This window comes from Nonomuraea ferruginea, assembly GCF_039540635.1.
Taxonomy (GTDB): Bacteria; Actinomycetota; Actinomycetes; order Streptosporangiales; family Streptosporangiaceae; genus Nonomuraea; species Nonomuraea ferruginea.
Genome location: NZ_BAABFD010000006.1, coordinates 222,268 through 391,837, shown reverse-complemented (window position 1 = coordinate 391,837; position 169,570 = coordinate 222,268). Strand labels below are relative to the sequence as shown.

Sequence of the window (169,570 nt, the reverse complement as noted above, 5' to 3'; positions counted from 1 at the left end):
ACTCATCTACCGGAGGCTCCACGCTCATCTCCGGCCTTCGACGACTCCTCCCGAAAGGCCCGATACGTCACCGCCTGCGTCCCAGAAATCCCCAATCGCCCTGAATTATTTCTCTGAGATCACCTCACTGGAAGCTCCATTCTTTTGAACCACAAGCAGCGAGAAGCGATATGACCACCGTGGCCAGTCCGGCATATCCCTTCGGTAATGACGAGATCCTGTGCACACACATAGGTTTTCTGGGATACCCGCAGAGGACCTATGTGTGGTACCGAGAGATCAGTAATTTCTCACTTGGGCGAGCGAGGCTCTGATTGAGCCGGTGAAGCGCTTACGGGTTTCGGGGCTGGGGATCTGGATGTAGACGTTCATGGCCATCGAGTGGACCCGGATGCGCGGGACGATCGCCGCCAATGCCCTCCTACGTCGGACTCGGCACTGGGCATGACGGTATTTCTGACGGCAACGTCGGCCATCAGGCTCGCACGAAGAGCACCCCGACGACTGACCAGCTTCTGGTAGAGGGCTGGAGAGCACGGTGATTGCTACACCTGAAAAGCGGACGGTCATGCTGACCGCCCAGAAAGCTATCTCCGCCTGAAGGGACGTCGTAGGCGGTCGGCCGTTCATCAGCTCGCTCAGGTTCTCCTCAGTGAGTGGCAAGCTCGAAGGCGTTACCTGCTTGCCGCGGATCCCAGCCGTGACGGAGCTGTGGTTACTGCGAGTTGGGCGCGACTCCACACTGGTAGACCGACTGTTCCAGCAGTTCCGGCGTCACCTTGACCCCAGTCAGGCGCTCGGCCATCGCGAGGAACGACTCACTGCTGTGTGCGGCGTCGAATTCGACCTGCCGCGCGATCTCGGTGAATTCCTCATCCCATTTGGTGAAGGAGTCGATGTCGGAAAAGCTTGGCTCCAAGGCCAGACGCTCTTGGCCGTCTTCCATCCAGAGGAAGTCTTCCTGCCCGTTGACATTGCGGAAATGCGAGACCAGCCGGGTGCCCGCCGACAACCGTCCAGCGATGCCAGGGAGACTGCCCATGAAGCCGTTGGGTTCGACGATGAACGCCCAGTCACCGATGGGTGCGACCCCGAAGAAGTGGCCATACCCGGAGCGGGACCTACCGAGGTCGGAAACCCCGGCTTTGATCAGCTCCTTGAGTCCCATGGGCGGAAAGCCTTCGGCCCCGGTCCGGGCCAGCACCTGCTCAGGTGTCAGCCCGCGAACGAGGGTGAAACAGTATGCCTCCCGAAGATCGGTGTACTCGTCGTAGATGAACCGGCCAAAGGTGAACCAGGCGTAGTCAGCGGCAGTCGCAATCATGCCGACATGCTGCCAGCCGGGAATGACAAAAGGGGTCACACATGGGCGCGTCCTCGCGCGAGCGTGCACACTGGAGGACCCGGCGGTTCCAGCGGCATCCGCGCACCAGCGCTACGCGGATGTCTGAACCCACTTGATGCGCTTCCCCGGATCTTGATCTCTCGGAATAGTACGGCGTAGATGACTATCCGCCGCGCGATGAAGGAGCTAGGCGAGCGCGGCCTGATCTGTAGCGTCCATGGCCAGGGCACCTTTGTACAGCAACTCATATAGCAACCCCATCTCACGCCATCACCCACCACCGGACCGTATCTGCCACCTGAGCAGGGCCAGACGCGGTCGCCGAGGGCATCTGCCCTTCCCTGCGGATCAGAAGGCTAGGGGTTCGAGTCCTCTCGGCCGCGCATATGCGAAAGGCCCGCTACCAGGGAGATCCTGGCGCGGGCCTTAGTGTTTGTCAGACCAACTTTGGCTAACCGTGCTGCTAACACCGGGCTCCTGCTCGCCCCACTCTGAACACGTAGTCGTCGTCGCCCCCGCCATTCGGGGCCGACCTCGAGTTCGTCGGACGCCTGTACCGGTCTTCGTGAGCCAGGCCGGTACGTCCCCGTACGATGCTTCGGTGGTCGACGGTGATGACTTCACCTACGAGATGGCCTTCTCTCGCGTGGACGGCGCGATCGACGAGTTCTGCACCAAGCTCGGCGGTCGGCCGGTCTGGCTGGAGGAGCCGCAATGGCCGCTGTGTGTACGGCACGAACGCCCGATGGGGTTCATCGGACAGTTCAGGCTCCCCGGCAGGTCGACCCGGATGGCCTATCTCTTCATGGACGACGAAGCTGAGGAGTCCTGGCAGCCAGAGGGCGGCGAGAACGCGCTCATCGTGCAGCCGGGCCGGGTCCCGCCGTTCATCGAGACGGCCGGTGTCGTCGACGGCGAAGGCCTCCTTGAAGAGTTGTTCGTCGACCTGGAAGAGGTCGAGCAGTCGGAGCCGCCCTGCTGGGGGTCCCGTCTGCTGGGCGCTCCCGGTTGGCTGCAGGGCGAGGAGTTTCCGCCCGGCGGGCCGTGGAGCTTCTTCTTCCAGCTCCGGGACACGTACCAGGCGATATTCGGCGACGGTGGGATGGGTTACGGCTTTCTCAGTGCCGACGAGCAGGAGGGCCGCTTCTTGTGGCAGTGCTAGCCGGTGTCCGTATCGCTGGAGGAGGCCGGGTGGTGCGCAGCCGTGATCCTGCTGTGAACACCCCGTTCACAGCCATGTCGTCGCCAGCCAGGCAGTGAGGGCCGCAGCGAGGAGGAGGGTGATGTTGAGGGCGATCTGGCGGTCGCCGCGGCTTAGGTGCAGGGTGGTCGCGCCGATCTGGAGGACCACGAAGCCGATGGCCGCGGCCAGGGCCGGCCAGGAGGCGATGCGAGTCAGCGGCGGGAGGAGCAGCCCGATCGCGCCGAGTACCTCGATCACGCCGATGGCTCTGACGGCCGGCATCGGCATGTCGTCCACCCAGGCCATCATCGGCCGGAGCCGTTCGCGGCTCCGGACCATCTTCACCCCGCCCGCGTAGAGGTAGAAGAGAGCGAGCAGGCCGGCGACGATCCAGTACGCGACGTTCACGGGGTGGCCGGCTCGGTGGCGTAGCGGCGCATCACCTGGATGTTGGCCTGCGGGGTCATCGCTCGGCCACCGGCGATCATGTCCTTCAGGTCGCGGAAATACTGCACATAGAGATCGGGCGTGAATGTGCTGAGCATGACGGCCGGTTCGTCGGTCATGTTGGCGAAAGTGTGCGGGGCGCCGGGTGGGACCATCACGAGCGTGCCCGCCGTCGCGTCGTAGTCCTGGTCGCCGACCGTGAACCGTACCGCGCCGGAGATGATGTAAAAGCCCTCGTCATGCTGGGCGTGACGGTGCTGCGGCGGTCCGGGCGTGTGCGGTGCGAGGACGGATTCGGCGATTCCGAGGCGGTGCCCGGTGTTGCTGCCGTCTTCGAGGACGCGCAGTCGCGTGGTGCCCAGCACGATCGTCTCGCCGTCGCCCGGGCCGACCACCGATGCGGTCGTTGATTGATCAGTCATGTCTCGATCTCACCGTCAGCGCACCGCGCCGGTCCAAGATCTGTTCTGTGCCGCCGATACCGTACGGGTATCGTCGCACCATGGAGCTACGCACGCTGCGCTATTTCGTGGCGGTCGCCGACGAACTCCACTTCGGCCGGGCCGCCGCCAGGCTGCACATGAGTCAACCGCCGCTGAGCCGGGCGATCAAGCAGTTGGAGAACGAGGTCGGTGCCGCGCTGTTCGACCGCTCGCCCTCCGGTGTCTCGCTCACTCCGGTGGGGGCCGTGCTGCTGGACGAGGCGCGGACCCTGCTCGACCAGGCCGACCGGTTGCGCGTACGCGTGGCCGCGGCGGCCGGCACCGCGGCTATCACGGTGGGTTTCCTGGGCGACAGCGCCGACCCGGGTGCGGCCCGGCTGGCCGACGCCTACCGCCGTCGGCACCCGCGGGTCGAGGTCCGCATTCGCGAGACCGACCTGACCGATCCCACCTGCGGCCTGCATGCTGGACTGGTCGACGTGGCCCTGACTCGCGGGCCGTTCGACGAGACCGGTCTGACCGTACGAGAGTTGCGCGCCGACCCGGTGGGCGCGCTGGTGCGCGCGGACGATCCACTGGCCGGGCGGGGCAGCGTGAAGCTGGCCGATCTGGCCGACCGCCGCTGGTTCCTGTTCCCGGAGGGCACCGACCCCGTCTGGCAGTCGTACTGGAACGGCGGGGCACCTCGGGAGGGCCCAGTGGTGCGTGCCGTCCAGGAGTGCAGGCAAGCCGTTCTCTGGAACGGTACGGTCGGCATGACTCTCCTGAACCACCAGCAAGCGAACGGGCTCGCCGTGGTGCCGCTGGTCGACATGCCCCCGAGCCGTGTGGTGGTGGCATGGCACGAGGGCGACACGAATCCGCTGGTTCGCTCGTTCGTCCGGATCGCGATCGCCGCCTATCGCGACGGAGCACCCACCGACCCGTCCTGACCGTTCCCCGGTGAGACCCAGGACCTCTTCCCTGCGGAGGCCCGGACGAGGATGAGCACGTACGCCGCGTAGAGAGGGTCCTCGATCTCCCGTAGCCGGGCGGAGAGGGCCGGTCCTACAGCATGTTCCTGATCGGCCGCGGCATGTCCGGAACAGGCTGATCGAGCAGCTCGTCCACCTCCGAGCGGGTCAGCAGGCGTGACTCCAGCAGCGCGGTGAAGCAGCCGTGCCAGTCCCTCCGCGCCATGGCGGCCCGGCCCAGGGTGTGCAGGGTCTGGCCGGACCACCAGGAGGCCACGGCGTAGCCGATGCGGTATCCGCCTTCGCGCAGGAGCGTCAGCGCCACCCGGTAGGTGTCGGCAGCCTCCTCCAGGCGCCCGGCATGCATGTAGGCGCGGGCCAGGGTCGCGCGGGACAGGCCTTCCCCGTACAGGGTGCCGGTCCACACCGCGGTCGCCTCCTTCGCCTGGGCTATGGCGTCATCGAACCGGCCCTGCCGGTAGAACACGTGCGCGCGGTTGTTGAGGATGGCCCCGCGCGCGTAGCCGTCGCCGATCTCCTCGGCGATGGCCAGGGCCCGTGACAGGTGGGTGTGGGCGAGGTCGAGCCGTCCCAGCATGGTGTTGATGATGCCCAGGTTGTTGAAGGATCCGGCTCTCCGGTGCGGCAGGGCGGCCTTTTCCCAGCACACCGCGGCCCGTTCCAGCTGCTCGATCGCCTGCTCGTGGCGTCCCTGGTCGCGGTAGACCCAGCCCAGGTAGTTGCCCGCCTGCCCCTGACCGGCCCAGTCGCCGCACCGGGCGGCCACCTCGATCGCGTGCAGGTGGACGTCGGCCAGGTGCGTGACCCAGCCGCGGTAGTTGAACGGCATGTGCAGTCCCAGGGCCAGTCCGAGGGCGACGGGCGGGTCGGCGGACTCGATCGCCTGATGGGTCACGGCGAGGAGGTTGTCCCGCTCCGCCTCGGTCCATTCGCCGGCCTCCCGCGCGTCGGCGAGCGCGACGCCGGGCTGCTCCGCCCCGTAATAAGGATTCTGCACCTGGGGGTGCACGAGCTGTGTGGCGGTGTTGACCGTGGCCAGGTAGTGGTGGAACCCGCGGTGGAGCGCGACCGCGCGGTCCGTCTCGGACAGCTCGCCGGCGGCCTGTTCTCGGGCGTACAGGCGGATGAGGTCGTGGAAACGGTACCGGTCGCGGCTCACGGCTTCCAGGAGACGGGTGCCGTGGAGTTGTCGGAGTGCCGCCTCCGCCCGTGGCTCGGGCCAGCCGGCCAGGGCGGCGGTGGCGGCCGGGGTGTGGGTCGGCGTGTCGAGCAGGCCCAGGAGCGGGAGAACGTACGCGGCGTCGTGGCCGCTGGGCTCCTCGCGCAGGTGCCGGTGGCTGACCGCGATGCTGGCGCGTACGGCCAGGTCGTCGTACTGCAGGGTGTCCAGGCGCCGGGTGGCGTCGGCCAGGCGGTCGGCGAGGTCGGCCAGCCGCCAGTCGGGCCGTGCCGCCAAGCGGGCGGCGGCGACCTGGACGGCCAGGGGGAAGCCGCCGCACAGCCCGGCGATCTCCGCGGCGGCCTCCGGCTCGCGCTGGACGCGGTCGGGACCGGCGATCCGGGAGAGCAGCGTGACGGCATCCCGGTCGGCGAGCCCGGCCAGGTGCAGATGACGCACGTCGCCGAGCCCGGTCGGGTGCGGGTGATGGACGTCGTCGAGCGTGGTCAGGGCGGCGCGGCTGGTGATGACGGTCCGGCAGCGCGCGCCCGCCGGGACGAGCGGCCGTACCTGGTGGGCGTCGAGCGCGTTGTCGAGGATGACGAGCAGCTCGCCCGCCGCCGTGAGCGACCGGTAGCGGGCGACCGCGCCCTCCACGTCGGCCGGTACGGCGGAGCCGTCCAGCCCCAGCGACCGCAACAGGTGGCCCAGGCCGTCGAGCACGGGCAGGGGGTGCAGTCCGGGGGTGGCGCCGTTCAGGTCGACGTAGATGACGCCGTCGCGGAACCGTCCGGACATCGTGTGCGCGACGTGAACGGCGAGGGCCGACTTGCCCACGCCGCCGGGCCCGTCGATGACGGCCACGTCCGCGTGCAGCAGCGCCTCACGCAGCCACTTCACCTCCTCCTGCCTGGCGGTGAACGACCGGGTGTCGGCGGGCAGCTCGGCGGGGATGATCGTGCCGGACCGCGCCGGTGCGGCGAGGTCGAGTGCGGGGTCCCTGGTGAGGATGGCGCCCTGCAGCCGGCGCAGCCGCGCGCCCGGTTCGAGGCCGAGCTCCTCGACCAGGGCGGTGTGCCCCTCCTGGTAGACCGCGAGCGCTTCGGCCGGCCGGGCCGCCCGGTAGAGCGCCAGCATGAGCTGGGCGCGCGGTCCCTCCCGCAGCGGGTGGGCCCGCACGTGCGGAGCGAGGTCGGCCACCACCGCGTGATGGTCGCCCGCGGCCAGCCGCAGATCGATGTGGTCCTCGAAGACGGCCAGGCGTTCCTCCTCCAGCCGCCTCGACTCGGCCCGCGCCCACGGGTCGTCCAGCTCGGCCAGGGCGCGCCCCCGCCACAGGGCCAGCGCCTGCCGGAACCGCCCGTCGGCTGTGCCCGTCTCGCCCCGATCGCGGGCCGTCCGTGCCTGGCCGGCCAGCAGCGTGAAGTGGTGTGCGTCGATCCGCGCGCGGGGCAGGTCCAGCAGGTAGCCGCCGGGCACGGTCACGATGGCGCCGGGGGTGAGCACGTCACGCAGCTTCGACACCACGATGTGGAGCTGCTTGCCGGCCGTGGTGGGCGGGGTCTGCCCCCAGACGTCGGCGACGAGCTGACGCGTGGTGACGGGCCTGCCGGCGTCGAGCGCCAGGCGCGTCAGCACGGCGACGCGGCGGCGGCCCGCCAGCCGTACGGGCTGCCCGTCCACCTTGATCTGCCAGGGCCCGAGGAACCCGATCTCCAGTGTCATCAGGGAAGGAGCGTACGAGAGCGCGGTATATCGCCGGTATGTCTCGCGACGGTCCGGCGGCTTTCCTCAGAGATAGGGTGCCCGGCCGGCGCCGACCCTGTTGCCGCCCCTGCCGGTCCAGACGGTCGGCGTCCGGGTGGCGGCGGAGAAGACGTCGCCCACGCCGTCAGAGTCGAGGTCCGGCGTGGCCGGTCCGGTCATCGCGGCGTAGTGCGAGCGCAGTTCCGCTGCCGAGAGTTCGCGGTCGTAGAGCGCGACCTTTCCGATCGCCCCCTTGAAGGAGGACCCTCCGTCGCGGGTGCCGACCCGGACGGGCGCCGGACCGGGTTTGGGCCTGATGACGACCTCGTCGTCCGTGCCGGGGCGGTAGACCAGGTTGTCCGTGCCCGCCGGCACGCCGTCGCGGTAGATCCGGACCTTGCCGTACGCGCCCTCCGAGGTGTCGAACGTGACGGCGTAGTGGATCCACTCGTTGACCTTGACCGGCTGCTGGACGAACGCCCCGGCGCCGAAGCCGCCGTCGAGGTTCCACGCGTAGCCGGAGATGCGGTTGGGCCGGTTCTCCTTGTTCACCTTCGAGTACATGCGACCCGCCCACTCGCGATTGCCGCCGCTGCCCGACTTCGTGCCCTTGCCCATGAAGTGGACGTAGCCGGTGTGGTTTTCGTCGGCGAACTGGAGAGTGTGCGGCCTGATCCACGCCTCCATGGTGAACGCGCCCGTGGTGGAGATGTGGAACGGCTTGGCGGTGGGAACCTCGAAATATCCTGACGAGCCGTCGAAGACGGCGGCGCCGTCCTGGTTGGGCAGGCGGACCGTGCTGGTGACGCCGTGGAAGGTCCCCTTGTGGCCGTTGCCGGTGCGGTCGCTCTCCGTACCGTCTGAGGGGTGCGACAGTCGCCAGTAGGCGACCGGGCGGTGCGAGAGCACCAGCGCGTCGTAGGCGCTCAGGCCGGGGGAGCCCGCCGTGGCCGGATGCGGAAGGCACACCGTCGAGACGCCCAGGGCCGCCGCGGCGAGAATGGTCCGGGTCGTAGGTCTTTGCGCGGCGGCGGAGTAGGAAACGGCGGCATGGCCTCTATCAGGCCTGGCAGGTGGTGAAAAACGATCACGGCGGTACATACTCCCGGCATACCCGTCCCTCGTGCCGTTACGAATCACCCCACGTGAGTGGGCATCATGCGACGGGCAGACATCCTGCGGAAGGCGGGTATGAGCTCCGGTTCACGGTCGCCGTGAAGGCGAGTTCCCGCCGGACCCTTGGCACAGCGACCTCCTACGCTCGTCGAGTCTGCCGAGGTGCAGGTGCCGGGCGTTGTTCAGGGTGGCCAGCGGATCCCGGCTGGTGATCAGGACGCGACAGCCCCGCCCGGCCGGGATGAGCGGGCGGACCTGGCGTACGTCGTGCGCGTTGTCGAGGATCACCAGCAGGTCGCCCGTGGCGGTGAGCGAGCGGTAGCGGGCGGCGGCCTCCTCGGTGCCGGCGGGTACGGCGGCGCCGTCCAGCCCCAGGGAACGCAGCAGGTGGCGGAGCGCTTCGATCGGGGCCAGGGGGGCGAGCCCGGCGGTGGAACCACGCAGGTCGACGTAGATGACGCCATCGGTGAAGCGCTCGGCGACGATATGAGCGACATGTACGGCGAGCGCCGACTTGCCGATGCCGCCGGGCCCGTCGATCACGATGACCGCGGCGTCGCTCGCCAGGTCGGCGCGCAGTCGCTCCACTTCGGCCGTCCGCGCCGTGAACTCCTGGATGTCGGCAGGGAGCCCCGCCGGAGCGGTCGGCATGATCTGCCGCACCTCAGGCAGGTCAAGCACGGGATCCTTGACGAGGATGGCCTGGTGCAGCCGGCGTGCTTCGGCGCCGGGCTCGACGCCCAGCTCACCGACCATGACACGACGCAGGCGCTGGTAGACGTCGAGCGCCTCGGGTGCCCGCCCGTCGCGGTACAAAGCGAGCATGAGCTGGGCGGCGGGACGCTCCCGAAGTGGGTGCGCCCGGACGTGCCCGGCGAGGTCGCCGGCCAGGGCTCGGTGGTCACCCGCGGCCAGGCGCAGCTCGGCATGGTCCTCCAGCACGGTCAGCCGCTCCGCCTCCAGCCGCTCCGCCTCGATCCCCGCCCAGGGAGCGTCCACCTCGGCCAGCGCCGGCCCTCGCCACAGTTCCAACGCGCCGCGGAACAACGCGTCCGCGGTCTCCGCACGGGCGGCGCGGGCCTGCCTGGACAGGCGGGCGAAGACGTGGACGTCCACCTGATCCCGCTCGACCGCGAGCCGGTAGCCACCGGGAACGGTCTCGATGGCCTCCGCGCCGCCGTGGGCGGCGAACGCCTCGCGCAGCTTCGAGACCACGATGTGCAACTGCTTGGCGGCGGTGGCGGCGGAGCTGCTCGCCCACACGTCGGAGAGAAGCGACTCGGCGGGTACGGCCTGTCCCGCGTTCAGGGCGAGCCGGACCAGCACGCCGATCCGTCGCTCTCCGACGATCTTGACCGTGTCGCCGTCGGCCTCGACCTCCAGCGGGCCGAGCAACCTGATCTCCAGCCTCAAGCGAAGCTCCCGTCGTCAGCGGAGATCCGGAATTCTAACGATCCGGCGGATTTTCTCGCTGGCGGGTTTCGGCAATCAGCGGGGCGATCTTCCGTACCTCGCACGCGGTATGCAGCGGGTATGCCCCGGCTGTCACGAGCGGCAGCCGGGGCTGGATGGTCACCGGGAAGTCAGCCGCTCACCCCACGTACGGCGGGGTGCGCTTGAGCTCCATGCGGGCGATGGTGCGGCGGTGGACGGCGTCGGGGCCGTCGACGATGCGCAGAGCCCTGGCCCAGGCGTAGAAGTACGCCAGTGGGGTGTCGTCGGAGATGCCCGCGCCGCCGAACAGCTCGATGGCGCGGTCGATGACGGCGCAGGCCATGGCGGGGGCGGCGACCTTGATGGCGGCGATCTCCGTGCGGGCGCCCTTGGCGCCGTGCTGGTCGATCTTCCAGGCGGCGTCGTAGACGAGCAGCCGGGCCTGGTCGATGTCGATGCGGGACTGGGCGATGGCGTCCTGCACGTTGGCGTGGTCGGCGAGGTGCTTGCCGAACGCGACCCGGCTCTTGGCCCGGTCGGCCATGAGGGCGAGAGCCCGCTCGGCCATGCCGATGGCGCGCATGGCGTGGTGGATGCGGCCCGGCCCCAGACGGGCCTGGGAGATCATGAAGCCGTCGCCCTCGCCCGAGAGCAGGTTGGCCGCCGGGACGCGGACGTCGCGGAAGACGATCTCGGAGTGGCCGTGCTGGTCCTGGTAGCCGAAGAGCGGCAGGTGCCGTTCGATGGTGAGGCCCGGGGTGTCGCGGGGGACCAGCACCATCGACTGCTGGCGGTACGTCTCCGCGTCGGGGTCGGTCTTGCCCATCACGATGAAGATCTCGCAGCGGGCGTCGGCCACGCCGGTGATGAACCACTTGCGGCCGTTGATGACGTATTCGTCGCCGTCGCGGACGATCCGGGTCTGGATGTTGGTGGCGTCGGAGCTGGCGACGTCGGGCTCGGTCATCGCGAACGCCGAGCGGATCCGCCCTTCCAGGAGTGGTTCGAGCCACCGCTCACGCTGTTCGGGGGTGGCGAACAGTTCGAGGGTCTCCATGTTGCCGGTGTCGGGCGCCTGGCAGTTGATCGCCTCGGGGGCGAGCACCGGAGACCAGCCGGAGATCTCGGCGACGGTGGCGTACTCCACGTTGGAGAGCCCCGAGAGCTTGGGCAGGAAGAGGTTCCACAGGCCGCGGCGCCGCGCCTCCGCCTTGAGGTCCTCCATCACCGGCGGGTGCTCGTGCGGCCCGTGCTCGGCGAGGTACGCCGCCCACACGGGCTCGGCCGGGAACACGTGAGACCGCATGAAGTCCCACATCTCGTCGCAGGTCCGCTGAGCCTTGGAAGAGAGAGCGAAGTCCATGTCAGTGCTCCTTCAGGTGGTCGAGCCCTTCGGCGCCCAGCCGGAGGACGAGGTCGTCGAGGTCGCCGAAGTCCTGGCCGCCCATCGCGCCGGCCTTGGAGCGCGCGGCGACGCCCTGGACGATGACGGCGAACTTGAAGTGGGCGAACGCCTGGTACCACGTCAGGTCGGCGAGGTCGACGCCCGCCGCGGTGGCGTAGCGGTCGAGCATCTCGGCGCGGGTGGGGAAGCCCGGCAGGTGCGAGACGCCGGGGACCAGGCTGAGGCCGTCGTCGCCGGCTTCACGCCAGTAGAGCATCAGCAGGGCGACGTCGCTCATGGGGTCGCCGAGCGTCGAGAGCTCCCAGTCGAGGACGGCGTTGATCCGTGCCGGGTCGCCGGCGTCGTACACGACGTTGTCGGTGCGGAAGTCGCCGTGGACGATCGTGGCGCGCTGCTGCTGCGGCACGTCGGCGGCCAGGCGCCGGGCCAGCTCTTCCATCTCGGGGACCTCGTGGGTGTGGCTCTTGTCCCACTGGCCGGACCAGCGGCGGACCTGACGCGCCATGAAACCCTCGGGGCGGCCGTAGTCGCCGAGGCCGACCGCGTCGTAGTCGACGGCGTGCAGGGCGGCCAGCGTGTCGGCGAGCGCGAACGACATCGCCCGCCGCTCCTCGGGCGTCTCCGCCCAGCCGTCGGGCGTCCGGTCGCGGACGACGTGTCCGGGGACCTTCTCCATCACGTAGAACTGGACGCCGATCAGGTCGCCCTCGTCGACCAGCACGATGCGGGGCACCGGCACGTCCGTCTCGGCGAGCCCGCGCTGGACCCTGGCCTCCCGGGCCATGTCGTGGGCGCTCGGCAGCAGGTGTCCTGTCGGCGGCCGGCGCAGCACGAGCTCGCCGGCGTCGCTGCGCAGGGTGAAGGTCAGATTGCTCTTCCCGCCGATGATCAGCTCTGCGGTGCAGGAGCGCCAGCGGTCGTCCTCGGTGGCCTCGGCCAGGGCCGGCGCGAGCCGGTCGAGACCGGTCAGGGCGGCGGGGTCGATGCTGCTCATGAGCGCATGGTACCGAACGTGCGTTCAGTCGCCAAAGGCGGGGTCCCTCAGTGAGCGAACACCCTTAACCAGCGCAATCGGCGGGCGTGGTGGAGTAGTGTGTTCGGTATGGCTGAACACACACCAGGCGCCGCCATCCGGGCCGCGCGCCTCGCGCGTGGGCTGAGCCTGCGTGCGCTGGCGGCGCGCGTCGGCGTCAGCCCGGCGACGATGAGCGCTCTAGAGACCGGGCGCACCCCGCTGACGGTCGACCGGCTGGGCGAGGTGGCCCAGGTCCTGGACGTTCCGGCGGCGCGGCTGCTGGGCGGTGACCCGGTGCGGGTGCCGGAGCCCGCCGCGGCCGACCCCGGGGGAGACGACTGGCGGGCCTTCGGGGCGTTGGGGCTCGACCCGGCGCTGGCCGCGGCGCTGCGGGTCTTCGTCGCCCGTGGATACCACGCGGCCACGATGCGCGAGGTGGCCGCCGAGGCCGGGCTGAGCGTGGCCGGCGTCTACCACCACTACACGAGCAAGCAGGACATGCTGGTGCGGCTGCTCGACCTGACCATGGCCGACATCCGGTGGCGGCTGATCGCCGCGCGCGACGAGACGGCCGACGGGGAAGGGGGCGAGCTCGGACGGTTCGCGCGGATGGTCGAGGCGCTGGCGCTGTTCCACGCGCTCCGCGCCGACCTGGCCTTTCTCGGCGCGAGCGAGATGCGCAGCCTCGCCCCGGCGGAGCGCGCCCGGATCACCGCGCTCCGCGACGAGGTGCAGCACCTCCTCGACGAGCAGGCGCGGAGGGCGGTGGCCGTGGACGGCGGGGCACCGGCGGACGTGCGGACCGCGACCCGCGCCGTCGCGACCATGTGCACCTCGCTGCCGTCGTGGTTCCGCCCCGACGGCCCGCTGTCGGCGGAGCAGGTGGCCCGGCGGTACGCCGACTACGCGGTCGCGCTGCTGCGGGCCGGCTGACCCCGCCGCGCCGCTCAGGCGGTCCCTCCGGCGACCAGCAGACCGCCGTCGAGGGTGAGGATCTGGCCGGTCACCCAAGCGGCGTCGTCCGACACCAGGTACGCGACGGCGCCGGCGACGTCCTCGGGGGCGCCGAGCCGCTTCATCGGGTACCGCGCGACGGTCTCCGCCTCCTTGCCCTCGTACAGAGCCCGGGAGAACCGTGTCTTGATCACCGCCGGCGAGACGGCGTTGACGCGTACGTCGGGCCCGAGCTCGGCGGCGAGGGTCCGGGTGAGGTGGGAGACGGCGGCCTTGGAGATGCCGTACATCCCGATCCCCTCCGACGGCACGTCCCCGGTCACCGAGGTCACGTTGACCACACAGCCCACGCCGTGGGGGACGGCCTCCTGGGTCCAGGCGAGGGTGCCCAGGACGTTGACCTCCATGATCTTGCGGGCGACGTCCAGGTCGAGGTCCGTGAGCGGACCGTACGCCGGGTTGATGCCCGCGTTGTTGACCAGGACGTCGAGCCGGCCCCACTCGGCCAGCACGCGCGAGAACACCTCGGACCGGTGCTCCGGGTCGTCGGCCCGGCCGGCCACGGTCAGCACCGAGCCTTCCGGGAAGGACGCCGCCGCCTCCTCCAGCGGCTCCGGCTTCCGGGCCGTGACGCACACCCGGGCGCCCTCGGCGACGAGCCGTTCGGCGATGGCCAGGCCGATCCCCCGGCTGGCCCCGGTCACGATCGCGACGCGCCCCGCCAGGCGCGGCGACCCGGTCACTGGCCGGCCCCCGGCCCGTCGCCGTCCCGCAGGACGTTGCGCCGGATCTTCCCCGTCTGCGTCTTGGGCAGGTCGGGTACGAGGTGGATCTCGCGCGGGCACTTGTAGGCCGCCAGCCGCCCCCGGGTGAAAGCGATCAGTTCCTTCTCCTCGGCCGACTCGCCGGCCTTGAGTGACACGTATGCCACGACGGTCTCCCCTCGATAGTCATCCGGCCGTCCGACGACCGCCACCTCGTGCACCGCCGGGTGGGCGTAGAGCGCGTCCTCGACCTCGCGCGGCCAGACCTTGTAGCCGGAGGTGTTGATCTGGTCCTTGAGCCGGTCGACCAGGTAGACCCAGCCCGCCGCGTCCATGATCGCCCCGTCGCCGGTGTGCAGCCATCCGCCGGGCATCGTCGAGGCGGTCGCCTCGGGCTTGCGCCAGTAGCCGGGCACCACCTGCGGCCCGCGCAGCGCCAGCTCGCCCTGCTCGCCCGGTCCGACCGGCTCGTCGGCGGCGTTCACGACCCGCGCGTCCAGGCCGGGCAGCGGCACGCCGATGGAGAGCGTCCCGCTCGCCTCGTCGACCGGCGCCTCCGCGCCCAGCGGCACGGCGATCACCCCCGAGGACGTCTCGGTCATCCCGTAGACGTTGTGGATGTAGACGCCGAACCGCTCCCGGAACCGCTCGATGGTCGACGGCGGGATCGGGGCGCCGCCGCTGTAGACCGACTTCATCGACGCGAAATGCTCCCGCGAGGCGTGCGGCAGTTGGTAGATCGCGTTGAACGCGGTGATCGACCCGATGGTGAAGGTCACCTGGTGCTCGACGAAGGCGTCGATCGCCACCTCGGGACGGAACCGGCCGGTCAGGACGAGTACGGCGTCGTGCATCATCGCGATGACCGCGTTGATGACCGAGCCGGTGATGTGGAACAGCGGCGCCATCGCGTACACCGCGTCGCCGGGCCGGAGGCCGACCCACGTGGCGAAGCCGGCGGCGACGGAGAGCACGTTGCCGTGCGTGTTCATCGCGCCCTTGGGCGGCCCGGTCGTGCCGGAGGTGTACGTCAGAAGCGCGACGTCGTCCGGTGTCAGCTCCGGCGACTCCACGACGTCGCCCCGGAACCGCTCGATCAGCTCCTCCAGGTCACCGTGCGAGGCGGGCGCCTTCCGTTCGGTTTCACCGAACACCCGGGGGTCGTCGCGGGTCTGGAAGGCGAGCGGAGAGGTGCTCACCGTCCAGCGCACCGAGCTGCCGGACAGGGTCTCGGAGACCTGCGGCACGTCGGCGTCGGCGCAGACGATCCCGACCGCGCCGGAGTCGTCGATCAGGCGCCGCAGCTCCTGGCCGCGGTACATCGGGTTGAGCACCAGCGCCGTCGCCCCGAGCTTCCACAGGGCGAGGAACGAGAGGGCGAACTGCGGGATGTTCTGCAAGTAGATCCCCACCCGGTCGCCGTGCCGGGTGCCGAGGGAGCGGTACGCGGCCGCGAGGGCGTCACTGGCCTCGTCGGCCTCCCGGACGGTCATGGCGCCGTCGAAGTACGCGAGCGCGCGGGCGTCCGGCTCCCGTCGCACCCGCTCGCGCCACGCCTCGGCGAGCGAGGTGTGGCTGACGGGCCGGGCGTCCGTCACCGCCTGTGGGTAGAGCGCCGTCCAGCGTCTCTCGTTCATCCCGCTACCTCCCCGGTCTGCGATGGAGACTGAGTGATCGTTCGGTCGGTGTTAGGTATACAGGGCGGCCCGGTGCGTACCGGGACCGGCCCCCCGGAGAGAGCTAGGCGGACGGGCGGAGCAGCCGCACGATGTGGGCCACCCGCTTCTCCTGGAACGCCTGCGCCCAGGCCCGCTGTCCCATGCCGGCCACGATGGTCGCGTCGTGCTCAAGAGGGAAGTAGCACATCCCGATCAGGCTCAGGAAGAGCTGCTCGGGGGCTTCGTCCGCCTCCACCACGCCGGCCTGTGCCATGATCCTGATCATCCGGTCGGCGAATCGCTGGGAGTGCCGCGGCTGCCCCTCGCGCCGGCCGACGCGTTCGAGCGCGTCGCGCGTGAGCAGAGAGACGAAGGTCGGGTTGTCGAGCAGGAAGTCGACATAGCCGCCGATCAGCCGGCGCAGCGCCGCCTCCCCGTCGCCGGGCGACGCCTCCAGGAGCTGCTCGGCTTCGGTCGCCACCAACTCGAGCGCCGCGTCGCGCCGTTCGAAGACCCGTTGCAGCACCTCGTGGTAGAGGTCCTCCTTGGAGCCGAAGAAGTAGCCCGGCAGCCCGACCGAGACATAGGCCCGTTCGGCGATCGCCGCCAGCGAGGCGCCCTGGAAGCCTAAGTCGGCGAAGAGTTGCTCCGCGGCGTCGAGGATCGCGATCCGTGACCGCTCGGCGTCGCGGACCTTCCGGGCACGCTTCGCAGGTGGCCCTGCCACCGGCGTCTGCCGTGTCGTCTTCATCCCTGTCCTCGTGGTCGTGTGCTTCCCCGTGAGGTGCCCGTCGCGCCCTCGGCGGTTACGGGGGACCTTGTGCCGCCCAGCCTAAGGCTCACGAGTGTCGCCGGGCTTGTTTCGGGCGAAAACTATTTGCACATACAGTTAGTACTACCGCAATCGGAATTTCTCGGCTAGTGTCCAGCGCACAGACGCGGAGGCGAGCCCCCCAAACGTTTTTCGCTGCTATTTGATCGTTCAGTTCCACTACGGGCTGGTTGAGTGTTCAGTTCCAGGACGACGGTCGTCTCACCCGAGCAGATGCCTGCACGGCCCCCTGAGGAGGATCGAGTTGTTCACCATTGAGCCGCTGGTCGTGGCTTACGGTCCGCACCGAGAGAAGAGTCGCTTCACCTACATGCACAACGCGGGTGTCGCGATCGACGTCCCCTACGTCGCCTGGCTGATCCGCAAGCCCGGTTTCGCCGCCCTCATCGACGTCGGCTGCAGCGCGGACGACTACAACCATCACATCCGCCCGGTCGACAGGGAACTCGTGCACGTCGGCCAGGTCTTCGCCGACGTCGTCGACGTCAAGCCGATCGAGTCCCACCTGCGCGAGCGCGGGATGAAGGCCTCCGACATCGACGTCACGGTCCTGACGCACCTGGACTGGGACCACTGCATGACCATGGAGCCGTTCGGCGACAGCGAGATCTTCGTCCAGCGCGCCGAGTGGGACAACACCCCTTCTCACGAGATGTTCGCGACGTCGTTCGCCCCGGCCGAGCACTACCAGCGCATCGAGGACATGGGCCTGACCAAGCTCGACGGCGACCACCAGATCGCCGAGGGCTTCGACCTCATTCTCACCCCTGGCCACACCCAAGGCGGCCAGTCGGCGATCGTCAAGACCTCCGAAGGCACCTACGTCATCGCCGGGATGTGCGTGCTCAAGGAGAACTTCTACCCCTCGGAAGAGGAGTCGGAGCACTTCAAGGTGATCCCCCCCGGCGGACACACCGACCTGTTCGAGGCCTACGACCAGATGGTCCGCATCAAGGAGATCGGCGGCGACAACGTGCTGCCGCTCCACATGAGCGAGGCGTTCGACATGGGTCGCATCGGGACCCTCCCCGAGTGATCCGCCTTTAGCCACCCATCGGGAGCCGTGGAGCGGCTCCCGGATCAAGGAGATCCGATGAGGAAGAAGATCCTCGCGTTGCTGGCCGGTTCGGCCCTCCTCGCCTCGTCTGCCTGCGGTCTGGGCAGCTCCGGGGCCGGCGGCGGTGACGACACTATCACGATCGGGACCCTGTTCTCCGTCTCGGGGGCTGGCGCGAAGCTGGGCGACAAGATGCGCAAGGGTGCCGAGCTGGCCGTGGAGCAGGTCAACAGCCAGGGCGGCATCGACGGCAAGAAGATCAAGTGGGTCTTCTACGACCCCGCCGGCGACACCTCCACCGCCGTGCAGCAGACCAACCGCATGCTCGACAGCGACGGCGTGGAACTCGTCGTCGGCGGCGGCGGCTCGTCGGGCATCGCGCTGGCGATGGACCCCATCACCAGCGGCAAGGGCATCACCTTCATCGCCACCGAGGGAGCCCGTCAGATCGTGGAGCCGGCGGCGGAGCACCGGCTGACCTTCAAGACCACGTTCAACGACACGGTGATGATCGAGAAGCTGATCGAGTACTGGAAGGCGAAGGACGTGACCAGGGTCGCGTTCATGCCGGACACCTCCAGCTTCGGGCAGTCGGCCCAGGAGGAGCTCGAGCGGCTCGCCCCCGAGGCCGGCATCAAGGTGTTCACCGCGGCCTTCGACCCGGCCGCCAACGACCTCACCCCCCAGGTCAAGCGGCTCGCCGGGAACGACCCGCAGGCCTACCTGGCCTGGACCATCCAGCCCTCCGGCGTGACGTTCCTCAAGAACGTGCGCAGCGTGCTCGCCGACCGTGACGTCATGGTGATGCACGGCTTCGGCTTCGTCGACGACCGCTACATGCAGCAGGCCGGCGCGGCGGCCGAGGGCACGATCCTGGTCTCGCCGAAGCTGCCGATCTGGGACAAGACCGACGACAGCGACCAGCAGAAGGCGGCGATGGAGGACTTCGCCACCAGCTACGCCGAGAAGTACGCCGGGGAGCAGCCGAACGTCTACGCGGGCCAGGCCTACGACGCGATGATGGTGGCGGTCGAGGCGCTGCGCGCGACCGGCGGCGACCCCGACGGCGAGAAGGTCGCCAAGGCGATCGAGGGCCTCGGCTCCCACGTGGGCGTGACCGGCGTCTTCAAGTTCACCCCGGACGACCACAGCGGGCTGACCGCCGACGACGTCGCCGTCGTCCAGTGGGACGGTTCGCGATTCGTCCCGGCGGAGTGAGCCATGGATCTTTTCATCCAGGTCCTGCTCTCGGGGCTCAGCGTGGGCGCGATCTACGCGATCGTCGCCCTGGGCTTCGGCGTCATCTTCAACGCCACCGGAGCCATCAACTTCGTCCAGGGTGAGTACGTCATGGTCGGCGGACTCAGCGCCGCCATGCTCTACGAGGCGTGGGACGTCCCGATCTTCGTCGCGATCCTGGTCGCGATCGCGGTGACCACCGTGCTCGGGCTGCTGACGGAGATGGGGCTGCTCGGCTTCGGCCGCCTCCGGACGCCGGCCGCCATCACGATCGCCACGATCGCCATCGCGGTGATCGTCAAGGGCGCCGCGATGCTGATCTCGGTCCGCGACACCTATGCGCTGCCCTCGGTGCTCGGCTCGGAGTCGCTGCGGATCCTGGGCGCCTCGACCAGCCGGCAGACGATTCTCAACCTCGTCCTCGCCGTGCTGGTCGTGGTCGCGCTGACGCTGTTCTTCCGGCGGACCAAGCTCGGCACCACCCTGCGCGCCGCCGCGGGAGACTCCGAGACGCTGCAGACGTTCGGCGTCTCCTACCGCACCACCGCCCGCTGGGCGTTCGTCATCGCGGCGGCCCTCGGCGCCGTGGCCGGCGCGGGCCTGGCCCCGCTGACCGTGATGTCGTTCGACTCCGGCACCCTGCTGGGTCTCAAGGGCTTCGCCGCGGCGATGCTCGGCGGCCTCGGCAACCCGCAGGGCGCGCTGGCGGGCGGCCTGCTGCTCGGCGTCGCCGAGGCGGTCGTGGCGGGGTACGGAACGTCGGCGTACGCGGACGTGGTCGCCTTCGTAGTGCTGCTCGCGATCCTGACCTTCAAGCCGACCGGCATGTTCGGCACGGCCCGGGCGGTGCGCACATGAGCAGTCGTCTCAGAGCCTTGCCACGCTCCCTGGGCAGGACAAACTCCTGGGAGCTGTGGATCACGATCGGCCTCCTGCTCCTGCTCCCGATGCTGATGGCGACCGACTACGCGCTGCACATCTGGACCCGGATGGCGATCTACGTGATCCTGCTGACCGGCCTGAACTTCATCAACGGCATGGCCGGGATGATCTCCCTGGCCCAGGCCGGATTCTTCGGCCTCGGCGCCTACGCCGCCGGCATCGCGGCGGTGCGCTTCGACGTGCCGCCCGTCCTCGCGCTGGTCATCGCGCCGGTGGTGGTGACCCTGGCGGCGCTGCTGGTGGGCATGATGTCGATGCGCCTGAAGGAGATCTACTTCAAGATGGCGACCCTGGGCGCCGGGTTCGTGCTCTTCCTCCTCTTCGGGCGGATGGTCGAGCTCACCGGCGGGCCCAACGGCCTGGTCGGCATCCCGCCGTTCTCGCTGTTCGGCTTCGAGTTCACCGAGCCGATCGTGAAGTACGGCTTCGTCGCGCTGCTCGCCATCATCGGCGCGATCGTGGCCCACAACCTGCTGGTGTCGCGTACCGGCCGGGCGTTGCGGGCCTACGGCGCCTCGGAGCCCGCGGCCCTGGCCGCCGGCGCCAGCCCGTTCAAGCTGCGCCTGCTCGCGTTCGGCATGAGCGGCTTCTACGCCGGCGTCGCGGGGGCGCTGGAGGCCTTCGACTCCCGCTTCATCAGCCCCTCCACGTTCGACTTCATGATGGCCGTCCTCCTGGTCGTCGCCCTCGTGCTCTCGGGGGCGGGACGGATGATCGGCCCGATCCTCGGAGCGCTGCTGCTCACGGGCATCGAGGTGTTCGCCGCCGACTACGCCGACTACGAGCCGCTGATCATGGGCGTGATCTTCCTGATCGCCATCCAGCTCTTCCCGCGCGGCCTCGCGGGCGAGCTGGCCGCGCGCCGCGAGGACCGCCGCGAGCGGGCCAAGCGCGAGGCGGCCGAACAGGCCAAGCCGGACCAGGAGGTGGTGCGGGCATGAGTACGAGCGAGCGCCAGGGCCTGCGGGTCACCGGCGTGTCCAAGGCATACGGCGGCCTGCAGGTGCTGAAGGACGTGACGCTGCGGGCCCCGGCGGGATCGATCACCGCGGTGATCGGGCCGAACGGCGCCGGCAAGAGCACGCTGGCCAACGTCATCTCCGGCTTCGTCACGCAGGACGCCGGCCAGGTCTTCGTCAACGGCGCCGAACTGCCGGCCGGCAAGGCGGTCGCCCGCGCGGGCCACCGCCTGGGGCGGACCTTCCAGAACCTGGAGGTCTTCACCGGCATGACGGTGCTGCACAACGTCGCGATGGGAGCGTACTCCCGGCAGAAGGGCAGCCACCTGGGCGACCTGATCCGGGGACCCCGGACCCGGCGCAACGAGCGTGAGGCCGAGGAGTCGGCACGGGCTCTGCTGCGCAAGTTCGGGCTGGAGCACCGGGCCGACTCCCTGGTGGAGTCCCTGCCCTTCGGCGAGGCGAAGCTCGTCGAGATGGTCCGCGTGCTGGCGATGGAGCCGGAGGTGGTCGTCCTCGACGAGCCCGCCGCCGGGCTGCCCCCGGCCAGCGCCATGCCGCTGGCCGAGACCATCGCCGGGATGGCCCAGGAGGGCATCGGGGTGCTGCTCATCGAGCACAACATGAAGCTGGTGATGAGCATCTCCGAGCACGTCGTCGTCCTCGACCAGGGACGGGTGCTGACCGAGGGGTCGCCGGCCGAGGTCCAGAAGGACCCGAGGGTGATCGAGGCATACCTGGGCCCCGGCCACGCGAAGAGCGAGGAACTCACGCTATGAGCAGCATGGACACCAACACCCGGGCGGGCGTCCACGAGCGGGCCGGGGAGCACGACCAGACCCAGGGCCTCGTCGTGGAGGGCCTCACGGTCCGCTACGGCCGCGTCGAGGTCGTCCACGGCGTCAGCTTCCGTGCGCTGCCGGGCCAGGTCACCTGCCTGGTCGGGAACAACGGCGCCGGCAAGACGACCACCATCCGCGGCATCCTCGGGCTCCAGCCCAGCGGGTCGAGGAAGGTCACCTTCCGGGGCGAGTCCCTGGCCGGGCTGCCCACCCACGCCATCGCACGGCACGGCATCGCGCTCGTGCCGGAGGGCCGCCGGGTCTTCGCCGACCTGACGGTGCTCGAGAACCTCCGGATGGGCGCGGTGCGGCGTCCCGGCGGCTGGCGGGACGCCGAGAAGCTCGGCGAGGTCTTCGACCTCTTCCCCGAGCTGAGGGAGCGCACTGACAGCAAGGCCGGTCTGCTCTCCGGCGGCCAGCAGCAGATGCTCGCGATGGGGCGGGCGATGATGGCCAGGCCCGAGATGCTCGTCCTCGACGAGCCGTCGATGGGGCTCAGCCCGGTGCTGGTCAACCGCATCTACGAGGCGCTGGTCGCGCTGCGCGCGCAGGGCTACACGATCCTGCTCTCCGAGCAGAACGCCAACCTGGCGCTCGAACTGGCAGACCACGCCTACGTCCTCGAAACCGGGCGGATCGTCGAGGAAGGCGCCGCCGCCGACCTCGCCCGCTCGTCGAGGGTGCAAGCGATCTACCTAGGAGCATGAGGATGAACCAGATCTACCTTGAGCCCGCGGCCCTGGCCGAGATGCTCGGCCGGCCGGACGTCCGGGTCGTCGACACCCGCGCCTCGCTCGCGGACGGACCCGGCGGCCGGGACATGTGGGCCGCCGGCCACGTCCCCGGCGCGGTGCACGCCGACTGGATCGAGGACTGGGGCACCACCGTCGACGGCGTCGAGGGGATGCTTCCTGAGCCCGAGGAGTTCGCCAAGGCCATGTCACGCCTGGGCGTCGGCAACGACACCCTCGTGGTCGCCTACGACGACAACTCCCTGTTCACCGCCTCCCGGCTGGCCTGGGCGCTGCTGCACCACGGCCACCAGCGGGTCGCGATCCTCGACGGCGGCTTCCCCGCCTGGCGGGCGGCCGGCCTCGAGGTCTCCACGGACCAGGCCGACGGCCGCCCGGAGCCGCGCGACTACCGCCCCGGCGCCCCGCAGGGGATGCGCCGGGAGATGGACGAGGTCCGCGCGCTGGTCGGCCGCGACGACGTGACGCTGGTCGACTGCCGGATGGAGGAGACCTTCGCGGCCTCCGAGGGGCGGATCCCCGGCGCCAACCGGCTCCCCTCCCCGAGCCTGATCGGGGAGGACGGCCGCTTCAGGCGCGGCGAGGACGTCGCCCGGCTGGCCGCCGACGCCGGCGTGGACAAGGACCGCCCCGCGGTCCTCTACTGCGGCGGCGGCGTCTCCGCGGCCGCCGTGCTCATCGCCCTGCGCGACGCCGGCTTCAGCGACCTCGCCCTCTATGACGGCTCGTGGTCCGAATGGTCCCAGCACGCCGACAACCCGATCCAGAGGCACGGATGAACCAGCGAAAGGGCCCGGCGCCGCTCGGCGCCTACGTCCAGACCATGACAGCGGCCGGCCTGTGCTTCGTCTCCGGGCAGGTGCCGGTCGACCGCAACGGCGACACCCTGCCCGCCGACGACCTGGTCGCCCAGGCCGAGCAGGTCTTCGCCAACCTGGAGGGCTGCCTGGCCGACGAGGGCCTGGCGATGTCCGACGTGGTGTCGATCACGACCTACCTGCGCGACGTCGCCGACGGCCCCGAGGTCTCGGCGGTCCGCGCCCGGTTCTTCGGCGACCACCGGCCCACCAGCACCGTCGTGGAGGTCTCCGGGTTCCTCAACCCCGCGTGGCGCCTGGAGGTTCAGGCGATCGCCGTGGCCCGCGAACCCGGCAGTAAGTAAGGGAGGAGTCACCGTGCGCATCGACAACCAGTTCGTCGTGCCCGCGACCCCGGAGCGGGCGTGGGAGTTCCTCACCGACCTGGGCCGGGTCGCCCCCTGCGTGCCCGGCGCCACCGTGGAGTCCGTCGAGGGCGAGGCGCTCACCGGCCGGGTGGCGCTGCGTATCGGCCCGATGAACATGACCTACACGGGTGAGGCCAGGTTCCTCGTCAAGGACGAGGTGAACAAGGTGGCCACCATCGAGGTCGGCGGCCGCGACGGCCGCGGCGGCGGCACGGTGAAGGCCAAGATCAAGGCCGGCCTGACCGAGGTCCCCGGCGGTACGCAGGTGACCCTGGCGACCGACCTGGGCCTCACCGGCCGGGTCGCCCAACTCGGGCAGGGGCCGATCAAGGACGTGAGCTCGAAGCTGATGCGCCAGTTCGCCGACAGCCTCGCCACCAGGATCGACGAGCCCGCCCCGGCCGCCGGCAGCCCGGTCGCCCCGGCTGTGGAGGCCGAGCCGATCAACCTGCTCGACGGCTCGCTGGTGCCCAAGAAGCAGCTCGCCGGCGCGGCCGCGGGCCTGGTGGCGCTGGTCCTCGCCTTCCTCCTCGGCCGGAGCGTCGGGAGGAGGGAGACCCGCTGATGTCGGACGTACTCACCACGATGGCCTACGAGCGGGCCCGCAGCGTCCCCGAGGCGCTCACCCTGCTCGCCGAGGGCGGCGAGGACACCCGCCCGATCTCGGGAGGCCAGAGCCTGGTGCCGATGATGAACCTCGGCCTGGCCGCGCCCGCGTTCCTGGTCGACGTGTCGGGCATCCCCGCGCTGCGCACGATCGGCGTCGACGGCGGCCACCTCGTCGTCGGCGCGGCGGTCACCCACGCCGAACTGACCACCGACCCGCTGATCGCCGAGCACGCGCCGCTGCTCGCGATGGCCGCCGCCCACATCGGCAGCCAGCGGATCCGCAACCGCGGCACCATCGGCGGCTCGGTCTCCCACGGGGACGCGGCGGCCGAGCTGCCGGTGAGCTGCCACGTACTGGAGGCCGACTACCGGGTCGAGAGCCTGGGCCGCCAGGAGTGGCGCCCGGCGCGGGAGTTCTCGCTGGGCTACTACCAGACCGACCTCCGCTCGGGGGAGCTGGTGACGGCGGTCCGGATACCGCTGCGCCCGCGCCACGGGTGGGGCTTCCACGAGTACTCACGCCGCGCCGGCGACTTCGCCCTGGCCTCCGCCGCCGCGGGCGTCGCGCTGGACGGCGACCGGATCAGGAGCGCGGCCGTCGCCGTGACCGGCGCCGCCGACCGGCCGCTCCGGCTGGAAGCGGTCGAGCGACGGCTCACCGGTGTCACCGTCGCGGAGGCGGAGCGGGTGATGTCGGGCCTGGCCGCGGCTCTCGACGTCGCCGACGACCCGTACACCAAGGGTGCGGACCGGGCCCGGCTGATCGAGGCGATGGCGGTGCGGGCGGTCAGGGACGCCTGCGCCGACGCGAGGAGGGAACAGGCATGAGCCACGTCGAGACCCGGATGACGCTCAACGGCAAGGAGGTCACCGGTCACGCGCCCGCCGACACCACGCTGGTGCGCTGGCTGCGCGAGCAGGCCCACGCCTACGAGGTCAAGGAGGGCTGCAACGAGGGCACCTGCGGGACCTGTACGGTGCTCGTCGACGGCCGGTCGGCGACCGGCTGCACCACTCTGGCGGTCCAGGTCGACGGCGCGCGGGTGGAGACCAGCGCGTCCCTGGCCGAAGGCGAGGAGCTGAGCCCGCTGCAGGCGAAGTTCTGGGAGACCGGCGCTTCCCAGTGCGGCTTCTGCACGCAGGGGATGCTGATGTCGGCCGTCGAGCTGCTCAGCTCCGGCGACGAGGTCACGCCCGCCAAGGTGCGCGAGCACCTGCACGGCAACCTCTGCCGGTGCACCGGCTACCAGGCGATCGTGGACGCCGTGGTCAAGGCGGCGGAGGAGGGGGCGACCCGATGACGGAGACCGTCCCGAGCCGCGCCCGGGAGACGACCCGCGTGGTCAACACCGAAGTGAAGCGGCAGGACTCGCGCGAGAAGCTGCTCGGCAAGACCCGCTACGCCGGTGACTTCGACGTCGCCGGGCAGCTCTACGCCCGCCTGGTCCGTTCGCCGCTGCCCTCGGCGCGGATCGTGGCCAAGGACGCGACCGCCGCGCTGGCGGTGCCCGGGGTCGTCGCCGTGCTCTTCGGCGAGGACGTGCCCAACAACGAGATCCCGACCAACACCGCCGGGATCAAGGGGCGGCCGCTGCCGCCGTCCTGGGTGCTGGCCACCGAGCGGGTGCGCTACCACGGCGAACCGGTCGCGCTGGTGGTGGCCGAGAACACGCGGGCGCTGGCCGCCGCCGAGGCGCTGGTGGAGATCGAGTACGACGCGCTCCCCGTGGTCTCGGACCCGGAGTCCGCCCTGGAGTCCGGCTCGGCGCGGGTGCACGAGGGCGGCAACCTGCTCAGCGAGTGGAACATCGACCGCGGCGACGTCGACAAGGTGTTCGCCGAGGCGCCGATCGTGGTGGAGGGCCGCTACGAGGCGCAGGTCGTCGACCATGCCTACCTGGAGCCGGAGACCGGCATCGGGTGGCTGGACGACGAAGGCGTCATCAACATCAAGGTCTCCACGCAGGAGATCGAGCACTACCGGCGCATCGCGCACGTCGTGGGGCTGCCGGACTCCAAGGTGCGCGTCCAGGCGCCGTACCTCGGCGGCGGCTTCGGCGGCAAGGAGGACATGACCGTCGAGCCGTACATCGCGCTGGCGGTGCAGCGGACCGGCCGGCCGGTGAAGATGACCTGGAGCCGGCAGGAGTCGCTGACCGCGCGGGCCAAGCGGCACCCGGTGCGGATGAGCTACCGGACCGCGGCGACCGAGGACGGGCAGCTGCTGGCCCACGACATCGACATCGTCTCGGACGCGGGCGCCTACCCGCTGCTGAGCGGTTTCGTCCTGCTGTACATCACCCTGAACGCGGCCGGGCCGTACCGCTGCGACAACGTACGGGTGCGCGCGCGTGCGGCCTACACGAACAACACGCCGGGTTCGGCGTTCCGCGGGTTCGGCGGGATGCAGCCGGTGCTGGGCTACGAGGCGCAGATCGACAAGGTCGCCGACGCGGCCGGCCGGGACCGCGTGGAGGTCCGCAAGCGCAACGCCTTCAAGACGGGCGACCGGATCCCCGCCGGACAGCCCATCGAGACCGCCGTGTGGCTGCCGCAGTGCATCGACGCGGTGATGGAGGCGATCGGCCCCCGGCCCGAGCCGTCCTCACCCGAGCACCGGGTGGGTCTGGGACTGGCGTGCAACGTGCAGCCGTACGGGCGGGTGGCGTGGATGAACGACTCCGCGTCCGCATGGGTGGGCTGCGAGCGCGACGGCGGTGTCGTGGTGCGCTGCGGCGTGCCCGACGTGGGCGGCGGCCAGGTGTCGTCGCTGGCGCAGATCGCCGCCGAGGTGCTGGGCGTGCCGATCGAGAACGTCACGGTCCACTTCGGCGACAGCGCGCGCACTCCGCTGGCGGGACGGACCACGGCGACCCGGCAGCTCTACATGTCCGGCAACGCCGTGCTGTCGGCGGCCCGCGAGCTCCGCGCCCAGCTGGTGGCGGGCGTGGCGAAGGCGACCGGCTGTGCCGAGCACGACCTGACGCTCGCCGAGGGCGGCGTGCTCACGCCTGAAGGGGTGGTGCCGCTGGCCGAGGTCGTGGCGATGTGCCTGGCGAACGGCGTGGCGATCAACGCGATGAAGACGTACTTCGCGCCCACCGCGAAGCCGGTTACCCAGCTGATCGACTCCGAGCGGATCGTCCCGGACTTCACCTTCGGGGCCCACGCGGCGTACATCGAGGTCGACACCCGGACCGGTGAGGTGCGGCCACTGCGCTACGTCGCCGCCCACGACGTGGGCCGGGCGATCAACCCGCTCAGCGTGCGCGGCCAGATCGAGGGCGCGGTCGTGCAGGGCCTGGGATACGCCCTGTCCGAGCGGATCGTGTACGACGAGGCGGTCAACCTCACCGGCGCCTTCTACCAGTACGCCATCCCGACGGCCGCCGACTGCCCGGAGATCGAGGTGAAGGTCCTGGAGTCCGGTGAGGGCGTGGGGCCGTTCAACGCGCGGGGCATCGGGGAGCCGCCGATCGGGCCGTGCGCGGCCACGATCGCCAGCGCGGTCGAGGACGCCGTGGGCGCCAGGCCCACCACCCTGCCGATGCTCGCCGAACGCGTGCTTAAGTGCGTCGACGAAGGGGGCCGGGCATGACCCCCACCGGCGTCACCCCGCAACGGACGCTGTCGATCGTGCCGATCGACACCCCGAGCCTGGGTGACCGCAGCTACCTGGTGCACGACGGATCGGTGGCGTTCGTGGTGGACCCGCAGCGCGACATCGACCGGGTGCTGGAGGTGCTGGACCGCGAGGGCCTGTCACTGACGCACGTGTTCGAGACCCACGTCCACAACGACTACGTCACCGGCGGGCTCGCGCTGGCCAGGGAGACCGGCGCGGCGTACCTGCTCAACGGCAGGGACGAGGTCGCCTTCGACCGGGAGCCGCTCCACGACGGGCAGTCGCTCGGGATCGGGGACCGGATCCGGGTGGAGGTCGTGGCCACGCCGGGGCACACCTTCAACCACCTCTCCTACGTGCTGCACGACCGGCACTCGGGGCAGGGGCTGGCGGTCTTCTCCGGAGGGTCGCTGCTCTACGGCTCGACCGGCCGGCCGGACCTGCTGGGCGAGGAGCACACCGACCGGCTGGCCCGGTTGCAGCACGGCTCGGCGCGGCGGCTGCGCGAGCTGCTGCCGGACGACGCGCTGCTCTACCCGACCCACGGGTTCGGCTCGTTCTGCTCGGCCACGCAGTCCGACGCCGCGGAGTCCACCATCGGCATGGAGCGTTCCAGCAACCCCGTGCTGCTGCACGACGAGGACACCTACGTCCGGCAGCTGCTGGAAGGGCTGGGCGACTGGCCGGCGTACTACGTCCACATGGCGTCGCTGAACAGCGCCGGCCCTGAACGGCCCGATCTGACGTTCCCGCGCGAGGCGACGCCGGAGGAGATCCGGCGCCGCGTCGACGCCGGCGAGTGGGTGGTCGACCTGCGGAACAGGACGGCCTTCGCGGCCGGCCACGTGCCGGGCAGCTTCAACTTCGGGCTGGACGGCTCGTTCGCGACCAACCTGGGCTGGTTGTTCGACTGGGGAACCCCGATCACCCTGCTGGGCGAGCTGCCCGAACACGTCTCACAGGCGCAGCGCGAGCTGGTACGGATCGGCATCGACCGTCCGGTGGCCGCGGCCACCGGAGGCCCCGGGCAGTGGAGCGACCGGGAGCCGGCCGCCTTCGGCCAGGCCGACTTCCGCCGCCTCGCCGAGGTGCTGCGGGAGCGGCCGGTCGTGGTCCTGGACGTACGGCGGACCGACGAGTTCGAGGCCGGGCACATCGAGGGCGCGGTGAACGCGCCGCTGCACGAGCTGCGGTCATCGGAGCTGCCCGGCGGTGAGCTGTGGATCCACTGCCAGAGCGGCTACCGCGCCTCGGTGGCGGCGTCGCTGCTCGCCGCGGCGGGCCGGGACGTGGTGGCGGTCGACGACCACTTCGGCGAGGCGGCGGGCGCCGGCCTCACGGTGACGAGCGGAGGGGCATGACCCTCGCCGTCGTGCTGGCGCTCTCGTTACTGGTCGGCGTCGCGCTCGGTGCTCTGGGGGGTGGTGGCTCGATCCTGACGGTGCCGATCCTGGTCTACGTCGCGGGGCTGGAGCCGAAGCAGGCGATCGCCACCTCCCTGCTGGTCGTGGCCGCCACCTCGGTCGCCGGGGCGGTCACCCACGCCCGCGCGGGCCGGATCCGGTGGCGGACGGGCGTGCTCTTCGGCGCCGGGGGGATGGTCGGTGCCTTCGGCGGAGGCATACTCGGCGGCTACGTACCCGGGCGGCTCCTGCTGATCGGCTTCGCCCTGATGATGGTCGCCACCTCCATCGCGATGCTCCGCGCCCGGCGTACCGAACCGGCGCACGCCCGCGGCGACGTGGCCGTGGTCCGCGCCCTGATCGACGGCGTGGTGGTCGGCCTGGTGACCGGGCTGGTCGGCGCCGGGGGAGGGTTCCTCGTCGTCCCCGCCCTCGCGCTGCTCGGCGGGCTGCCGATGGCCGCCGCGGTCGGCACCTCGCTGATCGTGATCGCGATGAAGTCCTTCGCCGGCCTCGCCGGCTACCTGACCAGCGTCTCCATCGCCTGGGACCTCGCCATCGGCGTCACCGCGGCCGCCATCCTCGGCAGCGTGCTCGGCGGCTGGCTCGCCGGACGGATCCCCGAAGCCCGGCTGCGGAGCGTCTTCGGCTGGTTCGTGCTGGTGATGGGGGCGTTCGTGCTGCTGGAGCAGGCGGCGCCGCCCGGAGGGCTGCTCCCTGGCATGGTGATACTGGCCGCGGTCGGACTCGTGGCCGGTGCGTGGCGCGTGTGGACGGTGCGTGCCCGCAGCACGTCGGTGTCATAGGTGGAGTTGCGATGGCTGTGATCTATCTCGTCAGGCACGGGCAGGCGTCGTTCGGCGCGGCGGACTACGACGCCCTGAGCGAGCTCGGCCGTCACCAGGCCCGGCTCGTCGGGCAGGAGCTCTTGGGCCGGGCGCGCGAGCCGCTGCTCGTTTCCGGGTCGCTGCGGCGGCAGAAGGACACCGCCGCGCTGCTCGGCCTGCCGGTCGCCGTCCCCGTCGAGGATCCGCGCTGGAACGAGTACGACCACCTCGGGCTCGTCCGCCGGTACCTGGACGATGGCACTTCGCAGACCACCGGCGACAGCCGCCAGTTCCAGACCCACCTCGACCAGGCACTCAAGCAGTGGATCGAGCAAGGCCACCCGGGAGGATGGGACACCTTCGCCGGCTCCGCGGTCGAGGCGCTGCACGCCATCCCCGGCCGTCTCGCGCCTGGTCAGGACGCTGTCGTGGTGACCTCCGCCGGCGTCATCGCCGCCACGGCAGGCTCGCTCCTGGGGGTCCCGGCCACCGGCGTCGTCGCACTCAATCGCGTCATGGTGAACGCGTCCATCACCGCCGTGCTGGCGGGCTCCTCAGGGCTGAGCCTGCTGTCGTACAACGAGCACGCGCACCTGGGGGCGTCCCGGACCTACCGCTGAGCCGGCCTGCGTCGAGTCAGTCCGCAGGGGCCGGCTCGACATGATGGTCGTTGTAGGGGAAGAGTTCGCCACCGTGATCGACGACGGTGCTGCACCGGTAGCGGACGATCTCGATCGTCGAGGCCGGGTCGAGGTCACCCTCGTCGCCTCCCCGAGAGTCAGCCGGATCCAGGAACTCGTCCACGTTGTAGTGCAATCGGCCGTCGACCAGGTAGTCGCGGCGGAAACTGGTTCCCCACTGCGAGTTGCTCCCCCAACCGTGCGAGAGGTCCTGGTAGGGCCGTGACCGGCGCCAGAAGGTCCAGTACAAGGTTGACCGATCGGCGACCCCCGCGACCAGATGCCGTGCCCCGGCGGTGACGATCACCCCGGCTCGCGTCAGCAGCATCGACCCCATCATGTAGCCGGGCCAGCGCTCCTCGACGATCGAGGGCGGCTCGTCAGGATCGTCGGCCTGCCGCACCTCGACGACCTCGTGGAAGAACGGGTGAAACCCCCGCCTGCCGATCCGGTCCGCGCCCAGCGCCTCACAGAAGGCGGGATAGACGCCGACCGGCGGATAGGCATCGTTCGCGATGTCCTGGTAGTTCAGGATGAGCAGGTCAAGGATGCGGTTCACGGCATACAACCGCTCCAGCGGGCTGTAGCCCCTCCCGGTGGACTTCCCCAGGGGGACCAGGTGGCTTCCGGGCCGTCCCGCCTCCCGCACCTCCGCCACGTGCGCCGGATGCTCATCCAGCCACCGCAGCAGCATGTCACCCGACCCGTCGCCCTCGTGGCCAAGGACGCTCTCGTACAGGGAACGCCAGTGATGACCCGAGTGGACATCGTCGTTCATGTCCACAGATTCGCGTACAGCGGCCTTTCCGGCATCGGATTTTTGACCTTGAGCTGAGCTGCTGTACAGCACGGTCGGTGGACCTTCAGCGCCTGTTCAGTCCGGGCAGCACCGGTACCCCCGTGCCGGTGCTCGACCCCCTTCGACGGTTAACATCCAGGCGGGCATCCGGATCGTCCCGCGGCTGGTCTCCAGCGGGACCCTGCCCAGCTTCGCGCCTGATCCGTAGCAAGATCGGTGTAGGAGACGACCTGCGGCGGCGAGTTGCGCGATCTGCTTGCGGCCGGCCTCAAGCAGATCGATCTTCTCGCGCAGGTGGCTGTCGATCCGCCTTTCGTGATTTTCGGGCGAGATAGGCGCAGTGGCCGAGCCCGGCGAGTCCGGCGAGCGTCCCATGCACCGTCACGCCGAGCAGGAGCCAGTGTGGCCAGGTCGTGACCGGGGCGTCGCCACGCGACCATAACGTCAGGGCGTAGGTGGTGAGGCCGGCGCCCAGCAGGACGCCGCTCATGACCGTGTACCGATGCCGGGACAGCGTCCGCCCCGTCCGGGCGAGCAGCACGGGCCAGGAGAAGATCGCCAAGTATTGCAGCGCACCGCCGATGAAGTAGCCCGCGAGCTGGAGGAGAGACGCCGACGCGAAGCCCTGGTGCGTCCAGTCGAACATCTTGCCGAGCCATGAACCCGTCGCCCAGACGATCGTCAACGCGGCGGCGAGGACGAGGAACACGCCGACCGTCCCGCGGCCGTCGGTGGCAGGCGTGTCGCTCATGTCCGGTGCCGCTCCTCGCCGGCGGTCTCCACGCTGACCGTCGCTCGCCTGCAAGGAATGCAGGTCGGGGTGGCCGCCGTTCGATCACTGTACGGGCAGGAAAAGGCCATCCAGCCGGTCAGTGGTCGCCTTGGCGGCCGAGGGTGTCCACGGGGGTGGCGCCGGGGCGGGTCCACTGCGGTGCGGGGCGGCTGGTGGGGCCCCAGGTGGCGTTGCCGTCCGCGTCCGAGCGCCAGTACCAGCAGGCGTGGCGCCCCTCGGGCCAGCCCTCCGGCTTGTCCTCCCATGCCTCGCCGCGGCCGTAAGGCGTCATGTCGAGCAGGCCGAAGGACCCGTCGGCGGACTCGATGCCACGACCCGTCGTGGTGTAGGTGAGGAACACGCGGTCGCCGTCGCGCAGGTAGCAGGTGATGTGCCCCATTTCTCCACCCACCGGCTCGTCCACGTCGCGCACCGAGTACCAGGGCTGGGTGTAGCCCATGAAGTCGACGAAGGGGGCCACCTCGTCCCAGACGCCCGTGGTCAGGATGGCGAACGAAACACCACGGGAGTTGAGGTAGACGGCGTCCTTCAGGTGCCAGGCCGTGACGGTGCAGCCTTCGCACTGCCCCTGGTGCGGCGCGCCGTCGTGCCACATGTGCTTGTAGACCACGAGCTCGTCGCGGCCCTGGAACAGGTCCAGGAACGGGACGGGGCCGTCGGCTCCGACGACCTCGACCGTACCGTCGAACTCCACCATCGGCAGCCGGCGGCGGGCGGCGGCGATGGCGTCGCCCTCGTGGGTGTGGGCCTTCTCGCGGACCAGGAGCTTGTCACGGGCGGCCTGCCAGGTGGCGAGGTCGACGACGGGCGGGCGGCCGGGCAGTGTCATGGTGTCCTCCGTGGTCCTGGTGACGGGCGGCGTCGTACGACGCCATGGCGGTCATGAGAACAGACCCGCGACCCGGCCGGAACTCGTCGCGGCCGGGGCTTGGAAAGGTTTTAGGAGTGGGTGGCGCGGATCTCCGTCACCGTGAACGCGTCGACGATGTGCCGGTTCTGCACCAGGAAGCCCACGACGCCCGCCACCGCCTCCGCGGCCAAGGTGGCTCTCACCTGCGCGGTCAGGAGGTAGACGAGGGGGGTCGACGGCTGGGTGAGGGCGAGGGCGCGGTCGTGGCGGTGCACGTCCTGCAGCGCCCTGATCGGGATCGGCCGCTCGGTGGTGAACCAGGCGGCGACCTCCCACAGCGGCAGGGCCGGGTCGGCGTCGGCCGAGGCGTGGTAGCAGGTGACGCAGCCGTGCCCGGCGTGCCGGTCGTGCGGGCAGGTCCACTGGGCGACGTCGGCCCGGGTGTGGTCACGAGTGCTCAGGATCGCCGCTTCTGTGACGCGGCGGCGCGCCGGCCTCGGCCGGTCCTCCCACGGAGAGAAAGCGTCGCTGCCGATGATGGCATCCCTTCGGTCAGATGCGTCGAAACCTGGTCAAACTACCCGGTCGGCACCCGCCCAAGCAGCGGGACACGATCTCGGACTGGGGAAGATACGTTCTGACCTATGGAACCACCCTCTGCCGGGGATGTTCGAGACCTGTTACGGCGCGCGCGGCGACTGCTGGGCGACGCGCGAGACCTGGTGGTCGAGCACGAACGAGCGGTCGCCGAGGTCCGCGATGCTCTCGGACCGCTCCGCGACCGGCAGGCCGAGGCGGAGCTCGACGCCATGCCGGTGTCCCGGCTGAAGGACGTCACCAGCGGCCGGCTGCGGATCGGGGCGCTGGAGGAAGCCGGCTACACCACCGTACGGAGCGTTCTACGAGCGATGCCGTACGAGCTGCAGAAGCTGCCGGGAGTCGGGCCGCAGACCCGCAAGCAGGCGCAGAAGGCGGCCGAGGGCATCGCGCTCGCCACGAGGCGGTCCCGCACCGTCCACATCGACGTCGACGACCGGGACGCCGAGACCACCCGGCTGCTCCTGGCGCTGCACCGGCTGGTCGCCGTCGGTCCCGAGCTGCCCCGCGCCCGTCGTACGGCCGAGGCGGTCGGGGGAAGGCTGAGAGAGCTGATTCCCCAGGCTCGCCCCATCGGCAGCTGGCTGCGCAGGCTGCTGTCGGGAAGCCGTCGCCGCGCCCGCGCCGAGCGGGCCGTGGAGCGGATCGCCGCCCTGCTGGCCGGCGAGACCGAGACCAGGCTGCTCATCGCCCAGGCGACCACGGACCTGCTGCGCCCGCCGCCGGACGGGGCCCTGGCGTGGATCGACTTCGAGATCCACGCGGCCGACTACTACAACCTGCTGGCGGAGCTCTCCGCCCTGGCGCCGTCGGACCGGACCGCCGCCGAGGGCTTCCTGCCCGGCGATCTGGCCGAGCGGGTCAGGGAGCAGGAGCTCGACGACACCCTGCGGCGGGTCTCGCTCCGCGGCTATCAGGCGTTCGGCGCCCGGTTCGCGCTCGCCCAGCGCCGGGTGATCCTCGGTGACGACATGGGGCTGGGCAAGACGATCCAGGCGATCGCCGTCATGGCGCACCTGCACGCGCGGGGCACGACGCATTCCCTGGTGGTCTGCCCGGCGAGCGTGCTGGTCAACTGGCTGCGCGAGATCGAGACCCGCAGTTCGCTCAAGACCTATCGGCTCCATGGCGACGATCGCCGCCTGGCTCACGCCGCGTGGCTCGAACGCGGCGGGGTCGCGGTCACGACGTACGCCGGGCTGCACACGCTGGAGATCGAGCCGCGGGTGGGGGTGCTCGTCGTCGACGAGGCGCACTACGTGAAGAATCGGCAGGCCCGCCGCTCCAAGGCCGTGGCCGGGTGGTGCGACCGGGTCGGCAGGGTCCTGTTCATGACCGGCACGCCGATGGAGAACCGGATCGAGGAGTTCCGCTCGCTCGTGGACTACCTCCAGCCGGGGTTGTCCGGCACGGTCGGGGTGAATGACAGCGCGCAGGCGTTCCGCCGCGCCGTCGCGCCCGTCTATCTGCGCCGCAACCAGCAGGACGTGGTCACGGAGCTGCCCGATCTGGTGCACATGGACGAGTGGGAGGAGTTCAGTACGGCCGACGCCGAGGCCTACCGGGACGCGGTGGCGTCGGGCAGGTTCATGACGATGCGCCGCGCGGCCTACGCGGTGCCGGAGAAGTCCGCCAAGCTGGAACGGCTGCGCGAACTGGTCGACGAGGCGGCCGAGGCGGAGCTCAAGGTCGTGGTGTTCTCCTACTTCCGCGACGTGCTCGCCGCCGTCGGCCAGGCCCTCGGCTCTCCGGTCCACGGGCCGCTCAGCGGCGAGCTGGCGCCGGAACGCCGTCAGGGGGTGATCGACGCCTTCACCGCGGCCCGGGGTCACGCGGTGCTGCTCGCGCAGATCCAGACGGGCGGGGTGGGACTCAACCTCCAGGCGGCATCCGTCGTGATCATTTGCGAGCCCCAGGTCAAACCGACCATGGAGAGCCAGGCCGTGGCCCGCGCGTACCGCATGGGCCAGGTGCGGCGCGTGCAGGTGCACCGCCTTCTCACGCCCGACAGCATGGACGAGCGGCTGCTGGAGATCATGAACGCCAAGGCCACGCTGTTCGACGCCTACGCCAGGCGCAGCCATCTCGCCGAGTCGACGCCGGACGCCATCGACATCTCGGAGGAGACCCTGGCCGAGCAGATCGTCAGGGAGGAACGGCAACGCCTGGCCGCAGGGTGACACGGGTCCTATTCGGCGGTCTTCTTCTTGGCGTAGTGGCGCGCGGCTCGGGCCCGGTTGCCGCAGCCGGCTGAGCACCATTCGCGCCGGGGGGTGTCGCGGAGGAAGTAGAGCACGCAGCCGGGGCCGTGGCAGGCGTGCACCTCGTGGCGGGCCGGCCCGGCGAAGAGGACGACGGCCTCCTCGGCCAGGGCGGCGAGGGCCGCCGTGACCGGGCGGCCGGTGCTGCGGACCGTCGTGTGCGGCTCGGGGGCGGTGCGCAGCTCCCGCCATCGCGGGGCCAGGCCGGCATGACGGTTGAGGGTCGTGACGGTGTCCGGATCGGGGTCGTGGTCCGCCACGGCGGCAGCCGCCAGGGCCCGGATGACGTCCCGGAGTTCCCTGGCGAGGTGGAGGTCGCCTTCGCCCACGTCCTGGAGGTCGGCGTCCGTGACGGGGACGGCGAGGCGCGGGCGCAGGTCGCGCAGCCACGCGGTCAGGTGCTCGACGGTCAGCAGGCCGTCCTGGAGGCGGCCGCGGACCGCGTAGGCGGTGTTGGCGAGTTCGAGCGGAGGTGGCTCGCCGAGTAGGGGAGCACCGCCGCCGGGGAGCTGTGCCACGTCCACTTTCTAATGCTCTCTTCCGCTTGACATCGTAAGAAACCTCCGCAACTATTCTAATGGATGATGACTGATGCGGCCGTTAGATCGGTCGCCTGCATGGGAGGTCCAGCATGAACGCTCCGGTCCTGAAGACCGGGCACGTCGGCCTGAACGTGACTGATCTAACCCGTTCCATCGCCTTCTACCGCCAGGTCTTCGGCTTCGACGTCCTCGGCGAGCAGGCCGAGGGGGATCGCAGGTTCGCGTTCCTCGGCCGGGACGGCGGCCTGATGGTGACGCTGTGGCAGCAGAGCGACGGCGGCTTCGCCGCCGACCGGCCCGGACTGCACCATCTGGCGTTCCAGGTGCCCGACATCGAGGCGGTGCGCCTTGCCGAGGCCACTTTGCGCGACCTCGGCGTGCCGCTCGTCTACGACGGCGTGGTGCCGCACGGGGAGGGCGCCTCCTCCGGCGGCGTGTTCTTCACCGACCCGGACGGCATCCGCCTGGAGATCTACGCGCCGACCGGCGCCGACACCGCGCCCGCGCCGACGCAGGGCGCGCCGACCTGCGGTTTCTTCTGATACCGCGCGGAAGGAACTGACCATGCTCCACCAAGGCGAACACACGGTGCAGCGCCGCGCCGGTCTGACCCGCGACAGATGGGGGTCGGCCCGCGTCGGCGCGACCGTCCCGCCGGTGGCCGCGGACTTCGCCGGCCGGCAGCGGCTGGTGGTGATCGCGGCCGCCGACGACGCCGGCGCGGCCTGGACCGGCGTGATCACCGGTCCGCCCGGGTTCGTCGCCGCGCCCGACGACCGCACGCTCGTCGTCGGGCGGCTCCCCGCTGCGGGGGATCCGCTCGCGGGCCTGTTCGACGCCGAGCGGGACATCGGCATACTCATGATCGAGCCCGGCAGCCGCAAACGGATGCGCGTCAACGGGCGAGCCGGCAGAGATGGTGACCGGCTGCTGGTGCGTACAGCACAGGTGTATTCCAACTGCCCCAAATACATCCAGACTCGTACGTACGCCAACGAGACGGTGCGAGGGGACGCGGTCGCCGGCGGTGAGCTGACCGCCGGGCAGCAGCGGTGGATCGCCGGCGCCGACACGTTCTTCATCGGCACCTACGCGCCCGGCCAGGGCGCGGACGCGTCGCATCGGGGCGGCAACCCCGGCTTCGTCACCGTGACCGGAGACCGGCGGCTGACCTGGCCCGACTACACGGGCAACGCCATGTACATGACGTTGGGCAACCTCGAACTCGAACCCCGCTGCGGGCTGCTGTTCCTCGACTGGGAGAACGGGGACACGCTGCACCTGACCGGCCGCGCCCGCGTCGACTGGGACCCTGACAGGGCCGCGACGGTCCCCGGCGCCAAGCGGCTCGTCGACTTCTCCGTCGAGCGGGTGGTCCAGATTTCCGGCGGTATGGGGCAGCGCTGGGCTTTCGGCGAATACTCCCGCTTCAACCCGGAAGGAAGCAAAGAGGCTTCTTCCGCCACCGCACATTGATCACCAAGGAGTACGCATGACCCCGCCACCCGTCCCGCCTTTCACGGCCGAGACCGCCCGGGCCAAGGTCCAGGCGGCCGAGAACGCCTGGAACACCCGCGACCCGCGCCGCGTGGCCCTCGCCTACACTCCCGACTCGGTCTGGCGCAACCGCGACGAGTTCATCACCGGCCGGGACGAGATCATCGCCTTCCTGACCCGTAAGTGGGAGAAGGAGCTCGACTACGTGCTCCGCAAGGAGCTCTGGGCCTTCACCGACGATCGGATCGCGGTCCGGTTCCAGTACGAATGGCACGACGCCGACGGACAGTGGTGGCGCAGCTACGGTAACGAACTCTGGGAGTTCGACGCGGAAGGGCTGATGCGGCGGCGGGAGGCCAGCATCAACGACGTGGCCATCACCGAGGAGCAACGGCGCATCTCCGGCTCGCGCCCGGCCGACGAGCTGGGCCGGTCCATCCCGCTCAGGTGACACGCCCGCTTCAGGAGTTCTTTTCGTCCTCCGGGATGTGCGCGTTCTGCTCGCGGACGTACTCCAGCAGGTCACGCTCGTCGATGACCTCATCGGCGGGCGGGGCGGTGACGACGACGCGGGACCCCCAGCCGGTGTAACGCGTGTCGGTCCGCTTGACCGGCGGCTTCTTCCCCGACCCTGCGGTGTCGGTGGTGGTCAGGCGCTTGAGGAGGCCGTCACGGCCGGTCCAGAGGCGCCAGGCGATCTTTCCCTTGTTCTTCCCGCTGATCGGCCGCCCGGAGGTCCAGCTGATGGCGGCGCCCTTGGAGATCGTGCGCAGGTCCTTGTAGCTCATGGCGCCCCAGTAGAGGAGTCCGCCGGAGACGGGCTTGCGCGCCGAGCGCTTCAGCACGGCCTTCAGCGTGGACGGGTCGTACACGCTGATCGGCTGCAGGCTCACGTCCCGATCCATGTCCCGGCCCATGCTCCCCCTGTGCTTCGAGGGGTATCGGATCCACTCCTTGCCCTCCGGGGTCGGCCCGGGATACTGGCCGGCGTCCACGTACACGTCCGCACCGACGCGGATCACGCGGTGGAGCTCCGGCTTCTTCTTCGTCTTCGCCGAGGGCAGGTCCCACCAGGTGTAGTCCGCGGCCGCCGGGCCCGAGGGGGCGAGCCGGAGGCGGCCCTTGATCCGGGTCCCGTTCCCGGAGACCGTCGACTTCCCGCCGAAGAAGTAGCGGCTGGTCTCGGAGATCCGGACGCCCTGCTTGTTCACGAGCTGCCGCTTGAGAGCGCGCGCCGGATCCGGCGCGCCCGCCTGGGCGGCGGCGGGACTTGTGGCGAACGGTAGGGACGCGATCAGTACGGCGGTCGCCAGGGCGGTCCATCGTCTCACCGGCATATGTCCTCGCTACGGCAATGCTTCCAAGGCGATCGTAACGTGGCCGTCATCGTCACGGCAGTGCCTGCTACTCAGGGCGGATTGGGTACGCGTACTCAGGCGGGCGCCCGGTCCGTGCCGGACGCTGGGTGGCATGACCAAACCAGTCCAGCCCACCATGACCGCCGCTTACTACGCGCAATGCGTCATCTCCTTCGCGGTCGCACTCGGCAGCGTGGGGATCGGCATCGTCTTCCTGCCGGTCAACCCCTGGGTCCGCGCGTTCCTCGCGGTCGCCGTGCTCTACACGGTGACGTCGGCGTTCGGCCTGGCCAAGTGCGTGCGCGATCGGCAGGAGGCGGCGAACACGGCCAGCCGCGTCGACCAGGCGCGCCTGGACAAGCTGCTCTCCGAGCACGACCCGTTCAAGGTCGACAATCTCTGAGCCGGTCTACGCCCCGTCGAGTCCGCGTTCGATCGCGTATCGGACGAGTTCGACGCGGTTGTGGAGCTGGAGCTTGTTCAAGGTGTTCTGTACGTGGTTCTGCACGGTCCGGTGGCTGAGGACGAGCCGTTCGGCTATCTGCCTGTACGACAGGCCCTTGGCGACCAGGCGGAGCACCTCCGTCTCGCGGTCGGTGAGGCGGGGGCCGTCGTCGGAAGGTCGCTGGGTGGCGAGGCGGCGATACTCGCCGAGCACCAGGCCGGCCAGGCCGGGGGTGAAGACCGGCTCCCCTTCGGCGGTGCGCTTGACGGCGTCGAGGAACTCCTCCCGGCTCGCCGACTTGACCAGGTAGCCGGAGGCGCCGGCCTTGACGGCTTCGAGCACGTCCTCGTGCTCGCCGCTCGCCGACAGCATCAGGACGCGGGGCGGATGCTCGGACGCGGCCAGCCCTCTGGCCACTTCCGCGCCGGGCAGGTCGGGCAGCCTCAGGTCGAGGACGACCACCTCGGGGCGTACGGCGCCGGCGACGCGGAGCGCCTGGCGGCCCTCGCCGGTGGTCGCCACCACCTGGTATCCGGCGTGCTCAAGGTCGCGGGCGACCGCGTCCCGCCACATCGGATGGTCGTCCACCACCATCACCCGCAGTGCGCTGGTCATGCCGTAACTGTAGACCCGGGTTCACGTGTGGACGGGGATGACGAATTCGACCTCGGTCCCCTGGCCGGGCACGGACGTGAAGCCGACGGTGCCGCCGACGCCGGCGATCCGGCCCTTGATGGACTGCGCGATGCCGAGCCTGCCCTCCGTCTCGGCCTCCTCCAGTCGTCCGGCGGGGATGCCGGGGCCCTCGTCGCGCACGGTGATGGTCACCGTGTCGCCGTCGTGCTCGGCGAAGACCCAGGCCCTGGCGTCCTCGCCGCAGTGCCGCCTGACGTTGTCGAGCGCCGCGCCGACGGCGGCGACCACCTCGTCGGCCTGACGGGCGGGGAGCGGCACAGGGGTGGCCGGCGCCGAGACGGTGACCGCCGGTGTGGTGAACCGGCGTAAGCGGGCGCCCACGTCGACCAGGCCCGCGCTGTCCTGTGCCGCCGGGGCCGGGCCGCTGCGGATCAGCTCCCGTACCGCCGCTTCCTGCTCTCCGGCGAGCCGTCCCAGCTCGGCGGCCTCCCCGCCGATCTCCTGCCCGCGGCGCTGCATCAGCGCCAGGACCTGGAGGACCGAGTCGTGGATCCCGCGGGCCAGCCGCTCGCGTTCCCGGTTGGCCGCCTCCAGCTCGGCGGCCTGCTGAAGACGCTCTTCCGCCTGCTTGGTCAGCCGCGCCACGTGCCCGACGACGGCCCCGGCGAGGATGAGCAGGACGGCTCCGTTGACCGGGACGGAGAGGTTGAACTCGTGCAGCCCGCGCAGCCACAGGTCGGCGAGCGACAGGACGACGGCCGCGACCGCGCCCGCCCGCCGCCCGCCGTAGACGGCCCAGGCGAGCACGGGCGCGCCGACCCAGGTCGCCGTGACCGGCATCAGACCCGCCTGCCCGGCCTGGGATCCCTGGACGTAGGGCGAGGCCAGCAGGCAGCCGAGGGTGACGAGGACGTCCACCGTGAGGAGCCTGCGGCTTCTCACGGTCGAGTACGCGACGGTGGTGACCACCGTCCAGACCGCCATCACACCGAGGACGAGCCAGCCCGCGAGCGGACGCTGGTAGCCGCCGGCGGTCGCCAGCAGCAGCGCGGCGTAGACCAGGGAGGCGACGCGGTAGACCGCGATCGCCCGCCAGAACGACCCCTCGATCTCCATCCGGCCCCATCACGCTCGATCGGCGTCCGACTATATGGTGACTCACCCCGGGCGCCGCCTAACGAGCCGCACCCGTGTTCGGCAGTCATCAGTGAGCCGCGACGGTTTCGTCCGGGGCTTCGACGGCCGCCGACAGGTCGGTGCGGAGTGCGTAGCGGATGAAGGCCGCCATCACCACCAGCGCGAGCACCGTGGCGAGGACGAACGCCGCGCGCACCCCCCACAGCTCCGCTATCACTCCGGCCAGGGCCGCGCCCGGGGGAAGGACGCCCCAGCTGAGGACGCGTGAGGCCGCGTACACCCGGCCCAGCAGCTCGGGCGGGGAGAGGTTCTGGCGGATGGTGGCCACGAGGATGCGCCAGATGCTCGACCCGGCGCCCGCCACCACCGCGCCGGCGGCGACCGCCCAGGCGGGGGCGTCCACGGCGACGGGCAGGACCAGGAGCACGGTGCCGGCGGCGTCGGCGATGAGCAGGGTGGTCACGCCGAAGCGGCGGCGCAGTGGCTCCACCACGGCCGACGCGACCAGGCCGCCGACCGCCATGGCGGTGAGCAGGAGCCCGTACTGGGTGGTGGTGAGCCCGAGCGGGCCGGGTGCGACCGCGTACACGACGAGCAGGGCGGTGGCGGCGGCCCACACGACGTTCATCACGGCGGTGTAGAGGGTGAGGGTGCGCACCACGGGCTGGCGCCAGAGGTAGCGCAGGCCCGCGACCAGGCCGTCACGGGGCCGGTCGGGGTGGGGCGTGCCGGCGCCGGCCGGTACGGGGGAGAGCGTCATGACGAGGATGCCCGCGACCGCCAGGACGTAGAGGACGGCGCTGGCGCCGGTGGCCAGGGCGAGGGTGGTCGCGGCCAGGAGGCCGGCGAGGGGCGGGCCGGCGAGCTGGTTCGTGACGTTGATGGTGGCTTCGACGCGGGCGTTGGCACGACCGCGCGCGGTGGGGGGCACGACTCGCGGGATGGTCGAGGTCAGCGCCGTGTCGACGAGGGTTTCCGCGACGCCGAGCAGGACGGCCGCGGCGATGATCAGCGGGAGTGAGAGGACTCCCGCGAGGTGGGCGGCGGTCAGGCCGGCCAGGAGGGCGGCGCGGGCCAGGTTGACCCCGGTGAGGAGGGCGCGCCGGTCGACGCGGTCGACGATCCAGCCCGCGTGCAGCCCGAACAGCGGCCAGGCCAGGGTGAGCGCGGTCGTCACGGCCGCCACCCCGCCGGGCGAGGCGCCGACGGCGAGGGCCAGCAGGGGCAGCGCGAACAGGGCCATGCCGTCACCGAGGTTCGCGGCGCCGGTGCCGAACCACAGGCCGTTGAACGACCGGCCGAGTGACGCGGGAAGGATGCGCATAGGTCTCACCTTTCAAAGTAGGTTGAACGGTAAGACTGCGCGGTCTCACCTGTCAATCGGGATTGATTGGTGAGATACTGGAGGCATGACCGCAGTGGAACTGGTCGGGAACGCGCTCTGTCTGGACTTCGCCAACACCGTCAACGCCCGCCCCGTCGCCGAGCGGGACTGGCTGGCGACGCCCGAGGAGGCCCTGACCTGGGCAGGCGCCGTCGGCCTGGCCGTCGAGGACCCGGCCGGGCTGGCGGACGCTCTGCCCGAGGCGCGGGAGCTGCGGGAGGCCGTCTTCCGGGTGTTCTGGGCGCTCGCCCACGGCGGGCAGCCGCCCCGGGAGGACCTCGCCGCGCTGATGGCCGCCTACGCCGAGGGATCCGGCCACGCCCGGCTCGACGAGGACGGCGACACCTACCGGCTGCGGTGGGAGGCTCCCCGTACGGTGCGCGTGCTGCTGTGGGAGGTCGCCGAATCGGCGGTCGAGCTGCTCACCCACGGGCCGTTGGACCGGCTCGGCGCCTGCCCGTCATGCGTGTGGCTGTTCCTGGACACGAGCAGGAACCGGCGGCGCCGCTGGTGCAGCATGACGACGTGCGGCAGCCGCGACAAGTCCCGCCGCTACTACGCCACCCACTCGACGTAGCGGCCCGCGGCGTGGGAGCGGATTCTCGTGGCGGCGGTGACGAGCAGGGCGACCGCCGCGACCGCGAAGACCAGGTTCCCGATGAGGTCGGCCATCGGATCGGTGGGGACGGCCGGAGGCTGCGGGAAGCCGTGCCAGGCGTAGGTGAGCACACCGCCCGCCGCCAGCCCGAACCGCTGCCACATCCCCCATCCCGGCTGCCCGGACCAGCGCACGACCAGCACGCAGACGGTGGCGTACAGAGCGAGGTGGATGGCCGTGACCAGCCAGGCGCCGAGCGCGTCCACGTTCATCACGGGCAGCCAGAACGCGGCCCCGGCCGCCAGCGAGAACGCGAGCACCGCCCAGCCCCCGGGCCCCCGTCCGGACCGGATGGTGCCCGGCGCGGCGGGGGTGCGGCGGCGCAGGGCGAGGAACACCAGCAGGCCCGCCAGCAGGGCCACGCCCGCGAGCCGCCCGAACCCGGGATCGTACGGATCCGTCGCGAACACCGCCGAGGCCGCCGCCCCCAGGACGAGCAGCACCCCCGCCACCACCAGGCCCGGCCTGCGCAGCCACGGCTCCGAGGCCCGGGCGGGCACCAGCGACTCCATGACGGCGATCGGCACGCAGATGCTGCCCACCACGTGAACGCCCAGCACGAACACCGTCCACCAGGCGCTCACCTCCACGCCGGGGATCCAGGCGTACGACCGCAGGTCCATCCCCGCGAAGCCGGGGTTGAACAGGGATCGGGTGACCAGCCCTTCCTCGATCAGGCCGTACGCGACGGCGAGCAGCACGATGCCCGGCCAGCCCACGCCCCGGCGCCTGGCCAGCTCGCGGACGAGCAGCGCGCCGCCCCCGTACAGCGGGGCCAGGGTGATCAGCGCGACCAGCATGGTGACGGGCAGATTGCCCAGCAGGAACTCGCCGATGAGCGGCGACAGGAAGAAGAGCCCGAGCGCGGGCGCGATGCGTTTCCCCATGTCACCAGCGTCGCGAGAGCGGCGGGCGGCCGGTAGTGACGTTCGTCAGAGCCAGCCCTTGGCCTCCGCGGCGCGTGCCGCCTCGGCCCGGTTGCGGGCGCCGAGCTTGCCGATGGCCGACGACAGGTAGTTGCGTACGGTGCCGTCCGACAGGTACAGACGGCGGGCGATGTCGGCGATCGTCCCGCCCTCGGTGGCGGCGCGCAGCACGTCGCGTTCGCGGCCGGTGAGGGGGTTGGCGCCTTCGGAGAGGCTGGCGGCGGCCAGCTTCCTGTCGAACACCCGCTCACCGGCGTGCACCCGGCGGATCGCGTCGGCCAGCTCCCCGGCCCTGGCGTCCTTGACCACATAACCGGCGACGCCGGCGTCCATGGCGCGCCGCAGGTAACCGGGCCGCCCGAACGTCGTCAGGATGATCACCCGTACGCCGGTGAGCCCGGCCGCGACGGTGAGGCCGTCGCCGCCGGGCATCTCGATGTCGAGCAGGACGACGTCGGGCCGCGTCGCGGCGACCGCGGCACCCACCTCGTCCCCGCGGCCCACCTGGCCGGCGACCTCGATGCCGGGCTCCAGGCCGAGCAAGGCCGCCAGCGCCTCCCGTACGAGATGCTGGTCGTCGGCGAGCAGGACGCGGATCATGAGCTTCCTTTCGCAGGCGGCCGGGCCCGGGGAACGGCGTCTTCCCGGGGCGGGCGGGCCGGCAGAGGGACACGGGCGTGCAGGCGGAAGCCGCCGTGCTCGGCCGGTCCGCCGTGCAGGGTGCCGCCCGCGAGCTCGACCCGTTCGGCGAGCCCGCGCAGCCCGGTGCCGCCGTCGCCAGGGGCGGAGCCGCGGCCGTCGTCGGTGACCTCGACGTACGCCTCGCCGCCGGCGGTCCCCAGCCCGATGCGGCACCGGCGGGCGCGGCTGTGCCGGACCACGTTCGTCGCGCCCTCCCGCACCACCCAGGCCAGCACCGGCTCCACCTCGGCGGGGACCGGCACGGCCGACACCTCGGCGCGCACGCCGGCGGCGGCGAGCGCCCGCCGGGCCCCGTCCAGCTCCTCCGGCAGCGACAGCTCGCGGTAGCCGGCGATCGCGTCGCGCACGTCAGAAAGCGCCTGCCGGGACAGCTCCTCCACGTCGCCGATCTCCGCCGCCGCCCGTGCGGGGTCGGCCGTCAGCAGTCTGCCCGCGAGCTGGCTCTTCAACGTCATCACCGCCAGGCTGTGGCCGAGGATGTCGTGCATGTCGCGGGCGAAGCGCAGCCGCTCGTTGTCCACGGCCAGCCGCTCCACCTCGGCGTTCGCCCGGGACAGGGCACGGTTCGCGGCGGTCAGCGCGAGGAAGGCGCGCATCGCCCCGGCGAACACCGCCGCCTGCAGCGGGATCCACCAGCTGTCCGCGAGCGGCGCGCCCAGCAGCGGCAGCGCCAGCGCGACGCCTCCGACGGTCAGCGCGGCCCCGGCCGGCATGGCCCGCTCGGGCAGGGCTGCGGCCAGCGCCGTGATCAGGAAGAAGGAGGCGGCGAACACCCACAGCTCGCCCAGCGCCGGCGCCAGTCCGGCCGCGGCCGCGTACAGGAGGACGAGCGTGTACGGGGTCGCGTTCCCGTGCGGGCGGTCCAGGGCCGTCCACACGACCCGGAGGTAGAGCGCGGCGAAGCAGACCAGCCCCGCTGCCACGAGCGCCACCTCGGCGGCGGACGGCGAGCGGGACAGGAAGCCGGGGAGCGGCCATACCAGGACGGCGAGGTAGACGGAGGTCCAGAGCCGGCCCTTCATGCCGATCACCCTAACCGGGGGACTCCGGGCGCAGACCTGACGAATGTCATGGGCTGGGCGACTTGACCTCAACCCCGGTCGAAGTTCCACACTTGATCGCATGGACGAGGTAATCGACAGCCCGACGGGCTGGGTGGCCGAGCACATCCGCCGCTACGTGGAGACGGACGGAGAGAGCGGGCACCTGTTCCAGGGGCTGCCCACGCTGCTGCTCACGACCCGGGGCAGGAAGTCGGGGCAACTGCGCCGCACGGCGCTGATCTACGGGCAGGACGGCGACCGCTACCTGCTCGTCGCCTCCAACGGCGGCTCCGCGCAGCACCCCGCCTGGTATCTCAACCTGATCGCTGATCCGGACGTCACCGTGCAGGTGCGGGCCGACAGGTTCGCCGCCCGCGCCCGCACCGCCACCGAGCAGGAGAAGAAGGAGCTGTGGCCGGGCATGGCCACCGTGTTCCCGACGTACGACACGTACCAGTCCAGAACGGACCGGGACATCCCGCTGGTGATCCTGGAGCGGTCAGGCGGGGACGAGGCCCTGGACCTCGGCGAGAAGCTCGAAGGAGCGTAGCCAGGCCTCCCGGTCGGGGGCCGCCGACACCGTGATGAGCTCGTCGGCCCCGACATGCTCGGCGAACCGGCCCAGATACTCCTTGACCTCGCCGGGCGTGCCGACGGCCGAGTACTTGGTCATCTGGAGGATCTGCTGCCCGGCGGGCGACTCCAGGATCATGTCCGCCTCTTCGGCGGTGAACTCGCGCTCGCGGCCCAGCAGGAGGCTCACCCGGTTGCGCTTGGCGGCCAGGAACTGCTCCTCCGCCTTCTCCCTGGTGTCGGCGGTGATCACGTTCACGCCGGCGATCACGTACGGCTCGGCGAGCTGCGCGGACGGCTTGAACTCGCGCCGGTAGAGCGCGACCGCCTCCTCCAGTGCGGCGGGCGCGAAGTGCGAGGCGAACGCGTACGGCAGCCCGAGCATGGCCGCGAGCTGCGCGCCGAACAGCGAGGACCCGAGGATGTACAGCGGCACATCGGTGCCCTTGCCCGGTGTCGCGTCCACGCCCGGGATGCGGGAGTCGCCGGTCAGGTAGCCCTGCAGCTCCAGCACGTCCTGCGGGAAGCTGTCCGCCGAGGAGGGCGTGCGGCGCAGCGCCCGCATGGTCTTCTGGTCGCTGCCGGGCGCCCGCCCGAGGCCCAGGTCGATCCGGCCGGGGTGCAGCGTGGCGAGCGTGCCGTACTGCTCGGCGATGGTCAGCGGGGAGTGGTTGGGCAGCATGACGCCGCCGGCGCCGAGACGGATGGTGCTCGTCCGCGCGGCCACGTGCGCGATCAGCACGCTGGTGGCCGAGGACGCGATCGAGGGCATGTTGTGGTGCTCGGCATACCAGATGCGCCGGTATCCCCACTGCTCGGCACGCCGCGCCAGCTCCACGCTGGCAGCGAAACTGTCGGCGGCGGTCTCTCCCTTGCCGATGTACGCGAGATCGAGAATGGAGAGAGGCAGGGGCATGGGACGTACCTTTCCTTGAGCGGGTACCAAAAGGTAACCGGTGCCCGGGTCCCATTATTTCCGGCACACCACCTCCTGGCCTGGCCGTCTTCTCCCTGGACGCCGGGTAGCATCCGCCATGTGAACCGTCGCATCGTCGCCCTTATGGTCATCATCGGGATGGTCGGGATGAGTGGGCTCGCCGTGGTCGTCTCGGCCGTGCAGTCGGGCGGTGGGTGGTAAGTACCTGACGGGTCCAGCGTTTCGTGACACGATGTCGGTGACTTCGAGGAGTGTCCGATGTGTGACGATCCGCTGCTTCCCGAGACTGTCGCCCGCGCGCTGACCGATTACCGGGACCTCCGCGATCAGCACGGCGTGTGCTGGGGCGAGGAGCCGCTGTCGTACGTGGTCCAGGCGTGGGCCACCGTCTTCCTCGACCGGAGCCACGACTACTGGGCCACCGGGATGCGGCAGCTCGCCGAGCGCCTGCCCGGGGCGTCCGAGGACGAGATCGACGACCGGATGGGCGAGGTGGACGTCGACCGGGTGGTCCGCGACGCGCTCGGCGGCGGAGTGCTCACCTCACTGCCCGCGCTGCGGCTGCGGCCCGGCGCGGTCACGCTGGAGGCCCGCGCGCGGGTGGTGCTCGGCGACGAGCCAGGCCGTACGTGGTTGCTGCTGGACTCGAGCCGGGACGAGCCGGTCACGGTGATCGTGGACGGCGACGCGTACGAGATCCCGCCACGCGGAGCGAAGATCGTCGGCGTGCGGCGGGAGGTCGTCGCCGACGGGGCGCCGGTCGATCTGGCGCCGCTGACCAGGCGGGCGGAGGCGGCGGCGGTGCGGCTGCGCGCCGGGTTCCCGTGCCGGTGGAGCGTGACGTCGGCCGGCGGGCAGGGCTGGTATCCCGAAGGCGCCCCGCCCAAGGTCGACGGGCACGGCAGAGCGTACTTCCATGGCGACGACCTGGTGGTGGCGGTGCCCGCCGAGCCGATCACGGTGACGGTCACCAGGGGCATGGAGTACGCCGAGTCCGAGGTCGCGCTGACCCCGGCCGCGGGCGGGGAGACGCTGGTCGAGCTGACCCCCGAGCGGCTGTACGACGCGGCGGCGCACGGCTGGTACGGCGGCGACATGCACGTCCACCTCAACTGGATGGGCGAGGAACCGGCCGCACCCGAGCTGGCCGCGGCCGCCCAGCACGGCGAGGACCTGCACGTGCTCAACCTGGTGGCCGGGAACGTGGCGAGCGCGCGGGTCTACGACCGGGAGGCGCTCGAACATTGGCTGGGCCGCGACCTGCCGTGGTCCGACGGGCGCCACCTGGCCAGGATCGGCGTGGAGTACCGCAACGACCTGGTCGGCCACGTCGGCGCCTTCGGGCTGCGCGGGCTGCCCGAACGCTTCCACACGGGCTTCTCCGGCGACGCCGACTGGCCCCCGAACGCGGTCGCCTGCGAGGAACTGCACGAGATGGGCGCGGTGCTCGGCTACGGGCACCCGTTCCACTTGCCGGTCTCCGACACCGACCCGCCGGAGGCAGCGGTGCGGCGCGGGCGCAACTGCTCGGCCAGGGAGATCGTCGCCGACGCGGCGCTCGGCCTGATCGACACGCTGGACGTGCTCAACCACTCGTCGATCAGCGCCACGGCCGCCGTCTACCGGCGCCTGATCGGGGCCGGCAACCGGCTGACGGTGACCGCCGGCACCGACGCGGTGCTGTCGTTCTGCCACCGCGGCACCTCGTCGGGCCCGCCCGGGTGGGAGCGGGTGTACGCGCGGGTGGACGGCCCGCTCACCGCCGAGTCGTTCGCCGAGGCGATCCTCATGGGCCGCACGTTCGCCACCACCGGCCCGTGGCTCGACCTCACCGTGAACGGCCACGGCCCCGGCGACACGCTGGACCTGGCGCCAGGGGAGCACGTCGAGATCACCGTCACCTCGGTCGGGCCCGAGGTCGAGACCCTGGAGATCCGCACCGCCGACGGGGTGGTGGCCCAGGGGCCGCCCGGCCGCCTCACGGCCACGCTGACCGCGGGCGAGCCCACGTACGTGGTCGCGGTCGCCACCGGAGGGCCGCACCCGCGGGCCTTCCACGGAAGCGGCGCGTACGCGCACACGAGCCCGGTCTACCTGAACGTGGCGGGCACGCGTGTGGCGCGGCCCGAGGACGTGCGGTGGTGCCTGGACTGGCTGGACCGGCTGGAGGAGGTGCTGCGGGAGTCGGGGGTCTTCGCGACCAAGGACCAGTACGACGACCACGTGGCGCTCTACGACCGCGCGCGGCAGGTCTACCGGGCCAGGCTGGGCTAGGCCAGGCAGAGGTCCGCGCCGGCGGGGGCGGTGTCGTCGTTGAGACCCTCCAGGAGGACGGCGGCCAGGCTGCGGCGCTGGGCGGCCGTGAGGGTCATCGGCAGCACGATCGGCATCAGCTCGATGGCGCCGCCGGGCAGGTGACGGACATGGCAGGGGACGAGGGAGGAGGTGTGGAACACTCCCTCACTATGGCAGCCGCCACCGACAAGATCAGGCGGTTTTCCATGCCCACGCCGACAGCAAGGTCCTCGCAAGGCAGCGCGCTGCGCGCGAACCCGACTCGGGCCGCGCTCTGTGGGGGAGCCAAGCTCCCCCACACCCCCTTGCCAGGGGCTCCCGCCCCCGGACCCCGTGTGTGAGGCGGTTTCCGTCGAACAGGAAGGGGACGGCGCGATGGGGCTCCCGCCCCCGGACCCCGTGTGTGAGGCGGTTTCCGTTCAGAAGGGGGCGGACGGTTCGCCTCCGGACCTGGTGTGAGGCGGTTTCCGTCAAACAGGAAAGGGGACGGCGCGATCGGGCTCCCGCCCCTGGACCCCGCGTGTGAGGCGGTTTCCGTTCAGAAGGGGTGAGGATGGGGTCATGATCAATGAGAGCGGCATGCTTGACGTAGGCGACGGCAACCACGTGCATTGGGAGGTCCACGGCGCGCCCGGTGGGAAACCCGCCGTGGTGGTCCATGGCGGTCCGGGGTCGGGGGCGAGTCCCGGGTGGCTGCGGTTCTTCGACCTGGAGAAGTACCGGGTCGTGCTGTTCGACCAGCGCGGCTGTGGAAGGAGCACGCCTGACGCGGCCGACCACGACACGGACCTGTCCGTGAACACCACCCTCCACCTGATCGCCGACATGGAGCTGCTCCGCGAGCACCTGGGCATCGACCGGTGGATGCTGTTCGGCGGCTCGTGGGGGACGACGCTCGGCCTGGCCTACGCGATCCGCCACCCCGACAGGGTCACCGAGATCGTCATGTCCGGCGTCGCCACCACCACCCGGTGGGAGGTGGAGTGGATCACCGAGGGCGTCGGCCACTACTTCCCCCGCGAGTGGGAGCGGTTCCGCGACGGCGCCCCGGGTGGCGGGCGGCTCGTCGACGCCTACGCCCGGCTGCTCGCCGACCCCGACCCGGCCGTCCGGGAGAAGGCGGCCCGCGACTGGTGCGACTGGGAGGACTCCCACGTACGGGTGCGCGCCGACCAGGAGCCCGACCCGCGCTACACCGACCCCCGGTTCAGGATGCGGTTCGCGCGGCTGGTCACCCACTACTGGAGCAACCACGCCTGGCTGGAGGACGGCGAGATCCTGGCCGGGGTGGAGAAGCTGGGCGACGTGCCCGGCGTCCTGGTACACGGCCGGATCGACCTGAGCAGCCCGCTGCGGACGGCGTGGGAGCTGTCGAGAGCGTGGCCGGGCTGCGAGCTGGTGATCGTCGAGGAGGCGGGCCACAGCGGCGGTCAGCCGGGCATGCGCGACGCCCTGAAGGCGGCGGTCGAGCGGTTCGCCCGATAAGGGCCGGTGAACGGCGCGCCGCACACCGGGTGGCCGTCGGCAAGGACCCCGCGATGATCCCGGGTGAACGGGCGCGCCGCACACCTGGGTGGCTGTCGGCAAGGACCCCGCGATGATCCCGGGTGAACGGGCGCGCCGCACACCTGGGTGGCTGTCGGCAAGGACCCCATGACGATCCCGGGTGAACGGCGCGCGCCGCACATCCGGGTGGTCGTCGGCTACGCTGCACGGCGTGGCGCTCGCTGTTGACGTGGTGGTCCGATATCGCAAGGCCGTGACCTACGGCGTGCACGCCCTGCTCGCCGCGCTGGAGACCGCGGGGGTCGAGCACGGGCTGCGCCTCGGCACCACCGTCGAGGAGACGGCGGCGCAGATCGCCGCCAGCCGGGCCGACCGGGTGCTGGTCCTGTGGTCGTTCTACTCGCCCGACGCCGACGCGATGGCCGCCGAGTTGGCGGCGGTGCGGGCGCTGGCAGATCGGGACGGCGTCCTGCACATCGCGGGCGGCGTGCACGCCACCGCCGAGCCGCAGCAGGTCATCGACGCCGGATGGGACCTGGCCGGCGTCGGCGAGGGCGAGTCGACGATCGTCGCGCTCGTCGAGGCGTTGCGCGGCGGCGACCCGCTCACGGGCGTCCCCGGGCTCGCGCTCAGGGACGCCGACGGGGTCGCGCTGCGCACCCGCCCGGCGCCGCAGCTCCCGCTGGACGCGTTCCCGTCCTTCCCGGCCCGGCGCGGGCGGTTCGGGCCGATCGAGATCACCAGAGGGTGCCGTTACACCTGTCGCTTCTGCCAGACGCCCTTCATGTTCGGCGGCCAGTTCCGCCACCGATCGGTGGCGAGCGTGCGCGAACACGTGCGGGAGATGGCCGGGCACGGGCTGCGCGACGTCCGGTTCATCACGCCGACCTCGCTCTCGTACGGGTCGCCGGGGCCGGGCCCCGACCTGGACGCCGTGGAGGAGCTGCTGGCCGGGGTCAAGGAGGAGCTGCCGCCGCACGGCCGGGTGTTCTTCGGCAGCTTCCCCTCCGAGGTGCGGCCCGAGCACGTGACGCCCGAGGCCATGCGGCTGCTCAAGCGCTACGTCGCCAACGACAACCTGATCATCGGCGCTCAGTCGGGCTCCGACCGCGTGCTCGCGGCCTCGGGGCGCGGCCACGACACCTCACCCGTACGCGACGCGGTGCGGATCGCGGTGGAGCACGGCTTCCGGCCGAACGTCGACTTCATCTTCGGCATGCCGGGCGAGCAGGAGGACGACCAGGAGGCCTCGCTCAGGCTTGCCGCCGATCTGGCCGACCTGGGGGCGCGCATCCACACCCACACCTTCATGCCGCTGCCGGGCACTCCGTGGCGCGACGCCGAGCCCGCGTTCATCCCCCTGGCCACGGTGCGTGAGCTCGACCGGCTGGCTCAGCGCGGCGACGCCTACGGCCACTGGCGCAAGCAGGCCGAGCACGCCGCGAGACTGGCCGAGACCGCCAAGGCCTACCCGCGCCGGACCCGCCGGCGCCGGACGGGCTAGCGTTCGTCGTCGTCCTGGTCGTAGGCGGGCCCCTCGTCGTCGGGGAGCAGGTCGTCCAGGACGCGGTTCACCGCGTCGCCCAGCGGGCGGAACGCCTGGGTGAGCGCGTTGGCCAGCGGCCCGAAGATCTCGCTCACCTCGCGCAGCAGGTCGTCGCTCTTGTCCTCGGGCGGCGCCCAGCGCATGGCGTCGGCGCTCAGCGTCTCCCACTCGTCGACGACGCCGTCGATGGCGTCGAGCACGTGGTCTGGATCCCTCGGCATGACGTTCTCCAGGAGGGGAATCGGATTAACACCACGGTAACCCGTACCCGCCCGATCACGTCAGACCGGGATCGACACTCCGACGCCGCCGCGCGTGTGTGCGCCGAACCGTTCCTTGGCGGCGGCCAGGTCGAGCGGCAGGACGCGGGTCCTGGCGGAGAGCAGCTCGTCGTCGATCATGTCGGCCGGCACCAGCCAGGACACCTCGAACTCCAGCCCGTCAGGGTCGTGCGCGTAGAGCGCCTTGGTGGTGGCGTGGTCGGAGGCGCCCACCAGCGCGCCGAGCTCGCTCAGCTTGGCGGCGACGCGCTCCAGCTCGTCGAGCGTGTCGACCTCCCACGCCAGGTGGTAGAGCCCGACGGCGGTGCGCCCGGCGGGCGACGGCCCGGCCTGCGCGCCGATCTGGAACAGCCCCAGGTCGTGGTCGTTGGACGAGCCGGCCGCCTGGAGGAACGCGGCGCCGGGCATCTCCATGACCGGCTCGAAGCCGAGGGCCTCGCGGTAGAAGGCGACGCTGCGCTCGACGTCCCGAACGTAGAGGACCGCATGATTGAGCCGCTGGACGGGCATGATGATCTCCTTTGGCCGGATTCGTTCCCAAGTATATGAGAGTTCAAGTAAATTGTCAGATGTGACCCGATGGCTGGACGACGAAGAGCAGCGCACCTGGCGGAGCTTCATGGCGGCGACCCAGCTCGTGCATGAGGCGCTCGACCGGCAGTTGCAGCGCGACGCCGGGATGCCGCACGCGTACTACATGATCCTGGTGGCGCTGTCGGAGGCGCCGGGGCGCGCGCTGCGGATGAGCGAGCTGGCCGCGAAGGCGCAGAGCTCGCAGAGCCGGCTCTCGCACGCGGTGGCCCGGCTGGAGGAGCGCGGCTGGGTCCGCCGCGACCGCTGCCCCGAGGACCGGCGCGGCAACGTCGCCGTGCTCACCGACGCGGGCTTCGCGGCGCTGGAGTCCGCCGCGCCCGGTCACGTCGAGGAGGTGCGCCGCGTCCTGTTCGACGTGCTCACGCCCGAGCAGGCCGGCAGCCTGCATGAGATCTGCGCCACGGTACGGGACACGCTGAAGCGATAGCCGGAAACTGTCGGCGCCCCGTCGTACCGTGTCCCGGGTAGTCGTATGAGGAGACGGGGATGCACGACGAAGAGGCGCTGTTCCGCACGGTTCACGGCATCGCGGGCCGGTTCGCCGGCCAGCCGGTGCCCGTGGTGATCGACGCGCTGTTGCGGCAGTTGCCCCAGGCCCCCGGCTTCACCGGCGCCGACATCCGGCGCATCGCCGAGGAGATCAGCGTGGGCCGCGACCCGTCAGGCCTCTGACCCCACTCCGGCGGGCTCCTGCTCGCGCAGGCCCCACGGCGACCCGTACTCCTCCAGCAGGTCCAGGAACGGGCGCGGCGGGAACGCCTCGGGGCCGAGCACGCCCTCGCCCCGCCACGTGCCGCCGGCGACCAGTTCCAGCGCGGCGACCGGGTTGACGGCGGTCTGCCAGACCACGGCCTGCGAGCCGTACTCGCGCATCGACCACTGATTGTCGACCACGTGGTAGAGGTACACCTCGCGCGGCCGGCCGTCCTTGACGCCCTTCACCCAGGTGCCGGCGCAGGTCTTGCCGTGCATGCGGTCGCCCAGCTCGGCCGGGTCGGGCAGCACGGCGGCCACCACGTCGCGCGGCGAGACCCGGGCGGGGCCGCGGTCGGTCCGCACGGTGACCGGCCGGGTGCCGTCCAGGCCCAGCTCGTGCAGGGTCTTGAGCCTGGAGATGAAGTCCTCGCCGAGCCCGTACTTGAAGGTGACCCGCCCGGCGTCCACCCAGCGGGGGACCAGCAGCACCTCCTCGTGCTCGACGTTCACGCACTCGATCGGGCCGATGCCCTCGGGGAAGTCGAACACCTCCGGCTCGCTGAACGGCTCGGTGGTGAACCACCCCCGGTCGCGCTCGTAGACGAGCGGCGGGTTGAGGCACTCCTCGATCGTGGTCCAGATGGAGAACGACGGGGCGAACTCGTAGCCGTCGACGGTGAGGTTGCCGCCGTCGCGTACGCCGATCTCCTCGATCTCGTCGAACAGCTCGTCGGCGGCGTAGCGGGCGAACACGTCGGACAGCCCCGGCTCGACGCCCATGCCGACCAGCGCCAGCCGGCCGGCCCGCCGCCAGTCGCCGTCGCGGGCGAACTGCTCGTCGCCGAGCTTCACCCCGACCTGCTCGTACGGGTGCTCGGGGTGCGGCCTGGACATGGACATCGCCATGTCGAGATAGTGCGCCCCGCCCGCGAGCGCCGCCTCGAACAGCGGCATCACGAAGCGGGGGTCGGTGGCGTTGAGCAGGACGTCGCACCGGTGGCCGAGAAGCAGGCCGGCGACCGCCGAGGTGTCGGAGGCGTCGACCGAGGCCGCGGTGAAGCGGGTCTCGCCGGGACCGAGCGCGGCGACGGCCGCCTGAGCCCGGGAAATGTCGTAGTCGGCGACCACCATATGGTCGAAGAACTCGCGGCGGGTGGCGATGCGGGTGATGGCGGTGCCCACACCGCCGGCGCCCACAAGAAGAATACGCATGATCTCTCCTGGTTGCGGGGGGTGCCCTTCAAGCAAAGACGAGTACGCTCATCAACGTCAATGGTGTTGGCATAAGGAGAGGTATGCCGAAGCGCGTAGTGCCCGAGGCGGCACGACGGCGGCGCCGGCCCACCCGGCAGGGCCGGGTGCTCAGCCACGAGCTGATCATCGCCACCGCCCTGCGCATGCTCAGGGAGCACGGCGCGGCGGGCCTGACGGCCAGGCGGCTGGGGCTGGCGCTGGGCGCCGACGCCAGCACGATCTACCGCTACTTCCGCGGCATGGACGACCTGACCCTGGCCATCGCCGACGCGCTGTTCGCCGCGGCGCTGGAGAGCTGGCGCGCGACCGGCGACTGGCGGGCCGACCTGCGGGCGCTGGGGCTGAGCATCTACCGGGCCTACCTGTCGCACCCGCAGGCGGCCGTGCTCACCGCGAGCCGGGTGGCGGGCCGCCCGCACGAGGTGGCGGTGGACGAGACGATCCTCGGCATCCTGCGCACCGAGGGCTTCCCCGACCCCGACGCCGTGCGGGTCTATCACGCCTTCATCGACCAGAGCCTGGCCTTCGCCGTGCTCGACGCCGCCTCGCTGGCGCTGCCCGAGGCGGCACGGCAGGCCGACCAGGAGGTCTGGCGCGAGACCTACGCCCGCCTCCCGGCCGAGACCCACCCCCACATCGCCGCCACGGCGCCCCTCCTGGTGGCCAGGATGAACGACAGCGGCTACCCGGCGGCCCTGGACATGCTCCTCGACAGCGCGGCCCGGCAACTCAGGGATCGGTCAGGGTGAGGTAAGGGACGACGCCGGATGTCGCGGCGCCGTCCTCCCGGAAGACTCTCTGCCATGACCGGAGTCACCGAGGAACTGCCCGCCACCGAGGCCGATGCCGACGTGGAGGGGCCCCGGCCGCGCGGGGGCGTGGCTGGGCGGCCGGCGGGCGGACTCCCCGCCGGTTCCCGGGCCTACCCGCTCGTCGCGCTCGCCGCGATCGTGTCCGGCGTGGCCGGGATCGGGTTCGCGCAACTCGACTCCGATCTGAACCCGCTGCACGTGACCGTGAGCGAGTACGCCGTGGCCGACCGCGGGGGCGTCACGGAGGTCGCGATGGCGGTGGTGGCCCTGGGCTCGCTGGCGCTGCTGGCGGGGTTGCGGTCTGTGGGGGCTCCGGTGAGGGGGATGCCGGAGAGGCTGCTCCTGGTGTGGTCGGGCGCGCTGCTGGTGGCGGCGGCCGTCCCGACCACACCGTTCGGCGCCGACCCGACGTTCGCCGCGCAGGTTCACCGGTACGTGTCGATCGCGGCGTTCGTCAGCCTGCCGGCGGCGGGGGCGCTCCTGGTGCCCAGGCTGGCCCGCGACCCCGTGTGGCGGCCGGTGGCCAGGGTCGTCGAGTGGCTGGCCCTGGCGGGCGGGCTCGGGGTGCTGGCGATCACGTACGTGGCGCTGCCCGGGGAGCGGGTCATGATCGGATTGGTGGAACGAGCGCTGCTGGGCGCGGAAGTGGCGTTGCTGGCCGTGCTGGCAGCATGGTTGGTGCGCGTGGTCTGGGTCAGTACCACAGTCAAAATCACGACATATCACAGATTTATCGCTAGTTGATCTTATCTCGGCCTCGATGAGTGCTATTCTCTCCCGCGATCTTCTAACCGGGAGCAGGTGTCATGGCATCGGGCAGATCCATCCGATTCAAGATCTCGACGCTGCTCGTCATCCCGCTGGTCTCCCTGGTCGCGCTCTGGGGATTCGCCGCGAGCACGACGTCGAGGGAGGCGCTGAACCTCCTCAAGGTCGAGACCTTCTGGACCGGGATCATCGATCACGCCGACTTCCTCGTGGTCAACCTCCAGGCCGAGCGCCTGGCCTCCGCCGAGCTGCTGTCCGGCGCTCCCGTCAACGCCAAGAAGCTGGCCGACGCCCGTGCCACGGTGGACCGGGTCAGGAAGAACCTGACCGACGGCGCGCTGTCCGAGAACACCCAGGCGGCGCTCGACGACGACATGAAGACGCAGCTCGCCGACGTCTTCAAGGCCGTCGACCGGCTGACGGAGATCAGGAGCAAGGTCGACAGCCGGACGCTGACCCCGCACGCCCTGATCACCGAGTACGCCACCATCCCGGACGCCATCGACCGCCTGTACGCGGCCTTCACCGTCAGCACCGACGTCGAGCTGTCCCGGCAGTCGCAGGCCCTGATCATGGCCGCGCAGGTGCGCGAGCTCCTCAGCCGCGAGCACGCCCTGATCGTCGCCGGCAACGCCGTCCCCGGCGGCGACGGGTGGACGATGGCCGAGATCCACCTGCTGGCCGGCATCGACGGCGCGCGCACGTACCTCTTCCCCAAGGTCATGGCCAACCTGGACCCCGAGATGCGGGCCCCGCTGGAGAGGATGGCCGCCACCGGGAACTACGGCTCCATGGAGCGGCTGCTGCACTCGTACGTCTCCGGCCAGCCGGTGGACCTGCAGGTGTGGCGGGGCCAGGTCGAGCCGGTGCTGGAGGAGTACACCCAGGGCCTCTACACGGCCGGTGACATCCTGCTGGCCCGGATGGAGCCCGCCGGCATGGTCATCATCGTGCGCGCCGCCGTCGCGGGCGCGCTCGGGCTCATCGCGGTCGTCTTCTCCGTCGTCGTCTCCGTACGGGTCGGCCGGCGGCTCTCGCGCGAGCTGGCGGCGCTGCGCGGCTCCGCGCAGGAGCTGGCCGAGGTGCGCCTGCCCGGAGTGGTCGCCAAGCTGCGCCGCGGCGAGCCGGTGGACCAGGCCGCCGAGGTTCCGCCGATCGAGGTGGAGGCGGGCGCCACCAGCGAGGTGACCGACCTGGCGGCCTCGTTCGACAGCGTCCGGCACACCGCGGTCGACGCCGCGCTGGAGCAGGCCCGGCTGCGCGAGGGCGTGGCCGAGGCGCTGCGCAACCTGGCCAGGCGCAGCCAGTCGCTGGTCCAGCGCCAGCTCAAGCTGCTGGACGAGATGCAGCGGCAGACCGAGGAGCCGGAGGCGCTGGAGAGCCTGTTCAAGCTCGACCACCTGACGACCCGCATGCGCCGGCACGCCGAGGGCCTGGTGCTGCTGTCCGGCGGCGCGGCCGGCCGGCGCTGGCGCGGCGTCATCGGCGTCGAGGACATGCTGAACGGGGCCGCGGGCCAGGTCGAGGAGTACACCCGGGTGCGCGTCTACCCGATGCCGGAGTGCGGCATCCCGGGTGAGGCGGTGGCCGACCTCATGCACCTGTTCGCCGAGCTGATCGAGAACGCGGCCACCTTCTCCGCGCCAGGCAGCGAGGTGTCGGTCCGCGGCGAGCTGGTCGGCAAGGGCTTCGCGGTCGAGGTCGAGGACCGAGGGCTGGGCATGACGGACGAGGCGAGGGAGGCCGTCAACCGGCGGCTGGCCAGCCCGCCCGAGTTCGACCCTGCGCGGACCGAGCAGCTCGGCTTCGCGGTGGTCGGCATGCTGGCGGCCCGGCACGGGGTGAGCGTCACGCTCAAGCCCTCGCCGTACGGGGGGACCACGGCGATCGTGCTGGTGCCCGTGCAACTGGTCCAGCAGATGCCGTCGATCCGGACGCCGGAGCCGCCCGAGCTGGAGTCCGTCACGGTGTCGGTGGTAGGCAGGGAGAGCAGAGAGAGCAGGGAGGGCACGGAGACGCAGAGCGCTCCGCAGGACAACCGGCCTCCCGCGGGCCCGGGGCCGAGCGAGCTGCCGCGCCGGGTCCGTACCGCCAAGCGCAACGCCGAGTCGTCGGGGGGATCAGGGCTGCCCCGCCGGGTCCGCCAGGCCAACCTGCCGGAGCGGCTCAAGCAGCAGAGCGCGCCGGTCGCGGAGGAGCCGCGGGAGCCGGCGCAGGAGCGCTCGCCCGAGGAGACCAGGGCCCTGCTCTCGTCTCTCCAGTCGGGCTGGCAGCGCGGACGTCAGGACAGTGACCAGGACGGGGGGACGCCATCGTGAGTCGCGAGCGTGAGTGGGTCGACGAGGAGGCCGGGCCGGTCGTGCGCCCGTACGCGGTGACCCGCGGACGCACCAGGCCCGCGGCCAAGGCGCTGTCCACCGTGCTCGACATGCTGGCCACCGTGTCGCTCACCGGGCAGCCGGCTCCGGCGAACGCGGAGCTGGGCGCCCAGCACCGGCGGCTGCTGAACTGCGTGGTCCAGCACGCCAGGCCGGTCGCCGAGATCGCGGGGGAGCTCGACCTGCCGGTGGCGGTGGTCAGGGTGCTGATCGGCGACCTGATCGACTACGGCCTGGTCGTGGTGAAGGCGCCGCGGTCGAAGGCCGCGACGCCTACGGAGAGCCTCCTGCGTGAAGTGATCAACGGGCTGCGCGCGCTCTAACCTGTCGTGGTCAGCGTACGCAGCGAGTGCTCGACAAGGGTGATCATGACTTCCTTGGCCGAGTTGCGCCGCCGCACGTCGCACAGCATCACGGGCACGTCCGGGTCCAGGTCGAGCGCGATGCGCACGTCCTCCACGCTGTGCTGCTCGGCGTCGTCGAAGCAGTTGACGGCCACCACGAACGGCGTGCCGCGCTGCTCGAAGTAGTCGACGGAGGGGAAGCAGTCGGTCAGCCGCCGGGTGTCGGCGATCACGACCGCGCCCAGCGCGCCGTAGGACAGCTCGTCCCACATGAACCAGAACCGCTCCTGGCCGGGGGTGCCGAACAGGTAGACGACCAGACCCTCGCGGATCGTGATGCGGCCGAAGTCCATCGCCACGGTCGTGGTGGTCTTGGCCTCGACGCCGTCGAGGTCGTCGACGCCGACCCCGCGGTCGGACAGCACCTCTTCCGTGCGCAGCGGCCTGATCTCACTGATCGACCCCACCAGGGTGGTCTTGCCCACGCCGAAGCCCCCGGCAATGAGGATCTTGAGCGCGACGGGGTCCTCAGAGAGCACGGAGTCCATTGATCACTTCCTTGAGAATGCCCTCACTCGGGCGCGATCCCGCCGCTGAGGGGGCCGACACCGAGATGAGGCCTTGGTCACGCAGGTCGCCCAGCAGCACCCGGACGACGCCGACAGGCAGATCGAGCTCGACGGCCACGTCGGCCACCGAGATCGGGTTGCGAGCCGCCCGGAGAATGAGCGACTGCTCGGGGGAGAGGCTGCCCGGAGCTTCCCCCACGGCGCGGACGGTCGCGACGAGGTCGAGATTGTCCCCCGACGACCTCGTACGACCTCGGATGAGGGCGTAGGGCCGCACGATCGGCCCCGCGTCCTCGTCCAACCACTGCGGGGTATCGCTCATGGCATGGCTCGCGGGTTGGTCGTGATGTGCTGGCCCACCCGCTTGACCAGCATCGCCATCTCGTAGGCGATGTGGCCCACGTCGACGTTGGCGTCGGCGAGCACCGCGAGGCACGTGCCCTGGCCCGCCGCCGTCACGAACAGGAACGCGGACTCCATCTCCACGATGGTCTGGCGTACGTCACCGCCGCCGAAATGGCGGCCGGTGCCCCGGGCCAGGCTCTGGAAACCGGCGGCCACGGCGGACAGATGCTCGGCGTCCTCGCGGGTCAGACCCTTGGAGTAACCGACGGCGAGGCCGTCGGTCGACAGGATGACCGCTTGCCTGACCGCGCCCACCCTGGTCGTCAGGTCGTCAAGGAGCCAGTTCAGCTCACCGGTGTTGGTCGTCGGCACACTCATGCCTCCCCCTCCTCATCAGCTTCTTCTCGGGCGCGCTGGGTTCCCCGCTGGAACGCGGAGAACAGGTCGCGTACCTCGTCGGGAGAGCGTTCGTTCTTCCGCTCGGGCTCCGGCTCGGGCGGCTGGCCGTCCTTGAGCCGGGATGACAATGTGGCCTGCCGGACCCGCCTTGGCAAGCCCGCGTGCGTGCCGCTGACCACCGCCAGGGCCTTCTTCCTGGTCCGGCCCGGCAGCGAGGGCAGCCCGTCGTTCTTGGCGGGGGGCAGTTCCTGCTGGTCGGTGACGAGCCTGTCCGGCACGAACACGATGGCGGTGGTGCCGCCGAACGGTGATCGCCTCAGCAGCACCTTGATGGCGTGCCGCTGGGCCAGCTTGGCGACCACGAACAGGCCGAGCCTGTCGCTGTCGGCCAGGTCGAACTCCGGAGGTTCCGTCAGGACGCGGTTGTAGGCGTCGTACTCCTCCGGCTGCAGCCCGAGCCCGCGGTCCTCCACCTCGACCGAGTAGCCGTTGCTGACCCGGTCGCCGCGGACGTGGACCGTGGTGTCGGGCGGTGAGTAGATCGTGGCGTTCTCCACCAGCTCGGCGATCAGGTGGGTGAGGTCGGCCGCGGCCGAGCCGTCCACCGCGCTGCCGTGCATGCCGGCCACGTCGACCCGGGTGTAGTCCTCCACCTCGGCGATGGCCGCCCGGACGACGTCGATCACCGGCACCGGCTTGCGCCAGGCCCGTCCGGGGGCGGAGCCCGAGAGGATGATCAGGCTCTCCGCGTGCCGCCGCATGCGGGTGGTCAGGTGGTCCAGCCGGAAGAGCTCTTCCAGCTGGTCCGGGTCGTGGGTGCGCCGCTGCATGCCGTCGAGCACCGAAAGCTGGCGGTGCAGCAGGCCCTGCTTACGCCGGGCCAGGTTGAGGAAGACCTGGCCGAGCCCGCGGCGCAGCGCGGCCTGGCCGACGGCGGCGCGCACCGCGGTGGCCTGCACCGCGCCGAACGCGCCGGCCACGTCGCTGATCTCGGCCGAGCCGCTGACCTGGATCGGTCTGGCCGCCTGGGCGACGTCGACCTCCTCGCCCCTGCTGAGCCGCCTGACCAGGTCGGGCAGGCGCTGCTCGGACAGCTCGACGGCGGCCGAGCGCAGCCCGGCCAGCTCGGCGCCGAGCCGGCGGCCGAAACGCACCGAGATGATGATCGAGGCCAGCACGGCGACCAGGCCGACGCCGCCGGCGACGCCGATCTGGACCCTGGTGGCGGTGACCGCGCCGGCGGCCCTGCCGCCCAGCTCCTCGGCCGCCAGGCCGTTGATCCTCTCCAGCTCGGTGATCACCTTGCCGGTGTTGTCGTTCCAGCTCCCGCCGTCGGGCGGCGGCGCGCCGGACCTGATGACCCGGGCCTCCATGGTGGCGAAGGTCAGGAACGTCTGGCTCTTGAAGAGCTCCTCGTACGGCTGGCGCAGCTCGACGTCGAGACCCGCGAGGCCGCGCGCGTGCAGGAACTTCCTGGAGGAGGCGTACTCGGTGAAGGCGGCCGCCTCGGGCTCGATCAGCCGGCCGTCGAGCTGGGCGGCCCGGACGAGGGCGTGCTCCCTGAGCAGGAACTCGTGCGCGTTGCTCATCGTCTGCAGCGCGGTGACCTGCTGGTAGATGGTCAGCTCGGGGGCGGGGGCGAGGTGGTCGTAGAACCGGAACATGGCGTCGAGCAGCCGGTTGTACTCGTTGAGTCCGAGCATCCTGGTGCTGAAGCCGCCGTCGATGCCCGAGCGGATGGCGTGCAGCCGCGACAGCTCGGCCTGCACGGTGTTGAGCGGCGCGCGCATGTCGTCGGCGAGGTCGTCCTCGGCCCGTATGACGGCTTCGCGGAAGGCGTCGACCGCGGTGTCGGTGCGGGCGCGCTGCTCGCCGAGCTCGGCGCTGGGCTCACCGTCCGTGAGCTTGAGAAGTGAGCGCTCCCGCTCGGCCTGGAGCTCGACGCCCAGCTCAGTGGAGGTGACGCCGACCGTCTGGTGAAGGGAGTCGCCGCGCAGCAACGACCATCCGTCGCTCACAGTGAGGTTGAGCACGAAGCCCCAGAGCGCGCTCAAGGACAGGAGGGGTAACAGCAGCAATATAAAGATCTTGAACCGAATTGACCGGTTTTGCGAGCCCATGTCCCAACCTCGGAGTCGAGGGCATTTCCACAACTTCTGTGTAAATACACCTCCGGAAGATCGCACAGGAGACTAGCACCGATTAAGCACCCGCCGCAGTGGGAGGAACAGGGATGTTTTCTGCGATTACCGAAGCGGACCCCAGGAAGGTACCGAGTAGGACACGAGGGTATTACCGCTCCGTCTCACCCTGAGAGCTCCCCGACGGCCCGATGAGCGGCGGTGACGGCGGCGTCCGCCCTGGCAGAGGGAGCCGCGTCCGATCCGGCCAGCCCGATCCGGCCGAACCGCCTGCGCGCCGCCTCGGCCGGCGACGGCCCGTCGGGATGGAACCCGTGCCACGGACGGCAGTATTCGGGCGAGTACCCATGACCCCACCGGTAGACCGCCACCGCCTCGACGTCCCTGCCCGGATCGAACCCGCCGGCGCCGAGCAGCCGCGCGAGCTGGTCGCGCGCCCCGAACTCCAGCATCGCGTACGGGGTGCGCAGCAGCGCCTGCCGCCCGGCGGCCGCCCCCTCGGCGGGACCCAGCTCCGAACGGGAGGGCGCGGCCACCAGCCGCGCCGTGACGCCGTCGCCGGAGTGGTGGGTCAGCTCGCTCATGCACCAGTACGCGCCGGTCCAGCGGGTGCGTGAGACGCCGAGCCGCCGCCAGGCGTCCGCGCTGCGCAGCCGCACCACGGCCTCCACCAGCGGCGTCTTCACCGCCGCGCGCAGCGCCGTGCGCTGCGCGCCCGGCAGGTCGGGGACGAGGTACGGGACGACGGAGTGCCAGCAGGCGAGGATCACCGCCCCGGCGCCGACGGACCTGACCTCGTGACCGTCGAAGTAGCCGACGGTGGCGGTGGTCGCGGTCTCGGGCGGCCCGTCGTTGCGCACGGACACGACGGGGCTCGACAGCCGGAACCTGGCCCTGCCGCCCATCGCGTCCAGCATCGCCCGGACGAGCCCGTGCACCCCGCCGGGCAGGTGCGCCACCCGGCCGGTCACGCCCCACTCCTTGGCGATCGTGGGCGCGCTGAACCGCGACGGCTTGCCCTCGTCCAGCCCGAGCCCGCCGAACCCCGGGTAGCCGAGCCCCCAGGCGTCCACCGCGCCCAGGACACGCGTGTCGTACCCCCAGGAGGCGCTGGGCAGGGTCCGGTGGAACCGCTCGGCGTCCGGGTGCACCCGCAGCGAGTCCAGCAGGTAGCGGGAGTAGGTGAGGTCGGCCAGGCGCTCCTGCTTGGCCTCCGGCCCGAGCCCGGGGAACGGGTCGGGCGGGTCGGTGTGCAGGCGGATCAGGTCCTGCCTGGCGGCGTCGGCGACGGGCAGGCGGCCGATCCACCCGGCGGCGCTCGCGCCGGTGGACACCAGCGTCTCGACGGGGAACGTCTCGCGGTCGCACATCACGCTGTCGTCGGCGCCGCACTCCTGGCACGGGGCGGCCACGACGCCGAGCCGATCGAGCAGCTCGCGGAACTCCGGCGTCCAGGTCACGGGCGCCGCCACCGAACCCGAGCCGGGACGCTGGGCGTGGCCGCCGATCGTGTCGTGGTTGTCCAGGATCAGCACGCGCGCCCCGGGATGGCGGCGCAGCCACTCGTGGGCGGCGCTCACCCCGCTCAGCCCGGCCCCCACCACCACCAGGTCGTAGGCCTCCCCCGTCGGCACGGGCGGGTCCGCCTGCTGCCAGAACCGGCCGTCGCGCAGCGCGTGGAGCACGCCGAGCGCCTGGGAGGTGTTGCCGCGGAACGCCGGCGCCGCCGGGGCCGACGAGGCGGCATAGGCCGTTCCGGCTCCTCCCGAGGCGCCCAGGGCCGCGGCGCCCGCCGTCACGGCCACCCCGTCGAAGAAGTCGCGGCGCGAGATGGCGCGCCCCATGCCCAGTTCGCGTCCCGCCGCCGAACGGCCGATGTCCCCCATGGGGCCGATCATCGGGACTCGTCGGAAAAGGCCAATGGCGCCGCGCTGCGGGTGGCTGAGTCTTTGCGCTACTTGTGACGGTGAATGCCGTTGGGTAAATGCCGTCCGATTCGCCGATCGCGGGCCGTAGTCGCTGCTAGAAGGTGGGTTGGGCGGTCTTGTCGAATGCGTTGAATCCGGTGGATAGCGCCGTTGCCGGTTCGCGCGGCGCGCGTTTCCTTTAGCGTCTACCCGATGCCGTTGAAGTGAAATGGAGAACTCATGCTTAAGGCATTTTCCGCCGCATTTCTAAGCATGACGGTCATAGCGGGCTGCTCTTCGGAGAAGGCCGCGGCGCCCGCCGCGTCCACCCCGCCGCCCGCGTCCGCCCCGAAGCCCGCCGAGGCGGCCAAGCTCCGCGCCGCGCTGCTGCCGGCGCCCAAGGGCATGCAGGTCGCGTACGGCCCGGAGGTCGGCACCTACAGCACGCTCCGGTCCACCAGACAGGGCCTGGAGTCGGTCCGCCAGGCCAAGCTGGACCACCCCGAGTGCGCGGGCGCGGCCCTGCTCGACGTGGCCCAGCCGGAGGTCGCCAAGGCCCCGGCCGCCGTCGTCGGGTTCGCCTCGCCGAAGGGGTCGATCACCCAGGCCGTGGTCTCGCTGCCCGCCGGGGTGTTCCCCGGCCCGCTGCCCAGCGAGTGCGACGCGTACCACGCCCACGTGCGCGGCATCGACGTGGTCTACCGCACCCGCGACCTGAAGATGCCGAAGCAGGGCGACGAGTCGCGCGCCTACCTCACCACCGCGTCGGGCGGCGACCGGCAGGCCCAGATCGGCACGGTCACGATCAGGCGCGGCACCCTCGTCATGAGCCTCATGGTCGTCGGCCGCGAGGTGAAACGAGCCGGCCTGATGGAGCTCGGCAAGCTCGCCGACCAGAACCTCTCGCGGGCCGCCGTCTGAGCCGCGGAGACCCAGCCGCCGCCTACGCGCGCGCGGAGGCCGCCGTCCGCCGGCAGATCTGCTCGGTCGCCTCCTCCAGGGTCCGCGCGGCGGCGGCGCCCTCCCGCTCAACGCCGTGGCGGCGCACCAGCCAGTCGGCGGTGTTGTACGTCAGCCGCACGGCGTCCCCGTCCTGCCACACGAGGATCTTGGACGGCAGGTCGATGGCCGCGGTGCGGCGTTCCGCGATCAGATCGGTGCCGACGGTGGGCTCGCCGAAGAGCACCAGCGTGGTCGGAGGCAGCTCCCTGCCGGCCCGCACCGCGTTCTCCGTGTGGTCCACCCGCGCGAACACGTGGTAGCCGGCCGCGGTCACCGCCGCGCACACGTCGTCGACCGTCTTGTCGAACGCCTCGTGACCGCTGATCGTCACCAGGCCGCAATCGTCCCTCATCGCGCCACCATAGGCACGGCTCCCCGCCGGGTGCACGGCACGGCGCCCGCAACACGCCGTCAGATCAGCACGTGGTCGTCGGGACGGCCGACGAAGGAGAACTGGGCGTTCCTGGTCAGCTTGATGTGGTCGGCCTGCCAGGTGTGCATCGCCGAGTCGGCGCTGCGCCAGTAGACGAAGTTGAACCGGTCCGCCGAGTAGATCTTGACCCCGTCCTCCTTGAGGCGGCGGACCAGGTGGGTGTCCTCGCCCCGGGTCAGGTCGGGGAAGCGGTAGGTGCGGAACATGTCCGCCTTGCCGAGGAACGTCCCGCCTTGCACCAGGAACGAGTAGCGGTGCTCCAGGCCCGGCAGGCGCAGCATGGTGGTGTTGGAGCCCTCGAAGAACGAGTAGTGGGCGCCCTTGCCGACCAGCTCCGCCTCGGTGTAGTCGAAGGCGCGCTGCAGGTCCGACAGGTAGTGCTCGCCGTAGAGGTTGTCGTCGTCCATCTTGGCGATCAGCTCGCCCTCGGCGGCGTCGATGCCCAGGTTCATGCAGGCGCCCAGCGACAGCCCAGGGTCGGCCGGGAGCACGGTCACGTCCGTGATGCCCGCCATGCGAGCCTTGTCGGCCACCACGACCGGGTCGATGTCCAGGCCGTGCAGCACCATGACCAGCTGCACCGGCCGGTGGATCTGCTTGGCCACCGACGAGATCGCGTGCTCGATCTGGGCGGCGCGGTTGGTCGGCAGCACCACCGAGATCGACCGTGACCGCGGCGTCGCCGGGCGGCCGAGCAGCTGGAGTATCTGGTCCACGCGATGGGTGAACAGGTGCTTGTCGAACACCTCGCGCATCGCCAGATGCCCCTGCCGGGCGCGCAGCTCAGGGCTGTTGATCAGGTGCAGCACCTGGTTGTACGACTCGATCGGCTCGCGGGCGATCGGGATCAGGTCGCCGAACGTCTCCTCGACGGCCCGCGACCAGCCCGACACCACCGGGGTGGCGCAGGCCGACAGCTCGAACACGCGGCGGGCGCACATGGTCGGCGAGTCGAGCACCGAGTTGACGTTCAGGAAGACCTTGTACATCCGGTACGCGGCGAGCATCTGGTCGTAGGGCAGCTCGCCCACGATGTGCGGGCGGTACTTCTCCGGCCAGGCGTACTTCTCGTCCACCTCGCCGTTGCGGGCGAAGATGTGCAGGCCCAGCTCGCGCACCGGGTCCAGCACGGTCTCCATCTGCTCGCGGCGCTCGGGGTGCTTGTCGCGGAAGTACATGCCGGCGAAGACCACGTCGTGCAGCCGGCCCTCCCGCTGCTGGACCGGGTTGTGCACGCGCGGCTGGGCGGCGAACTGGAGCACGTCCACCCGGTCGTGGCCCAGAATTTCGCGATATTTCGGCAACATGTCACCGTCGCAGGTGAACACGTAGTCGAACAGCTTGGCCGTGTCGATGAAGAAGTCGAAGTTCGGCGGGTCCTCCTTGTTCCAGAAGACCGTCGGGATGCCCGCCGCCCTGCACCAGGAGACCAGGTCGCGCAGCGGCTCCTTGGGCGCGTTGGTGCCGGTCATCTGGTAGCGCCAGCGGCCCTGGTTGCCGTGCCAGGCCGACTCGCAGAACAGCAGGTCGGGCCGCTTCTCCGCGAAGATCTCCGGCCAGTCCTTGAGCCCGAACTCGATCTGGTCCCACTCGTAGCGGAAGGCCATCCTGGAGAAGTCGTCCAGGATGACCGCCACCTTCAGGTCGGGACGGTTCACCGGCCCCGCCGGCCACTTGACCGCCGGCACCTTGACCTCGGGCGCCCTGTGGTTCGCGAGCTCGATGGCCTCGTTGACCGGCATCGGCGCCTTCGGCGCGCGGTCCCTGGACCTGACGGCCTCCAGCATCTTGCCGGGGCTCCTGGACCCGATGGCCTCGCCCAGCTTGAAGGTCCGCTTGGCCTGGGTGGCCTCCAGCTTCCAGGCGGCGTAGGCGGCCTTGGCCTCCGCGATCTCCAGCCGGCGGCGCAGCTCCCTGATCTCCGCCTCGTGGCGCTCGACGACCTTGCGCTCCTCGGGCAGCCAGTTCACCGGTCCGAGGCGCTGGAACGTGGGCTCTTCAGGGGTTTCGGCCATGGGGCATCGCCTAACGCTGGTGCGGGGTATGTCATAGTACGGCGAGATCCGTACGAAAAGTGGGGTTACTCGGAACGCGCCCCCTGGGCGGCGGGGGAGAGGTTGTCCCCCTTCAGCCACGCGGAGATCACCCGGGCGATGCGCGGCCCGGCGGCGCCGTCCCACAGCGGGGGCAGCTCACCGGAGGGCGTGACCGCCCCGTCGGCCAGCGCCTTCTCCGCCGCCGCGGGCAGCAGGGCGGGCGTGACCAGCCGGTTCGTGCCGTGGGTGATCGTGACCGGGCGCTCGGTGTTGGGCCGCACGGTCAGGCAGGGCACGCCCAGCATGGTGGTCTCCTCCTGCACGCCCCCGGAGTCGGTGACGACCAGCGCGGCGCCCCGGACGAGTGAGAGGAAGTCCACATAGCCCAGCGGGTCGACCACGCGCACCGAGGGGCCGTCGACCAGCCCGGCCTCGGCCAGGCGGGTGCGGCCACGCGGGTGGATCGGCACCACGAGCGGGATCTGGCGGGCCACGTCGAGCACCGCCGAGACCAGCTCGCGCGCCGCCTCCCGGGTGTCCACGTTGGCCGGGCGGTGCAGCGTCGCGACCGCGTAACGCTCAGGCAGGCCCAGCCGCTCCACCACCGGGGCCGGGTCGAGCGACGGCAGCGCGGAGAACAGGCTGTCGATCATCGGGTTGCCCACCAGGTGCACCTTGGAGGCGGGCACGCCCTCGGCCGCCAGGTGGGAGAGCGCGTCGGGCGAGGTGGCGAAGAGCAGGTCGGACAGCGAGTCGGTGACGACCCGGTTGACCTCCTCCGGCATGGACCGGTCGAACGAGCGCAGCCCGGCCTCCACGTGCGCGGTCTTGATGCCGAGCTTGGCGCAGACGAGGATCGCGGCCAGCGTCGAGTTCACGTCGCCGTAGACGACGACCAGGTCCGGGTCGTGCTCCTGGAAGGTGTCCTCCAGGCCGACGAGCAGGGCCGCCGTCTGCCTGGCGTGGCTGCCGGAGCCCACCCCCAGGTTCGCCACCGGGTCGGGCAGGCCGAGGTCCGCGAAGAACACGTCCGACATCAGCGCGTCGTAGTGCTGGCCGGTGTGGATGATGCCCTGCCGCACGCCGAGTTCGCCGAGCGCGCGCACCACCGGGGCCGCCTTCACGAAGTTGGGCCGGGCTCCCAGAACGTGCAGCACCAGGACGTTGTCCCCCATGACCTCGCCTTTCATAGCGGAAGGGAAAAAACGCTGCCTATGGTACGGTCACCGCGTGGCATCCGACGCCAGTCCTCAAGACTCCTCGAAAAGTTCCGCTGGGGTGTCCGCGAAGTCCGCCCGTGCCGGCGTCGGTGGGCTTCTGAAGGGCTTCATCCAGCATCCGATCATCGTCTCCCGCGTGGTCGTGACCAAGGTCAGGGCCGACCCGGTCCGGGCCGCCCAGGCGGCCGCCGACGCGATGCCGCCGCGCCTGCGGCCCGTCATCGGCAAGGTGGCCTGGCCCGCCGCGCGCCGCGCCCGCCGCGTCGTACGCAAGCTGGGCATGCGCATGATCAGGGCGCCGTGGGACGAAGCCAAGGAACACTGGGACTCCGGGCGCGTCAGCATGGCCGCCGAGGTGCTCGAACCCTTCACCAAATACCCGTTCGTCAAGCGCAGGGCCGCCTACTACCGCGGCGAGCTGGAGGCGATCAGCCCCGACCCGATCCCGCCGGGCCCCAAGGTGGCCATCCTGGAGCGGGTCGCCGGGCGCGTGGTCCACCTGATCACGAACTCGCTCCCGTACACCCAGGCCGGCTACACGGTCAGGACCCACCGCATCGTCACCTCCCAGAAGGCCGCGGGGCTCGACCCGCACGTGGTCACCAGCTGGGGCTTCCCCATGCTCCAGGGCCACGCGGACGCGGCGCCGTACGAGGAGCTGGACGGCGTCCCCTACTACCGGATGCTGCCCGACGGGCGCGGCGAGGTGCCGTTCGAGATGCGCGGCCGCATGATCAAGGGCGCCGACGCGGTCACCAAGCTCGTCACCCAGCTCCGCCCGCAGGTGCTGCATGCCGCCACCGACCACCGCAACGGCTCGGTCGCGCACGCCGTGCGCGACCGCACGGGCACCCCGTTCGTGTACGAGGTACGCGGGTTCCTGGAGGAGACCTGGGCCTCGCGCGACCCCAAACGGGTGGGCAGCCAGCGCCACGTGCTCCAGCGCGAGCGCGAGGCGTTCCTGATGCGGGAGGCCGACGCGGTCGTCACGCTGGCCGAGACCATGGCCACGGAGATCGTCGAGCGCGGCGTCCCCCGCGAGAGGATCCACCTGGCGCCCAACGCGGTCGACGACTCGCTGCTCACCGCCCGGTACGACGGGGCCTCGTTCCGCCGCGAGCTGGGCATCGAGGATCGCGAGATCGTGGTCGGCTCGGTCTCCAGCATCGTGGCGTACGAGGGCTTCGCCACCCTGCTGCGGGCCGCGGCGCTCCTGCGTGACCAGGGCAACCCGGTGCGGGTGCTCATCGTCGGCGACGGCGCCGAGCGCGAGAACCTGCTGGAGCTCGTGACCGAGCTGGGGCTGTCCAGCGCGATCCTGCCCGGCCGGGTGGGGCCGGAGGAGGCCCTGCAGGCGCAGGACGCCATCGACATCTTCGTCTGCCCGCGCGAGGACCTGCGGGTGACCAGGCTCGTCACGCCGCTCAAGCCGGTCGAGGCGATGGCGCTGGGCAAGCCGGTCGTGCTGAGCGACCTGCCGGCGCTGTCGGAGCTGGTCGGCAGCGACGGGGCGGGCATGCTCGTGCCCGCCGGCGACCCGGGCGAGTTCGCCAAGGCGCTGGGCGCGCTCGCCGAGGATCCCGCCAAGCGGGCCGAGATGGGCGAGGCGGGCCGTGCGGAAGTGGCCGCGAAGCGCACGTGGAGCCGCGTTGCCGAGACTTATCAAGCCCTGTACAGGAGCCTTGCGGAAAGATGACCTTCTCTTGGGCTGTCTGTTCTGATCGGTTCCGTCGCATTAGGCGTGAGCTAGGTGGACTTGAGATAACCTTTGCGACCATGAAGTGTTGTATCCGGCTCTCTAAGGCACAGCTGTGACAGAAATCGACTTGGCTGTCATCGGCCTCGGCTACGTCGGCATGCCCCTCGCCAAAGAGGCGGTGGCCGCCGGGCTGAAGGTCGTCGGCCTCGACGTCGACCCCCGCAAGGTCGACGCTCTGAAGGCCGGGCAGTCCTACATCGATGACCTGACCGACGCCGATCTCGACCACATGCTGGCCAACGGGTTCACCGCCACGCTGGACGAGACGGTCCTGGCCGAGTGCAGCACGATCGTCATCTGCGTGCCCACCCCGCTGGACGAGGACCACAGGCCCGACCTGTCCGCGGTCGAGGGCGCCAGCAAGACCGTGGCACGCAACATGGGCAAGGACACGCTCGTCGTGCTCGAGTCGACGACCTGGCCGGGCACCACCGACGAGCTGGTCCGCCCGCTGCTGGAGTCCTCGGGGCTGACCGCCGGCGTCGACTTCCACCTGGCCTTCTCGCCGGAGCGCATCGACCCGGGCAACCCCAAGTACGGCCTGCGCAACACCCCCAAGGTCGTCGGCGGCTACACGCCCGCCTGCCGCGACCGGGCCACCGCCTTCTACGGACGCTTCGTCGAGCAGGTCGTGCCGGTCAGCAGCACCCGCGAGGCGGAGATGGCCAAGCTGCTGGAGAACACCTACCGGCACGTCAACATCGCTCTCGTCAACGAGATGGCGATCTTCTGCGACGAGCTCGGCGTGGACCTCTGGGAGGCCATCGAGGCGGCCGCCACCAAGCCGTTCGGGTTCCACAAGTTCCTGCCCGGCCCCGGCGTCGGCGGCCACTGCATACCGGTCGATCCCTCGTACCTCTCCTACACGGTCCGCAAGCTCGGCTACCCGTTCAGGTTCGTCGAACTGGCCCAGGAGATCAACGAGCGGATGCCGTCCTACGTGGTGGCCCGTGTGCAACGTCTGCTCAACAGACACAAAAAGGCGGTGAACGGCGCCAGAGTCGTTATGCTCGGCGTCACCTACAAGCCGGACATCGCCGACGAACGCGAGACCCCGGCCCTGCCCGTGGCGCGTGCGCTGCTGGAGCTGGGCGCCGATCTCACGTTCGCCGACCCGCACGTCAAGGAGTGGTCAGTGGACGGCACGCCCGTGCGGCGTGAGGAAGATCTGGCCGAGGCCGTCGCCGATGCCGACGTGACGGTGCTGCTGCAACAGCACGCCGCGTTCGACCTGGGGATGGTCGAGGCGAAGGCCAGGCTCGTGCTCGACACCCGCGGTGTGCTCACCGAGGGTGAACGCGTCGAGCGGCTGTAGCGACCGGAGGCAACGCGCGTGCACGTGCTCGTCATGACGGTGGTGCATAACCCCGAGGACGCGAGGATCCTGCACCGGCAGATCCGCGCCCTGGTGGATGCCGGTCATGAGGTCACGTACGCCGCCTCCTACACCGCCCACGGAGTCGTCCCCCGTCCCTGGGTGACCGGCGTCGACCTGCCCAGAGCGGTGCAGCGTAAGCGGATCTCCGCCATGTGGGCCGCGCGCAGGCTGTTCAAGCGCATGCGCGACAAGGTCGACCTGGCCCTCATCCACGACCCCGAGCTGCTGTTCGCCGTCTGGGGGATGCGCAACCGGCCGCCGGTCGTGTGGGACGTGCACGAGGACACCCCGGCCACGCTCTCGCTCAAGCCGTGGCTGCCGTCTCTGCTGCGCCCGCCCGTACGGTTCCTCGCCCGGATGCTGGAGAGCATCGCCGAGCGCAACCTGCACCTGCTGCTGGCCGAGACCGCGTACGCGGGCCGGTTCAAGCACGCCCACCTGATCGTGCCCAACGAGACCTGGGTGCCCGACTCGGTCACCCCGCCGGGCGACGACCGGATCGTCTACCTGGGCTGGCTGTCCAGGGCCCGCGGCGTGTTCGAGGCGATCGAGGTGGCCCGGCTGCTCCAGCCGTACCGGGTGGCCGTCGAGCTGATCGGCTACGCCGACCCGCAGAGCCGCCTGGTGCTCAACAAGGCCGTGCACGACGGCGTGCTGGAGTGGCGCGACTTCATGCCGAACGACGAGGCGCTCAAGCGGCTCGACGGCGCGCTGGCCGGCCTGTCGCTGCTGCACGACGAGCCGAACTACCGCCACTCCATGCCCACCAAGATCATCGAGTACATGGCGCACGGCATCCCCGTCATCACCACCCCCTCACCCCGCGCCGTCGAGCTGGTCGACCGCTACGAGAGCGGCGTCGTGGTGCCGTGGGAGGACCCGAAGGCGGTGGCCCAGGCCGTGCTGACCCTCAGGGACGACGTGCGCGAGCGCCGTGCCCAGGGCGCGCGCGGCTACGCCGCCGCCCGCGCCAACCACCACTGGCCCAACTCGGCCAAGCGATTCGTCGCCCAGCTCGAAGCTTGGGCCGGGGTGAAGCGGCGGTAGGGTTCCCAACGTGCGCTGGCTCTTCGTCCTCCTGGGGGCAGCGATCCTGGCCGCGGTCGCGGCGGTGGTCGTCGTCCTGCCCGTCGGCGACGACGAACCCCTCCAGTCCGCCACCCCACAGGCCGAGGCCTCGCCGACGCGCGTCCAGCCGACGCCGATGGTCAGCGAGTTCACCGACCCCTGTGGAACGTTCGAGACCCAGGAGAAGGCGCCCTACGCCGTCACCGGCTACTGGATCACCCCCACGTCCAACCCGTGCACCTGGCGCAGCCAGCTCCAGGAGATCCACCGCGTCGGCGGCGACACGGTCATCAGGATCGGCTACGGCCTGCAGTTCCGCACCGTCGACCGCAAGGGGCGCGTCAAGACCCGCGACGGCGAGGTCGACTCCCTCTACAAGGCATGCGAGGAGGACGGGGTCAGCTGCTACGAGTCCGCCGAGCGGGACCTCAAGGAGGCGCACCCCGACAACCGCATCGGGCGCGTGTACGTCTACCGCACCGACGAGTCGTTCGGCGACGGCCTGTTCCGGTGTCAGCCCATGGAACGCTCGATCGACGGCGGCAAGCGCACCTACTTCCGCCTCATCGCCCCGCCGGACGGCTCCGACGACCCGACCTGCGACTTCTCCAAGGGCTCCACGTACGATCTGATCCTCATCGCCGGCTCGCCGGAAGACAGCCTGACCAAGCTGCTCGACCTCGGCGACCAGTTCGGCGTGCAGGTCTTCCCCGCGCTGCCGCTGGCGCCGCGCGACCCCGCCAGCCCGATCAGGGCCAACCGCAAGCACATCGGCACCCTCACCACGGTCACCCGCCGCATCCTTCAGGACTACGGCGCGCGCTTCGCCGAGCGGCAGTCGCTCGGCGGCGTCTATCAGCCGTTCGAGGTGCAGATGGCCGACACGCTGGCCGACAACCCCACCCTTGAGGTGTACGCCGACCAGCACCGCATCGTCCGCCAGGAGCTCCCGGGCAAGCCCATCCTGATCAGCCCCTATCTCGACGCCCGCAAGCGCGTCGCCTTCGGCCAGACCCCCGCGCAGGTAGCCGAGGGCTTCAAGGCGCTGGCGCGGACCGGCGTCGGCATCATCGCCCCGCAGGACAGCCGCGGCACCGGCAAGGTCGGCCTCTACTGGCCCGACGAGCGCGGCGACGAGGTGGACGAGCGGCTGCGCCCCCTCGTCGGCGAGACCACCTACAAGACCGCCTACCACGGCTCCACCCGCGACTACTACCGCGAGATGGCGGCGGCCCGCGAGGAGATGATCGAGGGCGGCCACGACGTGCAGCTCTGGGCCAACGTCGAGGCCTTCGAGCCGTCGGGCGACGAGCCCTGCGCGGCCCACGGCACCCGCGGCAAGACCGACAAGAAGCGGCTCGACCAGGCCGTCGCCATGGCGGGCCGCTACGTCCAGAAGATCGTCTCGTACATGTGGAGCGACTTCATGACCTGCGGGTCGCCGTCGGTGGAGTCGGAGATCATGCGCGACTGGCAGCGGCCGATCGCGGTCGACGCCATCCGCCGCGCCCGCGCCCCCGAGGACGGGGTGGAGGTGCGCGGCTACAACCTGAAGGACGGCACCGTCACCGTCGAGTGGTCGGGCGGCACGGCCGACCTGGTCGTCTCCGAGGTGGGCTGGCTGGACGAGGACCCTCTGGACGAGCTGCCCGAGCACATGCAGACGGCCTGGGTGCCCTTCGACTGGAGCCGGGTGCCGTCCGGGGAGTGGGTCCGCATCAAGGTCAAGATCCCGTCCGGGCAGTCGACCAGCGAGCCTCTGCACGTCCGCATCGACGCCTGACGGTCACCAGGTCGTGCGGCAGCGTGTAACGTGCCTGCATGGTCCCGCGCATTCCAGTCAGCGTCGACCTGGTCGTGCTCACGGTCCGTAACCAGGCGCTCAGCGCGCTCACCTGGCGTCGCGACAACCCGCCCTTCCTGCGCCGCTGGTCGCTCTCCGGCGGGTTCATCCAGCTCGACGAGGACCTTCCGGCGGCCGCCCAGCGCATCCTGTCGGAGCGCGCCGGCCTCCCCGGCGCCCCCGTCCACCTGGAGCAGCTCCAGACCTACGGCTATCCCGACCGCGACCCCCGCCAGCGCGTGCTCAGCGTCGCCTACCTCGGCATCGCCCCCGACCTGCCGGCCTCGGAGAAGGCCCACATGAGCTGGCAGCCCGTCGAATCCCTCGCCGTCATGGCCTTCGACCACCGCCGCATCATGCTCGACGGGGTCGAGCGGGCCAGGGCCAAGCTCGAATACACCTCGCTGGGGGCCGCCTTCTGCCCGCCGGAGTTCACGGTGGCCGACCTGCGGAGGGTGTACGAGATCGTCTGGGGCCGCACGCTCGACCCGCGCAACTTCCACCGCAAGGTCACCAAGGCGGAGGGCTTCCTCGTGGAGACGGGCGCCACCACGACCCGCGACGGCGGCCGCCCCGCCAAGCTCTACCGCCGCGGCCCCGCCGAGCTCCTGCACCCCCCGATGCTCCGCTCGCTCAAGGAATGACCAGGGCCGGTGATGCCCTGGCGAGGGCTGGCCTATCGTATGGACATGCCTCGTTTCCGCCCGATCCTCGACACCATGCCGGCCTACAAGCCGGGCAAGGCCGTCATGACGCCCGACGGCCGGTCCTACAAGCTGTCGTCCAACGAGTCGCCCTACGAGCCGTTGCCGTCCGTCGTGGAGGCCATCGCCGAGGGGGCGCGGCTGATCCACCGCTATCCCGATCCGGGGGCGGTCAAGCTGACCGAGGCGATCGCGGAGCGGTTCGGGGTGCCGGCGGAGCACATCGCGCTGGGCGCGGGGTCCGTGACGGTGGCGCAGCAGTTGTTCGAGAGCGTCGGCGACCCGGGCGCCGAGGTGGTCTACGCGTGGCGGTCGTTCGAGGCCTATCCGCTCCTCGCCGACCTGGCCGGGGTGACGTCCGTACGGGTGCCGCTGGCCGGGGAGGACCACGACCTGGACGCCATGGCCGAGGCGATCAACGACCGGACGCGCATGGTGTTCGTGTGCAACCCCAACAACCCGACCGGCACCTCGATCCGCGAGCGTGAGCTGGTGGCGTTCCTGGACCGGGTGCCGGAGCAGGTGCTGGTGGTGCTCGACGAGGCCTACCGTGAGTACGTCCGCGACGAGTCGGTGCCCGACGGCCTCACTCTCTACCGCGACCGGCCGAACGTCTGCGTGCTGCGCACGTTCTCCAAGGCGTACGGGCTCGCGGGGCTGCGCGTCGGCTACGTGGTCGGGCAGGAGCCGGTCGCGGCCGCCGTACGCAAGACGATCATCCCGTTCGCGGTCAACCAGCTCGCCCAGGTGGCGGCCATCGCGTCGCTGGCGGCGGAGGACGAGCTGCTCGAGCGGGTGGAGCGGGTGGTCAAGGAGCGCACCCGGGTCCGCGAGGCGCTCATCGCCCAGGGCTGGGAGGTGCCGCCGACGGAGGCCAACTTCGTCTGGCTGCGGCTGGGCGAGCGCACCATGGACTTCGCCGCGGCCTGCGCCGCCGAGGGCGTCGCGGTGCGGCCGTTCGCGGGGGAGGGCGCCCGGGTCTCCATCGGCGACCCGGAGGCCAACGACGCCTTCCTGACCGCCGCCGCCGCCTTCATGAAGGCGTAGACACCGCCGCGGCCGGCTCGGGGGCCTTCTTGGGGCGTCGCCGCTCCGTCGACACGACCAGGGCGACGCCCACCAGGATCACCAGCCCGCCCAGCAGGATCTGCACGGTCACCTGCTCCTGCAGCACCAGCACGCCGAGGATCACGGCCACGATCGGGTTCACGTACGCGTACGTCGACACCAGCGAGATCGGCGCGTTGCCCAGCAGCCACGTGTAGGCGGTGAACCCGACCAGCGAGCCGATCACGATCAGATACGCGAGCGCGGCCCAGGAGCGGCCGGAGACGAGCGCGGGGTCGAGCCGCTCGCCCGCCACGGCGCCGACGGCGACCATGCCGAGGCCTCCGGCGACCATCTCGACGGTGCTGGCCGCGAACGTGTTGGCCGGCATCGCGATCCGTCCCGACAGGAACGAGCCGACGGACCAGGACGCGGAGGCGAGCAGGATGACCGCGATCCCGGTGGCGCTGCCGCTCGCCCCGCCGCCGCTGAGCGACACGGCCGCCACCCCGGCGAACCCGACCAGCACCCCGGCCAGCGTGAGCACCATCGGCCTGTCGCGTACCGCGATCCTGAACACGACCAGCCAGAGCGGCACGGACGCCACGAGCAGGGCGGCGAGGCCGCTGGAGATGTGCTGCTCGGCGACGGCCACCATGCCGTTGCCGCCCGTCAGCAGCAGGAGCCCGACCAGCGCCGCGCTGCCGAACTGGCGGCGCGTCATCCGGAAGACGGCGGGGCCCTTCCTGATGGCCAGGAACGCGCCCAGCAGCAGCGCCGCGGAGAGGAAGCGGATGGCGCCGCTGAACATGGGCGGCATCGTCTCGATGACGATGGCGATGCCGAGGTAGGTGGAACCCCAGACCACGTAGACGATGCCCAGCGCCGTCCACACGGCGAGCGAGACCCGCCGGTCAGGTGTGTCAGCTGTCATGACTCATGACGATAGTCCTCGCCGCCGACAGAGCGCATGCGGGTATCAGACGTTGAGATGTGGGAACCCCCGGGCTTCGGCCCGGACGGGTGGTGGTCGGCGGGGCGCCCCCAGAACGGTTGGCGCCCCCGTCCGAATCCCATCGATCGGGGGCGACGAAATTCATACCCGTCTCTCCACGCCCCAACCGCGAATCAACCAGAAGTAGACAGTCCATGAACCGGTCCGCCGCCGGAGGGGGGAAGGAAGGGCGGCGGGCCCGGCCCATGGACGTCAGCGGGGCCCCAGCTTCTCCACGATGAGGCGGTAGAGCTGGCGCGGCCGGCCCGGCTGCGGCGTGCGGTTGGGCGGCAACGGCCACGCGAGTCCCTCGTCAACCAGCGTGCGCAGCAGCCGCCGCGCCGTACGCGGCGTCACCCCCAGCATCTTGCCCGCGCCCTCCGCGTCCACCACGGTGTCGCCGCCCTCCAGCTTGGCGGCCAGCCGCGACAGCACCTCCACGCCCTTGGGCTTGAGCGCGGCCGCGCCGGTCGGCGGCATCCGCGGGGCCGGGATGAGCGCCCGGCCCTCCCGGTCGACCGCGAACCCCTGCGCCTGCTTGCCCGCCTGCGTGCGCGCCAGCGCGGCCCGTGCGTGCGACTCGGCGTCGTGGGTGGTGCGACCCATGCCCACACCCACCTCGACCGCCAGCCCCAGCTCGTCGCGGATCCTGGCGGCGAACGGCAGCACCCTGAACCCGTCGGTGGCCGTCGCGACCGATCCTCTGGTGGCGGTCACCAGATAGCTGTGGTCGTCGATCGGCCAGACGGTGGCGTTGATCCGGTTGGCCTCCTGGACCAGCAGCCGGTGCAGCGACAGCCGCAGCTCGTCGCGCCAGTAGCGGGGCGCCGCCCGGCGCACCGGCTCACGCAGCGTCGGCACCTCCACCAGCACGACCGTGAGCTGTGACTCCTCCAGCCGGTGGTGCGCGCCGAGCAGCGCCGCGGTGTGCAGCGCCGTGCGGATGGCCGCCGACGTCGGCCTGATCCTGATGACCGGCACCCCCGCCGCCTGCAGGCGTTCGGCCACGGCGGGAAGGCACGTCAGCGCCCCCGTGGTCGTGCCCTGGCGGGACAGCCGCTCGTGGAAGGCGGCGATCGTGCCGGTGGCGCCCGGCTCGTCGCGGCTGTGCACGTCCGCCGCCGGGATGCCGAGGTCGGTGTACGCCTCCTCGACATCGGCCCGGCTGACCACGTCGACGCTCACCCGCTGCGGGTCGACCCGCGTGTCCAGCGCCGCCTTCGCCAGTGCCGCGATCAACGCCGCCCCGCCGACCTGCACGTACGTGGCGGGCATCGTCAGCACGCCGGAACGCCTTGCCAGGTCGTAGGGCACCGGGCTGGCGAACAGACAGGCGTCGACGCCGGGACCGAGCCGTGTCACCTTGTCGGGCGCTTCCTGCTCGTCGCGATAGGCGGCGGCCACCAGGCGGCAGGGAAGCGGCGCTGCGGCGTGACCCATCAACATGACCCGCTCCACCAGGTCATGAGGTCCGACCACGCCAATGGTGAGATCCGGTGTCATAGCGCCCGGGCGTGACACTCGGGAAGTTTCTTCCGCCCTCTCGACCAATGTTCGTCCCATCCTGCGATCCGTTGCAGTGCTCTCTTTTGGAACGATCGCTCGCGGGGGCCGTAATGTCACGCCCGACTTTTCCGGAAAGACGTTCTGGTTGACCGCCCGAGAAGATGTATCAGCAGCTCAACGGGGTTTTTCCAGCCGTTATCAACGCTCAGAAATCTCTCGTGTAATGTCCGCGCCGAGAGCTCGCATTCGGGGCGCGAGATGTGCGTGACCGCGATCGATGAGGTATCCGGAGTCGATGACGGTCTCGCCATTGGCGGCCAGTCCGGCGAGCACCAGCGCTATACCCGAACGCAGATCGTGAGCGGTTACGCCGGCTCCGGTGAGCGGGGTCGCGCCGCGCACGATCGCCCGGCTGCCGTCGACCTCCACGTTGGCGCCCATCTTGTTGAGCTCGCCCGCCAGCGCGAAGCGGCCGTCGAAGATGCGCTCGTGGATGTAGCTGGTGCCGCCGGCCAGCGCGGCCACCGTCATCATCGGCGACTGGAGGTCGGTGGCGAAGCCGGGATAGGTGTCGGTGATGATGTTGATCGGCCGCAGCGGCCCGTCGCACCGCACCTGCAGCACCGCGCCCTGGCGGGCGAAGTCGACGCCCATCTGCTCCAGCTTGTAGCGCACCACCCCCAGGTCGAGGCCGGTGCCGACGAGGCTCACCTCGCCCTGCGTGATGGCCGCGGCCATGGCGAACACGCCCGCGTCGAGCCGGTCGGGCATCACCGTGTGCTCGACGGCGTGCAGCTCCTCGACGCCCTCGACGGTGATGAAGCCGGTGCCGCCGCCGCTGATCCGCGCGCCCATCTTGGTGAGCATGTCGATCACGTCGAGGACCTCGGGCTCCAGCGCCGCGTTCTCGATGACCGTGGTGCCCTTGGCCAGGGCGGCGGCCATGATGAGGTTCTCGGTGCCGGTATGGGAGGGGGTGTCGAGGTAGAGCGTGGCGCCGGTCAGCCCGGACGCCTTGACGTGGATCACCGTCTCGCCCTCGTCGACCACCGCGCCCAGGCGCTTGTAACCCAGGTAGTGGAAGTCGAGGTTGCGGCTGCCGAGGTTGCAGCCGCCGACGCCTTCCACGATCGCCTCGCCCAGCCGGTGGAGCAGGGCGGGGGTGAAGAGCACCGAGCCGCGGAACCGGCGGGCGATCTCGGCGGGCAGCACCGGGCTGGTCAGCCGGGAGGCGTCGATGACGAGCGTGCGCTCGGACTCGTGCAGCTCGACGTACGCGCCCACGGCCTCGGCCAGCTCGACGGCGCGGCGCACGTCCTCGATGATCGGTACGTTGCGCAGGACGGTGCGGCCTTCGGCCGTGAGCAGAGCCGCACCGATCATCGGCAGCACGGCGTTCTTGGCGCCCTGGATGAAAGCGGTTCCACGCAGGGGGTTGCCACCGCGCACGCGGTAACGGACCATTCGGGCGGCTCCTTGAGAGTTCAGCGTGAGGCTAGGCCCGGCCAACAGTAGCCGGTAACACCACTTGACCCGGCCGAATCATCCTGTAAAGGCAACCCCGGTGATGCGCTCATACGCTTCTCGGTATCGATCGCGGGTGCGTTCGACCACGACATCGGGCAGCCGCGGTGGTGGAGTTCCGGAATCTTTGTCCCATCCCGATTCCGGCGAAGTAAGCCAATCGCGGACATATTGCTTGTCATAGGACGGTTGCGACCGGCCCGGCTCCCATTGGTCGGCCGGCCAGAACCGCGACGAGTCGGGCGTCAGCACCTCGTCGCCCAGCGTCAGCACGCCGTCGGCGTCGTAGCCCAGCTCGATCTTGGTGTCGGCGACGATGATGCCGCGCTCGCGGGCGATCTCCGCCCCCCGCGCGTAGACCGCGAGCGTGATGCGGCGCAGCTCCGCCGCGGTCTCCTCGCCCACCTCCGCGACCACCCGCTCGTACGGGATCGGCTCGTCGTGCTGACCCGCGGGCGCCTTCGTGGACGGCGTGAAGATCGGCTCGGGCAGCCGCGACCCGTCTTCGAGGCCCGGCGGCAGCGGGATGCCCGACACCGCGCCGGTGGCGCGGTATTCGCCCAGCCCGCCACCCGTCAGGTAGCCCCTGGCCACGCACTCGATCTGCACCATCTTGAGCGGCTTCACCAGCACGCTGCGCGTGTCGGGCCCCGCGGACACCACATGGTTGGGCACCACGTCACGCAACTGGTCGAACCACCACAGCGACAGCTGGGTGAGGATGGCGCCCTTGCCGGGGATCTCGGACTCCAGCACGTGGTCGAAGGCCGAGATCCGGTCGGAGGCGACCATCAGCAGCGTCCCCTCGCCGGTCTCGTAGAGGTCGCGGACCTTGCCGGAGTGGAGGTGTCTCATCCGGCGATGTCCGTCCGGTAGTGGGCGCCGCGCATGCGGATCCGCTCGACCAGCTCGTAGGCGTTGCGGCGGGCGGTCTCCTGGTCGGGGCCCGTGCCGACGACGTTGAGCACCCGGCCGCCCGCCGAGACCAGCTCGCCGTCCTTCAGCGCCGTGCCGGCGTGGATCACGTACGCGTCGTCCGTCGGCTCCAGCCCGGTGATCGCGTCGCCCTTGACCGGGGCGGCCGGATAGCCCTCGGCCGCGAGCACCACGGTCACCGCCGCGCCCGGACTGAACACCGGGTCGAGCCCCAGCTCGCCGGTCGCGCACGCCATCAGCAGCCCGCCCAGCGGCGTCTCCAGCCGGTCGAGCAGGACCTGAGTCTCCGGGTCGCCGAACCGGGCGTTGAACTCCACCACCTTCGGGCCCTTGGCGGTCAGCGCCAGCCCCACGTAGAGCACCCCCTGGTAGGGCAGCCCGCGCCGGCCCAGCTCCGCGATCGTCGGGTGCACGACCTCGCGCATCACCTGCTCGGTGAGCCCTTCGGGGAGCCACGGCAGCGGCGTGTAGGCGCCCATGCCGCCCGTGTTGGGGCCCGCGTCGCCGTCGTAGGCGCGCTTGAAGTCCTGGGCCGGCTGGAACGGCACCGCCGTGCTCCCGTCGCAGAGCGCGAAGAGCGACACCTCGGGCCCGTCGAGGAACTCCTCGATCACCACCCGTCCGCACGCCCGCCCGTGGCGCAGCGCCTCCTCCAGGTCGCCGGTGACCACGACGCCCTTGCCGGCGGCCAGGCCGTCGTCCTTGACCACGTACGGGGCCCCGAACTCGGCGCACGCCGCCGCGGCCTCGTCGGGGCTGTCGCACACCCGCGCCTCGGCCGTCGGCACCCCGGCGGCCAGCATGACCTCCTTGGCGAAGGCCTTGGAGCCCTCGATCATCGCCGCCTGCCTGGACGGGCCGAAGCAGGCGATGCCGGCCTCCCGCACGGCGTCGGCCACCCCGGCGACCAGCGGCGCCTCCGGGCCCACGACCACCAGATCCACGCCCAGCCGCTTCGCCAGCCCGGCGACCGCCTCCGGGTCGACGGGATCGACGGCGTGCAGCTCGGCGACCTGCCCGATGCCCGGGTTGCCGGGCGCGCAGTGCACCTCGGTGACCTGCGGATCCAGCCTGAGCGAACGGCAGAGGGCGTGCTCCCGCCCTCCGGAACCAATAACGAGTACGCGCACCCGCCCATTCTCGCAGCCCCGGCGCCCCGCGCCCCCCTCAGCCCCTCGGGGGCTGGATTGGAAGGGCGCGGCGGGGGCAGAAGCAAGCTGCCGGGACATGCCAGAAGGGTCCCGGCTTCTTCGGCAGCTTCTACCGGATCCGGCGGCCGTCAGGCTAGTACAGTCAGGTGCGTTCCCCGCCCCGTGGTAAATTGGGGCGGCTTTATGGCTTCTCGTGTGATTGGAGGTGGTCCGGGATGAATCCTGGTGATCCCAGCAGTACGTGCTCGTTCACGTACATCTCGAATACCCCCGACCACTCCAATCCGGCAGCCTGATCGTGCCTCCACGCATTCCCGTTTTTAAGAGGTGATGTCGCATCACGCGCGTGGAGCGTGCCAGGTCGGGCGGAAAGGGACTGCCATGCGCTCGTCCACGCTTTTCCGTCGCATCAACCGTCACCCCGTTCAGCGGCACCAGCCGCGTCAGCGCCTCCAGACCGTGACCGAGGCGTGCGTGCCACCTGTCGACTCCATCGTGGAGTACGCCGCGTACATCGAGGGCGAGAAGACCCGGGCCGCGGGCATCGTCGAGTCATTGGAGCTGGTCCGCCGGCACAACAGGATCACCGAGGGCGCCAAGGCGTTCGTCTGGGTGGGCCTGCACGAGCCGGCGGCGCCGGAGGTCGAGTGGCTGGCCGAGGTCTTCGGGCTGCATCCGCTCGCCGTCGAGGACGCCGTCAAGGCGCACCAGCGCCCCAAGGTCGAGCGCTACGGCGACTCGATGTTCATGGTGCTGAAGACGATCGCGTACCTCGACAGCGCCGAGCCCGCCGGTGAGATCATCGCCACCGGCGAGATCATGATCTTCCTGGGCCCCGACTTCGTGGTCACCGTGCGCCACGGCGAGCACTGCCCGCTGACGGAGGTGCGCGAGCGCATCGAGGACGGTCCCGACCTGCTGGCCCGCGGCCCCGCCGGGGTGCTGCACGCGATCGCCGACCACGTCGTCGACCGCTACCTCCAGGTCGCCGACCTCATGCAGCTGGAGCTGGAGGACGTCGAGGCCACGGTGTTCGCCGACGTCAGCTCCCGCGACATCAACCGGATCTACCAGCTCAAGCGCGAGATGCTCGACCTGAAGCGGGCGGTCACCCCGCTGCAGGCGCCGCTGGCCGCGCTGCCGCAGCGCCGGGTGATCCCCTCCGACATGCGCGAATACTTCCGCGACGTCGGCGACCACCTGGCGCGGGTGTGCGAGCAGGTGGAGTCGTCCAACGAGCTGTGCAGCTCGATCCTGCAGGCCGCGCTGGCCCGCTCGAACGCGCTGGCCAACGAGGACATGCGCAAGATCTCGTCCTGGGTGGCCATCCTGGCGGTGCCGACGATGATCGCCGGGATCTACGGCATGAACTTCGACTTCATGCCCGAGACCCGCCAGGTGTGGGGCTATCCCGCGGTGCTGGCCGTGATGGTCACGGTGTGCGTGCTGCTGCACCGCGGCTTCCGCCGCAACGGCTGGCTCTAGTCAGACGCCGACCGGCTTGAGCGGCCCGACCGGCTCGGGCAGCTCAAGCCCGCGCTCCCGCCACAGCTCGCGCATCCGGTCGGGATAGTCGGTGACGATCCCGGAGACGCCGAGGTCGAGCATGCGGGCGCCGAGCGCGGTGTCGTTGACGGTCCAGACGGCGACGTCGAGCCCCGCCGCGGCGGCCTGGGCCATGAGCCGCTCGTCGACCATCACGTGCTCGGGCGAGAGCGTGGTGGCGCCGGCGGCGCGGGCGGCGGCGGGGACGTCGTCGCCGAGCGGGCCGTTCCAGCCGAGGGTGTCGAGCTCGACCAGCGCGAAGCGCCGGACGTCGGGCGCCAGCTCGGCCACCCGCGAGATGATCCGCCAGTCGAAGCTCAGGATCGCCGCGTTGTGCAGCCTGCCGTGCCGGTCGAGCTCGTCGAGCACCAGCTCGGCGAACTCCTCGGGGGCGGCCGACAGCGCGGGCCGCGTCGGGTCGGACTTCAGCTCGATGTGCAGCCGTACGCCCGCCGCCTGGTAGGCGTTGACCAGCCCGAGCACGGCCCCGAGCGTGGGCATGCGGGTCTCGGGCATCGCCACCTGGGTCAGCGCGAACGGGTCCTGCGGATGGCGCGGGAAGCGCACCCCCACGTCGAGGGTGCGGAGCTGCGCGAGGGTGAGCGAGTTGATCGGTTTTCCGACGTACGGGAAAGCCGGGTCGTCCGGCGTGACCGGTCGCGTGTCGGCGCTCGTGACGGCGGAGACCGTCAGGTCGTGCGTGAGCACGAGCCGGCGATCGGCGGTGAGCGCGACGTCGAGCTCCAGAGCGTGCACCCCGAGCTCCATCGTCCGGCTCATTCCGGGCAGCGTGTTCTCGGGCCAGAGGCCCCTCGCCCCCCGATGACCATGTATCTCAACGCGCACACCGGGACCCTATCTGGCGCGGGCCGTGTTCAGGCAGTGCCACGCCCGACCGGAGCTACGGCCGGCCGAATTCCCAGGTGTGGACGGCCTGGTCCTCGTCATCGGCCGGTCTGTCGTCCTCGCCGGTGGCCGTCCACAGCCCCTGGCAGCCCCGCTCGCGGGCCAGCCGGGCGAGCGCGGTGACCAGTGACCGGCCGATGCCGCGGCCGCGGAAGCGGTCGTCCACGGAGAGCTCGTACAGGAACATCTCGGTGCCCTTGCCGGGGTGCGTCATCTCCACCCCGGTCACCATCCCCGCGGGGAACCCGTCCACGTAGGCGACGAGGAGATGGCAGCCCTCGTCCGCGAACCTCTGGGGAGCCGCGTCGAAGAGGTGACCGGCCTCCTCGACGGCCTCGGACCGGGTGACGCGACGGATGTCCATGGGAGGAGGTTAAGCAGGCGTTACCCCACTGTGCACCCAGTTTTTTGGCAAAAAATACAACAATATTGCAATAAGCTGAGCAACTATGACCAAGGCTCTCGAATCCACCCGGCTCGACACCGTACGGGCCTGGGTGGACGGGTGGACGGTCTCGCGCGGCACCCCGCCGCCCGTGACCGAGCCCTGGGGGCTGCGGGTGGACACCGGCCTGCCCGGCCACGTCGCCCGCCACGTCGTCCCCGACCCGACGCCCGCCCTCATCCAGCGGCTGACGTCCGCGATCAAGGTGCCAGGCACCTGGCTGAAGCTCTGCGCCCCGGCCGAGCTGATCGCCCCCTGGCTGCCTCCGGGCTGGGCCATCGACCCGCCCGAGTATCTGATGACCGGCACGCTCACCCGCGAGCACGCGGCGGCGCCGCCCGGCTACACGCTGGCCGTGACCACCCGGGCCGGCGTCACCGTCGCCCGCCTGCTGACCGACGCGGGCGAGATAGCGGCCCGCGGCCAGCTCGCCACGGCCGGCTGGGCCGCCGTGGTGGACCGGGTCGAGACCGCCGAGAACCACCGCCGCCGCGGCCTGGGCGTCGTCGTCATGAAGACGCTCGCCGCCACCGCCGTCTCCCGGGGCGCCACCACAGGTGTCCTGGTGGCCACCCCGGAGGGCAGGAAGCTCTACGAGAGCCTCGGCTGGCGGCTCCGCTCACCCATGACGGCGGCGGTCTTCACCGGCTGACCGCTGGTCAGACCAGGGAACGGATCACCAGGGTCTGGTCGCGGCCCGGGCCCACGCCGATCGCGGAGATGGGCGCGCCGCTCATCTCCTCCAGCGCGCGCACGTACGCCTGGGCGTTCGGCGGCAGGTCCTCGAACGTCTTGGCGCCCGTGATGTCCTCCTGCCAGCCCGGCAGCTCCTCGTAGATCGGCTTGGCGTGGTGGAACTCCGTCTGCGTCATCGGGATCTCGTCGTGCCGCGTCCCGTCGACGTCGTACGCCACGCACACCGGGATCCGCTCCAGGCCGGACAGCACGTCCAGCTTGGTGAGGAAGAAGTCCGTGACGCCGTTGATCCGGGTGGCGTAGCGGGCGATCACCGCGTCGAACCAGCCACAGCGCCGGTTCCTGCCGGTCGTGACGCCGTACTCGCCGCCCGTCCGGCGCAGCCACTCGCCCATCTCGTCCTCCAGCTCCGTCGGGAACGGACCGGAGCCGACACGGGTGGTGTAGGCCTTGAGGATGCCGATCACCTTCGTGAGCCGGTTCGGCGGGATGCCCGCGCCGGCGCAGGCGCCGCCCGAGGTGGGCGAGGAGGAGGTGACGAACGGGTAGGTGCCGTGGTCGATGTCGAGGAGCGTGCCCTGACCGCCCTCCAGCAGCACGAACTTGTCCTCGTCCAGCGCCTTGCTCAGCACCAGGGAGGTATCGGCGATGTGCGGCTTGAGCCGCTCGGCGTAGCCGAGATACTCCTCGACGACCGCGTCGGCCTCGATGCCGCGCCGGTTGTAGACCTTGGTGAGCACCTGGTTCTTCTCGCCCAGCGCAACCTCGATCTTCTTGGCCAGGATGCCGGGGTCGAGCAGGTCCTGCACCCGCACCCCGACCCGGTAGATCTTGTCGCCGTAGGCCGGGCCGATGCCGCGGCCGGTCGTACCGATCTTGGCCTTGCCCAGGTAGCGCTCGGTCACCTTGTCGAGCGCCTTGTGGTGAGGCATGATCAGGTGCGCGTTGGCCGAGATGAGCAGCCGCTCGGCGGAGATGCCCCGCTTGGCCAGGCCGTCGATCTCGCCCAGCAGCACCCCTGGGTCGATCACGACACCGTTGCCGATCACCGGCACCACGTGTGGCGACAGGATGCCCGTGGGCAGCAGGTGCAGCGCGTATTTCTGGTCGCCGATGACCACGGTGTGGCCCGCGTTGTTGCCACCCTGATAACGGACGACGTAGTCGACGTCGCCACCGAGCAGGTCGGTGGCCTTGCCCTTGCCCTCATCGCCCCATTGGGCACCCACGAGAACGGCAGCCGGCATGGTGAAGTCTCCCGAACACAAAACGAAACCCCTGGCGCAAGCGCGACAGGGGCTCTTGCGTGGAGAGACTACCCGAGTGGGGCTTATCGTCCCAAGAGCTACCCCTTGGTCAGCGCGTCATAGCCGCTCTCGCTGCTGTCCTTGAGGAACTGCAGGCACCGTTCGGCCTCGTCCTTCTCGCCGATCGCCTGGGCGGCCCGGCTCAGCGCGTACAGGCAGCGCAGGAACCCGCGGTTGGGCTCGTGCTCCCATGGGATCGGCCCATGCCCCTTCCACCCGCTGCGGCGCAGATGATCGAGCCCGCGGTGGTAGCCGGTGCGGGCGAAGGCGTAGGAGGTGACGGCGTGGCCCTGGGCGAAGTACTCCTCCGCGAGCGCCGCCCAGGCCGCCGGGTAGGCGGGGAAACGGGCGGCCACGTCGGAGGCCTTGACGCCGGAATCGAGGGCCTCCCTGGCCTCGGGCGTGTCCGGCAGCTGCGTCGGGGGCGGCCCGGCGAGAAGGTTATCCATAGGACAAGTCATACCCGCCGGGCCGTCTTCGTGGCTAGGAGAGCTTCGTCCCACTGCTCTTGAGGTGCTCGCACGCCTCGGTGACGCGGGCGGCCATGCCCGTCTCGGCCGACTTGCCCCACGAACGCGGGTCGTACGTCTTCTTCTGGCCGACGTCGCCGTCGACCTTCAGCACGCCGTCGTAGTTGCGGAACATGTGGTCGGCCACCGGCCGGGTGAAGGCGTACTGGGTGTCGGTGTCGACGTTCATCTTGACGACCCCGTACGAGATCGCCTCGTGGATCTCCTCCAGCGCCGAGCCGGAGCCGCCGTGGAAGACCAGGTCGAACGGCTTCTCCTTGCCGAACTTGCCGCCCACCGCCTCCTGGATCTCCTTCAGCACGCTCGGCCGCAGCTTGACGTGGCCCGGCTTGTAGACCCCGTGGACGTTGCCGAACGTGGCGGCGAGCATGTAGCGGCCCTGCTCGCCCAGGCCGACGGCCTCCGCCGTGGCCAGCGCGTCACCGGTCGTGGTGTAGAGCTTCTCGTTCATCTCGCCGACGACGCCGTCCTCCTCGCCGCCGACGACGCCGATCTCCATCTCCATGATGATCCGGGCGCGGGCGCACTTGTCGAGGAGCTCCTTGGCGATCTCCAGGTTCTCCTCCAGCGGCACGGCCGAGCCGTCCCACATGTGGGACTGGAACAGCGGGTCGAGACCCTTCGACACCCGCTCCAGCGAGATGTCGACGAGCGGGCGCATGAAACCGTCGAGCTTGTTCTTGGGGCAGTGGTCGGTGTGCAGCGCCACCGTGACGGGATACTTCGCGGCCACCACCCGGGCGTACTCGGCGAGCGCCGTCGCACCGGTCACCATGTCCTTGACCGTCGGACCGGACAGGTATTCGGCGCCGCCCGTGGACACCTGGATGATGCCGTCGCTCTCCGCTTCGGCGAAGCCGCGAAGAGCGGCGTTCAGCGTCTGGGAAGAGGTCACGTTGATCGCCGGATAGGCGAACCCGCCTGCCTTCGCTCGATCGAGCATCTCCGCATAGACCTCAGGAGTCGCGATGGGCATGAGTCATCTCCCTAGAAGTAACGGCTTCGCGCTGTTCAGCATAATCCGGCATGGAACCCCGCGGGCGTTCACGTCCGGGAGGAAACGGCAGCTTGGGAGGGCGGCTGCGCCGCCGCCTGCAGGCCAAGCAGACCACATCGGCTAAGCGGTTGCTGAAGCGGCTGAACCGTCGAAGCCATGGACGGTGAGGAGCCGCAAGCTCGGTCGTTCACGGCCGAGAAGCTGACCGTCCCGGTCTCGGTGTCGGCCGTCGGCATTCGAAACACATCGGGAAAGCCGTCTTACCATTGGATAGTCTCGGCGCGTGGGACGCCACAGGTCAGATCCGATGGGCCTCGCCCGACTGGCGCTCGCCGTCCTGGCGGCAGCGGCCCTCGTGGTGCTGCTGGTCATCGGCGGGCGGGCGTTGTTCGACTCGCTCGACACAGAGGACGCCGCGCCCGAGCGGACGTCCGCCACGCCCACGGTCACCGCTCCGGTGCCGACCGTGCGCATCGAGTGCGTGGCCGCCACCTGCCCGCTCGTCACCGTACGGGTCCCCGGCGGCGACGTGCTGCAGCACCGAGAGATGACCGAGGGCGAGGAGGTCAGCTACTTCGAGCCCGAGCTGGACGTGGTGATCTCCGACGCCGGCACCGTCCGCGTCACCGAGAACGGCACCCTCCGGCCGCGGGGCGAGCAGGGGGAGCGGGAGGCGTTCACAGTCGGAGGTCCGCCAGAGTGAAGGCGGAACGGTAGTCGAGGCCCTCCTCGGCCATCCTGGCCGCGGCGCCCCGGTCGACGATCGTGGCCACCGCGACCACCTCGGCGCCCTCCTCGCGCAGCGCCTCCACCGCCGTCAGCGGGGACGAGCCGGTCGTCGAGGTGTCCTCGACCACGAGGACCCGGCGGCCCTTCACCTCGGGGCCCTCGATCCGGCGCTGCATCCCGTGGGCCTTCTGCGCCTTGCGCACCACGAACGCGTCCAGCGAACGCCCGCGCGCCGCCGCGGCGTGCAGCATGGCCGTCGCCACCGGGTCGGCGCCCAGCGTGAGCCCGCCCACCGCGTCGTAGTCGAGGTCGGCCGTCAGGTCGAGGAGCACGCCGCCGACCAGCGGGGCCGCCGCGGCGTCGAGCGTGATGCGGCGCAGGTCGAGGTAGAAGTCGGCCTCCTGCCCTGAGGAGAGCACCACCCGGCCGTGCACGACGGCCTTCTTCTCGATCTCGGCCAGCAGTCTGTCACGGTCGCTCATGGGTTCAGCTTAGAGCCGGTCCTCGACGGCAAAGAGACGCGCTCGGTTTAGCCATGGGCGTGAGTGCGGAATGACTGCACGGGCAACGGTTCGTAACCGCGAGGTCACCATGAGTGTGGAAACACCGCAGAGCGACGCATACCTGCTGCATGCCGTCAGAGGGGGTGATGCCACCGCGTACGGGCAGCTCTACGAGCGTCACGTGGCCGCCGCGCGCGCCCTGGCCGGGCAGCTCGTGTACGGCGAGGCGGAGGTCGAGGACGTCGTCGCCGAGTCGTTCACCAGGGTGCTCGACCACGTGGGCCGTGGCGGCGGGCCGGCATCGGCATTCCGCACCTACCTGCTGATCGTGGTCCGGCGCACCGTCCACGACCGCACCCGCGTGACGGGCGAGATCGAGCTGTCCGACACCGCCATGCCCGCCGACCCGGCGTCGGCCCGCCTGGAGGGGTCGCTGATCGCCCAGGCCTACCTGTCGCTGGCGGAGCGGTGGCGGGCGGTGCTGTGGCACACCGAGGTGGAGAACGCCCGGTCCGCCGACGTGGCGCCGCTGCTCGGGCTGTCGGCCAACGGGGTCTCCGCGCTGGCCTACCGGGCTCGTGAGGGGCTGCGGCAGGCGTACCTGCAGCTCTACCTGACAGGGTCGCCGCCGCCCGAGTGCAAGGCGGTGATCGGCAAGCTGGGCGCGTACGTGCGCGGCGGGCTGACCCGGCGCGACTCGCGGTCGGTCGACGAGCACGTGCGCGACTGCCCCAACTGCCACACCGTCCTGCGGGAGCTCACCGACGTCAACCGGGGGCTGCGCACGGTGATCGGGCCCCTGGTGCTGGGCGACGTGGCCGCCGGCTATCTGGAGGCTCTGTCCCGGCCCGCCCCCGCTCCCCGGCGGACGCTGGGCCGGATGCGGCGGACGCACGTCGCGGTGGCGGGCGGGGCGGCCACGGTGATGGCGGTGGCGGCGGCCTTCGCCGTGGTGTCGGGCCAGGACGTGGGAGCCCGCCCCGGCACCCACCCCCGCTCCGCCGCCGACCAGTACGACCACGTCGGCCCGTACGGCGAGAACCTCTCCCATACGGGTGCGGGCGGTACGGGCGGTTCGGGTTCGGACGGCTCCACTGGGGGTGGCTCGGGCTCAGACGGCTCCGGCGGCGACAGGTCAGGCGCGGACGGCCCAGGCTCGGATGGCTCGGGTGAAGACGGATCCGGCCCAGGCGGCTCCGACGCGAACGGCTCTGGTGCGCAAGCGCGGTCCTCCAGCGGTACGGGTTCCCAAGGCTCGAAGTCCGCCGGCCCGTCGGACGCGGCCCCCCAGGACACGAGCACGCAAGGCTCGGGGACCCCAGCCGCCGCCTCGCCGTCGGACTCCAAGGCCTCGGGCTTGCACGGCGAGGCAGGCACCGCTGACCGGCCGTCAGCGATGGGCCCGCACGGCCCGTCCCGCGCAGGCGTCCCCTCGGGCCGCCCACCCGCCCTCGTCCCACCCCACGACCCCGACGGGAACCACACAGGCTCCCCGCCCGACCATGCCAGCGGGGACCGCACCGGTGCCTCCCCCGGCGAGGCGAGCCGCGACCGTACGGGCCCGCCTGACCGAGAGCACGCGGGTTCCTCGTCCAGCGGGGCCAGCGCCGACCGCGACGGTTCCGCACCCGGCCGACCTGCTCGGGAGCGTGCCGGTTCCTCGTCCGGCAAGCCTGACCGGGATCGCGGTGATTCCTCGTCCGACCGGAGAAGGGAGCGCGGTGGTTTCTCACCCGGTGGGCCTGATCGAGGGCGTGCCGGTTCCTCGTCCGGTGACCCGGGAGAGGACCGCGTTGGTTCCTCGTCACGCATGCCTGACCGGGATCGCGGTGGTTCCTCGTCCCGTGACCCGAGAAGGGATCGCGCCGGGTCCTCGTCACGCACGCCTGATCGGGAGCGTGCCGGCTCCTCGCCTGGTGAGGCCAGAAGGGATCGCGGTGGTTCCTCGTCCGGTCGGGATCGCGATGGCTCCTCGTCCGGTGAGCCGAGGAGGGACCGCGCCCGGTCCTCCTCGGACGAGGCTGGAGGGGAACGCGCCAGCCGTCCGGAGCGCGAGCGGGTGGGGGCGTCCAGTGAGCGCAGGACGGCCCGCCTGCGCGCCTCCGTAGCGGCGATGGGCTCCCTGGTACGGGGCGAGGACGGCATCGTGGCCATGCGCGTCCGCAACATCGGCAATGCGCCGACCCGGGACATCTACGCCGCCATCGAGCTGCCTCCGGGCGTCACCCTCGTCCCCCAGACGAGCCCGATCGCGGAAACCCCATGGACCGTCCCGGGAAAGCCCGGCGCGGTCCAGTGGGTGGCGGCGGAAAGGCATGCCGCCTCCCGGCTCCCTCAGAGCGCGACAGACACGGCCACCGAAGGATGGGACACCTCCGAGGTATCGCCCCGTGATGACGGCACGCTCACCCCAGGAAACGCCATCCCTATGCATACGCGCGGGGTAGCCGCCGACCTGGGCGCAGTGGGCTGGGGTGTTCTCCTCCCCGCCGCACTGCACGAACTTCCACCGGAGACGGCCGGTTCTCCGGCGGGTGGATCCGTGAGGGCGCAGGAGGGCACGGCCGAGGCGGGTGGGGGCGTGGACGTAAGCGCAGGTAGAGGCGGGACTGTTCTCCCACTCGCCGTAATGCGCGGGCGTTCAGCAAGTTCTCTGGCGGATGGATATGCGAGCCAGGTGCAGGAAAGCTCTGCCGTGAACCGTGAGGTCACCAACCTAGGCGGAGGTGTTCTTCTACCTGCTGCCATGAGCTGGCACGAAGGTGAGGCAGCGAGCGGACTCGTGCGTGCGCAGGAGGGCGCCGCGGATCGTGCGGGCACCGACGTGGGCGGAGGCGTCCTACCACCCGCTGCCCCGCGCGAGCCTTCACAGGAGAGGGCCGGTTCGCTGGGACGGCTGTGGGGGAGTGCCACCGGGGCTGGGGACCAGGCGGCGGTTCAGTGGGGGGACAAGGCGGAGCTCGGGGACCGGGCGGCGGTCCAGTGGGTGGTGGGCAAAGCGAAGACCGAGGACCGGGCGACGGTCCAGTGGGGGGACAAGGCGGAGACCCAGGGCCGGGCAGCGGTCCAGTGGAAGGTGGACAAAGCGAAGACCGAAGACCGGGCAGCCGTTCAGTGGGTGGTGGACGAGGCGGAGACCCAGGACCGGGCGGCGGTTCAGTGGGGGGACAAGGCGGAGCTCGGGGACCGGGCGGCGGTCCAGTGGGTGGTGGGCAAAGCGAAGACCGAGGACCGGGCGACGGTCCAGTGGGGGGACAAAGCGGAGACCCACGGCCGGGCAGCGGTTCAGTGGGTGGGGGATGTCAGGGAAGGGCGGGCCGGTGGGTGGGCGTGCCGGGCCGTCAGAGGTGGGGTGCGGTGTGCCAGGGCGCCGTTGGCGGCGGGGAAGGTCGCGTCGGTGTTCCTGCGGGTGCGGGTGGCGCGGGACGCTCCGGAGGGGGAGGGGCCCAGGCTGCGGGTGGAGGCGGGCGCGCTCAGGCTGAGCGCGCGGGCGCCGGTGGGGGTGTGGGAAGGGGGAGCGCCGGCCAGGTTCGCCGCCGACGGGAAGGTGACGGTCAGGGCGGTGGGGAACGGGTTGCTGACGTGCCCGGACAAGCGTCAGGGGTGCGCGGAGCGGCCCGGGGGTGAGCACCGCGACGGCGACCTGGAGCCGCTCGACCTCGACAGGTCCCGGAAAACGAAAGCTTCCAGCGCCGCCCGGCTCGACCTGCCCCTGGGCGGCCGGATCCTCTGGGCGGGGCTCTATTGGTCGGCCACCGCCGAGGGCGCAGGGCCGATCAAGCTGAAGCCGCCCGGCCGGGGCCGCTACGTGACCGTACGGCCCAGCCGGGTCGCCTGGCAGAAACTGCCCCACGGCCCCGCCTACCAGGCGTACGCCGACGTCACAGGGCTGGCGGCGAGCGCAGCCAAGAACGGCGAGTGGTGGGCGGCGGACCCGCCGATGGGCACGCGGGGTCACGCCGGCTGGAGCCTCGTGGTCGTCACCACCGACCCGGCCGCCCCGTACGGCAACGCGGTCGTCCTCGACGACACCCGGATCGTCGGCGGCGACAACCCGGCGCTGCGGCTGCCGCTCGGCGGACTGGAGCCCGCCGGCGCCCCCGCCCGGGTGGAACTGGTCGCCTGGGCAGGCGACGCCGGCCTGCGCGGCGACCGGGTGTCGCCGGGCAACGGCCGGGTCATGCCGGAGGCCCGCGACCGCGATGCGGGCAACGCCTCGGTCGGCACGACGTTCGGTGTCGATGTCGACACGGTGAGCCACGCCCTCGGGCACCGTCCCAGCTTGACGATCATGGGGAAGGAGGGCGTGGTGCTGTTCGGGGTCGTTGCGGTGAGCGTTCGTGCGCGACCGTGACGGTGACCAGGACAAACTGGTACGGTTCGCCTAACGGGTCTGGCTTAACGCCGGTCGAGGGGCGAATCGTCGGGATTCACCCTCGCGCGATCACCCGCTTTCATTACCCTGGGACAGGGCCGCCGAGTCCGGCTCTGACGGTGCAGAGCCAGCACGTCGGACCACCACGAAAGGGGCGGTGTCAGTGGATCGCTGCGCGCTGTTCGTCGACGCCGGCTATCTGCTGGCGGACGGCGCGATGGCCGTGCATGGCACCCGCCATCGCGAGTCGGTGTCGTGGGACTATCCCGGGCTGTTGCAGCTGATGTCCAGCCTGTCCCGCGAGCGCACCGGCCTGCCGCTGCTGCGCTGTTACTGGTACGAGGCCACGATCGAGGGGCGCCGCACCTCCGAGCACGACGTGCTGGCCGACATCCCCGGTCTCAAGCTCCGCCTGTCCCGCATCAGGCCCGGCCGCCGTGAGGGCGTCGACGCGCAGGTCCACCGCGACCTGATGACGCTGGCGCGCAACAACGCCATCTGCGACGCGGTCGTGGTGAGCGGCGACGAGGACCTCACCCAGGTCGTCTGCGACGCGCAGGACCTCGGCGTCCGGCTGACCGTGGTCCACATCGCCGCCGACGGGAGCTGGGCCGCCTCGCGCTCCCTGCGCCAGGAGTGCGACGACCTCATCGAGCTGGGCGCCGGTCATCTGCGGCCGTACGTGACGCTGGTGACCGGGTCGTCGGAGGCCGTCAACGGTCACCAGCCCATGAGCAACGGCCACGGCTCACACTCGCTGCCCGCCGCGCCCGCGCAGTCGTCGCTGCCCCCGGCCTCCTCGACCGGCTCGCTGCCGCCGGCCCCGGCCAGCACCGGCAGCCACGCCGCCCCGCACTCCTCCGCGAGCCAGCCCCAGCCGGCGAGTCCCCCGCCGAGCCGGGCCCAGTCGCAGCCTCCGTCGCTGCCCTCGTACACCTTCCCCGCCGACCCGCCCGTGCCGCAGCAGCCGGCCGCGCCGGCGACCGGGCAGCTGCCGCAGCAGTCGCCGACCACCGGGCAGTTCTCCTCGCCGTCGAGCGCGGGCACCTATCAGCAGCTCGGCCCCTACACGGGGCCGCAGCCGGCGCCGGTGACCCAGCAGCCGGCCTCGTCCTCCTCGGGAGCCACGACGCTGGCCGACGCGGTCAAGGCGGCCCACCGCGAGGGCCACGACTTCGGCGAGTCCGTGGCCCGCGACGCGCCCGCCCTCTGGCTGGAGGCGGTGCTGGCGCGCAAGCCCCGGATGCCGTCCGACCTGGAGGCCAGGCTGCTGCAGGGATCGTCGCTGCCGATCGACTTCCTGCTGCACGACGAGGTCCGTCACGCCCTGCGCAGGGGGTTCTGGGACGCGCTGGAGCGCGCCCGCAGCTGACCGGTCAGGTCAGGGCGTCGAAGCCGGCGCGCAGCCGGGTGACGCGGTCCGTGAGGTCGGTGAGGGGGGCCCGCAGCGCGGAGGCGTCTGACTGCTGGGCGAGCTCACGCACGCGGGACAGCTCCTCCTCGACCGCCAGCAGGCGGCGGGACAGCTCCGGCAGGACCGACGCCTGGTCGCCGGCTCCCGGCGGCAGCTCGTGGCCGAGCCGCTCGCGCAGCAGCGCCGCCTGCTCGGCCAGGCGCTTGTTCATGTTGTAGAGCTCGGCGAACACCGACACCTTGGCCCGCAGCACCCACGGGTCGAAGGGCTTGGTGAGGTAGTCGACGGCGCCCGCCGCGTAGCCGCGGAAGGCGTAGTCGGGGGCGCTGTCGACGACCGTCAGGAAGATGATCGGGATGTTTCTGGTGCGCTCGCGGCGCTTGATGTGGGCGGCCGTCTCGAAGCCGTCCATGCCGGGCATCCGCACGTCCAGCAGGATCAGCGCGAACTCGGTGTTGAGCAGCGCCTTCAGCGCCTCCTCACCCGACCTGGCGCGCACCGGCACCAGGTCGAGCGAGCTGAGGATCGCCTCCAGCGCGATGAGGTTCTCCTCCCGGTCGTCGACCAGCAGGATCTTGGCCCGGTCTGGCATCGTCACGCCCCTTCGGCCGGAGAGTCGGCGGCCCGGCCCCGGCTGAGCCACCCGCGCAGCCGCTCCAGCAGGCGGTCGACGTCGACGGGCTTGGGCACGTAGTCGGAGGCGCCGGAGGCGATGCTCTTCTCCCGGTCGCCGCGCATGACCTTGGCCGTCAGCGCGATGATCGGCAGGTCGGCGAACTGGGGCATGCGCCGGATGGCGGAGGTCGTCGCCCAGCCGTCCATCTCCGGCATCATGATGTCCATCAGCACGAGCGCGACGTCCTCGTTCCGTTCGAGCTGTTCGATCCCCTCGCGGCCGTTCTCAGCGTAGACGACCGTGGAGCCGTGTCGCTCCAGCACGCTGGTCAGCGCGAAGACGTTGCGGATGTCGTCGTCGACGATGAGGATCTTGGCGCCGCTGAGCGGGTCGTCGCCCTGCCACTGGCTGGTCTCGACGGGCGCCTCGACCAGCTCGGGCAGCGGCAGGTCGAGCGGCAGGCCGGGCGCCTCGGGGATCGTGGCCGGCTCCTCGACGGAGGCGGTCACGACCTGCTGCCCGCTGCTGCGCGGCCCCTCGGCGGCGCTGACGGCCAGCGGGCCGATGTAGGTGGCCGGCAGGTAGAGGGTGAACGTGCTGCCCTTGCCCAGCTCGCTGTCGACGTGGATCTCGCCGCCGAGCAGGCGCGCGATCGAGCGGCAGATCGACAGGCCCAGACCGGTGCCGCCGTACTTGCGGCTGGTGGTGCCGTCGGCCTGACGGAACGCCTCGAAGATGACGTCGCGCTTGTCGGGCGCTATGCCGATGCCGGTGTCGATCACCTGGAAGGCGAGCAGGTCGTGCGCGATGTGCAGCGAGTCGTCGTCGAAGTCGACGTCCGGTGAGGCCGGGACGACCCGCAGCTTCACCTCGCCCTTGGGAGTGAACTTGACCGCGTTGGACAGCAGGTTGCGCAGCACCTGCTGGAGCCGCTGCTCGTCGGCGCGCAGCTCCTGCGGCAGGTCGGGGTCGACCTCGACGCTGAACTCCAGCCCCTTGTCGGCCGCCAGCGGCCCGAACGCCGCCTCCAGCAGGTCGATCGTCTTGGGCAGCGACACCTGGGTCGGGTGGATGTCCATCCGGCCGGCCTCGACCTTGGACAGGTCGAGCATGTCGTTGATGAGCTGGAGCAGCGCCGACCCGGCCCCGTGGATGGTGCGGGCGAACTCGACCTGCTGCGGGGTCAGGTTGCCCTCGGCGTTCTCGGTCAGCAGCTTGGCCAGCACGAGCAGGCTGTTGAGCGGCGTGCGCAGCTCGTGGGACATGTTCGCGAGGAACTCGTTCTTGTAGCGCGAGGAGACGGCGAGCTGCTCGGCGCGCTCCTCCAGGGTGCGGCGGGCCTGCTCGATCTGGAAGTTCTGGATCTCGATGGCGCGGTTCTGCTTGGCCAGGAGCGCCGCCTTGTCCTCGAGCTCGGCGTTGGACCGGCGCAGCTCCTCCTGCTGGCGCTGCAGCTCGTCGGAGCGTTCCTGCAGCTCGCGGGTGAGGCGCTGGGACTCGGTCAGCAGGTCCTCGGTGCGGGAGTTGGCGATGATCGTGTTCATGGTGACGCCGATGTTCTCCACCAGCTGCGTCAGGAAGTCGAGGTGGACCTCCCCGAACGGGCTGAAGGAGGCCAGCTCCAGCACGCCGAGCACGCGGTTCTCGAACAGGATCGGCAGCACCACGATCTGCGCGGGCGTCGACTGGCTGAGGCCGCTGTCGATGGTGATGAACTTCGGCGGCACGTCGTCGAGGACGATGTGGCGGCCCTCGGCGGCGGCCTGGCCGACGATGCCCTCGCCGAAGGCGAACTTCGCCCGCGGCCCGCGGTCGGGCCGGACGCCGTAGCCGCCGATCAGCAGCAGCTCGCGCTCGTTCTCCGGATCGACCGAGTAGAAGGCGCCGTACCGTGCGGACACGAGCGGCGTCAGCTCGCTCATCGTCAGCTTGGCCACCTCGAACAGGTCGCGGTGGCCCTGCATGAGCCGGGAGATGCGGGCCAGGTTGGACTTGAGCCAGTCCTGCTCCTGGTTGGCCTGGGTGGTCTCGCGGAGGTTGGCCACCATCGAGTTGATGTTGTCCTTCAGCTCCGCCAGCTCGCCCTGCGCCTCGACGGCGATCGAGCGGGTCAGGTCGCCGCGGGCCACGCCGCTGGTGACGGTGGCGATGGCGCGCACCTGGGTGGTCAGGTTGCCGGCCAGCTCGTTGACGCTCTCGGTGAGCCGCTTCCAGGTGCCCTCGACGCCCTCGACCCGGGCCTGGCCGCCGAGCTGGCCCTCCGAGCCGACCTCGCGGGCGACGCGGGTGACCTCGGAGGCGAACGAGGACAGCTGGTCGACCATCCGGTTGATGGTGGTCTTCAGGGCGAGGATCTCGCCCTGGGCGTCGACGTCGATCTTGCGGGTGAGGTCGCCGTTGGCGACCGCGGTGGTCACCTCGGCGATGTTGCGGACCTGGTACGTCAGGTTGTTGGCCATGAAGTTGACGTTGTCGGTCAGGTCCTTCCAGACGCCCGACACGCCCTGGACGCGGGCCTGGCCGCCGAGCTGCCCCTGCGTGCCGACCTCTCGGGCGACGCGGGTGACCTCGTCGGCGAACGACGAGAGCTGGTCGACCATGGTGTTGAGGGTGTCCTTGAGCTGGAGGATCTCGCCCTGGGCGTCGACGGTGATCTTCTTTGACAGGTTGCCCTGGGCCACCGCCGAGGAGACCGCGGCGATCTGGCGCACCTGTGAGGTCAGGTTGTTGGCCATGGAGTTGACGTTGTCGGTGAGGTCCTTCCAGACCCCGGACACGCCGCGTACCTGGGCCTGGCCGCCGAGCTGGCCCTCGGTGCCGACCTCGCGGGCGACGCGGGTGACCTCGGAGGCGAACGAGGACAGCTGGTCGACCATGGTGTTCATGGTCGACTTGAGCTCCAGGATCTCGCCCTGGGCGTCCACGTCGATCTTGCGGGTGAGGTCGCCGTTGGCGACCGCGGTGGTCACCTGGGCGATGTTGCGGACCTGGTACGTGAGGTTCCTTGCCATGGAGTTGACGTTGTCGGTCAGGTCCTTCCAGACACCCGACACGCCCTGCACCTCGGCCCGGCCGCCCAGCTTGCCCTCGGTGCCGACCTCGCGGGCGACACGGGTCACCTCGTCGGCGAACGACGACAGCTGGTCGACCATCGTGTTGAGGGTGTCCTTGAGCTGGAGGATCTCGCCCTGCGCGTCGACGGTGATCTTCTTCGACAGGTTGCCCTGGGCCACCGCCGTCGCCACGGTGGCGATGCTGCGCACCTGCGAGGTCAGGTTGTTGGCCATGAAGTTGACGTTGTCCGTCAGGTCCTTCCAGACCCCGGACACGCCGCGCACCTGGGCCTGGCCGCCGAGCTGGCCCTCGGTGCCGACCTCGCGGGCCACGCGGGTCACCTCCTCGGCGAACGCCGAGAGCTGGTCGACCATGGTGTTGACGGTGTTCTTCAGCTCGAACATCTCGCCCACCGCGTCGACCGTCACCTTGCGGCTCAGGTCGCCCTTGGCCACCGCCGTGGTCACCACGGCGATGTCGCGCACCTGCGCGGCCACGCGGGACGACATGGTGTTGACCGCCTCGGTGAGGTCGCGCCAGCTGCCGGACATGCCGCGCAGGTTGGCGCTGCCGCCCAGCCGGCCCTCCGTGCCGGCCTCCCTGGCCACCCGGGTCACCTCGGAGTTGAACAGGGCGAGCTGGTCGACCATGCCGTTGATCGCCTTGCCCAGCCGGCGCACCTCGCCGCGGGCCGAGCGGTCGAGGTCGATCCGCCGCGACAGGTCACCCTTGGCGACCGCGTCGATGACGTCGGCCGCGCCGCTCACGGGGCTCACCAGCGCGTCGATCAGCATGTTGACCGACTCCACGCTCTCCGCCCAGGCCCCCACCCCGGGGCCGGGCGTCAGCCGCTCGCCGAACCGGCCTTCCTTGACCACTTCCTTGCGCACCCGGGTCAGCTCGTTGGCGAGGTGCTCGCGGCGGTCGGCCACCTCGTTGAGCAGCAACCGCACCTCACTGAGGATGCCCGGAGGGGCATACGGGACCCGGCGCCGGAAGTCGCCGTCACGCCATGAGAACAGGGTCTCCAGGATCGGGACGAGATCCGCCTCGGTATATGTCCTCTCCTCAGGACTTGGCGCGGCCTTGGCCGTGGTCATGGGGCCTCCTTCACTCGCGGGGGACTCCGGCGAGTGATTCAAGTCTGTCACGATGAGTAGCTCGTAGTCCTGTCCTTGGATTTACCCCAAGTCAACGGGAAGTGTGGTAGGCACGAGGGGATGACTGCTTCTCCCCATGCGGTGCTAGCTGCGACGTTCGCGGCGGGCGAGTCGGCTGTGACCGACGCGATGAGGTTCACGCGCGAGGTGATGACCGCGTGGGCCACCGGCGGCATGCTCCATGTCGCCGAGCAGATCGCCGGCGATCTCGCGGGGCAGGTCGTGGACGAGCCTTTCGAGATGCTCTGGCGACACCTGGGCGGCTCCGTCCAGGTGGAGGTGAAGCAGCGGAACACCTCACATGGTGATCAGAAAGCTCCCTCCGTCCATGTCGACGAGTGGGGGATCACCTTCTCGGGTGATTCCCGTGTCCATTGGGCCAGACTCACGCTACCTGGCGCGCACCACAGCTCGGGAGCCGTCGAGTGGCAGCGGCAGAGCGGGCGCGGGCCCCACTGGCTCGGATTCCTCGCCGACGCCAGCGACCTGCTCGCGGGCACTCTCGACCCCGACATGGTCCCCGCCATCATCGCCCAGGTCGTGGTGCCGCGGCTGAGCAGTTGGTGCGCCGTCTACACCGCCGACGCCGCCTCCTCGCCGCTCCGCCTCGTCTACCTGTGGCACGCCGACGAGGCCAGGATCGACGGGCTGCGCGAGCAACTCAGCGATCTGGACGTCGGCGCGGTCGGCACCCGGATGAGCTCCACCTTCCACCTGGGCGACAACGAGGTGCTCGCGGTCCCGCTCAGCGCCCGGGGCCGCGGCCTCGGCGTGATGTGCCTGGGCCGGCCCGACCGGTTCCCCGACGAGGCCATCCAGCTCGCCGAGGACATCGGCAGGCGCGCCGCGCTGGCCGCCGACAACGCCCGCGTCTACGCCCAGCAGGCCGCCGCCAACCGCGCCCTGCAGCGCAGCCTCCTGCCGCCCAACGAGCCCGAGGTGCCCGGCCTCGACTACGGCGTGGTGTACGAGCCCGCCGGCGAGGTCAACGAGGTGGGCGGCGACTTCTACGACGTGTTCAAGGCCGGCGACGACTCGTGGCGCTTCGCCATCGGCGACGTCTGCGGCACCGGCCCGGAAGCGGCCGCGGTCACCGGCCTGGCCCGCCACACGCTCCGCCTGCTGGCCCGCGAGGGCTACGGGGTCGCGGCCGTGCTCGGCAGGCTCAACCAGGCCATCCTCGAAGAGGGCGAGCGGGCCCGCTTCCTGACCCTGCTGCACGGCGACATCACCCCGGCCGACGACGGCCTGGAGGTCCGGCTGGTCTCGGCGGGCCACCCCGAGGCGCTGCGGCTCAAGCCCAGCGGCGTCGTGGAGTCGATCACCACCCCGCAGTCGCTGCTGGGCGTCTTCCCCGAGGTGGTCTTCGAGGTCGACGTCGTCCACCTCGACCCCGGCGACGTGCTGCTGGCGGTCACCGACGGCGTCACCGAGCGACGCTCGGGCGGCCGGCTGCTCGACGACGAGGGCGGGCTGGCCAAGATGCTGGCCGAGTGCGCGGGGCTGTCGGCCAAGGCGGTGGCGGAGCGCATCCGCCGGGGCGCGGCCGACTTCGCCACCGAGCCCAGCGCCGACGACCTGGCGATCCTGGTGCTGCGCGCCCGTTAACGCCGGCCCAGGTGCTTGCGGGCGAAGTCGAGCTGCAGCGCCGTCTGCGCGATCCGCTCCGCGACCACCAGGTTGCTCCGTACGGCGTCGTAGGTGTAGACCTCGTGCTCGTGGCCGTGCCGTTCGAGCTGGGCCACGTACTTCTGGATCTGGCGCGGCGGGCAGCGGGTGTCGTTCTCGCCGGCCAGGATCAGCACGGGGCTCTTCACCTGGTCGACGTAGGTGATGGGGGAGCTGGCCGCGTAGCGTTCGGGCTGCTCCTCCGGGGAGCCGCCGAGCAGCGCGCGGTGGTAGGCGCGCAGGCTCTCGGCCTCGTCCTCGTACGACGTCCGGTGGCAGGCGATGGGCACGGCGGCGATGCCGGCGGCCCACAGGCCGGGCTGCGTGCCGAGGCCGAGCAGCGTGAGGTAGCCGCCCCAGGCGGTGCCCGCCAGCACGAGCCGGTCGGGGTCGGCGATGCCGGCCTCGACCACGGCGGTGCGCACCGCGTTCACGTCGGCCAGCTCGATCTGGCCGACGTCGCCGTGCAGCGCGTCGCGCCAGGCCGAGCCGTAGCCGGTCGAGCCGCGGTAGTTGACCCGGACGACCGCGAAACCGGCGTCCACCCAGGCCGCCACCTCGGGGGAGAAGGCGTCCCTGTCGTGGCTCGTCGGGCCGCTGTGCAGCAGGAAGACCGCTGGGAACGGGGCGGCGCCGTTCTCCGGGCGGGAGACCAGGGCGTGGATGCGCCCGCCCGGCCCCTCGGCGTCCAGGTCCTCCAGGGGGACGCTCGGCGGCGCGGCCGGGCCGCCGGGGTTGAGCACGACCTGGCCGCTGGTCGAGCGGATGACCGGCGGGCGCGAGGCGCTGGACCAGGAGTACTCCACGTGGCCGCCGGGGCGCGGGCGCGCCTCCTCGATGACGCCCTGCGGTGTCTCGATGAGCGTCAGCCCGCCGCCCGCCAGGTCGTAGCGGAGGAGGTGGCTGCGGGCCCGGTGACCGCGCTGGATGAGCAGGCCGCGGCCGTCGTGGTACCACTCGGCCGTCATCTCGCCGTCGTCCTTCAGCCAGATCTCCCGGCGCGCGCCCGTCACCGGGTTCCAGACCAGCGGCTCCTGGCGGCGGCGGCGTTCGTGCAGGGCGAGCAGGCGGGAGTCGCCCGGCGCCGGGGCGAAGCTGAGCCCGACGACGCCCATGCCGGGGCCGTCGTACAGTTCGCCGACCACCTGGCCGGACTGGCGCACGACGCGCAGCGCGGGGTGGCGGAAGTCGCCGTACTCGCCGTGGTTGATCGCGATCAGCTCGCCGTCCATCGACATGCCGGCCGCCCAGGCGGCCTCGCCGTGCTCGTACAGCATCTTGACGTGCTCGCCGTCGCGCACCAGGTGGATGCGGAACGTGCCCTCGCTGGCCAGGCTGATCGCGGCCAGGCCGGTGGACGAGAGCGCGATGCCGGCCGGCTGGCCGGGCGGCGCTCCCAGAGCGACGGGCTGGTCGGGGCCGCCGAAGAAGGGCTGGCGCCGCCAGATGCCGAACTCGTCGCCGTCGGTGTCGTCGAACCAGTAGATCCACTGGCCGGCGGGGTCGATCGCGGCGTGGGCGGTGCCCAGAGGCCGGTCGGTGACCTGGCGGGTGGCGCCGCTCGCGCGGTCCCAGGCGTAGACCTCCCACGTGCCGGTGGCGTTCGAGCGGTAGATCGAGCGGTTCGGGGCCAGGGGGGCGTAGGACGGCAGCGACATGCGCGACGCGCGGAACCTGGCCTGCCAGCGTTCCTCGGCCTTCATCCGCCGCGCTCCCCTCCCATGGGCGCCCCTCGCCGTCCTCATCGGCAACGGGTTGCCGTCCAGTATTGCGCTTGCGTCGCGGAAATACTCCGGAAATGTGGGGGAATTTGGTACTAAACGCCCCATCAGTAACACCAGTCTCAGATGCCCGTCAAGAGGGTGACCTTGCGCCAGGTGTCACTTCGAAGGTAGATAGGTGGAACTCTGCCTTCGTAACCACTTTTTCTAGCCTTTTCGCGTTATTGCGGGAGAAAACTCGCGTTATCCCCTCCGCCAGCTCCTCCTCGCCCAGGTGCCACGCACTCGGCCCCATCCCCACCACGGCCCGGACCTCGTCAGGCCCGAGCGCCATGTCGAACGCCACCACCCGCCGCTCCACCTCGGCGAACCCCTCCAGGCTCCGCGCCACCCGCTGCTCCTTGCCGGCGTCGACGGACAGCAGCCCCAACTCCTTCACCAGCGGGCTGAGGTGGCCGGGCGCGGGCGTCACCACGACGACGCGCCCACCGGGCCGCAGGATCCGCCGGAACTCGGGCCCGTTCCTGGGCGCGAACACGTTCATCACCACGTCGGCGACCCCGTCTCCGATGGGCAGGCGCCGCCACACGTCGGCCACGAACGCCCCCACTCTGGGGTGCGCCCTGGCGGCCCGCCGCACGGCGTGCTTGGACACGTCGAACGCCATCACGACGCCGCGTCCCGCCGCGTCGAGGACGGCCGCCGAGTAGTGGCCGGTGCCCGCGCCGGCGTCGACGATGACCGGCTCGGCCCCATGGCCAGAACCACCGTACGCCTTCGCGCGCCCGTCGTCAGGCGAGTGTGAGAACGATTCGGCATGGGCACTCCAGACCGCCTCCGCCAGCGCGCTCTCCAGCGGCGCGAAGTGACCGGCGGACAGGAAGGCGTCGCGGGCGGCGACCATCTCCGCGCTGTCGGCCGTGCCCGGAGGGCGGGACCCGACGAGCAGGCTCACGTAACCCTGCCTGGCCACGTCGAAGGAGTGGCCCCGGGGGCAGCGCAGCGCGCCGGGGTCGAGCCGCAGTGACTGCCCGCAGACGGGGCAGGCGAGGTGTTCGGCGATGTCGGCCAGCATGCGGCCCATTGTCGCGGCCTACTGTCGCGCCTGGGCGCCGCGGGCCCGTCAGACAGCGCCGTCAGACGGTGGCGGCGGCCCGGACCAGGAAGTCGGCGTTGGACGCGGTCTCGCGGAGCTTGCCGACGAGCATCTCCATGCCCTGGTGGCGCTCCAGGCCCGTCAGCGAGCGGCGCAGCCGCCAGACCACCTGCCGCTCCCGCGCGGGGAGCAGGATCTCCTCCCGGCGGGTGCCGGAGGCGTCCAGGTCGACGGCCGGGAACACGCGGCGCTCGGCCAGGTCGCGCACCAGGTGCAGCTCCATGTTGCCGGTGCCCTTGAACTCCTCGTACAGGCTGTTGTCCAGCCGCGAGCCGGTGTCGACGAGCGCGCTGGCGAGGATGGTGAGCGAGCCGCCGCCCGCCACGTTGCGCGCGGCGCCGAAGAACCGCTTGGGCGCGTAGACGGCGGCGGCGTCGAGGCCGCCGCTGAGCGTCTTGCCGTTGCCCGGCGCGGTGTTGTTGTAGGCGCGGGCCAGGCGGGTGAGCGAGTCGAGCAGCAGCACCACGTCGCGGCCCTGCTCGACCAGGCGCTTGGCGCGCTCGACGGCGAGCTCGGCGATCGCGGTGTGGTCGCGGTCGGGATGGTCGAAGGTGGAGGCGAAGATCTCGCCCTGGATGCCGGCGCGCATCTCGGTGACCTCTTCGGGCCGCTCGCCGACCAGGAGGACCATGAGGTGCGCCTCGGGATGGTTCCGTGTGACGGCGGCGGCCAGGGCCTGGAGGACCATGGTCTTGCCGGCCTTGGGCGGGGCCACGATGAGCCCGCGCTGGCCCTTGCCGATGGGCGCGAACAGGTCGATGACCCGGGTGCTGAGCGACTCGGTCTCCAGGTGGAGCCGTTCGTCGGGATGCACCGGCGTCAGCTCGGCGAACCGCGGCCGGTCGCGCCAGTGGCTCTCGCCGTTGACGGTCTCGACCTCGACGAGCCTGCCGCCGTCGGCCTTGGCGGTCACGTGGTCGCCGGGACGGAGCCCGAGCTGCTTGACCCGGTCGGCGGTCAGCCGCAGGTCACCGGAGCTGGGTAGATGGCGGGTGCGGAGGAATGCGGATTTGTCCCGCACGTCCAGCAAGCCGCTGATGACGTGAACAGACATGATGAACCCCTTTGAGGGCATGCCGGTAAGAGAAGCACCGGCGCGCGTAGGTGAGGAAACCCGAGGCCCGCGGAAGGGGCAGGTCGGGAGGGAGGAGAGCGGCGGAGCTTGAGCTCGAACGCCACCGGCAACGTACCACACGTCGCTGCCCATGAAACGTCTAGCCCTCTCGGGCTATTCCCGGGGCATTCTCGTGTCTTCGTGCGTGAAACGCGCCGTGGACCGTAACAATGTTCTTCTCGCCGTCCTGTCCGATCCGGACATGGAATCCGCAAGCGCCCTGCAGGACCTTTGCAATGACGGCGAGGTTACCTATACGCAGACGATCCTTGGGGGATGACATGAACAGCACCCGTTGCCCGCGATGCCACAACGAGCTCGACGAGGGCCCGATCATGTACCGGTGTGCCACCTGCCGGCGTGCGGTCTTCGCCGCGGACCTGGAGAACGAGTTCGTTCCGCGCCAGCCCGTAGCCGCCTAATCTGGGGCGTATGCCCCACCAACCGCTGCACGTGGCCGGCGTCGAGGTGACACCCCTCTGCGACGCCGTCGGCCCCATGGGCGAGGCGATCAGACGCCCGCTCGCCGAGACGTTCCCGGGAGCAGACCTCCCGGAAGAGCCGTGGATCCTCCACTTCCACTGCTACCTGCTCCGCGACCGCGCGGACCGCCTGACCCTGGTCGACACCGGCATAGGCGGCACCGACTCACCGGCGTCCAGCTGGGCGCCGGTCCCCGGCTCGCTGGCCGGGGAACTGGCCGCCGCGGGCGTCGCGCCCGCCGACGTCGGCACCGTGATCCTCACGCACCTCCACAGCGACCATGCCAGCGGGGCCGTCGCCGACGGCCGGCCCGTGTTCGAGAACGCCCGCTACGTGCTCCAGGACGCCGAGCTGGAGGCCGCCGGCGGCGCCATGCTCCGCCAGGTGATCGACGTGATCAAGGGCCAGCTCCAGGTGGTCGACGGCGACGCCGAGGTCGCGCCCGGCGTGCGCGTCCACCTGACTCCCGGCCACACGCCCGGCCACCAGATCGTGCGGCTCGGCGACCTGGCGATGACCGGCGACCTCGTGCTGCACCCCGCGCAGCTCGCCGACCCGGCCGTGCGCTACGTCTACGACGACGACCAGGAGCGCGCGGCCGCCACCCGGGCCGAGGTGCTGGCCGGGCTGCGGGCCGAGCGGGCGCTGCTGGCCACCGCCCACTTCGAGGAGCCGTTCGTACGGCTCTGAAGGTGATCTACCGGCCGGCGAGCACCGGCTGATCGGCCAGCAGGCTCGCCGGCAGCATCACCCGCGCGGTCAGCCCTCCGTAGGGCGAGGGCGCGAGCGTCACCTTGATGCCGTGACGCGACGCCAGCCGGCCGACCACGAACAGGCCCAGCCGGTCGCTCTGCGCCAGGTCGAACTCCGGCTTCTCCGCCAGCCGCGTGTTGAGCTGGTCGAGCTCGTCGCGGGGCAGGCCGAGCCCGCGATCCTCCACCTCGACCGTCAGGCCGTGGGGGGTCGAGGTGGTGCGCAGGTCGACGCGGGTGCGCGGCGGCGAGAACAGCGTCGCGTTCTCGACCAGCTCGGCCATCAGGTGGGCCACGTCGGTCACGGCCGTGCCCAGCAGCGAGACCGGCGGGGGCTGCAGCACCTCGACCCGTTGGTACTCCTCGACCTCCGCCACGGCCGCCCGCAGCACGTCGACGATCGGCACCGGGTTGCGCCAGCCCCGGCCCGGCTGCTGGTCGGAGAGGATGATCAGGCTCTCGGCGTGGCGGCGCATGCGGGTGGTCAGGTGGTCGAGCTTGAACAGGTCCTCCAGCATCACCGGGTCCTCGGTGCCCCGCTCCATGCCGTCGAGCTGCATGAGCTGGCGGTGCAGCAGCGACTGGTTGCGGCGGGCGAGGTTGACGAAGACCTGGTTGACGCCGTGGCGCAGGTTGGCCTGGCTGAGCGCCGCGTTGACGGCGGTCGACTGCACGTCGTTGAACGCGTGCACGATGTCGTGCACCTCGGACGTCTCCGCCTTGACCTCCAGCGGCTCGACCGCGGTGCCGACCGGCGGCTTGGCGCTGGTGCGCAGCTGCTCGACCAGCTCGGGCAGGCGGACCTGGGCCAGGTGGGTGGCGGCGTCGCGCAGCCCCGCGAGCTCGCGTACGAGCCGCTTGCGGAAGCGGAGCGACAGCAGGATCGAGGCGAGCACCGCCAGCAGGCCCACCCCGCCCGCGACCGCGATCTTCATCAGGATGCCGGTGGCCGCCGGCGCCAGCCGCTGCGCGTACGCGGCGCTGGTGGTGCGCTGGTTGGCCTCGACGGCCTTCCACAGGTTGTTGGCGTCGACCGGCCAGGTGGCCGCCTCCGCCGGCAGGCCGTTGACGACGGCCTGGCCCCGCATCGCGTCCTCCGTCTCCAGGAACTCCTGGTAGAGGGGAGAGCTGATCAGCTCCTGGTAGGGGGTGCGCAGCTCGCCGTCGAGCTGCGTCAGGGCCTGCGAGTAGAGCAGCCGCCTGGTCGCCGCCCACTCGGCGAACGCCTCACGCTCCGCGCTGGTCACCCGGCCCCGGCTGAGCACCACGGCGATCATCGCGCGCTCCCTGGAGAGCATCTCCTTGCCCTCGGCCAGCATGGCCAGCGCCCGTACGTTGCGGTAGAGGGCCAGGTCGGGCACCAGGACCAGGGCGTCGTACATGCGGAAGGAGGCGTCGACGATCTGGTTGTAGCCGTTGATCAGGTCGAGCTGGGACGGGTTGGGCGCGTCGACGTCGCGGCGGATCTGGGTGAGCCGGTCGAGCTGCCTGAACAGCGCGTTGAGCTGGGCGCTCATCGCGGGGGTGAGGTCGTCCTGCCGCCCGGCCAGCTCGCGCAGCTCCTTGGCCGCTCCGTCGGTCAGCGTGCGCTGGAGGAACAGGGTCTCCGGATTGCGCTTGGCCGAGATGAACTGGATCGAGGACAGCCGCTCGTTCTGCAGGTGAGTGGTCAGCTCGCTGGAGGGCTCGGCCAGGTTGGTGGTCAGCTTGTCGGTCTCCAGCATCTGGATGCCGTCGCCCGCCGTCAGACCCGCCGCGAACGCCCAGAGCCCGACCAGGGAGGTCAGCGGGACGAGCAGGAGGATGAGCAGCTTGATCGCGATGGGACGGCCACGTGTGGGGGGCATGCGACCTCCGGAGGCATGTGCGGGCGCCTCGCAGATTACACCCCAGCGCGATCCGGGGTCATGCGCCGGCGCGGGGGCTCGACGCCCCCGCGCCCGGAGCGGTCATCGCCTGGTTTGCTCGGGACGGCCGGCCACGAGGCGGTCGTCTTCGGCGCGCTCGGCCGTGGCTGCGCGCTCCTCGGCGGCGGTGCGCCGGTCCGCCGCGCGCTCGTCGGCGGCGGTGCGCCGGTCCGCCGCGCGCTCGTCCGCGGCGGTGCGCTGGTTGGCCGCGTGCTCCTTCTCCAGCTTCTCCTGCAGCCGGCGCTTCTCGCTCTCCAGCTCGGCCACCCGGTGGGAGGCGTCGGCCCGCGCGCCGCGGAGCGCGCGGCGGTGCCTGGCGGACCTGCGCGAACCGAGCGCGATCAGCCACAGCCCGAGCAGCAGCACGGCGGCCGCGGCCGCGCCGGCGAGGAACATCTCGACGTGGTTCGGCTGGAAGGTGTAGCCGAACAGGTTGTAGCTCGTGCCTTCCTCGGCGAGGACCAGGATGGCCGCGCCGGCGCCGAGGATCACCAGTAACAGACCCATGAAGATCATCTGCACTCACCCCTTGTCGTCAAAGCGACGTCCAACTGCCCAAGGAGCGTGGGGATATGCGCGAGGATCAAGGGATGAGACCCGATCCCGGCGAGGTTCTGCACTTCTCGGAGGATCCGACGATCGAGCGGTTCGTCCCCCACGTGGCGCCGACGTCCAGGCAGAGCGAGCCGTACGTGTGGGCGGTGGGGGCCGACCGGTGCCCTGACTACTGGTTTCCGCGCGCCTGCCCGCGGGCGCTGGCCTGGACGGGGCCCGGGACCACCGCGGAGGACGCCGTACGGATCATCGGCGCGGGCTGCGGTGACCGGGTGCACGCCATCGAGTACGGCTGGCTGAGGCCCATGCTGGAGACCAGGCTCTACGCCTACCGGCTGCCCGCGGACGGCTTCGCGCCCATCGGTGACCCGCCGCACGCCGTGGTGTCCACGGCGCCCGTGACGCCGCTCGGCCCGCCCGAGCCGGTGGGCGACCTGGTCGAGCTGCACGAGCGGGCGGGCATCCAGCTCCGGCTGCTCGACAGCCTCTGGCCGTTCTGGGAGGAGGTGATCGGCAGCAGCCTGGAGTTCAGCGGAATCCGTATGAGGAACGCGCGCCGATGAGCGCGGTCAGCTCCTCGACCGTCATCGAGCCCGGCCGCCGCCGCTCGCGGGCGAACCGGTTGGCCTCGCGCTGCAGCACCTCGTTGACCGGGGTCGGCAGGCCCAGCTCGCGCCCCAGCAGGACGATCTCGCCGTTGAGGTGATCGGCCTCGATGGAGCCCGAGCCCTTGGCCAGGCTCTGCCAGGACGAGCCGCCGCCGCGCGCCTCGCCGCCGATCGGGCGCATGTCGACGCGGTCGCCGCGCAGCTCGCGCTCCTCCCGCGGCGTCGAGTACGGGATCCCGGCCGCCTCCAGCACCGCGACGCCCTCGGCCCTGGCCTGGTCCAGCAGGGGCCGGGCGGCGGGGTCGGGCCCGCACAGCGCCTCGACGGCGTTGGTCAGGTTGGTCAGCAGCTTGCCGTGCTTCCACCGCATGACCTCGGTGGAGGTCACCCCGACGAGGTGGCTGCGGTCGAGGTCGGTGGCGATCTGCTTGGCCAGTTCGTCGGAGCCGTACGGGTAGCGGCCGACGTGCAGTAGCCCCGAGCGCGGCCACCCGTAGGCGGCCACGACGCCGGGCTCGGTGTGGAGGGCCGGCAGCCACACGCACATGCCGTAGACCCTCTCGAACCGGCGCAGCGCGGTCCGCTCGTTGGCCACGCCGTTCTGCGCGCACACCACCGGCAGGTGGCGGGGCCACGGGTCGAGCGCGGCCACCGTGTCCTGCGACTTGGTGGCCACGATCAGCACGTCGCCGTCGCGCGCCGGCACCGGGCCGTCCGTCGCGGGGATGTCGATGACCTGGTCGGAGCCGGGGGTGATCAGGCGCAGGCCGCGTTCGCGCAGCGTCTCGTAGTGGGCTCCGCGTGCCACCAGCAGCACGTCGTGGCCGCCCTGGTGGAGCCGGGCCCCGATGGTGCCGCCCACCGCTCCCGCGCCGATCACGATATATCGCATGTTAGGAGGTGTCACCTTTCATTTGGCGAGCGCCACCTCGGCCGGGGAGGCCGTGGAGGCGCGAAATCGCTCCCGGAAGATGGTCTTCAGCACCCGCCAGCCGTCGCGCAGCGCGTGCAGGTTGCTCTCGCCGTGGATGCGGCAGCGCTCGTGGCTGGGCACCTCCCTGGTGACCAGGCCGGCCCTCGCGGCGCGGATGTTCATCAGGGTCTCGATCTCGAAGCCGTCGCAGTCGAGGGCGAGCGCGTCGAGGTGGCGTGCCCAGAACGCGTTGTAGCCGTAACACAGGTCGGTGTAGCGCGTCCCGTACATCAGGTTGGTCAGGACGGTGAGCGCCCGGTTGCCGAGTGAGCGCAGCGGGCTGAGGTCGTCGGAGCCGCCGCCCGGCGCGTACCGCGAGCCCTTGGCGAAGTCGGCGCCGGCGGCGAGCGCGTTGACGAACGAGCGGATCTCGCGGCCGTCGGTCGATCCGTCGGCGTCCATCATGACGATGATGTCGCCCTTCGCCGCCGCCGCTCCCTCGATCAGGGCGTTGCCCTTGCCGCGCCGGGTCTGCGCGACCACGCGCAGGTCAGGGCGGAGGCGGCGGGCGACCGCCACCGTGTCGTCGGTCGAGTCGCCGTCGACCAGGATCACCTCGTCGATCCAGGCCGGTAGGGTGGCGAAGACGTGGGGGAGGTTGTCTGCCTCGTTCAGCGCAGGGACGATGACGCTGACGGTGGCGGGGAAGGGCTGCTCGTTCATGCAGGCAAAGATCCCTTCACGCGCATGCAAGACACTTGACGACGCCTTGCATCAGTCGCGGATCTCTGTGTCGGTGACCACTCCGTGACCTGCGAACATATACGGAAAAAGGTGTTCTTACCGGCGAACGTCCATCCGGTCATGACGGCTTGACAACGAGCCGTCCCATGCGCTAGATCGTGGCTTCCTTCGTACGGGCCAGAATCTCGTCGACCGTCTCGGCGGGGGTCTGCGCGGAGGTGTCGAGCCAGAGGCCGATGCGCGGCGTGTCGCGGCGCAGCCCCGCGTCCAGCTCGGCCACGGTCCACGCGCCGTAGGCGGTCTTGGCGCGTTCCGCCTCCCGACGCGCCACGGTGGCGGCGTCCGGCGCGAGCACCACCACCATCAGCGGGCGGGTGGTCACCAGCCGGGTGAACAGCTCCAGGTCGGGGCCGAGCACCACGTCCTGCACCACGGCGGTGAACCCCTCACTCGCGTAGAGGTCGGCCGCGGCGGCCGCGACGCGGTAACGCAGGCGGAGCTGGCGCACCGCCTCATCGCCGGCGCCGGGGGTCATCGGCACGCCGCCGGTGACCACCATGCGGCGGAACACGTCTCCCCGCACGTGCGCGGCCCTGGGCAGCCGCTCGGCGAGCGCCTGCGCCACGGTCGACTTGCCCGCCGCCTGGATGCCGGTGATCAGGTAGACGGCGCTCACACGCCGGCCAGCTTGCGGACCCGCTCGGCGCCCACCGCCAGCAGCAGCGTCGGCAGCCGCGGCCCGGTGTCGCGGCCCACCAGCAGCCGGTAGAGCAGCGCGAAGAAGGCCCGCTGCGCCGCCTTCACCTCGGGCGTCGGCTTGGCGTCGGCCGCCAGCCCGGCCCGCAGCTTCGGCACCCCGTACACCAGCGTGGTCAGCCCCTCCAGCGACCAGTGCTCGTCGAGGCCCTCCGTCAGCATGCGCAGCGACTCGCGCTCGTCCTCGCCGAGCGAGCCCAGCAGCTCCTCGTCGGGCGACTCGCGCACCCGCGTGCGCTGGTCGGCGGGCACGTGCGTGTCGATCCACGCCTGCGCCCGGTCCAGCCTCGGCCGGACCTCGTCGAGCGCGGCGACGCCGTCGAGGTCGCCGAGTATGCGCCCGATCTGGCCGGTGTCGCCGGTCGTGACGTCCGCGATGGAGGCGAGAGTCCGGTAGGGCACGGGCCGGGGGGTGGCGGCCAGCGGGCCGCGCGAGGTGCGCACGGCCCTGGCGTGCGCGGCCAGCTCGGCCGGCTGCGCCTCGTCCTGCGCGACCTTGCGGCCGAGCGCGTCCCACTCGTCGTAGAGCCGCTGGATCTCCTGGTCGAAGGCGACCTTGAAGGACTGGGACGGCTTGCGGCGGGCGTAGAGCCAGCGCAGCACCGGCGCCTCCATGATGCGCAGCGCGTCGGCCGGGGTCGGCACGTCGCCCTTCGAGCTGCTCATCTTGGCCATGCCGGTGATGCCGACGAACGCGTACATCGGCCCGATCGGCCGCTCGCCGCCGAACACCGGGCCGACGATCTCCCCGCCGACCACCCAGGCCGAGCCGGGCGAGTGGTGGTCGACGCCCGACGGCTCGAACACCACGCCCTCGTACGCCCAGCGCATCGGCCAGTCGACCTTCCACACCAGCTTGCCGCGGTCGTGCTCGGCCAGCCGCACCGTCTCCCCGAACCCGCACGCGCAGGAGTAGGCCAGCTCGGTGGTGTCGTCGTCGTAGGCGGTGACCGTGGTCAGGTCGCGCTCGCACATCTCGCAGTACGGGCGATAGGGGTAATAGGCGCCCGGCCGCTCCTCGCCCTGCTTGGTGCGGTAGCGCGCCAGCACCGCGTCGATGCTCTCGCGCTCGCGCATGGCGGTCAGGATCTGCTCGCGGTACGCGCCCGAGGTGTATTGCTCGGTCTGGCTGATGCCGCGGTAGTCGACGCCCAGCTCCGCCAGCGCCTCGATCATGGGCGCCTTGAAGTGGTCGGCCCACGAGGCGTGGTCGCTGCCCGGAGGCGCGGGCACCGAGCTGAGCGGCTTGCCCACGTGCTCGGCCCACGACGGGTCGACGCCCGCCGGCACCCTGCGGAACCTGTCGTAGTCGTCCCACGACAGCAGGTGCACGCACGCGTGCCCGCGCTTGCGGATCTCGTCGGCGACCAGGTGAGGGGTCATCACCTCGCGCAGGTTGCCCAGATGGATCGGCCCCGACGGGCTGAGGCCCGAGGCGCACACGATGGGCTCGCCCGGCGCGCGGCGCTCCGCCTCGGAGATCACCTCATCCGCGAACCTGGACACCCAGTCGGTCTCCGTGCTGTCAGCCACGCTCATCGCGCCATTCTTGCGGTTCCCCGGGGCCGAGGCCAACGCGCTATTCCCCGGTCGTGCCGTCGATCCGCTCGCGCAGCAGGTCGGCGTGGCCGTTGTGGCGGGCGTACTCCTGGATGAGGTGGATCAGCGTGCGCCGGTGCGACACGTCCTGGCCGTGGCGCTGCCGCTTGGCGAGCGCGTCCAGCGGCAGGGCGGCCGAGATCTCCCGGGCCCGCGCGATCTCGGCCCGCCAGGTGGCGAACGCCTCCTCGGCCGAGGCGGTGTCCACCTCGTCGAAGTCGGCGTCCTGGCGGGTGTCCTTGCCCCACAGCCGCGGCACGTCCTCGCCGTCGATGATCTGGCGGAACCAGGCCCGCTCGACGTGCGCCATGTGCCTGACCAGGCCGAGCAGGGACAGGCCCGACGGCGGCGCGGCGCGCTCGCGCAGCCGCTCCTCGCTCAGCCCGGCGCACTTGGCGGCGAGCGTCTCGCGCTGCCAGTCGAGCCAGCTGTTGAGCACGGCGCGCTCGTCACCGGTGAAGATGGGTGGTGTCCGTTCCATCCGGGCAAGCTAGCGCACTTCGCACGCGTAGCCGGAGGGCAGCCCGGCGTCGGCGCCTGACCGGGTGGCCTGGAAGCCGAACGTGGTGCTCTGGCCGGGGCCGAGGGCGCCGTTGTAGGGGGCGTTCTCGAAGACCGCGCCGGACCTGGCGGCGTTCCACGAGCCGGTGATCTGGTGCCCGGCCGGCAGGGTGACCGTGACCCGCCAGCCGGTGATGGGGGACGTCCCGGTGTTGGTCATCGTGACGGGCTGGACGACGTAACCGGTGGGCCACTGCGTCTGGGTGGTGGCCACCGCCGCGCATCCGCCCGTGGTGCCGCCCGTGGTGGTGGTGACGGTGACCGTGCCGGAGACGGGGGAGAGGTTGCCCGCCGCGTCGCGGGCGCGGACCTGGAAGCGGTACGTGCTCTGCGGCGTCAGCCCGGTGGCCGTGAAGGTCGTGGTCGCGGCGGTGCCCACCTGGGCGAACGAGCCGCCCGACGAGCCCGGCGCGCGCAGCACGTCGTAACCGGTGACGCCGGTGTCGTCGGTGGAGGCGGCCCACGTCAGGGTGGTCGCGGTGGCCGTCGTGCCCGTCGCGGTCAGGTTGCCCGGGGCGGTCGGCGGGGTGGTGTCGCCCCCGGTCGAGGCCGGTGGGACGCGGACGATCCGGTCGTCCTGGGCGACCGGGTTGCCGCGGCCGTCGCGGTTGCTGGTCGCCACCCAGAGCCAGCCGTCGGGGCCCACCGCGACCGCGCGCAGCCGCCCGTACTCGGAAGTGAACTCGGCCTGCGGGGTGCCCGCCGTGCCGTCCGGGTTCAGCGGCACCGCCCACAGCCGCTGGCCGCGCAGCGCCGCCGCGAAGAGCGTGCCGTTCGCGTACGCGAGACCGCTCGGCGACGCCTCGGCCGTGGTCCAGGTGACGATCGGGCTGCGGAAGGAACCGCTGCCGCAGGCGCCCTCGCAGGTGGGCCAGCCGTAGTTGCCGCCCGCGACGATCCGGTTGACCTCGTCCCAGGTGTTCTGGCCGAACTCGGTCGCGTACATCCTGCCCTGCGCGTCCCAGGCCAGCCCTTGGACGTTGCGGTGACCGTAACTCCAGACCCGGGAGCCCTGGAACGGGTTGTCGGCGGGGATCGCGCCGGTGGGCGTGATGCGCAGGATCTTCCCCGCGAGGCTGTTGAGGTTCTGCGCGTTCGAGGTGGTGCCGGCGTCGCCGGTCGCCACGTACAGCATGCCGTCGGGACCGAACGCGATGCGGCCGCCGTCGTGGATCGCCGCGCTGGGCACCCCGGAGAGGATCACGGTCTGCGTCTGCGGCGCGGTCAGCTCGAACCTGACCAGGCGGTTGTCGCCGGCGGTGCTGGTGAAGTACGCGTACACCCAGCCGTCCCTGACCGCGATGCCGAGCAGCCCGCTCTCACCCGAGGCGCTCACCCCGGCGACCGTGGCGACCTGCGTGGGCGCCTGGCCGGGGCGTACCCGCATGATGCGCCCGGTGTTGCGCTCGGAGACCAGTCCGCTGCCGTCGGGCAGGAAGGCCAGCCCCCACGGCACCTGCAGCCCCGTGACGGACACCTCCGCCCGATCGAAGTCGAACCCGCCGACCACCTGGGCCCGCGCCTCGGGGGCGGTGAGGACCAGGGCGACCAGCGCCATGACGAGCGCGGGGACGAGACGGGCGCGCATGACGGGCTCCTTGGCGGGATCGTCGTATGCGGACGCCAGCACCGTAGGCACCGGTGGCGCGAGACCTCAACGACCGCGGCAGGTCAGAGCCCGCGACCTGCGACGACGCCTGTCTTGGAGGTGAAACTTTCAGGCCAGGGCGGCGGTCTCTTCCTGGCTGAAGGCGATCACGATGTATCGGCCGTTGGCGTAGCTGACCACGGGCCGTCCGAGCCGCTCGCCCACCCTGCGGGCCACGCCCTGGAAGAGGTCGACCATCTCCGGGGTGTCGGCGCTCACCCTGAACCGGCCGCTCGTGAGGAGGTGCTCGGTGACCAGGGAGGCGAAGCCGGCCTCGGCGCGGGCCCGTTCCTCCGCGTCGAGGGGGGTTCGACGGACCGGGGAGTGCTGGGGCATCGCTGATCTCCTTCTGATCGCCGTACCGGCATGCTAGCGGCGGCTCCAGGTTCCCTGGGAGTAGTAGCCGTTCGGATAGCCGCGCGGGAGGTGCGGAGATAGGTTGTCGGGACCCCTCCCCAGGTAAGGACGTATGTGATGCCGGCCCAGACGCCGCCGACGATCTCCCCGCGGACGAGTGGGGCTGACATGGGGGATTTTTGCCGTTATCTACCGTTTAAGTTACGTTTGTCGCACTACGGCGACCGTAACTCTTGTTCCGGACGCCCGAATCGGGGGAGAGGGAAGCACGCGGACGGAAAGGCAGCAGGTCGCGCATGAGCGTCGTGAAAACCGGCATCAGGCGAAGGGTTCGGCTTCTGGGTGAGGCGCTGCGTCCCCCGAAACCGGCCAAGGCGATGGACGCGAACAGGCCGAGGAGCGCCGACTCCCCCCGCCCGCCGAAACGCGTGCAGGTCGTCGACTACAGCGTCCCGATCATGCCGCGCCAGGTGGAGTCGCCCGTCTTCGTGATCGCCTCGGTCCGCTCAGGCTCCACGCTCCTGCGCAGCCTGCTCAACAGCCACTCCCGCGTCCGCGCCCCGCACGAGCTGCACCTGCGCACGCTCAGGGTGCAGCCGGCCCCCGGCTTCTCCGAGGAGTCCATGCTGGAGCTCGGCCTGGACCAGGTGGAGCTGGAGCACGTGCTGTGGGACCGCATCCTCCACCTGGAGCTGCAGCGCAGCGGCAAGGACGTCATCGTCGACAAGACCCCGGGCAACGTCTTCACCTGGGAGCGGCTGAAGTACGCCTGGCCGAAGGCGAAGTTCCTCTTCCTGCTGCGCCACCCGGAGGGCGTGGTCTCCTCCCTGGAGAACCGCAAGGGCAACACCAGCTCGCGCGAAGCCCTGGAAGCCAACGCGCTGAAGTACTTCAAGCCCCTGGAGAAGGCCCGCACCACCCTCGACGGCCTGACGCTCCGCTACGAGGAGCTGACCGCCGAGCCCGAGCGGGTCACCCGCGAGGTCTGCGACTACCTGGGCGTGCCCTGGGAGCCGGAGATGCTCGACTACGGCAAGCACGACCACGGCAGGTACCTGCCGAACCTGGGCGACCGCAGCGACAACATCAAGTCCGGCCGGATCCAGCCGGCCCGCACCTTCGGCACCGCCACGCTCTCGCCCCGGCTCGCCAAGTACGCCGGCGCGTGGGGCTACGCCTGACGTCACCAGCACGACGGAAGCCGTGCGTCTCCAGGGAGGAGACGCACGGCTTCACTGCTGCGGGCGCAGCGCCATCCAGAGGACCACGCAGTCTTCCTCGGCCGGATTGCGCCAGGAGTGGGGCTGCTGGGTGCGGAAGTGGAGCGAGTCGCCGGCGCCCAGCATGTAAGCGGTGTCGGCGACCGTGAACGCCAGCTTGCCCGACATCACGTAGAGCAGCTCCTCGCCGGGGTGTCCCATCGGCTTGCTGCCGCTGCTCGCGCCGGGGAGGACCGTCGCGACGGCCGCCGCCATCAGGAAGTCGCCGTACGGGCCGGTGATCCCGGCCAGATCGAGCCCCGCGTGGGAGGTGTAGATCGGGCGCCTGTTGGCGGCCCGGGTGTGGACCGTCGGCAGGTGGTCGTCGTCGTCCTCGACGAAGTAGGACACGGGGAGCTCGAACGCTCCGGCGATCTTGAGCAGGGTCGTGATGGTGGGGACCATGTCCGACTGCTCGATCTTGTGGATCGTCGCCGCCGACACATCGGCGCGCTCGGCAAGTGACTGAAGCGAGTAGCCGTTCTGCTTGCGGAGTGACTTGATCTTCGGGCCGATACCGGAGACGACTTCGGCCACTCGTGCGATCACGCAGACCCTCCGCCAAACTCACGCGTTTCTCGGGTTCTCAACCAGTCCTTGTACACACCTTGACGGTACCTCAGAGCTACGTCAAGTATGGTGAATAGAAATTTGAGCATGCTCAATGCGGTGAGTTCCGATGGGAGACGAGCGGGAGATGACCAGGCGAATCGTTGTTGTAGGCGGTGGAGCCGCTGGGATGGGTGCCGCGGGTGCCGCCAAGGGCACGGACCCGAGCGCGGAGGTCATCGTCTTCACCGGATACGAGGACGCCGCGTACAGCCCCTGCGGGATTCCCTACGTCCACGGCCGCGAGATCGCGAGCTTCGAGTCGCTGTTCATGGCGACCAAGCAGCAGTACGTCGACCAGGGCATCGACATCCGCTACGAGACGACCGTCGCGAGCATCGACGTCAAGGCCAAGACGGTGACCACGACCGACGGGACCGTCGAACGCTACGACTCGCTCGTGCTCGCCACCGGCTTCGACTATGCCGACCCTGATGTGCCCAACAGCGACCTGGGCGGCATCTACTACGTCAAGAACATCCGCCAGGCGATGGAGTGGGACAAGGTCCTCGACACGGTGAAGACCGCGGTCGTCGACGAGGCGACGCCGCTGGGAGCCGAGATGGTCACCGCGCTCGCCCACCGCGGCATCGAGACCCACCTGGTCGACCCCGCCCCCTGGGCCATGTCGTCCGCGACCGACCCGGACATCATGGAGCCGGTCCAGGAGTCCTGGATCGAGATGGGGGCCAAGCTCCACTTCAACACCAAGGTCACCGGCTTCGTCGGCGACGGCGGCAAGCTGCGCGAGGTCACCACGTCGCAGGGCGGCATCCAGGCGGACTTGGTGGTCGTCGCCACGAAGAAGGTTCCCAACGTCGAGCTCGCCACCGCCGCGGGTCTCAAGACCGGCATGAGCGGTGGCCTCATCGTCGACGGCCGGATGCGCACCTCGGTGAGCGGGCTGTACGCGGCCGGCGACTGCACCGAGATCCCGCACGGCGTCTCCAACGTGCCGATCCAGGGGCTCTCCGGCAGTCACGCCTACGCGCAGGGCAAGGTCGCCGGGGTGAACGCGGCAGGCGGCACCCGCGAGTACCAGGCCGTCTACGTGCCCTGGGGCATGGTGGCCGGCAAGTGGATGATCGGCGGGGTATCCTTCAGCGAGACGCTGGCGACCGCCCTCGGCGTCCCCTTCGTCGTGGGCAACGCGCAGGGCATCTCCCGGGCGCGCTACTACCCCGACGTGAAGCCGGTCAAGGTCAAGCTCCTGGCCGAGCCCGAGCATCTGCGGCTCATCGGAGCCCAGCTCGTCGGCGGCGAGGGCATCAAGGAACGCGCCGACTTCCTGGCCATGGCCGTGCGCACCGGGATCACGATCAACGACCTGGCGACGATGGAGAACGTCTACAGCCCGCCCATCGGCGCGCTCAACGAGCCCATCTCGCTCGCGGCGCAGAACGCCCTGTCGAAGCTGGGGAAGTGAGATGGGGCTGACTCGCTGGGTACGCCAGACGTCCGAGCACTACCTGATGATCGACGCGCAGGACAAGGTGGCCGCCCGTCTCGGCGCCACCCGTCCTCTGCCGCCCCGCGGCGTCGAGATCTTCTGGCGCCGGATCTACGTCCCGGTCTTCCACCGGCTGCCTCTGAAGCTGCGCAACGCGGTCATCGCGCGCATGCCGGGGAGCCACCAGAAGCAGTGGAAGCAGCAGCCGCCACGAAAAGGACCCGCGGTCTGACCGCATAGGCCGACAACCATAGAGCGAGTTATTCACAAAGGAGTGACATGTCCACCAAGACGGTAACCGTCGCGACTCCCGCCGAAGGCGACGTTCTCTGGGACACCAGCGAGAAGGTCTTCGAAGACATCCGGGCCGAAGAGGGTCAGAAGGCCACGGTCTTCATCCACTCGGTCCCCTTCGAAGGGTCCGTCTCCCTCGTCAACCTGATGACGTCCACGCGCCTGCAGCGCAAGGGGTTCAAGCTGACCGTCGTCCTCTACGGCCCCGCCGTGCTGCTCGGCGCCGCCGGTCGCGGCTACCCCGCGGTCGGCAAGGAGGGGTTCCCGGGGAACCTGGCGGTCAACAGGCAGCTCCAGACTCTCCTGGACGAGGGCGCCACGATCTACGCCTGCCGCTTCGCCATGGGCGCGCTGTACGGCATGCGGGAGGACGACCTGATCCCGGGGATCAAGGCGTTCAACCCGCTCGACGTCCTGGACTCCGCCCTGACGGCATGGCGGGAGGGCCACTTCCAGCTCAACACTTGGACCATGTGATGACGAAAGCACCATCGCGGCACTCTGACGCCCACCGGCACATCGGAGTTCTGCCCGCCTTCCCGTTCTACGGCGGACCGCCCGTCAACCCGGACGTGAAGGCCCGCGCCACCGTCGACGAACTGCTCGCCGACCTGGACGCGGAGGGCACCGAGCGGGCGCTGGTGATCCCGAACTACGGGGTCCCCGATCCCAAGCACTCGTTCGAGCTCAACGAGCTCGTCGTCGAGGCGGCGGCGCGGGACGACCGGCTCCGCGCCGCGGTGTGGGCGTCTCCGCGACCGCAGGACGCCGAGCTCACCGAGAAGGCGCTGACGCTCGTCGGCGAGACCGGGGTGAAGGCTCTCAAGATCAGCTTCCTGCTCGGCGGGTCCGTCGAGGACGCCGAATGCCAGGTCCAGCTGGACAAGATCTTCGCCGCCGCCAAGGCCAACAACCTCGTCGTCCACGTGCACACCTCGCCGGGTGCGCAGTCGGACATCGACAAGGTCGGCCAGCTGGTGGACCGGTACGCCGACGAGACGCCGGTCCACCTGGTCCACTTCGGTGGCGGGGTGAGCGGCCACATCAAGCTCATCGGCACGAGGTTCTTCGACTGGATCGAGGCCGGCAAGAAGGTCTACACCGACCTCACCTGGTCCGTCGGGTTCGCTCCGTACTGGCTCGCGCAGGAGATCGAACGGCGCGGGATCGGCGGCGACCGCGTGCTGTTCGCCTCCGACCTGCCGTGGGGCGACTTCGCGGGTGAGTACCACCGCATGATCGAAGCCGTCGGCGACGGTGAGCTGGCGGACCTCGTCTTCAACGAGAACTTCGACCGCCTGTACAGCTGACTCACAGGGGGCCGCGGGTCCCGGGGCGCCGCCCCGGGGCCCGCGGTCTCTCATCTATGCGCTGCACCAAGGGAGCAGATTTGGCAAGATCCGGAGAATCGCAAGAAGTCATCGCGAAGTGGGAGGGCGACTGGCGGGCGACCGTCACGGCCGGGGCGTTCTCGTTCCCGGTGGACGAGCCCCCGGAGGCCGGCGGAACCGACACCGGCCCGATGCCGACCGACTACTTCCTCGGGTCGCTCGCGTCCTGTTACGCGCTGGCGCTGGCGTGGTCGGCGCGCAAACGCGGCATCGAACTGCCCGACCTCCAGGTGTCGGCGGTCGGCGAGTACGACGGCCCGCGCTTCAAGGAGATCAGGCTGACCGTGAACACCAGCCTGCCGATCGAGGAGCTGGAACCGCTGCTCGCCCCGGCCTCCCGGGTCTGCTACGTCTCCAACACGCTCGCCCACGTCCCCAAGATCGACGTACGGCAGGCCGACATCTGCGCCTGAGGCGAGGCGCGCCCCCGCGCGGAGCACGCCTCGCCTCCGGGTCAGCTCCCCAGCTTCGCGTCCAGCGCCATCATCGTGTCGACGAACGCCTGGACCGGCGCCGTGGCCACACCGGCGCCGACCTGGCCGCTGCCGTCGGCGTTGTGCAGGATCCCCGTCGTCACCTGCGGGGTGATGCCGAGCTCGACGACCTTGCGCACGTCGACGCCCACCGGTGAGCCCTTCATCCCCCACACCGGGATCATGAACCGGCTGGAGTTGCCCACGCACACCTGGTCGAGCTGCGTGGTCAGCTCGGCGGCGGCCGCCATGGTCCCGCCGACGATCTGGGCCACCGCCGGCGAACCGGCCGCGGCCGCGCCGCCGAGGCCCACGAGCTCCAGCACCGAGCTGTCCCCGATGTCCGGGGCGGCGTCCGCCTCACTGCGCCCCGGGTGGTAGAGCGCGCGCTCCACCATCGGCGCGGGCGCGAGGTGCCAGTCGGAGGACGGCCCGGCCAGCCAGGCGGCGAAGTCGGTCCCGTTGCGTGCCATGCCGGTCACGACCGAGCTGTTCTCGACCTCGGCGGCCCAGGCGGTCAGCGCCCGGGCGGCGGCCATGGCCAGCGTGAGGAACAGCAGGTGGTTGCCCGAGAGGAACGTCGCCGCCTCCGTCCGGCGGGGGTGGTCGCCCGACACCAGCGCGGGCAGCAGGTTGCGCAGCAGCAGGTTGGTCGCGGCCTGCGTGCGGACGTGCACGTCGTCGCCCATGGCGACCGCCTGCGCCGCCAGCGACATCACGTCGACCGGCCCGGCCTCGGCCAGGGCGGCGGCCAGCACCGGGCCGACCACCTCGCGCAGCAGCACCAGACGGTCGATCGCGCCGGGGGTGTCGCGGCCGAACCACGCCACGTCGCCGGGCCCCTGGCCGATCGGCGCGTAGGTGGTGACGCCGGCGTCGGCGAGTTCGACGGCCCACACGGGCGTGCCCGGCCCCATCGCCGTCGCCATCGGCACGACCACGCCGTGCGCGTTGGCCGGCTCCAGCCGTACGGAACCGTCCAGGAGCAGGGCGTCGGCCTCCTCGGGGTCGCGCGCCCACCCCTCGGCGCAGACCGCGGCGCGCATCGAGCGGCGCAACGGGTCGACCGTGTCCTCGATCGCGATGCGCGGCCCGCAGTGCAGGAGCACCCGGCCCTCGGCCAGGATCGGGATCACCTCGCCTGCGGTCCGCACGCCGACCAGCTGCGGCGCGCCCCGGTCCAGCCGCCGGAAGACCTCCTTGTTGGCGGCGTCGATCGTCGCCGCGTGCCGGCCGTAGAGGCGGCGAAGAGCCGCGACCACCTCGGCGTCACCGCCACCGGGAATCCGCCAGTCGACCTGGACCACCGGGCGCTTCTGCTCGGCGATCGCCTCGGCGAACAGCGGCAGGCCGATGTTGACGACGTTCACCTCCCCGGGAAGGCGCACCGGGGTGGCGGTATCAGTGGCGTTCATCGGTTTCTCCCTTGATGTCGTTCCCCTCGGCGGGGTCCCCCTTGATGAAGTTCTCCGCGAGCGCGACCAGCGCGGCCTCGGAGTGCTCGAACGAGGCGCGCGCGGTCCGCGCGCGGCCCAGCAACGCGGTCGCCTCCGCGAGACAGTCGGCGGCCATCGCCTCGACCACGGGCGGGGCCGCCCCGCCGGCCAGCGTCCGCGTCTCCACGATGTGCCGGGGGTCGAGGATCTCGGTGAGGTCCCGGCCCTCCAGCCCGAGGGAGATCCCGGCGTACTGCTGGGCGGCGGACTCCAGCCGGGCCGCGTCGAGGTCGATGCCGCGCAGCCCTTCCCTGCTCGCCTCCCGCACGGCGATCCCGACCACCTGGTAGGCGGTCCGGTAGTCCACCCGGCAGGTCTGCATGACGAACTCCGCCAGGTCGGTCGCCTGGCTGAAGCCCGACTCCAGGGCCTCCCACATCCGGTCGGCGTTCACCGTCATGCTGCGGATGACCCCGCTGGTCAGCCTCGTCGTACGCAGCGCCAGGTCCAGCGCGCGGGGGATCTCGCCGTACGCGTAGATCAGGTTGTCGCTGCGGGCCGACGGGCTCTTGCTGACGGCGAGGAACCCGGTGAGCCGGCCGATCAGGGTGCCGGAGGCGCCGCGGATGATCGAGAGGGCGTACGGGTTGCGCTTCTGCGGCATGAGCACGCTGGAACGGCTGAACCCGTCGGCGATGGTGATGTAGTCGAACTCGTTGCTGGCCCAGATCTCCAGGTCCTCGGCCAGCTTGCTCTGCGTGGTCAGCAGGCTGGACGCGTGCGACAGCGCCGCGATGAGCCCGTCGATCTGCCACATGGCGTCGCGCGTGTGCTGGATGAAACCCTCGAAGCCGAGCAGTTCGGCGACCCTGCCCCGGTCGGCCAGCAGCCGGCTGCCGTTGACGCAGCCCGCCCCGCCCGGACTGGTGTTGACCCAGGTCAGGGCGTCCATGAGCCGCTCGGCGTCGCGCAGGACCGGGTAGGCGAAACTGACCAGGTAGTGGCCGAACGTGGAGGGCTGCGCGTGCTGCAGGTAGGTCTGGTCGGGCAGCCACGTCGTGCTGTTGCCCGCCGCGACCTTCGCGATGGCCTGCGCCAGCTCCGCCGACGCCTCGATCAGGTCCTCCAGGACGCTCCGCACGTGCAGCCGCAGGGCGATGCGCACCGCCTCGCGCCGCGGCCGGCCGGCGTGCAGCCACCCGGCGTCGTCACCGATCTGGGCGGTGAAGTACCGCTCCCGCGAGTTGTACGGCTCGCCGAACGCCGGGTCGTAGGGGAAGTCCTCGGCCGGGGTGCGCACGGCCCGGAGCAGCACCCGCATGAGCTGCTCGGCGGCGCTGTAGGGGACCACCCCGCGTTCGTGCAGATCGACGAGGTGCGCGAGGTCGGCGAGGTTGAGGCCCGCGTGCAGCAGCGGCGAGTCGGCGTTCTCCAGCGCGAACCCGCTGTCGATCAGCTCCTGGGCCGGGCCTTCCACCGGTGGGCCCAGGCGGTCGAGCCCGCCCCGGTGGTGCGCCGAGGGTGCGGACGGCAGTCCGTCGTCGATCATCGTGCCTCCCATCCGGCGACGGCGTCGAGCAGGCCGCCGGTGTGCCAGAGAACTGTGGTCAGGTCGGGGTCGTGGCGTCGTTCGCCGAGGATGCGCGGGAGGGCGCCCAGCGCCTTCGCGGTGTAGACCGGGTCGAGGACGACCCCTGAGGCGCGCAGCGCCAGCCGCGCGGCGCGCTCGCCCTCCTCCGAGGGGCGGGCGTGCCCGGGGCCTCGGGCGTCCTCGACCACGACATCGGACGCCTCCGGGATCTCGGTCCCCATCAGCCGGGCGCATCCCTCGCCGAGCTCGAGTATCCGCCGCGCGGTCTCGTCCGGCGGCCGGCTGACCGAGGCGCCACGAATCAGCATCCTGCGCCCCGATGCCACGGCCCCGGACACCAGTCCCGCCTGCGTCCCCCCAGACCCCGCCGCCACGACAACCACAACAGGCCCCACAAGCCGGCCCTCAACGTGAGCCCCGGCTTGTGCCCCGGACCGGCCCTCAGAGTGAGGCCCGTGCTGGGCCGCGGTTTGGTCCCCGGGCTGGGGCGCGGCTTGGGGTACGAGTTGGGTGGCGAGTTCGAGGGCTGCCAGGTGGAAGCCGGTCGCGCCGAGTGGGGTCGCGCCGCCGCGTGGTACGGCGAAGGCGGTCTGGCCGAGTTCGCCGGCCGCCCTCTCGATCGCGACGTCGACGAAGGCGCGGTCAGGGTCGTGGGTCCATCGGATCTCCGCGCCCCAGTGGCGGGCCGCCAGCAGGTTGGGGTGCGAGGTCTGGGGAGGCGATCCGGCGTAGATCAGTACGCAGCGCAGGCCCGCCCAGGCGGCGGCCGCTGCTGCGGCCTGGCAGAAGTTCGAACCGGGCGTCCCGCCGGTCACCAGCACGCTCGCACCGGACTCGCGGGCGGCCGCGATCAGCATCTCCAGCTGACGCGCCTTGTTCCCGGCCACCGCGAAGCCGGTGAGGTCGTCGCGCTTGAGCAGCATCCTCCCGCGCACGCCCAGCGCCTCGGCCAGCCGTGGCGCCTCCACAAGGGGAGTGGGCAACACGGCCAGCTCAGCCCGAGGTGGTGCCACCCCTTGGTTCTCCCACGGCCGGCGCACCTGCCGGGGGTCGCGGGGGTCTCGGCGGTCTGGGGTTACGGCCATGAAGGCGACTCCTCCGACCTGGCGCGGCGGGCGCGGGCCACCACGAGGTCGACCATGGCGGCGGCCGCGCCGGCGTCGGACGGGTTCTGGGTGCCGCCCAGGTGGGTGCGCAGGTTGGCCGCCATCCGGTCCGAGCGCACCTCGAGTCCCTCGACGAGCTGGACCCCGAGCCTGAGCGCGGTGCCCGACAGCAGGCACACCTCGGGCAGCGCCACCCATTCGGCCTTCCAGGCCCGCCCGTCACGTTCGTGCTGGCTGACGACCGACTCCAGCAGCACCCCGGCGTTGGCCCTGACCAGCCGGGCCAGCGTGTTCAGGTGCTCGCTGCCCTCGGGGTTGCGCTTGTGGTGCATCGTGATGCTGCCGACCACTCCTTCGGGACGCGGCTCGCCCAGCTCGCCGATCTCGGGGCGCTGCAGCTCGTACACCTCCTCGCCGATCCGCGCCAGCGTGCCGGTGACCAGGGCGAGCAGGCCGCCGAACTCGGCGATCCGGTCGCGGGCGCTCAGCCAGGAGATGACCGGGTCGGCCAGCCCGAGTTCGGCGCAGAAGCGGGCCCGTACGGCGAGTCCGCGGTCGCCGTACGCGACCAGGGTCCCGATGCCGCCGCCGAGCTGCCCGACGAGCCACCGCGGGGCGCCCTCGCGCAGCCTGTCGAGGTGCCGCCGGATCTCGTCCGCCCAGGACGCCGCCTTCCAGCCGAAGGTGGCCGGCGCCCCCGGCTGGCCGTGTGTCCGGCCCGCGATCGGGGTGTCGCGGTGCTCCACGGCCAGGTCGAGCAGGCGGTCCTCGATCCTGCGCAGGTCGCGCCAGACGATGCCGCCGACCGCGCGCGTCGCCAGCGAGGTCCAGGTGTCGGTGACGTCCTGGACGGTCGCGCCGACGTAGACGTGCTCGCGGGCCGGCTCGGGCAGGACCCGGCGCAGCTCGTGGATCAGGCCCAGGGTCGAGTGGCCGGTCTCGCGGGTGCCGCGCGCGACCCGGTCCAGGTCGAGCCGGTCGACGCGCAGCTCGGCGGTGATGGTCTCGGCGGCCCCTGCGGGTATGAGCCCCTCCGCGGCCTGCGCCCTGGCCAGCGCGGCCAGCACGTCGAGCCACCCCTGCAGGCGGCCCCGCTCGTCGAAGATCTGCCGTAGCTCGTCGGTGCCCCACAGGTGCGAGTAGACCGTCGAGTCCGAGATGCGCGCGCTCACGTCGCGTTCTCCCGCCCTTCCTCGGTGGTACGAAGCTCCTCGGCCAGGTCGGAGGCGGCGGCCAGCCCCGCCGAGACCAGGGTGAACGACGCTCCCCAGGGCACCACCACCGTGTCGCCGCGGGTCTCGATGTGCTCCTCCAGCAGGCAGCACTTGGTGAGCCGGGCCTCGCCGGGAGGGAGCGGCCTGGCGGCCGCCAGCGCGGCCGGGCAGATGTCGACCTGGGTCACGCCCGCCGCCCGGTCCGGATAGAAGTGGTCGTGGATGGCGCGCGAGCGGGCGCAGCCCAGCAGCAGCCAGTCCGCCTCGGGCGGCACCTCGTCGAGATAGGAGACCTCCGCCCCGGGGACCGTGATGCCGCCCCCTCGGCACGGCAGCAGGTAGTGGCCGGCCGGCTCGCGGGCGGCCATCTCCTCCAGGTCGACGACCTCTGACACGCACTCGGTCGCCGGCAGCTCCTCGGCGGTGTCGAGGACGCGCCGTACCTGGTCGACCAGCTTGGCCGGCCAGGGCGGGGCGACGTCGAGCACGTGCACCCGGCGCGGGACGGCGTCCAGCATGAAGTTGACGTGCCCGTAACGGCCGCGGACGACCACGCAGCGCGGGGCGCCGGCGATCCCGGACGCCGCGCGCAGCAGCTGACTGGGCACGGCGGTGTCGATGTCGGCCCGGTCCACGAGGATCGTCTCCTGGGGCGAGGCCAGCACGCGCACGTCGGTGACGTCGACGAACAGCTCCTCCTCGCCTGCCTTGGTGACCTCGACCAGGGCCAGTCCGTCGTCGTTGCGGGCCACCACGAACCGGGTCCTGCGATACACCTGGCGGCTCAGGAAGAACTCCCGCAGGGAACGCTCGTCGAGATCCACCGGGACGTCGGTGAACGCCACGGTTCGATACTGATGCGGGATCATGGTGAATCCTCCAGTGGGAAAGTTCCCATCGTGTCGGAGCGCAGCCCCAGCCGGAGCGTCTCGACCGCCAGGGCGTCGGCCGGAGCGATGTTGCCGAGGTTCACGTTCGCGCCGTAACGCCGGATGAGCCAGGCCTGCTGCGCGCGAAGGGGCGCCTCGAACAGGGCGTTCTCCAGGCCCACCGCCGAGACGACCGCGTCGACGATCTCCGTGCGCACCTCGCCGGCCGGGTCGTACAGCCCGACGGTGCCGCTCTCGCGCCCCTCGGTCACCACCCAGCGCGCGCCCGCCTCCAGGTCGGCCCGCGCGTCGGCGCCCCACTGCCGGGCCGAAGGAGGCGTGTCGGGGTTCTTGACCCCGATCTCCGAGAGCACGACGAACCGGGACGCCGCCGCGCTGATCATCGCGTTCTTGTCGTCGCGCGGGATGGCCACCGAGCCGCACGACACCTCTATGCACGGGAACCCCACCGACTCGGCCCAGTCCATGAACCGGTCGAGCACGCCCTGCTGCCACGACACCTCCAGCAGGGTCCCCCCGGTGCAGGCCAGCACCTGGTGCGCGGCCAGCAGGTCGAGCTTGGCGTCCAGCGCCGGATCGATGTAGGCGGTGCCCCAGCCGAACTTCCACACGTCGATGCTCGCGGCGGCGGAGGACAGCCGGAGCTCGGCCTCGGCCACCGACATGCCGTTGTCGAGGACGTGCGAGATGCCGCGCCGGCGGGGCTTGGTCGTGCGCTCCGGAAGGGTGAGAAAGCCGGCGACCTGCGATGTCTGGCCGCGCGACGCTTCACGGTAGCGAACGGGGTGTCCTGTCACGGGAAAAGCTTCCTCACTAGAATGACGTCTTCAGCGCCTGCTCTGTCTGCCGGCGCCACCCACCGCATGGAAGAGAACTCATCGTGCCGATCAACGACCTCGACCACCTGGCACAACGGCTGCGCGGCCTTCCGGGCGTGACGGCCAAGAGCGCCATCGGGGCGGTCACCGACGTGTTCGGCGGCGGTGACTGGTGGTCCGGTCCCGGCGACGACGGAGCCGTCGTGCACGATCGCGGGCGCAACCTGATCGTCGGCGGGGAGGCGATGCTGCCCTCCTTCGTCGCGAAGGACCCCTACGGCGCCGGGGTGGCGGCCGTCCTGGCGAACGTGAACGACCTCGCCGCCATGGGCGCCCGTCCTCTCGCGATCGTCGACACGATCGTCGGCCCGCGCGAGGTCACCAGGAAGATCCTGGAGGGCCTCAAGTGGGCCGGCGAGACCTACCAGGTGCCCGTGGTGGGCGGGCACCTCACCGAGAGCGACGGCCCGCCGAGCCTGTCGGCGTTCGGTCTCGGCACCGCGGAGAAGGTGCTGTCGGCCACGCACGCCGCCCCCGGCCAGGCGTTGATGCTCGCCTGCTGCCTCGACGGGCGCATGCGCGACGACTTCCTGTTCTTCCCGTCGTTCGACGAGCGGGGCGACCGCCTGGCGGGCGACGTCCGGGCCCTCGCCGAGGTGGCGGAGTCGGGCGCGGCGGTGGCCGCCAAGGACGTCAGCATGGCCGGCATGATCGGCTCGCTGGCCATGCTGCTGGAGGCCAACAGGCTGGGCGTCCAGGTGGACATGGACGAGCTCCCCGTGCCCGAGGGCGTGCCGGTCGCCGACTGGCTGTCCTGCTTCCCCTGCTTCGCCTTCCTGCTCACGACGCCTGACGACCGGGTCGAGGAGTGCGCCAAGGCCTTCACCGCGCGAGGGCTGACCGCGCGCCGGCTCGGCACCCTCGACGACACCGGCGAGGTGCGCCTGCGCGACGCCTCCGGCTCGGTGGTGGTCTTCGACCTGAACGAGGAGTCCGTCACCCGGCTGGGCCGCTGACACATGCCCGGCCTTCCTGACGTACGAAGTGATCACGTCAGGTCGATGCTCATCTGCTGGTGGGGCACGCCGACGTAGGCGACCGGGCCGCCCACCTTCGACCAGCCGAGCCGCCGGAAGAAGCTCACGTTGCCGAGCTGGACGTACGCGATCATGCGCGCGCCGCCGGCGGCCGCGGCGGTCTCCACCGCGTACCTGACCAGCGGGCCCCCCAGCCACAGGTGCCGATACTCCGGGAGCACCGCGAGCCGGTCCCCCTTCCACAGCCTCTCGCCGTCGGGCGCGGGGTAGCGGTACAGCCGGACCGTGCCGGCCGGCACGCCGTCGGCGAACGCGAGCACGTGGTGGACGCTGGGATCGCGGTCGAACTCGTCCTGGTCGGTCTGCTCGAACAGCGACTGTTCCGCCACGAAGACCGATCGCCGGATCCGGAGGTGCTCCTCCAGCTCCTCCGCCGCCGTCACCGTACGGCAGACGTGATGCGGCGCGGCCTGGTCAGAAAACGAGCGGGAGAGAGACGCGCCCATCGGGCACCCCACCCTTCGTCGAACCAGAACCGGCACGTTCCAGGGCGGCCTGCCCCGAACACGCCTGGCAGCGTGCGCATCCCGCCATGACCCCGGTGGCGGTGAGCCCGCGTCGCAGCATGTGCGGGACGACCTGCCGGTAGATCCCCTCGACGTAGTCCGCGGACGGGGGCCGTTCGTCCTCCATGAGGCTGCCCGGGACCGGGCGCAGCGGGACGATGAACGGGTAGACGCCCATGTCCACCGCCCGGCGGCACATGTCCACCGTGAGGTCGGGGTCCTCGCCCATGCCGAGGATCACGTACGTCGAGACCTGTCCTTCGCCGAAGACCCGGACCGCGCGTTCCCAGGCGGAGAAGTACGCCTCGATGCCCCAGCGCGCCTTGCCCGGCGCGACCCGCGCGAGCACCTCGGGGTCGAAGGTCTCCACGTGGATGCCGACGGAGTCCACGCCCATGTCGCGGACCCGGTTGATCACGTCGAGGTCGGACGGGGGTTCGAACTGGACCTGCACCGGCAGCCCGGACGCCTCCTTCACGGCCTGGGCGCACCTGCCGACGTAGAGGGCGCCGCGGTCCGGGGTGGCGGTGCTGCCGGTGGTGAGCGTGGCGTCGACGGCGCCGTCCAGGTCGCGGGCCGCCACCGACACCTCCGCGAGCATCTCGGGCGTCTTCTTGGCGATCGTGCGACCGGCCGCGAGGGAGACCCCGATCCCGCAGAACGTGCACTGGTCGGAGTTGCCCCAGTAGGCGCAGGTCTGCAGCACCGTGCTGGCCATGGAGTCCAGGTGCATGAGCGCGATCTGCCAGTAGGGGACGCCGTCGGCCGTCTTCAAGTCGTAGTACTTCGGCCGGGGAGCCAACGCCGCGTCCGCCAACCGGACCGAGCCCTCGTAGATGCCGAAACCGTCGTCCTCCTGCCGCAGGGCGTACGGGGAGTCACGCACGTAGTCGGCCGTGGTGGGAACCGTGGCCGGGCTTCCGTCGATCCACAGCATCCCCGCGTCGGCGGGACCGGCGCCGCCCTTCCGCGCCTCCATGGAGATCTCGGTCCGCAACCCCCGGCTCTGCAACCGGGCGATCAACTCGGCGAGTTCCTCCTGGTCGAGGGTCCGGTGGGTGTCGGGTGCCTCGGTCATGATGTGGCTCCTTGTCCGGGCCGACTCTTAACGGTGCTCGGCTAGACCGCCATGAAGGATGACGCATTTACTATAGGAAACTACTCTTTGACTACTATAGAAAGAATGTAGGGAGTGGCAACTAGGCGTCAGTGAATGACCGGGTATGCCCACAATCGCCCGGTCTGTGGCGTGTCTCATCAGGAGTCCTTGAGCCGGGTCACCCACACCTCCCGTTCCTCCGCGGAGGCGGCCTCGTGAAGGACGTGTCCCCCGTCGCCGGGCTCGCCTGAGGCGAGCCGGCCGGTCTCCAGGTCGATGCGCCCCCGCTCGACGGTGTGCACGCAGGCGGTGAACGTCTCGTCCGGTCGCGTCGTCACGAGCAGCGCCCGCCCGGTGGCGGGGTCGACCTCCAGTCGCCGGTACGGGACGAACGGGTCCCCGGGACGGTAGCCGGACTCCTCCAGCACCAGCCATCCGGCGCCCGGGGCGGCCTGCGCGAGGGCGGCCAGGCGGTCGTCCAGCGTGACCTCCTCGAGCGCCTCCCGGTAACGCATCGCGAACGCGGCACCCGCGACGGCCTCGACGTCCAGGCCGTCGGACGTCAGCAGCTCGCTGGACTCGACCACCCGGCGAACCAGCTCGCGGTGCTCGGCCCAGGCTTCGACCAGCGGTTCGAGGCCCCGCCCGGACTCGCGGAGCCGCTGCGCGACCGCGCCGACCAGGCGCGTGGTCCTGAGGTAGATGTCCGGCTGGTGGGCGCTTCCGGCGAAGGCCCGCTCCGCGGCCGCGGTCCAGAGGCGGAGAAGCTCGCTCGCGGCCTGCCGGGCGTCGGGTGCGGGTCCTGGGTCACGCACACCCTCAGTCTCGGACATTTGATATTTCCTCCTGGACAGTTCACTATACTAAACGTTACATCTAGTATCGGATATTGAGGTAGGGGCGACCAAGCAGTGAGCAACGTAGCTGTGGTGGCTGTCGGCGGTAACGCCCTGACCCGCGCGGATCAGCCGGGTACAGCCGAGCAGATCGAGAGCAACGCCGCCCAGATGGCGTCGGGGATCTCGAACCTATGCGAGGCGGGTTGGTCGGTGGTCGTCGTCCACGGCAACGGCCCGCAGGTCGGCCATCTGGCGATCCAACAGGAGGGGAGCGTCGATCTGGTGCCACCGCAGCCGCTGTACTCGCTGAACGCGATGTCACAAGGGCAGCTCGGCAGCGTCCTGGTGCGCGCGATCGACACCATCCGGGGGCCCGGCACGGCCGTCGGCCTCATCTCGCACATGGTCGTCGACCCGCACGATCCCGCCTTCCGTACGCCCACCAAGCCCATCGGCCCCTTCTTCACCGAGACGGAGGCCGCGGCCATGGCCGAGCGGCGCGGCTGGGAGATGAGACAGGACGCCGGGCGGGGCTTCCGGCGGATGGTCCCCTCGCCCCATCCCACCGAGATGCTGGAGCTGTCCGCGGTCACGCCCCTGCTCGCGGCCGGCAAGGTGGTCCTCGCCGCCGGCGGCGGCGGAGTGGCCGTGGCCCGTGACGATCAGGGCCGCTATCACGGCGTGGACGCCGTGATCGACAAGGACTCGGCGGCCGCACGCCTCGCCGGATCACTCAAGGCCACGATGATGATCCTGGTGACGGGGGTCGACGCGGTCATGGTCGACTACGGCACCCCGCGGGCCCGCGCCGTCCACGAGCTGTCTCTCGCGCAGGCCGAGCGGTATCTCGCCGAGGGCCAGTTCCCGGCCGGGAGCATGGGGCCCAAGATCCGGGCGGCCACCGACTTCGTACGGGAGAGCGGCGGGACCACCGTCATCACCTCGGCGGAGCGCATGCTCGAAGCCCTGGACCCGCAGAACCGTGTCGGCACGCACATCGTTCCCGAGCAAGCAATGAGCGAAGAAGCAATGAGCATCGCATGAGCACCCACGACAACCTCGCCCGCGTCCGCGTCGTCCGTGACACCTACCTCGACTCGCTCCGGCTGCTCGTCGCCACCTCGGTCATGGCCGAACAGGGCGGCGTCACCTGGGCGGGTGCCGTGATGGCGACGCCTTCAGGCCGGGAGAACCTGGAGGCCGAGGGCTTCGGCGCGGAGTCCGTCGGCCAGGCCGGGGCGAACGACCTCGTACTCGCCGTGCGCGCCGGTGACGAGGCCGCGGCGGAGGCCGCGCTCGCCGCCGGCGAGCAGGCCGCGTTCGAGGACGCCCGCGCCGAGTCCGGTGAGGCCGCCGCCGCCGCGCCCCGCACCGTCAGCGGAGCCGTCGCGCAGATGCCGGACGCGTCCGTGGCGATCGTCTCCGTGCCCGGTGGTTACGCGGCGCTGGAGGCCCACCACGCGCTCTCCCAGGGGCTGCACGTCCTGCTGTTCAGCGACAACGTCTCGCTGGACGAGGAAGCGGAGCTCAAGAAGCGGGGGAACGAGCTCGGCCTGCTGGTCATGGGGCCGGGGGCGGGCACCGCGGTGATCTCCGGCACCGGTCTCGGGTTCGCCAACGCGGTACGCCGCGGGCCGGTCGGCGTCGTCGCCGCCGCGGGCACCGGGGCGCAGGAGGTGTCGGCCCTGCTCGACCGCTGGGGTGTCGGCGTCTCGCACGTGATCGGCGTCGGCGGCCGTGACCTGTCCGAGGCCATCGGCGGGCGGATGGCCAAGGCGGCCGTGCGCGCTCTCGACGAGGACCCCGAGACCGAGGTGATCCTGCTGGTGTCCAAGCCGCCGAGCGAGGCGGTCGCCCACAGCGTGCTGGAAGAGTGCGGGTCCACCCCGGCGGTGGCCGCGTTCCTCGGCCTCTCGGAGATGGAACCGCCGTCCGGGGTGCGGATGGCGCGGACGCTGGAGGAGGGCGCGCTCACCGCCGCCCGGCTCGCAGGCAAGACCCCTCCGGCCACCTCCGAAGGCCTGCGCGCCCAGGTGGAGGAGCGGCTCGGCGCCCTGGGCGACGAGCGGCGCACCGTCCGCGGCTACTACTCCGGCGGAACGCTCTGCTACGAGGCCCAGGTGATCATCAACGAGCTGCTGGGCGAGGTGTACTCCAACGAGCCGCTCCTGCCCGGCAACACGGTCCCCGCACCGCCCGGCTCGAACGTGCTGCTCGACCTGGGCGCGGAGGAGTACACCGTCGGCAGGCCGCATCCGATGATCGACCCCGGCAACCGCATTCAGATCCTCCGCCAGGAGGCCCGCGATCCCGAGGTCGCGGTGGTGCTGCTCGACGTGGTGCTCGGCTACGGCTCGCACGAGGACCCGGCGGGGCAGCTCGCACCGGTGCTCGGCGAGATCATGGCCGACGGCGGCCCGCAGGTCGTCGCGTACGTCCTCGGCTCCGACACCGATCCCCAGGGCTACGCCAGGCAGCGCGCGACGCTGGAGGGGATCGGCTGCCTGGTGACCGAGACCGCGGCGCGCGCCGCGTACACGGCGGCGGCCATCGCGAGCCGCCGCCCTGAACTAACGGAGTCCCACCGGTGACAGAACACCTCCGCCTTCCTCCCGTCGCCCTGATCACCTACAGCACCCGGCCGAGGGGCGGCGTCGCGCACACGCTGGCGCTGGGCGAGGCGATGCACGCGCTCGGCCAGGACGTCCTGATCATCGGCCTCGGTGACCCGGGCAAGGGGTTCTTCCGGCCGGTCGCCGCCCCGACCCACGTCGTCACCGCGCCCGTCACCACCGGCGGGCTGGAGGAGAAGGTCGCGGCGAACATCGACGCCCTGGAGGCGGCCCTGGCCGACCTCGCCCCCGCCTACCCCATCCTGCACACCCAGGACTGCATCGCGGCCCGTGCGGCGGCCCGCGTGCGCGACGCCGGGATCCCCAGCAGGGTCGTCCGCACCGTCCACCACGTGGACGACTTCGACAGCGAGATCCTGATGGACTGCCAGCGCCAGGCCATCCTGGAGCCGGACCAGATCCTGGTGGTCACCAAGATCTGGCAGGACATCCTGCGGGAGGACTACGGAGTCCTGGCCGACGTGGTGCCCAACGGCGTGGATCCGGCCCGCTACAGCCGGCACTCCCCGGAGGTCGTGGCACGGCTGCGGGCCCGGGTCGGCGCGACCGACCGGCCGCTGCTGCTGTCCGTCGGCGGCATCGAGCCGCGCAAGGGCAGCGACACGCTGGTGGCCGCGCTGTCCAGGCTGGTCGGCGAACGTACGCCGCCGCCCGTGCTGGCCGTGCTCGGCGGCCACTCCTTCCAGGACCACCGCGCCTACAGGGAGAAGGTGCTGGCGAGCCTGGACGCCCTCGGCCTGACCCTGGGCAAGGACGTCGTCGAACTCGGCACCGTGCCCGAGGACGAGATGGCGGCGTGGTACGCGGCGGCGGACGTGCTGGCGTTCCCTTCCGTGAAGGAGGGGTTCGGCCTGGCCGCCCTGGAGGCGATGGCGGCCGGTCTTCCCGTGGTCACCAGCGACATCCCGGTGTTCAGGGAGTGGCTGGTCCCCGGCCGCGACGCCCTGCTGACCCCCGTCGGCGACGCGGGAGCGCTGGCCGACGCGCTCTCGGCCGTGCTCGACGACGAGGCCCTCCGCGCCCGGCTCCGCACCGCGGGCCTGAGCCTGGCCGACCGCTACACGTGGACCGCCAGCGCACGCCGGCACCTGGAACTGTACGCCGGCAGCCCGGAGGCGCTCACCGCACACTGACACGGCTCACCGTGCCGAAGGGCACGGACGGAGTGTGCATTCGGCCACTGACCTGCCACACTGCCTGCCGCACCCTGAGGTTGCCCGCGTTTCGCCATGGAACGCCGGTCGACCAGAGGGAGTAACGGCATGCGATCTCACAAGCTCGTCCTCGCGCTCGCGCTGACGGTGGGCCTGGCCGTGTCCGCGGCCCCGGCCTCCGCGACGAGCACGGCCGGCACCTGCCGGGTGGAGCTGAACTTCGTCGACGCCTACGACACCGACGAGAACAACGGCGACGAGATCCGGATCAACCTCGCCGGGTACATGTACCCCGGCGGCGGCCGGTACGTCGCCATGAACAACGGTGACCGCGCCTATTCCGGCAACTTCGCCAACCCGGCCACCACCATCGGCACCACCGGGTCGGCGCTGTTCAGCCTGCGCGAGGTCACCCTGCCCGTCGTCGGCCAGGGCGACGTGCTCGGCTCGGTCACCGCCTGGGGCTTCACCTGCGCCACGCTCGCCACGGGCGAGGTCCAGGAGATCCCGCAGCACATCTTCGGCAGCGGCTACTGGTACTACATGAGCCTCGTGATGACCGGCCTGTAGGCGCCTTGTTTCCGACCGATCGATCGGTAGGATTCGGGCCATGGACATCATCGCGGTCACCCGGCACGGCAAGGTGCGTGGCCACCTCCAGGACGGGATCCCGGTCTTCCGCGGCATCCCCTACGCGGCCGCGCCCTTCGGGGCCGAACGTTTCCGCGCCCCCGCGCCCGTGCGCCCCTGGGAGGGGGTCCGTGACGCGCTGCGGTTCGGGCCGACCGCGCCCAAGCGTCCCTACCGGCCGCCGCTCGACCGGCTCATCCCCGAGGAGCCGATCCCCGGCGACGAGTGCCTCAACCTGAATGTCTGGACACCGGGCGTGGACGACGGCGCCCGCCCGGTGATGGTCTGGATCCACGGCGGTTCCCTGCGCAACGGCTCGTCGAGCATGCCGCTGTACGACGGCCACGCCTTCGCCCGCGACGGGGTGGTGCTGGTCTCGATCAACTACCGGCTCGGCGTGGAGGGCTTCGGCGTCTTCCCGGACGCGCCGGACAACCGCGGCCTGCTCGACCAGGTCGCCGCGCTGGAATGGGTACGCGACAACATCGCGGCCTTCGGCGGCGACCCCGGCAACGTCACCGTGTTCGGCGAGTCGGCGGGGGCGATCAGCATCGGCGCGCTGCTCACCAGCCCGCGGGCGAAGAGGCTGTTCCACCGGGCGATCATGCAGAGCGGCCCCCCGCACACGGCCACGCGCGAGGAGGCCGCCAAGATCGTCAAGCTGATGGCGGGCGAGCTGGGCGTGCCCGCCACGGCCGGGGCCTTCGCCGCCGTCGACCGCGAGCGGCTGCTCGACACCCAGGCCGAGGTCGTCGGCAAGGCGAACCCGATCACCGGCGGCCCCGCCTTCCACATCGTGGCCGAGCCCGGGGCCGCCCCGGTCGAGGCCGACCTCCTCATCGGCGCCAACCGGGAGGAGTACCGCCTCTGGTTCGTGCCCACCGGCGCCGTGGACCGGGTCAGCCGCCTGACCCTGCGCCTGGCCCTGCTGAAGTTCCGCATCCCCGCCCGCGCCGCCCGGCTCTACCGGTCCGCCCGGCCCGGTGCCAGGCCCGGCGAGATCCTCGGCGAGATGGCCACCGACCTGCTCATGCGGGGCCCGCTCAACCGCCTGGCCGACTCCGTGGAACGGGCCCACGTCTACGAGTTCGCCTGGCGCTCACCGGTCATGGACCTGGGCGCATGCCACGGCCTGGAGATCGGCTTCGTCTTCGACAACCTCCGGCACTGCCGTGAGCTGGCCGGCGACGACGCCCCGCAGGAGCTGGCCGACGCCATGCACCGGGCCTGGGTCGCCTTCGCCAAGACCGGCGACCCGGGCTGGCAGCGGTGGGACTCCTCCCGGCCCGTCATGGTCTTCGACTCGCCGGGCTCCGGCGTCGTCCACGCCCCCAGGGACGAGGAGCTCAGGATCTGGCTAGATCGCGAGCGGTGACAGCCGCCTCCAGCAGCCGCGCCTGCGCGGGCACCGCCAGATCCAGCCCGGTCAGCAGGCTCACCCGCCGCAGCCGGTAGTCGAGCGTGTTGCGATGGATGTGCAGGTCGAGCGCGGTCCGGCGGCGGTTGTGCCCCCGGTGGACGAACGCGCGCAACGTCTCCAGCAGGTGGGGATGGCCGTCGAGCGGCGCCAGCTTGGCGGCCAGCCGTGACAGGCCCGCGCCCGGCCGCGCGAGCTGGTGCTCCAGCAGCACGTCGTCGAAGCGGTAGAGGCCCGGCGGCCTGCCGAGCCTGCGCACCAGCTCCATCACCGCGCGGGCCTCCCGCGCCGCCTCCGGGATGCGCGCGGGCTCCTCCGCCAGGGCCGCGGCGACGAGCAGGGGCCGTCCCACGACGTCGGCCAGCCTGTCCGCGAGCGGCTCCGGCGGGCACCCGTCAGGCAGCAGCGCGACCCCGTCGACGTGGTCCATCAGCACCAGCGACCCGGTGTGCGCGTCCATCGCCGACTGCACGAGCCGGGCCGGCGGCGCGGGCTGCCCGAAGTCGAAGAGCACCACCTCGTGCGCCTGGCCCACCTCCACGCCCGCCGCCTCGGCCAGGCTCTCGTACGGCCGGCCGCTCAGCAGCGCGCCGATGAGCGCCCGTCGCACCCGCTTGTCCTCGCTCCTGATGTCCTCCTGCGCCTGCTGGTGGGCCAGGGCGACGGCGGGCATCGCCGTACGCAGGTAGCCGAGCAGCCCTTCACCGGCCTCGGCCAGCTCGCCGGGCCCGGCCTCCTCGGTCAGCGCCCGCCACCAGACCTCGGCGCCGATGAGGTAGGCGCTCACCGCCGCCTCCAGCGGCAGCCGCTCCTCGGCCCGGCGCGCCGACCACTCGATGATGCGCGTCAGATCGCCCGGCCCCACCGCGTCGTGCCTGCGGAGCGTGCGCAGCAGCATCGCCAGGACGGCCGAGACCGAACGGGTCACCTCACCGCTCAGGATCTCCGGCGGCAGGTCCCGGTAGAACGGGATCTCGGCGGCGCACCGGGCGACCACCGCGGAAGTGAGCTCCCGCACCCTCGGGGCCATCCGGCTGTGGAGGTCGGACATCCCGGGATCGTCACATTGCCCAAACCGCACCGTCAATCCTTGCCCCAAGTGCGCAAAGACGGCGGCTCCCGGCGCAACCAGGATGGCGGGTGAACCCCCAGCCAGGAGGCCGCCTTGTTCAGACGCCTGCTCATCCCCCTGCTCCTCGTGCTCATCCTCGGCACGGCTCCCGCCAGTGCCGCGACCACGAACTGGGGCGCACCCGGCCCCTACGCCACCGCCGTCGAGATCGGCGCGGTCAACACCCTCTACTACCCCCGCGACATCGCCGGGAGCGACCGCCGGCACCCGGTGATCGTCTGGGGCAACGGCACGGGCGGCGCGCCGCTCGTCTACCGCGACCTGCTCCTGCAGTGGGCCAGCCACGGCTTCATCGTCTCCGCCGCCAACACCCCGATGTCGAACCTCGGCATCTCCATGCGCGCCGGGATCGACGCCCTCGCCCAGCGCGACGCCGACCCGTCGAGCGTCTTCCACCGCAAGGTCGACCTGACCCGCATCGGCGCCTCGGGACACTCCCAGGGCGGCGCGGCCGCCATCGTCGTCGGCGCGGACTCCCGCGTGGACACCATCCTGCCCATCCAGCCGGGCCCGCTGGCCGACATCGACGACGTCCACGGCCCCGCGTTCCTGATGGCCGGCCAGCGTGACTCCATCGTCTGGCCCGCGCTGGTCAAGGCGTTCTACAACGCCGCCGACCACATCCCGGCGATCTACGGCGAGGTGCGCGGCGCCGACCACTTCACCGTCGTCGGCGACCCCGGCCCGTTCGCCGCGCCCACCACCGCCTGGTGGCGCTTCCAGCTCATGGACGACCTCCAGGCCCGCGCCCTGTTCTACGGGCCGAACTGCGGCATCTGCGTCGACAGCGTCACCTGGTCGGACGTCCGCCGCAACGCCCGCGTCCCCCGCTGATCTTCCTGCCGATCGATCGGTAGGCTACGCTCGCCCTACCGATCGATCGCTCGGAAAGGAACCCCCCATGACCGTCGAAAGCCGGCCAAGACCCGCCCTCCTGCGGGTGACCATCGGCAGCTTCGTGGGCACCGTCATCGAGCATGCCTGGCCACCACCGCGATGGGCCTGCTCCCCATCGGCATCTGGGCGCCGGTGCTCCTGGTCACCCTCCGGGTCATCCAGGGCTTCTCCTACGGCGGCGAGGTCACCGGCGCGGTGCTGATGACCACCGAGTTCGCGCCCCGGCACCGCCGCGGCTACATCGGCAGCTTCATCCCCGCCGCCGGACCCGCCGGCCTGCTCCTGGCCACGATCGCGATCATGGCGGTGGCCGGCATGGAAGAGACCGACTTCCTCTCGTACGGCTGGCGCATCCCCTTCCTGCTCTCGGCGGTGCTCGTGCTCGTCGGCCTGGCGATCCGCGCCTCCGCCCCGGAGAGCCCGGTCTTCGCCGGGTCCCGCACCCGCCACAGCGCGCCCATCCTGGAGGTCTTCCGCCGTCACACCCGCACCGTCCTGCTCGGGGTGGGCACCGGCTTCGGCTTCTACGTCATCTTCTACGTGCTGCTCGTCTTCGCCGGCTCCTACCTGACCACCCAGCTCGGGCACCCGGCGCAGGTGCCGCTGGTCGCGGTGGCCATCGGCTCGGTCATGGTGATCGTCTTCGGCCCGCTCTGCGGCAGCCTCTCCGACCGCTTCGGCCGCCGCCCGATGATCGTGACGGGCTCCGCCCTGACCGCCCTGTTCAGCTTCGCCTTCTTCGCCATGCTGGCCACCGGCGGCGCCACCCTGATCTACCTGGCCTACGCGCTCGCCTTCGGCCTGGTGACCATCATGTACTCGCCGCTGATCACCTTCATCGCCGAGCAGTTCCCGACGGCCGTGCGCTTCAGCGGCGCCTCGGTCGCCGGGCAGATCGGCGCGGTGCTCGGCGGCGGCCTCGCCCCGCTGATCGCCACCGCCCTGCTCGCCGCCTGGGGGATCTGGGCCGTCGCGGCCTACGTCTGCGCCTCGCTGCTGGTGTCGCTCGCCTGCACGCTGGCGCTGAAGGAGACCAGCCGGAGCGACCTCACGGCAGAATGAGGTCGTGACTAACGATCGATCGGCAGCACTCGCGACCCAGCGACGGTTCGCCGCCTCCCAGGTCCGGCTCCCGGAGCACGTCCTGCTGGAGGGCACCTCCGGCCGGATCCTGCGCGAGGCGCTGCTGCTCTTCGCCGAGCGGGGCTTCTACGGCACGTCCATCCGCGACCTCGGAACGGCCTGCGGGATCCGCTCGGCGACCCTCTACTCCCACTTCCCCGCCAAGGAGAACGTCCTGGCGGAGCTGGTCCGCATCGGACACGAGGAGCACCACCGCCGGCTCGTCGAGGCGGCCTCCGCGGGGCCGGCGGACCCCGAGGCGCGCCTGCGCCGCGTGGCCCGCGCGCACGTCCTGGTCCACGCCGAGTTCCCCATGCTCGCGGTGGTCGCCAACAACGAACTGCACGCCCTCTCCGCCGAGCTGGCCGGCCCCGCGCTCATGCTCCGCGCCGACGGCCGCCAGCTGCTGATCGACATCCTCGACGAGGGCATCAGCGAGGGCGTCTTCGACGTGCCCGACGCCTTCCTGGCGGTCACGGCGATCAGCGGGATGGGGATGCGGGTGGCCAACTGGTACGACTCCGCCATGCCGTACGAACCCGAGGAGGTCGCGGACACCTACGCGGAGTTCGCCCTGCGGCTGACCCTGGCGGGGCGCCCCTGACGACGGTGGGCCCGGTCACCGTTCCAGGTCGCGGAGGTAGGCGGCGAAGCCTTCCAGACCGTCGATGTTGCGCGGCCCGCTGATGCCCTCGTTGTAGTCGAGGACGTAGAAGCGGTCGTGCACCACCGCGGGCAGTGCGCTGGTGGCGGGGAACTCCTTCAGGAACGCGATCTTCTCCCGGGCGGGCTTGTCGCCGTAGTCGAGGATGACGATGACCTCCGGCCGCGCCTCGACCACCGCCTCCCAGGTCACCTCGCTCCAGCGGGCGTCCAGCCCGGCGAAGACGTTGCGGCCGCCGGAGAAGCGGATGATGTCGTTGGGCGGCACCTGGGCGCCCGCGGTGAAGGGCTTGTCGGTGCCGGAGTCGTACAGGAAGACCGGCACGGGGTCGCCCTTCGGCGCCCGCGCCCGCACCGCCTCGACGCGCTCCCGGTATCCGGCGACCAGGGCCCGTGCCCGGTCCTCGACGCCGAAGATCCGGCCGAGGCGTTCCAGGTCGGTGTAGAGGCCCTCGAAGGGGGTGACCCGTTCGGGATGGCCGGGATAGTTGAAGCACGACTCGGCGTGCATGAAACTCTGGATCTTCAGCCCGTCGAGGATGGCCGGGGTGATGCCGCGCTGGTCGCTGAAGCCCGAACGCCATCCGGCGACCACGAAGTCGGCCCTGGCATCCACCACGAGCTCGCGGTTGAGCAGGTCGTCGCTGAGGAACTCGACCTCGGCGTACTCGGCGGCCCAGGGGGACTCCTCGACCGGAGGGTTCGCGGGCGGCATGACGTAGCCGTGCACGTGCTCGGTGAGACCGAGGGCGAACAGCTTGTCGGCGCTGCCGGCCTCGTACACCACGGCGCGGGCCGGCGTCGTGTACTCGACCTGCTCGCCGCACCGGTTGACGGTCACCTTCCGTACGGACGCCGTACCGTCCTGGATCCGCGCGCCGCAGCCGGCGAGCAGGAGTGTCCCGGTCAGGACGGCGGCCATCGGACGGAGGGAGCGGGACGTACGCGCGATCATGCGGTGGTTCCTTTCATGGGCCGAGGTCGTAGAGCACCTGCGGCACACCGGTGAGGGGATGGGGGACGACGCTGGCCACGACGTCGAAGACGTCGCGCAGGAGAGCTTCGGTGAGGACCTCGCCGGGCGTGCCGGAGGCGACGACCTCGCCCGCGGCGAGCACGACCAGGTGGTCGCAGGCGGAGGCGGCGAGGTTGAGGTCGTGCAGGGTGACGAGCACGCCGAGGCCGGAGCCCTTGAGCATCGACAGCAGCCGGATCTGGTGACGCAGGTCGAGATGGTTGGTCGGTTCGTCCAGGACGAGGAGCCGCGGCTCCTGGACGAGCGCGCGGGCGACCAGCACCCGCCGGCGTTCGCCGCCGGACAGCGACAACACGCCCCGGCCCGCCAGGTGCAGGACCTGCATCCGCTCCATGGCCTGCCGGCACAGCTCCCGCTCGCGCGGGCCGAGCGCCTGGTTGCCCCGTACGTGCGGGGCCCGGCCGAGGGCGACCACCTCCTCGACCGTGAAGTCGAGATCCGCGCCTCCCTCCTGGGTGAGCGCGGCGACCACGCGCGCGCTGTCCCGCAGCGTCATGGCGGACAGGTCCTGACCGTCGATCCAGATCGCGCCGCGCGACGGCCGCAGCGCCCGGTAGACGCACCGCAACGCCGTCGTCTTGCCCGAGCCGTTGGGCCCGATCAGCCCCACGACCTGGCCGGGCCCGACGGCGAGCGAAAGACTCCTGACGACGGTGGCGCCGCCCAGCGACACCGACAGGCCGTCCACCTTCAGGTCGGCCGTCATGACCGGCCCCCGAAGAGGTAGCCGCGCCGGCGCAGCAGCGTGACGAACACCGGCACGCCGACCAGCGCGGTGATCACCCCGATCGGCAGCTCGCGCGGCGCCACCACGGTCCGCGCCATGAGGTCGGCCCAGACCATGAAGACGGCGCCGGCGAGCGGCGCGACGGCCAGCACGCGCACGTGCGCGGCCCCCACCCACAGCCGCACCACGTGCGGCATCACCAGCCCGACGAACCCGATCGCGCCACTGACGGCCACCATCGCGCCCGTGAGCAGCGAGGTCAGGACGAACAGCCCGCGGCGGAGCGTCTCGGTGTCCACCCCGAGGCTCATCGAGGTCTCGTCGCCCAGAGCCAGCACGTCCAGGCTCCGGCCGAGCCGCCGCAGCACCACGACGGAGACGGTCGTGACGACCGTCACCACCGGCAGCGCTCCCCACGTCGCCCCGCCCAGGCCGCCCATCGACCAGAACAGCACGGTGCTGGTCGACTCGCCGTCCGGGGCGAAGTAGACGATCAAACTCATGACCGCCTGGAACCCGAACGCCATCGCCACCCCGGTGAGGACCAGGCGCAGCGGCTCCAGCCCGCCGCCTCGACGTGAGACCAGGTAGACCAGGGCCGAGACGAGCAGCGCGCCGAGGAAGGCGCCCGCGGAGACCGCGTAGATCCCCATCGCGGCCAGCCCGCCGGACACCGTGACCAGGACGGCCCCGGCCGACGCCCCTGACGAGACCCCCAGGACGAACGGGTCGGCCAGCGCGTTGCGCACCATGGCCTGGACCGCCACGCCGACCGCGCTGAGGCCGGCTCCCACCAGCACGGCCAGGAGTACCCGCGGCGTCCTGACCTGCCAGATGATCTGGTAGGCCGTGATCTCCTCGGCGGAGATCGCACCGCCGGTGACGGCCGCCCACAGGTAGCGCAGCGTCTGGCCGGGAGGCACGGCCGCGGCGCCCGAGCCGATCGCCAGCAGCACCGACACCGCCAGGGCGACGGCCAGCGACACGACGATCACGCCCACGCGCGGGCCTTCGCGCGCCTCGGACGGCCGCTTAGGAACGAAAACCGTTTTCATTGCCGCTTATCATCAGGGAAGCGGCACGGCATGTCAAAGGCGGGCCCTTGTGCAGGGCCCGCCTTCGAGGTCACGCCATCAGCGCTGCTGGGTCAGCAGACCCGGGCGGTAGGGCAGGAGCCCGTAGTCGCCGCCGGAGTTGGGGCTGCGCCCCTGGTAGAGCAGCTGCAGGTTGCAGGGGTCGACGGTGAAGGTCTGGTCGGCGTTGGCGCGGACCAGCTCGCCGTGACTGATGTCGTTGGTCCAGGTGGCGCCGCTGTTGGCCTTGCCGGCGAAGGGGTTGCCCTCTGTGGCGGCCTGCGGCGTCCACGAACCGTTCAGGCTGGTGGCCGTGAACGAGCGGAAGTAGCGGCCCTGGGAGCCGATCGCCTCGACGAGCATGAGGTACTTGTTCTGGCCCTGGAGCTTGTAGACCTGGACGCCCTCGAACAGGTTGTTCGTCGTGTCACTCATGATCACGGTCGAGGTGGTGCCGAAATTGCCGGGGAAGTTCCCGATGGGCATGCTGGCCCGGTAGATCCTGCCGTTGTCGCCGGCGAAGAACAGGTACATGTTCGTGCTGTCACCGATGAGCGTCTGGTCGATGGGGCCGGTTCCGGAGTTCGAGATGCTTCCGGAGAAGAGCGGCTGCTCCGACGACCAGCCGTTCGGGTTGGTGGGGTCGCTCGACGTCCTGTAGGAGAAGGCGGTCCTGCCCCACTGGTAGGCGAGCACCCAGATGTTCCTGGGGGCGAAGTAGAAGAGCGTGGGCGCGACGGTGGAGGACGACATCGTGTTCTGGCTGGCCGAGGCCATGTCCGACCAGTTGGTGAACAGGCTGAAGTTCATCGAGCCCCACCTGGTGCCCGTGTCGTGCGTCGTCGCGTAGACGAGGTGCCTGCCGTTGTAGGGGGCGACGGTGAAGTCCTTGAGCGAGACCCAGCCCGACTTCGGCTGCGCCAGCGGGCCCGTCGACGTCCAGCGGTACGTCGAGGGAAGGTCGCACTGGCCCGGGTCGCCGCCGCCGCCGTCCACCCGGACGAGCTGCCACTGCTGGTTGTTGCCGCCCCAGTCGTCGTACTGGACGATGTTGGCGTTGTCGGCGGTGGAGGCGCCCTGCACTTCGAGTGCCTTGTTGCTGTGGCGGGAGATGAGCCGCACGTATCCGTCCGGGCTGTCGGCGAGCCGCCACTGCTGGTTGGTGCCGTTGTGGTCGGCCCACTGGACGATCGCACCGCCGTTGGCGGTCGACCAGTTGTAGACGTCCAGCACCTTGCCGGAATGGCGGGACTTCAGGCGGTAGTAGCCGCCGCCCGAGTCGACGAACTGCCATTGCTGCTGGTTGCCGTTGTTACGGGTCCACTGGGTGATGCGGCCGCCGTCGGCGGTGGACAGGTTGTAGACGTCCAGGGCCTTGCCGCTGTTGCGGTTCACCAGGACGTACCAGGCGTTGGTGTCCACGGTGGCGGCGTGGGCGGCGGGAAGGGCGACGAGCAGGCTCGCCAGTAAGGCGGCCACCGTCGCGAGGACGGCCAGGAATCTGTTCTTCATGGACGGGTTCGCGCCTTTCTGCGTCGAGGTCAAGGGGTCGAGGTCAAGGGGTCGAGGTCAAGGGGTGGTGAGGTCGAAGCGGCGCACGGTCACCGCGCCGCCGAGTGACTGGGTGGCGTAGTTGAAGATCCCGAAGCGGTAGCCCATGAAGAACTGCCAGGCGTTGTTCAGGGCGAAGGCCGGGCCGAGGCTCACGAAGTCGCTGCCGTTCGTGCTGTAGGAGAAGCGGGCCTGCCTGCCGGACCCGGGCCGGATGTCGGCGCTGACCCGCAGCCAGAGCCGGCCGCCCGAGATGTTCGCGCTCGCCGCCTCGGTGCCGGTGCCGGTGGTCTGCCACGAACTGTTCATGGTGAGCCCGTTGGTCATCACGACCCGGTTGACGCCGTTGTCGCGTTTGACGCCGATCCAGGCCGACTGGTCGCGCAGCATGGCCAGCCCGGCGCGGTCGCCGTTGCTCATCTGCGAGTAGTCGAGCTCGATCGTCGCCGTCGACGACGGGCCCTGGATGCGGTGGGTCAGCGTGTTGCGGGCGTTGTAGAGGTCGCCGGTGACGGTCGCGGTCTGCAGGCGCAGGCCGTTGCCCGTGGAGAAGCGGCTGGTGTCGGGGTTGTGGTTCCACTCCCAGCGGTGCCCGAGGCTGCCCGAGGTGAAGGTGTCGGGGCCGATCATGGATGCCACGGTCCGGCTGGTCTGGATGTTCGGCTTCGGGTAGGTGACGCCCCAGCCGCCGTTGACGGTCTGCACGGTCGGCCAGTCGCCGTTCCAGGTGATCGGCGCGAGCGCCGGGACCCGCCCGCCGGGGTAGGCGTCGACGAACGACATGTAGTACCACGCGCCGTTCTGGGTCTGGACGAGCCCGCCCTGATGGGGGACGCCGCCGCCGGAGATGGGGCCGGGCATGTCGAGCAGGACCTGGCGCATCTCGTACGGACCCCACGGCGACGTGGAGCGGAGCACGTACTGGCCGTTGGCGGGGCGGGTGAGCCAGATGTAGTAGTAGCCGTTCCGCTTGTAGAAGCGGGCGCCCTCCAGGGTGCCGACGCTGCTCGGGGTCTGGAACACCTGCTGGGCGCGGACCTGGCCGAGCCCGTCGGCCGTGAGCTGGGCGACGCTGATGGTGCCGTTGCCGTACGCGACGTACATGGTGTCGTCGGTGTCGACCAGCAGGCCGGCGTCGTAGTAGCAGTTGTTGATCTGCGAGCGCTTGCTCCACGTGCCGTCCACGGCGGAGGCGGTGTAGACGTACGTCCGGTTGAACTCGACGCAGCCGATCCAGTAGTAGGTGCTGTTGCTGGGCCGGTAGTTCAGGGTCGAGGCCCAGATGCCCTTCACGTACGCCCGGCCGCCGTTGAGGTCGTAGGCGCCCGAGCCGAAGTCGAGCCTCGGCACCGAATGCCCGGCGTACTCCCAGTCGACCAGATTGTAGGAGCGCAGGATCGGCGCGCCCGGCGAGTAGTGCATCGTCGAGGCCGAGTAGTAGTAGGCGTCGCCCACCCGGATGATGTCGCCGTCGGCGAAGTCCTGCCAGACGACCGGGTTGGTGTAGGTGCCGCCCGGATTCGGGTCGCTCCCGATCGGGACGAGCTGCCACTGCTGGTTGTTGCCGCCCCAGTCGTCGTACTGGACGATGTTGGCGTTGTCGGCGGTGGAGGCGTTCTGGACTTCGAGTGCCTTGTTGCTGTGGCGGGAGATGAGCCGCACGTATCCGTCCGGGCTGTCGGCGAGCCGCCATTGCTGGTTGGTGCCGTTGTGGTCGGCCCACTGGACGATGGATGCGCCGTTGGCGGTGGAGAAGTTGTAGACGTCGAGAACCTTGCCGGAGTGGCGGGACTTCAGGCGGTAGTAGCCGCCGCCCGAGTCGACGAACTGCCATTGCTGCTGGTTGCCGTTGTTACGTGTCCATTGGGTGATGCGGCCGCCGTCGGCGGTGGACAGGTTGTAGACGTCCAGGGCCTTGCCGCTGTTGCGGTTGACCAGGACGTACCAGGCGTTGGTGTCGACCGTCGCGGCCGACGCCTGTGGCGTGAGGAACACGCCCACCAGCAGCAGTGACGAGAGAACCGCGAGCACGCGCCTCACAGAGACCTCCAGAGCCGTTGGCCGCTTGCCTGGACGAAAATCACCACGAAACTTGTTAGCGCTAACACTCTGCCGCGTGAAACCGTGCGGCCTTCTTCGACGAGTACGTTGTCGCGGAGTACATCCGATGCCCCCGTCCGTCGTCAACGAGGGACCACCACTCGCGCACAGGGGTGTCGCCGTCCGGATGTCGCTTCGCCTGCGCATTCGCCGGAAAGAAGCGCACACGGCAGGACACCCGTGTGTGAAAGTTTCAGAGAACAGCCCCCGTGAACCACGAAGGCGCCGGGTTAACTTGCTTCCTCTCCGAGAGACGACCGAAAAGTACCTGGATAAACTCCGGATATGGCCTCGACCGGAGAACCCCCCATCGGCGAATCGGCACCTTCGGTACCACTGACCCTGACTCAGCTGGCCGAGCTGGCAGGAGTGTCCACCGCCACGGTCTCCAAGGTCATCAACGGTCGCTCGGAGGTGGGCCCGACGACCCGCGCGCTGGTCGAGAGGCTCATCGAGGAACACGGCTACCGCCGGCAGCGCCGTCGCATCAAACCCGCGAGCCTCATCGAGGTCGTCTTCCACGAGCTCGCCGGAGACTACCCGATAGAGATCGTCAAGGGGGTCCAGCGGGTCGCCTGGACCCACGGCCTGAGCGTGGTGGTCTCCGAGCTCGGCGGCCGGCACACTCCCGAGCCCAAATGGATCGGCGACCTGCTCACCCGCCGTCCCGCCGGTGTGATCACCGTGTTCTCCGGGCCGGCCGAGGATCAGCGCGTGCGCCTCGCGACCCAGGAGATCCCCCTGGTGGTGCTGGATCCCGCGGGCAATCCGGGGCTCGGCGTGCCGTCCGTGGCCGCCACCAACTGGAGCGGCGGCCTGGAGGCCACCCGTCACCTGCTCGAACTCGGCCACCGGCGCATCGCGATGATCACCGGACCCTCGTTCGCGCTCTCCAGCCGGGCCCGGCTGGACGGCTACCGCGCCGCTCTCGACGCCGCGGGTGTGCCGATCGACCCGGCTCTCATCCGCCAGGGAAACTTTCAGATCGAGGACGGGGTGGCCCACACTCATCAGCTGATGAAATTACCCGAGCCGCCCACCGCGATCTTCGCCGCCAACGACGGTCAGGCCATCGGCGTCTACCACGCGGCCCACGAGCTGCGGCTCCGCATTCCCGACGACCTGAGCGTGATCGGCTTCGACGACATGCCGGTCTGGCGCTGGGCGCAGCCGCCGCTCACCACCATCCACCAGCCTCTGCGCGAGATGGGCGCCACGGCCGCGACCATGCTGATCAGCCTGGCCGAGGGGGAGACGCTCCAGCAGAAACGGGTGGAGCTGGGGACCGAACTCGTGGTCCGCCAGAGCACGGCCGCCCTCCGGTCATGATCTTGGTTAAGTTTCTTCCCGGTGAACGGTTGACGCGCCGGGGCGAGGGCTCTACCTTCCAGCCAGAGATGTTAGCGCGAACACTCGGCGCTCCGAGATAGTCCCTCCCTCCCCGACATGTACGTGCGTACGCCGAATTGGGAGCGCTCCCAAAAGAGGAGGCAACATGCGGAACGGACCCGTCAGCCGGAGGACCATGCTGGCCACGATGGGAGCCCTGCCCGTCATCGCGGCCACGGCGCGGCCCGCGGGGGCGACGGCCGCCGCCGCGGCGGTCATCGATCCGTCGGCGGGGCGGCAGACGATCCGCGGCTTCGGCGGCATGACCCACTCCGCCTGGATCGGCGACCTGACGGCCGCCCAGCGGGACACGGCGTTCGGCACCGGCGAGGGCCGCCTGGGGTTCTCCGTGCTCAGGATCCCCGTCCCCGAGAACCAGGCCGACTGGAGCCGTGACCTGGCGACGGCGCGGCGCGCGATCGAGCTCGGGGCGACCGTCATCGCCTCGCCGTGGAACCCTCCCGCCCACATGGTCGAGACCTTCGTACGTGGCAGCCAGACCAACGCCCGGCGCCTCAGGTACGACATGTACGGCGCCTACGCCCAGCACCTGAACGACTTCAACGGCTTCCTGCGGAACAACGGGGTGAACCTGTACGGCATCTCGGTGCAGAACGAGCCCGACTACGCCCACGAATGGACGTGGTGGACTCCCGCCGAAATGGTGCGGTTCCTGCGGGAGAACGCCGGCTCGATCGGCACCAGGGTCATCGCGCCCGAGTCCTTCCAGTACCTGAAGAACATGTCGGACCCCATACTCAACGACCCCTCGGCGCTGGCCAACGTGGACATCATCGGCGCTCACCTCTACGGCACGTCGTTCGCGAACTTCCCGTACCCCCTCTTCAAGCAGAAGGGCGCGGGCAAGGAGCTCTGGATGACCGAGGTCTACTACCCCAACAGCAGCGATTCGGCGGACCTCTGGCCCCAGGCGCTCGACGTGGGGGAGCACATCCACCGCGCCATGGTGGACGCCGAGTTCCAGGCCTACATCTGGTGGTACATCCGGCGCGGTTACGGCCCCATGCGGGAGGACGGCCAGATCAGCAAGCGCGGCGCCAACATGGCGCAGTTCGCCAGGTTCGTCCGCCCCGGGTACGTGCGGATCGAGGCGACGGCGAACCCGGCGTCGAACGTCTACGTCTCGGCCTACCGGGGCGGTGACTCCACGGTGGTCGTCGTCGCCATCAACAAGGGAACCTCCGGGGTGAGCCAGCAGTTCACCCTGGCGAACGGCACCGCGTCCAGCGTCTCGTCCTGGCTCACCGACGCGAGCAGGAACGTCGCGCCCCAGGGCACGACCGGCGTGTCCAACGGCTCCTTCACCGTCACGCTCCCCGCCCGAAGCGTGACCACCTTCGTCACCGGCGTTACCGGGTCCCCTGGCGGGATCGACACCAGTGCCTGGTATGTCCTGGTCAACCGCAACAGCGGCAAGGCCCTGGACGTCTACAACCTGTCCACCGCCGACGGCGGCCGCATCACCCAGTGGACCCGTAACAACGGCAACCAGCAGCAATGGCAGTTCGTCGACTCGGGCGGCGGCTACTACCGCCTGAAGTCCCGCCATTCCGGCAAGGTGCTGGACGTCCACAACTGGTCGACCGCCAACGGCGCATCCATCGTCCAGTGGGCCGACCACAACGGCGCCAACCAGCAGTGGCGGACGGCCGACTCCGGCGGCTACCTCCGCCTGATCAACCGCAACAGCGGCAAGGCCCTGGAGGTCCAGGGCGCCTCCACCGCCGACAACGCCAACATCGTCCAGTACGACGACTGGGGCGGCAACAACCAGCAGTGGCAGCTCGTGCGGACCGGCTGACGCCCGTTTGTCCAGGTAGGACGGGGTAGCACGCACTCACATGAGCAGGATCGAGGGGGTGACCGCCGCCGCCTACCGGGTGCCGACCGACCAGCCAGAAGGGGACGGCACCCTCGCCTGGGACGCCACGACCCTGGTCGTCGCCACGGTCCGCGCCGAGGGCATGACGGGGACCGGATGGACGTACGCGCCCGCGGCCGCGGCCGGATTCATCGGCGACGTCCTGGCGGAGGTGGTCACGGGGGCGGACGCCCTGGCGATCCCGGCGATCTGGGCGTCCATGATCCGCCGGGTGCGCAACGCCGGCCGTCCCGGCGTCGCCGGGTACGCCGTCTCCGCCGTGGACGTCGCGCTGTGGGATCTCAAGGCGCGACTGCTGGGGACGTCCCTGGCCGGGCTGTTCGGCATGGCCCGCGAGCGGGTGCCGCTGTACGGGTCGGGCGGTTTCACCACCTATGACGATGACGCGACCGTCGCGCAGCTCACCCACTGGGTCCACGAGCTGGGCATCGGCCGCGTCAAGATCAAGATCGGCGAGTCGTCCGGCGCCAGACCCGACCGCGACCTGCACCGGATCGCGCTGGCCCGGCGCGTCATCGGCGGCGACGCCGAGCTGTACGTCGACGCCAACGGCGGCTACACCGCCAAGCAGGCCGTCCGGCAGGCCGAGCAGATGCGCGAGCACGACGTGCGCTGGGTCGAGGAGCCGGTCTCCTCCGACGATCTGGCCGGCCTGCGGCTGGTCAGGGGGCAGGTCACCGCCGACGTGGCCGCGGGGGAGTACGGGAGCGACGTGGCGTACTTCACCCGCATGTGCCAGGCGGAAGCGGTCGACTGTCTCCAGGCCGACGCCACCCGCTGCGGCGGCTACACCGGCTGGTTCGCCGCCTGCGCGGTCGCGGCCGGGCACAATCTGCAGGTCTCCGCGCACTGCGCGCCCAACCTGCACCTGCCGGCCGCCGCCGCCACGCCCAACCTGCGGCACATCGAGTGGTTCCACGACCACCAGCGCATCGAGGCCGAGCTGTTCGACGGGGCCGCCGACCCCACCGGCGGGCTGGCAGGCCCGGTCACCGGGGAACCGGGTCACGGCCTGACCCTGCGCGCCGACGCCGCGCGGCCGTACCGCACCGCGTAGGACCAGGAGGTGACCGGGATGCGGATCGAGGACTATGCCCTCATCGGGGACATGCACACCGCCGCCCTGGTCGCCCGTGACGGGTCCGTCGACTGGCTGTGCCTGCCGCGCTTCGACTCTCCCGCCTGCTTCGCCGCCCTGCTGGGCGAGCCCGGTGCGGGCCGGTGGCTGCTGGCTCCGGCGTCTGGCGGCCCGTGCTCCTCCCGCCGCTACCTGGACGACACGCTGGTCCTGGAAAGCACATGGGAGTGCGACGGCGGCGCGGTGCGGATCCTGGACTTCATGCCGCCGCGCGGGCAGGCGCCCGACGTGGTCCGGATCGTCGAGGGCGTGCGCGGCCGGGTCGGGATGCGCATGGAGTTGATGCTCCGCTTCGACTACGGGCGCGACGAGCCCTGGCTGCGCTACGAGCACGGCCTCTTCGCCGCCGTGGCCGGGCCCGACGCCGCCTGGCTGCGCACTCCCGTCCCTCTGTGCGTCGACGAGGACGCCCGGCGCACCACCGCGGAGTTCACGGTCGGGCCAGGTGACCGGGTGCCGTTCGTCCTGACCTGGCAGCACTCGTGGCTGCCCCGCCCGGACGCCATCGACGCGCAGGAGTCCCTGACCGGAGCCGAGCGCATGTGGCGCGACTGGATCAGCGGCTGCGGCTACCGGGGCGACGACGGCGCCGCCGTACGCGGCAGCCTGCTGACTCTGAAGGCCCTCACGTACGCGCCGACCGGGGGGATCGTCGCCGCCGCCACCACGTCACTGCCCGAGCAGATCGGCGGTTCCCGCAACTGGGACTACCGCTACTGCTGGCTGCGCGACGCCTCGTTCACCCTGCAGGCGCTCATGTCGGCCGGCTACGACGCCGAGGCCCGCGCCTGGCGGGACTGGTTGCTTCGCGCCGTCGCCGGGCATCCGGCCGCCCTGCAGATCATGTACACGGTCGAGGGAGCCCGGCGCATCCCCGAATGGAGCGTGGACTGGCTGCCCGGCTACGAGGGCTCGTCCCCCGTCAACGTCGGCAACGCCGCCAGCGGCCAGTTCCAGCTCGACGTCTACGGCGAGACCCTCGACTGTCTCCACCTGGCCAGGCAGTCGGGGCTCGCGGTGGTGGAGGAGGCGTGGGACCTGCAGCGGAGCATCATGGACTATCTCGAAGGCGTCTGGCGGCGGCCCGACAACGGGCTGTGGGAGATGCGCGGCCCGCGTCGGCAGTTCGTGCACTCCAAGATCCTCGCCTGGGTGGCCGCCGACCGGATGGTCCAGGCGGTGGAGGCGTTCGGGCTGGGCGGGCCGGTGGACCGGTGGCGGGCGCTGCGCCGCGAGATCCAGGACGAGGTGTGCGCGCAGGGCTACGACGCCGGCCGCGGCACCTTCACCCAGTACTACGGCTCCACCGGTCTGGACGCCGCGCTGCTGCTCATCCCGCGCCTCGGATTCCTGCCGGCGGACGACCCGCGTGTGGCCGGGACCGTGGACGCGATCCAGCGCGAGCTGGTGGAGGACGGCTTCGTGGTCCGCTACCGGCCCGAGCACGAGGGCGTGGACGGGCTGCCCGGCCGCGAGGGCATCTTCCTGGCCTGCTCGTTCTGGCTGGCCGACGCGCTGGCGATGCTGGGCCGCCGCCGCCCTGCGCGCGACCTGTTCGACCGGCTGCTCGGCCTGCGCAACGACGTCGGGCTGCTCTCGGAGGAGTACGACACCGCCCGCCGTCGGCAGATCGGCAACTTCCCGCAGGCCTACAGCCACGTGTCCGTCATCAACACCGCCGCCGCGCTGGCCGCCCCCTGACACCCGTGCGAAGTCTTTCCACATTCGTCAGCATTCCGCTCCGGCGGGCAGGGCAGGACCGCAGGCGTGACCCGTATCGTCGCGGAAACGCTCAAAGTGATGACACGCCCCGACTCCGGCCTCAGGAGCCGGCAGCCCTACGTGCGGGTCCGCGATCTGGAACGGGACCTGGCCGCCAGGGTGGACGGCGAGGTCCGCTTCGACCCCGGCAGCCGGGGCGCCTACTCCACCGACGCCTCCAACTACCGGCAGGTGCCCCTCGGCGTCGTCGTGCCGCGCACGGTGGAGGCCGCGGCCGTCGCGGTGGCGGTCTGCCGCGAGCACCGGGCGCCGATCACCTCACGCGGCGGCGGGACCAGCCTGGCCGGCCAGACCTGCAACACCGCCGTGATCATCGACTGGTCCAAGTACTGCGACCGCCTGGTCTCCGTCGACGAGCGGGCCCGTACCTGCGTGGTGGAGCCCGGCATCGTGCTGGACGACCTCAACCGGCGGCTCGCACCGACAGGCCTGATGTTCGGCCCCCGCCCGTCCACGCACTCCCACTGCACGCTCGGCGGCATGATCGGCAACAACTCCTGCGGATCCACCGCCCAGCTGTACGGCAAGACCGCCGACAACGTCGTCCGGCTGGAGATCCTCACCTACGACGGGACGCGCATGTGGGTGGGCCCCACGAGCGACGAGGAGTACGACCGGATCACCGCGGAGGGAGGCCGCCCGGCCGAGATCCTGCGCAGGCTGCGCGAGATCGCCGGCGAGAACGCGGACGAGATCCGCCGCCGATACCCGGACATCCCACGCCGGGTCTCCGGCTACAACCTCGACCAACTGCTGCCAGGCGGCCCGTTCGACCTGGCCCGCGCCCTGGTCGGCTCCGAAGGCACCCTGGTCACCGTGCTCCGCGCCGAACTGGCGCTCGTGCCCGTGCCGGCCGCGCAGAGCCTGCTCGTGCTCGGCTACCACGACATCGCGGCGGCGGCCGACGCCGTGCCGCGGATCACCGCGCACCGGCCGCTCCAGCTGGAAGGCATCGACGACAAGCTCGTCGGGTACGAGACCCGCAAACACATGCACCGGCAGGCGGTCGCCCGTCTGCCGGAAGGCGGCGCCTGGCTGATGGTGTCGTTCACCGGCGACGACCAGGAGGACGCCGACCAGCGGGCACGCGCCCTCGTGGAGGATCTCGGCCGCGGCGAGCAGGCCCCGGACGTGGCGTTCTTCGACGACCCCGCCGCCGAGCAGCAACTGTGGGAGCTGCGCGAGGCAGGGCTCGGCGCCACCGCGCGCGGCCCCGGCATGCCCGACACCTGGCCCGGCTGGGAGGACTCGGCCGTCTCCCCGGACCGCCTCGGCGACTACCTGCGTGACCTGCGCCGCCTGCTGGAAGAGTTCGGATACGGCGACGCCGCGCTGTACGGCCACTTCGGCCATGCCTGCGTGCACACCCGCATACCGTTCGACCTGCTCACCGCCGACGGCGTGGCGGCCTTCCGCGCTTTCCTCGACCGGGCCGCGGATCTGGCCGTCTCCTACGGCGGCTCCCTGTCGGGCGAGCACGGCGACGGCCAGGCCAGGGCCGAGCTGCTGCCCAAGATGTTCGGGCCCACCATCGTCGGCGCTTTCCAGCAGGTCAAGGCGGTGTTCGACCCCGATGACCGGATGAACCCCGGCAAGGTCGTCTCCCCGTACGGGATCACCACGAACCTGCGGCTGGGCAGCGCCTGGACGCCCGCCGAGCCCGAGACCGAGTTCGGCTACCCCGACGACCAGGGCAGCTTCCAGCGGGCCGTGATGCGCTGCGTCGGCGTCGGCCAGTGCCGCAGCCACCAGGGCGGCGTCATGTGCCCTTCCTACCGGGCCACCGGGGAGGAGGAGCACTCCACCCGAGGGCGTGCCCGGCTGCTGTTCGAGATGCTGAACGGGCACCACGACTCCGCCGTGACCGACGGCTGGCGCTCCACCGCCGTGCACGACGCCCTCGACCTCTGCCTGGCCTGCAAGGGCTGCAAGCATGACTGCCCCGTGGGTGTGGACATGGCCACCTACAAGGCCGAGTTCCTCGCCCACCACTACGCGGGCCGGCTCCGGCCCGCCGCCCACTACAGCATGGGCTGGCTGCCGGTGTGGGCGCGGCTGGCCTCTTTCGCCCCGGGCCTGGTCAACACCGTGACCCACGCGCCCGGCCTGGCCCGGCTCGTCAAGCGGCTGGGCGGGATGGAGCCGTCCCGGCCCCTGCCGTCCTTCGCGGGGATCCGCTTCAGCGACGCCTACCGCCGACGGGGGCCGCACGGCAGCGGCGAACGCGGCGAGGTGCTGCTGTGGCCGGACACCTTCACCGACAACCTGGCCCCGCGCATCGCGGCCGCGGCCGTCACCGTCCTGGAAGGCGCCGGCTACCGGGTGCTCGTCCCACCGCGCACCCTCTGCTGCGGGCTGACCTGGATCTCCACCGGGCAGCTCGGCATCGCCCGCCGCGTGCTGCGACGAACCCTGGACACGCTCGCGCCCCTGCTCCGGCGTGGCATCCCGATCGTCGGGCTCGAACCCAGCTGCACCGCCGTCTTCCGGGACGACGCCGCGAACCTGCTGCCCGGCGACCGCGATGTCACCCGGCTGGCCGAGCAGACGAGGACCCTGGCCGAGCTCCTCACCGGCACCGACGGCTGGCGGCCGCCGCGCATCGACCTCGCCGCCGTCGCCCAGCCGCACTGCCACCAGCACGCCGTCCTCGGTTACGAGGCCGATCAGCAGGTGCTCCGGCAGGCCGGGGTCCAGCTGCGCACGGTCGGCGGCTGCTGCGGCCTGGCCGGCGACTTCGGCTTCACCGCCGGTCACCTGCGCACGTCACTCGCCTGCGCCGAGCACGAGCTGCTGCCCGCCATCCGTCAGAGCGACCCTGGCACGATCGTCCTGGCCGACGGCTTCAGCTGCCGCACCCAGATCGAACACGCCGGAACCCGGCACCGCCCGCTGCACCTGGCCGAACTCCTCGCCCGAGCCTGAGGATCACGCGCCTGTGGACCGCCCCAGCAGCTCGATCACCTCGTCGTCCGTGGTCTGGGTGAAATCGCGGTACCAGAACCCGATGGCGAACAGGTCAGCCGGCGTCTCCAGACAGATCACCTCGTCGGCATCCGCGCGCAGGCTCTCGATCGTCTCCGGCGGGCCCACCGGCACCGCCAGGATCACCCGCCCGGCTCCGTGCGCACGAGCCACCTGACAGGCGGCCCGGGCCGTGCCACCCGTGGCGATCCCGTCGTCCACCACGACGACCGTACGGCCCGCCAGGTCGACCGGCGCCCGATCACGGCGGAAGCGGCTCGCGCGGCGCATGACCTCGGCCTGCTCGTCCTCGGTTACGCCGGCCATCTCCCCCCGCGTCAGATGCGCCATCTGGACGACCCCCGCGTTGATCACCCGTACGCCGCCCTCCCCGATGGCGCCGAACCCCAGCTCGGGCTGGAACGGCACCCCCAGCTTGCGGACCACGATCACGTCCAGCGGCGCGCCCAGGGCCCGGGCCACCTCGAAGGCCACCGGCACGCCCCCTCGGGGCAGCCCCACGACGACCACGTTCTCGTCGCTGACGGCTTCCCTCACTCGTTCGGCCAGACGGACACCCGCGTCATGACGATCGACGAACACCGGTCCACCTCCTGAGTTCGCTGCCACCCTCCCCACCTCGACGCCCCTTCACCACGGCCGTCGGCAAAAACTTGATGGGGATGCTGCAGAAATTGCAGGTCAAAGATGCTTTCGGCGGGTTTCACGGGCCGCGGGCTGAGTAGCACGACATCGAAGGGGACGTCACAGGGAAGGAAGCGACATGACGACAGCGCGTGATGTCATGCACCATGGCTGTGAATGCCTTCAGATCAACGAGACCGTCGACACGGCGGCGCGCCGGATGACGGACATGAACGTCGGTGCGCTGCCGGTCTGCGAGGAGGGACGGCTCAAGGGCATCATCACCGACCGCGACATCGTCGTGAAGTGCGTCGCGAGAGGCGAGAACCCGGCCACGCTCGCCGCCGGGCAGCTCATCGAAGCAGAGCAGGTGTGGTCGATCGACGCGAGCGCGGACATCGAGGAAGTCCTGCACCAGATGGCCGAGCACAAGATCCGCCGGCTGCCGGTGCTGGAGAACGAGGAACTGGTCGGCATCATCAGCCAGGCCGATCTCGCGGCGAAGCTGCCCGAGGACAAGGTCGGCGTACTGGTGGAAGCGATCTCGGCGACCTCTCACTGAAACCGCTGCGCCAGGGTGATCTCTGACGCGCGGCGGCCGCCCGCGTCCGCGCGGGCGGCCCCGCCGCGCCGGCGGTCCATGAGACCCGGCCGCACGGAACGAGGTGCTTCAGATGGATCGGATCAACGACGAGGTCGCCGCGCTGTTGCAGGAGTACGCCGACCTGATAGCGATCACCGGGGGCGACGCGTTCAAGGTCCGGGTGTACGAGAAGGCGGCGCGGTCGGTCGGCGGGTACGCCCAGGACATCACCCACCTCGACGCGGCCGGACTGCGCCACATACCCAATGTCGGCACGTCGATCGCGGGGAAGATCGAGGAGTTCCGCCAGACCGGTGTCATTTACCAACTGGAGGAACTCCGGGTGAAGGTGCCGGCCGGAGTACGCCGGTTGACGACGATTCCCTCACTCGGTCCGAAGAAGGCCATGGTCCTTTACGGGGAACTCGGGATCGGCTCGGTCGAGGCGCTCGAGGAGGCGATCCGGGCCGGGAACCTGCACGGGCTGCGCGGATTCGGCGCGAAGACGGAGGAGAACCTGCTCCACGGCATCGAGCTGATGAACAAGACGGGCCGGCGCGTCCACATCGATGTCGCGATGGGCGTCGCCGAGCAGGTCGTCGCGGAACTGTCGGCGGTCGGCGGCTGCCGGCGGTGTTCGTTCGTCGGATCGCTGCGCCGCATGAAGGACACGATCGGCGATGTCGACGTACTGGCCACGTCCGGGGACTCCGCGGCTTTGATGGCGGCGTTCACGGGCTCGTCCCTCGCCGCCGAAGTGATCGCGAGTGGCGGCACCAAGAGCTCGATCCGCACCCCCGCCGGCCTCCAGGTCGATCTGCGGGTGGTTCACCAGGACTCCTGGGGGGCGGCACTGCAGTACTTCACCGGTTCCAAGCCCCACAACATCCACACCCGCGAGATCGCACTGCATCAGAAGCTGAAGCTCTCGGAGTACGGCCTGTTCGACGTGGAGACCGGAGAGAGGATCGTCTCGGCCGACGAGGGGGAGGTCTACGACCGGCTCGGCCTGCCATGGATCCCGCCGACGCTTCGGGAGGACAGCGGCGAGATCGAGGCCGCGCTCCGGGGAGAACTGCCCGTGCTGGTCAGCGAGGCCGACATCCGCGGCGACCTGCACACCCACACTGATCTCACCGATGGGGTGGCGCCGCTGGAGGAGATGGTCGCGGCGGCGGCCAAGCGCGGCTACGGCTACTACGCGGTGACCGACCACGCCCCGAACCTGTACATGCAGCGGATGACCCGCGAGAAGGCCCTGGCTCAACGTGAACGGGTCCGCCGGCTGGCAGACGACTACCCGGAGCTGCGACTGCTGCACGGCACCGAGTTGAACATCGATCCGGAGGGAGACGTCGACTGGCCGGCGGAATTCCTGGCGGAGTTCGATCTGTGCCTCGCGGCGGTGCATTCGCACTTCGGGCAGCCGCGGGCCGAGATGACCCGGCGCATCGTCCGGGCCTGCGAGAATCCGTACGTCAAGATCATCGGCCATCCCACCGCCAGGATCATCGGCAGCCGCGAACCGGTCGACGCGGACTGGGATGAGGTTTTCCGGGCGTGCGCCCGCACCGGAACGGCTCTGGAGATCGATGCCTTTCCCGACCGCCTCGACCTGCCCGCCGGCCTCGTCCGGCGAGCGCTGGACTTCGGCGTGCTCTTCGCCATCGGCAGCGACGCGCATGCCGTCCCGCACCTGGGCAACATGCGGTACGGCGTCGGTACCGCGCAGCGGGGCTGGCTCACGGCCGGACGGGTCATCAACACCTGGCCGGTCGACCGGCTGCTGGAGTTCCTCCGGTCAGGGTGACCGCCCGGCATCGGACAGGTGGTGCGTACGTGCTCGACCGGTTGCCGAGGCGGTCGGCGGAACCGAGTGGAGGGGGCTATGACATGGCCGAACCGATCGTCGCAGGGGTGGACGGTTCCCGGGGAGGGCTGGCCGCGGTGGTGTGGGCGGCCGACGACGCGGCCCGACGCGATCGCGACCTGCGTATCGTCCACGTCGTAGAGCCGTTCGTCCACGGCGGGCGGGCATACGAGCGTTCAGCCGACGACCCGGCGCGTGAGGAAGGTGAGCTGCAGCTGCAGGAGGCCGCAGCGGTGGCCGCCGGGTTCCGCGGCACCGTCCGCGTGAGCACCGAGCTGCTCTACGGTGATACCGCCGAGGTGTTGCGTGCACAGGCCGACGAGGCCTCGGCCATCGTGGTCGGCAGTCGCGGCCTGGGCGGATTCACCGGGCTCCTGCTGGGCTCGGTGGCCCTGGGCCTCGCCGGGCACGCAGCGGGTCCTGTGGTGGTGGTCCGTGGCTCACCCGCGATGATGCGGGGCGAGATCGTGGCCGGCCTGAATCCTCAGGATCCCGAACACCCGGCCATCGACTACGCCTTCAAGGAGGCGGAGGCGCATGGCGCCCGGCTGCGGGTGGTGCACGCCTGGGATCTGCCGTCGAGCAGGTTGGGCCGGGGCTTCCCACGGGATTTCGACATCATCGCCGAGGCGCGGCGGGAAGAGGTCCAGAGGATGTTGTCGCCATGGTCGGAGCGGCATCCCGGCGTGGCCGCGACCGTTTCGGATTACCGCGGCAATCCCGTTGCGGCGCTGTGCGAGGCGTCCGTGCGTGCCGACCTGGTCGTCGTGGGCTCCCGGGGGAGGGGAGCGATCCGCTCAGCCGTGCTCGGCTCGGTCAGCCACGGGGTGCTTCACTACGCCTCCTGCCCGGTCGCCGTCGTACGGCCGCGCGGGCGAGCCGGCTGACCAGCCCGCTCAGGAGCGCAGCCCGTGCCTCTTGCATATGCATCGTGATATCGAGCTATCATCGCCATATGGCGATTGATTCTGATGGTGGCCGTTGTGTCAGCGCGGACATCGCCGCCGGCGTCTCCCCGGCGGCGGCGATGTTCCACTCCCTGGCCGACGAGACCCGGCTGCGCATCGTGCAGCGGCTCGCGCGCGGCGAGGCCCGCGTGGTGGACCTGACCACCCAGCTCGGGCTGGCCCAGTCCACGGTGTCCAAGCATCTGGCCTGCCTGCGCGACTGTGGCCTGGTCGGCTACCGCGCCGAAGGCCGCCAGTCCTTCTACTCCCTGACCCGGCCCGAGCTGATGGACCTGCTCGCCTCGGCCGAGCAGTTGCTGGCCGCCACCGGCCACGCCGTGGCGCTGTGTCCCGTACGGGAGGCCGGGGAGACGGTGTCGTGACCGCGCCGAACGTCACCGTCCCGGCGCGGCGGGCCGTCCTGCGGCGCCGCGTCCGGCTCCTGGTCGCCGCGACCATCACGTACAACGTGATCGAAGCCGTGGTGGCCATCACGGCCGGAGCCGTCGCCTCCTCCGCCGCCCTGATCGGCTTCGGTCTCGACTCCGTGGTGGAGGTCGCCTCCGCCGCCGCGGTGGCCTGGCAGTTCTCCGCCGCCGACCACGAGAAGCGGGAGAAGGCCGCGCTGCGCGTCATCGCGGTCTCGTTCTTCGCGCTGGCCGCCTACGTCACCTTCGACGCCGGGCGCGCCCTGCTCGGCGACGGCGAGGCCGAGCACTCCACCCCCGGCCTGGTCCTGGCCGCGCTGTCGCTGGTGATCATGCCGTTCCTGTCGGCCGCGCAGCGCCGCACCGGCCGCGAGCTCGGCTCCGCCTCCGCGGTGGCCGACTCCAAGCAGACGCTGCTGTGCACGTACCTGTCCGCCGTGCTGCTCGTGGGCCTGGCGCTCAACAGCGCCTTCGGCTGGTCCTGGGCCGACCCGATCGCCGCCCTGGTCATCGCCGCCGTCGCGGTCAAGGAAGGCCGCGACGCCTGGCGCGGCCACGCCTGCTGCGTGACCACCCAGGCCTGCGCCCCCGGCTGCTCCTGCCCGGGAGACTGACATGCCCGTCACCGCGTTGGTCATCTATCTCGCCTGGGCCCTGCTGGCGTTCGGGCTGCGCAGCTGGGTGCAGTGGCGCCGCACCGGAGACGCCGGCTTCCGCGGTGCAGCCCTCGCCCGCGGCAGCGTCCAGTGGTGGGCGAAACTCCTGTTCGTCGCCGCTCTGGCCGCCGGCGCGGCCGGGCCGACCGCAGCCCTGGCCGGCCTGCCGCCGCTGCCCGGCATCGACCAGCGGCCCCTGCAGGCGGCCGGAACAGTGCTGGCCCTGCTCGGAGTGGCGGCCACGCTGGCCGCGCAGACCTCGATGGGCGCCTCCTGGCGCATCGGCGTGGCCGAGAGCGAGACCACCGACCTGGTCACCACCGGCGCCTTCGCCCTCGCGCGCAACCCCATCTTCACCGCCATGATCGCCACCGCTGCCGGGCTGGCCGCCATGGTCCCCAACCTGATCTCCCTGGCCGCGCTGGTTCTGGCCGTCGTGGCGATCGAGCTGCAGGTCCGCGCCGTCGAAGAACCGTATCTCCGGCGCGTGCACGGCGCCGCCTATCTGCGGTACGCGGCGCGCGTCGGCCGCTTCCTGCCCGGCATCGGCCGCATGCCGCACACCTCCTGACGACGATGGACGAGATCTCGGCGTTTCCACGTGGTCGGCAGCGCCATCGCACCGGAGATCGCGATCATCGAGCTGTCCACCGTTTCAGCTCGACCCTCTTCCTCGACGCGCCCGGGAACACCACGACGAGGTGCTCCTCACCCGCGTCGCCGACCCGCACGTAGACGCGGAGCCGGTAGCGGCCCTTCCCCGCGATCGCCAGGTTCGGCATCGGGGCACCCGCGCCCACCTCTCCGTCGCCCATCTCCGGCACGGTGAGCCGGCCGCTGCGGCTGACGATCGGCACCTCGTTGACCTGATCCCACCCGGCCGTCCGCCGGGGCGGCGCGGTGCGGAGGGCCTTCACGGTGAGACACAGATCGATGACGTCCTCGACGTGCCCGATGAGCACCGCGCTGCGGGCCACCCCGATGCCGGCGCTGTCGTCGTAGACCTTGTCCGTCGCCCGCTCCGCCGCCTCGCCGGCCGCCGGGTCGCCGGGATCGTGGACCAGATATCCGGCATCGCCGTCGGCGAACAGGAAGTAGGTGGCCGTGGCCTGGACGACACCCTTCGTCCGGGGCCACGGGTCGCGGCAACTCGCGTTCCTCTCGGCGAGGTAGGCGTCGCTCGCCGCCTTCTTCTCCGCGGTCGACCGCAGCAGCTCGGGATGGGTCGCGCCGATGATCTCCGGGCAGACGTAGACGAGGTCCCACGGGTCCGCGCCCCACGCGGGCCGCGCGCTCCCGGCCCGCGTCAGGATCGCCGTCTGCTCGTCGCGGTCCTTCGCACGGCACAGTGCTCGCGCGTACGAGAGGACGCCCTGGTCCGACAGGCTGTCCGGGAAGATGGGCGGAACCCCGCCGTCTCTGCTCCGCGCCAGGCACAGGAACGCGGCGTCGCGCTCCTCAGGTTTCAGGTCGCCGAAGCTGGGCCGGTCATAGCAGCCCATCGACCAGCCGGTGTGGGTGAGGTGCGCGGCCTGCTCCGGGTGGATCTGCGCGATGACCGGCAGCACGGCCACGGCCGCCACCGCGACGCGGATCGCGCGCTGCCGCGCGGGCGGAAGGTCCGCCAGGCGGTCCTCCTTGGGCATTTCACGGGCGGTCGCCGCGATCCACACGGTGCTGACGAGGGTCACCGCCTCCATCAGGACCGACACCGCCAGACCGTCGCCGGGGATCGTGTCGAGGAGAATGTCGAGCGGGAGCACCAGCGCGTAGACGCCCACCGACAGCCAACCGGCGGTCAGCGTGCCACGGCTCCACCGGCCGTCGCGCCACTGCCCGATGACCGTGATGAGGATCCCCGCCACTCCGCCCAGAATCAAGATCGGTGCGACGTTGCCGGCCGCGCCGAGCTCTGGGAGGTCGAGGTCGTCGAGCAGCTCGTCGGTCATCACGACCAGCTCGACGGCGAACATCGCGCCGGCCGCCGCTCGCAGCATGCCGGACCGCCAGCGGATGACGAGCAGGAAGAGAACATCGATCGCGGCCCACAGCGCGAGCTGGAAGGCCGTGTCGACCGCGTCGGGGAGCAGCGCGATCGGGTACCACAGCACGAGGTTGTCCGCCACCGCCAGATACAGCAGCCCGCGCAGCGCCTTCTCCCGGCGGTCGAGCGGTCCCCGCGCAGGAGCACGCAGGATCAGCCACAGGCACGCGGCCTTCACCGGGGCGGCCACGAGCAGCGCCACGACCGTCGGGGTGTCGAACCCTTCTCGCCCGGAGAAGCCCGCATAAGCCGGCGGCGCCCATTCGACGGCCACCCAGAGCCAGGCATCACCGATCAGCAGGCCCGCGACCGTCGCCGCAAGAACCAGACCTACTAATCCAATCCTGATAACCCGCCAGAAACCATCCGGAAGCATGGATGATCTTAGCGCGGCACGGATCAAGGATTGACCACCGGAGCTGACACCCTGGCCGCCCCGGACGGTTACTCGTCCATGCGGCACCGACATGCGTTTTCCGGCATGCGCAGTGTTGACGGATATCCCTTCGCAAGAGATCCTTGCGAAGCGATCAACGAATTGTCATGACAGCAGTTGACGGGGAGGCGTCGTGCGTTCAAGGAAACGGCACTTATGGGTGGCCGCGGCCACCGCTTGTCTGATGGCAATCAGCACGCCCGCATATTCGGCCGACACACACGCTTCGGCCGAAGACCTCGAAACCGCCGCACTGATGTACCTCAAATCGCGAGTCGCCCAACTGACCGGCGACTCGCGGGGCACCGCACTCCACGCGACGCCGGCGAGCGAGCAGCTCAAGGAGACGCTCCGAGCCGACTCCGCCGCGATCGACGTACGCCGCGAGAAGTTGAGATCAGCCAACGGCGGGCACAGCCGGGGCGAGGTCACCGTCTCCGACACGCAGATATCGACCAACGGCAAGACCGCGACGGTCAAGCTGACCGAGAACACCACGTTGTTCTACGCCCGCACGACGCCAGGCAGTCCGGAGGCCGAGCAGTACCAACTGCGTCACACCCTGACGTACACCCTGGAGGGAAGCCAGTGGGTGCTCAGCCATGATGCGCCGGATATCCGCGTGGGAGACCTCGCTCCCGACACCTACCCGAGCACCGCAGGAACCGTACCGTCCAAAGCCGTTCCATCCAGTAAGAAGCTCAGCAGCACATCCCGGCCACGGACGACGTCCCAGGGCACGGTGCCCGACAAATCGTCTCCCACCTATCGTGCTCCCGGAAACTCCACACTCGCCTACGACTACGGCGCGATGACGAGATACGCCCTCCAATACTGGAGCAACTACAACCCGAACTACCGGACCTACGGCGGTGAAGGCGGCGACTGCACCAACTTCCTGTCGCAGATAGTCAAGGCCGGAGGCTGGGCGGAGACGGGCTCCTGGCCAGGCGAGAACCGGACCCTCCCCGACCAGTGGTATTACGGGCACGAAGGGAACTGGACCACCACCTACACCTGGGCGGCGGCCGAGAACTGGTACTGGTTCGCCAGTCCCTTCAATTCCGGCCGGACGGAGCCGCTCGACTACATCTGGGAAATGGGCGTCAGCGACGTCCTGCAAATCGACTTCGACCGGAACGACAACATCAGCCACTCCATGTTCGTCACCGGCCGCGACGGTTCAGGACAGAACGCCGACGAACTGTACATGACCTACCACAGCACCAATACTCTGAACAAGAGACTGAGCAGCATCATCGCGGCGACCCCCGATGCATGGTTCTACGCACATCGGACGTGACACGGCAGACATGAGCATCATCTCGGACATCCGGCGGAGGCTCGTCCTGGCCTTCGCCGGATGCGCGCTGCTGTTCGGATGCGGCATCACGGAGACGCCCGGAGGAGCCGCCAGCCCCCGGGCCGCGGTGGACGCCTACGTGACCGGGCTGAACCAGCACGACGCGCAGCGGCTCGCCCTGCTGGCCCCGATCGGGAACGACCCGGCAGCCGACATCCAGCGGCGGCTGGAGATGCACGGCGGCCGG

General features: G+C 71.1%; 156 protein-coding genes (1 of these 156 cut by a window edge). 77 read left to right on the top strand and 79 right to left on the bottom strand.

Features of this window, described 5'->3' with window-relative positions; all coding sequences use genetic code 11:
- Positions 1–715: 715 nt before the first annotated feature.
- Complete coding sequence (locus ABD999_RS14815; RefSeq protein WP_271276631.1) at positions 716–1,363, bottom strand: DUF6461 domain-containing protein; 648 nt, start codon at positions 1,361–1,363, stop codon at positions 716–718.
- Positions 1,364–1,910: 547 nt separating this feature from the next.
- Between ABD999_RS14815 and ABD999_RS14810 the strand changes: the two genes are divergently transcribed.
- A complete protein-coding gene (locus ABD999_RS14810; RefSeq protein WP_271276633.1) occupies positions 1,911–2,507 on the top strand; it encodes a hypothetical protein in 597 nt (198 codons plus the stop codon).
- 66 nt (positions 2,508–2,573) lie between these two features.
- On the opposite strand, the gene ABD999_RS14805 is transcribed toward ABD999_RS14810, so the two are convergent.
- The gene (locus tag ABD999_RS14805) at positions 2,574–2,936 is read right to left on the bottom strand and encodes a DoxX family protein (protein WP_271276634.1); all 363 of its coding nucleotides are present in this window, start codon (positions 2,934–2,936) and stop codon (positions 2,574–2,576) included.
- Positions 2,933–3,370 carry a cupin domain-containing protein gene (locus ABD999_RS14800; protein WP_271276635.1) on the bottom strand — a complete coding sequence of 146 codons (438 nt, stop codon included), beginning with the start codon at positions 3,368–3,370 and terminating at the stop codon, positions 2,933–2,935. The genes ABD999_RS14805 and ABD999_RS14800 overlap by 4 nt, the downstream gene beginning before the upstream one ends.
- Positions 3,371–3,477: 107 nt before the next feature.
- On the opposite strand from ABD999_RS14800, the gene ABD999_RS14795 reads away from it, so the two are divergent.
- Complete coding sequence (locus ABD999_RS14795; RefSeq protein ID WP_271276636.1) at positions 3,478–4,350, top strand: LysR family transcriptional regulator; 873 nt, start codon at positions 3,478–3,480, stop codon at positions 4,348–4,350.
- 115 nt (positions 4,351–4,465) lie between these two features.
- Here the strand turns inward: ABD999_RS14795 and ABD999_RS14790 are convergent, their stop codons facing one another.
- The 5 genes from ABD999_RS14790 to ABD999_RS14770 form a co-directional block, all read right to left on the bottom strand.
- Positions 4,466–7,276, bottom strand: coding sequence for an AfsR/SARP family transcriptional regulator (locus ABD999_RS14790; protein WP_271276637.1), 2,811 nt, complete (start codon positions 7,274–7,276; stop codon positions 4,466–4,468).
- A 66-nt stretch (positions 7,277–7,342) separates the two neighbouring features.
- The gene (locus ABD999_RS14785; protein ID WP_271276638.1) at positions 7,343–8,266 is read right to left on the bottom strand and encodes a LamG domain-containing protein; all 924 of its coding nucleotides are present in this window, start codon (positions 8,264–8,266) and stop codon (positions 7,343–7,345) included.
- 234 nt (positions 8,267–8,500) lie between these two features.
- Positions 8,501–9,826, bottom strand: coding sequence for an AfsR/SARP family transcriptional regulator (locus ABD999_RS14780; protein WP_271276639.1), 1,326 nt, complete (start codon positions 9,824–9,826; stop codon positions 8,501–8,503).
- 178 nt (positions 9,827–10,004) lie between these two features.
- The gene (locus ABD999_RS14775) at positions 10,005–11,210 is read right to left on the bottom strand and encodes an acyl-CoA dehydrogenase family protein (protein WP_271276640.1); all 1,206 of its coding nucleotides are present in this window, start codon (positions 11,208–11,210) and stop codon (positions 10,005–10,007) included.
- A 1-nt stretch (position 11,211) separates the two neighbouring features.
- Entirely contained in the window at positions 11,212–12,246 is a 1,035-nt protein-coding gene (locus ABD999_RS14770; RefSeq protein ID WP_271276641.1) for a phosphotransferase family protein, read from the bottom strand.
- Between the two features lie 108 nt (positions 12,247–12,354).
- On the opposite strand from ABD999_RS14770, the gene ABD999_RS14765 reads away from it, so the two are divergent.
- Positions 12,355–13,200: a TetR-type transcription factor C-terminal domain-containing protein gene (locus tag ABD999_RS14765; RefSeq protein WP_271276642.1), complete on the top strand. Its 846-nt coding sequence runs from the start codon at positions 12,355–12,357 to the stop codon at positions 13,198–13,200.
- 14 nt (positions 13,201–13,214) lie between these two features.
- Here the strand turns inward: ABD999_RS14765 and ABD999_RS14760 are convergent, their stop codons facing one another.
- From ABD999_RS14760 to ABD999_RS14750, 3 genes are all read right to left on the bottom strand, one after another.
- On the bottom strand, positions 13,215–13,964 hold the full coding sequence (locus tag ABD999_RS14760; RefSeq protein ID WP_271276643.1) for an SDR family oxidoreductase: 750 nt from the start codon (positions 13,962–13,964) through the stop codon (positions 13,215–13,217).
- Positions 13,961–15,622: a class I adenylate-forming enzyme family protein gene (locus tag ABD999_RS14755; RefSeq protein WP_271276644.1), complete on the bottom strand. Its 1,662-nt coding sequence runs from the start codon at positions 15,620–15,622 to the stop codon at positions 13,961–13,963. The genes ABD999_RS14760 and ABD999_RS14755 overlap by 4 nt, the downstream gene beginning before the upstream one ends.
- Positions 15,623–15,725: 103 nt before the next feature.
- Positions 15,726–16,394, bottom strand: coding sequence for a TetR/AcrR family transcriptional regulator (locus ABD999_RS14750; protein WP_148036161.1), 669 nt, complete (start codon positions 16,392–16,394; stop codon positions 15,726–15,728).
- A gap of 325 nt (positions 16,395–16,719) precedes the next feature.
- On the opposite strand from ABD999_RS14750, the gene ABD999_RS14745 reads away from it, so the two are divergent.
- From ABD999_RS14745 to ABD999_RS14675, 15 genes are read left to right on the top strand one after another with little or no spacing between them, the layout of a single operon-like run.
- Entirely contained in the window at positions 16,720–17,511 is a 792-nt protein-coding gene (locus ABD999_RS14745; protein WP_271276645.1) for an MBL fold metallo-hydrolase, read from the top strand.
- Between the two features lie 57 nt (positions 17,512–17,568).
- Positions 17,569–18,750, top strand: coding sequence for an ABC transporter substrate-binding protein (locus tag ABD999_RS14740; protein WP_271276646.1), 1,182 nt, complete (start codon positions 17,569–17,571; stop codon positions 18,748–18,750).
- Positions 18,751–18,753: 3 nt separating this feature from the next.
- A complete protein-coding gene (locus ABD999_RS14735) occupies positions 18,754–19,629 on the top strand; it encodes a branched-chain amino acid ABC transporter permease (RefSeq protein WP_148036164.1) in 876 nt (291 codons plus the stop codon).
- 17 nt (positions 19,630–19,646) lie between these two features.
- Entirely contained in the window at positions 19,647–20,654 is a 1,008-nt protein-coding gene (locus ABD999_RS14730) for a branched-chain amino acid ABC transporter permease (RefSeq protein WP_271276647.1), read from the top strand.
- Positions 20,651–21,451, top strand: coding sequence for an ABC transporter ATP-binding protein (locus ABD999_RS14725; RefSeq protein ID WP_148036166.1), 801 nt, complete (start codon positions 20,651–20,653; stop codon positions 21,449–21,451). Before ABD999_RS14730 ends, ABD999_RS14725 begins: the two co-directional genes overlap by 4 nt.
- Positions 21,448–22,221 (top strand): ABC transporter ATP-binding protein, encoded by a 774-nt coding sequence (locus tag ABD999_RS14720; RefSeq protein WP_271276648.1) that lies wholly within the window; start codon positions 21,448–21,450, stop codon positions 22,219–22,221. Before ABD999_RS14725 ends, ABD999_RS14720 begins: the two co-directional genes overlap by 4 nt.
- A gap of 2 nt (positions 22,222–22,223) precedes the next feature.
- Positions 22,224–23,045 (top strand): sulfurtransferase, encoded by an 822-nt coding sequence (locus ABD999_RS14715; protein ID WP_271276649.1) that lies wholly within the window; start codon positions 22,224–22,226, stop codon positions 23,043–23,045.
- Complete coding sequence (locus ABD999_RS14710) at positions 23,042–23,428, top strand: RidA family protein (protein WP_271276650.1); 387 nt, start codon at positions 23,042–23,044, stop codon at positions 23,426–23,428. The genes ABD999_RS14715 and ABD999_RS14710 overlap by 4 nt, the downstream gene beginning before the upstream one ends.
- 13 nt (positions 23,429–23,441) lie before the next feature.
- Positions 23,442–24,056 (top strand): SRPBCC family protein, encoded by a 615-nt coding sequence (locus ABD999_RS14705; protein ID WP_271276651.1) that lies wholly within the window; start codon positions 23,442–23,444, stop codon positions 24,054–24,056.
- The gene (locus tag ABD999_RS14700; RefSeq protein ID WP_271276652.1) at positions 24,056–24,928 is read left to right on the top strand and encodes an FAD binding domain-containing protein; all 873 of its coding nucleotides are present in this window, start codon (positions 24,056–24,058) and stop codon (positions 24,926–24,928) included. The genes ABD999_RS14705 and ABD999_RS14700 overlap by 1 nt, the downstream gene beginning before the upstream one ends.
- Positions 24,925–25,401 (top strand): (2Fe-2S)-binding protein, encoded by a 477-nt coding sequence (locus tag ABD999_RS14695; protein WP_271276653.1) that lies wholly within the window; start codon positions 24,925–24,927, stop codon positions 25,399–25,401. Before ABD999_RS14700 ends, ABD999_RS14695 begins: the two co-directional genes overlap by 4 nt.
- Entirely contained in the window at positions 25,398–27,698 is a 2,301-nt protein-coding gene (locus tag ABD999_RS14690) for a xanthine dehydrogenase family protein molybdopterin-binding subunit (RefSeq protein ID WP_271276654.1), read from the top strand. Before ABD999_RS14695 ends, ABD999_RS14690 begins: the two co-directional genes overlap by 4 nt.
- Positions 27,695–29,086, top strand: coding sequence for an MBL fold metallo-hydrolase (locus tag ABD999_RS14685; RefSeq protein ID WP_271276655.1), 1,392 nt, complete (start codon positions 27,695–27,697; stop codon positions 29,084–29,086). The genes ABD999_RS14690 and ABD999_RS14685 overlap by 4 nt, the downstream gene beginning before the upstream one ends.
- Entirely contained in the window at positions 29,083–29,934 is an 852-nt protein-coding gene (locus ABD999_RS14680) for a sulfite exporter TauE/SafE family protein (RefSeq protein WP_271276656.1), read from the top strand. Before ABD999_RS14685 ends, ABD999_RS14680 begins: the two co-directional genes overlap by 4 nt.
- An 11-nt stretch (positions 29,935–29,945) precedes the next feature.
- Positions 29,946–30,575, top strand: coding sequence for a histidine phosphatase family protein (locus ABD999_RS14675; RefSeq protein ID WP_271276657.1), 630 nt, complete (start codon positions 29,946–29,948; stop codon positions 30,573–30,575).
- A gap of 16 nt (positions 30,576–30,591) precedes the next feature.
- Here the strand turns inward: ABD999_RS14675 and ABD999_RS14670 are convergent, their stop codons facing one another.
- From ABD999_RS14670 to ABD999_RS14655, 4 genes are all read right to left on the bottom strand, one after another.
- A complete protein-coding gene (locus tag ABD999_RS14670) occupies positions 30,592–31,485 on the bottom strand; it encodes a nucleotide exchange factor GrpE (protein WP_271276658.1) in 894 nt (297 codons plus the stop codon).
- Between the two features lie 217 nt (positions 31,486–31,702).
- Complete coding sequence (locus ABD999_RS14665) at positions 31,703–32,185, bottom strand: hypothetical protein (RefSeq protein ID WP_271276659.1); 483 nt, start codon at positions 32,183–32,185, stop codon at positions 31,703–31,705.
- 118 nt (positions 32,186–32,303) lie between these two features.
- On the bottom strand, positions 32,304–33,056 hold the full coding sequence (locus ABD999_RS14660; RefSeq protein WP_271276660.1) for a DUF899 family protein: 753 nt from the start codon (positions 33,054–33,056) through the stop codon (positions 32,304–32,306).
- A gap of 110 nt (positions 33,057–33,166) precedes the next feature.
- Positions 33,167–33,352, bottom strand: a complete 186-nt coding sequence (locus ABD999_RS14655; RefSeq protein WP_271276661.1) for a hypothetical protein — start codon at positions 33,350–33,352, stop codon at positions 33,167–33,169.
- Positions 33,353–33,721: 369 nt separating this feature from the next.
- Here ABD999_RS14655 and ABD999_RS14650 point away from each other — a divergent pair, with 369 nt between their 5' ends.
- Complete coding sequence (locus tag ABD999_RS14650) at positions 33,722–35,854, top strand: DEAD/DEAH box helicase (RefSeq protein WP_271276662.1); 2,133 nt, start codon at positions 33,722–33,724, stop codon at positions 35,852–35,854.
- 8 nt (positions 35,855–35,862) lie between these two features.
- Here the strand turns inward: ABD999_RS14650 and ABD999_RS14645 are convergent, their stop codons facing one another.
- On the bottom strand, positions 35,863–36,453 hold the full coding sequence (locus ABD999_RS14645; protein WP_271276663.1) for a CGNR zinc finger domain-containing protein: 591 nt from the start codon (positions 36,451–36,453) through the stop codon (positions 35,863–35,865).
- A gap of 113 nt (positions 36,454–36,566) precedes the next feature.
- On the opposite strand from ABD999_RS14645, the gene ABD999_RS14640 reads away from it, so the two are divergent.
- The 3 genes from ABD999_RS14640 to ABD999_RS14630 are packed head-to-tail and all read left to right on the top strand — an operon-like array spanning position 36,567 to position 38,425.
- The gene (locus ABD999_RS14640) at positions 36,567–37,019 is read left to right on the top strand and encodes a VOC family protein (protein WP_271276664.1); all 453 of its coding nucleotides are present in this window, start codon (positions 36,567–36,569) and stop codon (positions 37,017–37,019) included.
- Between the two features lie 22 nt (positions 37,020–37,041).
- Positions 37,042–37,953 (top strand): pyridoxamine 5'-phosphate oxidase family protein, encoded by a 912-nt coding sequence (locus ABD999_RS14635; RefSeq protein ID WP_271276665.1) that lies wholly within the window; start codon positions 37,042–37,044, stop codon positions 37,951–37,953.
- Between the two features lie 16 nt (positions 37,954–37,969).
- Positions 37,970–38,425, top strand: coding sequence for a nuclear transport factor 2 family protein (locus ABD999_RS14630; RefSeq protein WP_219545459.1), 456 nt, complete (start codon positions 37,970–37,972; stop codon positions 38,423–38,425).
- 10 nt (positions 38,426–38,435) lie between these two features.
- Here ABD999_RS14630 and ABD999_RS14625 read toward each other — a convergent pair whose 3' ends face one another.
- Positions 38,436–39,311 (bottom strand): hypothetical protein, encoded by an 876-nt coding sequence (locus ABD999_RS14625; protein WP_271276666.1) that lies wholly within the window; start codon positions 39,309–39,311, stop codon positions 38,436–38,438.
- Between the two features lie 133 nt (positions 39,312–39,444).
- On the opposite strand from ABD999_RS14625, the gene ABD999_RS14620 reads away from it, so the two are divergent.
- Positions 39,445–39,735, top strand: a complete 291-nt coding sequence (locus tag ABD999_RS14620) for a YiaA/YiaB family inner membrane protein (protein ID WP_148036186.1) — start codon at positions 39,445–39,447, stop codon at positions 39,733–39,735.
- A 6-nt stretch (positions 39,736–39,741) separates the two neighbouring features.
- On the opposite strand, the gene ABD999_RS14615 is transcribed toward ABD999_RS14620, so the two are convergent.
- From ABD999_RS14615 to ABD999_RS14605, 3 genes are all read right to left on the bottom strand, one after another.
- Positions 39,742–40,392 carry a response regulator gene (locus ABD999_RS14615; RefSeq protein WP_271276667.1) on the bottom strand — a complete coding sequence of 217 codons (651 nt, stop codon included), beginning with the start codon at positions 40,390–40,392 and terminating at the stop codon, positions 39,742–39,744.
- A gap of 21 nt (positions 40,393–40,413) precedes the next feature.
- Positions 40,414–41,529, bottom strand: coding sequence for a MacS family sensor histidine kinase (macS, locus tag ABD999_RS14610; protein ID WP_271276668.1), 1,116 nt, complete (start codon positions 41,527–41,529; stop codon positions 40,414–40,416).
- Positions 41,530–41,617: 88 nt separating this feature from the next.
- The gene (locus ABD999_RS14605) at positions 41,618–42,874 is read right to left on the bottom strand and encodes an MFS transporter (protein ID WP_271276669.1); all 1,257 of its coding nucleotides are present in this window, start codon (positions 42,872–42,874) and stop codon (positions 41,618–41,620) included.
- 85 nt (positions 42,875–42,959) lie between these two features.
- Between ABD999_RS14605 and ABD999_RS14600 the strand changes: the two genes are divergently transcribed.
- Complete coding sequence (locus ABD999_RS14600) at positions 42,960–43,511, top strand: CGNR zinc finger domain-containing protein (protein WP_271276670.1); 552 nt, start codon at positions 42,960–42,962, stop codon at positions 43,509–43,511.
- Here ABD999_RS14600 and ABD999_RS14595 read toward each other — a convergent pair.
- Genes ABD999_RS14595 through ABD999_RS14585 form a run of 3 tightly spaced genes read right to left on the bottom strand, consistent with a single transcriptional unit; the run spans position 43,490 to position 46,242 of the window.
- Entirely contained in the window at positions 43,490–44,479 is a 990-nt protein-coding gene (locus ABD999_RS14595; protein WP_271276671.1) for a hypothetical protein, read from the bottom strand. The two genes, ABD999_RS14600 and ABD999_RS14595, sit on opposite strands and share 22 nt — an antisense overlap.
- 45 nt (positions 44,480–44,524) lie before the next feature.
- The gene (locus ABD999_RS14590) at positions 44,525–45,118 is read right to left on the bottom strand and encodes a response regulator transcription factor (RefSeq protein ID WP_271276672.1); all 594 of its coding nucleotides are present in this window, start codon (positions 45,116–45,118) and stop codon (positions 44,525–44,527) included.
- Complete coding sequence (locus ABD999_RS14585; RefSeq protein WP_271276673.1) at positions 45,115–46,242, bottom strand: sensor histidine kinase; 1,128 nt, start codon at positions 46,240–46,242, stop codon at positions 45,115–45,117. Before ABD999_RS14585 ends, ABD999_RS14590 begins: the two co-directional genes overlap by 4 nt.
- Positions 46,243–46,342: 100 nt before the next feature.
- On the opposite strand from ABD999_RS14585, the gene ABD999_RS14580 reads away from it, so the two are divergent.
- Entirely contained in the window at positions 46,343–46,813 is a 471-nt protein-coding gene (locus ABD999_RS14580; protein ID WP_271276674.1) for a nitroreductase family deazaflavin-dependent oxidoreductase, read from the top strand.
- Here ABD999_RS14580 and ABD999_RS14575 read toward each other — a convergent pair.
- Positions 46,763–47,752 carry an LLM class flavin-dependent oxidoreductase gene (locus ABD999_RS14575; protein WP_148036195.1) on the bottom strand — a complete coding sequence of 330 codons (990 nt, stop codon included), beginning with the start codon at positions 47,750–47,752 and terminating at the stop codon, positions 46,763–46,765. The two genes, ABD999_RS14580 and ABD999_RS14575, sit on opposite strands and share 51 nt — an antisense overlap.
- 279 nt (positions 47,753–48,031) lie before the next feature.
- Between ABD999_RS14575 and ABD999_RS14570 the strand changes: the two genes are divergently transcribed.
- A complete protein-coding gene (locus ABD999_RS14570; protein ID WP_271276675.1) occupies positions 48,032–50,047 on the top strand; it encodes a CehA/McbA family metallohydrolase in 2,016 nt (671 codons plus the stop codon).
- Here the strand turns inward: ABD999_RS14570 and ABD999_RS14565 are convergent.
- Complete coding sequence (locus tag ABD999_RS14565; protein ID WP_271276676.1) at positions 50,044–50,229, bottom strand: hypothetical protein; 186 nt, start codon at positions 50,227–50,229, stop codon at positions 50,044–50,046. The two genes, ABD999_RS14570 and ABD999_RS14565, sit on opposite strands and share 4 nt — an antisense overlap.
- 400 nt (positions 50,230–50,629) lie before the next feature.
- Between ABD999_RS14565 and pip the strand changes: the two genes are divergently transcribed.
- Positions 50,630–51,553, top strand: coding sequence for a prolyl aminopeptidase (gene pip / locus ABD999_RS14560; RefSeq protein WP_271276677.1), 924 nt, complete (start codon positions 50,630–50,632; stop codon positions 51,551–51,553).
- Between the two features lie 232 nt (positions 51,554–51,785).
- A complete protein-coding gene (locus ABD999_RS14555) occupies positions 51,786–53,078 on the top strand; it encodes a TIGR04013 family B12-binding domain/radical SAM domain-containing protein (RefSeq protein ID WP_271276678.1) in 1,293 nt (430 codons plus the stop codon).
- On the opposite strand, the gene ABD999_RS14550 is transcribed toward ABD999_RS14555, so the two are convergent.
- Together ABD999_RS14550 and ABD999_RS14545 are read right to left on the bottom strand one after the other, a co-directional pair.
- On the bottom strand, positions 53,075–53,341 hold the full coding sequence (locus tag ABD999_RS14550) for a hypothetical protein (RefSeq protein ID WP_148036198.1): 267 nt from the start codon (positions 53,339–53,341) through the stop codon (positions 53,075–53,077). The two genes, ABD999_RS14555 and ABD999_RS14550, sit on opposite strands and share 4 nt — an antisense overlap.
- A gap of 60 nt (positions 53,342–53,401) precedes the next feature.
- Entirely contained in the window at positions 53,402–53,911 is a 510-nt protein-coding gene (locus tag ABD999_RS14545) for a VOC family protein (protein WP_271276679.1), read from the bottom strand.
- A gap of 61 nt (positions 53,912–53,972) precedes the next feature.
- Here ABD999_RS14545 and ABD999_RS14540 point away from each other — a divergent pair, with 61 nt between their 5' ends.
- Positions 53,973–54,422: a MarR family winged helix-turn-helix transcriptional regulator gene (locus ABD999_RS14540; protein ID WP_271276680.1), complete on the top strand. Its 450-nt coding sequence runs from the start codon at positions 53,973–53,975 to the stop codon at positions 54,420–54,422.
- A 59-nt stretch (positions 54,423–54,481) separates the two neighbouring features.
- Positions 54,482–54,667, top strand: coding sequence for a hypothetical protein (locus ABD999_RS14535; RefSeq protein ID WP_148036200.1), 186 nt, complete (start codon positions 54,482–54,484; stop codon positions 54,665–54,667).
- Here the strand turns inward: ABD999_RS14535 and ABD999_RS14530 are convergent.
- Positions 54,656–55,903: a saccharopine dehydrogenase family protein gene (locus ABD999_RS14530; RefSeq protein ID WP_271276681.1), complete on the bottom strand. Its 1,248-nt coding sequence runs from the start codon at positions 55,901–55,903 to the stop codon at positions 54,656–54,658. The genes ABD999_RS14535 and ABD999_RS14530 overlap by 12 nt on opposite strands.
- A gap of 83 nt (positions 55,904–55,986) precedes the next feature.
- Here ABD999_RS14530 and ABD999_RS14525 point away from each other — a divergent pair, with 83 nt between their 5' ends.
- The 4 genes from ABD999_RS14525 (at position 55,987) to ABD999_RS14510 (ending at position 60,226) form a co-directional block, all read left to right on the top strand.
- Complete coding sequence (locus ABD999_RS14525; RefSeq protein ID WP_271276682.1) at positions 55,987–56,694, top strand: TetR/AcrR family transcriptional regulator; 708 nt, start codon at positions 55,987–55,989, stop codon at positions 56,692–56,694.
- 54 nt (positions 56,695–56,748) lie between these two features.
- On the top strand, positions 56,749–57,501 hold the full coding sequence (locus ABD999_RS14520) for a DUF998 domain-containing protein (protein WP_271276683.1): 753 nt from the start codon (positions 56,749–56,751) through the stop codon (positions 57,499–57,501).
- A gap of 62 nt (positions 57,502–57,563) precedes the next feature.
- Positions 57,564–59,843 (top strand): sensor histidine kinase, encoded by a 2,280-nt coding sequence (locus ABD999_RS14515; RefSeq protein ID WP_271276684.1) that lies wholly within the window; start codon positions 57,564–57,566, stop codon positions 59,841–59,843.
- A complete protein-coding gene (locus ABD999_RS14510) occupies positions 59,840–60,226 on the top strand; it encodes a DUF742 domain-containing protein (protein ID WP_148036205.1) in 387 nt (128 codons plus the stop codon). Before ABD999_RS14515 ends, ABD999_RS14510 begins: the two co-directional genes overlap by 4 nt.
- Here the strand turns inward: ABD999_RS14510 and ABD999_RS14505 are convergent.
- The 5 genes from ABD999_RS14505 to ABD999_RS14485 form a co-directional block, all read right to left on the bottom strand.
- On the bottom strand, positions 60,223–60,795 hold the full coding sequence (locus ABD999_RS14505) for a GTP-binding protein (RefSeq protein ID WP_148036206.1): 573 nt from the start codon (positions 60,793–60,795) through the stop codon (positions 60,223–60,225). The two genes, ABD999_RS14510 and ABD999_RS14505, sit on opposite strands and share 4 nt — an antisense overlap.
- Positions 60,776–61,138, bottom strand: coding sequence for a DUF742 domain-containing protein (locus ABD999_RS14500; RefSeq protein ID WP_148036207.1), 363 nt, complete (start codon positions 61,136–61,138; stop codon positions 60,776–60,778). The genes ABD999_RS14505 and ABD999_RS14500 overlap by 20 nt, the downstream gene beginning before the upstream one ends.
- Complete coding sequence (locus ABD999_RS14495) at positions 61,135–61,539, bottom strand: roadblock/LC7 domain-containing protein (RefSeq protein WP_148036208.1); 405 nt, start codon at positions 61,537–61,539, stop codon at positions 61,135–61,137. Before ABD999_RS14495 ends, ABD999_RS14500 begins: the two co-directional genes overlap by 4 nt.
- Entirely contained in the window at positions 61,536–63,638 is a 2,103-nt protein-coding gene (locus ABD999_RS14490; protein ID WP_271276685.1) for a sensor histidine kinase, read from the bottom strand. The genes ABD999_RS14495 and ABD999_RS14490 overlap by 4 nt, the downstream gene beginning before the upstream one ends.
- A 227-nt stretch (positions 63,639–63,865) precedes the next feature.
- On the bottom strand, positions 63,866–65,587 hold the full coding sequence (locus ABD999_RS14485; RefSeq protein ID WP_345482733.1) for an NAD(P)-binding protein: 1,722 nt from the start codon (positions 65,585–65,587) through the stop codon (positions 63,866–63,868).
- A 294-nt stretch (positions 65,588–65,881) separates the two neighbouring features.
- On the opposite strand from ABD999_RS14485, the gene ABD999_RS14480 reads away from it, so the two are divergent.
- Complete coding sequence (locus ABD999_RS14480) at positions 65,882–66,529, top strand: hypothetical protein (protein WP_219545478.1); 648 nt, start codon at positions 65,882–65,884, stop codon at positions 66,527–66,529.
- A 22-nt stretch (positions 66,530–66,551) separates the two neighbouring features.
- Here the strand turns inward: ABD999_RS14480 and ABD999_RS14475 are convergent, their stop codons facing one another.
- From ABD999_RS14475 to wecB, 3 genes are all read right to left on the bottom strand, one after another.
- Positions 66,552–66,962, bottom strand: a complete 411-nt coding sequence (locus ABD999_RS14475) for a DUF302 domain-containing protein (RefSeq protein WP_271278360.1) — start codon at positions 66,960–66,962, stop codon at positions 66,552–66,554.
- A gap of 59 nt (positions 66,963–67,021) precedes the next feature.
- The gene (locus tag ABD999_RS14470; RefSeq protein WP_271278359.1) at positions 67,022–69,058 is read right to left on the bottom strand and encodes a glycosyltransferase family protein; all 2,037 of its coding nucleotides are present in this window, start codon (positions 69,056–69,058) and stop codon (positions 67,022–67,024) included.
- Positions 69,059–69,123: 65 nt separating this feature from the next.
- Positions 69,124–70,254, bottom strand: a complete 1,131-nt coding sequence (gene wecB, locus ABD999_RS14465) for a non-hydrolyzing UDP-N-acetylglucosamine 2-epimerase (protein WP_271278358.1) — start codon at positions 70,252–70,254, stop codon at positions 69,124–69,126.
- A 103-nt stretch (positions 70,255–70,357) separates the two neighbouring features.
- Here wecB and ABD999_RS14460 point away from each other — a divergent pair, with 103 nt between their 5' ends.
- The 6 genes from ABD999_RS14460 (at position 70,358) to hisC (ending at position 78,098) form a co-directional block, all read left to right on the top strand.
- Entirely contained in the window at positions 70,358–71,995 is a 1,638-nt protein-coding gene (locus tag ABD999_RS14460; protein ID WP_345482731.1) for a glycosyltransferase family 4 protein, read from the top strand.
- A gap of 130 nt (positions 71,996–72,125) precedes the next feature.
- On the top strand, positions 72,126–73,373 hold the full coding sequence (locus ABD999_RS14455; RefSeq protein WP_281429411.1) for a nucleotide sugar dehydrogenase: 1,248 nt from the start codon (positions 72,126–72,128) through the stop codon (positions 73,371–73,373).
- A gap of 18 nt (positions 73,374–73,391) precedes the next feature.
- On the top strand, positions 73,392–74,483 hold the full coding sequence (locus ABD999_RS14450; protein ID WP_148036216.1) for a glycosyltransferase: 1,092 nt from the start codon (positions 73,392–73,394) through the stop codon (positions 74,481–74,483).
- 10 nt (positions 74,484–74,493) lie between these two features.
- Positions 74,494–76,287, top strand: a complete 1,794-nt coding sequence (locus tag ABD999_RS14445) for a DUF4434 domain-containing protein (RefSeq protein ID WP_271278356.1) — start codon at positions 74,494–74,496, stop codon at positions 76,285–76,287.
- Between the two features lie 38 nt (positions 76,288–76,325).
- A complete protein-coding gene (locus ABD999_RS14440) occupies positions 76,326–76,991 on the top strand; it encodes an NUDIX hydrolase (RefSeq protein ID WP_271278355.1) in 666 nt (221 codons plus the stop codon).
- A gap of 45 nt (positions 76,992–77,036) precedes the next feature.
- On the top strand, positions 77,037–78,098 hold the full coding sequence (gene hisC / locus ABD999_RS14435; protein WP_148036219.1) for a histidinol-phosphate transaminase: 1,062 nt from the start codon (positions 77,037–77,039) through the stop codon (positions 78,096–78,098).
- Here hisC and ABD999_RS14430 read toward each other — a convergent pair.
- The 5 genes from ABD999_RS14430 to purD all read right to left on the bottom strand — a co-directional run bounded on the left by ABD999_RS14430 (position 78,085) and on the right by purD (position 84,188).
- Positions 78,085–79,032, bottom strand: a complete 948-nt coding sequence (locus ABD999_RS14430; RefSeq protein WP_148036220.1) for an EamA family transporter — start codon at positions 79,030–79,032, stop codon at positions 78,085–78,087. The genes hisC and ABD999_RS14430 overlap by 14 nt on opposite strands.
- 273 nt (positions 79,033–79,305) lie before the next feature.
- The gene (locus tag ABD999_RS14425; protein ID WP_219545485.1) at positions 79,306–80,595 is read right to left on the bottom strand and encodes a GTP cyclohydrolase IIa; all 1,290 of its coding nucleotides are present in this window, start codon (positions 80,593–80,595) and stop codon (positions 79,306–79,308) included.
- A gap of 201 nt (positions 80,596–80,796) precedes the next feature.
- The gene (gene murA / locus ABD999_RS14420; protein ID WP_148036222.1) at positions 80,797–82,062 is read right to left on the bottom strand and encodes a UDP-N-acetylglucosamine 1-carboxyvinyltransferase; all 1,266 of its coding nucleotides are present in this window, start codon (positions 82,060–82,062) and stop codon (positions 80,797–80,799) included.
- 78 nt (positions 82,063–82,140) lie between these two features.
- On the bottom strand, positions 82,141–82,977 hold the full coding sequence (locus tag ABD999_RS14415; RefSeq protein WP_271278354.1) for a phosphoribosylaminoimidazolesuccinocarboxamide synthase: 837 nt from the start codon (positions 82,975–82,977) through the stop codon (positions 82,141–82,143).
- Positions 82,974–84,188 (bottom strand): phosphoribosylamine--glycine ligase, encoded by a 1,215-nt coding sequence (purD, locus tag ABD999_RS14410; RefSeq protein ID WP_271278353.1) that lies wholly within the window; start codon positions 84,186–84,188, stop codon positions 82,974–82,976. Before purD ends, ABD999_RS14415 begins: the two co-directional genes overlap by 4 nt.
- Before the next feature lie 495 nt (positions 84,189–84,683).
- Between purD and corA the strand changes: the two genes are divergently transcribed.
- Positions 84,684–85,694, top strand: coding sequence for a magnesium/cobalt transporter CorA (gene corA, locus ABD999_RS14405; protein WP_261809017.1), 1,011 nt, complete (start codon positions 84,684–84,686; stop codon positions 85,692–85,694).
- Here corA and ABD999_RS14400 read toward each other — a convergent pair whose 3' ends face one another.
- Positions 85,695–86,600: a glycerophosphodiester phosphodiesterase family protein gene (locus ABD999_RS14400; protein ID WP_148036226.1), complete on the bottom strand. Its 906-nt coding sequence runs from the start codon at positions 86,598–86,600 to the stop codon at positions 85,695–85,697.
- 55 nt (positions 86,601–86,655) lie between these two features.
- On the bottom strand, positions 86,656–87,024 hold the full coding sequence (locus ABD999_RS14395; protein WP_271278352.1) for a GNAT family N-acetyltransferase: 369 nt from the start codon (positions 87,022–87,024) through the stop codon (positions 86,656–86,658).
- A gap of 85 nt (positions 87,025–87,109) precedes the next feature.
- On the opposite strand from ABD999_RS14395, the gene ABD999_RS14390 reads away from it, so the two are divergent.
- The gene (locus ABD999_RS14390; protein WP_271278351.1) at positions 87,110–87,757 is read left to right on the top strand and encodes a GNAT family N-acetyltransferase; all 648 of its coding nucleotides are present in this window, start codon (positions 87,110–87,112) and stop codon (positions 87,755–87,757) included.
- A gap of 7 nt (positions 87,758–87,764) precedes the next feature.
- Here ABD999_RS14390 and ABD999_RS14385 read toward each other — a convergent pair whose 3' ends face one another.
- The 3 genes from ABD999_RS14385 to fbaA all read right to left on the bottom strand — a co-directional run bounded on the left by ABD999_RS14385 (position 87,765) and on the right by fbaA (position 90,614).
- Entirely contained in the window at positions 87,765–89,048 is a 1,284-nt protein-coding gene (locus ABD999_RS14385) for an adenylosuccinate synthase (RefSeq protein ID WP_148036228.1), read from the bottom strand.
- Positions 89,049–89,146: 98 nt separating this feature from the next.
- Positions 89,147–89,557: a DUF3151 domain-containing protein gene (locus tag ABD999_RS14380; protein WP_148036229.1), complete on the bottom strand. Its 411-nt coding sequence runs from the start codon at positions 89,555–89,557 to the stop codon at positions 89,147–89,149.
- Between the two features lie 34 nt (positions 89,558–89,591).
- Positions 89,592–90,614 carry a class II fructose-bisphosphate aldolase gene (fbaA, locus tag ABD999_RS14375; RefSeq protein WP_148036230.1) on the bottom strand — a complete coding sequence of 341 codons (1,023 nt, stop codon included), beginning with the start codon at positions 90,612–90,614 and terminating at the stop codon, positions 89,592–89,594.
- A 328-nt stretch (positions 90,615–90,942) separates the two neighbouring features.
- Here fbaA and ABD999_RS14370 point away from each other — a divergent pair, with 328 nt between their 5' ends.
- The gene (locus tag ABD999_RS14370; RefSeq protein ID WP_148036231.1) at positions 90,943–91,338 is read left to right on the top strand and encodes a hypothetical protein; all 396 of its coding nucleotides are present in this window, start codon (positions 90,943–90,945) and stop codon (positions 91,336–91,338) included.
- Here the strand turns inward: ABD999_RS14370 and pyrE are convergent.
- Positions 91,313–91,846, bottom strand: coding sequence for an orotate phosphoribosyltransferase (gene pyrE / locus ABD999_RS14365; RefSeq protein WP_271278350.1), 534 nt, complete (start codon positions 91,844–91,846; stop codon positions 91,313–91,315). The genes ABD999_RS14370 and pyrE overlap by 26 nt on opposite strands.
- Positions 91,847–91,955: 109 nt before the next feature.
- On the opposite strand from pyrE, the gene ABD999_RS14360 reads away from it, so the two are divergent.
- Both ABD999_RS14360 and ABD999_RS14355 read left to right on the top strand, forming a co-directional pair.
- Positions 91,956–96,221, top strand: a complete 4,266-nt coding sequence (locus tag ABD999_RS14360) for a zf-HC2 domain-containing protein (protein ID WP_345482730.1) — start codon at positions 91,956–91,958, stop codon at positions 96,219–96,221.
- Between the two features lie 184 nt (positions 96,222–96,405).
- Complete coding sequence (locus tag ABD999_RS14355; protein ID WP_271279597.1) at positions 96,406–97,614, top strand: NYN domain-containing protein; 1,209 nt, start codon at positions 96,406–96,408, stop codon at positions 97,612–97,614.
- Positions 97,615–97,618: 4 nt separating this feature from the next.
- Here ABD999_RS14355 and ABD999_RS14350 read toward each other — a convergent pair whose 3' ends face one another.
- Both ABD999_RS14350 and ABD999_RS14345 read right to left on the bottom strand, forming a co-directional pair.
- Entirely contained in the window at positions 97,619–98,248 is a 630-nt protein-coding gene (locus ABD999_RS14350) for a response regulator (RefSeq protein WP_148037228.1), read from the bottom strand.
- Positions 98,249–98,250: 2 nt separating this feature from the next.
- Positions 98,251–102,426 (bottom strand): HAMP domain-containing protein, encoded by a 4,176-nt coding sequence (locus tag ABD999_RS14345; protein ID WP_271279591.1) that lies wholly within the window; start codon positions 102,424–102,426, stop codon positions 98,251–98,253.
- 177 nt (positions 102,427–102,603) lie between these two features.
- Between ABD999_RS14345 and ABD999_RS14340 the strand changes: the two genes are divergently transcribed.
- Positions 102,604–104,094, top strand: coding sequence for a PP2C family protein-serine/threonine phosphatase (locus tag ABD999_RS14340; protein WP_271279592.1), 1,491 nt, complete (start codon positions 102,604–102,606; stop codon positions 104,092–104,094).
- Here ABD999_RS14340 and ABD999_RS14335 read toward each other — a convergent pair.
- The 3 genes from ABD999_RS14335 to rho all read right to left on the bottom strand — a co-directional run bounded on the left by ABD999_RS14335 (position 104,091) and on the right by rho (position 108,085).
- A complete protein-coding gene (locus ABD999_RS14335) occupies positions 104,091–105,857 on the bottom strand; it encodes a prolyl oligopeptidase family serine peptidase (RefSeq protein WP_271279593.1) in 1,767 nt (588 codons plus the stop codon). The genes ABD999_RS14340 and ABD999_RS14335 overlap by 4 nt on opposite strands.
- A gap of 151 nt (positions 105,858–106,008) precedes the next feature.
- Complete coding sequence (locus tag ABD999_RS14330; protein WP_271279594.1) at positions 106,009–106,950, bottom strand: putative RNA methyltransferase; 942 nt, start codon at positions 106,948–106,950, stop codon at positions 106,009–106,011.
- Between the two features lie 61 nt (positions 106,951–107,011).
- On the bottom strand, positions 107,012–108,085 hold the full coding sequence (gene rho / locus ABD999_RS14325) for a transcription termination factor Rho (RefSeq protein ID WP_261809019.1): 1,074 nt from the start codon (positions 108,083–108,085) through the stop codon (positions 107,012–107,014).
- 492 nt (positions 108,086–108,577) lie between these two features.
- Between rho and ABD999_RS14320 the strand changes: the two genes are divergently transcribed.
- On the top strand, positions 108,578–109,318 hold the full coding sequence (locus ABD999_RS14320; protein ID WP_271279595.1) for an MBL fold metallo-hydrolase: 741 nt from the start codon (positions 108,578–108,580) through the stop codon (positions 109,316–109,318).
- A gap of 7 nt (positions 109,319–109,325) precedes the next feature.
- On the opposite strand, the gene ABD999_RS14315 is transcribed toward ABD999_RS14320, so the two are convergent.
- Together ABD999_RS14315 and ABD999_RS14310 are read right to left on the bottom strand one after the other, a co-directional pair.
- Positions 109,326–111,227, bottom strand: a complete 1,902-nt coding sequence (locus ABD999_RS14315) for a sensor histidine kinase (protein WP_271279596.1) — start codon at positions 111,225–111,227, stop codon at positions 109,326–109,328.
- 102 nt (positions 111,228–111,329) lie between these two features.
- Positions 111,330–111,794: a hypothetical protein gene (locus ABD999_RS14310; RefSeq protein ID WP_345482729.1), complete on the bottom strand. Its 465-nt coding sequence runs from the start codon at positions 111,792–111,794 to the stop codon at positions 111,330–111,332.
- 83 nt (positions 111,795–111,877) lie between these two features.
- Between ABD999_RS14310 and ABD999_RS14305 the strand changes: the two genes are divergently transcribed.
- Complete coding sequence (locus ABD999_RS14305; RefSeq protein ID WP_271280240.1) at positions 111,878–112,405, top strand: DUF6886 family protein; 528 nt, start codon at positions 111,878–111,880, stop codon at positions 112,403–112,405.
- Here the strand turns inward: ABD999_RS14305 and ABD999_RS14300 are convergent.
- The 7 genes from ABD999_RS14300 to ABD999_RS14270 form a co-directional block, all read right to left on the bottom strand.
- On the bottom strand, positions 112,371–113,342 hold the full coding sequence (locus tag ABD999_RS14300) for a ketopantoate reductase family protein (protein WP_271280239.1): 972 nt from the start codon (positions 113,340–113,342) through the stop codon (positions 112,371–112,373). The two genes, ABD999_RS14305 and ABD999_RS14300, sit on opposite strands and share 35 nt — an antisense overlap.
- A gap of 18 nt (positions 113,343–113,360) precedes the next feature.
- A complete protein-coding gene (locus tag ABD999_RS14295) occupies positions 113,361–114,086 on the bottom strand; it encodes a glycosyltransferase family 2 protein (RefSeq protein WP_148036241.1) in 726 nt (241 codons plus the stop codon).
- A 172-nt stretch (positions 114,087–114,258) separates the two neighbouring features.
- Positions 114,259–114,783 (bottom strand): AAA family ATPase, encoded by a 525-nt coding sequence (locus ABD999_RS14290; RefSeq protein ID WP_271280238.1) that lies wholly within the window; start codon positions 114,781–114,783, stop codon positions 114,259–114,261.
- Positions 114,780–116,402, bottom strand: coding sequence for a lysine--tRNA ligase (lysS, locus tag ABD999_RS14285; protein WP_271280237.1), 1,623 nt, complete (start codon positions 116,400–116,402; stop codon positions 114,780–114,782). The genes ABD999_RS14290 and lysS overlap by 4 nt, the downstream gene beginning before the upstream one ends.
- A 40-nt stretch (positions 116,403–116,442) precedes the next feature.
- A complete protein-coding gene (locus tag ABD999_RS14280; protein ID WP_271280236.1) occupies positions 116,443–116,943 on the bottom strand; it encodes a DinB family protein in 501 nt (166 codons plus the stop codon).
- Between the two features lie 9 nt (positions 116,944–116,952).
- A complete protein-coding gene (locus ABD999_RS14275) occupies positions 116,953–118,611 on the bottom strand; it encodes a PQQ-dependent sugar dehydrogenase (protein WP_271280235.1) in 1,659 nt (552 codons plus the stop codon).
- A 129-nt stretch (positions 118,612–118,740) separates the two neighbouring features.
- Complete coding sequence (locus ABD999_RS14270) at positions 118,741–119,007, bottom strand: hypothetical protein (protein WP_271280234.1); 267 nt, start codon at positions 119,005–119,007, stop codon at positions 118,741–118,743.
- 317 nt (positions 119,008–119,324) lie between these two features.
- On the opposite strand from ABD999_RS14270, the gene ABD999_RS14265 reads away from it, so the two are divergent.
- Positions 119,325–120,209, top strand: a complete 885-nt coding sequence (locus ABD999_RS14265; RefSeq protein WP_148036246.1) for a sulfotransferase family protein — start codon at positions 119,325–119,327, stop codon at positions 120,207–120,209.
- A 51-nt stretch (positions 120,210–120,260) separates the two neighbouring features.
- On the opposite strand, the gene ABD999_RS14260 is transcribed toward ABD999_RS14265, so the two are convergent.
- Positions 120,261–120,836, bottom strand: coding sequence for a helix-turn-helix domain-containing protein (locus ABD999_RS14260; protein WP_148036247.1), 576 nt, complete (start codon positions 120,834–120,836; stop codon positions 120,261–120,263).
- A 130-nt stretch (positions 120,837–120,966) separates the two neighbouring features.
- Between ABD999_RS14260 and ABD999_RS14255 the strand changes: the two genes are divergently transcribed.
- The 5 genes from ABD999_RS14255 to ABD999_RS14235 all read left to right on the top strand — a co-directional run bounded on the left by ABD999_RS14255 (position 120,967) and on the right by ABD999_RS14235 (position 124,444).
- Positions 120,967–122,322 (top strand): FAD-dependent oxidoreductase, encoded by a 1,356-nt coding sequence (locus ABD999_RS14255; RefSeq protein ID WP_345482726.1) that lies wholly within the window; start codon positions 120,967–120,969, stop codon positions 122,320–122,322.
- Between the two features lies 1 nt (position 122,323).
- Positions 122,324–122,578, top strand: coding sequence for a hypothetical protein (locus ABD999_RS14250; RefSeq protein WP_148034933.1), 255 nt, complete (start codon positions 122,324–122,326; stop codon positions 122,576–122,578).
- Between the two features lie 47 nt (positions 122,579–122,625).
- Entirely contained in the window at positions 122,626–123,117 is a 492-nt protein-coding gene (locus ABD999_RS14245) for an MSMEG_0572/Sll0783 family nitrogen starvation response protein (protein ID WP_148034932.1), read from the top strand.
- Positions 123,117–123,950 carry an amidohydrolase family protein gene (locus tag ABD999_RS14240; RefSeq protein WP_148034931.1) on the top strand — a complete coding sequence of 278 codons (834 nt, stop codon included), beginning with the start codon at positions 123,117–123,119 and terminating at the stop codon, positions 123,948–123,950. Before ABD999_RS14245 ends, ABD999_RS14240 begins: the two co-directional genes overlap by 1 nt.
- 80 nt (positions 123,951–124,030) lie before the next feature.
- Positions 124,031–124,444, top strand: a complete 414-nt coding sequence (locus ABD999_RS14235; protein ID WP_187281463.1) for an OsmC family protein — start codon at positions 124,031–124,033, stop codon at positions 124,442–124,444.
- A 41-nt stretch (positions 124,445–124,485) separates the two neighbouring features.
- On the opposite strand, the gene ABD999_RS14230 is transcribed toward ABD999_RS14235, so the two are convergent.
- Genes ABD999_RS14230 through ABD999_RS14205 form a run of 6 tightly spaced genes read right to left on the bottom strand, consistent with a single transcriptional unit; the run spans position 124,486 to position 131,538 of the window.
- Positions 124,486–125,919 carry an oxamate carbamoyltransferase subunit AllG family protein gene (locus tag ABD999_RS14230; protein ID WP_271280108.1) on the bottom strand — a complete coding sequence of 478 codons (1,434 nt, stop codon included), beginning with the start codon at positions 125,917–125,919 and terminating at the stop codon, positions 124,486–124,488.
- On the bottom strand, positions 125,906–127,489 hold the full coding sequence (locus tag ABD999_RS14225) for an argininosuccinate lyase (RefSeq protein WP_271280107.1): 1,584 nt from the start codon (positions 127,487–127,489) through the stop codon (positions 125,906–125,908). The genes ABD999_RS14230 and ABD999_RS14225 overlap by 14 nt, the downstream gene beginning before the upstream one ends.
- Positions 127,486–128,616 carry a 1-aminocyclopropane-1-carboxylate deaminase/D-cysteine desulfhydrase gene (locus ABD999_RS14220; RefSeq protein WP_345482725.1) on the bottom strand — a complete coding sequence of 377 codons (1,131 nt, stop codon included), beginning with the start codon at positions 128,614–128,616 and terminating at the stop codon, positions 127,486–127,488. The genes ABD999_RS14225 and ABD999_RS14220 overlap by 4 nt, the downstream gene beginning before the upstream one ends.
- Complete coding sequence (locus ABD999_RS14215) at positions 128,607–129,809, bottom strand: class-II fumarase/aspartase family protein (RefSeq protein WP_271280105.1); 1,203 nt, start codon at positions 129,807–129,809, stop codon at positions 128,607–128,609. Before ABD999_RS14215 ends, ABD999_RS14220 begins: the two co-directional genes overlap by 10 nt.
- Complete coding sequence (locus ABD999_RS14210; protein WP_271280104.1) at positions 129,806–130,720, bottom strand: XcbA family protein; 915 nt, start codon at positions 130,718–130,720, stop codon at positions 129,806–129,808. The genes ABD999_RS14215 and ABD999_RS14210 overlap by 4 nt, the downstream gene beginning before the upstream one ends.
- Complete coding sequence (locus tag ABD999_RS14205; RefSeq protein WP_271280103.1) at positions 130,717–131,538, bottom strand: phosphosulfolactate synthase; 822 nt, start codon at positions 131,536–131,538, stop codon at positions 130,717–130,719. Before ABD999_RS14205 ends, ABD999_RS14210 begins: the two co-directional genes overlap by 4 nt.
- Before the next feature lie 83 nt (positions 131,539–131,621).
- On the opposite strand from ABD999_RS14205, the gene ABD999_RS14200 reads away from it, so the two are divergent.
- Positions 131,622–132,575 carry an AIR synthase related protein gene (locus ABD999_RS14200; protein WP_148034941.1) on the top strand — a complete coding sequence of 318 codons (954 nt, stop codon included), beginning with the start codon at positions 131,622–131,624 and terminating at the stop codon, positions 132,573–132,575.
- 32 nt (positions 132,576–132,607) lie between these two features.
- On the opposite strand, the gene ABD999_RS14195 is transcribed toward ABD999_RS14200, so the two are convergent.
- From ABD999_RS14195 to ABD999_RS14185, 3 genes are all read right to left on the bottom strand, one after another.
- Positions 132,608–133,102, bottom strand: a complete 495-nt coding sequence (locus ABD999_RS14195) for an MSMEG_0567/Sll0786 family nitrogen starvation N-acetyltransferase (RefSeq protein WP_148034942.1) — start codon at positions 133,100–133,102, stop codon at positions 132,608–132,610.
- Positions 133,071–134,240, bottom strand: a complete 1,170-nt coding sequence (locus ABD999_RS14190; protein ID WP_271280102.1) for an MSMEG_0568 family radical SAM protein — start codon at positions 134,238–134,240, stop codon at positions 133,071–133,073. The genes ABD999_RS14195 and ABD999_RS14190 overlap by 32 nt, the downstream gene beginning before the upstream one ends.
- 179 nt (positions 134,241–134,419) lie before the next feature.
- Positions 134,420–135,076 (bottom strand): hypothetical protein, encoded by a 657-nt coding sequence (locus ABD999_RS14185; protein ID WP_345482723.1) that lies wholly within the window; start codon positions 135,074–135,076, stop codon positions 134,420–134,422.
- 114 nt (positions 135,077–135,190) lie between these two features.
- Here ABD999_RS14185 and ABD999_RS14180 point away from each other — a divergent pair, with 114 nt between their 5' ends.
- From ABD999_RS14180 to ABD999_RS14160, 5 genes are all read left to right on the top strand, one after another.
- On the top strand, positions 135,191–136,144 hold the full coding sequence (locus ABD999_RS14180; RefSeq protein WP_222709210.1) for an amino acid kinase family protein: 954 nt from the start codon (positions 135,191–135,193) through the stop codon (positions 136,142–136,144).
- Positions 136,141–137,691: an AllF/FdrA family protein gene (locus ABD999_RS14175; protein ID WP_271276063.1), complete on the top strand. Its 1,551-nt coding sequence runs from the start codon at positions 136,141–136,143 to the stop codon at positions 137,689–137,691. The genes ABD999_RS14180 and ABD999_RS14175 overlap by 4 nt, the downstream gene beginning before the upstream one ends.
- Positions 137,688–138,866, top strand: coding sequence for an MSMEG_0565 family glycosyltransferase (locus tag ABD999_RS14170; protein WP_271276064.1), 1,179 nt, complete (start codon positions 137,688–137,690; stop codon positions 138,864–138,866). Before ABD999_RS14175 ends, ABD999_RS14170 begins: the two co-directional genes overlap by 4 nt.
- A gap of 129 nt (positions 138,867–138,995) precedes the next feature.
- Positions 138,996–139,457: a hypothetical protein gene (locus ABD999_RS14165; RefSeq protein WP_271276065.1), complete on the top strand. Its 462-nt coding sequence runs from the start codon at positions 138,996–138,998 to the stop codon at positions 139,455–139,457.
- Between the two features lie 40 nt (positions 139,458–139,497).
- A complete protein-coding gene (locus tag ABD999_RS14160) occupies positions 139,498–140,892 on the top strand; it encodes a carboxylesterase/lipase family protein (RefSeq protein ID WP_271276066.1) in 1,395 nt (464 codons plus the stop codon).
- On the opposite strand, the gene ABD999_RS14155 is transcribed toward ABD999_RS14160, so the two are convergent.
- A complete protein-coding gene (locus ABD999_RS14155; protein ID WP_271276067.1) occupies positions 140,864–141,985 on the bottom strand; it encodes a PucR family transcriptional regulator in 1,122 nt (373 codons plus the stop codon). The genes ABD999_RS14160 and ABD999_RS14155 overlap by 29 nt on opposite strands.
- A 114-nt stretch (positions 141,986–142,099) precedes the next feature.
- Here ABD999_RS14155 and ABD999_RS14150 point away from each other — a divergent pair, with 114 nt between their 5' ends.
- The 3 genes from ABD999_RS14150 to ABD999_RS14140 are packed head-to-tail and all read left to right on the top strand — an operon-like array spanning position 142,100 to position 144,689.
- A complete protein-coding gene (locus ABD999_RS14150; protein ID WP_271276068.1) occupies positions 142,100–142,900 on the top strand; it encodes an alpha/beta hydrolase family protein in 801 nt (266 codons plus the stop codon).
- A 15-nt stretch (positions 142,901–142,915) separates the two neighbouring features.
- Positions 142,916–144,025, top strand: coding sequence for an MFS transporter (locus ABD999_RS14145; RefSeq protein ID WP_345482743.1), 1,110 nt, complete (start codon positions 142,916–142,918; stop codon positions 144,023–144,025).
- Positions 144,026–144,029: 4 nt separating this feature from the next.
- Positions 144,030–144,689, top strand: a complete 660-nt coding sequence (locus tag ABD999_RS14140) for a TetR/AcrR family transcriptional regulator (protein WP_271276069.1) — start codon at positions 144,030–144,032, stop codon at positions 144,687–144,689.
- Positions 144,690–144,704: 15 nt separating this feature from the next.
- Here the strand turns inward: ABD999_RS14140 and ABD999_RS14135 are convergent, their stop codons facing one another.
- The 5 genes from ABD999_RS14135 to ABD999_RS14115 all read right to left on the bottom strand — a co-directional run bounded on the left by ABD999_RS14135 (position 144,705) and on the right by ABD999_RS14115 (position 151,175).
- A complete protein-coding gene (locus ABD999_RS14135; protein ID WP_271276070.1) occupies positions 144,705–145,703 on the bottom strand; it encodes an ABC transporter substrate-binding protein in 999 nt (332 codons plus the stop codon).
- 13 nt (positions 145,704–145,716) lie between these two features.
- On the bottom strand, positions 145,717–146,490 hold the full coding sequence (locus ABD999_RS14130; RefSeq protein WP_271276071.1) for an ABC transporter ATP-binding protein: 774 nt from the start codon (positions 146,488–146,490) through the stop codon (positions 145,717–145,719).
- Complete coding sequence (locus ABD999_RS14125; RefSeq protein ID WP_378525335.1) at positions 146,487–147,566, bottom strand: FecCD family ABC transporter permease; 1,080 nt, start codon at positions 147,564–147,566, stop codon at positions 146,487–146,489. The genes ABD999_RS14130 and ABD999_RS14125 overlap by 4 nt, the downstream gene beginning before the upstream one ends.
- Before the next feature lie 78 nt (positions 147,567–147,644).
- Complete coding sequence (locus tag ABD999_RS14120) at positions 147,645–149,096, bottom strand: non-reducing end alpha-L-arabinofuranosidase family hydrolase (protein ID WP_148036254.1); 1,452 nt, start codon at positions 149,094–149,096, stop codon at positions 147,645–147,647.
- Positions 149,097–149,153: 57 nt separating this feature from the next.
- Complete coding sequence (locus ABD999_RS14115) at positions 149,154–151,175, bottom strand: RICIN domain-containing protein (protein WP_271276073.1); 2,022 nt, start codon at positions 151,173–151,175, stop codon at positions 149,154–149,156.
- 345 nt (positions 151,176–151,520) lie between these two features.
- Between ABD999_RS14115 and ABD999_RS14110 the strand changes: the two genes are divergently transcribed.
- The 5 genes from ABD999_RS14110 to ABD999_RS14090 all read left to right on the top strand — a co-directional run bounded on the left by ABD999_RS14110 (position 151,521) and on the right by ABD999_RS14090 (position 160,372).
- Positions 151,521–152,564, top strand: coding sequence for a LacI family DNA-binding transcriptional regulator (locus tag ABD999_RS14110; RefSeq protein WP_219545524.1), 1,044 nt, complete (start codon positions 151,521–151,523; stop codon positions 152,562–152,564).
- 166 nt (positions 152,565–152,730) lie between these two features.
- Complete coding sequence (gene xynC, locus ABD999_RS14105; RefSeq protein ID WP_271276074.1) at positions 152,731–154,446, top strand: glucuronoarabinoxylan endo-1,4-beta-xylanase XynC; 1,716 nt, start codon at positions 152,731–152,733, stop codon at positions 154,444–154,446.
- Positions 154,447–154,486: 40 nt separating this feature from the next.
- A complete protein-coding gene (locus ABD999_RS14100; protein ID WP_271276075.1) occupies positions 154,487–155,584 on the top strand; it encodes an enolase C-terminal domain-like protein in 1,098 nt (365 codons plus the stop codon).
- 18 nt (positions 155,585–155,602) lie between these two features.
- The gene (locus ABD999_RS14095) at positions 155,603–157,366 is read left to right on the top strand and encodes a glycoside hydrolase family 15 protein (RefSeq protein ID WP_271276076.1); all 1,764 of its coding nucleotides are present in this window, start codon (positions 155,603–155,605) and stop codon (positions 157,364–157,366) included.
- 99 nt (positions 157,367–157,465) lie between these two features.
- Positions 157,466–160,372: an FAD-binding and (Fe-S)-binding domain-containing protein gene (locus ABD999_RS14090; RefSeq protein ID WP_271276077.1), complete on the top strand. Its 2,907-nt coding sequence runs from the start codon at positions 157,466–157,468 to the stop codon at positions 160,370–160,372.
- Between the two features lie 3 nt (positions 160,373–160,375).
- On the opposite strand, the gene ABD999_RS14085 is transcribed toward ABD999_RS14090, so the two are convergent.
- A complete protein-coding gene (locus ABD999_RS14085) occupies positions 160,376–161,014 on the bottom strand; it encodes a phosphoribosyltransferase (RefSeq protein WP_271276078.1) in 639 nt (212 codons plus the stop codon).
- A 181-nt stretch (positions 161,015–161,195) separates the two neighbouring features.
- On the opposite strand from ABD999_RS14085, the gene ABD999_RS14080 reads away from it, so the two are divergent.
- The 6 genes from ABD999_RS14080 (at position 161,196) to ABD999_RS14055 (ending at position 166,111) form a co-directional block, all read left to right on the top strand.
- Positions 161,196–161,618, top strand: coding sequence for a CBS domain-containing protein (locus ABD999_RS14080; RefSeq protein WP_148036260.1), 423 nt, complete (start codon positions 161,196–161,198; stop codon positions 161,616–161,618).
- 112 nt (positions 161,619–161,730) lie between these two features.
- Positions 161,731–163,449, top strand: a complete 1,719-nt coding sequence (polX, locus tag ABD999_RS14075) for a DNA polymerase/3'-5' exonuclease PolX (RefSeq protein ID WP_271276079.1) — start codon at positions 161,731–161,733, stop codon at positions 163,447–163,449.
- A gap of 83 nt (positions 163,450–163,532) precedes the next feature.
- On the top strand, positions 163,533–164,396 hold the full coding sequence (locus ABD999_RS14070; protein ID WP_271276080.1) for a universal stress protein: 864 nt from the start codon (positions 163,533–163,535) through the stop codon (positions 164,394–164,396).
- A gap of 68 nt (positions 164,397–164,464) precedes the next feature.
- Positions 164,465–164,839, top strand: coding sequence for an ArsR/SmtB family transcription factor (locus ABD999_RS14065; RefSeq protein ID WP_148036263.1), 375 nt, complete (start codon positions 164,465–164,467; stop codon positions 164,837–164,839).
- Positions 164,836–165,498, top strand: coding sequence for a cation efflux transmembrane domain-containing protein (locus tag ABD999_RS14060; protein ID WP_271276081.1), 663 nt, complete (start codon positions 164,836–164,838; stop codon positions 165,496–165,498). The genes ABD999_RS14065 and ABD999_RS14060 overlap by 4 nt, the downstream gene beginning before the upstream one ends.
- A 1-nt stretch (position 165,499) precedes the next feature.
- Entirely contained in the window at positions 165,500–166,111 is a 612-nt protein-coding gene (locus ABD999_RS14055; protein ID WP_271276082.1) for a methyltransferase family protein, read from the top strand.
- A gap of 64 nt (positions 166,112–166,175) precedes the next feature.
- Here the strand turns inward: ABD999_RS14055 and ABD999_RS14050 are convergent, their stop codons facing one another.
- Positions 166,176–167,858 carry a hypothetical protein gene (locus ABD999_RS14050; protein ID WP_271276083.1) on the bottom strand — a complete coding sequence of 561 codons (1,683 nt, stop codon included), beginning with the start codon at positions 167,856–167,858 and terminating at the stop codon, positions 166,176–166,178.
- A gap of 346 nt (positions 167,859–168,204) precedes the next feature.
- Here ABD999_RS14050 and ABD999_RS14045 point away from each other — a divergent pair, with 346 nt between their 5' ends.
- Positions 168,205–169,323 carry an amidase domain-containing protein gene (locus tag ABD999_RS14045; protein ID WP_271276084.1) on the top strand — a complete coding sequence of 373 codons (1,119 nt, stop codon included), beginning with the start codon at positions 168,205–168,207 and terminating at the stop codon, positions 169,321–169,323.
- A 10-nt stretch (positions 169,324–169,333) separates the two neighbouring features.
- On the top strand, positions 169,334–169,570 hold the 5' portion of the coding sequence (locus tag ABD999_RS14040) for a hypothetical protein (RefSeq protein WP_271276085.1). Its footprint extends 201 nt past the window's final position; 237 of the gene's 438 nt are visible here — the first part of the coding sequence; the start codon lies at positions 169,334–169,336; the stop codon falls past the right edge of the window.

Coding starts and splice junctions, on each gene's coding strand:
- ABD999_RS14795 (WP_271276636.1), top strand. CDS start 3,478: ATGGAGCTACGCACGCTGCGCTATTTCGTGGCGGTCGCCGACGAACTC.
- ABD999_RS14790 (WP_271276637.1), bottom strand. CDS start 7,276: ATGACACTGGAGATCGGGTTCCTCGGGCCCTGGCAGATCAAGGTGGAC.
- ABD999_RS14775 (WP_271276640.1), bottom strand. CDS start 11,210: ATGGACTTCGCTCTCTCTTCCAAGGCTCAGCGGACCTGCGACGAGATG.
- ABD999_RS14770 (WP_271276641.1), bottom strand. CDS start 12,246: ATGAGCAGCATCGACCCCGCCGCCCTGACCGGTCTCGACCGGCTCGCG.
- ABD999_RS14765 (WP_271276642.1), top strand. CDS start 12,355: ATGGCTGAACACACACCAGGCGCCGCCATCCGGGCCGCGCGCCTCGCG.
- ABD999_RS14755 (WP_271276644.1), bottom strand. CDS start 15,622: ATGAACGAGAGACGCTGGACGGCGCTCTACCCACAGGCGGTGACGGAC.
- ABD999_RS14750 (WP_148036161.1), bottom strand. CDS start 16,394: ATGAAGACGACACGGCAGACGCCGGTGGCAGGGCCACCTGCGAAGCGT.
- ABD999_RS14740 (WP_271276646.1), top strand. CDS start 17,569: ATGAGGAAGAAGATCCTCGCGTTGCTGGCCGGTTCGGCCCTCCTCGCC.
- ABD999_RS14735 (WP_148036164.1), top strand. CDS start 18,754: ATGGATCTTTTCATCCAGGTCCTGCTCTCGGGGCTCAGCGTGGGCGCG.
- ABD999_RS14725 (WP_148036166.1), top strand. CDS start 20,651: ATGAGTACGAGCGAGCGCCAGGGCCTGCGGGTCACCGGCGTGTCCAAG.
- ABD999_RS14720 (WP_271276648.1), top strand. CDS start 21,448: ATGAGCAGCATGGACACCAACACCCGGGCGGGCGTCCACGAGCGGGCC.
- ABD999_RS14715 (WP_271276649.1), top strand. CDS start 22,224: ATGAACCAGATCTACCTTGAGCCCGCGGCCCTGGCCGAGATGCTCGGC.
- ABD999_RS14710 (WP_271276650.1), top strand. CDS start 23,042: ATGAACCAGCGAAAGGGCCCGGCGCCGCTCGGCGCCTACGTCCAGACC.
- ABD999_RS14700 (WP_271276652.1), top strand. CDS start 24,056: ATGTCGGACGTACTCACCACGATGGCCTACGAGCGGGCCCGCAGCGTC.
- ABD999_RS14695 (WP_271276653.1), top strand. CDS start 24,925: ATGAGCCACGTCGAGACCCGGATGACGCTCAACGGCAAGGAGGTCACC.
- ABD999_RS14690 (WP_271276654.1), top strand. CDS start 25,398: ATGACGGAGACCGTCCCGAGCCGCGCCCGGGAGACGACCCGCGTGGTC.
- ABD999_RS14685 (WP_271276655.1), top strand. CDS start 27,695: ATGACCCCCACCGGCGTCACCCCGCAACGGACGCTGTCGATCGTGCCG.
- ABD999_RS14680 (WP_271276656.1), top strand. CDS start 29,083: ATGACCCTCGCCGTCGTGCTGGCGCTCTCGTTACTGGTCGGCGTCGCG.
- ABD999_RS14675 (WP_271276657.1), top strand. CDS start 29,946: ATGGCTGTGATCTATCTCGTCAGGCACGGGCAGGCGTCGTTCGGCGCG.
- ABD999_RS14665 (WP_271276659.1), bottom strand. CDS start 32,185: ATGAGCGACACGCCTGCCACCGACGGCCGCGGGACGGTCGGCGTGTTC.
- ABD999_RS14660 (WP_271276660.1), bottom strand. CDS start 33,056: ATGACACTGCCCGGCCGCCCGCCCGTCGTCGACCTCGCCACCTGGCAG.
- ABD999_RS14650 (WP_271276662.1), top strand. CDS start 33,722: ATGGAACCACCCTCTGCCGGGGATGTTCGAGACCTGTTACGGCGCGCG.
- ABD999_RS14640 (WP_271276664.1), top strand. CDS start 36,567: ATGAACGCTCCGGTCCTGAAGACCGGGCACGTCGGCCTGAACGTGACT.
- ABD999_RS14635 (WP_271276665.1), top strand. CDS start 37,042: ATGCTCCACCAAGGCGAACACACGGTGCAGCGCCGCGCCGGTCTGACC.
- ABD999_RS14630 (WP_219545459.1), top strand. CDS start 37,970: ATGACCCCGCCACCCGTCCCGCCTTTCACGGCCGAGACCGCCCGGGCC.
- ABD999_RS14625 (WP_271276666.1), bottom strand. CDS start 39,311: ATGCCGGTGAGACGATGGACCGCCCTGGCGACCGCCGTACTGATCGCG.
- ABD999_RS14620 (WP_148036186.1), top strand. CDS start 39,445: ATGACCAAACCAGTCCAGCCCACCATGACCGCCGCTTACTACGCGCAA.
- ABD999_RS14615 (WP_271276667.1), bottom strand. CDS start 40,392: ATGACCAGCGCACTGCGGGTGATGGTGGTGGACGACCATCCGATGTGG.
- macS (WP_271276668.1), bottom strand. CDS start 41,529: ATGGAGATCGAGGGGTCGTTCTGGCGGGCGATCGCGGTCTACCGCGTC.
- ABD999_RS14605 (WP_271276669.1), bottom strand. CDS start 42,874: ATGCGCATCCTTCCCGCGTCACTCGGCCGGTCGTTCAACGGCCTGTGG.
- ABD999_RS14600 (WP_271276670.1), top strand. CDS start 42,960: ATGACCGCAGTGGAACTGGTCGGGAACGCGCTCTGTCTGGACTTCGCC.
- ABD999_RS14595 (WP_271276671.1), bottom strand. CDS start 44,479: ATGGGGAAACGCATCGCGCCCGCGCTCGGGCTCTTCTTCCTGTCGCCG.
- ABD999_RS14590 (WP_271276672.1), bottom strand. CDS start 45,118: ATGATCCGCGTCCTGCTCGCCGACGACCAGCATCTCGTACGGGAGGCG.
- ABD999_RS14585 (WP_271276673.1), bottom strand. CDS start 46,242: ATGAAGGGCCGGCTCTGGACCTCCGTCTACCTCGCCGTCCTGGTATGG.
- ABD999_RS14580 (WP_271276674.1), top strand. CDS start 46,343: ATGGACGAGGTAATCGACAGCCCGACGGGCTGGGTGGCCGAGCACATC.
- ABD999_RS14575 (WP_148036195.1), bottom strand. CDS start 47,752: ATGCCCCTGCCTCTCTCCATTCTCGATCTCGCGTACATCGGCAAGGGA.
- ABD999_RS14570 (WP_271276675.1), top strand. CDS start 48,032: ATGTGTGACGATCCGCTGCTTCCCGAGACTGTCGCCCGCGCGCTGACC.
- pip (WP_271276677.1), top strand. CDS start 50,630: ATGATCAATGAGAGCGGCATGCTTGACGTAGGCGACGGCAACCACGTG.
- ABD999_RS14550 (WP_148036198.1), bottom strand. CDS start 53,341: ATGCCGAGGGATCCAGACCACGTGCTCGACGCCATCGACGGCGTCGTC.
- ABD999_RS14545 (WP_271276679.1), bottom strand. CDS start 53,911: ATGCCCGTCCAGCGGCTCAATCATGCGGTCCTCTACGTTCGGGACGTC.
- ABD999_RS14535 (WP_148036200.1), top strand. CDS start 54,482: ATGCACGACGAAGAGGCGCTGTTCCGCACGGTTCACGGCATCGCGGGC.
- ABD999_RS14530 (WP_271276681.1), bottom strand. CDS start 55,903: ATGCGTATTCTTCTTGTGGGCGCCGGCGGTGTGGGCACCGCCATCACC.
- ABD999_RS14525 (WP_271276682.1), top strand. CDS start 55,987: ATGCCGAAGCGCGTAGTGCCCGAGGCGGCACGACGGCGGCGCCGGCCC.
- ABD999_RS14520 (WP_271276683.1), top strand. CDS start 56,749: ATGACCGGAGTCACCGAGGAACTGCCCGCCACCGAGGCCGATGCCGAC.
- ABD999_RS14515 (WP_271276684.1), top strand. CDS start 57,564: ATGGCATCGGGCAGATCCATCCGATTCAAGATCTCGACGCTGCTCGTC.
- ABD999_RS14505 (WP_148036206.1), bottom strand. CDS start 60,795: ATGGACTCCGTGCTCTCTGAGGACCCCGTCGCGCTCAAGATCCTCATT.
- ABD999_RS14500 (WP_148036207.1), bottom strand. CDS start 61,138: ATGAGCGATACCCCGCAGTGGTTGGACGAGGACGCGGGGCCGATCGTG.
- ABD999_RS14495 (WP_148036208.1), bottom strand. CDS start 61,539: ATGAGTGTGCCGACGACCAACACCGGTGAGCTGAACTGGCTCCTTGAC.
- ABD999_RS14485 (WP_345482733.1), bottom strand. CDS start 65,587: ATGGGGGACATCGGCCGTTCGGCGGCGGGACGCGAACTGGGCATGGGG.
- ABD999_RS14480 (WP_219545478.1), top strand. CDS start 65,882: ATGACGGTCATAGCGGGCTGCTCTTCGGAGAAGGCCGCGGCGCCCGCC.
- ABD999_RS14475 (WP_271278360.1), bottom strand. CDS start 66,962: ATGAGGGACGATTGCGGCCTGGTGACGATCAGCGGTCACGAGGCGTTC.
- ABD999_RS14470 (WP_271278359.1), bottom strand. CDS start 69,058: ATGGCCGAAACCCCTGAAGAGCCCACGTTCCAGCGCCTCGGACCGGTG.
- wecB (WP_271278358.1), bottom strand. CDS start 70,254: ATGGGGGACAACGTCCTGGTGCTGCACGTTCTGGGAGCCCGGCCCAAC.
- ABD999_RS14440 (WP_271278355.1), top strand. CDS start 76,326: ATGGTCCCGCGCATTCCAGTCAGCGTCGACCTGGTCGTGCTCACGGTC.
- hisC (WP_148036219.1), top strand. CDS start 77,037: ATGCCTCGTTTCCGCCCGATCCTCGACACCATGCCGGCCTACAAGCCG.
- ABD999_RS14430 (WP_148036220.1), bottom strand. CDS start 79,032: ATGACAGCTGACACACCTGACCGGCGGGTCTCGCTCGCCGTGTGGACG.
- ABD999_RS14425 (WP_219545485.1), bottom strand. CDS start 80,595: ATGACACCGGATCTCACCATTGGCGTGGTCGGACCTCATGACCTGGTG.
- murA (WP_148036222.1), bottom strand. CDS start 82,062: ATGGTCCGTTACCGCGTGCGCGGTGGCAACCCCCTGCGTGGAACCGCT.
- ABD999_RS14415 (WP_271278354.1), bottom strand. CDS start 82,977: ATGAGACACCTCCACTCCGGCAAGGTCCGCGACCTCTACGAGACCGGC.
- ABD999_RS14395 (WP_271278352.1), bottom strand. CDS start 87,024: ATGGACATCCGTCGCGTCACCCGGTCCGAGGCCGTCGAGGAGGCCGGT.
- ABD999_RS14390 (WP_271278351.1), top strand. CDS start 87,110: ATGACCAAGGCTCTCGAATCCACCCGGCTCGACACCGTACGGGCCTGG.
- ABD999_RS14385 (WP_148036228.1), bottom strand. CDS start 89,048: ATGCCGGCTGCCGTTCTCGTGGGTGCCCAATGGGGCGATGAGGGCAAG.
- ABD999_RS14380 (WP_148036229.1), bottom strand. CDS start 89,557: ATGGATAACCTTCTCGCCGGGCCGCCCCCGACGCAGCTGCCGGACACG.
- fbaA (WP_148036230.1), bottom strand. CDS start 90,614: ATGCCCATCGCGACTCCTGAGGTCTATGCGGAGATGCTCGATCGAGCG.
- ABD999_RS14370 (WP_148036231.1), top strand. CDS start 90,943: ATGGGCCTCGCCCGACTGGCGCTCGCCGTCCTGGCGGCAGCGGCCCTC.
- pyrE (WP_271278350.1), bottom strand. CDS start 91,846: ATGAGCGACCGTGACAGACTGCTGGCCGAGATCGAGAAGAAGGCCGTC.
- ABD999_RS14360 (WP_345482730.1), top strand. CDS start 91,956: ATGAGTGTGGAAACACCGCAGAGCGACGCATACCTGCTGCATGCCGTC.
- ABD999_RS14350 (WP_148037228.1), bottom strand. CDS start 98,248: ATGCCAGACCGGGCCAAGATCCTGCTGGTCGACGACCGGGAGGAGAAC.
- ABD999_RS14345 (WP_271279591.1), bottom strand. CDS start 102,426: ATGACCACGGCCAAGGCCGCGCCAAGTCCTGAGGAGAGGACATATACC.
- ABD999_RS14335 (WP_271279593.1), bottom strand. CDS start 105,857: ATGAAGGCCGAGGAACGCTGGCAGGCCAGGTTCCGCGCGTCGCGCATG.
- ABD999_RS14330 (WP_271279594.1), bottom strand. CDS start 106,950: ATGCTGGCCGACATCGCCGAACACCTCGCCTGCCCCGTCTGCGGGCAG.
- rho (WP_261809019.1), bottom strand. CDS start 108,085: ATGTCTGTTCACGTCATCAGCGGCTTGCTGGACGTGCGGGACAAATCC.
- ABD999_RS14320 (WP_271279595.1), top strand. CDS start 108,578: ATGCCCCACCAACCGCTGCACGTGGCCGGCGTCGAGGTGACACCCCTC.
- ABD999_RS14315 (WP_271279596.1), bottom strand. CDS start 111,227: ATGCCCCCCACACGTGGCCGTCCCATCGCGATCAAGCTGCTCATCCTC.
- ABD999_RS14310 (WP_345482729.1), bottom strand. CDS start 111,794: ATGGGTCTGTTACTGGTGATCCTCGGCGCCGGCGCGGCCATCCTGGTC.
- ABD999_RS14305 (WP_271280240.1), top strand. CDS start 111,878: ATGAGACCCGATCCCGGCGAGGTTCTGCACTTCTCGGAGGATCCGACG.
- ABD999_RS14300 (WP_271280239.1), bottom strand. CDS start 113,342: ATGCGATATATCGTGATCGGCGCGGGAGCGGTGGGCGGCACCATCGGG.
- ABD999_RS14295 (WP_148036241.1), bottom strand. CDS start 114,086: ATGAACGAGCAGCCCTTCCCCGCCACCGTCAGCGTCATCGTCCCTGCG.
- lysS (WP_271280237.1), bottom strand. CDS start 116,402: ATGAGCGTGGCTGACAGCACGGAGACCGACTGGGTGTCCAGGTTCGCG.
- ABD999_RS14280 (WP_271280236.1), bottom strand. CDS start 116,943: ATGGAACGGACACCACCCATCTTCACCGGTGACGAGCGCGCCGTGCTC.
- ABD999_RS14275 (WP_271280235.1), bottom strand. CDS start 118,611: ATGCGCGCCCGTCTCGTCCCCGCGCTCGTCATGGCGCTGGTCGCCCTG.
- ABD999_RS14270 (WP_271280234.1), bottom strand. CDS start 119,007: ATGCCCCAGCACTCCCCGGTCCGTCGAACCCCCCTCGACGCGGAGGAA.
- ABD999_RS14265 (WP_148036246.1), top strand. CDS start 119,325: ATGAGCGTCGTGAAAACCGGCATCAGGCGAAGGGTTCGGCTTCTGGGT.
- ABD999_RS14255 (WP_345482726.1), top strand. CDS start 120,967: ATGGGAGACGAGCGGGAGATGACCAGGCGAATCGTTGTTGTAGGCGGT.
- ABD999_RS14250 (WP_148034933.1), top strand. CDS start 122,324: ATGGGGCTGACTCGCTGGGTACGCCAGACGTCCGAGCACTACCTGATG.
- ABD999_RS14245 (WP_148034932.1), top strand. CDS start 122,626: ATGTCCACCAAGACGGTAACCGTCGCGACTCCCGCCGAAGGCGACGTT.
- ABD999_RS14240 (WP_148034931.1), top strand. CDS start 123,117: ATGACGAAAGCACCATCGCGGCACTCTGACGCCCACCGGCACATCGGA.
- ABD999_RS14230 (WP_271280108.1), bottom strand. CDS start 125,919: ATGAACGCCACTGATACCGCCACCCCGGTGCGCCTTCCCGGGGAGGTG.
- ABD999_RS14225 (WP_271280107.1), bottom strand. CDS start 127,489: ATGATCGACGACGGACTGCCGTCCGCACCCTCGGCGCACCACCGGGGC.
- ABD999_RS14220 (WP_345482725.1), bottom strand. CDS start 128,616: ATGGCCGTAACCCCAGACCGCCGAGACCCCCGCGACCCCCGGCAGGTG.
- ABD999_RS14210 (WP_271280104.1), bottom strand. CDS start 130,720: ATGATCCCGCATCAGTATCGAACCGTGGCGTTCACCGACGTCCCGGTG.
- ABD999_RS14195 (WP_148034942.1), bottom strand. CDS start 133,102: ATGGGCGCGTCTCTCTCCCGCTCGTTTTCTGACCAGGCCGCGCCGCAT.
- ABD999_RS14190 (WP_271280102.1), bottom strand. CDS start 134,240: ATGACCGAGGCACCCGACACCCACCGGACCCTCGACCAGGAGGAACTC.
- ABD999_RS14175 (WP_271276063.1), top strand. CDS start 136,141: ATGAGCACCCACGACAACCTCGCCCGCGTCCGCGTCGTCCGTGACACC.
- ABD999_RS14165 (WP_271276065.1), top strand. CDS start 138,996: ATGCGATCTCACAAGCTCGTCCTCGCGCTCGCGCTGACGGTGGGCCTG.
- ABD999_RS14160 (WP_271276066.1), top strand. CDS start 139,498: ATGGACATCATCGCGGTCACCCGGCACGGCAAGGTGCGTGGCCACCTC.
- ABD999_RS14155 (WP_271276067.1), bottom strand. CDS start 141,985: ATGTCCGACCTCCACAGCCGGATGGCCCCGAGGGTGCGGGAGCTCACT.
- ABD999_RS14135 (WP_271276070.1), bottom strand. CDS start 145,703: ATGATCGCGCGTACGTCCCGCTCCCTCCGTCCGATGGCCGCCGTCCTG.
- ABD999_RS14130 (WP_271276071.1), bottom strand. CDS start 146,490: ATGACGGCCGACCTGAAGGTGGACGGCCTGTCGGTGTCGCTGGGCGGC.
- ABD999_RS14125 (WP_378525335.1), bottom strand. CDS start 147,566: ATGAAAACGGTTTTCGTTCCTAAGCGGCCGTCCGAGGCGCGCGAAGGC.
- ABD999_RS14120 (WP_148036254.1), bottom strand. CDS start 149,096: ATGAAGAACAGATTCCTGGCCGTCCTCGCGACGGTGGCCGCCTTACTG.
- ABD999_RS14110 (WP_219545524.1), top strand. CDS start 151,521: ATGGCCTCGACCGGAGAACCCCCCATCGGCGAATCGGCACCTTCGGTA.
- xynC (WP_271276074.1), top strand. CDS start 152,731: ATGCGGAACGGACCCGTCAGCCGGAGGACCATGCTGGCCACGATGGGA.
- ABD999_RS14100 (WP_271276075.1), top strand. CDS start 154,487: ATGAGCAGGATCGAGGGGGTGACCGCCGCCGCCTACCGGGTGCCGACC.
- ABD999_RS14095 (WP_271276076.1), top strand. CDS start 155,603: ATGCGGATCGAGGACTATGCCCTCATCGGGGACATGCACACCGCCGCC.
- ABD999_RS14090 (WP_271276077.1), top strand. CDS start 157,466: ATGACACGCCCCGACTCCGGCCTCAGGAGCCGGCAGCCCTACGTGCGG.
- ABD999_RS14080 (WP_148036260.1), top strand. CDS start 161,196: ATGACGACAGCGCGTGATGTCATGCACCATGGCTGTGAATGCCTTCAG.
- polX (WP_271276079.1), top strand. CDS start 161,731: ATGGATCGGATCAACGACGAGGTCGCCGCGCTGTTGCAGGAGTACGCC.
- ABD999_RS14070 (WP_271276080.1), top strand. CDS start 163,533: ATGGCCGAACCGATCGTCGCAGGGGTGGACGGTTCCCGGGGAGGGCTG.
- ABD999_RS14065 (WP_148036263.1), top strand. CDS start 164,465: ATGGCGATTGATTCTGATGGTGGCCGTTGTGTCAGCGCGGACATCGCC.
- ABD999_RS14055 (WP_271276082.1), top strand. CDS start 165,500: ATGCCCGTCACCGCGTTGGTCATCTATCTCGCCTGGGCCCTGCTGGCG.
- ABD999_RS14045 (WP_271276084.1), top strand. CDS start 168,205: ATGGCAATCAGCACGCCCGCATATTCGGCCGACACACACGCTTCGGCC.